The organism is Streptomyces bicolor, assembly GCF_000719285.1.
GTDB lineage: Bacteria > Actinomycetota > Actinomycetes > Streptomycetales > Streptomycetaceae > Streptomyces > Streptomyces bicolor.
This window is the reverse complement of the sequence record NZ_JOFS01000004.1, coordinates 1-228,718: the sequence shown is the minus strand read 5'-3', so window position 1 is coordinate 228,718 and position 228,718 is coordinate 1. Positions and strand designations below refer to the sequence as shown.

Sequence of the window (228,718 nt, the reverse complement as noted above, 5' to 3'; positions counted from 1 at the left end):
GGTGACGCCGGGTGCCACCGCCCGGAAACCCGTTCATGAACACCACCCTGAAGCTGGTAGGGTTCTACCCGTCGCCGCCAAGCAAGGCGCCCGACACGCCCCCGTAGCTCAGGGGATAGAGCAACGGCCTCCGGAGCCGTGTGCGCAGGTTCGAATCCTGCCGGGGGCACCCTTTCTGAGGTGCCTAGAGACCCCGTGACCAGCGGATACGCTGAGTGCGGGGTCTTCGCGTATGTGCAGCCGTATGCCAACCTGAGCGGCCGTATGTCGGGGTCCGTGGACTATTTGTGGACGCGATCACTCGTACTCGCGCAGCAGCTCTTCGATCTTGCGGTTGGCGATCTCCTGCCGACCGTCGATGCACTTCGCGTAGCGGCTCAGCAGGACCTCGACGCTGATGGTGGTCGTGCGCTACCCGCGCGACATCCCGACCGGCGCGGATTAGGGACGTGGGAATTGGGTCGCCGTTCAGGTGCCGAGGCTGCGGATGGTTTCCTCCACCAGACGGTTGCCCTTGGGCGCGTACCACGACCTGTGCGGGGACAGCTTGGCGACCGCCGTGCCCAGCCAGTCGGGATCGCCGAGGCGGTCCAGGGCCTTCGCCTCGGTGAGCTGGTCGAACAGTGCCTTCAGCACGATGACGTGGCCGGCCGGGTAACGGCCCTCGTGATGGGTGTAGCGCGCCGACCAGAGGTCGTACGGACGGCGAACGATGCCCTGCAGGGAGCAGCCGTCGCGGCCCATGTCGGCTCCGGGCGCGAAGGAGCCGACGAAGCCGCCGAACGGGGTGGCATGCCACCTCACGTAAGCGGCTCGCACCCTCAACTCCAGGAACCGGGACCACTCGACGGCGAGCAGGGGTCCCGTCTCCCCGCGCCGGTGTTGTTCCAGGCCCTCGGGCGTCAGCACGATGGACAGGCCCTCCTTGCGTGCCGGGTCCCCGATCACCCACCGGTCACCGATCAGCTCCAGCGGCCCCAGGCGCTGCGCCATGGCCTCTCCTTCTGTCCTGCCATCCGTCCGACGAGGGAACATAACCGACGCCGGAGACGCGCCCGCGGGCGGTGCGTCCGCGAGGGGCTGCGGGAGCCGGCTGACGCGAGCCTTGGCCGGCCGCCCCGGTCGTGGCCGCGCCTCGCGGGCCTGCCTCGGCCGGGCGTGCATGAGCCGAGGCAGGCCTGTGGGGCTCTCCCAGATCCAGTTCCCGCAGATCCGGTTCCCGGCGGGACAGCGGCGTCCTTTCGGGCAGGACAGCGTGAAAGGGCGGTGCCGGGTGTCCCCTCCCGGCACCGTCCAGCCCGTGCGCCGCTCAGGCACGGCCGTCCTTGGGGTGCGTGTTGGTGCGTGTTGGTGCGTGTTCAGGCCGTGCCCAGGCGCTCCTCCTTCGGCGCCGCCGCCTGCGCCGCCCTGTCCCGCCCCGCCTCCGCCGCCTCTTCGCGCGCCGGCTTCCCGCCGCGCCGACGGCCCGGCAGTACCGCAAGGACGATCATCGTGCCCGCGGCCATGATGATTCCGCCGATCAGGCTTGTCTGGGCGACGCTGTGGGCGAAGGACTCGTGTACCGCGCCGATGAGGGCCTGGGCCTGCTGGGCGCCGCCTGCGGGGTTCTTCGCGACCTCCTCGGCGACCGCCATGCCGCGGCCGACCGAGTCCTTCGCCGTCTCCAGCGCGGTGTGCGGGAGGTTGGTTCCGACGAGGTCGGTCAGCTTGTCGCGGTAGGCGGTGCCCAGCAGGGAGCCGAGTATGGCGATGCCCAGGGCGCCGCCCAGTTCCAGGGCCGTGTCGTTGGCGCCGCCGCCGACGCCCAGTTCGGACTCGGGGAAGGAGTCCATGATGGTGTCCGTGGCCGGGGACACGCTCAGGCCGATCGCGAAGCCGAGCAGCAGCAGGGGCGCCAGGAAGTCCGTGTACGTCGAGCCCGACTCGATCCGCGTGAGCAGGAAGACGCCCGCCGTGCCGATCAGCATGCCGGTGACGACCATGGCCTTCACGCCCAGCCTCGGGGTCAGCCTTCCGGTGGCCGCGGCGCCGACGAAGACCGCTCCGGCCAGCGGCAGCAGTCGTACGCCCGTCTCCAGGGCGTCGTAGCCGAGGACGAACTGCAGGTACTGGGTGGCGTAGTAGAGCGCGCCGAAGGTGCCGAAGAAGAAGAACAGCACCGCGAGCATCGATCCGCTGAAGGGGCGCTCCGCGAACTTGCGCACGTCCAGCATGGGATGCGGGTGCCGCAACTCCCAGGCGACGAAGGCCAGCAGGCCCACGCCCGCGACGACCGCCGCGGTGATCGGGCCGACGCCCCAGCCGAAGTGCGGGCCCTCGATGGTCGCGTAGACCAGGCTGGCGACCGAGACGATCGAGAGCAGACCGCCGACGTAGTCGATGCGGCCCATTCCCTCGGCCTTCGACGGCGGCACGAGAGTCAGCGCGCCGATCACCGCGACGACTGCGATCGGCACGTTGATCAGGAAGGTCGAGCCCCACGCGTGGTCCTCGAGGAGCCAGCCGGCGACCAGCGGGCCCATCGCGATGGCGAGGCCGGACGTCGCGGTCCAGGCCGTGATGGCCTTGGCGCGCTCCGCCTTCGGGAAGATCGCGACCAGCAACGACAGGGTGGCCGGCATGACCACGGCGGCGCCCACGCCCATGACCGCGCGGGCCGCTATGACCAGTCCGGTCTCCTCGACCAGGCTGCCCATCACCGCGCCGCCCGCGAAGATCACGAGGCCCGTGATCAGTGCGCCGCGCCGGCTGTACTTGTCGCCGATCGAGCCCAGCACCAGCATCAGCGCCGCGTACGGGACGGTGTAGCCGTCGATGACCCACTGCAGGTCACTGCTGGACAGGCCCAGGTCCTTGGTCATGTCCGGGGCGGCCACGATCAGCGACGTGTTCGCCATGACGACGATCAGCAGGCTCAGGCACAGCACCAGCAGGGCCCACCAGCGCCGTGCGTACGGCCCGGTCATCTTCTCGACGGGTGTGGTGGCTACGAAGGGCATCGGAGAGGCTCCCTACAGGTTAATTGCACATCGATGAGCAGACTAGTTTGTTGCTCAGTCATGTGCAAATAAGGGATGGGGGGGTGAGGGCGAAGATCAGCGGTGGCATGTCCGGCCTGCGGCACATACGACAGAGCCCCCGACCAGTCCTGGTCGGGGGCTCTGTACGACTGAGGCTGCTCGCCTACGAAGCGCGGTGCCGACTTTCGGCGACGACCGTCTCGACCACCGCACACGCCTCGTTCTCCGGAACCCCGGCCGCGATGAGCGTGGCGACGGCCACGCGGGTGCCGTCGTCCTCCAGCGTCCCCGCGTTGACCTCTTCCAGCAGGGCGATGGTCATCGACTCGAGGCCGGCGCTGAGCACGGCGGCCGGCAGATGGGTGTGGAAGAGGCCGTCCTGCTGGCCTCGCTCCAGGATGGCGGTGGTCGCGCCGCGGGCCGGTTCGAGGATCTCGGCGACGCGCTCCGCGCCGAGGTCGTGCCGGGCCAGCGCGAGGAGCATCCGGTAGCGGTCGCCCACGGGCCAGATCGACAGCACGAAGTGCGCGAGGGCGTGACCGGCCGGCTCCGACGGCCGCACCCCGGCCGTGACCGCGCCCTTGAGGCTGTCGGCGGCCTCCTCGGCCAGCGCCTCCAGGAGTGCCGCGCGTCCCGGGAAGTGACCGAAGAGCGTGCGGCGTACGACCCCGGAGGCCCGCGCCAGCTCCTCCAGCGTGATGTCCGGGTTCCGCCCCAGCTCCTGACGTGCCGTGGCCAGGATGCGCGCCCGGTTGGAACGGGAGTTGCGTCGCTGCGGCTCGCGGGCGACGGGCTTGGACACGGGAGGAACCTCGAGGGATCGGGAGGCCTTCGGCGGACGGACGGACCTCAACGGCCGGTGTCTCATTCTGGCATGCGAGGTCAGGACGTGATCCGGGCGCCGCCTAGGTCGACCACGGGACTCGCCGGTCGGAAATGCGACGGTCCGCTCCGGGTGGGCGAGGGAGCGGCCGCCGCGCCGGAGCTGGTCGAGTTTGTCAATGTACGGGTGGACGCCTCGCTCGCCGGCCGGGGCGCGCGCGCCGGCAACCGCCCGCTGGAGGCGTTCGTCGCGGTCGCCGAGCTGACGGGCCGGGAGCACGGCTGCGACCTGTTCCCGCTGATGGACGCCGCCGACGATCTCGTACGTCCGCTGCAGGACCGTGAGGTGCGGACCTGGCCGGCCGTGCGGAGAGCGCGACCTGATCGGAAGCGGTGGGCGGCCGCCCGTCCGGGGCCGACCGCCTACCCGAAGGCGTTGGGAGGCTGCTGCCCCGTCGGCGCGTCCCAGGGCCTCGGCTCCGCATCGCCCAGCAGTTCCGTCGCCTGGTGCTGAGTGTGTGCGGCCGCTATCTGCGCCTCCGCCACGACGTCTCCACGTTCGCGCACCAGGTCCTCATAGATCGGCAGGTGATCGTTTTCGGCGGGACTGCGCGTCACAATGCCGATCCTTCCACTGGTCTCTCCTTCAAGCCCGGTTCAGTCGGGCCGCGATTCCATGCCCGAGCAACAAATACAACACGGCCGGAAGACCGTAATTGAGGAGAACCCGCAACCCCTCTGTGTCCATCGTGAAAATGTCCCGTGCCCATCCCGCAAGCCAGTCGGCCGTACCACGGACGAGTTCCACGAACGCGTTGCCCTGATTGGCGTCGAGCAGGAACAGGACGATCCACAGGGCGAGTACACCTGCGGCGACGTCGGCGATCGTGCAGATCGTGAGGGCCGCTCTGCGTGCGGCGGCCTGGTTGCGCTGGGCGCGGTCGGGGCCTGAGGGCTGGTCGTACGTCTGGTATCCGGAAACCGGGTCGGTGTTCACAAGAAATCCGATCTGACGCGTCACTGGGCCGATGGGTCACCGCCGGGACCGAATTCGGCCATTGGCTGTGACCCGCTTCTCCCTGGTTCTGCGCCACCCGAACGCGACCGCGTTACACCGCCGCCGAGGGCATCCCCCAATATGACGGCCTATTCGGTCACTTACCCACATGTCCGTGCGCGAGAGCACATTTGCGGACGCAGGGCAGCAACGGCCGGAGGGCCGGGCGAACTCAGGCCCCGCGGTCCGTCGGGAGCATCGCCCAGACCGTCTTGCCCATGGGCTGCCGCCGGGTCCAGCCCCAGTGCTCGGACAGCGCGTCGATGATGCGCAGTCCCCGGCCGTGCTCGTCGAGGGGGTCGCTCGCGTGCGGGTACACGGGTGGGTTGTCGCAGGGGTCGGTGACGGCGCAGACCAGGTGGGCGGGGCGGCGGATGCTGAGCCGCAGCCAGATCTCGGCGTCGCCGTGGGCCTGGACGTGGGCCGGGGAGTGGAGCGGGGAACGAGCCGTGGAGTGCGCTACGCCGTGCAGTGCGGCGTTCGCGGCGAGTTCGGTGACCACCATGAGGGCGTCGGCGCCGCAGTGGTCCAGCCCCCAGTCAGCGAGGGTGCGACGGACGAAGTCGCGGGCCCGGCCGCAGTCCTGTTCGGCGCCGGTGAGGCGCAGGGCGGCCGCGCGGGGCGGGATGCGCGGGGGTTCGGGCCGGGTCGGCCGGCGTCGGTCCGGGGCGCCCGGGTGCGCTTCCGGCGTCACGCTCAGTCCCGTGGGTGACGCAGCGCTACCGGGTAGTCGAAGCCCTTCGTACGCAGGTAAGGACACAACGTCTCCCTGATACACGGTCAGGACGAGGCGGCTGCGCAGCAGTTGACGCCACAGCTATTATCCACGCCGACGGCGCCTCCGTGCAATTTCACGGGAAATTGCGCGCGGTGTCGACGCAGAGCACGTGGTGCGGTCCGGGCCCGCGGGGGCTGTGGGCGTACGCGTGGCGGAACGTGAGCAAGGAGAGTGCAGTGCCAACAGCACCGAACGGCGTACGGGCAAGCTCGTTGGGCGTCCGCTGGATCAAGAGCCGGCACAGCAATGCCGAGGGCAACTGCGTCGAGGTGGCCTCCCTGGGCGACGGCAGCATCGCGATGCGCAACTCCCGCCATCCCGACGGACCCGCGCTGGTCTACACGCCCGCCGAGATCGCCGCCTTCCTGGCGGGGGCGAAGGAGGGCGAGTTCGACCACCTGGTGTGACCTGGCCTCCGCGACCTTGCACGGAGTCAGGAAGCCGCGGGGAAACGGAAGTTGACTCATCCAGTTCCCGCGGCTCCGGCGGCACGAGGCGGCGGGATGCGATAATGAGGTCTGTCGTATGCCGGTCCACGGGGAGTCAGGATGTCCGCCGAGTCACCTCGCATCTCCCGCCTCGAACCGTATCTGTCCCGCACCGAGCCCGCGCCGACGCTGCTGAAGATGCTGGTCGGCGTCCAGCTGGCGGGTATTCGCGAGGACGTCGGTCTGTCCCAGGACCAGGCGGCGCGCGCGGCCGGATTCAGCCCGGCGAAGCTGTCGCGCATCGAGGCGGGCAAGGGCCGCCGGCCGCCCACCGAGGCCGATGTCCGCGAGCTGCTGAAGCAGTACCGGGCCGACGAGTACGAGGCCTCGGTGCTGCTGCAGTTGCTGCGCCGGGCCGGGGAGCCGGGGTGGTGGCAGCGCTATGACAAGCGGCTGATGCCGGAGTGGTTCGACCGGCTGGTCGGGCTGCAGGAGGCCGCGACGGCCATCCGTACCTTTGAACTCCAGTACGTCCCCGGCCTGTTGCAGACCGAGGCCTACACCCGGGCCGTGGTGGAGCGCGGGCTGCCCTCGGCGCCGGCCCGTGAGGTGCAGCGGCGGGTGGAGCTGCGGATGCGCCGGCGGGAGCTGCTGAACCGCCCCGACGCGCCCCGGCTGTGGGCGATCGTCGACGAGTCGGTGCTGCTGCGGGTGCTGGGCAGCCGTGAGGTGATGCGCGAGCAGCTCGAATACCTGGAGGAGATGGCCCGGCTCCCCCATGTGACCGTGCAGATCGTCCCGCTGGACGTGACCAACGCGTCCGCGCCCGCGATCCCGGTCACCTATCTGCGCTTCGGCGGCGTCGACCTGCCCGACATCGTCTATCTGGAGCACATCAAGAGCGCCGCCTTCCTGGAGGACCAGGACGAGACGGAGGAGTACCGGATCGCCCTGGACCGGCTGGGTAACGAGGCCCTCAATCCGCGCGAGTCGCTTCAGCGGCTGCGCGAGACGAAGGCCCGGTACTTCCCGGCGACCTGAGCCCTCCTACGGCAGCCGGCCCACGCCGCCGAACTCGATCCACTCCTGGGTGAGCTGGCGCGGTGCCACCTCGGTGTCGGGGCGCCAGGTGGACACCTCCACGAGGCCCGGCTCGAGGATCTCCAGTCCCTCGAAGTACTCCGCGACGTCCTTCTCCTCGCGCACCCGGCCCCAGTGTCCCTGCGTGGCCTGGTCCATGAAGTCGGTGACGAACTTACGGACCTCGGGATCCTCGCTGACCAGCTGGCACATCACCATGTAGCTGCCGGGCACGAGCCGTTCGCGCACCCGGCGGGCCACCGCGAGCGGGCCGTCGGTCTCACTGTCGGGGATGCAGTGGAACACCGAGTTGAACAGCACGGCCACCGGCTGCGAGAAGTCGATCAGGCGCTCGGTGTCGGCGTGGGAGAAGATGCCGTCGGTGTCGCGCATGTCGGCGTGGATGACGGCGGTGTTCTCGTTCTGCTCCAGCAGGGCGCGGCCGTGGACCAGGACCATCGGGTCGTTGTCGACGTACACCACCCGCGAGGACGGGTCGACGGACTGGGCGACCTGGTGGACGTTGTTCTGGGTGGGCAGGCCGGAGCCGTGGTCCAGGAACTGCCGGATGCCGTAGTCCTCGGCGAGCGTCCGGACCACCCGCTGCAGGAAGCGCCGGTTGTTCAGCGCGAGGGCGCGGGTGCTGGGGACGACCTTGTCCAGTTGTTCGCAGGCGGCGCGGTCGGAGGCGTAGTTGTCCTTGCCGCCGAGGTAGTAGTCGTACATGCGCGCTGCGGTCGGAACCGTGGCGTCGATCGACGTGGACAGCTGCTTTCCAGGCTCCATCGTTCCCCCAGGGGCAGGCCGGCCGAGGAGATCACCTCACCGACAACCCATCCTAGGGAAGCGGCAGTTGCTGGGGCCAGTCCATCCGTCAACCACGGGCAACTCGGACGCCTTTCGTGATCAAGGCTGTGCGGCGCGCCAGTTCGAACTAGGGTTCCTGACCGGAAGCCACATTCGACGGGGGTACGCACGTGGCCGATTCGGCGCGCTCGCACGACGACACCGCGCGGGACGGGGGAAAGCCCGGCCGGTTAACCGGCATGGGGCCCTTCATGCTCGTCTGGAGCGGGCAGGCGGTGTCCCTGGTCGGCAACTCCGTCCTGCGGTTCGCCTTCGTCTACGAGACCTGGTCGGCCACCGGCCGGGCCACGGCGCTGACCACGCTGTCGCTGTGCGCGCTGCTCCCCCAGGTGCTGCTGAGCCCGCTCGCCGGAGCCCTCGTCGACCGGCTCGACCGGCGTACCGCGCTGCAGTTCGCGGACGGCGGCGGACTGCTGGTCGTGGCGCTGCTGGGCGTTCTGCACCTCACCGGCGGGCTGCACACCTGGGAGGTGTACGCGGCCGTCGTGCTCCTCGGCTGTGCGGCCGCCTTCCAGTTCCCGGCGCTGGGCGCCGCCGTGCCGCTGCTGGTCGACAAGGCGCAGCTCCAGCGGGCCAACAGCCTGTTGGCGAGCGCCAAGAGCACGGCGGACGTCGGCGGGCCCGCGCTGGGCGGTCTCCTGGTGGCGTTCTCCGGGCTCGGTGTCATCATCGTCGCCGACCTGGTGAGCTTCGCCCTCGCGCTGGCCGCGATACGGGTCGTACGGCTGCGCGGGGACACGGGGTCGGGGACGAAGCCGGCGAGTGGGCCCCGTAAGAAGCTCGTCGCCGAGGCCGCCGAGGGGATGCGTTTCCTCTTCCGGTATCCGAGCCTGCGCGATCTGATGCTGGCGTTCTGCGTCGTCAACCTGGTCATGGTCTTCGGCTTCGCCGCCGTACAGCCCATGGTGCTGGCGCGGTCCGGCGGTGAGACCGCGGCGCTGGCGAGCGTCAACACCGCGATCGGGGTCGGCGGGGTCGCGGGCGGGCTGCTGATGGCGGCCTGGAGCGGGCCGCGGAACCGGGCCCGGGGCATGCTGCTCGGGATCATCGGCATGTGTCTGTCGGCCCAGGTGGCCATGGCGCTGGCGGGCGGCGTGGTCGGCTGGTGCGCGGCGATCCTGGTGGGCGCGGCGCTGATGCCGATGATCAACGGCGTGATGCAGGCGATCGTGCAGACCAAGGTTCCGCGGGAGTGGCACGGGCGGGTCTTCGGCGCCGTGATGTTCCTGTCGCAGATCTCCGTCCCGCTGGCGACCGCGGTCTCCGGGCCGCTCGCCGACCATGTCTTCGAACCGCGGGCCGCGGAGGGCACCGGGATCTTCGTCGTGCTGGGTCCGCTGGTCGGCGACGGGCCGGGCAGCGGCATGGCCGCCATGCTGCTCCTCGCGGGCCTGTGCGGTATCGCGGTCGGGGTGCTGAGCATGACCCGGCGCACGGTACGGGAGATCGACACGCTGCTGCCGGACGTCGCCGACGAAACCCCTGACGACTCCCCCGGCGACTCCGGGCGCTCCGGCGATCCCGAGGGCCCGGAGAACCCCGACGACCCCGACACCCCTGACAACCCCGGGAACAAAGAGCTCGTGGAGGGCTGACCATGACCACCAATCCCTTCGAGGACGAGAACGGCACCTACCTCGTACTCACCAACGCGCAGGGCCAGTTCTCGCTGTGGCCCGAAGGGATCGCCGTGCCGGACGGGTGGGACGTGGCGCTGACCGCGAGCAGCCGAGCGGAGTGCCTCGCCCACGTCGAGGAGCGCTGGACGGACATATGTCCCGCACCCACGGCCGCAGATGCCTGAGAAGGGGGCAACGGGGGCCTTGCACGCAGTGCATGAACTCTTCGCGGAACAGGCTCGGCGGACACCGGCGGCGACCGCGCTGGTGTACGGCGAGGAGCGGCTGAGCTACGGCGAACTCGACGCGCGTGGCGACCGGTTGGCGGGGCTGCTGCGGCGACGCGGCGTGCGGCCGGGCGCCCTGGTGGGCGTGTATCTGGAGCGGTCCGCCGAGATGGTGGTGGCGCTGCTCGGCATCCTCAAGGCCGGTGCCGGTTACGTGATGCTCGACCCGGACTTTCCGGCGGAGCGGCTGCGGGGGATGGCGGCCGACGCGGGGGTGGCCGTGGTGGTGTCCCGGCGCGGAACGCGGCAGCCCGTTGCCGCGGCCGAGTTGGCGGCGATGGAGGACGCCGAGGGGGCCGAGCCCCTCGAGCCCGGCACTGTGCGCGTACGGCCGCAGGGCCCGGCCTGCGTGATGTTCACCTCCGGCTCCACCGGCCGCCCGAAGGGCATCGTCGCCCCGCACGCCGCGATCACCGGCACCCTCACCGGGCAGGACTTCGCCTCCTTCGGGACCGGCGCGGTGTGGCTGCAGTGCTCGCCCGTGTCCTGGGACGCGTTCGCGATGGAGCTGTGGGGCCCGCTGCTCGGCGGCGGCCTGTGCGTGCTGCACCCTGGGCAGCGCCCCGACCCGGTGGTGATGGCCGGCCTGGTGGACAGGCACGCCGTCACGTCCGTCTACCTCTCCGCCTCCCTGTTCCATGTGATCGTCGACGAGTGTCCGCGGGCGCTGGCCGGTGTACGCGAACTCATCGTCGGCGGCGAGCCGTTGTCGCCCGCGCACGCGGCCCGCGCCCTGGAACGCCACCCCGGGCTGCGGCTGAGCAACGGCTACGGCCCGGTCGAGGGCATGGTCTTCCTGACCGTCCATCCGGTCACCGTCGAGGAGGTGCGGGACGGCAGGCCGGTACCGATCGGCCGCCCGCTGGCCGGGAAACGGCTCCGGGTGCTCGACGAGCGTTTACGGCCCGTCGCGGACGGCGAGACCGGTGAGCTGTACGCCGCCGGGGCGGGCGTCGCCCTCGGGTACTGCGGCCGTCCCGGGCTGACCGCCGAGCGGTTCGTGGCCGACCCGTACGGGCGCGCCGGGGAGCTGATGTACCGCACCGGGGACCTGGTGCGGCGCCGGGCGGACGGGGTGCTGGAGTATCTGGGGCGGGCCGACGCCCAGGTGAAGATCCGCGGGTTCCGGGTGGAGCCGGGCGAGGTGGAGACGGTCCTGGGGGGCCATCCGGGCGTCGTCCGGGCCGCCGTCGTCGCGCGTCCCGACGCCTCGGGTGACAAGCGGCTGATCGCGTACGTGGTCCCGAGCGAGGGGCGTCAACCGGCCCTTTCCGAGGGAGAGTTGCGCGAGCACGCCGCTCGCGTGCTGGCCGACTACCTGGTCCCGGCCGCCTTCGTGCTCCTGGACGCCCTGCCCCTCACCCCCAACGGCAAGCTGGATCGCGCCGCCCTGCCGGAGCCGGGCCCGCTCACCGGCTCGCTCGCCTCGGCGACCGCACGGCAGCCGTCCGGCGCGGTCGAGGAGGCGCTGTGCGGGCTGTTCTCCGAGGTGCTCGGGGTGGCGTCCGTCGGCCCCGACGACGACTTCTTCGACCTGGGCGGCAACTCGCTGATGGTGGCGCGGCTGCTGGGCCGGATCCAGTTGACGCTGGGCGCGCGGGTCGGCGTACGGGCGCTGTTCGAGTGCCGGACGCCGGGGGCGCTGGTGCCGCATGTGGAGAAGGCCGAGCAGGAGGAAAGGGCCGCCGTGGCCGCCCCTGCACGGGACGGGGACGTGCTGCCCCTGTCGTACGCCCAGCGCCGCCTGTGGTTCCTGGACCGGGTCGACGCGGGCACCGCCTACACGCTGCCCGTGCTGGTGCGGTTGCGCGGCGAGATCGACCCGGAGGCCCTGCGGGCGGCGCTCGGGGACGTGGCCGCCCGGCAGACGGCGTTGCGCACCGTGTTCGTGGAGAGGGACGGCGAGCCGGGGCAGCGGGTGCTGGACGGTGCCGAAGCGCTGCCTCGGCTGAGGCGGATGGAGGTCGCGGGCGACGAGTTGACGCAAGCCGTCTCCGCGGCCGCCCGGCACCACTTCGATCTCACAGAAGAACTCCCCCTGCACGCCGTCCTGTTCACCGTCCGGGACCGGCCGGGTGAGCACGCTCTGCTGCTCGTCCTGCACCACATCGCGGGTGACGGCTGGTCCCTGCCCCCGCTGTTCCGGGACCTGTCGCGTGCCTACGCCGCCCGGACCGCCGGTTCCGTCCCGGAGCTCGCCCCGCTGCCCGTGCCGTACGCCGACTTCGCCCGCCGCCAGCAGGAGCGGCTCGGCTCGTCGGACGATCCCGGCTCCCTCGCGGCAGCCCAACTCTCCTACTGGCGCAAGGCGTTGGCGGACCTTCCGACCGGCGGCCCGCTGCTCCCCCGCCGTCCCGGACGGCCCACGGTGCCGGGGCGGGAGGCCGCCACCGTCGTGCGGCGGCTGGACGCGGACGCGCACACGCGGATCGTCGAGGCGGCGCGGGCGCAGGGGGCGACGCTGTTCATGGCACTGCACGCCGCGCTCGCCTCCGCGCTGGTGCGGGCCGGGGCGGGCGAGGATCTCGCGGTCGGCTCGCCCATCGCCGGGCGTGGGGGCGACGGCGCGGTCGAGGACGTCGTCGGGTTCTTCGTCAACATGCTGGTGCTGCGCACCGACGCCTCCGGCGACCCGACCGCCCGGCAGCTGCTCGCCCGTACCCGGGAGGCGGCACTGGACGCCTTCGCCCACCAGGACGTGCCGTTCGAGGAGGTCGTGGACGCGCTCGGTCCCGTCCGGCCGCCCGGGCGGCAGCCGTTCACCGAGGTGGTGCTGGCGTTGCAGAACAACGCGCGGGCCGAGGTGGAGCTGCCCGGCGCCGAGTCCGGCGTGGAGCCGCTGCGTACCGGTACGGCGCGGTTCGAGCTGCTGGTCGACGTCACGGACGAGCACGGGCCGTCGGGCGCGCCGGACGGGATGACGCTGGTCTTCGAGTACCGGACGTCGTGTCTGGAGCCGGAGTTCGTCGAGTGGCTGGCGGACGCGGTCGTCACGGGACTGCGCGCGGCGGCCGCCGAGCCGGACGTACCGTTGTCCCGGCTCCCGCTGCCCGAGCCTCCCCGGCGCGCGGACGCGACCCGGGACGCGGTCCTCGCCCCCGAGCGCGCCGCCGGCGCCCCGGCGGACTCCGCCCTGTACCGGGAGATCGCCGCCGTCTGGTCGGACGTCCTGGGCGTGCGGCACATCGGCCCCGACGACGACTTCTTCCGGCTCGGCGGCAACTCCCTGCGCGCGGTACGGGTCGCCGCCCGCCTCACCGGCGGTGGGCGCACGGTGACGGCCGCCCAGTTGTTCACCTCGCCCACCGTCGCCGCCCTCGCCGCCGAGCTGGCGCGGGCACCGGCCGGGGCGCACGCGGCACCGGCGCCCATTCCGCGCCGACCGCGCGTTCCCCGGCAGCCCGGCCGCGACGGCCGTACCGACACGAGTGAGAAGGAGGTGCCATGGACCTGAGCGTGATGTTCTTCGGCGCCGACACCCCCGCCGGCGACCGCGACACCGGCGCGCCGCGGCACAGCGAGGCCTACGACGACATCCTCGCCGTCGCCCGCACCGCGGACCGGCTCGGCTTCCACGCGATCTGGACGCCCGAGCGGCACTTCCAGCAGGTGGGGCAGGTGTTCCCGAGCCCGCCGGTGCTCAGCGCGGCACTGGCGGTGGCCACCGAGCGGATCAACATCCGGGCGGGCAGCGTGATCCTGCCGCTGCACCATCCGCTGCGGATCGCGGAGGACTGGGCGGTCGTCGACAACCTCTCGCACGGCCGGATCGGGCTGTCGGCCGCGACCGGCTGGCACTCCGCGGACTTCGTCCTCGCGCCCGGCAACTACGCGGACCGCCGCGAGCGGACCCTGCGGGACATCCCGTTGCTGCGCCGCCTGTGGGCGGGTGAGCCCGCCGAGTTCACCGACGGCACCGGCGCCTCGGTCTCCGTCCTGCCGCAGCCCCGGCCCGTGCAGGACGCCCTGCCCCTGTGGCTCACCACCTCCGGCAACCCGGCGACCTGGGAGGCGGCCGGAAGCCTGCGCACCGGGGTCCTCGGGGCGACCGTCGGGCAGAGCCGGGAGGAGCTGGCCGAGAAGATCGGCCGCTACCGGGCCGCCTGCGCCGCGGCGCCCGAGCAGGGCGGGACCGACGCGCACGGCCGGGTGACGCTGATGGCGCACACCTACGTCGGCGCGGACGACGAGGAGGCGCGGCGGCTGACCGCCGGACCGCTGAAGCGGTACCTCCAGTCGTACGTCCGGCAGACCACGGCCAACCGCACGGCCGACAAGGCCACTGCGGAGCTCACCGAGGAACAGACGGCGCTGCTCGCCGAGTTCGCCTTCCACCGCTATCTGACCTGGGGCAGCCTGCTCGGCTCCGCCGGGACCTGCCGGAAGATGCTGGCCGACCTGCGCGAGCTGGGCTGCGACGAGGTCGCCTGCTTCGTTGACTTCGGACTCGGCCGCGAGGAGGTGCTGGCCGGTCTGCACCGGCTGGCCGAGCTTCGGGAGGACGTGGCGTGACCGCCTCTTCGGGTGCGTCGATGGCGGACCGTTTCAGCGCACTCAGCGGTGAGCAGCGGGTGCGGCTGATGCGGCGGCTGGTGGAGTCCGGGCAGGTGGGGCTGATCCCGGCGGTCGTACCGCCGCGCGACGGGGACGGGCCGGTGCGGCTCAGTCCGGCGCAGGAGGACCTGTGGGTGTACGAGTCGCTGTATCCCGGCACCCCGGCCCTGAACCTGTGCTGTGCCTACCACTTCGACGAGACGGTGGAGCCGGTCGACCCGGACCGGCTGGAGACGGCGCTGACCCTGGTCCGCGCGCACCATGACGTCCTGCGGGCCCGCATCGACGGGGAGCCGGGCGCGCTGCGGGTCGGCTTCCCGCCCGAGGAGCGTTTCCGCCTGGAGCGGGAGGACCTGCGCGGCACCGGCACCACCATCGCCGAGGCCTTCGAGACCTTCCGGCGCCGCCCCTTCGACCTGGCGGGCGCCCCACTGATGCGGGCCAGGTTCGTCACGGTGGACGACCGGCGGACCACGCTGATGCTGAGCCTGCACCACGTCATCGCCGACTGGTGGTCCTTCGACGTGCTCCAGGCCGAGTTCGCCGAGGCCCACCGGGCGCTGCGCTCGGCCACGGCGGCGACTACCCTGACCCGGCCCCGTATCCAGTACGCCGATTTCGCCTCCTGGCAAGGCGAGTTGGAGGAGGCCGGCGTCTTCGAGGCGCGGCTGGCGTTCTGGCGTCGCTACCTCGCCGAGCTGCCTGGGCCGCTCACCGTGCCCGGGGCCGGCTCGGGGTCGTCCGAGGAGATCGCCCAGATCCCGTTCCGCGTCGACGCCGCCACCGCCCGGGCCGTACGGGCGCTTGCCCGGGAGCGCGGCGCCTCCGTCTACGTCGTCCTGATGGCGGCCTTCGCGGTCCTGGCCCACCGCCTCACCGGCGCCGACGACATGGTGCTCGGCACGCCGACCGCCAACCGGACCGCCAAGGGCCTGGAGCGGGTCATCGGGTACGTCATGAACGCCATCCCGACCCGCTGGCGGATCCGGCCCGGGGACTCCTTCGCCGACGTGCTGGCCAGGTTCGCCGCGGACTTCCCCGAGCTGATGGCCAACGCGGACGTGCCGGTCGGCCGGATCGTCTCCGCGGTCGCGCCCGACCGCAGTGCCGGGCGCTCCCCGCTGTTCCAGTGGGTGTTCATGCACCTCACCCAGCAGCGCAGCGTGGCCGCGCTGCGGGAGTTCAGCGAGCCCGAACGGATCCACACCGGCGGCGAGCACGACCTGGTCGGCATCGTCCGGGACGCCGACGACGGCACGATGGACGGCAGCTTCGAGATCCGTACGGCCCTCTTCGATGCGGATGCCGTGTGGCACTGGACGGAGGCGTATCTGGAGCTGCTGCGGCGCTTCACCGACGATCCTGAGGTGCCGCTCGCCGAGGTCGGGCTGGTGCCGGAGGCCGACCGGCGCCGGGTGGCGGAACTCAGTTCCGGGGGGCCCGCCCCCGAGCCGCTGACCCTGCCCGACCTGGTCGCCCGGCAGGCGGCCCGCACCCCTGACGCGGTCGCGCTGGAGGGCGTGGCGCTGACGCTGACCTACGCCGAACTGGCCCGCTGGGTTGACCAGTTGGCCGCGGTGTTCGCCGAGCACGGCGCGGGGCCCGGCGAGGTGGTTGCCCTCGCGCTGGGCCGCACGCCCGCGATGACGCCTGCGCTGCTGGCGGTGCAGCGGACCGGTGCCGCGTACCTGCCGGTGGACCCGGACTATCCGGCCGAGCGGGTTCGGCTTGCGCTTGAGGATGTGGCGCCGGTGCTGCTGGTCGTGAGTGAGCGGGGGGTGCCGCTCGAGACAGACGTGCCGATGTTGGTGCTGAGCGACTCGCCGGAAGTGCCACTAAATGCCGTCGATCGTCTGCCGCATCGTCGTGGCTGGTCGCGCCCACGCGGCGGTGGCCGCAAATCGATGACAGCCCCGCGCCCCTGTGGGGCGCTCACCCCCGCGTACGTCATACACACCTCCGGCTCCACCGGCCGCCCCAAGGGCGTCGTCGTCCCGCACACCGGGCTGGCCGCCCTCGCGCAGGGCCTCGTGGACGCCATGGCGCTGACCCCGGACGACAGAGTCCTGCAGCTCGGCTCGCCCGCCTTCGACATCTCCCTGGGCGAGCTGTGCATGGCATTCGGCTCGGGCGGGACGCTGGTCATACCGCCGGAGGGGCCGCTCGCCGGGCAGGAGCTCGCCGACGTGCTGACCGAACGGCGGATCACCTGCGCCCTCGTGCCGCCCTCCGTACTTGCGACCGTGCCCGCCGGCGAGTACCCGGCGCTGCGGTCGCTGGCCGTCGGTGCGGAGGCGTGCCCGCCGGATCTGGTGGCCTGCTGGGCCGTCGGTGGGCGGCGGTTCCACAACGCGTACGGGCCCACCGAGTACACCGTCGGCGCCACCGTCTCCGGCCCGCTGACCGGTGACGGCACGGCCCCGCCCATCGGCGCCCCGCTCCCGGGCACGCGCGCGTACGTCCTCGACGAGCGGCTGCGGCCGCTGCCGCCCGGGGTGTGCGGTGAGTTGTATCTGGCGGGGCCGGGAGTGGCGTACGGCTATCTGGGTCGGGCGGGGCAGACCGCCGAGCGGTTTGTCGCCGACCCGTACGGGCCGCCCGGCGAGCGCATGTACCGCACCGGGGACCTGGCCCGCCGCCGGGCCGACGGGCAGCTGGAGTACCTGGGCCGTTCCGACGACCAGGTGAAGATCCGGGGTCACCGGATCGAGCCGGGCGAGATCGCGGCCGTCCTCACCGGGCATCCCTCGGTGGAGCAGGCGGTGGCGGTCGTACGGGAGGACCGGCCGGGCAGGCCGCGGCTCGTCGCGTACGTCGTCGGCGGCGGTCCGGGGTCCGAGCCCGCGCCGGACGCGCTGCTGGCGTACGCCGCCGTGAGGCTGCCCGCCGCCATGGTGCCGGCCGACGTGGTGGTGCTGGACGGGCTGCCGTTGGCGCCGAACGGCAAGCTGGACCGGGCGGCGCTGCCCGCGCCGGGCGACCGGCCGAGCGGCTCAGGCCGGGCGCCGGAGGGGGGCCGCGAAGTCACCCTGTGCGCGCTGTTCGAGGCGGTGCTGGGCGTCGAACGGGTCTGTGCCGACGACGACTTCTTCCGGCTGGGCGGCGACAGCATCATGGCGATCCAGCTCGCGGGGCGGGCTTCGGGGGCGGGGCTCCGCATCACGCCCCGTGACGTCTTCACGACCCGCACGCCCGCCGCGCTCGCCCTGACGGCGCGGGAGGCGGCGGACCTCGGGGAGGACGAGGGTACGGACTCCGGCACGGGGCGTTTCCCGCTCACCCCGGTGATGCGCTGGTGGCTCGAACAGGCCGGGGACGCTACGGCGTTCACCCAGTCGATGGTGTTCCCGGTGCCGCAGGACGTGGGCCTCGAGGGCGTCGAGGCGGCGGTGCGCGGGCTGGTGGAGCGGCACGGTGCGCTGCGGATGCGCCTGGTGGACGGGGAACTGGAGGTTCCCGAGGGGGTTCCCGAGGACGACGTCGCCGGCGTGGGTGTCGATCGCATCGGTGTGCCGCGCGGTGCCGATCCCCGGGAACTCGCCGAGGAGCTGGCGGCGTCCGTGCGGCTCGACCCGGAGAAGGGGGAGATGCTGCGGGCCTCCTGGCTCGACCCCGAGTCCGGGCGGCCGGGGCTGCTGTTGCTGACCGTGCACCATCTGGCCGTGGACGGGGTGTCCTGGCGGCTGCTGGGGCCGGAGCTGGCGGCCGGGTTGGCCGGTGAGCGGCTGCCGGAGAGCCCGGGCACGTCCTTCGCGCGCTGGGCTCGGCTGCTGGCGCGGGAGGCGGCGCGGCCCGAGTTGGCCGACACGGAGTCGGCCTGGTGGGAGCGGACGCTGAGCGGCCCGGACGCGCGGATCGCGGGCGGCCGGGGTGCCGGGGCGCGCCGTTCCGTGCTGACCGTCGAGCTGACGCCCGAGGTCACCGAGGCGGCCCTGTCCGAGGTGACCGCGGCCTTCCACTGCGGTGCGGACGCCGTGCTGCTGACGGCGCTGGCCGCGGCGGCGGTACGGCAGCGCGGTGCGGGCACGGGTCTGCTGGTCCACCTGGAGGGGCACGGCCGCGAGACGCTCTCGCGGCCCGCCGACGTCTCGCGCACCGTCGGCTGGTTCACCACCCAGTACCCGGTGCGGCTGGACGCGGGCGCCGCGCTCGGCCCCGGCTTCTGGGAGCCGGCGCGGGACGCGGCCGGTGAGGCGCTCAAGCAGGTCAAGGAGCAGCTGCGGGCGGTCCCGTCGGGCGGCCTCGGCTGGGGTCTGCTGCGCCACCTCAACCCGGACACCGCGCCGAAACTGGCCGCGCTGCCCGTCCCCGACCTGCGCTTCAACTACCTGGGCCGGTTCTCCGGCGGCGACACGGCCGACGGCGAGCTGCTCGGCATGTCCGCCGAGGCGCTGCCGCTCGGGCACGCGGTGGAGGTGGACGCGCTGGTCGTCGAGCGGGACGGCGGGCGGCTGTGCCTGAGCGCCGGGTTCTCGTACGGGCGCGGGGTGCTCGACGAGCAGGAGGTGCTGGAGCTGGCCCGCCTGTGGTGCGAGGCGATCGAGGTGCTGGTCGAGCACGCCCGCCGGGACGGCACGGGCGGCCACACCGGCTCCGACTTCCCGCTGGTGGACCTGTCGTCGGACCAGTTGGCCCTGCTGGAGGGCGACTTGGCGTTCGACGACCCGGACGACGAGGGGGACGACTGATGGGCGGCCGCATCGCGGACGTACTGCCGCTCTCCCCCGCCCAGGAGGGCCTGCTCTTCCACGCCCTGCACGATCCGGAGCGCCCCGACCCGTATCTGGTGCAGGCCCGGTTCCGGATCGCGCCCGGCATCACGGCTCAGGCGTTGCGGGCCGGGGTGACCGCGCTGCTGGAGCGGCACCCGAATCTGCGGGCCTGCTTTCGGCACGAGCACGTCGAGCGGCCGGTGCAGGTGATTCCGCGCGCGGTGAGGGTGCCGTGGACGGAGACCGACCACACCGGCCGCACGCCGGAGGAGACGGAGGCGGAGCTCGCCCGGCTCATGGCCGAGGACCGCGAGCGCCGGTTCGACCTGGCCCGGCCTCCGCTGGTGCGGGCCACGCTGGTCCGGCACGACGAGGGTGGGGACCTTCTGCTGACCGTCCACCACATCCTGCTGGACGGCTGGTCCCTGCCGTTGCTCGCGCGGGATCTTCAGGCGCTGACGGCAGGGGGCGCCGAGCTGCCGCCCGCCGTGCCCTTCAAGCAGTACCTGGTCTGGCTGAACGGCCAGGACCAGGCACGGGCGGAGGCCGCCTGGCGTGCGGCCCTGGACGGGCTGTCGCGCCCCGCACCGCTGTCCCCGGTCGGGCCCGACGGCCCGCAGGACACGGTCGACCTGGAGCTGACCCGCGAACTGACCTCGGCGATCACCCGGCGGGCCACGGCGGCCGGCGTCACCGTCAACACCGTGGCGCAGACCGCCTGGGCCCTGGTGCTGGCCCGGCTGACCGGTGCCGAGGACCTGGTGTTCGGCGCGGTCGTCTCCGGGCGGCCGCACGATCTGCCCGGCGTCGAGCGGATGGTGGGGCTGTTCATCAACACCCTGCCGGTGCGGATCCGGCTGCGCTGCGGTGAGGGCGTCGACGAGCTGCTGGCCCGCGTCCAGGACGAGCAGCTGCGGCTGGCGGCGTATCACCACGTGCGGCTGTCGCAGGTGCAGCGGGCGGCCGGAGTGGGCGAACTCTTCGACACGGTCCTGGCGTTCGAGAACTTCCCACGGCCGGAGGGGTCCGCACCGGACGTCGAGCTGGTCGAGACACGGGACGCGACGCACTACCCGGTGACGGTCGCCGTCGTCGCCGGGGAACGGATGCTGCTGCGGGTGAACTGCCGCCGGGGCATCCCGGCGGCCACGGTCGCCGCCCGCCTGGAGCGGGCCTTCGAGGCGCTGACGTCCGCGCACGGCATACCGGCCGACCGGCTCGACATCCTCCCCCGGGAGGAGCGGCGGCACCTGCTCGACCTGGCCGAGGGCCCGGTGCGGCCACTGCCCGGGACGATGAGCATCACCGGGCGGTTCGCCGAGCAGGCGGCCCGTACACCCGAGGCGCCGGCCGTCGAGTCGGACGGTGAGGTGCTGACGTACGGCGGTCTCGACGCGGCCTCCGACCGGCTGGCGGGGCGGCTGCGCGAGGCGGGCGTGCGGCCCGGCGACACGGTCGCGCTGCCGCTGGCCCGGTCCGTGGCCATGGTCGTGGCGCAGCTGGCGGTGCTGAAGGCGGGCGCGTGCTGTCTGCCGCTGGATCCGGGGGCGCCGACCGGGCGGCTGGCGGCGCTGGTGGAGGCGGCGGGCGTGCGGGTGGCGGTCGCGACCACGGGCGCACGACTTCCAGACCGTATAAGGCTGCTGGCCCCTCACGGGGCGGACTCCGCCGCACCGCCGACCGTGACCGTGCACCCGGAATCCGCCGCCTACGTCATGTACACCTCCGGCTCGACGGGCGAACCCAAGGGCATCGTCACCCCCCACCGGGCCGTCGTCGAACTGGCCGCCGACTCCCGTTTCACGGGCGGCGCCCACGACCGCGTCCTCCTGCACAGCCCGCACACCTTCGACGCCGCCACCTACGAGACCTGGGTTCCCCTGCTGAACGGCGGCACGGTCGTCGTCGCCCCGCCCGGTCCCGTCACTCCCGACCTGCTCAAGCGGCTGCTGCCCGAGGCGCGGGTCACCGCTGTGTGGCTGACGGCCGAACTCCTGCGCACCGTCGCGGAGATCGCGCCCGAGGTGCTGGGCGGGGTGCGCGAGGTGTGGGCGGGCGGGGACGTCCTGGCGGCGGGGGCGGTCCGGCGAGTGCGGGAGCGGTGCCCCGGCACCCGGGTGGTCAACGGTTACGGGCCCACCGAGACGACGGTGTTCGCCACGGCCCACCGGGTGACCGGTGAGGTCGGCGGTTCCGTGCCCATCGGACGCCCCCTCGACAACACCCGCGCCTATGTCCTGGACCACCTGCTGCGCCCCGTGCCGGCCGGGGTGGGCGAGTTGTACGTCGCCGGTGCCGGGCTCGCCCATGGCTATCTGAACCGTCCGGGCGGGACCGCCGAGCGCTTCGTCGCCGACCCGTACGGGCCGCCCGGCACGCGCATGTACCGCACCGGCGATCTCGTACGCCTGCTCCCCGACGGCGACCTGGAGTTCGCGGGCCGGTCCGACGACCAGGTCAAGGTGCGCGGCTTCCGGATCGAGCCCGGCGAGGTGGAGGCCGCCCTGGCCGGCTGCCCCGGCGTGGAGCGGGCCGTGGTCGCCGCGCGCCGGGGAGCGGACGGCGGCAGGAGGCTCGTCGCGTATGTCGTGGGCGGCGACCTGGACCTCGTACGGGAGCATGCGGCGCGCACCCTGCCCGCGCATCTGGTGCCGTCGGCGTGGGCGCGGCTGGACGCCGTACCGCTGACCGCGCACGGCAAGGTCGACCGGGCCGCGCTGCCCGGACCCGAGCCGGAGCACCGGCATCGGGGCCACGGCAGGATCGCCCGGCCGGGCCGTGAGCAGCGGCTGTGCGCGCTGTTCGGGCAGGTGCTCGGAGTGGACGCACTGGACCCCGACGCCGACTTCTTCGCACACGGCGGCCACTCGCTGCTCGCCCTGCGCCTGACCGCGCGGATCGAGGCGGAGCTCGGAACCCGGCTGTCGCCCGCCACACTGTTCGAGGCGCCCACACCGGCAGCGCTCACCGCACGCCTCGGCGCAGGGCATGCGCACAAGGCCGACGACGGCGAGGACGCGTACGCCCCGCTGCTCACCCTGCGCGGCGAGGGCGACCTGCCCCCGCTGTTCTGCCTGCACCCGGGACTGGGCCTCGGCTGGGGGTACGCGGCGCTGCTGCCGCACCTCGCCCCCGGGCGGCCGGTGTACGCGCTGCAGACGCCGGTACTGCAGGGCGAGCAACTCCCGCAATCCCTCTCGGCGTTGGCCGAGAGTTACGTGCCGCGCATCCGGGCGGTGCGACCGCACGGACCGTATCTGCTGCTGGGCCGCTCCTTCGGCGGGCCCTTCGCACACGAACTGGCGGTACGGCTGCGCGCGGCCGGCGAGGAGGTCGCGCTGGTCGCCGTCCTGGACTCGATGCCGAAGCCGGCCGAGGTGGCGCGGGTGCCGTTGGACCCGGCGGTCGTGGAGCAGGTGGCGCTGGGCAACCTGCTGCGCAACGCGCTGCCCGGGGTTCCGGCCGGGCCCGCCCCGCTGGACCGGGCGGAGGTCGTCGCACGCGTCCACGCGCACAGCGCGCTCCTCGCCGACCTCGACGAACGACGGCTCGGCACGCTGGTCGGCGCCATGGAGCGGTACATCGAGATGGCCCGCGCCTGGCGGCCCTCGCCGTACGACGGCCGGGTGACCCTCTTTGCGGCGACCCGCGCCTCGGAGGCGACGACCGAGGAGAAGCGCGAGGCGTGGCAGGCCTGCGCGGCCGGGGTGGACGTGCACGAACTGGACTGCGAGCACAGCGATGTGCTCACGCCGGGGCAGGTCGACGAGATCGCAACGGCCGTGGAGAACGCGATACAGGGGGAACGAACCGTTGGACGCTGAAACAGACCCCGAGGCCGGGGAGTACGAGTTCCCGGCCTCCGACGCACAGAGCCGGCTGCTGGTCCTGGACCGGATGAACCCGGGCACCGCCCAGTACAACGTGCCCGCCGCCTACGCCGTGCACGGCCCCTTCGACGTGGCCGCGTTCGGCCGCGCGCTGGACAGCCTGATCGCGCGGCACGAGTCGCTGCGCACGGCGGTGCGGACGGCGCGGGACGGTACGGCCGTCCAGATCGTCGCGGCCTCGGCACGCGCCGCGCTGACGGTCGAACGGGCCGTCCCCGTGGCGGACGTGGCCGACCGGATGCACGCCGAAGCCGCCCGCCCCTTCGACCCCGAGACCGGCCCGCTCCTGCGCTGCACGGTCTACGCCCTCGCCGACGGCAGCCATCGTGTCCTGCTGGTGGCCCACCATCTGGTCTGCGACGGCTGGTCACTGGGCGTGCTGCTGCGTGAACTGTCCACCGCCTACGAGAACGAGACCAAGGGCCTCGCCCACGCCCTTCCCGAGCTGCCCCTGCAGTTCGGTGACTTCGCGGCCTGGCAGCGGGAACGCCAGGCGAACGGGGAGTACACGCGCTCCGTGTCCCACTGGGCCGACCGGCTGCGCGGCGCCCCCGAGACGGTCGCGCTCCCGCTGGACCGGCCGCGCGGGGCGATCCGTACGGCGGCGGGCGGCACCGAACGGTTCACACTCCCGGCCGGCGTCCGCGACCGGATCGCCGAGACGGCCCGGTCGCGCGGTGGTACGCCGTTCATGGCGTTGTTCGCCGCGTACGCCGCGTTCGTGAGCCGCCTGTCCGGCTCCGACGACCTGGTGATCGGCTTCCCCGTCTCCGGCCGGGACCGCCCCGAGCTCCAGGACCTGGTCGGCATGCTGACCAACACCCTGGCGCTGCGCGTCGACCTGTCCGGCGACCCGTCGTACCACGACCTCATCGACCGCCTGCGCACCGCCCTCCTGGACTCCCAGCCCTACCAGGACGCCCCCTTCGAGGCGGTCGTGAACGCCGTCGCCCCGACCCGCGAGATCAGCCACGACCCGGTCGTACAGGTGGTGTTCGGCTACGACGACGACACCGAGCTGAGTCTGCGGCTGGCGGGCGCGGAGGTCGAGCGGGTCCATGTGGCTCTGGACACGGCCAAGTTCGACTTTCATCTGCAGGTGGAGCGGTGGGGGGAGGATCTCGCCGCGTATCTGATCTACCGCAGTGCGTTGTTCGAGGCGGAGACGGTACGGCGGTGGGTGGGGTGTTTCGAGACGCTGTTGGAGGGGTTGCTGGACCGGCCGGACACGCCGGTGTCGAACATCGACATGCTCCCGGCGGACGAGCGGGAACTTCTGATCGCGCTGGGCAACAACGCGCCCCAAAGGGGCGCGGGGAACTGCGCGACCAGCCACAACGAACCCGCAGCCGCCCGACGACAAAGCGCGGCACCCCCTAAGGCGCGCCTGGTCCCAGACCTCGTGGCAGACCGCGCGGCCGAACAGCCGGAGGCCCCCGCCCTCGTCTGCGGCGACCTACGCCTCACATACCGCGACCTACTGACCCGCGCCGACACCCTCGCGGCCCGCCTGCAGACACACGGCGTACGCCGAGGAGACCGAGTCGGCCTACTACTCCCCCGCGGCCCCGAGATGGCCGTCGCCGCCCTCGCGGTCCTGCGCGCAGGCGCCGCATACGTACCGCTGGACCCGGCGCACCCCACCGCCCGCCTGGCCTACATGGTCACCGACTCCGGCACGTCACTGCTGCTGACGGCGGCGCAGACAACAGGCCTGACCGGCACGGACGTACCGGAACTCAGAGTGGACGAGGGCACACCCCTCGACGCTCCGGCCGCCCCCGTGCCCTGCGCCCCCGGCGACCTCGCCTACGTCCTGTACACCTCGGGCTCCACCGGCGTCCCCAAGGGCGTGGCGGTCGAGCACCGCGCCCTGCTGAACCTCGCGGTGAACGTCCGCCCGGTTTTCCCGGTCACCGAGACGGACCGCGTCCTGCAGTTCGTGTCGTTCGGCTTCGACGTGGCCGTGTCCGACCTGTTCTTCCCCTGGGTCGCGGGCGCGGAGCTGCACATCGCGCGGGAGGACGAGCGCCTCGGCGAGGCGCTCCAGGCACGACTCAGGGACTCCCGCATCACCTACGTCTTCCTGCCGCCGTCCGCCGCGATGACCCTGCCCCGTACGCCGGGCGCCCTGCCCGAGCTGCGCACCCTCGCGGTCGGCGGCGAGGCGTGTCCGGCGGAACTGGTCGAGCGGCTCGGTGAGGAGGGCCGCCGGATCGTCAACGCGTACGGCCCCAGCGAGGCCACGGTGTACTCCACCACCGCGGATCTGCGGCCGGGCGAGCCCGTGGTGATCGGCCACGCCGTCCCCGGCTCCCGCGCCTACGTCCTGGACCGCCGGCTGCGCCCGGTCCCGGTCGGTGTGACCGGCGAACTCTACGTCGCCGGCGCCACCCTGGCCCGCGGTTACATCGGGCAGCCCGGTATGACCGCCGAGCGCTTCGTCGCCGATCCGTACGGCCCGCCCGGCAGCCGTATGTACCGCACCGGCGACCTGTGCCGGGTCGACGCGCACGGCGTCCTGCACTACCTGGGCCGGGGCGACTCCCAGGTGAAGCTGCGCGGCTACCGGATCGAGCTCGGCGAGATCGAGGCCCTGCTGGCGGGTCATCCGGATGTCACGGTCGCCGCGGCGGCGGTGCGCGGGGCGGGCGCCGAGCAGCGGCTGGTGGCGTACCTGGTCGCCACCGCCGAGGTGCCGGACGCGGCGCTGCGGGCCCACCTGGCCGGGCGGCTCCCCGGCTACATGGTTCCGGAGATCTTCGTGCGCCTGCCGGAGCTGCCCCTGAACCGCTCCGGCAAGATCGACCGGTCCCGGCTGCCCGAACCGCCTTCGTCGCGGCCGCAGTTGAGCGAGTCTTATGCCGCTCCGAGGAGCGCGGCGGAGCGGCGTGTGGCCGAGGTCTGGCAGCGGGTGCTGACCCTGGACCGGGTCGGCGCGCACGACAACTTCTTCGATCTGGGCGGCAATTCGGTACGTCTGCTGGCCGTGCTGGCGGCGCTCCAGGAGCACCCCGAACACCGGGAGCTCACCCTGGTCGACCTGTTCCGCCACCCGACGGTCGCCGCTGTGGCGGCCCATCTCGACAGTACGGCCGAGCAGACCGCACCCCGCGAGGAGGCGGCCCGGCGCGGAGAAGACCGCCGGGCGGCCCTGCACAAGCTCCGTTCCAGGAAAGGCACGACGCGATGACGACCGAGGAAGTCCCGATGCAGGATCTCGAATCCGCGGTGGCCGTCGTGGGCATGAGCGGCCGTTTTCCCGGCGCACCGGACCTGGAGTCCTACTGGGCCAATCTGCGCGACGGGGTCTGTTCCATCTCCGCCCTGAGCGAGAAGGAGCTGCTGGCCGACGGGGCGGACCCGGCGGAGCTGCGCAATCCCGCGTACGTCCCCGCCCAGGGCCGGCTCGAGGACGCGGACCGCTTCGAGGCGGACCTCTTCGGCTTCAGCCGCACCGAGGCCGCGGCGCTGGACCCGCAGCACCGGGTGCTGCTGGAGACCGCCTGGTCGGCGCTGGAGGACGCGGGCCGCGCCCCGCTGACCGCACCACCTGCCGCTGCCGCGGCGGGCCCGTCCCGCACCGGCGTGTACGTGGGCGGCAGCCCGACGGAACACGCGCTGGCGGCCGGCACGGACCCGGCGCTCGCGGCGTCGATCGGCGCCCTTCAGGTCCGTATCCTCACCGACCGCGAGTTCCTGGCGCCCTGGATCTCCTACCGCCTGGGCCTGGACGGCCCGAGCATGACGGTCCAGACGGCCTGCTCGACCTCGCTGACGGCCGTCCACCTGGCCGTCCAGGCCCTGCTCCTCGGCGAATGTGACACCGCGCTTGCGGGCGGCGTGGCCATCGGGAGTGTGCGCAGGCAGGGCTACGTCCACTACCAGGGCGGGATCTTCTCCCCCGACGGCCGCTGCCGCCCCTTCGACGAGAAGGCGGCCGGCACGGTGCCGGGCAGCGGGGTGGGCGTGCTGGTGCTGCGCCGGCTGGTGGACGCGCTGGCCGACGGCGACCCGGTGCGCGCGGTGATCCGGGGCACGGCGGTCACCAACGACGGTGCCGGCAAGGTCGGTTTCACCGCTCCGGGGGTGGACCAGCAGACGGCCGCGATCGCGGAGGCGTGGGCGGCGGCGGGGCTGGAGCCGTCGGCGGCGCAGTACCTGGAGGCGCACGGGACGGGGACGGAGCTCGGGGACCGTATCGAGCTGGAGGCGGCGAGCGCGGCCTTCGCGGGCGGCGACGGCATCGGCCTCGGCTCGGTGAAGTCGAACATCGGGCACGCGGACGCGGCGGCCGGGGCGGCGGCGCTGATCAAGACGATCCTGATGCTGGAGCACGCGACGCTGGCGCCCACGGTGGACGTCACGAGCCCGCTCGCCGCCCTCGACCGGTCCCCGCTGCGGCTGGTGACCGAGGCGGAGGAGTGGCCGAGTCGGGACGGCCTGCCCCGGCTGGCGGGTGTGACGTCGGTGGGTATCGGCGGCACGAATGTGCATGTGGTGGTGCAGGAGGCGCCCGGGCGGCGGGCGCGGGCGGGTTCCGCGACGCGTCCGGTGGTCCTGCCGCTGTCGGCGCGTACGGAGCCCCAACTCGCCCTCTTGGCCGACCGGTTGGCCACACGCCTGCGTGCGGCGGACGCGCCCGCCCTGAGGGATGTCGCGCACACCCTGCGCACCGGCCGGGTCGGGATGCCGGTGCGCGCGTACGTCGTGGCCGGCGAGGCACGCGAGGCGGCCGACCGGCTCACGGCGCTGGCGGAAGGCCGCCGGGACACGCGGACCGACCCGCTCGGCGAGGCGTGGCTGAGGGGCGAGGAGGTGACGTGGCCGGCCCTCGACGGTGAGGCAGGGCGGGTGCGGCTCCCGACGTACCCGTTCGCGGGCGAGCGCTACGGCGCGATGACCCTGCGGAAGGCCGCGGCACAGCGGACGGAGGCGCCCGAGGCCCCGTCGCCCGCGCCGCGGAACGAACTCGAGGACCAGGTGGCCGCGCTGGTGGTCGAGGCGCTGGACCTCACCGGTGCCGCCGACCTCGCGCAGTCGTACTTCGAGGCGGGCGGCGACTCGCTGACGGCGGTGCACCTCGCCGGCAGGCTCCGTGACGAGCTGGGCATCGAGGTGCCGATCCAGCTGTTCCTCGAACCGGTCACACTGAGGGACATGACGACCCAGATCTGCGAGCTGAAGCGGAACGGTGCCGCGGACAGCGCCCTGGACGCCCTCCTCTCCGAGTTCGAGGCGGAGTCATGACCGTTCCGGGCGTACGGACCCGGTGGTTCAGGGGCGTGAGCGCGCCCGGCGCGAGGATCCGGCTGGTGTGCTTCCCGCACGCGGGCGGAGCGGCGGCCTCCTTCCACGGCTGGGCGACGCTGACGCCACCGGAGATCGAGGTCGTGTCCGTGCAGTACCCGGGCCGCCAGGACCGGCTGCGCGACCCGTGCCCGGCCACGCTGGAGGAACTGGCGGACGCGATCACGACGGCCATCTCGGTCGAACTGCCCGACGACCTGCCATTGGCGTTCTTCGGCCACAGCATGGGTTCGTCGGTGGCGTACGAGGTGGCCCGCCGCCTGGGGGACGTCCCCGGCCGCACGCTCACCCACCTGATCGTGTCGGGCCGGCCCAGGCCCCGCCTCCCGCAGGAGAAGGCACCCCGCCCGGCGCCGACCGACACCGAGATCCTGGACCGGGTACGCCTGCTGGACCCCGAGGGCGCGGCCGTCTACGAGCACCCCGAGCTGCGGCCGGTGATCATGCCGGCGCTGCGCGCGGACTTCGGGCTGCTCGCGGCGTACCGCCCGACTCACCTGCACCGGCTGCAAGTTCCCGTCACGGCCTGCGGAGGGGACCGGGACCCCGTGTGCCCGGTCGAGGCACTCTCGTCGTGGTCGGACGTCACGACGGAGGGCCTGGAAGTCCGGGCGTTCCAGGGGAACCACTTCTATCTCAACTCCCGGAAGGAGGAGTTGCTCGCGTTCCTCACGTCACGGCTGCTGTGACCGAGCACGTGGCAGGTGACTGAGCGGGCCGAACAGGACGGAGCTCCTCGCACGGACGTGCAACAGCTGAGAAAACTGGGCATGTTTCCCCTTCAACTACCAGAGGGGACATGCCGAGATGAGCGAGTCCGCCGCGTCCGCGCCCCGCAAGGTCGTCGTCACCGGACTCGGGGCGGTCACACCGCTCGGGCTCGGGTTCAGGGAGTTGTGGCAGGGGCTGCTCGACGGTCGGCACGGAATACGGGAGTTGACGGACGAGGAGTTCGACGGGCTGCCCGTGCGGGTCGCGGGGGTCGTACCCGTGGATCCCGCCCGGCTGCTGCCCCGGCCGGTGGCGCGGCGCATGAACCGGGCGGCGCGGTTAGGGGTGCTGGCGGCTCGGGAGGCGTGGGCCGACGCCGGGTTCGCCGGATCCGGCACCCGGGAGAGCGGGATCGATCCGGCGCGGGTGGGGGTGAGTCTGGGGGCCATCCTCGGGGACGCGTCCGTGCTGGTGGGCGGGGACCGGAGGCTGCGGGAGAAGGGGCCGCGGGCCGTCTCGCCGCTCACCACTCCGATGACCGTGCCCTCGCAGGCCGCCTCCCAGGTCTCGCTCGATCTGCACATCACCGGGGAGGCCCGGACCGTGACGAGTGCATGCGCGTCGGGGACCGAGGCGATAGGGCAGGCGATCGACCGCATACGGTACGGACGTGTCGACGTGGCGCTGGCGGGCGGCGCCGAAGCGGTCGTCACCCCGGCGATCATGGCGTCCTTCGCGGCGATGCGGGCACTGGCCGACGGTGATCCCGCCGACGGTTCGCCCTCCCGGCCCTTCGCCAAGGACCGGGGCGGGTTCGTCAACGGCGAGGGTGCCGGGATCCTCGTCCTGGAGGCCGAGGAGCACGCCCGTGCCCGTGGGGCGCGGATCTACTGCGAGGCCGCGGGGTGGGGCCTGTCCGCCGACGCCCACCACATGGCGGCACCCGACCCGTCCGGCAACGGCATCGCCCTCGCCCTGCGGCGGGCCCTGCGGGACGCCGGGGCCGGGGTCGGGGACGTGGTCCATGTGAACGCCCATGCCACGGCCACGGTCGAGGGCGACCTCGCGGAGGCGGGTGCCCTGCGGGCGGTGCTCGGGCAACGGTCCGTCCCGGTCACCGCGCTCAAGGGGCACCTGGGGCATCTGCAGGGGGCCGCGGGCGGGGTGGAGGCCGTCGCGGCCGTACTGACGCTGCGTCACGGAGTGGTGCCGCCGACCGTGGGGTGCGGGGAGGTCGACGACGCGATCGACCTGGATGTGGTGAGGGGGGCGCCTCGGGCGCTGCCCGAGGACGGGGACCTGGTGCTCAGCAACTCGTTCGGGTTCGGGGGCCACAACGCGGTGCTGGCGTTGCGGCGGCTCGGCTGACGGGCGTGCGGCTCACGCCGTGCGCTTGCGCGACGCCGTCTTCTTCGCTGTCGTCTTCTTGGCCGAGGTCTTCTTCGCCGTACTCTTCGCGGTGCTCTTCGCCGTCGTCTTCTTCGCCCCGTCGGCCGTCTTCGAGGTCGACTTCCTGGCCGAGGACGCCGTCTTCTTCGCCGCCGTCTTCTTCGTCGCCGTCGACTTCTTGCCCGCCGCCTGCTTCGGGGCCGCTCTGGCCGTCTTGCGCTGCGGCAGCCGTCTGACCTGCCCCTCCGCCTCCTCCCCGGCCGGCTCCTCGCCGCGCGACTCCTTGGCCGCCCGGACGCTGCTCTCCAGAGCCGCCATCAGGTCGAGGACCTTGCCGCCCGCCGCCGGTTCGGGGGCCTCCGGCGGGGCCTCGCCCGCGGCCTTCGCGGCGACGACCTCCTCCACGGCCTCGCGGTACTCGTCGTGCAGTTCGGAGAGGTCGACCTCACCGAGGGTGTCCATCAGGGCGTCCGCGAGGTCCAGTTCCTTGTCGTTGACCTTGACCTTCGTGTCCGGTGCCACGCCCTCGGGCTCGCGTACCTCGTCCGGCCACAGCAGCCCGTGCATGGCGATGGCGTCGCCGACCACCCGCAGCATGCCCAGCCGCTCACGCCCACGCAACGCGAACTTCGCGATCGCCACCTTCTGGCTGCGCTTCAGCGCCTCCCGCAGCAAGGTGTACGGCTTCGCCGCCGGCGCCCCGCCCACCGCGAGGTAGTACGCGCTGTCCATGTGCAGCGGGTCGATCCGGTCGGCCGGCACGAAGGCCACGATCTCGATCGTCTTCGCGGTCGGCAACGGCAGGTGGGCCAGGTCCTCGTCCGTGATCGGGATGATCGTGCCGTCCGCGTCCTCGTACCCCTTGCCGATCTCCGCCTGACTGACCTCACGGTCGTCCAGTTCGCAGACCTTGCGGTAGCGGATGCGGCCGCCGATCTCCGGGGGTTCCAGATGTGTTGCGTGACATCGCAGTGTGCTTCGTCGTTGAGGGTGCTGCGATGGTTCTCTGGGGGTGTTGCTCTGTGGTGGACCGTTGCGGTCTGTCCGTGGAGCAAGGAGATCAAGAGGTGCGTGCTTTTCCGGTCCGGATGCCGTCCGGTGCTGCGTACTGGACAGTGGTCGATGCCGACGTGCAGGTGGTGAACGAAGCCGACCGGTACCTACGGGGTCTCAGGTTGGGCAAGGACCGCGCCGAGTCGACGACGAAGGCGTACGCCGGAGCGATCGCGCTGTTCCTGCGCTGGTGTACGGCTACAGGGCGGGACTGGCGTACGGCCGCCCGCGATTTGAGCTCCTTCATCCTCTGGCTGAAATGGCAACCGGCCGGGGCAGAGGGGCAGGCGACGGTCGTACCAGGGCCCGGCGGGAAGCCCGCCCGGGATGCACGCCGGATCAATGGCGTGCTCACAGCCGTTCGCGGCTTCCTGGCCCACGCGGTGACAGAGCGAGAGGTCCCGGGCTGGGTGCTGGAGCAGCTCTACCAACTCGGCGACAGCTTGGACCTCCCCCTTCAGGCGCAGTCGGAAGACGGCAGGCTCCGCTACCGGCTTCAGGCTCAGCATCGCCTGCCGGAAGCGGAGAAGGCCGTAGATCGGGCCAGCGATGCGGAGATCGTGGCGATGTTCCGGGCCTGTCGCTCGGCACGCGACAGGTTGCTGATCCTTTTGCTGTCCCGGGTGGGTCTTCGCCGCGGGCAGGCTGCGGGCCTGCGTCGAGGCGACGCTCACTTGCTGGTGGACTCGACCACTCTGGGATGCCGTCTGGAAGGCGCTCACCTGCATGTCGTACGGCGGCAGAATCCGAACAACGCCTGGTCGAAGTCCCGGCGTCCGGTGGCGTTGCCCGTGGATTTCCTGGTGGTGCAGGCATTCGACCAGTACGTATTGGAGCGGCACGAACGGCTCGGGTCGGCGGGCAGTGATTTCCTGCTGGTGAACCTCTTCCGTGAGCCCTTGGGCTCGCCGATCACACCTGATGCGATCGGCGAGACCGTGGAGGCCCTGGCCCGTCGTGCAGGGCTGGACCGCAAGGTCACCCCGCACATGATGCGGCACGCTTTCGCCAGCAATGTCGCGGACTCCGGCGGCTCGTTGGACGAGATCCAGTCCCTCCTGGGCCATAAGCACCCGGACTCGGCTCGTCCTTACCTGCACCCCGCGCAGTCCCGGCTGCGCGAGGCGATCAGCCGCGTTCCCTCGCCGAGGGATCTGGGCGAGGAGTCAGGTCGATGACGCTCAGCGTTGTCCGCACCCAGCCCTTGGGGCAGGAGGTGGAAGAGGACGGTGCCGCGGCCTTGTGGGCGGCGGTCGATCCGGAGTTCCTGGCCCTCTTCGACTGGTCTCCGGAGACCGGTGTGCTGTTCTACCCCGCGGATCACCCGCTGCTGGGCACGCCGCTGTGCCGAGTGAAGGGCTGCGTGCAGACCAGTGTCACCAGGCAATTGTGTTCCGGCTGCCGATTGCGGTGGAGGCAGGCAGGGAAGCCCCCGCTGGAGGAGTTCGCCGACATGGACCGCGGCAACTGGCGGCAGGTCGGGGTCGAGGACTGCTCGGTGTCCGGTTGCCAGCGGCCGTTCTCGTCCTGGCGGCGGCCATTGTGCTCAACTCACCTCGCGCAGCTCAAGCGCCGGGACGTGACGCTGGAGGAGTTCCTCGCCCTCGACGATGTCGTCGCACTGCCCGCGTTCGGCCCCTGCGAAGTCGCTGCCTGCCATCGGTACAGGGACGGCGTATCTCCGTACTGTCACGCCCACCGGGAGCGCTGGAGGAACGCTGTCGCCCGCGGGCGGAGCGAGAAGGACGAGGAGCTGTGGCGGTGCACAACAGCGCCCGTGTCCGCGAACAACGAGGTCAGCCTGCGCGGACTACCCGATCGTGTGGTGGCGGAGATCCTCTACGGGGTTCAGTCCCGAACGCGCGAAGGAATCCACACCACGCAGTTCCTGCTCCGCAATCTGACCAACCGTCTCCGCGAACTCCAACTCCCCTCGCTGACAGCGGTGGACCCGGCACATGTCTCCCGGGGTACGCGCGGCCTCTGCAGCAGCCTGGTCACCCTCGTGGGTCGGTTCGGACTGACGCCGGAGGGCGAGCGGGGCAAGGACGTGTGGAACGGTGCCGCGTTCGGACACTCCGGGCATCTGCGTTTCACCGCGATCCACCAGTCCTGGCTGAGAACCGCGGCCAAGGAATGGGCGTTCTTCTCCCTGCCTCAGCGGCGTGGCAATGTCATGAGCAGCATCCAGGACATCCTCAACGCGTTCGCCCTTCTGTCCGAGAGCCTGAGGCTTCAGCGCGAAGATCATGGCGATGACATCCGCGCGCTCAGCCGCCGGGACATCACCGCGTTCACCAACCGTCTGGCCTTCCTGCACCACAGTAGGGAGATCTCGGCGCACAGGCGGGTTGTGGTCGTCCGCTACGTCCGTACCCATCTCGCCCGTATGCGGTCACTCGGACTGACCCGGCCCGGTCAGCCGCTGCACGGACTGCCGGATGACTTCGCCATCCTCGCGGAGGACATTCCCGACGACCCGGAGGACACGGAAGCCGGTAAAGACCTCCCTGCCGAGGTCATGCGACAGATCTGCGAGCAGTTGCCGTCCCTCGTCGGCCAGGCCCGGAACGGCAACGAGAACCGGGTGGCGGTCGAATTGCTCATCGACACGGGGAGACGGCCTCAGGAGATCTGCCAGCTGCGCTGGGACTGCCTCAAGCAGGACGCCGACGGGCAGCACGTGCTGATCTACGACAACTACAAGGCCAACCGCCACGGACGCCGGCTGCCGATCTCCCAGGCCACGGCTGGAGTGATCACCAGACAACAGGAACTGATCCGCGCCGACTTCCCGAGCACACCGACCGACCAGTTGATGCTGCTGCCCACGCGAGTGGCCAATCCCCACGGCCTGAAGCCCATCACACCGGGATGGCTCTCCGGCCGCCACCGCGAGTGGATCCGGTCCCTGCCCGAGTTCCTGGTCCCCACTCGTGTCGAGATGGACGGTCTGCCGGTCACCAGGATGATGCCTTTCGACAAGTCCAAGATCTTCCTCTACGCATACCGGCACACCTACTGCCAGCGACACGCAGACGCCGGGGTCGCCGTCGACGTCCTCAGGGCCTTGATGGATCACCGGCGACTGGACACCACCCAGGCCTACTACCGGGTCACCGAACAACGGCGGCGCGAGGCCGTCGACCGTGTCACCGAGATGCAGTTCGACCGGCACGGCAAGCGCATCTGGCGGCAGGCCAAGGAACTGCTCGACTCCGAGCACGCCCGCCGGGCCGTCGGCGAGGTCGCCGTTCCTTACGGGGTCTGCACCGAGCCGTCGAATGTGGCAGCGGGTGGACACGACTGTCCCGTCAGATTCCGCTGCGTGGGCTGTGGTCATTTCCGTACGGACGTCTCCTACTTGCCCGATCTGGAGGCCTACCTCGCGGACCTGCTGCGCAATCGCGAGCGGATCGCCGCTGCGCTGGACGCGGACGACTGGGCCAAGGCCGAGGCAATGCCGTCGGACGAGGAGATCAGCCGTGTAAGACGGCTCATCAAGCGAGTCAAGGACGGTCTTGACGATCTCGACGCGAGCCAGCGCGCCGAGATCGAGGCGGCCGTCTCCGTGGTCCGCCGCGGTCGGCAAAGCGTACTGCTGGGGATGCCTAGGATCCGTCAGCCTCTCCCCGATCTGCGACCAGAAAGGCCACTGTGACCAGCAAGAACAATGTCCCCACTGCCGAAGGGCGACGGGGGGACTCGGCACGCCGACGGCAGCGAGTCGAGAAAGCCATCAGCGCCGCGGTCAAGGAGGGCGGAGATATCACCGCCTCCAGCATCGCCCGAGCCGCCGGAGTCGACCGTTCCTTTCTCTACCGCCACCGCGACCTGCTGCAACTCATCCACACCGCGGCAACGGCGCCGTCGTCCAGTGAAGGACCCGCCCAGGTCAGCAGGGCCTCCCTGCAAGCCGACCTGGCGAACGCCCTGGATCGCAACGCCCGGCTCACGGCCCGCGTCCGGCAACTGGAGAACCGACTCTCCCAACAGCTCGGCGAACAGGCCTGGCGCGACTCCGGCCTCGGAGCGCCCAGCGACATCGACAACCTCCAGCGGCAGATCACCACTCTGGAACAGCGAGTGGTGGAACTCCAAGGACAGCTCGAAGACCGCGCCGAGGAACTGCAAGCCGCGCGTGCAGCCAACCGAGAACTGACCCGAACCCTCAATCAGACCCACCGCTGACCGGACGTCTTCCTCCGAACCGTCCATGTGGCGCATGCCGGGATGCGATCAGCGGCCGACGGAGGTGCCATGGGAAAACAGGAGGTGGGAAGGCCATGGCCCGAGCGGTCTGGAGCGGTGCTCTCTCATTCGGGCTCGTCGCCCTGCCGGTGCAGCTGTTCACGGCGACGGAAAGCCACACGATCCGCTTCAACCAGCTTCAGCGCGGGACGTCCGACCGAGTGCGCAACAAGCGAGTCAACGAGCGCACCGGCGAGGAAGTCCCCATGGAGGAGATCGTAAAGGGCTTCGACATGGGGGACGAATACGTGGTCGTCGAACCGGACGAGCTGGACGAGATCGCCCCCGGCCAGTCCAAGTCGATGGAGATCACGGGGTTCGTCGACCTGGACCAGGTCGAACCGGTCTTCTTCGACAAGACCTACTACCTGGCGCCCAAGGGCAAGGAGTACGCCAAGGTCTACGCCCTGCTCCACAGCGCCCTGGCCCAGGCGAACAAGGTCGGCATCGCCACCGTCGTCATGCGCAACCGCGAGTACCTGGTCGCTGTGAAGGCAGAGGGCGACGTCCTGGCGATGCACACCATGCACTGGGCGGACGAAGTCCGCGACCCTCACCGGGAGATCGGGAGTCTCCCGGAGGAGACGCAGGTCGCCGAAAAGGAGCTGCAGACGGCGGTGCAGCTGGTCGAGGCGCTGAGCATCGACTGGAATCCGGAGGAATACCACGACACCTACCAGGAGAAGGTGCTCCAGCTCGTGGAGGCGAAGCGCACCGGTCAGACGGTGGAGAAGGGCGAGCCGCCCCCGAAGACAACGAAGGTCGTCGACCTCATGGCGGCCCTGCAGGCCAGTGTCGAAACGGCCAAGAGCCGCAGAAAGCCCGGCGAGGAAGAGGAAGCGCCCCGGCGTGGTCGCCCGCCGACGCATATCAAGGAAGCGGCAGAGAAACGCCGGGCCCGGACGACAAAGAAGACCGAGGAAAAGCCGCCGAAGCCCTCCGAACTCAAGGAACTGAGCAAGACAGAGCTCTATCAGAGGGCATCCGACGCAAACATCCCTGGTCGTTCCTCAATGAGCCGCGATGAACTGATCAAGGCCCTCTCCGGCAAGGGCGGCCGGCGCAAAGCGAAGGTGTCCTGAGCCACCGCCTCATCCGTTTGACTCTGCCCACGAACTGCATCGTCTCAGTCACCGGACACCTCGACAGGACGCAGCACCGTTATCGCCTCCTCCCGACGCGCCACCATCGCAAACGAGAACCTGTCGGGCTCCAGGCAAAGCTCGACATCGTCCGGATGGACTCCTTGGTATCCGCGCCGCAGGCCATCGGCGAGATCGGCTGCAGCACGAGAAGCCCGCGCGCGGTGGAGATACGGGGCTGCCTCGACATCACCCAATGCGACACGCTGTCCGATGTATTCAGCGCAGGCCAGATCCTCGTCGGCTCGTCCGTCCTCGCCAGTAACGACGAACGTCACAGGACCTGCACCTTCGGCCCTCAAGAACCGCGCTGTCGCGCTGGCCACCACGAAACTCGCGCACAACACGAGCGGCGCATCCGCAACGGCCAGGGCACCCACGGTCCCCGCCGTCGTCTTCTGAACGACCGTGCGACCAGCCAAGGCGGCCGAAGTGATCAAGCCCGGTGAGTTCACTGCATCAAATCCGGCTGCCGGCGCACCGTCCTTCAAGGCCAGCCAACCTGAATGGCCCTCTTTCAACTCCAGGGCCTCGCTCTCCGACGATGCCAGGACGATCCTCTCGGCGCCGCGCGCGAAGGCCCAGGCAGCCACAGTGAAGGCACGCATTACGTCGATGACGACTGCCACAGAGGGAACCTCGGTCACCTCTGGGATGCCGACAAAACGAGGGTTCATGGCACCCATTCTTGCTGGACCCAGGGGCCGCCCCGTCGGAGGGAGGCCGGTCCGCAATTCAAGGCGCCCTTCTCCGGGAGTCACCCGATTCAGTCATCTCGCCACAGCTGTTGCACTGGATAGGGTCTCGATCGACAGCTCTGAGCTGCACTAACGCCAGAACGACACCGGGCGAACACCTCACACCCCCAGAGAACCGCCGTCCTCCAGATGGATCTGCCGGAAGGAGATGGAGTGGCTCTCGGTCGCGTTCACCACCTTGATCGGGATGCTGACCAGGCCGAACGAGATGGCGCCGTTCCATATGGATCGCACGTGCAGCACCCTTTCGATCGGTTCACGAGGATTACTCGGACATCCACCATGATTTCTGGAATTCTCATCGTATGACGCCGATCACAGAGGTGGAGGGGCGACGGCTCGCGCTCAGCAATCTGGAGAAGGTGCTGTATCCGGCGACCGGCTTCACCAAGGGCGAGGTGCTGCACTTCTACGCCACCACCGCCGACGTCCTGCTGCCGCATCTGCGGGATCGGCCGGTGTCCTTCCTCCGCTATCCCGACGGCCCGGACGGCCAGGTGTTCTTCACCAAGAACGTGCCCCCGGGCACCCCCGACTGGGTCACCACGGCCGAGGTGCCCCGCGTCGAGGGACCGGCCCGGATGGTGTTCGTGCAGGACCTCGCCAGCCTGATGTGGGCCGCCAACCTCGTCACCGAGTTCCATACGCCCCAGTGGGTGATCGACGCGCCCGGCGAGGCCGACCGGCTGGTGTTCGACCTCGACCCCGGCTCGCCCGCGACCGTGGTCGAGTGCTGCGAGGTGGCCCTGTGGCTGCGGGAGCGTCTCGCGGCCGACGGCATCGAGGCGTACGCGAAGACCTCCGGCTCGAAGGGCCTGCACCTCACCGCGGCCATCCGGCCGGCCCCCTCCCAGCAGGCCACCGACTACGCCAAGGAACTCGCCGTGGAGGCCGAGAAGGCCCTGCCCCGCCTCGCCATCCACCGGATGACGAAGAGCCTGCGCCCCGGAAAGGTCTTCGTCGACTGGAGCCAGAACGCCGCCCGCAAGACGACGGCCACCCCGTACACCCTGCGCGCCCGCCGCGAGCCGACGGTGTCGGCCCCGGTGACGTGGGAGGAGGTACAGGACTGCCGCTCACCTCGCGGCCTGACGTTCCTGGCCCCGGACCTGGCCCCGCGCCTACAGGATTACGGCGACCTGCTGGCGCCGCTGCTGGACGGCGACCGGGCGGGCACACTGCCCTGATCTCTCGACGCCCGTCCAGGCAATTCAGCCCGTCTGGGGGTGCCCCCTCTGGGGGTTTGAGGACGAGGCCCGTCAAGGGCCGAAGCGGGGGTCTGGGGGCAGCAGGCCCCCAGGGGACGGTCACCCCAGCCAACCGCACCGCTCAACCGGCGGAGCCAACCGCACCCCAGACCCGCCGGTCCCGAGCCATCGCATGCAGCGCCTCCACATCCGCCGGTTTCAGCACCCCGCCCAGCCGGGCCAGCCCCTCCACCTCGGTGTCCCTGAGGACCCGGACCTCACGGAGCGGCCCCGGAATCGCCACGGCGGAGGGCTCGACCAGGGCGAGGACGGGATGGACCTCCGCGGTCAGGGCGTAGGACGCGCGGTCGGCGTCGGCGCGGACACGGCGCAGCAGGGGGTGGGGTTCGCGGCGGCCGAGGGAGACCATCGGGTCGGCGACCGTCACCTTCTGCTTACGGGCGTACAGGGCGTGCACCGCGAAGAGTCCGCCGGGCCCGATCACCAGGTGGTGGATGCGGTCACCGCCGGGCAGCGGGACGGAGTGCAGCGCGTGCCAGCCGGCGCCGTCGAGCCGGTCCAGGGCCTCGCCGATCGCCTGTTCCGCGGCCAGGGCGCGGCGGCGCGGGTCGGGGCGCCGCAATCGGTGTGTGGGGCCGGGGTCCCGGTCGAGGGCGACCAGGAGCGCCTCGCCGGGCCGGTTCGGCGCCAGGTCGTCGTCCGGGTGGAGGGTCAGCCGGGCCAGCTCCGCCGGGGTGGGCACCGGCGGCGGGCCCACCGTCACCGGGCCGGTGACGAAGGGGCCGAGCGCCTCCAGCACATCCTCTCTGCGGTCCTCGCTGAGCAGGTTGATCCGGGCCGCCTCACGGTCGTACCAGGCGATGTTCCGCCCGTCCCGGAGGCAGACGTAGAGCCGTTCCTGGCCGTGTCGCCAGGTCGGTATGACGCGCAGTCCGCTCATGCACCATCACCCCACTGACCATGGGAACAGGCAGGGTGCTGCGCGGGCAAGAACCCGGTTACCTTTGAGCGGAGTTGGGCAGACCCCCCGGGGGGTGGTTGGGGAGGCGCCGTTGCGTACCCGCAGGAAGCAACCCGACGTGCCGGCTCCGGACAGCCCGTGGAGCGAGATCGTGCCCGGCCTGTGGATGGGCGGGCATGAGTTCCGGGGGCATTCGGGACAACTGGAGTTCGCGGTCGTACAGGACGAGTTCGACCTCGTGCAGACGCTGCTACGGCTGCCCGGGCACGGACCCGATCCCGGCGTCGAGCATCATGTGTGGCCGATTCCCGACGGTCCGCTGGACGGCACCCAGCTCGCGGGGGTGATACGGCTGGCGGAGGCGGCGTGCGAGGCGCTGGACGAGGGCCGCAGGGTCCTCGTTCGCTGTTACCACGGGTACAACCGCTCGGGTCTGGTCGTGGCCCACGCCCTGATCCGCCGGAACCACTCCGTCGACCGGGCGATCCGGCTGATACGCTCCCGCCGCTCTCCGTGGGCGCTGCACAACGACCTGTTCGTCGAGTACCTCCGGGCCGGCCTGCCGACCGCCCGGCTCCTGGAGGAACTCGCCGAGTAGCCGTTTCGCCCGTCCGCCCACCGGGTGCGCAAAAAGGACTTCCGTACGAATAGGGTGTACGGGCCGACAGCCATTTCCAGCCTCAGTTCCAGCCCCGGGAGAACCGTGCCCCGCAGCCGCCCCACGCGCGTCGTAGCGCGCGGTGCCCTTGTCGCACTGCTGCTGTCGGCAGCCACGGCCTGCGGTGACGCCGGGGGACTCCAGGGCGCGGGCCCGACCGAGACCGCGGTGAGCCCGGACAAGCTGTGGCCGCAGCTGACGCCGGCGTCCAGCCCCGCCTATGTCATCGGCGAGGTGAACAGGGAGGTCGTGAAGGGCGTCACCGTCCCCGGGGGCGACATCCTCGACGTGGACCCGCTGGACGTCGTCCGCAAGGAGATGGCGGAGAGCCCTCAGACCTACCAAGGTGACGACGCGACGTACGGCCGGACCGGCCGCCTGATGGCCGAGTGCGGCAAGGGCGCCGGACGCGGCAGATGCCCGGTGCTCCAGCCCTACTACCGGGACCTGACCGGCGACGGGCGCCCCGAGCTGACTCTGGGCTTCCGGCTGATGCCCGGCAACACGACCGCGGTCCGCGTCTACACCGTCGACAAGCGCAGGCTCGTCCAGCTGATGGAGTGGGACGACGCCATCAGCGCCGTAGAGCTGGCCGGACGGTCGGTGATCATCCGCTCGCCGTCGGAGGTCGCCGGGTACGAGTACCGGCTGCAGTGGACGTGGGACGCCGACCAGAAGGCGATGCTGCTCACCCACGACGAGATGCTGCGCACCGGTTCGCACAAGAAGACGCCGCGCCCGTCGCCGTCACGCTCGTCGTCTCCGTCCGGGGCCTCTCCCTCTGCGAGCACCCCATGAGGCTCGCGCTCCCCCAGTGGGCCGGCACGCTCGCCGTGAAGGCCGCCGTCTTCATCACGGTGATGTGCTGTGCGCTCGCCGCGCTGCTCGGCGTCCTCGTGCACGTCTCGGTGACGAACCAGACCGTCGGCCAGGCCCGCGACCGCGCGCTGTCCCGGCTGGCGGAAGCGACCGCGAAGTTCGAGGCCGGGGACACCCTCGGGCCGGACGCCCGGCTCGATCCGCCGGGGCTGCCCCAGGCGCTGCGGGACCTGGCGCTGGCCGGGGACCGGGGCACGATGGTCGCCGATCACGGGGGGCGCCCCATGATGTGGGCGGCGGGCCCGGTCGACGGCGAGCGGGCACTCGCCGTCGGGATCGACTACTCGCAGCAGGCCCGCACCATCGACGGCCTGGACCGGGCGATCCTGTGGTCGTCCGGGCTGGCGATCGGGGCGACGCTGCTGGTGGGCGCGTTCGCGGTGACACGGGTGACACGACGGCTGCACGCCACGGCCCAGGTGGCCCGGCGGATCAGCGGGGGTGACCTGGACGCGCGGGTCGACGATCCCCGTACGAAGGAGCCGCATCGGCCGCAGGACGAGGTGGCCGCGGTCGCCGCCGCGCTGGACTCCATGGCGTCGTCGCTGCAGAGCAAGCTGCTGTCCGAGCAGCGGTTCACGGCGGACGTGGCGCATGAGCTGCGGACGCCGCTCACCGGGCTGCACGCGGCGGCCGAACTGCTGCCGCCGGGGCGGCCGACGGAGCTGGTGCGGGACCGGGTGGCCGCGTTGCGGACCCTGACCGAGGACCTGCTGGAGATCTCGCGGCTGGACACCGGGCGTGAGCGGGTGGAGCTGGACACCGAGCCGGTCGCCGCGCTGGCCGAGCGGGTGGTTCGGGCGTCCGGGACCGAGACCGAGGTCGTCGTCGTGCGGGACCTGGTGGTGGAGACCGATCGGCGGCGGCTGGAGCGGGTGCTGGGGAACCTGGTGGCCAATGCGCACAAGCACGGGCGGGGGCCCGTGCTTGTGACGGTGGACGGGCCGGTGGTCACCGTGCGGGATCACGGGGTGGGCTATCCGGAGTACCTCGTCGCGCACGGGCCGCAGCGGTTTCGTACGGAGGGCGGGTCCAAGGGGCATGGGCTGGGGCTGACCATCGCGCTGGGGCAGGCGGAGGTACTTGGTGCGCGGCTGGCCTTCGCCAATGCGGCGGATGGTGGGGCCGTCGCGACGCTGACGCTGCGCTAGCAGAACCGAGCAGTTCCCCGCGCCGCGCTGGTGCTGAGCCACAAGACACACAAGAGGGACTAATTGGGTAAGTTCCGGACATGACCAAGGCCGGAACCACCCTGGTGGCAGCGGACGCGCCCGCTCCCGCCGCACCTCTCCCCCGGCGCCGTGGCATCGAACTGGCCCTCATCGTCGTGGCCGTCCTGCTCTCCGTGTACGGCTACTGCGCGGTCGGCCTCGCCAGACACGGCACCGTCCCGCCCGGCGCCGCCGGTTACGGCGCCGGGCTCGGTGTGCTCGCGCTGGTCGCGCATCTGGCGGTGCGGCTGCGCGCCCCCTGCGCCGACCCGCTGCTGCTGCCGATCGGAGTGCTGCTCAACGGCCTCGGCCTGGTCCTGATCTACCGGCTCGACCTGGAGACACCGGACGACCTGGCGGCGCCCACCCAACTCGTGTGGTCCACGCTGGGGGTGGCGCTGTTCATCATGGTCGTCCTCATGCTGCGCGACCATCGCGTACTCCAGCGCTACGCCTACGTCTGTGTCGTGGCCGCCCTCGTGCTGCTCACCCTGCCTATCTTCTTCCCGTCCGTGAACGGCGCCCGCATCTGGATCCGGATCGCCGGATTCTCCATCCAGCCCGGCGAGTTCGCGAAGGTGCTGCTCGCGGTGTTCTTCGCGGCGTATCTGGCCGCCAACCGCAATGCGCTGGCGTACACGGGCCGTCGGGTCCTGGGGGTCGAGCGGCTGCAGCTGCCGACCGGGCGCGTTCTCGGTCCGATCGTCGCGATCTGGCTGCTGAGCGTCGGGGTGCTGATCCTCGAACGGGATCTGGGCACCTCGCTGTTGTTCTTCGGGCTGTTCGTGGTCCTGCTGTACGTCGCGACCGGACGGACCGGCTGGATCGCGCTCGGCCTGCTGCTGGCGGCGGTCGGTGCGGTGGCGGTCGGGCAGTTGGAGCCGCATGTGCACAGCAGGGTCGAGGACTGGCAGCACCCGTTCGCGTCGATCGAGGCGGGCGAGGGCCCCAACCAGCTGTCCCAGTCGCTGTTCGCCTTCGCGGCGGGCGGCATGTCCGGCACGGGACTGGGCCTCGGCCACTCGATCCTGATCGGCTTCGCGGCCAAGTCGGACTTCATCCTGGCGACGGCCGGGGAGGAACTGGGCCTGGCGGGCCTGTCCGCCATCTTCCTCCTCTACGGCCTGCTGGTGGAGCGCGGCTATCGCGCGGGCCTCGCCCTGCGCGACCCCTTCGGCCGGCTGCTCGCGGTGGGGCTGGCCTCGATCGTGGCGCTCCAGGTGTTCGTGATCGCGGGCGGTGTGACGGGTCTGATCCCGCTGACCGGCATGGCGATGCCGTTCCTGGCGCAGGGCGGCTCGTCGGTGGTGACCAACTGGGCGATCGTGGCGCTGCTGATCCGGGTGAGCGACAAGGCGCGCAGCCGGTTCGGCGTGCCCAAGGACGAGGAGGCGGCCGTAGCGGAGGGACACGACGACCGTGCGGAGGCGAGCCGATGACCCGGCACATCCGGCACGCCGCCTTCTTCTGCGCCCTGCTGCTGGCCGCGCTGCTCGTGAACGCCGCCCGCATCCAGGTCGTCGAGGCGCCGTCCTACGACGACAACATCGCCAACCGCCGCACCTCCATCTCCCGCTACGGCCAGCCGCGCGGCGACATCCTGGTCGGCGGCGAGCCGATCACCGGGTCCCACGACACCGGCGAGCCCCTCCGCTACGAGCGGACGTACACGAACGGCCCGATGTACGCCCCCGTCACCGGCTACGCCTCGCAGGTGTACGGCACGACCCTCCTGGAGCACGCCGAGGACGGCGTCCTGTCGGGCACGGACCCGCTGCTGTCGCCGTTCCCGCTGTGGAAGGGGACCGCCCGCGACCGCAACCCCGGCGGCGACGTCCTCACCACCCTGCACCCGGGCGCGCAGGAGGCGGCGTACGAAGGGCTGGACGGCCGCAAGGGCGCGGTCGCGGCCGTGGAGCCGGCCACCGGGCGGATCCTGGCCCTGGTGTCCGCGCCGTCGTACGACCCGTCCGTGCTGTCCGGGAACGGCTCGGCGGTGCCCCGGTCCTGGAAGTCGCTGAACCGCGATCCGGACCGGCCGATGCTCAACCGGGCGGTGCGCAAGACGTATCCGCCGGGTTCGACCTTCAAGGTGGTGACCGCGGCGGCGGCCCTGGACGCGGGCGTGGTCGAGGACCTCGACAAGCCGACCGACTCCCCGGATCCGTACCGTCTGCCGGGTACCAGGACCTCGCTGACGAACGCGGGCGGCGGCTGCCGGGACGTTTCGCTGCGCAAGGCGTTCGAGTGGTCGTGCAACACGGTGTTCGCCAAGCTGGGAACCAAGGTGGGGGTGGAACGGATGGCGGCGACGGCGGAGGCCTTCGGCTTCAACGACGCGGACGTGCGGATCCCGTTCTCGGTCTCGGAGAGCACCTTCGACACCAAGGTGGACCGGGCGCAGCTCGCCCTGTCGTCGATCGGTCAGTACAACACGCGGGCCACCCCGCTGCAGATGGCGATGGTCGCGGCGGCGGTGGCGAACGGAGGCAAGGTGCGCCCGCCGTATCTGGTGGAGCGCACGACCCGGGCGAGCGGCGCGACGGTGTCGACCGCCGGATCGCGCCCCGCACGGCAGGCGATGCACCCCTCGACCGCCGTACTCCTGAAGGAGCTGATGGTCGACGTCGTACGGGAAGGCACCGGCTCGGGCGCCTGGATCCCCGGCGCGACGGTCGGCGGCAAGACCGGCACGGCCCAGCACGGCCTCGGCAACTCCGGGACGCCGTACGCCTGGTTCGTCTCCTGGGCGCAGGGCGGCCGCGACCTGGAGCCCAAGGTCGCGGTCGCCGTGGTGGTGGAGGACGCGGACGCGGACCGGGGCGAGATCAGCGGCGGCGGGGACGCGGCGCCGATCGCGCGGGCCGTGATGGAGGCGGTGCTGAAGAAGTCACCCTCGGACGGCGGCCGTTGACGTCTGCTCCTGGATCAGGGTGGCGGGCAGGGCGACGTACGCCGTGACGCCCGTGCCCTGGGTGGGGCGCAGCTCGACATGGGCGCCGAGGCGGGCGGCGAGGGCGCCGACGACGTGGTGACCCAGGAACCTGGTCGGGGCGGTGTGCAGGGAGGCGCCCTTCCCCGACAGGACTCCATTGGACTCGGCCATGCGCTCCGCCGTCATCCCGATCCCCCGGTCGACGACGGCCAGGCAGTACTCGGCGCCGTCCCGCCAGCCGTAGACCTCCACGGGCTGCTTGGGCGGGCTGAACATCAGCGCGTTCTCCACCAACTCGGCCAGTAGGTGGGACAGTTCGGCGACGCAGTGGCCGCGGACGCCGCACTGCTGGATGTCGACGACCGCCACCCGCCGGTACTGCTCGACCTCCGACACCGCCGACCGCACGACGTCGGCGACCAAGACCGTGCCCTTCCAGGACCGGGCCGGCGACTCCTCGCCGGCGAGCACCAGCAGCGACTCGGCGTTGCGCCGCATCCGCGTGGCCAGGTGGTCGAGTTCGAAGAGCTCGGCGAGGGCGTCCGGGTCGAGCTCCTGGCTCTCCAGGGTGGTGATCAGACCGAGCTGCCGGTTGAGCAGGCTCTGGTTGCGGCGGCCGAGGCTGGCCAGGGACTCGGTGCTGGTGCGGCGCAGGACGGCCTGCTGGGCGGCGAGCCCGACGGCGGTGTCCTCCACGTTGCGCAGGGCGGCGGCCAGTCGGCTGATCTCCCGTGCGCCGCCCGGAAGTTCGCGCCGTTCCGACGCCCCGTCCTCGGCGGGCGGGAGGTCGGGGTCGGCCTCCTGGATCCGCCGTACGGCCTCGGGCAGCCGCTTCCCCGCGACGGCGTCCGCCTCGTCGGCGAGGGCGCCTAGGGGCCGGGTGATGGAGCGGGCCGAGAACACGGCGAGCGCGACGGCCACGCCGAGGATCAGCGCCCCGAGGGCGAGGAAGCCGCCGAGCTGCCGGGTGGCGGCGGAACCGGCGTCGGCGGCACGCGCCCGCACATCGTCCCCGACGGCCCGCTGTACGGCGTGCAGGTCATCGACGAGGGTCGTCATGTCGGCCCACCAGCGAGCGGGGGCCACGGCGAGGCGGGACCCGTCGGCCCCTCGCTCGGCACGCGCCTCGTACCCGGCGACCCGACGCGCGGCGGCCGTACCGAAGGCGTCGTCGAGCGCGGATTCCTCGGCCTTCCCCGCGAGCTGCCGGAACTGACCGAGAGCGGCCACCCGCGTGGCCCGGACCTCCGTGAAGTCGAGGTACTCCCCGGACCGGAACCGCCCGGCCGCGAACACCCCGTTGAGGGAACCGCGTTCGAGGGCGACGGCCTCCGTCGCCCGGGCAAGCGCCTGCAGCGCCTGCACGCCCTGGGCGATACGCCGGTCACCGTCCGGGGCGCCGGCCGACTCGGCGTCGACGAGTGCGGTGACGGCCTTGGTGTACGTCCGCAGGGTGGCGGCGCGGTCGGCGGTACCGGCGTCGACGTCCCCGCGGGTCGCGGTGAGGGCGGCGAGGGGAACGTCGGCGGCCCGCAGGGCGGAGACCGCGGCGTCGGGCAGCGCCCCGCCCTCCTCGTCGAGCGCGGCGCGCAAGGCGTCCCGAGCCTCATCGGTACGACCGCGCTGGGCGACGACATCATCGCGGTACCCGTCCTCACCCCCCAACAGCCCGTTGGTCAGCCCACGTTCCCGCTGCACCTCCCGGACGAGCCCCTGCGCCCGCAGCAGCACCCCGACATGTGCCTCGGTTCCCCGGGCGGTGGACCAGTCGGCGGCCCGGTCGGCGACGCCGAGCCCGATGAGGGCGAGCAGCAGACAGGTCGGCACGGCCAGCACGATGGCCATACGGCCACGGATGGAGCTCCAGCCGGGAAGCGCGGCCGGGCGGCGGACGGTCGGGCGAAGGGTGGTCAGTACATTCCCCGTCATGCCCGTCGACGCTACGGGCAGGCCGGTCAGGGCGGGATTTCCCGCCCGTAAGACGGCGGTACACAGGTACTCACGCACCGGCCGTCCCGGCTGTGAAAGAGGGACATGTGCCCACGTACTGAGACGCACTCTGGTCCTGCGACCCCGCCCCGACCTACCGTTCGGTCCATGACGACCTCAACCACCCCGGAAGCCGCCTACGAACTCGCCCAGGTCAACATCGCCCGCCTCAAGGCCCCGCTGGATTCCCCGCAGTTGAAGGATTTCGTCGACAACCTCGAGCCCGTGAACGCCGACGCCGAGGCCGCCGACGGTTTCGTCTGGCGGCTGCAGGACGATTCCGGCGACGCGACGAACGTACCCGTCTTCGGCGACTCCTGGCTGATCATCAACCTGACGATGTGGCGCGACACGAACGCCCTGACCGCGTACATGTACCAGGGCCGCCACCGCGAGATGCTGGCCCGCCGCCGCGAGTGGTTCGAGCGCGTGCAGGAGGCGATGACGGCCCTGTGGTGGGTCCCGGCGGGCCACCGCCCCACGGTCGCGGAGGCCGAGTCCCGCCTCCTGCACCTCCGCACGAACGGCCCGACCCCCTACGCCTTCACCCTGCGCACGTCCTTCCCGCCGCAGGGGGCGGAGCCGGTGCTGGGGGAGGTGCCGGAGGGGCTGGGCTGCTCGGTGCGGTAAGGACCGTCTCAGTCCTCACCGCCCGCCTCGATCGCCCCCTCCACCTCCGCCACCCGCTCCCGCTCCTCCACCGCGAACCGCTCGGCATCCAGCCGCTCCGCGATCTCCTCGTCCTGAGCCATCAGCAGGTCCAGATTCAAGTCGCCCATCTCGAACACACCCATGTCGACATAGGCCTGCTGGAGCCGCTTGCCCCACAACCCGATGTCCTTGACGCAGGGGACGATGCGGGAGAACAGCAACCGGCGGAACAGGGCGAGGAACTCGGACTGCTCGCTGAACTCGTCGGCCTCGGCGGCCGGGATGCCGAAGTTCTTCAGCACCTCCACGCCCCGAAGACGGTCGCGCATCAGATAGCAGCCCTCGATGACGAACTCCTCGCGCTCACGGAGTTCGGCGTCGGTGAGCTGCCGGTAGTAGTCCCGCAGCGCCATCCGCCCGAAGGCCACGTGCCGGGCCTCGTCCTGCATGACGTACGCGAGGATCTGCTTGGGCAGCGGCTTGTCGGTCGTGTCGCGGATCATGCCGAACGCCGCCAGCGCCAGCCCCTCGATCAGCACCTGCATGCCCAGATACGGCATGTCCCACCGGCTGTCCCGCAGCGTGTCGCCCAGCAGGGCCTGCAGGTTGTCGTTGATCGGGTACAGCATCCCGATCTTCTCGTGCAGGAAGCGCCCGTAGATCTCCGCGTGCCGCGCCTCATCCATCACCTGCGTCGCCGAGTAGAACTTCGCGTCGAGGTCGGGCACGGACTCGACGATCCGTGCGGCGCACACCATCGCGCCCTGCTCGCCGTGCAGGAACTGGCTGAACTGCCAGGAGGCGTAGTGCCGCCGCAACTCCCCCTTGTCCTTCTCGCTCAGCTTGGCCCAGTACTTGGTGCCGTACAGGGACATGGATTCGTCAGGGGTGCCGAGGGGGTCGTACGGATCGACCTCGATCCCCCAGTCGATGCGCTTCTGCCCGTCCCACTGCTTGTCCTTGCCCTTCTGGTACAGGGCCAGCAGCCGGTCGCGCCCGTCGTCGTACTCCCAGCTGAAACGTGCCGAGCCGGTCGCCGGCACCTGCCAGAGAGGTTCTCCCGGATCCGTGGCGTACAGGTCGTAAGTCGGCATGTCCCGCAGGCTCACACGTAGTAGACGCGGGGTCAACGACTCTTGCGCAAGGGATTGACGAGCTTGCTGACAGGCAGTCTCATAAGCTTATGACGACGCTGACGGACGCCGATGCGCTCGCGGGCCTCCGCGACGCGCTCGGCCTGCTCAAGGACCGGGAGCAGGTGGCCCAGCGGCTGCTCGACTCCTCCGCCAAGCACTCCTTCGACCCGGACAAGGAGCTGGACTGGGACGCGCCCTTCGAGGAGGGCAAGTGGTTCTGGCCCCCGGAACTGGTCTCGCTCTACGACACCCCCATCTGGAAGCGGATGAGCGAGGAACAGCGCATCCTCCTCTCCCAGCACGAGGCCGCGGCCCTCGCCTCGCTCGGCATATGGTTCGAGATCATCCTCATGCAGCTCCTGGTCCGCCACATCTACGACAAGGCGGCGACAAGCGCACACGTCCGCTACGCACTCACCGAGATCGAGGACGAGTGCCGCCACTCCAAGATGTTCGCCCGCCTGATCTCCCACGGCGGCACCCCCTGGTACCCCGTGAGCCGAGCGCACCAGAACCTGGGCCGCCTCTTCAAAACGATCTCCACCACCCCCGGCTCCTTCACGGCGACCCTGCTCGGCGAGGAGGTCCTCGACTGGATGCAGCGGCTGACGTTCCCGGACGAGCGTGTGCAGCCCCTGATCCGAGGCGTGACACGGATCCATGTCGTGGAGGAGGCCCGCCACGTCCGCTACGCCCGCGAGGAGCTGCGCCGCCAGATGGTGACGGCGCCGAAGTGGTCCCAGGAATTCACCCGGGTCACCTCCGGTGAGTTCGCCCGGGTGTTCTCCGTCGCCTTCGTGAATCCCGAGGTGTACACGAACGTGGGCCTGGACAAGCGGGAGGCGATGGCCCAGGTGAAGGCGAGCGGTCATCGCCGGGAGGTCATGCAGACGGGGGCGAAGAGGCTGACGGACTTCCTGGATGACATCGGGGTGCTGCGCGGGGTGGGGCGGCGGTTGTGGAGGTCGTCGGGATTGCTGGCGTAAGTGGGGGCTGAGCTCGAAGGCCGGGACGCTCGCCCGCGCTGGCGGGGTGCCGCCCTCTTTGGGTCGGGAGCCGCCCCAGCGGCACGACTGCCCGCAGCCAAGCCAACCAAGGGGCGCGGGGCTGTGTCGATATGCGGCTCCGCCGCGTGGGCGCGACCAGCCACGACGAGCCCACAGCCGCCAAATCCCCGCACCCCCCACGGCGACTAGGCTTCATCCCATGTCCGCCGCCCCCGCTTACCGCCGCCTCAGCGTCGAGGAGCGCCGCACCCAGCTCCTCGACGCCGCCCTCACCCTCTTCGCGCACCGCGCCCCCGAGGACGTCTCCCTGGACGACGTGGCGGAGGCGGCCGGAGTGTCACGGCCCCTGGTGTACCGGTACTTCCCGGGCGGCAAGCAGCAGCTGTACGAGGCTGCCCTGAGGTCGGCCGCCGAAGAACTCCAGCACTGCTTCGACGAGCCCCGCGAGGGCCCCCTCCTCCCCCGCCTCTCCCGTGCCCTCGACCGCTACCTCACCTTCGTCGACGAGCACGACACCGGCTTCAGCGCACTGCTCCAGGGCGGCAGCGTCGTGGAGACGTCCCGCACGACGGCCATCGTCGACGGGGTACGCCGCGCCGCCGCCGAGCACATCCTCAGCCACCTGGAGGTCACCGACCCCGGCCTCCGCCTCCGTATGACCGTACGGATGTGGATCACCGCGGTCGAGGCGGCCTCCCTCATCTGGCTCGACGAGGGCAAGCAGCCACCGGTGGAGGAACTGCGGGACTGGCTCGTGGAACAGTTCGTCGCCGTGCTCTCGGTCACCGCCTCCCGGGATCCACAGACCGCCGCGCTGGCCGAGAAGCTCGCGGCGGATGGCTGACACTGGTGCCGTGAAGAGCGAAGACACCCCCTTCGAGGGCGGCCCCATGGACGGCCGCGTCCTGCCCGTACTCCTGGGCATCACGGGCCACCCGCCCAAGACGTACCGCATCCCCGTCCCCGACCCGCACGGCGGCCCGCCCACGGTCCTGGTCTACCGCCGCGTAGCGCGCACTCCCGGCACCCGCACGGGCCTGACCCGGCGCTGGAAGTACGAGTACGCCCCCGAAGGGCAGCAGACCCGCCGACTGAACTGGCCGTGGTCCAAGCCGGATGCCACGCCGCGAGGCAAGCCGGACGACTCCGACGGGTGACCGGATTACGCCGATCCGCGCACACTTGGCACACAAACCCGGCGAGCGCGTCTAAAGCTCTCGGTGCGGAGCAGAAAGCCTCTCCGCACCGGAGGTGATGACGTGTCAGGAAGGCTTCGCCGCCTGGCGTGTACGGCGGCCGCGGCGACGACGGCGGCCGGCACGCTCCTCGCGCCGACCCACGCGACGGCCGCCCCCGAGCCACGAGAGCCCCGCGCGACGGCTACCCGAGAACCACGAGAACCCCACGCGACGGCCGCCGCGGAACCTCAAGGTCGCACGGTGACAGCGCTCCTGACGGACCTTCAACGCCTCTACCGCGAGGCCGAGCGGGCCACGGAGACCTACAACGCTACCGAGGAGGAGCTCGAGCGAAAGCGCGCCGAGGCCACCCGCCTGGACACCGCCCTGTCCCGAGCCCGCCTCGCCCTGCACGCCAGCCGGGGCGCCGCGGGCCGCCTGGCCCGTCAGCAGTACCAGAACAGCACGGACATCTCCCCGTACGTAAGCCTGCTCCTGGCCCGCGACCCGCAGCACGCCCTGGACCAGGGCCACGTCATCCGCCAGCTGGCACGCGAGCGAGCCGAGACGGTCGGCCGGCTGACCGGCACGGAGCGCAAGGCCGACGAGCTGGCCCGCAAGGCCCGCAAGGCCCTGGACGATCAACTCGCCCTCGCCGAACGCCGGAAGAAGAACAAGGACGCCGTGCACAAGCGCCTGAAGGAGGTCGAGGAGCTGCTGGCCTCCCTCACCGCCGAGCAGCTCGGCGCACTGGCCGAACTGGAGAGGAAGGACACCGCGCAGTCCCAGAGGGCCCTCCTGGCATCGGGCGCCCTCGCCCGGGACGACCACAAGCCGTCCCCCGAGAGCGCCCGAGCGATCCGCTACGCCAAGCGACAGCTCGGCAAGCCCTACCAGTGGGGCGCGGAAGGCCCCAGGTCCTACGACTGCTCAGGCCTGACGTCCAAGGCCTGGGCCCACGCGGGGACCCGCATCCCCCGCACCAGCCAGGAGCAGTGGGCGCAGCTCACCCGCGTCCCCCTGACGAAGCTGCGCCCCGGCGACCTGGTCATCTACTTCCCGGACGCCACACACGTGGCCCTGTACCTCGGCAAGGGCCGGGTGGTCGAGGCCCCGCGCCCCGGCGAGAAGATCAAGATCTCCGAGATCGCGTCGAACCCGGTACTGGGAGCCGTACGCCCCCGGGTCAGGCCCCAGAAACCTCAGCGAGATAAGCCGCGGTCTTCTCCGGCTCATAGAAGTAGTTCTCGAAGTCGGCCGGGTCATTGAACCCGTTGGCGAACCGGTCGGCGACGGGCGGCAGCTGCCCCGCCGCGCCGATGAGGCCCAGGATGTGCTCCGGCGGCGGCGCCAGCATCGCGTTCGTCCACTTGGTGACGTGCTGCGCGGTGGCCCAGTACCGGTCGAAGGTGCTCCGCATCCACGCCTCGTCGAACTCCTTGTCCCCGTGTTCGAGGATCGAGGCGAGGTACGCGGCGGCGCACTTGGACGCGGAGTTCGACCCCTGGCCGGTGATCGGGTCGTTCGCCACGACCACGTCCGCCACGCCCAGTACGAGCCCGCCACCGGGGAGCCGCCCGACCGGGTTGCGCACGGTCGGCGCGTACCGCCCGCTCAGCACACCTCCGGCGTCCGTGAGCTCGACCTTCGTCGCCCGCTCGTACTCCCACGGGGTGTACCGCTCCATGAGCTCCAGGGTCAGGGAGAGGTGCTCCGCCGGGTCCTGCACGCCGTCGAAGACATCGAGCGGCCCGCCGGGTATGCCCTCCCAGAACAGGATGTCGGCCCGCCCGGAGGTGGTCAGGCACGGCATGACGAACAGCTCGCCGATGCCGGGGACGAGGTTGCAGCGGACCGCCTCGGTGTCCGGGTGCTCGGGGCGCGGGCCCAGGCCGTGGACGTACGACACGGCCAGCGCGCGCTGCGGCTCGCTGTACGGGGACCGCTCCGGGTCCCGGCCGAACATCTGGACCAGCTCGCCCTTGCCCGCCGAGACCATCACCAGGTCGTAGGTGCGGGAGAAGTAGTCGAGGTCGCCGACCGCCGCGCCGTGGATGACCAGCTGTCCGCCGCGCTGTGCGAACGTCTCCATCCAGCCGGCCATCTTCACCCGCTGGTCGACGGACTGCGCGAACCCGTCGAGGTGCCCCAGCCAGTCGATCGCGCGGGCCGCGGGACCCTCGCCCCAGGAGCCGGGGGCCGCCACCGAGACGCCGAGTCCCTCGATCTTCGGGGCCTGGGACTCCCAGAAGTTCAGCTGGAGATCGCGCTCGTACTGCAGCGCCGTGTCGAACATGCACTGCGTGGACATGACCCGGCCGGAGCGGATCTCGTCCGCCGTCCGGTTGGACATCAGGGTGACCTCGTACCCGTGCGACTGGAGTCCGAGGGCGAGCTGGAGTCCGGACTGGCCGGCTCCGACGACGAGTATCTTCCGCATCCGGGGCTGTTCTCCTACTCGGGGATCTACTCGGGGGTTTCGTCCAGCGCGTGGCCGACGAGGGACAGCAGGGTCTCGATCACCGAGATCCGGCGCCGGGCATCCATGATCATTACGGGTATGCGCGCGGGGATCGTCAACGCTTCCCGCACGTCCTCCGGTTCGAACAGCTCGCTGCCGTCGAAGTGGTTGACCGCGACGACGTACGGCAGGCCGCAGCTCTCGAAGTAGTCCAGCGCGGGGAAGCAGTCCTTCAGGCGCCGGGTGTCGGCCAGGACGACCGCGCCGATCGCGCCGCGCACCAGGTCGTCCCACATGAACCAGAACCGCTGCTGGCCCGGCGTGCCGAACAGGTAGAGCACCAGGTCGTCGTCGAGCGTGATGCGGCCGAAGTCCATGGCCACGGTGGTGGTCAGCTTGCCCGGCGTCGAGGTGAGGTCGTCGGTCTCCTCGCTCGCCTCGGTCATCAGCGCCTCGGTCTGCAGGGGCGTGATCTCCGAGACGGCGGTGACCAGCGTGGTCTTGCCGACGCCGAAGCCGCCGGCCACGACTATCTTCGTGGCGATCGGGGCTCGGGTGCGGTCCGTCTGCCAGGGCTGTTCGGGCCCCTCTTCGTCGAGGAGCGGGGAGACACCGCGAGCGGCGTCAGAGACGACGGAGTCCACTCAGCACCCTTTCCAGCAGAGCGCGGTCCGGCCGGCCCGTGCCATGACCGGTTCCGGTGCCGTACACACGGATCCTTCCCTGGTCCGCGAGGTCGCTCAGGAGCACGCGGACCACGCCGAGCGGCATCTTCAGCAGCGCGGCGATCTCGGCCACCGTGCGCATACGGCGGCACAGTTCGACGATGGCCCGCATCTCCGGCATGACCCGGGTGGTGAGGGAACCTTTCGTCAGTTTCTTGCGCTCCTCGGGCGTCTCCAGCGCGGCCGTGCTGCCGACCAACGTCTCGACGAGCAGGACGTGGCCGAAGCGGGTACGGCCGCCGGTGAGCGAGTAGGGGCGTACGCGGGCGGGTTTGCGCTCGCCGCCGCGGACGGGGAGCTGGGGCCGGTTCTTCGGGGCGTTGCTCATCGGGTACTCCCTGCCGACGCGGTCTCGAGGGATTTCCGTAGCTCGCTGCGCAGTTCGGGGGTGAGGACATGGCCGGCGCGGCCGACGAAGAGCGCCATGTGGTAGGCCACCACGCTCATGTCGCATTCGGCGGAGCCGTGCACCCCGAGCAGCGAGCCGTCGCTGATGGACATCACGAACAGGCTGCCCTCGTCCATCGCGACCATCGTGTGCTTCACCCCGCCGAACTGCATCAGCTTGGCGGCGCCGATGGTGAGGCTGCCGATGCCGGAGACGATGGTGGCGAGGTCGGCGGAGGAGCCGCGGGGGCCGGTGGGCTTGTCGTTCCTCGCCTCCCGGGCCTCTTCGTTGCGGGCGTGGTCCGAGGAGAGCAGGAGCAGGCCGTCGGAGGAGACCACGGCGACCGACTGGATGCCCGGCACCTCCTCGACCAGATTCGTCAACAACCAGTGCAGGTTGCGGGCTTCACTGCTCAGTCCGAAGGTACTGGGCGCGGTCAACTGCTTGCCTCCTCGACTGTGCCCCCCGTGGCTGCTTCGGATTCACTGCTGGGTGTCTTGTTCTGGCCGGTCTGTTCGGCGATCTCCGCCTCTACGTCGCGGTAGCCGGCCTCCGCGCCCTTGCGGAAGCCGCCGAGCCTTCTGCGGAGGGCTTCGGCGTCGACGCCGCCGGTCCGCTGTCGCGGGGCCTGGGCGGGTGCGGTGATCTTCGGGGTGCGCTTGGGGAGGCCCTTGTCGGTCACCTGCTCCTCGGGTTCCTCCCCCTCGTCCCGAGCACGCTCATGCGTGTCCGGGCCGATGGCGTAGGGGTCGGTCGCCCGAGCCTGCTCTGTCTCCGTCTCCTCGGAGGGCGCCGCGGCCTGCTCCGGGATCAGGAGCTCCATGGTGGTCTCGGCAGGAGTCTCCGGTTCCGATACGTCCTTGTCGGCTACGTCGTCGTCGGCTACGTCCTTTTCGGCGTCGCCCGTCTCGCGTACGGCCTTCTCCGCCAGCGCCACCAACGGGTCGCCGTCCTTCGAGCGGCCGCGCAGGACGTTGGAGTTGGCCTCCGCGTCGGCGCCGGGCAGCGAGAAGGCGTGGGTGCCGGTGCGGTGCGGGGCGTCGGCGGGGACCGCGGCCGCGGGGGCCGCCGCGAGCAGGCCCTTCGGCAGGACCGCGACCGCCGCGATGCCGCCGCTCTTCTGCTCCCGGAGCTGGACCCGGACGCCGTGGCGGTGGGCGAGGCGGGCGACGACGTACAGGCCGAGGCCCAGGCCGTCGTCGCCCTCCTGGTCGTAGGAGATCTCGGGGTCGAAGTCGGCGAGCCGGGAGTTGAGGCGCGTCAGGCGCTCGCCGGTCATGCCGATGCCCTCGTCCTGGACGGAGAGCATGACCTCGCCGTTCTCCAGCAGCCAGCCGGAGATCTCGACGGGCAGGTCGGGCGGGGAGAACGAGGTGGCGTTCTCCATCAGCTCGGCCAGGAGGTGGGAGAGGTCGTCGGCGGCGAACCCTGCCACGTGCGCGTGCGGCGGCAGCGCGGCTATGCGGACGCGCTCGTACCGCTCGATCTCGCTGACGGCCGCGCGGACGACGTCGACGAGCGGGACGGGCCCGGCGTGCTGCTGGACGTGCTCGGTGCCGGCCAGGACGAGGAGGTTCTCGCTGTGCCGGCGCATGACCGTGGCGAAGTGGTCGAGCTTGAAGAGCGTGGCGAGCCGGTCGGGGTCCTGCTCGCGCTCCTCCAGGCCCTCGATGACGGCGAGTTGGCGCTCGACGAGGCCGAGGGTGCGCAGGGCGAGGTTCACGAAGGTGGCGCCGATGGTGTCCCGCAGGCGCTCCAGCTGGGCCGCGGACTCGGCGAGTTCGGTGCGCAGCTCCTCGCGGGCGTCGGCCATCTTCTGCCGCTGGCCGACGAGGTGCTTGCGATCGGACTCCAGCGTGGTGATGCGCTCGTGGAGGGCGACGGCGTGCGCGTGCAAGGCGTTGACGGAGTTGACGACCTGGGCGAACTCGTCCTTGCGGCCGGTGAACTTGACGGGCTCCTCGGCCGCCGGGTCCTCTGCCCCGGCGAGCCGCGCGGAGCCGATCCGCAGGACGGCCAGCGGCCGGGTGAGGGAGCGCGCCATGCCGGTGGCGACGCCGACGGCGAGCAGCATCAGGGCGCCGAGGATCGCGATGCGGATCTCCAGCGCGGTGACGTCGTCGTCGCGGAGCTGTTCGAGGTCCTTGGTGCGGCGGTCGTAGAGGGCCGACTCCACGCCGCGCATCAGGTCGACGCGGGAGGAGAGGGCGGCCTCGGCGCGCCGGGTGCTGGTGTTCAGGTCCCGGTCGGAGAGCGTGGCCTGGTCGGTGAGGGAGGCGAGGTACCGGTCGGCGGTGGTGACCTCGGGGCCGGTGACCGTGGAGTCGTAGGAGGTCCGCGCGGACTTGGGGGCGGTCTCGTGGAAGTCGGCGAGTGCGGCGTCGGAGCGCAGGCGGGCCTGCTGGGCGGCGGCGCTGAGCGCGGCGCGCTGCTGGGCGTCGGCGTCCGTGGAGGTCTTCTGCGTGGTGGCGAGGCCGGTGACCGGGTCGATGACGGTCTCGGTGGTGGTCGGCACGCTGAGGGCGGCGAGGAGCAGCCCGCGGGCGGCGGCGGCCTGCTGCACCGCGGAGTCCAGCTCGGCCAGGGCGTACGCGCCGGAGCCCGTGCGGGGCGGCATCTGCTCGGCCAGCCGCTCGGCGAGCCGGTGCAGTTCGGTGATGGTGGCCGAGTAGGCCCGGTGTGCTTCCAGCGCGGTGCTCTGGCCGGTGAGCGCGGCCCGGCGCACGGCCGCGATGCCGTCGAGCTCGTCGTGGAGCGAGGCCGGGGCGTCGGTGTCGGCGCGCAGTTCCTCGACCTGCCGGTCGACGCGGGCGCTGCGCTGCTCGCTGGGCGCCTTCGACTTGGGCCGGCCCGCGGCGATGTACGACGTGACGTCGTCGCGCTCGTCGGCGAGGGAGTGCGCGAGCGTGAGCGCTTCCTCGGTCTGCTCGGCGAGGGTCACCAGTTCCTGGGAGTCGTGCAGTTCCCCGGAGGCGGCGACGACCGACGGGACACCGGCCGCGGCGATGGCGGCGGCCACGACGGCCACGGCGACGATCAGCCGGTTCCGTACGTGGGTCGGGCGCCCCTTGCCGGCGGGTGTGACGTCGGTGGTGGTGCCGGGAGTGGGCTTGGCGCCCCCTGCGGAGGCCGTCTGCTTGCCTGAGCGACGAGGCCGCATCTTCTGCACCGGTGCTCGCATTCCTGACTCGTGTACCCATGGGTCCGGGTGACGCTCCGTCAACTACCGCCGACCTCGCGTGCACCCCTCCCCCAAGCTCGACTTGGTCGAGCAGGGGGTGTCCTCACCGGTCCCCGACCCTCCCAGTGCCGGTGGGCAACGGCCGCGCATCACCTGACCCGCCACCCGAAGGAGTGAACCCCGGAGGGGAGTTGGCGGGCAAGTTTCTCTGGCGCGTGCAGACGCCTTCCGCGGCGGGCCGGTTGGACGTCTGCGGCAGGCGATGGCAGTATTCGCCGCCACGCTTGGAAGGAGCGCTCCATTCCGCCCCAAACCAGGCGCCTGACCTGCGCTGCTGCACCGATTCGGCAACCGATGAGACCCCTTGGCGAACCTTGTGAAGGCCTCGTGCAGACTGGCCGAATGCGAACAGAGCTTGCCTCCGAACCCGGCGACCCGGCCCGCCCCAACGAGGACTTCGCCAGTGTCGGACTGCCCGCCTCGGGACAGGGTGGCGTGCTGGTCGTCCTCGACGGGGTGACCCCGCCGAGGAGCGGGACGGGCTGTCTCCATTCCGTCCCCTGGTTCACCGCACGGCTCGGCGGAGCCCTGACCGAACTGACCGTTTCGCTCCCCGATGTTCCGCTCACGGACGCGCTGGCCCGCGCCATCGCTCGTACCGCTGACGCACACCGGGAAACCTGTGACCTTTCTCACCCGCGCACCCCACAGGCCACAGTGGTGCTGACGCGGTGGTCGCCGGAGTCGGTGGAGTACCTGATCCTGTCCGACTCGACCCTGCTGGCGCAGTCGCCGGACGGCACGGTCACACCCTTCCTGGACGACCGCCTGTCCCGTCTCCCACGGGCGTCCCTGGCCACGGACGCGCTGATCGACGCCCACATCCGCAACAAGGAGGGCGGCTTCTTCACGGCCGCCGCGGATCCGTCGGTGGCGGGCCGGGCGGTCACGGGGGTGCTGGCGCGGGCAGACGTGCGGGCGCTGGCGGCGCTGACGGACGGGGCGACGAGGTGGGTGGAGAAGTTCCGGGAGGGCGACTGGGCGGAGTGCTTCACCGTCGTACGGAAAGAGGGGGCGCGGGCCCTGGTGGACCGGGTGCGGGCGCTGGAGTCGGCCGACGCGGAGGAGCGGGCGTATCTGGGGCGGAGCAAGACGCATGACGACGCGACGGTCGTGTACGCGGAGCTGTGACCCACACAGACCTGCGTGGGCACGCCCGGTTCCTCCTCGGGCCTACTTCTCCATCCCCCGGTTCAGCTGGTTCAGCAACCGCGCCAGCTCCGCGACCTCACGCCGGTCCCAGTGGGACAGCTGCTCGACATAACGGGCCCGCCGGGCCTCCCGCACCTTCGCGACCCGGCCGCGTCCCTCCTCGGTGAGGTGCACCAGCCAGGCCCGCCCGTCGGCGGGGTCCGGCTCGCGGGCGACGAGCCCGAGGTCCTCCAGGGCGCGCAGCTGGCGGGACATGGTGGCCTTGCCGACCCCGATGTAGGCGGCGAGCTCGGTGGCCCGCTGACGCCCTGACTCACCCAGCCGGACCAACAGGCCGTACGCCGCTGACTCCAGGTCCGGATGGACCTCGCGGGCCATCTCGCCCTGCTTGGCCCTGGCGCGCCGGAACAGGACCGTCAACTCGCGTTCCAGGTCCAGGAATTCGGGCTGGTCCGGACCACGATCGGACACTCCGCCGGAGGGGTCAGCCCCGGGCCCGACTCGCCGACCCTCGCCGTTTCCGTCTTCGCGCACGTCAGCCCCTGCCTCGTATTTCCCGGTCCGGAAAGTTTTCCGCCGACCGCCGTCATCGCCGCAGCTCCGCCAGTATTTCGCAGGCCCAGACCAAAGGCAGCCTCCGGACCCCCTTCCACCTGCGCTTCTGCGTGCCTAGCTTCTCCACCGGAGGCTTGACTGGCATGCGCACGCCACCGTCATGCCCCTAACGGCCGCCCCACCACCACGCGTTTCCCCACCGAGCACCACCGAGCCTTCGGAGGCACGCTTATGCCCGTGCACAGACCCGAACCGCTCCGCCCCCGGCGCCCGCACCTCGCCGGGCTCCTGCTCGCCGCGATCCTGTCCCTCCTACTCGCCACCCAGCCCTCCCCCGCGTCCGCCGGTGACGACACCCCACGCCGGGGCTCCGCGCACATGGGCATGGGCGTCATCGCCCACGACGGCGTACACGGCGTCCCCCTGGGGCCCATGGCCACCCAGACCGAGGGCGTGGACGTCTCCAGCCATCAGGGCAACGTCGCCTGGTCGACCCTGTGGAACAGCGGGGTGAAGTGGGCCTACGTGAAGGCGACCGAGGGGACGTACTACACCAACCCCTACTTCCCCCAGCAGTACAACGGTTCCTACAACGTCGGCATGATCCGCGGCGCGTACCACTTCGCGACCCCGGACACCACCAATGGCGCAACGCAGGCCGACTATTTCGTCGACCACGGCGGCGGCTGGTCCCGCGACGGCAGGACCCTGCCCGGCGCCCTCGACATCGAGTGGAACCCGTACGGCGACGCCTGCTACGGCAAGACGACGAGCGGGATGGTCACCTGGATCCGCGACTTCCTGAACCAGTACAAGGCCCGCACCGGCCGCCACCCCGTCATCTACACGGCGACGAACTGGTGGAAGCAGTGCACCGGCAACTACAGCGGTTTCGCCTCCGCCAACCCGCTGTGGATCGCCCGGTACGCGACGGCGGTGGGGGAGCTGCCGGCCGGGTGGAGCTACTACACGATGTGGCAGTACACGTCCTCCGGACCGACGGTCGGGGACCACAACAGGTTCAACGGGGCGCTGGACCGGGTCGTGGCGCTAGCCAACGGCTAGGACCTGTCGCGGCGAAGGCCCGGGCCTCCCTCACGGGACCCGGGCCCTGCCTGTCCGGTGGCGTCCGTCACGCCGCGACCGGAACCTCCGGGGCCGCGTCGCTCGTGGCCGGCGACAGGGCCAGTTCGAGGACCTGGCGGACGTCGGTGACGGCGTGGACGTCGAGCTTGTCCAGCACCTCCGCGGGGACGTCGTCCAGGTCGGGCTCGTTGCGCTTGGGGATGACGACGGTCGTCACCCCCGCACGGTGGGCGGCCAGGAGCTTCTGCTTCACGCCGCCGATCGGCAGGACCCGGCCCGTCAGCGAGACCTCGCCCGTCATCGCCACGTCCGTGCGGACCAGGCGGCCCGACAGCAGCGACGCCAGCGCCGTCGTCATCGTGATGCCCGCGCTCGGGCCGTCCTTCGGCACCGCGCCCGCCGGGAAGTGGATGTGCACGCCCCGGTCCTTCAGGTCGGCCACCGGCAGTTCGAGTTCGGCGCCGTGGCTGCGCAGGAACGACAGGGCGATCTGCGCGCTCTCCTTCATCACGTCACCCAGTTGGCCGGTCAGCGTCAGACCCGCCGCGCCCGTCTCCGGGTCGGCCAGCGACGCCTCGACGAACAGCACGTCCCCGCCCGCTCCCGTGACCGCGAGTCCGGTCGCCACGCCCGGTACGGCCGTACGGCGCTCCGCCGGATCCTGGGCCGATTCGGGCACGTGGTGCGGCCGGCCGATCAGACCGCGCAGGTCACCGTCGCCGATCGTGAACGGCAGCTCCCGCTCGCCCAGTTCGTGCTGTGCCGCCACCTTGCGCAGCAGCCTCGCGATGGACCGCTCGAGGTTGCGGACGCCCGCCTCGCGCGTGTACTCGCCGGCGAGCTTGCGCAGGGCGCCCTCGTCGATGGCGACCTCGTCCGTGTTCAGACCCGCCCGCTCCAGCTGGCGCGGGAGCAGGTGGTCACGGGCGATGACGATCTTCTCGTCCTCGGTGTAGCCGTCGAGCCGGACCAGTTCCATCCGGTCGAGCAGAGCCTCGGGGATGGCCTCCAGAACGTTGGCGGTGGCCAGGAAGACCACGTCCGACAGGTCCAGCTCCACCTCCAGGTAGTGGTCCCGGAAGGTGTGGTTCTGGGCCGGGTCCAGCACTTCGAGGAGGGCGGCCGCCGGGTCGCCCCGGAAGTCGGACCCCACCTTGTCGATCTCGTCGAGCAGGACCACCGGGTTCATCGACCCGGCCTCCTTGATGGCCCGCACGATCCGGCCGGGCAGCGCGCCGACGTATGTACGGCGGTGACCGCGGATCTCGGCCTCGTCGCGGACGCCGCCGAGGGCGACCCGGACGAACTTGCGGCCCATGGCGTGCGCGACGGACTCGCCGAGCGAGGTCTTGCCGACGCCGGGCGGCCCGACGAGCGCCAGTACGGCACCGCCGCGTCGCCCGCCGACGACCCCGAGGCCCCTGTCCGTACGGCGCTTGCGCACCGCCAGGTACTCGGTGATCCGCTCCTTCACGTCCTCCAGACCGGCGTGCTCGGCGTCCAGCACGCCCTTCGCGCCCTGGATGTCGTACTCGTCCTCGGTCCGCTCGTTCCAGGGCAGTTCGAGGACGGTGTCGAGCCATGTACGGATCCACGATCCCTCGGGCGACTGGTCACTCGCCCGCTCCAGCTTGTCGACCTCCTTGAGCGCGGCCTCGCGGACCTTCTCCGGCAGGTCGGCGGCCTCGACGCGGGCGCGGTAGTCGTCGGACTCCTCGCCCTCCTTCTCGCCGTTGAGCTCGCGCAGTTCCTTGCGGACGGCCTCCAGCTGACGGCGCAGCAGGAACTCGCGCTGCTGCTTGTCGACGCCCTCCTGGACGTCCTTGGCGATGGTCTCGGCGACGTCCTGCTCGGCGAGGTGGTCGCGCAGTTGCTGCGTGGCGAGCTTCAGCCGGGCCACCGGGTCGGCGGTCTCCAGGAGCTCCACCTTCTGCTCGGTGGTCAGGAACGGCGAGTAGCCGGAGTTGTCGGCGAGGGCGGAGACGTCGTCGATGGCCTGCACCCGGTCCACGACCTGCCAGGCGCCGCGCTTGCGCAGCCAGGCGGTGGCGAGGGCCTTGTACTCCTTCACCAGTTCGGCCACCTGGCCGGGCAGCGGCTCGGGCACGCTCTGGTCGACGCGGGTGCCCTCGACCCACAGGGCGGCTCCGGGACCCGTCGTTCCCGCACCGATCCTCACCCGTCCCCGGCCGCGGATCAGCGCGCCAGGGTCACCGTCGGCCAGCCGGCCGACCTGCTCGACGGTGCCGAGCACACCGGTGCTCGCGTACGTCCCGTCGATGCGTGGGACCAACAGCACCCGTGGCTTCCCGGGCTGGGACCGGGCGGCGGCCTGCGCGGCCTCCACGGCGGCGCGTACATCGGCGTCGTTCAGATCCAGCGGGACCACCATTCCGGGCAGCACGACCTCGTCGTCGAGCGGCAGCACGGGCAGGGTGAGCGGTGTGGACGTCGAAGCCATGATCTCCCCTTCGGCAGTCAAGTTGAGTTATGCCGACTCAATGCACGGGGGAGCCCGAATGTTCCCAGGCCTCCGTTCGCTGTGAGCGATCACTTGGCACACGCGCTGTGACCTCGGGTTTCTCTGACAACGCGGATATCCGGTTGCCCATGCCCCGGCCTCTCCCCCACCGTCTCCCCGTGACAGACACCAAGACTCTTCTCGCGGCCTACGACGACCAGCTGCGCGGCGCGCCCCCGACCCCGCCGCCAGGCGTGACGTACGAACAGGACGGCCCGCTGCTACGGATAGTCGGCGGGTTCCGGGGCCTTGTCAGCGGCCCGCGCTCCCTCGGCGTGCGCGGCGCCGAACTCGACCGGCTCATCGCCCGGCAGCGCGACTACTTCGCGGCGCGCGGCGAGGCGGTGGAGTGGAAGACCCGGTCCCACGACGACCCCGCCGACCTCACCGACCGGCTGCGCGCGGCGGGCTTCGCGCCGGAGGACGAGGAGGCGGTGCTCGTCGGAAGCGCCGCCGACATGGCCGTACGAGAGCCTCTCCTGCCCGAGGGGGTGACGCTCCGTCGGGTCACGGCCGACGCGGACATGCGCCGTATCGCCGCGATGGTGTCGGCCGCCTGGGACCATGACTGGAGCTGGCTCGCCGCCGACCTCAGCGGCCGTGTCGCGTCCGCGCCGGACGAGATCGCCGTCTACGTCGCCGAGGCGGACGGCGAGGTCGTCTCGGCGGCCTGGCTGGTCTTCCGCGAGGGCACCGAGTTCGCGAGCCTGTGGGGCGGGTCGACACTGGCCGAGTGGCGCGGCCGCGGCATCTACCGCGCCCTGGTCGCCACCCGCGCTGCCCTCGCCGTCTCCCGCGGCGTCAGGTACCTCCATGTCGACGCGTCCGACGACAGCGCGCCGATCCTGCGCCGGCTGGGCTTCACGGCGGTGACCACCACGACCCCGTACGTCTGGTCACCCGAAGGCGACTGACTCCGAGCCGTGCCACCGCCGCACCACCGGCCACATGGCGACCCCGATGACCAGGGCGATCAGATGCCCCCAATTGGTCAGCGGATCGGTGAGGTTGAGCAGGTCCTGGACCAGCATCCCGCCGAACAGCGCCAGTACGGGCCACCGCAGCCACGGCCGCAGCAGGCCGGCCAGCGCCCCGATGCTCGCGGCCACGCCGAAGCTGATGCCGTAGTCCGGGCGGTGCAGTGAGCTGTCGGGAAGGTGGCCGACCAACACCGCGAGCCCGACGGGGACCTCGGTCGCGAGGGTCGCCAGGACGTGCCCGGCCAGGAAGACAACGGCCGTGCGGGCACCGCCGATCCGCCGCTCCAGCGCGGTGAGCACGAGCAGGAAGCAGAGCGTGTACGGCGCCACGATCCCGCCCGCGACCCACAGCGCGCTGGCGAGCAGCACGAAGACGGGGGTGCCCACCAGGTGGGCGACATCGGTGCTGGAGCCCTGGTGGAGTGCGTGGACGAGGGCGGGGTCGGCGTAGGCGGCGATCAGGGAGGTGACGGTCAGTACGGCGGCGTAGGCGAAGGTGAACGGGGTGCCGGTAGGGGTGGGGAGCAGTCGCCAGGGACGGACGGCACGCCGAGGTGCGGTGGCCTCGCGCGCGGGCGGCTCGGTGACGACCGGCGCCGCGGGCGGCGGCGCGGTGGCGCTCAGGGGTCCGCGCTGCCGCGGCATCGCGTCCAGCAGCCCGACGACATCGGGCACGCCCGCCTCACCGGACTCCGGAACAGAGCCCGTCACACCCCCAGCCGCAGTGCGTTCCAAGGTGAGGCGCTCCTTCCGTTTCCCTCAGCCTTGGCCCGCCGCCCGCCCACGTCTGTGACTGACGCCACACAGGGCCCGATTCTCAGCAACCTCTCAAGAAACTCACGCGTCCCTCCAAGATGCCCACGCGCGCGCGGCGACCCCGATGGGCGGCACGGCCCCGCCCCTGTCCCGCGTCAACCCGGAGCGACCCGCCGTACTCCCGCCTTACTCCGGGGGCCGGCCCTCCGAGGTAATTCGCTCGGCACTTCCGGCCTCGGCTGCCAGGATGGCCGGATGCCCACTTCGTACGACACCCCGGAAGTACTGGACCGTCACGAAGGCCCCCACGGCGAGGTCGTGCTGCGACGGCACGGCGAACTGCTCCAGATCATCGCGAACGGCTGCTTCCTGATGGACACCTCCGACGGGCGTTCGGAGCGGCTGCTCGTCGACGCGGCGCTCGGCGCGCTGGACGGCCGGCCGGAGCCTCATGTGCTGATCGGCGGGCTCGGCGTCGGGTTCTCGCTCGCACATGCCGCCGCCGATCCACGCCCGGGACGGATCACCGTCGTCGAGCGCGAGAGCGCGATTATCGGCTGGCATCTCGACGGACCGCTGTCGCACTTCTCCGCCGGCGCCCTCGCCGATCCGCGCACGGAGATTGTGGAAACGGATCTGGTGGCGCATGTGCATGAGACTTCCGCCACGTATGACGCACTGTGTCTCGACATCGACAACGGGCCGGACTGGACCGTCACCGAGGGGAACGACAGCCTGTACTCGCCCAGCGGACTCGCGGGCTGCGCAGGGGCGTTGAGGCCGGGTGGTGTGCTTGCCGTATGGTCCGCGCAGCCCTCTCCGGAATTCGAAGAAACCTTGCGTAATGCCGGATTCCAGCAGGTGCGTACCGAAGAGATCCCCGTTGCCCGGGGCGTTCCCGACGTCGTGCACCTCGCCGTACGACCTGGATAGCCGTGGCGCGGTGACTCCCCGTACTCTGCTTCTCTGACGCGGATCATTCAAGCGTCAATCGCAAGCATGCGCAGGCATAGCCAGTACGCGGGATCACCCCACGGATTCCGGAAAGCAACTTTGGGGCGGGCGATGGAGCAGACACACACCTCCCACAACGGCACGGCGGCGACCCCGGGCGCTCAGCGCCGGGTCCTCGTGGTCGAGGACGATCCGACCATCGTGGACGCCATCGCGGCCCGCCTGCGCGCCGAGGGTTTCCTCGTGCAGACCGCGGGCGACGGTCCGGCGGCGGTCGACACCGCGGAGGCCTGGCAGCCCGACCTGCTGATCCTCGACATCATGCTGCCGGGCTTCGACGGCCTGGAGGTATGCAGGCGCGTGCAGGCCCAGCGGCCCGTTCCGGTGCTGATGCTCACCGCGCGCGACGACGAGACCGACATGCTGGTCGGGCTCGGCGTGGGCGCCGACGACTACATGACCAAGCCGTTCTCGATGCGCGAGCTGGCGGCACGCGTGCACGTGCTGCTGCGCCGCGTCGAGCGCGCCGCGCTGGCCGCCACGACCCCGCGGTCGGGCATCCTGCGGCTCGGCGAGCTGGAGATCGACCACGCGCAGCGGCGGGTACGGGTCCGCAGTGAGGATGTTCACCTCACGCCGACCGAGTTCGACCTCCTGGTATGCCTGGCGAACACCCCGCGCGCGGTGCTCTCGCGCGAGCAGCTCCTCGCCGAGGTGTGGGACTGGGCGGACGCCTCCGGGACCCGGACGGTCGACAGCCACATCAAGGCGCTGCGCCGGAAGATCGGCGCCGAACGCATCCGTACCGTGCACGGCGTGGGCTACGCCCTGGAGACGCCGACGCCATGAGCGACGGCCCGGCCGCGGGAAGAGGTCCCGGGGAGCCCTGGGGCGGCGTACGTCCGTTCTCGATCAAGACCAAGCTGGGCGCGCTGGTCGTCACCTCGGTGCTGATCACCACCGGGCTGTCGATGATCGCGGTGCGCACCCAGACGGAGCTGCGCTTCATCACGGTCTTCTCGATGATCGCCACACTGCTCATCACGCAGTTCGTGGCCCATTCGCTCACCGCGCCGCTGGACGAGATGAACACGGTGGCCCGGTCCATCTCGCAGGGCGACTACACACGCCGGGTGCGGGACAACCGCCGGGACGAGCTGGGCGACCTGGCCGAGACGATCAACCTGATGGCCGACGAGCTGGAGGCCCAGGACCAGCAGCGCAAGGAGCTGGTGGCGAACGTCTCGCACGAGCTGCGCACCCCGATCGCGGGCCTGCGGGCCGTCCTGGAGAACGTGGTCGACGGCATCGCCGAGGCCGACCCCGAGACGATGCGCACGGCGCTGAAGCAGACCGAGCGCCTCGGCCGGCTCGTGGAGACGCTGCTGGACCTGTCCCGGCTGGACAACGGCGTCGTACCGCTGCGCATGCGGCGCTTCGAGGTCTGGCCGTACCTGTCGGGCGTACTGAAGGAGGCCAACATGGTCGCCTCCGCGCGCGCGGGCATGGCCTCGGGCTCCGGCAGCCACACCCGTACGGACGTCCATCTGCACCTCGACGTCTCCCCGCCGGAGCTGACCGCGCACGCCGACCCCGAGCGCATCCACCAGGTCGTCGCCAACCTCATCGACAACGCGATCAAGCACAGCCCGGCACACGGGCGCGTGACGGTCAAGGCGCGGCGCGGGACGCTCCCGGAGTCGCTGGAGCTGGAGGTCCTGGACGAGGGACCGGGCATCCCGAAGTCGGAGTGGCACAAGGTCTTCGAGCGGTTCAACCGGGGCGCCGTTCGCCGGCCGCACGGGCCGGGGAGCGACGGCGGCACGGGGCTGGGTCTGGCGATCGCGCGCTGGGCCGTCGATCTGCACGGGGGGCGCATCGGAGTGGCCGAATCGGATCGAGGTTGCCGGATTCTTGTCACACTTCCAGGGCAGCCATCTGTGCCAAGTTGACGTAAAGTTCGAAGCGGAGCCACAAGATCCATGCGAGTCCCGGCTGACGGACACGTGTGATCAGGTACAGGCCCGCGCCATCGGTGTGCCGGGTCGCGGTCGAGGCGTCCCATCTGCGGTCTTCCGAAGCGGAACCACGCTTGTTTCCCGCCATTTCCAGGCCCGAAACACGCTTTCCGATGTGACTTACACGACGATGACCTTGCCCGGCCTCACCTTCCCGGCCATGGAGGCGTAGCCTTTATTCCCGCTGTCCATCACCTTGTGAAGCGGAAGAGGGCGGTTGCCGCCGTGTCGCCACAGTCCCCCAGTAACTCGAGCATCTCGACCGACACCGACCAAGCGGGCAAGAACCCCGCGGCCGCGTTCGGTCCGAACGAGTGGCTCGTCGACGAGATCTATCAGCAGTACCTCCAGGACCCCAATTCGGTAGACCGAGCCTGGTGGGACTTCTTCGCCGACTACAAGCCCGGCGCCAGCGCCGCGGCTCCGGCGGGTACTGCGGCCACGGGGGCCGCAGGGACCACCAGCGCGGCACCGGCGGCTCCTGCCGCCCCGGCTGCTCCGGCCGCGCCCGCCGCTCCGGCGGTGCCCGCGCCGGCCCCCGCAGCCCCGAAGCCTGCCGCAGCCGCGCCCGCCGCCGCTGCCCCGGCTCCGGCCGCGGCGAAGCCCGCCACCCCGGCCGCGAAGCCCGCTCAGCCGAAGAAGGCCGAGCCCGCCGCCGCGGCCGCCGACGGCCCCGAGCTGGTGACGCTGCGCGGCCCGGCCGCCGCGGTCGCGAAGAACATGAACGCCTCGCTGGAGATGCCCACGGCCACGTCCGTGCGCGCGGTCCCGGTGAAGCTGCTCTTCGACAACCGCATCGTCATCAACAACCACCTGAAGCGCGCCCGGGGCGGGAAGATCTCCTTCACGCACCTGATCGGCTACGCGATGGTGCAGGCCATCAAGGCCATGCCGTCGATGAACTACTCCTTCGCGGAGAAGGACGGCAAGCCGACCCTGGTCAAGCCGGAGCACATCAACTTCGGCCTCGCCATCGACCTGGTCAAGCCCAACGGCGACCGCCAGCTCGTGGTCGCGGGCATCAAGAAGGCCGAGACGCTGAACTTCTTCGAGTTCTGGCAGGCCTACGAGGACATCGTCCGCCGCGCCCGTGACGGCAAGCTGGGCATGGACGACTTCACCGGCGTGACGGTCTCCCTGACCAACCCCGGCGGCCTCGGCACCGTCCACTCGGTGCCGCGTCTGATGCCCGGCCAGTCGGTCATCATGGGCGTCGGTTCCATGGACTACCCGGCGGAGTTCCAGGGCACCTCCCAGGACACCCTGAACAAGCTCGGCATCTCGAAGGTCATGACGCTCACGTCGACCTACGACCACCGGGTCATCCAGGGCGCCGCCTCGGGCGAGTTCCTGCGCATCGTCGCGAACTACCTCCTCGGCGAGAACAACTTCTACGACGAGATCTTCGAGGCCCTGCGCATCCCCTACGAGCCGGTCCGCTGGCTCAAGGACATCGACGCCTCGCACGACGACGACGTCACCAAGGCCGCCCGCGTCTTCGAGCTGATCCATTCCTACCGGGTCCGCGGCCATGTCATGGCCGACACCGACCCGCTGGAGTACAAGCAGCGCAAGCACCCCGACCTGGACATCACCGAGCACGGACTCACCCTCTGGGACCTGGAGCGCGAGTTCGCGGTCGGTGGCTTCGCCGGCAAGTCGATGATGAAGCTGCGCGACATCCTCGGCGTGCTGCGCGACTCGTACTGCCGCACCACCGGCGTCGAGTTCATGCACATCCAGGACCCGAAGCAGCGCAAGTGGATCCAGGACCGCATCGAGCGCTCGCACTCCAAGCCGGAGCGCGAGGAGCAGCTGCGCATCCTGCGCCGGCTCAACGCGGCGGAGGCCTTCGAGACCTTCCTGCAGACCAAGTACGTCGGCCAGAAGCGCTTCTCCCTGGAGGGCGGCGAGTCGGTCATCCCGCTGCTGGACGCGGTCCTCGACTCCGCCGCCGAGTCCCGCCTGGACGAGGTCGTCATCGGCATGGCCCACCGCGGCCGGCTGAACGTGCTGGCGAACATCGTCGGCAAGTCCTACGCGCAGATCTTCCGCGAGTTCGAGGGCAACCTCGACCCGAAGTCGATGCACGGCTCCGGCGACGTCAAGTACCACCTGGGCGCCGAGGGCGTGTTCACCGGTCTGGACGGCGAGCAGATCAAGGTCTCGCTGACCGCCAACCCCTCGCACCTGGAGGCGGTCGACCCGGTCCTCGAAGGTGTCGTCCGCGCCAAGCAGGACGTCATCAACAAGGGCGGCACCGACTTCACGGTCCTGCCGATCGCCCTGCACGGCGACGCGGCCTTCGCGGGCCAGGGTGTGGTCGCGGAGACCCTGAACATGTCGCAGCTGCGCGGCTACCGCACCGGCGGCACGGTCCACATCGTCATCAACAACCAGGTCGGTTTCACGGCGGCGCCCGAGTCCTCGCGCTCCTCCATGTACTCGACCGACGTGGCCCGCATGATCGAGGCCCCGATCTTCCACGTGAACGGCGACGACCCGGAGGCCGTGGTCCGCGTCGCGCGGCTCGCCTTCGAGTTCCGCCAGGCGTTCAACAAGGACGTGGTGATCGACCTCATCTGCTACCGCCGCCGCGGTCACAACGAGTCGGACAACCCGGCCTTCACCCAGCCGCTGATGTACGACCTGATCGACAAGAAGCGCTCGGTGCGCAAGCTCTACACCGAGTCCCTCATCGGTCGCGGCGACATCACCCTGGAAGAGGCCGAGCAGGCGCTGCAGGACTACCAGGGCCAGCTGGAGAAGGTCTTCACGGAGGTCCGCGAGGCCACCTCGCAGCCGGCCGCCGCGGAGCCCTCGGACCCGCAGGCCGAGTTCCCGGTGGCCGTGAACACCGCGGTGACCTCGGAGACCGTCAAGCGGATCGCCGAGTCCCAGGTCAACATCCCCGACCACATCACCGTCCACCCGCGTCTGCTGCCGCAGCTGCAGCGCCGGGCGTCGATGGTCGAGGACGGCACCATCGACTGGGGCATGGGCGAGACCCTCGCGGTCGGCTCCCTGCTGCTGGAGGGCGTCCCGGTCCGCCTGGCGGGTCAGGACTCGCAGCGCGGTACGTTCGGCCAGCGTCACGCGGTGATCATCGACCGCGAGACGGGCGAGGAGTACACGCCGCTGCAGTACCTCTCCGAGGACCAGGCGCGGCTGAACGTCTACAACTCCCTGCTGTCCGAGTACGCGGCCATGGGCTTCGAGTACGGCTACTCGCTGGCCCGCCCCGAGGCGCTCGTGATGTGGGAGGCCCAGTTCGGCGACTTCGTCAACGGCGCCCAGACGGTCGTGGACGAGTTCATCTCGTCGGCCGAGCAGAAGTGGGCCCAGACGTCCGGCGTCGTCCTGCTCCTGCCGCACGGCTACGAGGGCCAGGGCCCGGACCACTCCTCGGCCCGCCCGGAGCGCTTCCTCCAGATGTGCGCCCAGAACAACATGACGGTCGCCATGCCGACGTCCCCGTCGAACTACTTCCACCTCCTGCGGTGGCAGGTGCACAACCCGCACCACAAGCCGCTGGTCGTCTTCACGCCGAAGTCGATGCTGCGTCTGAAGGCCGCGGCCGCGAAGGCGGAGGAGTTCACGACCGGGCAGTTCCAGCCGGTCATCGGCGACTCCTCGGTCGACCCGGCCGCCGTCAAGAAGGTCGTCTTCTGCGCCGGCAAGGTCTACTACGACCTCGAGGCCGAGCGGAAGAAGCGGGGCGTCACGGACACGGCGATCATCCGCATCGAGCGCCTGTACCCGCTGCCGGGTGCCGAGCTCCAGGCCGAGATCGCCAAGTACCCGAACGCCGAGAAGTACCTGTGGGCCCAGGAGGAGCCGGCGAACCAGGGTGCGTGGCCGTTCATCGCGCTCAACCTGATCGACCACCTGGACCTGGCGGTCGGCGCCGACGTCCCGCACGGCGAGCGCCTGCGCCGCATCTCGCGTCCGCACTCCTCGTCCCCGGCCGTCGGCTCCGCCAAGCGGCACCAGGCCGAGCAGGAGCAGCTGGTGCGTGAGGTGTTCGAGGCCTGAGCCTCTGCACGGCTCCCATCCTCTGAACGGGGCAGATCGGAAGGCCCGGTTCCCAGTCCACGCGACAGGGAACCGGGCCTTCCGGCGTCCACGGCCAACTCGCCCGCCAGACCATCGAATCGCGGAGCTCCACGGGCCGGACGGGCCCCTCGCTCGCACGTCGAGGGCCCGGCACGCACGCGTGGTGGGCAGGACATATCCTCACTGCATGTACTTCACCGACCGAGGCATCGAAGAACTGGAGAAGCGGCGCGGCGAGGAGGAGATCACCTTCGAGTGGCTGGCCGAGCAGCTGCGCACCTTCGTCGACCTGAACCCGGACTTCGAGGTACCGGTGGAGCGGCTGGCGACCTGGCTGGCCCGGCTGGACGACGAGGACGACGACGTGTAGCCGGCCTGGAGGAGATCGGACGGCGCGCGCACGCTGAGCGAGCTGGTTTCGGGGCGCCCTGATGCGGGGCGCCCTTCCGCTTTGTACGGCAATCAGTGCGGCCGTCAGTCCAGCGGCAGCACCGCGCTGTACGCCAGCCCCAGCGCACCGTGGGTCAGCAGCACCGCGCCCGCGACGATCCAGCCGCCGCTGCGGTGCCGTAGCCCCCAGGCCGCGAGGGGCAGACCGGCCGCGACCTCGGCGAGGGCGAGCGCACGGGCCCGGGGGCCGCCCGCCCGGGGCAGCCAGGGGCCGAGGCGGCCGTCCTCGCCGGCGTCGAGTTCCGCGGGCAAGGCGTTGCGCCGGCCCGACCACTCGATCCGTACGTGCGGCTGGTCGTGGATGGCCTCATGGAGGCTCTCGGCGCTGTCGCCGGGGGTGAGGCCGGGCGGCAGGGACACGCCCGCGCGCGTGAGGACCGCGACGAGGCCACGCAGGCGTGCCCGTGCGTCGGCCGCGCTGTCGGGGCGCGTGAGCTCTTCCAGGGACTGCATGTCGAGGACCGGATCGAGGCCGAGCCGGCCGGCGAAGGTGCGCATGGCCTCGTCCTCGCCGACCGGGGTGCCGTTGGCGAGCCAGACGTAGCCGACGGGGCGGCGGAACCCGGCGGCGAGGGAGTATCCGGCGCGGTCGGCGTCCCACCAGAGGGCGAGGACGGGCCACGGATGGCCGACGGCGAGCGCGGTGGCCCAGCCGGTGAGAACGCGGTCGACCGGTTCGCCGCCCTCCTGCCACGCCCCGCCTTCGGGGAGGAGCACGCTCCACTCCGCGCCCGCCGTCGCGAGCAGCATGTGTTCGCGCAGCAGTTGGGCGGCGGAGGCGACGGACTCGGGCTCCGCGCGGCAGAGCAGCAGGGCACCCGGGGCGGGTCGGGCCTGGCGGGCGTTCCTGGACGCTTCCGGCGACATGGCAACACGCTAGGCCGATTTGTCCATCGCGGGTGATTTGTGATCACCAGAACGAGTGCCTTGACTTTCCGCGCCCGCGATATATCGTGTTTCACGTAAGACGCGATATGGCGTGTCGTGTTCAGGTCCGGCCCGTGCGGCCGTGTCCGGTCGCCCAGGAGGTCCGCACCATGTCCGAGTGGTCCGTAGCCGAACCCAGGAAGCTCAGCTTCGACGAGCCGGTGAGCGAGCTCCAGGTGCGCATCGTCAACGGAACTGTGAACGTCGTGGGGACGGACGAAGGTTCCGCCCGCCTGGAGGTCTCCAAGATCGAGGGCCCGCCTCTGGTGGTGACCCAGCAGGGCGGCACCCTGACGGTGGCGTACGAGGACCTGCCCTGGAAGGGCTTCCTCAAGTGGCTCGACCGCAAGGGCTGGCGGCGCAGCGCGGTGGTCTCCCTCGCGGTGCCGGCTGACACCAGGGTCGAGGTGGGCGTGGTCGGGGCCGGTGCGGTGGTCTCCGGGATCAACGGCCCGTCGGTCGTCAAGGGCGTCACCGGCGACACCACCCTCGTCGGCCTGTCCGGCCCGGTCCGCGCCGACACCGTCTCCGGGAACCTGGAGGCACAGGCCGTCACCGGCGACCTCCGCTTCAACTCCGTCTCCGGCGACCTCACGGTCGTCGAGGGCTCCGGCTCCTCGGTGAAGGCCGACTCCGTGAGTGGCGCCATGATCGTCGACCTCGACCCGGACGGCCCGACCGACGTCCGGCTGACCAGCGTCTCCGGCGAGATCGCCATCCGCCTGCCGGCGCCGGCCGACGCCGACGTCGAGGCCAACACCGCGAGCGGCACGATCTCCAACGCCTTCGAGGGCCTCCGGGTCCACGGCCAGTGGGGCGCCCACAAGATCACCGGCCGCCTCGGCACCGGCACCGGCAAGCTCCGCGCGACGACGGTCTCCGGCTCCATCGCCCTGCTGCGCCGCCCTCCGAAGGAGGACGAGCCGTGGGAGGCGGAGGCCTGGGAGGATCCCGAGCCCGCCAAGGACGAGGGCACACCGAGCGGCACGTCGGGCACCTCGCCGACGGACCCGACGACCACCCCGGCGAGCAGCACGCACACCACCTCGGGGGACAATTCCGTCTCCGGCCAGGGCGACACAGCGGGCGACGGCGTCGGTGGCGGACCCACCGACGCCGCCACCGACGCCGCGACCGCCGCCCCGGCCGACGGCACGACCGACAAGAAGGTGCTCTGACATGCCCCCCGTCTTCGCCCATGGCCGCCTCCGCCTCTACCTGCTGAAGCTGCTGGACGAGGCCCCGCGCCACGGCTACGAGGTCATCCGCCTCCTCGAAGAGCGCTTCCAGGGGCTGTACGCGCCGTCGGCCGGCACCGTCTACCCCCGGCTGGCCAAGCTGGAGGCCGAGGGCCTGGTCACCCACACCACCGAGGGCGGCCGCAAGGTGTACGCCATCACGGACGCCGGCCGTGCGGAACTGGCGGACCGCAGCGGCGAGTTGGCTGATCTGGAGCTGGAGATCAGGGAGTCGGTCGCCGAACTCGCCGCCGAGATCCGGGCCGATGTGCGCGGCGCGGCGGGCGACCTGCGGCGCGAGATGCGCGCGGCGGCGTCCGAGGCCCGCAAGGGGAACGGCGCCAAGGCGGAAACGCCCTTCGGTGACTTCTCGGACTACACCGACAAGGAGGCGTGGCGCGCCGCCAAGGAGGAGATGCGCCGCGCCAAGCAGGAGTGGAAGGAACAGGCCCGCCGCGCCAAGGACGAGAGCCGCCGCGCCCGCGAGGAGGCACAGCGCGCCCGGCGCCAGGCCAAGGAGGCCCAGGACCACGCCCGGGCCCAGGCCCAGGAGGAGATGCAGCGCATCGCCCGCCGGGTACAGGAGCATGTACAGGACCACTTCGCCCGTGGCGACTGGCCGACCGGCGTCAGGGAGGGCCTGACGGAACTGGCCAAGGAGTTCGGCGACTTCGGCAAGGACTTCGGGAAGGACTTCGGCAGGGACTTCGGCTTCGGCCGTCAGGGCTCCCCCAAGTCGGCGCAGCAGCATCCCGACTACTCCGAGACCCCGGAGGACTTCCCCGGCGGCTACGAACCCGCCTGGGCCCACGAGGCGCCCAGCGGCGACCCCGCCCGCGACCTGGACCGCCTGCTCGACCGCTTCCGCGACGACATCCGCGACGCGGCGAGGGACCACGGCGTGACATCGGACCAACTCCGCGACGCCCGCCGCCACTTGTCGACGGCGGCGGCCCACATCGGAGCGCTACTGCGCGCGCCCAGGCCCTGACACCGGCTTCCTGGGCAGTACGGCACCAGACCGGCCGCCTGCCCAGGCCGCCTGCCCCAGTCCTCGACAGGCCCCATTCCGCGACCGGCCCCGCAGGCAACCGCCCGGGACCTCACGCCCGTCGACCTCACCCCCCTCGACCTCAACCGGCTTTGGCCTCTCCCCCGCCGTACAGCACCCGCATGAGCGCCTCGTACGTCACCCCGTGATCGGCGAGAACCTCGGCGGGCACGCCGGGGCGGCTGGTGAGGGCCAGCAGGATGTGCTCGTCACCGATGTGCCGGTCCCGTCGGGAAGTTGCCACGCGCAGCGCCCGTACCAGTACGTCCTTGGCATCCCGGCCGAACGGACGGTGCCCCCACCAGGACCCCTTGTCCTTCCGTCCCCCGGCCATGGCCCCCACGCCATGGACCTCCTCCACCCGGGCGACGATCTCTGCCACATCGATCCCCAACCCGGCCAACGCCTCGGCCTCGGCCTGCGACAGCCCTCCTCGCCGCCGGGCCTCGCCCAACGCCGTCCGCACGGACTCCAGCCACTGCCCGCCCCCGAGCGCGGCGAGCGCGAAAGAAGCCCGGCTGCCGTCCCGGTCGAGCAGGGCGAGCAGCAGGTGCTCGGCCTCGACGGCCTGCGCCCGGCCCCGCTCGGCCTGCTCGACGGCACCCGTCACCACCGCACGGGCATCCTTCGTGAACCGCTCGAACATCAACGCCTCCCGTACTTCTTGTGCACGGCCTGCCTACTGACCCCGAGTTCCGCAGCGATCTCCTGCCAGGACCACCCCTGATTGCGCGCACTGCGCACCTGCACGGCTTCCAGCTGCTCCAGCAACCGGCGCAGGGCGGCGACGGCCCGCAGCCCGACCCGTGGATCGCGATCACCCGCCCGCTCGGCGAGATCTGTTGCTTCGGTCATGATGTCAACGTACGTTGACACACCTCCTCGCGTCAACCCCAGTTGACAAAGCGAACGGCGAGCCCGGGGCAATGCCCCGAACCCGCCGCAAGAACCGGCAGCAGCTCCGTCAGTTGGTGAGCACGATCTTCCCGAACTGCTCCCCCGACGCCATCCGCTCGAAGCCCTCACGGGCCCGGTCCATGGGGAGCACCTCATCGATCACGGGTCGCACACCGGTGGCAGCACAGAAGGAGAGCAGGTCCTCGAGCTCGTCCTTGGTCCCCATGGTCGATCCGACGACCTTCAACTCCAGGAAGAAGATCCGCGTGAGCTCGGCGTGCGAGGGCCGGTCCCCACTGGTGGCACCGGAAATGACCAGCGTGCCCCCGGGCTTCAGCGACTTCACGGAGTGCGACCAGGTGGCGGCACCGACCGTCTCGATCACGGCGTCGACCCGCTGAGGCAGCCGGGCCCCCGACTCCAGCGCTTCCACGGCCCCCAACTCCACGGCACGCTTGCGCTTGGCCTCGTCCCGGCTGGTGGCGAAGACACGCAGCCCCGCGGCCTTGCCGAGCACGATGGCGGCGGTGGCGACGCCGCCCCCGGCGCCCTGCACGAGCACGGAGTCCCCGGGCCGCACCCCCGCGTTGGTGAACAGCATCCGGTACGCCGTCAGCCAGGCGGTCGGCAGACAGGCGGCCTCCTCGAAGGAGAGCTCCTTGGGCTTGGGCAGGATGTTCCAGGTCGGCACGGCGACCCGCTCGGCGAACGTGCCCTGATACCGCTCGGTGAGGATGGACCGGGGCTCCCTCGGACCCACACCGTGTCCGCTCTGTCCGATCACGGAGTGCAGGACGACCTCGTTGCCGTCCTCGTCGACGCCGGCGGCGTCACACCCGAGGATCATCGGCAACTTGTCCTCCGCGAGGCCCACGCCCCGCAGCGACCACAGGTCGTGATGGTTGAGGGAGGCGGCCTTGACGTTGACGGCACTCCAGCCGGGACGGACCTCGGGAGCCGGCCGCTCCCCCAACTCCAGTCCGGAAAGCGGCTGGTCGCGGTCGATTCGGGCGGCGTAGACAGCGAACATGACGTTGACGATAGGTGCACACGTCGGCCGACGGAACCGAAGCACCCTGTGAGACACGCCCTCTTGTCAAGGCGTCCGGCACAACGCAACCACCCGAACGGCCGCACCCGGGCAAGAAAATGGCCCCGCCCGAACCGGACGGGGCCATTCGACCGACACTCACGTCAGCGACACTCACCTCAGCGCCGAGCGACGCCTTCCGCCCGAGCCGCGGCCGCGACCGCCGCGGTGACCGCCGGCGCCACCCGCTCGTCGAACGGCGACGGGATCACGTAGTCCGCGGCGAGATCGTCACCCACGACCGCCGCCAGCGCCTCCGCCGCCGCGATCTTCATGCCCTCGGTGATCCGGGAGGCCCGCACCTGCAGTGCGCCCGCGAAGATCCCGGGGAACGCCAGCACGTTGTTGATCTGGTTCGGGAAGTCCGACCGCCCGGTGGCGACGACCGCCGCGTACTTGTGGGCGACATCCGGATGCACCTCCGGATTCGGGTTGGCCATGGCGAACACGAACGCGCCCTCGGCCATGGAGGCGACGGCCTCCTCCGGCACCGTACCGCCGGACACGCCGATGAAGACGTCCGCGCCCTCCAGGGCCGCCTCCAGCGACCCGGTGATACCGGCCTTGTTCGTGAACCCGGCGACCTCACGCTTGACCGACGTCAGGTCCTCCCGGTCGGCCGACACCACGCCCTTGCGGTCGGCGACGGCCACGTCCCCGATACCGGCCTCGACCAGCATCTTCGCGATGGCGACACCGGCCGCGCCGGCACCCGAGATGACGGCCCGCAGATCCCCGATGGACCGCCCGCTCAGCCGCGCGGCGTTCCGCAGGGCCGCCAGCGTCACGACCGCCGTGCCGTGCTGGTCGTCATGGAAGACCGGGATGTCGACCCGCTCCTGGAGCTTGCGCTCGATCTCGAAGCACCGCGGCGCCGAGATGTCCTCCAGGTTGACGCCACCGAAGGACGGGGCGAGCCGCACCACCGTCTCGACGATCTCGTCGACTTCCGTGCAGTCGAGCGCGATGGGGACCGCGTCCACGCCGCCGAACTGCTTGAACAGAATCGCCTTGCCTTCCATCACTGGAAGGGAGGCCTCCGGGCCGATGTCCCCGAGCCCGAGCACCGCCGTGCCGTCGGTGACCACGGCCACGACGGACGACTTCCACGTGTAGTCGTGGACCAGCTCCGGCTGCTCGGCGATCGCGGTGCACACGCGCGCGACGCCGGGTGTGTACGCGAGGGACAGGTCGTCCTTGTCACGGACCGGCACGGTGGCCTGCACGGCCATCTTGCCGCCGCGGTGCAGCGCGAACGCCGGATCGAAGGAATCGAGGGGCTCGCCCCCGCCGTCCTGATCCGTATTGCTGTCGCTGCGAGGATTGACGATCTCCGCTGCCACTTTGTTTTACCCCTTAAATCTTTATTGGTTGAGGGTGGCCACTCCTGGTGAGGGGTGGGCGGGACCGCGCATGCCCGATCTGTTGATGCGTACGGGTCATACGCGATGGGCGCGCCGCACACGCGCCCTGAGCCCCGGATGAGGGGTGTAAAGAACCTTCTTACCGGACGACGGCACCGACGACGAGTCCAATACGTGCAAGATCACATGACGGCAAGGGAAACAGGCACACGGACAACACGAATCGGACACGACCCGGCGACGGATTCGCTGTGATTCATGGCCGAATAAGCGGACAATCGACACCAGAAACCGCAAAAAACCATCGGCGCCCACAAACTCCGCGCGCGACCGTTCCGCATCTCGAGATGCGCCGAAGATCTTCCGGCCGGAAGGACAGATTCCCGTAGAAGGTGCGGTCGTGATGTACCGACCTGAGGCGGTTCGGGGGTAACCCGTTATCCGATTTTGACATGGCGGGCGCCCTGAATGGCTCAGTCCGAATGGCAAGATGCCGTAATCACACGAGGTCGCGACACTCGAAGGCGTGTGTTCCCGTCGACCTACGAAACCAAGGCACCTGCCGAACCCATCGCCAGATGCCTGCCCCATCGGCAACTCCACCCCATCCGCCGGAGGAACCCACCATGACCGCACGCTCCATCCGCCGTTCGTCCGCCGCGCGCTCCAGGGCAGCCGCGGTAGGTGCGATCGCGGTCGCAGGCGCCCTGATTCTCACCGGTTGCGGTGACCAGACCGAGGGCGGCGGCAACGGGGGCACGAACGAGACGGGGAAGTCCAGCGCCGCCCCGCTGTTCGACAAGCTGCCCAAGAAGATCCAGGACGCGGGCGTCATCAAGGCCGGCACGAACGCCGAGTACGCCCCGATGGAGTACCAGGAGGGGGGCAAGATCGTCGGCGTCGACCCCGACATCGCCGCCGCGCTGGGCGAGAAGCTGGGAGTGGAGTTCCAGTTCACCTCCGGCTCCTTCGACGGCCTGATCACCGCCCTGAACTCCGGCCGCTACGACGTCGCCATGTCCTCCATCACGGACACCCCGCAGCGCCAGGAGGGCCTGGACGACAAGGGCAAGAAGCTCGGCCCGGGTGTCGACTTCGTCGACTACTTCGTCGCCGGCACCGCCGTGTACGTCCAGAAGGGCAACCCGAAGAACATCAACTCGATCGAGGACCTCTGCGGCCAGACGGCGGCCGTGCAGCGCGGCACGACGTACGAGAAGGCGCTGCAGACCCAGTCCAAGGCCTGCACGGACGACGGCAAGAAGAAGATCAACATCGAGTCGTTCGAGAACGACACCGAGGCCCAGACCCGCGTGAAGTCGGGCGGCGCGGTCGCCGGCGTCAACGACTACCCGGTGGCCGTGGACCTGGCCCGCAAGTCCGGCGGCGGCAACGACTTCGAGGTCGTCGGCGAGCAGGTCGACGCCGGTCCGTTCGGCATCGCGGTGAACAAGGACAACAAGCAGCTCACCGCGGCCCTCGAAGAGGCCGTCAACGCGATCATCGAGGACGGCACGTACAAGAAGATCCTCGAGAAGTGGGGCGCCGAGACCGGCGCGATCGACAAGGCCGCGATCAACGGCGGCAAGTGACCGTCCCGGGCAAGCACTGAAGGGCAGTCACAGTGACTGACAAGTTCGACAAGGAGCCGGCCGACGCGAAGCCGTCGGCCGCCGTCTCCAAGGAGGGCGGGGCCATCCCGCCCGAGGCGATCAAGGCCATTCCGGTCCGGCACTACGGCCGCTGGGTCAGCGGTGTCGTCGTACTGGCCCTGGTGGCCCTGCTCGTCAACGCGTTCGCCACCGCCGAGAAGATCCAGTGGAATGCGGTCGGCGACTACGTCTTCGACTCCACGGTCCTCGCCGGCGCCGGGCGCACCCTGCTGATCAGCGTCCTCGCGATGGTCATGGGCGTGGTCCTGGGCGTGGTCCTGGCCGTGATGCGCCTGTCCAAGAACCCGGTGACGAGCTGGGTGGCCTGGGTCTACATCTGGTTCTTCCGCGGTACGCCGGTCTACGTCCAGCTGCTGCTGTGGTTCAACCTGGCGCTGATCTTCCCCGTGCTGAATCTCGGTCCGATCTACAAGGACGAGATGGTCGACGTCATGACCCCGTTCATGGCCGCCCTGCTGGGCCTGGGTCTGAACGAGGCGGCGTACATGGCGGAGATCTGCCGCGCCGGTCTGATGGCCGTCGACGAGGGCCAGACCGAGGCCTCGCACGCGCTCGGCATGAGCCACGCGAAGACGCTGCGCCGCATCGTGATCCCGCAGGCGATGCGGGTGATCGTGCCGCCGACCGGCAACGAGTTCATCAACATGTTGAAGACCTCGTCGCTGGTGTACGCGGTGACGTACAACGAACTGCTGCGCGCCACCTCCACGATCGGCTCCACCTCGTACGCGGTGATGGAGATGCTGTTCGTGGCGTGCATCTGGTACCTGGTCATGACCAGCGTGTTCAGCGTGTTCCAGTACTACCTGGAGCGGCACTACGCCCGCGGCTCGACCCGGAACCTGCCGGCGACGCCGTGGCAGAAGATCAAGGCGAACATGCTCGGGCTGGGTCGCGAAAGGGGTGCTGGGGCATGACCGCCATGGTGAAGGCCGAGGGCGTCCACAAGTCCTTCGGCGCCGTACAGGTCCTCCAGGGCATCGACCTGGAGGTGCAGACCGGCGAGGTGTTCTGCCTCATCGGCCCCTCCGGCTCCGGCAAGTCGACGTTCCTGCGGTGCATCAACCACCTGGAGAAGATCAACGCCGGTCGGCTGTACGTCGACGGTGAGCTGGTCGGCTACCGCCAGAAGGGCGACAAGCTGTACGAGCTCAAGGACAGCGAGGTCGCACAGCAGCGCCGGGACATCGGCATGGTGTTCCAGCGGTTCAACCTGTTCCCGCACATGACGGCGCTGGAGAACGTCATGGAGGCGCCGGTCCAGGTCAAGGGCACCAGCAAGGCCCAGGCCAGGGACCGCGCCAGGGAGCTTCTCGACCGCGTCGGCCTCGCCGACAAGGCCGGGAACTACCCCTCGCAGCTGTCCGGCGGCCAGCAGCAGCGTGTGGCCATCGCCCGGGCCCTCGCGATGGACCCGAAGCTGATGCTCTTCGACGAGCCCACCTCGGCCCTCGACCCGGAACTGGTCGGCGACGTCCTCGACGTCATGCGCGACCTCGCCGAGTCCGGCATGACGATGGTCGTCGTCACCCACGAGATGGGCTTCGCCCGCGAGGTCGGCGACAGCCTGGTCTTCATGGACGGCGGCGTGGTCGTCGAGTCCGGCGACCCACGCGAGGTCCTGACCAACCCGCAGCACGAGCGGACGCAGGCGTTCCTGTCCAAGGTGCTCTGACGGTACGACGGGGAAGGGGCGGTACGGGTTGTCCGTACCGCCCCTTTCGCATGTCCCCGGTGACTACCGCTGGCTCGGTCCCAGCAGTACGAGACTTCCCGTACCGCCTCCTGGTCGCCGTAGAACCACCGGACCGTGGCCCCGTCGGCCTACTTCAGCGCGAGCATCAGCGTGTCGGAGGGCGAGCACCACACCGGCCGCGCCTCCCCGAAGCCCTTCTCGCGCAGCACGCGCGCGTGCCACTCGGTGGACGGCATGTCACCCTCGGCGTGCTCGCCGTAGATCTCGAAGCGACGGGCCGTGGGCTCGGCCAGCACCGGGTCCTTGGCGGCCAGCTGCCACCACTGGGACCAGTCCAGGGCGCCGTCGGCCTTGGCCTGATCCATACGGGCGTGGCGCTGGGCGCGCTCGGCCGCGTTGATCCGGGGCGTCGACTCGTCGATCATGTGGTCCGCGTTCAGGAAGACACCGCCGTCGCGGACGAGCTCCGCGACCTGACCGTAGAGGGTCGCGAGGGGTTCACGGTGCAGCCAGTGCAGGGCCGTGGCGGTGAGGACGGCGTCGTACGAGTCGTACGGCAGCCTCGCCGGCCAGTCCGGGTCCTTGAGGTCGGCCGTGACGAGCGTGACCCGGTCGTCGCCCGCGAAGGTGCCCTCGGCGATGGCGAGGAGCGCGGGGTCGAGGTCGACTCCGGTGCTGGTGGCCTCCGGGAACCGCGCGAGCAGCCTGGCCGTGATACTTCCCGTGCCGCATGCGAGATCCAGCACGCGCGGGGCGGGGCCGACGAGGGCCTCGACCATGTCCAGCATGATCCGGAAGCGTTCCTCGCGGTCGGGCATGTACCACTCCTGCTGCCGGTCCCAGCTGTTCTGCCAGGCGGACCAGTCGGCGGTCGTGGTGGTGGTGTCCGTCTCCGTCATCGAGCCCCTCCATCGCGCGCGTTACGTAATACCCTGGAAGCACGATCAGCTGTTACCCCGACCGCACCACGACGATAGAACGCCTCCGTAAGGACTACAAGTGGAACTGGCCTATTACTCGGACTACGCCGTACGACTCGTCAACAGCGAGGACCCGGCCCGGGGCACGGACACGCTGACCTCGGTCGAGGCCGTCCGCGATCTGTTCGGCGTCAGCCAGGAGGCGGGCCGCCGTGCCACCGACGCCGACGTCACCCGCTTCCGCTCGGTCCGTGCGCGGCTGAGGGCGGTCTTCGAGGCGGCGAACGAGGGCGACGAGTCAACGGCGGTGAACCTGCTGAACTCGCTCCTGCTGGAGTTCCCGGTGAGCCCGCAGATCTCCGGCCACGACTTCCGGGACGACGACGGGCGCCCCCTGTGGCACATGCACCTGGCGGACCACCCGTCGAACGCGACCGCGGGCTACGCGGCGATCGCGGCGATGGGCCTGGCGTTCCACCTGACGGAGTACGGCGTGGACCGTCTGGGCCTGTGCGAGGCGGCACCATGCCGCAACGCCTACCTGGACACGTCCACCAACCGCTCCCGGCGCTACTGCTCGGACCGCTGCGCGACCCGCGCGAACGTGGCCGCCTACCGCGCCCGCAAGCGCTTGGAGGCCGACCGGTCGGCGAAGACGGGCCGCACGGCCGACAGCGCCCAGCGCGCCAGCGCGAACGGTGAGCGCTGATCGGGCTTGCGGGGCCGGTAGCGCAGCCGGACCTTGCCCATGATCAGCTCGTCCGGCACCACCCCGTAGTCGGTGCTGTCGCCACCGGCGTAGGCGTTGTCCCCGAGCACCCACCATCCACCTTCTCGCCGCTCCGCGGCACGCTTGACGACGAGCAGGTCCTGCTGGAACGGATGCCGCAGGATGACGACGTCCCCGGCCCTGATCCGGCCCCGGTGGACCACCACGAGCAGATCGCCGTGGTGCAGCGTGGGCACCATCGACGGCCCGGTCACCTCGGCCCACCCGAAGGGCCGGCCCGCCCGCTCGCGCTCGGTCTCCTGCGACAACTCCGGCATCCCCGGCACCTCCCCGGTACGGTCCTCCACCAGTCTCAGTCTGACCCTGGACTTTTGTCCTAAGCCCATGGGGGCACCCGCGAAAACCCGTCTTGCAGGGAGTAATGTCCCACCTGAGAAGACGATCACGAGGAAGGAATGCTCCATGCTTTCCCGCCTGTTTGCCCCCAAGGTCAAGGTCAGCGCACACTGCGACCTGCCCTGCGGTGTGTACGACCCGGCCCAGGCCCGCATCGAGGCGGAGTCGGTGAAGGCCGTCCAGGAGAAGATGGCCGCCAACGACGACCCGCACTTCCAGGCGCGTGCCACCGTCATCAAGGAGCAGCGCGCCGAGCTCGCGAAGCACCACGTCTCGGTGCTCTGGAGCGACTACTTCAAGCCCCCGCACTTCGAGAAGTACCCGGAGCTGCACCAGCTGGTCAACGACGCCCTGAAGGCCCTCTCGGCCGCCAAGGCGTCCACCGACCCGGCCACCGGTCAGAAGGCTCTGGACTACATCGCCCAGATCGACAAGATCTTCTGGGAGACCAAGAAGGCCTGACCCAGGGCATTTTCGTCCGGCCTCCCGAAGGGGCCCAGCCATCACCCCGGCTGGGCCCCTTCGACGTCCCCGAGATGACAAACCGTCAATTACCGGTAAATGGGGCCTACGGGACGAGACCACGGAGTCAGGGTTCCCTGAACTCGCGGTGATTGTGTTCACGCCGCGAGCAGTGGCTGTGCGTCGTACCCGTCCCGTAGGTTCTGCCATGTCCATCCCCTCGGCCGATCTGCGGGGCGGGTGGTGTCACGGGGGAGTCGGAGCACCGCTCGGATCCCGTCTCGGCCTTCGCGTCCGAGGCGCGCTTCGGCGTGTTCCGCCGCAGCGGGCGTGTGGGGGTCCACATCAGCCGGCGGGCCGTCCCCCGCCGTACTGGATGTCGATCCCCGGGAGAAAGCCCTGCGCCGCCGACCGCCCCTGTGGCCGATCCCGCTGCTCTGGACCCTCGCCCTCGGTCTGTGGGGACTGTCCCGGCAGCACAGTGTGTGGCGGGACGAGGCCGCGACCTGGCAGGTGGCCCGGCGGTCCGTCGGCGAGATCTGGCACATGCTGGGGCAGGTCGATGCCGTGCACGGGCTCTACTACCTGCTGATGCACGGTCTCTTCGAGTGGTTCGGGGCCGGCACCACCACGCTGCGGCTGCCGTCCGTGCTGGCCACGGCGGTCGCGGCGGCCTGCGTCACGGTCATCGGGGAGCGGCTGGCCGGGGTCTGGGCGGGTCTGGCGGGAGGGCTGGCGTTCGGGCTGCTGCCGGCCGTGCAATTCCACGTCCAGGAGGGGCGGCCGTACGCGCTGGTCACGGCCGGGGCCGGGATCTCGACCCTGTTGCTGGTGACGGTCCTCCAAGGGCGTGGCCGAGCGGTGCACTGGTCCGCGTACGGGGCCACGGTCACGGTGTGCGGGCTGCTCAACTGGCTCTCGCTGCTGATCCTGCCCGCGCACCTGGCGACCCTGCTGTGGGCGCGGCCCAGGCGCGGCACGTACACGCGCTGGGCGGTGGCCGCCACAGCCTCCGTCGCCGCTGTGCTGCCGCTGATCCTGTTCAGCCGTGGCCAGGCCAAGCAGGTCTCCTGGATACCGCCGTTGACCTGGCACATGCTGATCGGCCCGGCGATCCTGCTGGCGATCGGCGGCCTCGGGGCCCTGCTGGACCGGCCGCGCGCGGGCCGGCTGTCCGCCGCGGCCGTCGGACTGCCGCTGCTAGCGGTACCGCAGCTCGCCCTCATCGGCCTGTCCCTGGTCAAGCCGCTGTTCCTGGACCGCTACATCCTGTTCGGCATGCTCGGCCTGGCGCTGCTGATCGGCACGGCGCTGGGCACGGCCGTACGGGCGACCAGGCCGCGCTTCCCGAGAGCCTCGCTGTGGCTCGTCCCGGCGGTGGTCGCCGTGGCGTTCGCGGCGCTGTTGCCGCAGGCGCTCGCCAAGCGGTCCCCGGCCAGCCGGGTGGACGACGTCCTGGCGGTGGCGGCCGATGTGCGGCGGCTGAAGGAGAACGGGGACGCGGTCGTCTTCGTGCCGGCGGCCCGGCGCGACACCGCGCTGGTCTCCCCCGGTCACTTCACCGGGCTGCGGGACATAGCGCTGACGGAAAGCGCGGTGGCGTCGGGGACGTTGAAGGGCGAGGAGGCGGACCCGGCCCGGATACGGTCCGCGATGCTGGCACAGCACCGGATATTGCTGGTCACCGACGCGCCCGACGTGGCCCGGCCCGTGTCGAACGAGCGGGACAGGGTGAAGACGGCGGTGCTGGCGGAGCACTTCACCGTGGTGGCGGACGAGCAGGTCCGCGGGCGGCGGGTGACGGTGTACGAACGGCTCGAACCGGCGCGGAGGTAGCGGCCCGGCCGGCTCTTCGGCCGGGCCCCCCGCCGCTGTCCGCGGGACCGGATCGGTCAGTGGAACTGCGGCACGATCAGATAGATCCCGTACGCCACCACCGCCGCGCAGGCGAGGAAGCACAGCCCGGCCTGCGCGAAGCCGAGCGTGGACGTGCCGCCCTCCTCGCGCGCCCCTTCGTGGCGGGCCAGGCCCAGCACGCCGAGGGCGAAGACGGCGACCACGGCCACCGTGACGGCGAGGCTCACCGCCGCGACCTGGCCGAGTGCGGTCCAGTCGAGGTTCATGGTGTGAACTCCCTTGTATCGGGCGCCCTTGCCCGGGCGTCCGTCGTTTCAGGCGGCAGTGCCGACCCGCGTCGGCTGCGCGCCGCGGACGGTGACCTCGTGGGTGTCGTTGACGTTGTGCGCGGACACCGGGTTGCGGCGGGAGACGAGCACGATGCCGGCGGCCACGGCCGCGCCGACCAGTGCCACCACCGCCGTACCGAAGTCGCCGCCGTGCTTGACCGCGCTCGCCGAGACGCCGCCCACCAGCGCGGCCGCCGGCAGGGTGACCAGCCAGGCCACGACCATGCGGCCGGCCACGCCCCAGCGGACCTCCGCGAGACGGCGGCCGAGACCCGCGCCGAGGATGCTGCCGGAGGCGACCTGGGTGGTGGACAGGGCGAAGCCCAGGTGGGCCGAGGTGAGGATCACCGTCGTGGAGGCCGTCTCGGCCGCGAAGCCCTGCGGGGACTGGATCTCCGTGAGGCCCTTCCCCATCGTGCGGATGATCCGCCAGCCGCCGAGGTAGGTGCCGAGGCCGATGGCCAGACCGGCCGAGGCGATCACCCACAGGGGCGGGCCCGCGTCGTGGCCCAGGGCGCCCGCCGAGATCAGGGTCAGCGTGATGACGCCCATCGTCTTCTGCGCGTCGTTGGTGCCGTGCGCGAGGGAGACCAGCGAGGCCGAGGCGATCTGGCCGAGGCGGAATCCCTTGGTGACGGACTGCTTGCGGGCCCGAGAGGTGAGCTTGTACGCCAGGTAGGTGGCCAGCAGCGCCGCGACCCCCGCCACGATCGGCGAGGCCACCGCCGGGATCAGCACCTTCTCGACAACCTTGTCAAAGTGCACGCCGTGCGCCCCCGCACCGACCCAGACGGCCCCGATCAGCCCGCCGAACAGCGCGTGCGACGAGCTGGACGGCAGCCCGACCAGCCAGGTGAGCAGATTCCACAGGATCGCCCCCACGAGCCCGGCGAAGATCATGCCCGGGGTGACGAGCGTGTCGTCCACGATGCCGCCGGAGATCGTCTTGGCGACCTCGGTGGACAGAAAGGCGCCGATGACGTTCAGGACGCCGCTGATGAGCACGGCCGTCCTCGGTTTGAGGGCCCCCGTGGCGATGGACGTGGCCATCGCGTTCGCCGTGTCGTGGAATCCGTTGGTGAAGTCGAAGGCGAGGGCCGTCACGATGACGACCGCCACCAGGAACGTGATGTGGTCCATTCCCCAATGCAAACAAGCGCGGGCCAATAAGCGGGGAACTGGTGGCAAAGCGTGTCCCAGGAGCCGGCGCGCGGTTGGTAAGGGTCCTGCAAAGCCGGTGTGGTGACCCCCGGGAACGCCGTGCTGCTGTGCCGGACCGGCAACGCCTCATGGGATCTACGATCGCCCCATGAGCATCCGCTGGACCTACGCCTTCCTCGACCGCCCCACAGCGTCCTTCGACCGGGCGCACGCCTTCTGGACCGCGGTGACGGACACCCGGCTGTCCGAATTCCGCGGTGAGCGGCGGGAGTTCGTGACTCTGCTGCCGGGCGGCGGGGCCGACGCCTGCGTCAAGGCACAGGGGGTCGACTCGGGGGCCGGCGGCGCGCATCTCGACTTCGCCGTGGACGACGTACCGGAGTTCGTGAAGGCCGCGCTCCGGCTGGGCGCGGACATGGCGGCCGAGCACGAGGGGTAGGCCGTACTGCGGTCGCCCGCCGGGCAGTTGTTCTGTGCCGTGCCCTGGCACGGGGAGTCGGTGCGGCCGCCCGTGGTGCGCGGGAGCCGGCTCGACCAGGTCTGCGTGGACGTACCGCCCTCGCGGTACGACGCCGAGGTCGCCTTCTGGAGCGCTCTGTTGGCCGACTGGGCGTCGGCGCCCGGCTCCCGCCCCGAGTTCCATGTGCTCAAGCCGCCGGCCGGGCTGCCGATCCGCATCCTGCTCCAGCGGCTCGGTGAGGAGCGCCCCGCCTCCGCCCACCTGGACCTCGCCTGCGCGGACATCGCGGCGACCCGCGCCCGGCACGAGGCGCTGGGCGCGACGCTCGTCGCCCAGGGTGCCCATTGGACGGTGATGCGCGATCCCGCGGGCGGCGTCTACTGCCTGACGGCCCGTGATCCGCAGACGGGCGGGCTGCCGGGCCCCAGCGGGTCCTGACCGGAGCGGGCGGCCTCAGCGCGAGGTGCGGAGGCAGAAGACCTGCGTCACACCGCCCTCGTACGCCGAGGGGCTGGGGCACGCCGACCCAAGCTCCTCCGGAGGCGACGGCGTGGCACTCGCCTCCTCCCAGCGGTACGGAGCCAGCGGCTCGGCCGCGTCCTGAAGCCACAGTGTCGCCCCGCCCGCGACGGCCACGACGATCACCCATGCCACCACGACCCAGCGCCATGAGCGGCGTCGTCCGGTCAGCTCCACGGCTCCACGTCCACCACCGCGGTCACCGGAATCGGCCCGTACACATGCGGGAACTCCTCGCCCCCGGGCTTCGGCGCCTCGTACCTGAGCGGCACGCCGAGCCGCGCCGGGTCCACGACCAGCACGACCAACTCGTCGGGGCCGTCGTAGGAGCCGTACAGGAAGGCCGCCACGGCGGGGAGTTGGGCGCGTGTCGAGCAGTGGATGAAGCCCTCCTCCTGGAGCGTGCGGCCACGCGTCGACATCGCGTACGCGCCGCGCTCGCGGGCCTGGTCCCACAGTCGGCGTTCGGTGATGTGGAGGATGTACGTGCGTTCGGGCATGAGGCGAGGTTACGGCCTCAGCCGGGCCGCCCGCTCGTGCAGATAGCGCTGCTCCGGCAGGCTCAGGGTCTTGGTGGCCGCGGCCTCATAGGCGGCGCGCGCCTCGTCGTGCGCCCCCGCCCGCTCCAGAAGGTGCCCTCGAACCGCGTCCAGGCGGTGCCCGGAACCCAACTCACCCTCCAGCGTCGCGAGTTCGGCCAGCCCGGCACGCGGGCCCCGGACCATGGCGACGGCGACCGCGCGGTTGAGGCGCTCGACGGGGCCGGGGACCAGGCGGATCAGGACGTCGTAGAGGCCGAGGATCTCCTGCCAGTCGGTCTCCTGGGCCGAGGGCGCCTCGTCGTGGACGGCGGCGATGGCGGCGCGCAGCTGGTAGGGGCCGGCGGGGCCCCGGGAGAGGGCGTGGGTGACCAGGGCGACGCCCTCCTCGATCGCGGATTTGTCCCAGCGGTCGCGGTCCTGTTCGTCGAGGGGGACGAGCTCGCCGTGCGGGCCGGTGCGCGCGTCGCGGCGGGCGTCGGTGAGCAGCATCAGGGCGAGCAGGCCGGCCACCTCGCCGTGGTCGGGGAGGAGGCGATGGGCCTCGCGGGTCAGCCGGATGGCCTCGCCCGCGAGGTCCCGGCGCTGGAGGCTCGTGCCCGAGGTCGCCGTATAGCCCTCGTTGAAGATCAGGTACAGGGTCTGCAGTACCGCGGGCAGGCGGTTCTCCCAGTTGTCGGGGCGCCCGAAGCGCACGCCGCGGACCTTCTGCTTGGCCCGGCTGATGCGCTGGGCCATCGTCGCCTCGGGGACGAGGTACGCGCGGGCGATCTCCGCCGTGGTCAGACCACCGACGGCACGCAGGGTGAGGGCGATCTGGGCGGGCGAGGTCAGGTTCGGATGGCAGCACAGGAAGAGCAGGGTGAGGGTGTCGTCCTCGCGGGGAGCGCGGTCCGCACCGGGCGGCGGGGCGGTGAAGGCGTCCCTCGGCGACAGCGCCGCGACCTTCTCCTCCCGGGCCCGGCGGGCCTCCTCCGCCCGCAGGGCGTCGGTCAGCCGGCGGGCGCCGACCCTGATCAGCCAGCCGCGCGGATTGTCGGGGACACCGGTGCTCGGCCACTGCTCGGCCGCCGCCAGCAGGGCCTCCTGTACGGCGTCCTCGGCGGTGCCGAAGTGGCCGTACCGCCGCACCAGCGCGCCGAGGACCTGCGGCGCGTGGCGGCGCAGCAGGTCCTCGGTCTGGGTCGGGTCGGCCATCGGCGGCTCAGCAGTCTCCGGCGCCGTCCTGGATGGGCCGGATCTCCACCGGGTAGACGGGGGCCCCGGCGGGCTGGGGGCAACGGATGATGCGGTCGGCGATCTCGGTGACCCGCTCCAGGCTGGCGCAGTCCAGCACCCAATAGCCGGCCAGCAGCTCCTTGGTCTCGCTGTACGGCCCGTCGGTGATCACCGCCTTGCCGTCCTCGCCCAGGGTGACGTGCCGGATCTTCGCGGGCTCGGCCAGCCCCTGTCCGTCGATCATCTCGCCGGTCTCGGCGAGGTCGTCGTTGATGGCCTGCATGTAGGCGTACATCGCCTGGACGTCCTCCTGGCTCCAGGCCACGGAGTGCTCGGACGCCTTGCCCTGCATCGCCTCGTAGTCCGCCTGCGTGCCCTGCACCATGACCAGGTACTTCATGACTGAACTCCTTCGGTTTCCGTCGGCTCGCCGCCGTCGTGGGCGGCTTTCACAGGGGACGTCGGAACCGGGCCGGGATTCTCGACACGGGGCTCAGGATTTTTTCGCGGCGGGTTTGGTGGCTGTGGTGGGTTTGGTCGCGGTGGTGGGTGTGTCGGGCTGCTCGTGCTTCTCCGCGTGCTGGGCGCCTTCCTCGGGGTACGCCTCGCACTCGGGGTTCCGGCAGGGGCCGGCCACCCAGGTGGGGACCCAGGCGCCCAGCGTCTTGTGGCGCTTGACGACCGTATCGACGGGCTGTCCGCAGACGGGACAGACGTGCTCTTCGCTGCCCATGTCCTCAGAGTAGGGCGGGAGAGGGCTCAGCGCTTCCTGCTGTACGTACGAACCACCGCGCCGTTGCCGAACGCGCGGACCTCGTCGAGGGTGAACTCCGTGACGGCGAAGTCCGAGCCGAACATCGGCATGCCGGTGCCGTAGACGATGGGGTAGCTCTTGATGACGAGCTCGTCGATCTCGTCGAGCAGCGCGCCGGCGAGTTGCGAACCGCCGCACAGATAGATGCCCAAGCTCCCCTTCTCCGCCTTAAGTTCGCGGACCTTGCCGACCAGGTCGTCCGAGATGATCTCGACGTCCGGATCGGGCGACTCGGTCAGCGTGCGTGAGGCGACGTACTGGCGCAGATGGGCGTAGGGGCTGGTGATGCCCTCCTTCAAGGCCAGGTCGTAGCTGGCCCGGCCCTGGATGATCGTGTCGAACCGCCTGTTCTCCAGGTCGTCGCAACCGAGGGCGCGGCGGCCGTGGGTCGGCAGGGTCTCCGGGTGCTCCTCCTTCAGGAACGCCAGGAACTCCTCATCGACGAAACCGACCATCGCTGTGGCGTCGCCGTCCGGGCCGCCGATGAAGCCGTCGAGGGAGCAGGCGATGAAGTAGGTGAGCTTTCGCAAGCCGGTCTCTTTTCGTAGGGTGTCGAACAACCACTCCGGTTGTAGTGCTTCAGTTGTAGTACTTCGCTTGTAGTGGTTGCAAGGCATTTCCCGGAGCGACTTGAAGTGAGAGAGGGGATTCCGAATGGCCGGCAATCCGGAGCGTCGGGCCGCCCTCGTCGACGCGGGCGTCGAGGTGCTCGCCCGCGAGGGGGCGCGCGGATTGACGTTCCGCGCGGTGGACGCCGAGGCAGGGGTGCCGGTCGGCACCGCCTCCAACTACTTCACCGGGCGCGACGACCTGTTCCGCCAGATCGACGCCCGGCTGCACGTCCGCCTCGCGCCCGACCCCGAGGTGATCGCCGGGCTGCTGACCCGGCCGAAGGACCGCTCCCTGGTCACCGCCTTCATGCACGACCTGATGGGCCGCGCGACCCGCGACCGCACGGGCTATCTGGCCCTGCTGGAGATGCGCCTGGAGGCGGGCCGCCGCCCCGAACTGCGCTCCTCCTTCACGAAATCGGTGCGCGGCGACCTGGAGGAGGGCATCGAGTTCCATCGCAACGCCGGGCTGCCCGGCGGCGACGAGGTCGTCACCGTGCTCTACCTCGCGATGCTCGGGCTGCTCCTGGAAAACCTGACACTGCCGGAGGTGCTGGACGGCGTCCTGCCAGGTGTCGAGGTACCGGACGGCCTGGTCGAACGGATCGTGGCCACGATCGTGCCGGAAGGGTAGGCGGCACTGCGGGAGGGGCGGCTCGGGGGTGCCGGCGGATCATGTGCCGACGGGTCGGGGGGTGCGCGTGAACCTGCGGCTCAGCCGCGCGGCTCGCGCCACATCGGCCACATCCGGGGGCCGTCCGGGAGGTCGAGGGGACGGCCCTTGAGGTCGAAGCCGAGCCGCTCGTACAGCTTCCGGCTGCGCGCGTTGCTCGCTTCCAGGTAGGCGGGCAGGCCCTCCTGGTCGCAGCGGTCGAGAGCCGAGGTGAGGAGCGCGGTGCCGAGGCCGTGGCCCTGGTGCTCGGGGGCGACGGCGAGCATCCACAGGTATGCGTGAGCGGCGCCTGCGGGGTGGATCTCGGCGGTCAGCCGGGCGATCTGCTCCACGCGCTCGTTGTCCGGGTCGACCTCGGCACGCAGCCGGGCGGGGCCTTCGTCGTCGGCGTGCTCGGGATCGAGTCCGTGGTCCTGCGCGGGTACGGACAACCACAGCGCGCAGGCCGTGCCGTCCTCGGTGACGTCGATACGGCCGTCGTCGAGCACGATGTCGGTGAACGCGGCCATGAGCCTGGGGTGCCTGGTACGGCGGCGCTCCTCATCCGGGAACACCCAGCCGCTGACCGGATCGTCCTGGAAGGCCGCGTCCAGCAGCCGCCCCACCAGCTCCCGGTCCCCCTCGCCCGCCGTCCGGATCGCCACGCCCATGTCCTGCCGTCCCTTCGTGTCAACCGGCCTTGATCGTAGGGGGATTGGAGCGGACGTGGCCTTCGTGGCAGGAGTTTGTCGAGATCTGGCCGGTACACGGGCCGTGGTACGCGGGAACGGGACCAGCAACACCGTGGGGAGGTCCGGGACCCGTTCCGGGCCGGTGCGCAGGCCGCGGTAGCAGGAACGGGCCCCGCACACCGTGGGGATGTGCGGGACCCTCCGGCCCGGAGCACCTCGATCGCCGTACGGGGTCAGGAACCGTACGGCCCCGTGGCTCCGGGGTCTTGAGGAGTGCCGTCGGCCGCCGCCGCGGCCCTCAGTTGCTGCGTCGTGTCACGAACTCCGCCAGGGACAGGAGTCCGCCCGCCTCCTCCGGGTCGGGGACCGCGCGGGCCAGTTCCTGCATGGCGCGGGCCATCCGGTCGGCGGCCTGTGCCTGCGCCCAGTCGCGTCCGCCCGCCCGCTCGACGGCGAGCGCGGTCCGCGCGACGCCGTCCTCGTCCTGCGTGTCGTACGGCATTTCGTACAGCGCGGCCAGTTCCGCGGCCGCCGGGCCACCGGAGGTCAGCGCGGCGACGACCGGCAGGGACTTCTTGCGGGCGGCGAGATCCGCGCCGGCCGGCTTGCCGGTGTGGCTCGGGTCGCCCCATATGCCGATGACGTCGTCGATGAGCTGGAAGGCGAGCCCGGCCTCACGGCCGAACGCGTCCAACGCCGCCACGTCCTCGTCCGCCGCCCCCGCGTAGAGCGCGCCCAGGGCACAGGCGCACCCCAGCAGGGCACCGGTCTTGGCCTCGGCCATGGCGAGCACCTCGTCGAGGCCGACGTCGCCGGGGCCCCGCTTCTCCATCGCCGTGTCCGCGTGCTGGCCGGCGCAGAGTTCGACGACGCAGTCCGCGAGCCGCGCGGCGGCCGCCGTGGACGCCGGGTGCCTGTCCTCGGCGAGCAGCCGCAGGGCCAGCGCCTGGAGGGCGTCCCCGGCGAGGATCGCGTCGGCGTCACCGAACACGGTCCATGCGGTGGGCCGGTGCCGGCGGGTGGTGTCCCGGTCCATCACGTCGTCGTGCAACAACGTGAAGTTGTGCACCAGTTCCACCGCCACGGCCGCCGGTACGGCCGCCGCCCGCGCCCCCGGTCCGCCGAGCGCGGCAGCCGCGGTGAGGACGAGGGCGGGACGGATCGCCTTGCCCGCGTTGCCCGCCGCCGGGGTGCCGTCCGCGTGCTCCCAGCCGAAGTGGTAGCGCGCGATCCGGCGCATCGACCCCGGCAACGACTCGACCGCGGCGTGCAGTTCGGGGTCGACCGACGCGCGGGCCCTCTCCAGGATCACCGCCGCCTCGGGCCCGTCGAGCGGGCCCGTCACGCTGGTGTGCCGCGTCGTTCGCGTCGTCGACTCGGCCATGGGGTCCCCCTCGGAGAGTCCGCGGACGGTGGCGCCTGCGCTGCGGCTGGGCGCATACGACGGGGGTCTACCCGCCCTGCCACGCGCAGACACGGCCCCGAGGTGCGGAAACGTCACCTCCAGCGTCCGATCTCGACGTTCTCCAGTACACCGAGGGCGTCCGGTACCAGCACCGCTGCCGAGTAGTAGGCCGTCACCAGGTATTTGATGATGGCCTGTTCGTTGATGCCCATGAACCGGCAGGACAGGCTCGGCTCGATCTCGTCCGGGATGCCCGCCTGCTGCAGCCCGATGACGCCCTGCTCCGCCTCGCCGGTACGCATGGCGATGATCGAGGTCGTCCGGGCGTCGCTGACCGGGATCTTGTTGCACGGGTAGATCGGCACTCCGCGCCAGGTGGGGATGCGGTTGCCGGCGATCTCGATCGTCTCGGGGACGAGCCCGCGCTTGTTGAGCTCACGCCCGAACGCGGCGATCGCGCGCGGGTGGGCGAGGAACAGCTTGGTCCCGCGGCGCCGGCAGAGCAGCTCGTCCATGTCGTCGGGGCTGGGCACGCCGTCGTGCGGCTGGAGCCGCTGGTCGTACTCGCAGTTGTTGAGCAGCCCGAATTCGCGGTTGTTGATGAGCTCGTGCTCCTGCCGCTCCTTCAGGGCCTCCACGGTCAGCCGGAGCTGCTGCTCGGTCTGGTTCATCGGCTGGTTGTAGAGGTCGGCCACACGCGTGTGGATGCGCAGCACGGTCTGCGCGACGCTCAGTTCGTACTCGCGGGGCCTGGCCTCGTAGTCGACGAAGGTGTGCGGGATGTCGGGCTCGCCGCTGTGGCCGGCGGCGAGGTCGATCTCCTTCTCGCCGTACTTGTTGGTGCGCTGCTCGGGGATCGACCGCAGCTGTTCGAAGTGCTCGCGCAGGGAATCGGCCCGCTCCGCGACCTGCTCGACGTCCTGGCGGCGCAGGACGAGCACCGTGCACGCGGTGGCCGCGCGGACCGTGTACTCCCAGATCGTGTCGGAGTCGAGCAGCGCCTGCTCGCCGAGGTAGGCCCCGTCGGCGAGGACGCCCAGCGACTCGTCCTCCCCGTACGGCCCGCTGCCGAGCTTCTCCACCCTGCCGTGCGCCAGCAGATACACCTCGTCGGTCCGGCTGCCGAAGGAGGCGATCAGGTTCCCCGCAGGGAACTCCCGCTGCTGGCAGCGCTGGGCGAGCTCCGACAGCACGTCCTCGTCCTCGTACGACCGCAGGGCCGGCAGCTCGCGCAGTTCGGCGGGGATCACCTCGACGCGGTCGCCGGTCTTCACGAACGTGATGCGTCCGTCCCCGACGGCGTAGGTCAGACGCCGGTTCACGCGGTACGTACCGCCCTGCACATTCACCCAGGGCAGCATGCGCAGCAGCCAGCGGGAGCTGATCTCCTGCATCTGGGGTGCGGACTTGGTCGTGGTGGCCAGGTTCCGCGCAGCCGCAGTACCGAGACTCTGCTGCGGCTTGCCCTGCTCCGTGCGGACCTCTTCGCCTACCGACATAAGGAATTGCCCTCCCGGTCATGCCCCGGCGCCGATCTGGCACCGCGCATCGCGATCTGCCCGACAGAGCCTTCCATCACGGTGTGTGTCTGTGCTATTACCCGAAAGGGCGGGAATGGATCATCGACGGGCTGGGCACACTGGGGCCGCTTGTCCAGTCGTTCTGCCGCTGCGCCTCGCTGCGCACCTGGCCGAAACAGCTCGCACAGCGTGCGATTCGAGGAGTCCCGTCCGGCCGTTTTCGGTAAAGCACGGGTACGGGGCGGCCGCGTAAGGCGGCCGACGCAGGGTGCGAAGGAGGCGGTCATGGCCTCACCCATGTCCGCGAGCAGATTCCTGGAGAGACTACGGGCCGAAGGGGCCACGGTCGTCGAGGTCGGCGACTGGGAGCACCACAACCGCAACCACGTGGGCCCTTGGGGCCCGGTCCACGGCGTGATGATCCACCACACGGTGACCAAGGGCAGCGCGCACACGGTGGAGCTCTGCCGCAAGGGTTACGAGGGGCTGCCGGGGCCGCTGTGCCACGGCGTGATCACCAAGGACGGTCGCGTCCACCTGGTCGGCTACGGCCGCGCCAACCACGCCGGGCTCGGCGACGACGACGTCCTGCGCGCGGTCATCGCGGAGAAGGCGCTGCCGCCCGACAACGAGGCGAACACCGACGGCAATCGGCACTTCTACGGCTTCGAGTGCGAGAACCTGGGGGACGGCAGGGATCCGTGGCCGGAGCCGCAGTTGGAGGCGATCGAACGGGTCTCGGCGGCGATCTGCCGGCATCACGGGTGGACGGAGCGGTCGGTGATCGGGCATCTGGAGTGGCAGCCGGGGAAGGTGGATCCGCGGGGGTTCACCATGGCGTGGATGCGCGAACGGATTCGGGAGCGGCTGTAGCCTCCGGCGGCTGGGCCGGGGGGGTGCCTGCGGCGGCCTGTTGATGTCCGGTGGGGTGCGCGTTGATGCCTGCGGCGCCTGTGCGGGTTCGATGGGGGTGCGCGTAGCGCCAACAGTTGTGTTGTGCGTCCCCTTCCCGCCGTACGCGGGTGCGGCTCCGTGGGGGTACACGCCGTCCTCTGTGGCGGGGCCGGGCGACAATGGCCCTGTGACCAGCCCCGAACCCGTGCCCGATCTCGCCGCCGTGCTCCGGCCGCGGCTTCCCTCCGCCTTGCAGGAGGTGGCCGACGAGCGGTTCGGGCGGCGTGGGGTTCGGCTGTTTCTCAAGCGCGACGACTTGATTCACCCTGAGCTGATCGGCAACAAATGGCGCAAGCTCGCGCCGAATCTGGCTGCCGCGGCGGGGCGCGCCGTGGTCACTTTCGGCGGGGCCTACTCCAATCACCTGCGTGCCACTGCCGCCGCGGGGCGACTGCTCGGGTTGTCCACGATCGGTGTCGTGCGTGGTCAGGAGCTGGCCGACCGGGACCTCAATCCGTCGCTGGCGCGGTGTGCGGCGGACGGTATGCGGCTGCGGTTCGTCGACAGGTCGACGTATCGGCGCAAGTCCGAGCCGGACGCCCTGCGGGGCATTCTGCGTGGCATCGGCGCCGAGGATGCGTACGTCGTGCCCGAAGGCGGCAGCAACGCCCTTGCCGTACGGGGGTGCCTGGCGCTCGGCGAGGAGTTGCGCGGGCGGGCCGACGTGGTCGCCGTCGCCTGCGGTACGGGCGGGACGTTGGCGGGGCTCGCCGCCGGGCTCGATCCCGGTCAGCGGGCCCTGGGCGTGCCCGTCCTCAAGGGCGGCTTCCTGGCCGATGAGGTGCGCGACTTGCAGGCCTCGGCGTTCGGGGGGCCTCGGGGTGAGTGGTGGCTGGACGAGCGGTTCCACTTCGGGGGGTACGCCCGTACGACCCCCGCGCTGGACTCCTTTGCCGCGGACTTCGAGGAACGGCACGGGGTGGCCGTCGAGCGTCTCTATGTCGCCAAGTTGTTGTACGGGCTTGTCGTCCTCACCGAGGAGGGGGCCTTCCCGCGCGGGACCGTGATCGCGGCGGTGGTCACCGGGTCCCCGTTCCAGGGATGACCAGGCCTCACTGGGCCTCCCGATAAGCGGCCGCCTCCTCCAGGTCCAGTCTGCGCAGCAGCGTTCGCAGCATCTCGTCGTCGATATAGCGACCGTCCCGCAGTTTCACGAACACCGCGCGCTCGGCGCCGATCACCTCGCGGGACAGGCGGCGGTAGGTGTCGTCGACGGACTCGCCGGTGACGGGGTTGGCCTGGCCCAGGCGTTCCCAGACGGAGTTGCGGCGGCGTTCCAGGACCGCCCGCAGGCGGGCGGCGAGGGGATCGGGGAGGGCGTTGCGTTCGTCCGAGAGGAGTTCCTCGAGGCGTCGTTCGGCCGCGCGGGAGGCCTGCGCCTGGGCGTTCGCCTCGGCGAGGGTCTCGGCCTGCGGGTCGCGGGCGGGGAGTTTCAGCACGCGGATCAGCGGCGGCAGCGTCACGCCCTGGACGACCAGGGTGCCGATGACCGTCGTGAAGGTCAGGAAGAGGATGAGGTTGCGCTCGGGGAACGGCTCGCCGCCGTGCACCGTGAGCGGGATCGAGAAGGCGATGGCCAGCGACACCACGCCCCGCATGCCGGCCCAGGAGATGATGAACGGGCCTTTCCAGGTCAGGTCGCCCTCGCGTTCGCGGATCCGTGCCGACAGCTTGTGCGGCAGGAAGGTCGCCGGGTACACCCACACGAACCGCGTGACCACGACCACGGCGAACACCACGATCGCGTACCAGGCGGCGCGGCTGCCCTCGTACTCGCCCAGGCCCTTGAGGACCACCGGCAGTTGCAGGCCGATCAGCGCGAACACCGACGACTCCAGCACGAACGCGACCATCCGCCACACCGCGTCCTCCTGGAGCCGGGTGGCGAAGTCGACCTCCCACGCGCGGTGTCCCAGGAACAGCGCGACGACCACGACCGCCAGCACGCCGGAGGCGTGCACCTGCTCGGCGGCGGCGTAGGCGACGAACGGGATCAGCAGGGAGAGCGTGTTCTGCAGCAGCGCCTCCTTGAGGTGCGTGCGCAGCCAGTGGATCGGCACCATCAGCACCAGCCCCACGCCGACGCCGCCGACCGCGGCGAGCAGGAACTCGCCGATGCCGCCGGCCCAGGTGGCGCCCTCACCGACGGCGGCCGCGAGAGCGACCCGGTAGGCGGTGATCGCGGTGGCGTCGTTCACCAGGGACTCGCCCTGCAGGATCGTGGTGACCCGGGACGGCAGGCCCACGCGGCGTGCGACCGCCGTCGCCGCGACGGCGTCCGGTGGCGCGACGACCGCGCCCAGCACCAGCGCCGCCGTCAGCGGCAGTCCCGGGACGACGAGATACGCGATCCAGCCGACCGCGAAGGTCGCGAAGAGGACGTAGCCGACCGACAGCAGCATCACGGGCCGCAGCTGAGCCCGAAGATCGAGGTACGAGCTGTCCGTCGCCGCGCTGTGCAGCAGCGGGGGCAGTACCAGGGGCAGGACGATGTGCGGATCGAGGGTGTACTCGGGCACGCCCGGCAGATAGGAGACGGCCAGTCCGGCGGCGACCAGCAGCAGCGGGGCCGGCACCGGAGTCCGCCGTGCCGCCGCGGCCACGACCGCGCTCCCCGCCACCAGCAACAGCAGCGGCATCACGTCCATACGCCTCGCCCACCCATCACCGCTCGCCCGAATCCGCGCCGCCCCACCGGCGACCCGTTCATGGTCTTCGCCCGCCGTCGTACATCGTCGCCGCTGCCCGCCCTCGATTTTTCCGCGCCCTCGCGCGCGTGGCCGTCGTAACCTGGCAATCATGAAACAGTGCACGCACGCCGACGCGCTGCCGCACCCGGAACCCGGTCCGCTCAGCGAGACGTGTCCCGAGTGTCTGGCGGACGGGGCGCACCCGGTGCAGCTGCGGTTGTGCCTCACCTGCGGTCACGTCGGCTGCTGCGACTCCTCGCCGGGACGGCACGCCACGGAACACCACAAGGAGTCCGGGCATCCGGTCATGCGGACGTTCGAGCCCGGCGAGGCGTGGCGCTGGTGCTTCGTGGACCACGTACTCGTGTGACGGGGACGTACGCTGGACGACCGGGGATCCGGACGGTTCGACCGTCTGACGCCTGGGTACGTCAAACCGGCGCGCGCTCTTCCCAATTGGGCCCGCAGACCCCCTAGCCACGGAGCGTATCCGTGTGTTTACTATGAGTGACAGCAAGGGGTTGGGGTCCTGGGGACAGGAAAGTTCGCAGCGCGATAGCGTCACCGCTGAACCACACATCGCGTTACCCCGGGGGGCGACCCTCGGCCCCGAGATAGCTTGTACCACCTTGGAGGTGAGGGTGTCCCAGATCGCAGGCGAGCCCGCGACCCAGGACTTCGTGGAAGTCCGGCTGCCGGCTGCGGGTGCCTACCTGTCGGTGCTGCGCACGGCGACTGCCGGCCTCGCCGCCCGCTTGGACTTCACCCTCGACGAGATCGAGGACCTGCGCATCGCGGTCGACGAGGCCTGCGCGATCCTGCTCCAGCAGGCCGTGCCCGGCTCGGTGCTCAGCTGCGTCTTCCGGCTGGTCGACGACTCACTCGAAGTCACCGTCTCGGCCCCGACCACGGACGGCCACGCCCCCTCCAGGGACACCTTCGCCTGGACCGTCCTGTCCGCCCTGGCGGGCAAGGTCTCCTCCGCCGTGGACGAGGACAAAACCGTTTCGATCAGCCTCTACAAACAGCGCGGCGCGGGACCCGGGCCGGCGTGAGGAACGGGGACGGGCCGGTGCGGGACGAAGAGCGCGGCACACGGGAGCTGCCGGAGAGCACTCCCCCCTGCTCGGACGGAGCCGAGAGCCTGGGGGCGGGTCCGAGCGGCCCGAGCGGATCCCGACGCATGGTCGACGGCATCGACGGCATCCCCGAGCAGGCTCGACCGCACCCGGAGGACGACTCCGTGGAGGCGGGTCTCCTGGCCGACGGACGGGATGACGAAGGTGCCGTGCGGGGCGCGCCTCTGGGCGGGCGGACGGGGGTCTCCCCGGCCCGAGCAGGGGCGAGGGCTCGGGAGAGGGCGACGGGCAGGACGATGAGCGAGCACGAGCGAAACGCCGAGGACGAGGCGATGGGCGCGCACAGCGTGCAGGCCACGCAGCACGACCCTCAGGACCGCAGCGGGGCGCGCGCCATGTTCGTCGAGCTGCGCAACCTGAAGGACGGCAGCCCGGAGTACGCGGAGCTGCGCAACCAGCTGGTCCGCATGCACCTGCCGCTCGTCGAGCACCTCGCCCGCCGCTTCCGCAACCGCGGCGAGCCGCTCGACGACCTCACGCAGGTCGCCACCATCGGCCTGATCAAGTCGGTCGACCGGTTCGACCCGGACCGCGGCGTCGAGTTCTCGACCTACGCGACCCCGACGGTCGTCGGCGAGATCAAGCGGCACTTCCGCGACAAGGGCTGGGCGGTCCGGGTGCCACGGCGCCTCCAGGAACTGCGCCTCTCCCTGACGACGGCCACGGCCGAGCTGTCCCAGCAGCACGGCCGCTCCCCCACCGTCCATGAACTCGCCGAGAAGCTGTCGATCTCGGAGGAGGAGGTTCTGGAGGGCCTGGAGTCCGCCAACGCGTACTCCACGCTGTCCCTGGACGTCCCCGACACGGACGACGAGTCCCCGGCGGTCGCGGACACCCTCGGCGCGGAGGACGAGGCGCTGGAGGGCGTCGAGTACCGCGAGTCCCTGAAGCCGCTGCTCGAGGACCTTCCGCCGCGCGAGAAGCGGATCCTGCTGCTGCGCTTCTTCGGCAACATGACCCAGTCGCAGATCGCGCAGGAGGTCGGCATCTCCCAGATGCACGTCTCCCGGCTGCTGGCCCGCACGCTGGCTCAGCTGCGGGAGAAGCTGCTGGTGGAGGAGTGACGGTCGGGCCTGGGCGATGAGTCCCGGGCCCGAGCTGTGACGGCTCCTCCAGAACCGGTCACTGCTTCTGCTTCTGTTCCTGATCCTGTGCGCGGCCGGGCCCCCGGATGCCAAGGGCCTGGGTCGTGGCCGGGTTGATCAGCAGCACGAGCGTGGTCACCGCGACCACCGCGATCGCGATCCCCGCCGGGATGGCGATGCTGTCGGCCTGCAGCAGGCTGTAGGCCACCGGCAGCGCCATGATCTGCGTGATGACGGACGGCCCCCGGCTCCAGCTGCGCTGAGCGAAGAGCCCCCGCGCGGCGAGCAACGGCAGGAGGGCGAGCGCGACGAGCGTCACCCCGAGCGTGACGGCCTGCTGCCGGTCATCCGGGTCACCGGCAAGCCCCAGCACGAGCACCCACAGGCCGCCGGCGGCAAGGCCGAGCCCTTCCAGTGCGGTGAGCACCGCCGCGTACGTCAGCCGCCGCGGACGCGGACCGGCGGTCTCGGGGGTGGCGGGATTCTGCTCCTTGGTCACCCCAGAAGGGTAGCCCTCCGGGATATCGCCCTCGTCCGGGCTTCACCTCTCAATCGCCGGTCCCGCATTCAGCCCGTCCGGCGTTTGAGGACAAGGCCCTTTCGGGGCCGAAGCAGGGGTCTGGGGGCGGCAGCCCCCGGTCGACGGCAACACCAACGCCGGGCACCAAGAAAACCTGCGGCCCAAGAACCGCGGTCCAGCCGACGCAGTCACCCCGTGTCGAGGCTCACGCCCGATCTCTTACCAGATCCCAACCTCGACCTGTGCCCGGTACCCCCCAGTAGGTACGCTGCCAGTCATGCGTGCACTTCTCGTGGTCAATCCGGCGGCAACCACCACAAGCGCACGTACGCGCGATGTCCTGATCCATGCGCTCGCCAGCGAGATGAAACTCGAGGCGGTCACCACCGAGTACCGCGGTCACGCCCGCGACCTGGGCCGGCAGGCGGCCGAGAGCGACGACGTCGACCTGGTGGTCGCCCTCGGCGGCGACGGCACGGTGAACGAGGTCGTCAACGGACTGCTGCACAACGGACCCGACCCGGACCACCTCCCCCGCCTCGCCGTGGTCCCCGGCGGCTCCACCAACGTCTTCGCCCGCGCCCTCGGCCTGCCCAACGACGCCGTGGAGGCGACGGGCGCCCTGCTCGACGCGCTACGCGAGGGCAGCGAGCATACGGTCGGCCTGGGCCTCACCACCGGCACCCCGGGCACGGACGACGAGGCCGTGCCGGGACGCTGGTTCACCTTCAACGCGGGCCTCGGCTTCGACGCCGGCGTGGTCGGACGCGTCGAGCAGCAGCGCGAGCGCGGCAGAAAATCCACACACGCTCTCTACGTCCGCCAGGCCCTGCGCCAGTTCTTCGGCGAGGCGCACCGCCGCCACGGGACGATCACCCTGGAGCGTCCGGACGCGGAGCCGGTGACCGATCTGGTCCTCTCCATAGTCTCGAACACGTCCCCGTGGACCTTCTTGGGCAATCACCCGATGTACGCGTCACCTAAGGCCTCGTTCGATAAGGGCCTCGACGTACTCGGTCTCAGCCGAATGACGACCGCCGCGGTTGCCCGATATGGCACCCAGTTGCTCACTTCGTCCCCCGAGCGTGGCCCCCATGGCAAGCACGCCGTCTCCCTGCACGACCTGGACCAGTTCACCTTGCATTCGAAGGTCCCGTTGCCCCTTCAGATGGACGGCGACCACCTCGGGCTGCGTACGAGCGTGACGTTCACAGGCGTACGCCGTGCACTGCGTGTGATTGTGTGAGCGGAATGGGCCAAAATCCTTTCACTCGAACGTTTAGGCCAGGATCCACCCCATGGAAGTACGGCTGTGACCTAGTCGACACCGAGGAATCAAAAAAAACTTTCCGGAAGGGGTTGTATCCGTCGCTGAGGTTTGCGAGTCTCTACGTGGCGATCGGGACGGCCCGCAAGACCGGCCTCCACTGATCACCGGAACCCCTCTTCAACTCACAGGACCCACGCCAGGGAACTGGTGGTAGGCCCTTCACTTGTTGAGGGATTCGTGAAAGCGTTCACATTCACAAGCACCCTGCACGTAACTACGTACAGGAGAACCAAGGAGAGGTAGCAGCCATGGACTGGCGTCACAACGCCGTTTGCCGCGAGGAAGACCCCGAGCTCTTCTTCCCCATCGGCAACACCGGTCCTGCGCTGCTGCAGATCGAGGAAGCCAAGGCCGTCTGCCGTCGCTGCCCGGTTATCGAGCAGTGCCTGCAGTGGGCGCTCGAGTCCGGTCAGGACTCCGGCGTCTGGGGTGGTCTCAGCGAGGACGAGCGCCGCGCCATGAAGCGCCGCGCCGCCCGCAACCGGGCCCGTCAGGCCTCCGCCTGACAACACCCGCCCCGCAAACAGCCTGAGCTTGGCGGCGCGTACAGCGAGTACGCATCTCCCGCCCCCGAGCCGCAGCGCGCAGTACCCCCGATGCGCAGCGAATGCTGGCAACGAGCATGTTGAGCCCCAGCCCCCTGAACGGGCTGGGGCTCTTTGCTGTTCGCCCACCGCCCGTGTCCGCCCACCGCGTTGGCCCCCCGCCCGCGCCTACTTGTGGCCCCGCACCGGAATGTCGAGGATCACCCGGGTCCCCCGCTCCGGCGCCGGGACCATGTCGAACGTGCCGCCCAACTCGCCCTCCACCAGGGTCCGTACGATCTGCAGGCCCAGGTTGCCCGCGGTGTGCGGGTCGAAGCCCTCGGGGAGGCCCACGCCGTCGTCCTGGACCGTGACCAGGAGGCGAGCCTGCTTCGTCGTACCGCCACGGACCGCCGTGACCTCGACGGTGCCGGTCTCACCCTCGCGGAAGCCGTGCTCCAGGGCGTTCTGGAGGATCTCGGTCAGGACCATCGACAGCGGGGTGGCGACCTCGGCGTCCAGGATGCCGAAGCGGCCGGTACGCCGGCCGGCGACCTTGCCGGGTGAGATCTCGGCGACCATGGCCAGCACCCGGTCGGCGATCTCGTCGAACTCCACGCGCTCGTCGAGGTTCTGGGAGAGCGTCTCGTGCACGATCGCGATCGAGCCGACCCGCCGTACCGCCTCTTCGAGGGCTTCGCGGCCGCGGTCGGACTCGATGCGCCGGGCCTGAAGGCGGAGCAGGGCGGCCACGGTCTGGAGGTTGTTCTTCACCCGGTGGTGGATCTCCCGGATGGTCGCGTCCTTGGTGATCAACTCGCGCTCGCGGCGGCGCAGTTCGGTGACGTCCCGGAGCAGGACCAGCGAACCGATGCGGGTGCCCTTGGGGCTGAGCGGGATCGCCCGGAACTGGATGACCCCGTCCTCGGACTCGATTTCGAAGTTGCGGGGCGCCCAGCCGCTGGCGACCTTGGCGAGCGCCTCGTCCACCGGGCCGCGGGTCGGGGCGAGTTCGGCGGTGGTCTTGCCCAGGTGGTGGCCGAGGAGGTCGGCGGCGAGACCGAGGCGATGGTAGGCGGACAGCGCGTTCGGGGAGGCGTACTGGACGACGCCCTCGGCGTCCAGGCGGATCAGGCCGTCACCGACGCGCGGCGAGGCGTCCATGTCCACCTGCTGGTTGGCGAACGGGAAGGCGCCGGCCGCGATCATCTGCGCGAGATCCGAGGCACTTTGGAGGTACGTCAACTCCAGGCGGCTCGGGGTGCGGACGGTGAGCAGGTTGGTGTTGCGGGCGATGACACCCAGGACGCGCCCGTCCCGTCGTACCGGAATCGACTCGACGCGGACCGGCACCTCCTCGCGCCACTCGGGGTCGCCCTCCCGGACGATGCGGCCCTCGTCGAGCGCGGCGTCCAGCATCGGGCGGCGGCCGCGCGGGACGAGGTGGCCGACCATGTCGTCCTGGTACGAGGTCGGGCCGGTGTTGGGCCGCATCTGCGCCACGGAGACATAGCGGGTGCCGTCGCTGGTGGGGACCCACAGGACGAGGTCGGCGAAGGAGAGGTCGGAGAGCAGCTGCCACTCCGAGACCAGCAGGTGGAGCCACTCGAGGTCGGAGTCGTCGAGGGCCGTGTGCTGGCGTACGAGTTCGTTCATGGAGGGCACGTGGCCGAGCGTACCTGCCGGTACGGACATGGTTCGAAACCAGCCATCCCCGGAGGCGATTGCGGGCCCGAGAACACCCGCGGGCCGCGGCGCCTGAGAGGGACCCTCAACCCTCCCGGCACCGCAGCCCGGAGCAATATCGGCCGTGGGGTGTGCGGTCCCGGTCGGCCGAGGATGAGGAGCCGGGGCAGTCAGGGCAGAGAGCTCCGGTTCCTCGGTCCGCCTTCCTGTGCGGGGAAGGCGGAAGTCGGTGCGTTCTTCTCCTACGCACTCCTTCGCATTGTGGACTAGACCACTCTTGTGTGTCCATGCGTTGGAGCGTGTTTACTGTTGGCGCTTCTTCGCGGGCCCCGACCGGTCGGAGAACTAGTAGGACGCCCTGGTATCCACCACGCAGCCTAACCCGTGTGGGTTCATGTGCGGGGCCAGTTGGCCATGGCAATTTCCGCGAGTGCCTCCAGTTCCTCCCGGCTCGCCCCGTCGCGCGCCTGTTGTGACATGCCCTGGATCATCGCGCCGGCGTGCCGGGCGAGCGCGGCAGCGTCGACATGGGCGGGGAGGGCACCTGTGGCGATGTCCGCTTCTATACGGCTCCGGATGGCGGCGATGTTGGCGTTGCGCCGCACCCGCAGGGACTCCTCCACTTCGGGCGTCGAGCAGTTGGTCGCCGCGTGGACGACGAGGCAGCCGTGCGGGTGGGCCGGATCGGTGTACTCCGAGGCGGCCTCGCGCAGCATCCGCGCCACGGCGGCGCGGGCGTTGGACTCCTCGGTGAGGGCGCGATCGGTGAACGAGCCGTACCGCACGCCGTACACGCGGACGACCTCCTCGAAGAGGGACTGCTTGTCGCCGAAGGCGGCGTACAGGCTCGGGGCGCCGATGTCCATGACACGCGTGAGGTCGGAGACGGAGGTCGCCTCGTAGCCGTGCTCCCAGAAGGCGAGGAGGGCCTTCTCCAGAGCGGTCTCGCGGTCGAAGGAGCGGGGGCGGCCACGGCGCTTGGGCCCGGGGCGCGTCTGCGGGCCCGCAACCACAGTCTCCCGGGGCTTAACGGCTTCTCCGGTCTCCAGAGCTTCCCCCGTCTCCACAGCCTCTCCCGCCTCCGGGACCTCTCCGGCCTCCCGGACCCGGACCTGCTGAGTCGCCCCTGCCTCCCGAGTCAGCCCGGCCTTCCCCGTCAGCCCAGTCCTCCTCATCAGGCCGGCCTCCCGGGCCGGTCCGCTCAGCTCGGCCTCCTCGGTCTCCTTGCTGCTCACCATGGAGTGCATTTTATAGCGGACGCTAGACAAATGAAGGGGGCGTGATCTACGGTCATTTTTGTAGCGACCACTATGGAATTGTGAAGGGGGCGCCTGGCATGGGTGCGCTTGCGGGCAGGACGGCTCTGGTCACGGGAGCGAGCAGGGGAATCGGGCGGGGGATCGCCGAGCGGCTGGGGCGGGACGGCGCCCGGGTCGGCGTGCACTACGGCCGTAACGAGGCGGCGGCGAAGGAGACGGTCGCGGCGATCGAGGCGGCGGGCGGCTCGGCGTTCGCGATCGGCGTCGAGCTGGGGCTGCCGGGGGACGCGGAGGCGCTGTGGGAGGAGTTCGACCGGCACGCGGACGGGGTGGACGTCCTGGTCAACAACGCGGGGATCGGCACGTCGTCGGCTCTTGAGCTGATCGACGAGGAGGAGTACGACAAGGTCTTCGCGGTGAATGTGAAGGCACCCCACTTCATCGTCAAGCGCGGCCTCGGCCGACTCCGCGACGGCGGGCGGATCATCAACATCTCCTCGGGACTGGCGCGCACCGCGGTGATGCCGGACAAGATGGCGTACGCCATGACCAAGGGGGCGCTCGACGTCTTCACGCGTGACCTGTCCAAGGTGCTGGGCCCTCGCGGAATCACGGTGAACTCGGTGGCGCCGGGGGTCATCGACACGGACCAAACCGCCGAGTTTCTGTACGGGACCGAGGACGGGTGGACGCAGGCCGCCGCGATATCGGCGCTCGGCCGGGTGGGCGAGACGGCTGACGTCGCCGACGTGGTGGCGTTCCTGGCGTCGGACGCGGGGCGATGGGTGACGGGGAGCTGGGTGGACGCCACCGGGGGTTCGCTGACGTAGTGCGCCGCGTCGTGGGCAATTGGGCTCGGCGCAATCCCTCGAGATCCCTCGAGTCGCTTGGCATCGGCGCGCCCTCGACGGTGCACGGTGGGGCTCTGCGCCTGTTCTCCAGGCGCCCGTGTTCAGCGCGTCTCCGTCACCTTCGCCAGCGCCCTGGGCGCGTCCGGGTCCTGCCCCCGGGCGATGGTGACCTCGTAGGCGAGGAGCTGGAGCGGGAGGATCTCCAGGATCGGCTGGACTTCCTCGGCCACGTCCCCGGTGGGCAGGACGAAGCCGGCCGAGGCCTGTTCGACCTGGTGCCGGGGGCCGATGACGACCAGGTCGGCGCCGCGGCCGCGGAGTCGGTCGAGGACGGGCTGGAGGGCCTCGCCGCCCTTGCCGTCGGTGACGACCGCGATGACCGGGGAGACGTTGTCGACCATGGCCAGCGGGCCGTGCAGCAGATCGGCGCCGGAGTAGGCGAGCGCCGGGATGTAGCTGGTCTCCATCAGTTTGAGGGCGGCTTCCTTGGCCGTGGGATAGCCGTAGCCGCGGGAAGTGATCACCATGCGCTCGGCGAAGCGGTAGCGGGCAGCGAGCGTGCGGACCTCGTCCTGCCGGGCGAGCAGCTGCCCGGCGAGGTCCGGGAGCACATGGGCGGGGGTGGTGTCGCCGCCGCGCAGGCCTTCGACGAAGAGGTACAGAGCGAGTAGGGAGGCCGTATAGGTCTTGGTCGCGGGGAGGGCCCGTTCCGGTCCGGCCATGATGTCGAGGTGGTACTCGGAGACGGCGGCCAGCGGGGAGTCGGGGTTGTTGGTCACCGCGAGCGTGATCGCGCCGGCCTCGCGGGCGGCCCGGGTCGAGGCCACCAAGTCCGGGGAGCCGCCGGACTGACTGACGGTAATGACGAGGACATCGGTGAGGTCGGGGCGGGCACCGTAGGCGGTGGTGGTCGACATCGACGTCAGGCCGCAGGGCAGGCCGAGGCGGATCTCCAGGAGGTACTTGGCGTAGAGCGCGGCGTTGTCGGAGGTGCCGCGGGCGGTGAGCAGGACGAAGCGGGGCGCGCGGGCGGCGATCTCCTGGGCGACCTTGCGGATGGCGAGGGCGCCGTCGGACAGGATCCGGCGCAGCACGGTGGGCTGTTCGGCCATCTCGCGGGCCATGATGCGGCCTGGTGCGTCGTTGTGGGGGGCGTGCGGGTCGGGAGGGTACGGGGTCGAGGTGGTCATGGGGCCCTTCCTGCTCTCGCGCTTGTCGTACGTGGCTCTCGCTGCTCGCCGTGCCGGGGCGCGTTGCTCGCCGGCGTGGCGCGCTGCTCGCCGTACCCGAGTCTCGCGCTCGGCGTGCCGGCTCGCCGAGTCCGGCGCTCGGCGTGCGGGGCGCGGCTCGCTCGTCACGGGGCGCAGCTCCACATCGCGGCGCAGCCCCACATCGCGGCGCAGCCCCACATCGCGGCGCAGCCCCACATCGCGGCTCACCTTCAGCCTCGCGGCGCAGCCCCACATCGCGGCTCACCTTCAGCCTCGCGGCGCAGCCCCACATCGCGGCTCAGCTCGACATGGCGGCCTCAGTTCCTCGTGGCGAACGACGTGCCCGGGCGCAGTGCGCCTGTCGCTGGGGACGGTCAGTCTCCATTCCACTCCCCCACGGGGAATGACGCCTGCCCGACGGTCTTTGGAACTGTGCGCGGGGCTTGAGTTCATCTGGGCCCGTGAGCCCCGCTCTGTTAGATTGGTCTAAACCACATGCCCCAGTTCAGGGCGCCCTTCGAGTCCCTCTTCAGATCGGCAGGCCCAGCGTGGAAGTTGTCATCGTTCCGGACGCCAAGGCGGGTGGCGAGCTGATAGCCGAGGCCATGGCCCAGCTGCTCGGGCGCAAGCCCGACGCCGTGCTCGGTGTGGCCACCGGGTCGACGCCGCTGCCCATCTACGCGGCGCTCGCGGCCAAGGTGCGCGCCGGTTCCGTGGACACCTCGCGGGCGCGGATCGCTCAGCTCGACGAGTATGTGGGGCTGCCCGCCGAGCATCCGGAGTCGTACCGGTCGGTGCTGCGGCGGGAGGTGCTGGAGCCGCTCGGGATCGGGATGGCCGCGTTCATGGGGCCGGACGGTACGGCCGAGGACGTGCAGGGGGCGTGCGAGGCGTACGACGCTGCGCTGGCCGAGGCCGGGGGTGTCGATCTGCAGTTGCTCGGGATCGGGACCGACGGGCACATCGGGTTCAACGAGCCGTGCTCGTCGCTGGCGTCGCGGACGCGGATCAAGACGCTGACCGAGCAGACCCGGGTCGACAACGCGCGGTTCTTCGACGGGGACATCGAGCAGGTGCCGCATCACGTGATCACGCAGGGGATCGGCACGATTCTGGAAGCGCGGCATCTGGTGCTGCTGGCCACCGGTGAGGGCAAGGCGGACGCGGTCGCCGCGACCGTCGAGGGGCCGGTCGCCGCCGTCTGCCCGGCGTCGGCGCTGCAACTGCATCCGCATGCCACGGTCGTCGTCGACGAGGCCGCCGCGTCGAAGCTGAAGCTGGCGGACTACTTCCGGCACACCTACGCCAACAAGCCGGAGTGGCAGGGGATCTAGGGTCTCTCGGCTCGGGCCGGGCACGCAGGCGGACCCTGCGCGGGAGGGCGCCTTCGGCGGTGGATCCAGCCGCAGGCGCCCTCCCCTATGAACCCGCTGAACCCGTGTCAGAGAGTGACCGCCTCGTCCTCGGCCGGCTCGTCCTGAGCGGTCAGGCCGGCCACCCACAGCGGCATCAGCCAGTGGACCACGAGGACGGCGGCGAGGGCGGGCGCCGAGTAGACGCGAAGGGCGTCACCGCCGGCGGCGCCGGCCGCCAGCAGGCCCACCACGGCCCCGGCCAGCAGACAGGTCATCAGACGGTGGGCGCGGGCGAGCACCCGGCTGCGTTCGGCCAGCTGCCGCTCGTCCAGGGCGCGTTCGCGCAGTTCCAGCAGGCCTCGGGTGGCGCTGTTGATCACGCCCGTCGCCACCATCCAGGGCAGGATGAGCACCGCCACGACGACGGCTGCCCAGGTCGGTTCCGCCCGCGAGAGGCAGAAGTGCCCGACCAGCGCCACGATGGCCGCGGTGAGCACGACATGCGCGGCGACGACCGACCGCCTGCGCGCGGCCGTGGCGTGCAGCGGCCACCCCCGGCGATCGTTCATCAACCGCAGCATGCTCCGGTCGTAGCGCGTCATCCGCGTCGTCGTCATGACTGTTTCCTCCCGTAGACCTCGTCCGTGAGCGGGCGGAACGGTTCGAGGGAGAACAGCGCCTCGACCGGCAGATCGAAGAACTTCGCGATCTTCAACGCCAGGTCGAGGCTGGGGTTGTACTGCCCCCGCTCGATGTAGCCGATGGTCTGGTAGTGGGCTCCCACTGCCTCGGCCAGGCTCTGGCGCGACACCTTGCGTTCGGCACGCACCATCGCCAACCTGTTGTGCACCTGCTCGCTCATGTATAAGAAGTACTACATTCATGAGCAGGGCTGCAACCGTCGAACAGAGCGAGCGGGGTCGTGTTCGCGTGACGCCGCGGCGTCCTCACTCCCCCGCGATGACCTCCGCCGCCGCCCGCCCGCACACGCGGGCCGCACCGTGCGTGGCGATGTGCAGGGCACCTCGCGGGGACGCCTGGGGGACGCCCATCTCGACGACGATCGTGTCGGGGCGGGACTCCAGCAGGGTGCCCAGGGCCGCGGCCATCCAGGGGTGGCGGTGTTCGTCGCGGACCACGGCCACCACGCGCCGGCCACCGGCCGCTTCGAGGGCAGCTCGGCCCGCGCCGTCCCCCGTGTAGCTGCCCGTCTCCGTGCCGGGGAGCAGACGGGTCAGCTCCGCTGCCACGCCCCACGGGGTCTCATCGCCGACCGCGATGTTCGCGACCGGGGTGAAGGCGGCGACGTACGGCGGTTCGGTGAGGGGACTGAAGGGCGACGTGGAGGTCAGCTTCAGGGCGCGACGGGCGGCGACGAGACCGATGTCCGTCCGCCCCTCACCCTCGGCCGCCGGGGCCGCCGCCGTCCAGCGGGCCAGTTCGCGGACCCGCTCCGCCGCCTCAGCCAGCCGCGCCTCGGCGAGTTCGCCCGAGCGGACCGCCGTGACCAGGGCGTCTCGCAGGCGCCGTACCGTCTCGTCGTCCGCCAGGCCGCCGCCGACGCAGATCGCGTCCGCGCCTGCCGCGATGGCGAGGACGCTGCCGCGTTCGATGCCGTAGGTGGCGGCGATGGCCTGCATCTCCATGCCGTCGGTGACGATCAGGCCGGTGTAGCCGAGCTCGCCGCGCAGGAGGTCGGTCAGGACCGGGCTGGAGAGGGTCGCCGGATGGTCGGTGTCCAGCGCGGGGACGAGGATGTGCGCGCTCATCACCGCCCTGGTGCCGGCCGCGATCGCCGCGCGGAACGGGGCGAGTTCACGGTCGGCCAGGACCGAGGCGTCCGCGTCGATGCGGGGCATGGCGTGGTGGGAGTCGACCGCCGTGTCACCGTGGCCCGGGAAGTGCTTCGTGCAGGCGGCCACGCCCGCCGACTGCAGGCCGGTGACGTAGGCCGCGGTGTGGCGGGCGACCAGGGCGGGGTCGGCGCCGAAGGAGCGTACGCCGATCACCGGGTTCGCGGGGTTGGAGTTCACGTCGGCCGACGGCGCCCAGTTGAGGTTCACCCCGCAGGCCGCGAGACGGCGGCCGAGCTCAGAGGCCACCTCCCGCGTCAGCTCCACGTCGTCCACCGCGCCCAGCGCGTGGTTGCCGGGGAAGGACGAGCCGGTGCGCACCTCCAGGCGGGTCACGTCCCCGCCCTCCTCGTCGATCGCGACCAGCACGTCGTCGCGCTCGGCGCGCAACCGGGCGGTCAGCGCGGCCAGTTGCTCGGGCGAGGCGATGTTGCGGCCGAACAGGCCGACGGAGGCGAGGCCCTCGCCGAGGCGGCGCAGCAGCCAGTCGGGGGCGGTGGTGCCGGTGAAGCCGGGCTGGAGGACCGTCAGCGCGTCGCGCGTCAGGGTGTCGGTGCCGCTGGCGATTGTCGTCATCGGGTGGCGTTATCCCTTCACGGCGCCGGCCGTCAGGCCGCTGACAGCCTTGCGCTGCAGGAAGACGAAGAGGATCAGGATCGGGACGGCGAACAGCGAGGACGCCGCCATCGTGGCGCCCCAGTCGTTGCCGAAGGCGGTCTGGAAGCTGGACAGCCACAGTGGCAGGGTCTGCGCCTCCGCCTCCTTGTTCAGCACCAGGACCAGCGGCAGTTCATTCCATGCGGTGATGAAGCCGAACAGGGACGTGGACATCAGGCCCGGCGCCAGCAGCGGCAGGATGACCTTGCGGAAGGCCTGGGCGCGGGTGCAGCCGTCGACCATCGCGGCCTCCTCCAGGTCCCGGGGCACCGCCGCGACGAAGCCGCGCAGGGTCAGGATGGTGAAGGGCAGGATCATCATCATGTAGAAGACCGTCAGCGGGACGAGGCTGTTCAGCATCGAGGCGTCCCGCACGATCATGTACATCGCGATGATCATGACCTCCCAGGGTGCCATCTGGGCCATCATGAAGCCGATGACGAAGCCGCGCCGCCCCTTGAACCGCATCCGGGCGAGGGCGAAGGAGCCGGCCAGCGCGACGACCAGGGCGAAGCCGACCGCGCACAGCGTGACGATCAGCGAGTTGGAGACGTACGTCCAGAAGTGGTCGACGCCGGTCGCCTTCCTGAAGTGCTCGAAGGTGACGTCGGTCGGGAACCACACCGGGTCCTCGGAGATGATGTCGCCGGTCGGTTTGAAGGCCGTGGCGAACATCCAGTACACGGGGAAGACGAAGCCGATGAACAGGACGACGGCCGTGACGTTGGGCCACAGGCGGCCGAAGAGCGAGCGCTTCACCGCTAGACCTCCTCTTCCTCTTGCTTGAGCACGATCCTGAGGTAGTAGGCGGTCAGACCGAGCAGGATCAGGATGGTCAGTACGGCGATCGCGGCGCCCATGCCGTAGTGCTGGTTGCCGACGCCCTCGATGTAGGCGTAGACGGGCAGGATCTCGGTGAGCCGGTCGGGGCCGCCGCCGTTGATGGTGAAGACCTGCACGAACGCCTTGAAGACCCAGATGATCTCCAGGAACGTCGTGGCGTAGAGGAAGGGGCGCAGGAACGGCAGCGTCACCGTGGTGAAGCTCTTCCACGCGCCCGCGCCGTCCAGCGACGCGGCCTCGTAGAGCTCGCCCGGGATGGTGGTCGTGGCCGCGTACAGGTTGATCGCGACGAACGGGATCGACATCCAGACGATCAGGACAGTGACCACGAAGAACGTCGACATCTGGCTGCTGGTCCAGCTGTAGTCGGCCATGGAGTGCCAACCCAGCTTGTCCAGGACCCAGTTGACGACGCCGAAGCGCTGTGCGAACAGCCACTGGTAGACGGTGGTCGCGGCGACCACGGGCATCGCCCAGGCCAGCACGAGCCCGATCAGCAGCATGACCCGCATCCGCTTGCCGAGGCGGGCGAGCAGCAACCCGACCAGGGCGCCCAGGATCATGATCAGGACGACGTTGACCGCCGTGAACAGGATCGAGCGCAGGGTGACGCGCCAGAAGTCCTCGCCGGTGAGGACCTCCTTGTAGTTGTCGATGCCGTTCCACTCGGTGACGTGCTGGATCAGCTGCGCCATGTTGAGGTTCTGGAACGACAGCAGGACGTCCTTCAGCAGCGGCCAGCCGAGCAGCAGCACGGTGGCCGCGCAGGCCGGCAGCAGCAGGAGGTACGGGGTGAGCGCGGCGGCGCGGGACGCGGCTCGGGGCCGCGGTCCGGCGGGCCCGCTCTCATCCCTCTTGGCCACGTCCACCGGGCCGGAGGGCGGCCGTTCGGTCTGCACGGTCATGCTCGCGATCTCTCTTCTCGACCTACGTACGTGGACCCGCGTACGGTCGCCGGGGCGGGGGACGTCACGCGCATCCCCCGCCCCGGCGCGAACCCGGCGCCGTTACTGCTACTGCTGCTGGGCCAGACGCTTGTTGAACTCGTCCTCGACCTGCGCCGCCGCCTCGGCCGGCGACTTACCGTTCAGCACGGCGGTCATGTACGTCTTGATCGGGTTGGGCGCGTTCTCCACGGCCGCCCACTCGGGGATCAGCGGCGTGGTGCCACCGCCCGCTGCGGCGGGAGCCGCGGCCTCGGCGACGACGTTGCCCTTGAGGTTGCTCTGCAGCGACTCCTTGTTCGGGATGACGCCGTTGAGCTTGGCCAGCTCGCCCTCGTACTTGTCGGACAGGGCGATCTTCAGGAACTCCTTGGCCAGCTCCTGCTTCTTGCTGCCCGCGGCCACCGCGAGGTTGGAGCCGCCGAGGAAGACGCCCTCGGGCTTGTCGGCCGTGGCACCCGGGATGGTGAAGTAGCCGATCTCCTTCTCGATCTTCTTGTTGGCCTCGATCGCGATGCCGGCCTCCCAGCCCATCCCGATGAAGGCGCCGACGTTGCCCTTGCCGAAGACCTCGCCCTGCTGCGGAGTGGCCTCGTCCTTGTCCTTGGGCGCCTTGGACAGGGCCTGGAACTTCTTGTACGTCTCCATGGCGGCGGCGACCTTCGGGTCGGCGAGGTTGGAGACGTACTTGTCGCCGTCCTTCTTCACCAGCTCGGCGCCCTCACCGATGGTCAGGCCGACGAAGTGGTACCAGTTCTGGCCCGGCAGGTAGATGGGCTCGGCGTCGGTCTTCTCACCGATCGTTTTCAGGTCCGCGTAGAACTCGTCGCGGGTCTTGGGGGTGTCCTTGATGCCCGCCTCGGCCCAGATCTTCTTGTTGTAGAGGACGACGCGGTTGGCGAAGTACCACGGGGCGGCGTACTGCTTGCCGTCGTAGATGGACGACTCGTTGAGCGACTCGGTCCAGTCGGCGCCGATCTCGGTCTTGAGGTCGGCGAGGTCGGCGAGGCCGCCGGTCTTGGCGTAGGCCGGAGTCTGGGTGTTGCCGATCTCGAAGACGTCCGGCGGGTTCTCCTCCGACAGGGCGGTGGTCAGCTTCTGCTGGATGCCGTTCCACTGCTGGACCTCGAACTTGACCTTCGCCTTGGTCTGCTTCTCGAAGGCCGCGGCGACGTCCTTCTGCCACTGGTCCGGGGACGAGCCGTCCATCACCCACACCGTGAGCGTCTCGCCCGCGTAGCCGTCGGCGCCTGCCTTGTCCCCGCCGTCCCCGTTGTCGCCCCCGCATGCCGCCAGGGAGATCATCATGCCCGCGACACCGATCGCGGATATCAGCTTGCGCTTCACGCCACCCTCCTCAGGGATGCCACACCCCCTGCCTCCCCGCACGAGCGTTGGGCCGGGACCTGGACCAATGGTGTAGACCAGTACGGGGAGCTTGGACCAGACCAAAACGCCTGTCAAGGGGGGTCGTATGGGCTCTGACCAGCCGTTATGCGACCTACATATGCAAGAACCTTTAAGTAAGAAGCCAGCGAAAACAGCGGCACCGGAGTAATCTCGTCGGCTAGACCACTCAGTGCTGTGGACTAGACCAAGCGAAGCGCCACCGGTATATAGAAGGGATCACGATGTGAGTCCCATCCGGGGCCGGGAAGGCGGAGCATGAGCACCGACGTCAGCAGTGCGGAGAACGAGAACGGCGCCACTGTCCGTACCGCCCGCGTGCCCAAGTACTACCGCCTGAAGAAGCACCTCCTCGACATGACGGAGACCCAGGCCCCGGGCACCCCGGTCCCGCCCGAGCGCACGCTGGCCGCCGAGTTCGACACCTCCCGCACGACCGTCCGCCAGGCCCTGCAGGAACTCGTCGTCGAGGGGCGCCTGGAGCGCATCCAGGGCAAGGGCACGTTCGTCGCCAAGCCGAAGGTCTCGCAGGCGCTGCAACTCACCTCGTACACCGAGGACATGCGAGCCCAGGGCCTGGAGCCGACCTCGCAGCTCCTCGACATCGGCTACATCACCGCCGACGACCGCCTCGCCGACCTGCTCGACATCACGGCCGGCGGCCGGGTGCTGCGCATCGAGCGGCTGCGCATGGCCAACGGCGAGCCGATGGCCATCGAGACGACCCACCTCAGCGCGAAGCGCTTCCCGGCCCTGCGCAGGTCCCTCGTCAAGTACACCTCCCTCTACACCGCCCTCGCCGAGGTCTACGACGTCCATCTCGCCGAGGCCGAGGAGACCATCGAGACCTCCCTGGCCACCCCGCGAGAGGCCGGCCTGCTCGGCACCGACGTGGGCCTGCCGATGCTGATGCTGTCCCGGCACTCGCTGGACCGGGAGGGGCAGCCGGTGGAGTGGGTGCGGTCGGTGTACCGGGGGGATCGCTACAAGTTCGTGGCGCGCCTCAAGCGTCCCCAGGATTAGGCCCCTTCGCATACTGCACGCGGTGTAGCGCAACTGCCGCTCCTGCTCTACGGTCCTCCCGTCGCCGCATGGACGGGAGGACAACCCGGTGCGTACCGCGAACGTCCGAACCATCGTCGTCTGGAGCCTCGTCGCACTCGTCGGTGCGGCAGGGTGGACCGTACTGGCGCTCTCCCGCGGCGAGGAGGTCTCCGCCGCCTGGATGGTCGCCGCCGCCCTCGGCTCGTACGCGATCGCCTACCGCTTCTACGCCAAGTTCATCGCGTACAAGGTCCTGAAAGTCGACAAGACCAGAGCCACCCCGGCCGAACGCCTCAACAACGGCATCGACTTCCACCCCACCGACCGCCGCGTCCTCCTCGGCCACCACTTCGCCGCCATCGCGGGCGCCGGACCACTGGTGGGGCCCGTGCTGGCCGCGCAGATGGGCTATCTGCCCGGCACGATCTGGATCATCGCCGGCGTCATCTTCGCGGGCGCGGTCCAGGACATGGTGGTGCTGTTCTTCTCCACCCGCCGGGACGGACGCTCGCTCGGCCAGATGGCACGCGAGGAGATCGGCCCGTTCGGCGGCGCGGCCGCACTGATCGCCACCTTCGCCATCATGATCATCCTGCTCGGCGTGCTGGCCCTGGTGATCGTCAACGCCCTCGCGCAGTCCCCGTGGGGCACGTTCTCCATCGCGATGACCATCCCGATCGCCCTGCTGATGGGCTTCTACCTGCGGGTCCTGCGCCCCGGCCGGGTCGCCGAGGTCTCGCTGATCGGCATCGCCCTGCTGCTGTTCGCCCTGGTCGCGGGCCGCTGGGTCGCCGAGTCGTCATGGGCCGACACCTTCACCCTCGCGCCCTCGTCACTGGTCGTCTGGATGGTGGCGTACGGCTTCATCGCCTCGATCCTGCCGGTGTGGATGCTGCTGGCGCCGCGCGACTACCTGTCCACCTTCATGAAGATCGGCACGATCTTCCTGCTCGCCCTCGGCGTGGTCGTCGCCCTGCCGACGCTGAAGATGGACGCGGTGACGGACTTCGCCTCACGCGGCGACGGCCCGGTCTTCGCGGGCTCGCTCTTCCCCTTCGTCTTTATCACCATCGCCTGCGGCGCGCTGTCCGGCTTCCACTCGCTCATCTCGTCCGGTACGACGCCGAAGATGATCCAGAAGGAGACGCAGGTCCGGATGATCGGCTACGGCTCCATGCTGATGGAGTCGTCGGTCGCCGTGATGGCGCTGGTGGCGGCGAGCATCATCGACCCCGGCCTGTACTTCGCGATGAACGCGCCCGCCGGGGTCATCGGGGACACGGTGCAGAACGCCTCGCAGGTCGTGGGGAGTTGGGGCTATCAGATCACCCCCGAGGCGCTGGCGCGGGCCGCGGAGAACGTCGAGGAGGCGTCCCTGCTCTCGCGTACCGGCGGTGCGCCCACCCTCGCGATCGGCGTCTCGGAGATCTTCTCCCAGGTCACCGGCGACGGCCTGCGCGCCTTCTGGTACCACTTCGCGATCATGTTCGAGGCGCTGTTCATCCTGACCGCGCTGGACGCCGGCACGCGCGTGGGCCGGTTCATGCTCCAGGACATGCTGGGCAACGTCCACCGGCCCTTCAGGAACGTCAGCTGGAAGCCCGGCCTGGTCATCACCAGCGCGATCGTGTGCGGCCTGTGGGGCTACTTCCTGTGGGTGGGCGTCCACGAGCCCCTCGGCGGCATCAACCAGCTCTTCCCGATCTTCGGCATCTCGAACCAGTTGCTCGCGGCCGTCGCCCTCGCCGTCTGCACGACCCTGCTGGTGAAGTCGGGACGCCTCAAGTGGGCCTGGATCACCGGGGTTCCGCTCGCCTGGGACGCCACGGTGACGCTCACCGCCAGCTGGCAGAAGGTGTTCTCCAGCGACCCCAAGGTCGGCTTCTTCAAGCAGCGTCAGGTCTTCCAGGACGCCATCGACCGCGGCGAGGTCCTGCCGCCCGCCAAGACCATGGACGACATGCACACCGTGGTCACCAACTCCACGGTGGACGGCGTCCTCTCCGCGGTGCTCGCACTCCTGATCGTCGTCGTGATCGTCGACGCGACCCGCGTCTGCGTCAGGCATGTGCGCCGTCCGGCCCTGTCCACGCTCAGCGAGGCGCCGTACGTCGAGTCGAGGATCACCGCTCCGGCAGGGCTGTTCCCGACCAAGGAGGAGAAGGAGGAGGAACGCCGTGCGGTCGCTTCGGCGGGCAGTCGGTCTTCGGCGGGTGCTCAGTAGCCTGCGCTGGTACGTGCGTGAGCTGACCGACGAGTCGGCGTACGACCGCTATGTCGCGCATGTACGCCGCGACCACCCGGACGCGAGCGTGCCCTCCCGGCGCGACTTCGAGCGGATGCGCACAGACCGTCAGGAGGCGGATCCGCGTCAGGGGTTCCGCTGCTGCTGAGCGCATGCGACACGCATCGCTGCCGTGCACACCAACCCTCCACATCCGATATGCGGACAGGGGCTTCCGCTGTCGTTGCACCGTCACCTACATTGCCTGCGCGTTTCTCAGGTGATCAGTGAGGGGACGGAGCCGTCAGATGTCAGATGCCTCAGAGGTGAACAGAGGGCCGGTGGTGACACCCGTGCGGGTCGTCATCGCGCTCTGCCTCGGCGCGCCCTTCGTGGCGATGCTGTGGGTCGGGTCGTACGCCAAGACCGATCCGGAGTTGGCCGGCATCCCGTTCTTCTACTGGTACCAAATGCTGTGGGTCCTGGTCTCCACGCTGCTGACGATGGTCGCGTACAAGCTGTGGCAGCGTGACCAGCGCGCCCGCGCCGCACGGAAGGGCGGTGCGTCGGAGTGAACGACGGCGTGAACGGCGTGGCACTCGCCGTCTTCATCTTCTTCTTCCTGCTCGTCACGGTCATGGGCTTCCTGGCCGCGCGCTGGCGCAAGGCCGAGAACGAGCACAGCCTCGACGAATGGGGCCTGGGCGGCCGGTCGTTCGGCACCTGGGTCACCTGGTTCCTGCTCGGCGGCGACCTGTACACGGCGTACACCTTCGTCGCCGTACCCGCGGCGATCTACGCGGCGGGCGCGGCCGGCTTCTTCGCGGTGCCGTACACGATCCTCGTCTACCCGCTGATCTTCACGTTCCTGCCCCGCCTGTGGTCGGTGTCGCACAAGCACGGCTATGTGACGACCTCGGACTTCGTGCGCGGCCGGTTCGGCTCGAAGGGCCTGTCGCTGGCGGTCGCCCTCACCGGCATCCTGGCGACGATGCCGTACATCGCGCTGCAGCTCGTCGGCATCCAGGCCGTGCTGGACGTGATGGGCGTCGGCGGCGGCGAGAACACGAACTGGTTCATCAAGGACCTGCCACTGCTGATCGCCTTCGGCGTGCTGGCGGCGTACACCTACTCCTCGGGCCTGCGCGCCCCGGCGCTGATCGCGTTCGTGAAGGACACGCTGATCTACATCGTCATCGCGGTGGCGATCATCTACATCCCGATCAAGCTGGGCGGGTTCGACGAGATCTTCGCCGCGGCGGACAAGAAGTACACGGATGCCGGTACGGGAGGGCTGATCCCGCCCGCGGCGGGCCAGTGGACGTACGCCACCTTGGCGTTCGGCTCGGCGCTGGCGCTGTTCATGTACCCGCACTCGATCACGGCGACGCTGTCCTCGCGCAGCCGTGAGGTGATCCGCCGCAACACGACGATCCTGCCGCTGTACTCGCTGATGCTCGGCTTGCTCGCCCTGCTGGGCTTCATGGCGATCGCGGCGGCGGTCACCGTCGACAACCCGCAGTTGGCGATCCCGCAGCTCTTCGAGGACATGTTCCCCAGCTGGTTCGCGGGCGTCGCCTTCGCGGCGATCGGCATCGGTGCCCTCGTCCCCGCGGCCATCATGTCCATCGCGGCCGCGAACCTCTTCACCCGCAACATCTACAAGGACTTCATCAAGCCGGACGCGACAGCCAAGCAGGAGACGCAGGTCTCCAAGCTGGTCTCGCTCCTGGTGAAGGTCGGCGCGCTGGTCTTCGTCCTGACCATGGACAAGACGGTCGCGATCAACTTCCAGCTGCTGGGCGGCATCTGGATCCTGCAGACCTTCCCGGCTCTGGTCGGCGGCCTGTTCACCCGCTGGTTCCACCGCTGGGCGCTGCTCGCCGGCTGGGCGGTCGGCATGATCTACGGCACGATCGCGGCGTACAACGTCTCCACTCCGGCGCAGAAGCACTTCGGCGGCTCGTCGGCGGAGATCCCCGGCATCGGCGAGATCGGCTACATCGGCCTGACGGCGTTCGTCCTGAACGTCGTGGTCACGGTCGTCCTGACCTTCGTCCTGAAGGCGGCGAAGGCTCCGGAGGGCGTCGACGAGACGAGGCCGGAGGACTACACGGCGGACGCGGGCGATCCGGGAGTGAAGACGGAACTACCGGCGGCGACCCACTAGTTCATCCGCCGGCTCATCCGCTCGAAGGCCGGGCGTACCGCACTAGCTGCGCGTGCGCCCGGCCATCTCGTGCCAGAAGCCGTCGAGTTCCCGGACGCGCATGCTGACCCAGTGCGGTGTCTTGCGGCGCAGCACCCTGGGAAGGTGGCGGCGCACGCGTCCGGGCAGCAGAGCCTGCTGCTGGCGGCAGAACGGCTCGCGGATCTCGCCCCGCGGTACGCACCCCCGGGGCGGATACGGGCAGAGCTGGAACGTGCAGTCGGGCAGACAGGTGGCGCCCGGTGTGGGCGGGTCCGAGACGCCGGCCCGCAGTTCGGGGCGGAGCGGGCCGCGGTCGCTGCGGATGCACGGCGGGAGCGGCATCCCCGGCTGCTCTACGCGGGCCATCCGCTCCTCGACCTCGTCCGGGTGCCCGTCCCGTTCGATGAGGTTCAGCATCACCAGGACGTCGGCGACGAGGCGCTGGGCGCGGGCGTCGAGGGTGCTCCAGCCGACCGAGGGCGGGATCCACAGGTTGTGCTTGCGGTAACCCTCGGGATTGCCGGTGCGCGCACCGACGTTGTCGGCCACGCCCTTCTCGTCGATCCAGAGGAAGCGTTCGGGCTGCCCGGTCTCCAGCGCGAGGGCCACCAGGTCGCCCGCCTCGGCGACGAACGGGTGCAGGGGACGCCGGGGCGAGTCGCCGTTCAGCCCGGAACGGCCGGGTGCGCTGTTCACCGTGCCGGCCATCGAGAGCCAGCGCTGCACCGTCTGTATGGCGGTCGTCCCGCCCATCCTCCGGGACTGCTCGCGCGCGCCGTCGCGGTTGTTCCTGCCCGCCGCGTGCCCTTCCTGGTCATGGACGCCCACGCTGTCCGGGAGTTCCCACAGGCACAGCGCCTGCAGCAGGATGAGCTGCGCATACCAGCAGCGGGACTGCTGCAGCACGGTCTCGGCCTGGCGGATCAGGTCGGCTCGGCCGCCCGGGTAGGCGTGCGGGTGCCGTTTGCGCCGGTTGGCCGCGTACTTGAAGCCCTGGGCCAGCGCGGCCTCGAGGGCGAGCGGCAGGTCGGGGACGCCGCCGGTGGCTTTCGGGTCCAGGTGGCGCAGCCAGCGGGTGAGGCGCTCCCGGGCCTCGTCGCGGTGGGCCTCGTCGACGGAGCCCAGCAGCATGGGGATCATCCAGGCCCGCATCACGAACTCCCGGAAGAGAGCGACCCGTTTGTGCCGGTAGTCCCGGTTGATCTTCCGCCGGTACTGCTGCAGTCGGCCGATGCGGTCGGACGCGGCCCGCGAGCGCACGCCGACGGCCCTCGCCCGGCCCATGCGCTCGGTCCATTTCTCGTACTCCTTCCGCTTCCAGGCCTTCAGCTCGCCGAGCCTGTCGGCGTACTCCTGCACGGGGTCGGTGTTCACCCCGACCCGCCCGCGGATCACGGCGAACGCCGGGTTGCCGCCGGTACCGAACTCCTGGGCCGCGGCCAGGCGTATGGAGTAGGAGGAGTCCTCGACGCCGATCTCGAAGAGGTGCTCGTACAGCGGGGTGGTGTCGATCCTGTCCGAGACGCTCCGCAGCGCGGCCCCGATCTGCTTGAGCAGCCTCAGCTTCGCGTCCTCCACAGAGCGCCGGTCTCCCCTGAAGCCGGCCCAGCTCTCCCGCACCCTGTCCAGGATGGCGCCCAGCAGTCTCGGGTCGTCCTCCACGCTCTCGATCTCCACGGCGGCCGCGTAGAGATCGAGTGCCTTCGAATCGCCCGTGCGGCGGTTCGCGGCCTTGCAGAGCCGGTGGGCCAGGGTGTGCCCGCGCACCGGTGACTGACGCACCCGCTCCTCGATCTCCCTCTTCACCTCGTCGCGGACACCGCCCCCGCGTGCCCTGCGCTCCGCCGCCCGCCGACGGGACAACAGCACCAGGGCGATGAGCAGTTCGCGGCTGGGGCCGGGCGGCTGCAGCGCCTGCTCGACGAGCTCTCCGGCGGCCCGCTCGCCCAGGTGGCTCAGAACGCGGTAGCCGAAGTAGGCCTGGATGATGCTGTGCGGGAAGCGGACCCTCCGCTCGAATCCCTCCACCAGCGCGAGCTTGTCCGCGTTGCTCGCGAAGCGGGCGAGGGCGGCCCGGCACTGGTCCACGTTCCCGCCGTGCAGCCGCCTCCTCTCCTCACCGCCGAGCCGCTCGCGGAGCACATTCCAGATCTGTTGCCGGTGCCATTCGGAGAAGTCGTTCCCACGTCTGCCGTACCGGTCGAAGCCCCGCCGGCTGGTGAACAGATGCCCGGCCCGGGCCTGCGCACGCCGCGCCGGACCGGGGTGGACATCCGTGTCGAGCAGCTCCCCGAAGCCGACCTCCAGGTTGTCCTGGAGCAGTCCGACGCAGGCCAGGGCGGAGACCACTTCGAGGGTGTCGCGGCGTGCCTGCGGAGACAGCGCGACACCCTCGCGCAGCCGGCCCTCGCACAGCGCTTCGTCCCACGTCTGAAGCAGCCAGAGGCGCAGTGTGCCGCGGTCCCGGCTGCGGGTGTTCATCTGCTGCGGATCGTTGTCCGGCCGGTCGTGTTCCAGGGCTCCGTGGCAGTGCAGTTCACGGGCGATCTGCAGATAGACGGGCGACTCGGTCACCTCCGCCGTCTCCACGATCCAGTCCACGCGTCGCTCGTCCGTCTCCGGGACGTGCGCCTCGACGAAGCGCAGGGCCTCCTCCTCGCTCAGCGGTTCCAGCTCCACGATCGCGGCACAGGTGCTCTCCAGCGGGCTGTGCGGCCGGGAGGCGATGACGAGGGGCAGCTTCTCCGCGTGGGCGCGCTCGATGGCCCGCCGGATGATGTTGTCCCGGTTCTGCTGGAGGCCGTCGCCGAGGAGAGCCTCTTCCAGCCCGTCGGCGATGACGACCGGCTTGTCGTCGGCGAGCAGTTGCTGCCAGACCCGGTCGGTCTTGCTGCGGGCGAGGATGCCCCGGGGGGCCTCGTCGGCGAAACGCTGTCTGGCCATGCGTTCGAAGTTCAGGTCGCCGGTCGCGTCCCGCAGCCGGATCGGCACGGGCACGGCGTTCTGCTCGGCCAGCAGTTCGGTGAGCCGTACCAGGACGGCGGTCTTGCCCACACCGATGCCGCCGACCAGCAGATAGGGCCGGCGGGTGTCGCGCTCCCGCAACCGTTCGGCGATGACCTGGGCGATCTCCTCCCGGCCCACGATCTCGGCGGTGTCCGGTCCGGCGGTGAGCACCAGTCGGCGGGGGTCGTCCCGTGCCTTGGCGAGGTAACGCCGCTTGGTCCAGCGGTACCACCAGAACAGGAAGAGCGTGGCGGCGATCGACGCGGTGAGCACCGGGCCGACGAAGCGCATCACGACGTCGAATCCCGCGGCGTCCTGCCGCCACTGTTCGAAGCCGGTCGTGCTGCTCGTGATCACGATGTACAGGCCCTGCACGGCCCAGGCGGCCAACGCGAGCGCGGCCACCACCCAGATGGTCCGGGTGACGTTGGTGTAGGAGATCCAACGGCGCCATTTCTTGGAGCGGGTCGCGCCGCGGCGGGCCTCCAGTCGGATCGTCAGGGTGTGCCAGTGGCCGACGAACCCGCGTCTGAACCAGCTGCCCGCCCGTCTCGGTGCCAGCGTCGCCATCGGCGCGCTGCGCGGCCGCTCCTTGCCGGGCGGGTGCCGGACGACCCTGGTCATCGTTGCGTCTCCTTCCGAGAAGGCTCTCGAAACGAAGGGACCGCGGGCACCGGCGTCTACCTCCATGGAAAGCACTCCGGGAACGCCCCGCAACCCGGCGAAAACCCCAGGCCGCGGTCATGCCGGTCCGGCAGACTCGGGCCCATGGACCTCGTGATCCGGCATGTGGAACCCGGCGAATACGACACCCTCGGCGAGATCACCGCCCGGGCCTACCTCCACGACGGCCTCCTCGACTTCGGTGAGAGCGACGAGTACCTCGGCGAACTCAAGGACGTGGCCAAGCGCGCGGCCGCCGCCGAGGTACTGGTCGCCGTACAGAACGGCCGCGTCGTCGGCGGCGTCACCTTCGTCCCGTCCGGCGGCCCCATGGCCGACATAGCCGGCCCCGGCGAGGCGGAGATCCGCATGCTGGCGGTCTCGCGGGAGGCACGCGGCCGGGGCGCCGGCGAGGCCCTCGTCCGCGCCTGCATCGACCGCGCACGGTCCACGGAAGGCTGTGTACGCATCGTTCTGTCGACCCAGCGCACCATGCACGGCGCCCACCGCATCTACGAACGTCTGGGCTTCGTTCGCACACCGGATCGGGACTGGAATCCGATCCCGCACCTCGACGACATCACTCTCCTCACCTACGAGTTGACGCTCTGAAACCACCACGACACAACATCTGGGGGTGGCGTGGCGGGTGAGCACAAGATGTATGCTCATCCTCGCTGTCGCCGCAGGGGAATCCGGTGCGAATCCGGAACTGTCCCGCAACGGTGTACTTGTGCATGTCTGTTCCCTGAACCGCCCTGCACAGGAGTCAGTCCGAGGACCTGCCGACAGCGCGCCCGGCCACCCGGCCGGTGCGCACTGACGTCCGGGCCTCGTGGAATGGGCCGGTGGACGCGACGCCGCGTGCGCTCGTGTGCTGCCCCCTGCCCTCCGCAAGGCCCCCGTGCCGAGCGAGGGAGAGCCCCCACGTGACCATCGCGCCAGCCGATCCGGTCTCAGCAGCCGAGAACGAGCATGACGGTCCCGGTGCCGCACTGCTGCGGACCCTGACCGAGCTGACCGCCGACCTCCCCGACGCCGACCCCGGCCGGGTGGCCGCCGCCGCGCTGCGCGGCCGGTCCTCGCGTGAGGCCTCCGCCAAGATGATCGTGGAGCTGCGCGAGCTGGCCACGGAGGCGGCCGCCGGGCTCATCTCCGAGGACCCCGCCTACTCCAGGCTGGCCGCCCGCCTGCTGACCCTGGCCATCCGGGACGAGGCCGCCTCACAGGGGGTGACGTCCTTCACGGAGTCCGTCGCCGTGGGGCATCGCGAGGGGCTCATCGCGGACCGTACCGCCGCGTTCGTGCGGCTGCACGCCGAGCGGCTCGACGCGCTGATCGACACACACGCCGACGACCGCTTCGGCTACTTCGGCCTGCGCACCCTGCACAGCCGTTATCTGCTCCGGCACCCCATCACCCGCAAGGTCATCGAGACGCCCCAGCACTTCATGCTGCGCGTCGCCGCCGGTCTCGCCGAGGACGACAGCGTCCGCTCCGCCGACGAAGTCGCCGCGCTCTACGGGCTCATGAGCCGCCTCGACTACCTCCCCTCCTCCCCCACGCTGTTCAACTCCGGCACCCGGCACCCCCAGATGTCGTCCTGCTACCTCCTGGACTCCCCCAAGGACGAGCTGGACTCCATCTACGACCGCTACCACCAGGTCGCCCGCCTCTCGAAGCACGCCGGCGGCATCGGTCTGTCGTACTCCCGCATCCGCTCCCGGGGTTCACTGATCCGCGGCACCAACGGGCACTCCAACGGCATCGTCCCGTTCCTGAAGACCCTCGACGCCTCCGTCGCCGCCGTGAACCAGGGCGGCCGGCGCAAGGGTGCCGCCGCGGTCTACCTGGAGACCTGGCACTCCGACATCGAGGAGTTCCTGGAGCTGCGCGACAACACCGGTGAGGACGCCCGCCGTACGCACAACCTGAACCTCGCGCACTGGGTCCCGGACGAGTTCATGCGCCGGGTCAACGCCGACGAGCTGTGGTCGCTGTTCTCTCCCGCCGACGTTCCGGAACTGGTCGACCTGTGGGGCGGGGAGTTCGACGCGGCCTACCGCAAGGCCGAGGAAAAGGGCCTCGCGCGCAAGACCATCCCGGCCCGTGATCTGTACGGCCGCATGATGCGCACCCTCGCGCAGACCGGCAACGGCTGGATGACCTTCAAGGACGCCGCCAACCGCACCGCCAACCAGACCGCCCTGCCGGGCCATGTCGTCCACTCCTCCAACCTCTGCACGGAGATCCTGGAGGTCACCGACGACGGGGAGACGGCGGTCTGCAACCTGGGCTCGGTCAACCTGGGTGCCTTTGTCGACACGGCGATCGGCGACATCGACTGGGAGCGGCTGGACGCCACCGTGCGCACCGCCGTCACCTTCCTGGACCGCGTCGTCGACATCAACTTCTACCCGACCGAGCAGGCGGGCCGGTCCAACGCCAAGTGGCGCCCGGTGGGCCTCGGCGCGATGGGCCTGCAGGACGTCTTCTTCAAGCTGCGCCTGCCCTTCGACTCGCCGCAGGCCAAGGCCCTCTCCACGCGTATCGCCGAGCGCATCATGCTCGCCGCGTACGAGGCGTCCACCGACCTGGCGGAGCGCAACGGCCCGCTGCCGGCCTGGGAGAAGACCCGTACGGCCCGGGGTGTGCTGCACCCCGACCACTACGGCGTCGAGCTGACCTGGCCCGAGCGCTGGGCCGCCCTGCGCCGCCGTATCGCCACCACCGGCCTGCGCAACTCCCTGCTGCTCGCCATCGCCCCGACCGCCACCATCGCGTCCATCGCCGGTGTCTACGAGTGCATCGAGCCGCAGGTCTCCAACCTGTTCAAGCGCGAGACGCTCTCCGGCGAGTTCCTCCAGGTCAACTCGTACCTGGTCGACGAGCTGAAGGCGCTCGGCGTCTGGGATGCCCGCACCCGGGAGGCGCTGCGCGACTCGGGCGGCTCGGTGCAGGACTTCGCCTGGATCCCGGCGGACGTACGGGCCCTGTACCGCACGGCGTGGGAGATCCCGCAGCGCGGCCTGATCGACATGGCGGCGGCGCGGACCCCGTTCCTCGACCAGTCGCAGTCCCTGAACCTCTTCATGGAGACGCCGACCATCGGCAAGCTCTCCTCGATGTACGCGTACGCCTGGAAGTCGGGCCTGAAGACGACGTACTACCTGCGCTCGCGCCCGGCGACCCGCATCGCCCGCGCCGCCCAGGCGCAGACCCAAGCCACCATCCCCCTTCAGCAGCCGGCCCCCGAAGACGCCGTCGCCTGCTCCCTGGAAAACCCCGAGTCCTGCGAGGCCTGCCAGTAATGACCACCCGTAACCAGAATCTCCTCGACCCGGGCTTCGAGTTGACCCTGCGCCCCATGCGCTATCCCGACTTCTACGAGCGCTACCGGGACGCCATCAAGAACACCTGGACCGTGGAGGAGGTCGACCTGCACTCGGACGTGGCCGACCTCGCCAAGCTCACGCCCGCCGAACAGCACCTCATCGGCCGCCTGGTCGCGTTCTTCGCGACGGGCGACTCGATCGTCGCGAACAACCTGGTGCTGACCCTCTACAAGCACATCAACTCCCCCGAGGCCCGCCTGTACCTGAGCCGGCAGCTCTTCGAGGAGGCTGTCCACGTCCAGTTCTACCTGACGCTGCTCGACACCTATCTGCCCGACCCGGAGGACAGGGCGGCCGCCTTCGACGCCGTCGAGAACATCCCGTCCATCCGCGAGAAGGCCGAGTTCTGCTTCAAGTGGATCAACGAGGTCGAGAAGCTGGAGCGCCTGGAGACCAAGGCGGACCGCCGTCGTTTCCTGCTGAACCTGATCTGCTTCGCGGCGTGCATCGAGGGCCTGTTCTTCTACGGTGCCTTCGCCTACGTCTACTGGTTCCGCAGCCGCGGCCTGCTGCACGGTCTGGCCACCGGCACCAACTGGGTGTTCCGCGACGAGACGATGCACATGTCCTTCGCGTTCGACGTCGTCGACACCGTCCGCAAGGAGGAGCCGGAGCTCTTCGACGACGAGCTCCAGCAGCAGGTCACCGACATGCTGAGGGAGGCCGTCGAGGCCGAGCTGCAGTTCGCGCGCGACCTGTGCGGTGACGGCCTCCCGGGCATGAACACCGACTCGATGCGGCAGTACCTGGAGTGTGTCGCCGATCAGCGTCTGACGCGGCTCGGCTTCGCTCCGGTGTACGGCTCCGAGAACCCCTTCTCCTTCATGGAGCTCCAGGGTGTTCAGGAGCTGACCAACTTCTTCGAGCGGCGTCCCTCGGCGTACCAGGTGGCGGTGGAGGGCACCGTCGACCTGGACGAGGACTTCTGAGCGCCGAGCTTGTCGCGATCCTGGGCCTCCCTGATCTGACGGTCGATGCGCCGGTCGTGCACGATCCCGATCACTGACGGGAGGACCAGGAGGACGAACACACCGAGAACGGCGACCATGGCGAGCAGTGTCTGTGTCTGTTCCGTAGTCATGACACCACTGTCGCGCCGGACACTCCTTACGAACAGTGGCAGGACTGCCGCACACCCTCGATTTACTGCCACCCGCGAGGCACACTGGCAGCATGCTGAGAAACGTCGCCGCCGTCCTCCTCGACGGTGTGCACCCCTTCGAACTGGGCGTCGTCTGTGAGGTCTTCGGCCTCGACCGCAGCGACGAGGGGCTGCCCACCTACGATTTCGCCGTCGCCTCGGCCGAGGGGCCGGCGCTGGGCACCCATGTCGGCGGGCTCACCGTCTCCACACCGCACGGCCTCGAGCGGCTGGAGGAGGCCGACCTGATCGCCGTGCCGGCGGGGGACGAATACATCACCCGCGACTATCCACCCGAGCTGCTGGACGCCCTGGTCAGGGCCGTGGACCGGGGCGCTCGGGTGCTCAGCGTCTGCTCCGGCGCCTTCGTACTGGGCGCGGCCGGGCTGCTCGACGGGCGGCGGTGCAGTGTGCACTGGCGGCACGCCGGGGAACTGTCCCGACGGCACCCTCGGGCGATCGTCGAGCCCGATGTGCTGTACGTCGACGAAGGCCCGGTAATCACCAGCGCCGGCACCGCCGCCGGTATCGACGCCTGCCTCCACATCGTGCGGCAGGAGCAGGGGCCCGAGGTCGCCAACAAGATCGCCCGGCGCATGGTGGTGCCGCCGCACCGGGACGGCGGGCAGGCCCAGTACATCGAGCGCCCGCTGCCCCGTTCCCAGTGCGACACGGTCGGCGAGGTGCTGGCGTGGATGGAGCGGCACCTCGACGAGGAGGTGACCGTCGAGCAGCTCGCCGAGCGTGCGCTCATGTCCCCGCGCACCTTCGCCCGCCGCTTCCAGCAGGAGACGGGCACTACTCCCTACCGCTGGATCCTGCGCCAACGCGTGCTGCTGGCGCAGGAATTGCTGGAGGCGACGGACGAGACGGTGGACGCGATCGCTGGTCGAACGGGGTTCGGCACGGCGGCCGCGCTGCGCCACCAGTTCGTACGGGCCCTGGGGACGACCCCGAACGCGTACCGAAGGACGTTCCAGGGACCGAACGCGGCGTAAGTCCTCCCCACGGCCTCAGTCCCTCGGCACCGGCCTCAGCAGCAGCCTGTGCGGGCGGAGTGTGATGCCCACGCGGGTCGCGTCGTTGGAGCCGGACACCTGCTCGAAGCGGTACTTGGTGGCCAGCGCCGCCGTGATCAGGGTCAGCTGCGCCATGGAGAAGTGGTCGCTGGGGCACTTGCGGTTGCCGACACTGAACGGGCTCATGGCGTATTTCGGTACGTCCTTGACGCGTTCGGGAAGCCAGCGGTCCGGGTCGAACTCGAGGCTGTGCGCATACGACTTCCCGTCCCGCTGGATCGCGTAGGGGCTGTAGACGATGTCCGCCCCGGCCGGAATACGATAGCCACCGAGTGACGTATCGGTCACCGCCCGGCGCGTGAGAATCCATACGGCGGGCCGCAAACGCATGGCCTCCACGACGACATTGTTCGTGTGCCGGAGGCTACGGACGTCCGCAAATGCCACGGGCCGGCCGCCGGTGACGGATTCGACCTCCGCGCAGACCTTGTCGGCGTGTTCCGGATGTTCCGCGAGCACATGCAGCAGCCACATGATCGTGGACGCCACGGTTTCGCTGCCCGGGGTGACTATCGCGACGACCTGATCGTGGATCTCCTGTTCCCCGATGGGCTCGCCATTCTCGTCCTTCGCCTCCAGCAATGCCGTCAGCAAATCGTCCGGCCTTTGACCAGATGCCCGGCGTTCGGCGACGATCTCGTCGACCAGGAGATGCAAATCGGCCAGGGCCCGGTTGAATTCGCGGTTGGGCGGCAGAGGCAGCTTGTACAGCGGACCGAGGGGGACCACCATCCGCCGGTACATGCCCCGGAAGACGGTCGCGAGCGCGTTGCACAGCCGCTCGGCCCGCTCGTCCATGTACTCGCCACGCAGCAGGCAGCGGGCGGCGATGCGCACGGCTATCCGGAACGACTCGGAGGTGCAGTCGACGGTCTCGCCGGGCTTCCAGCGCTCGGTCAGCGCATGCGCCTCCTCCTCCATGATCGGCCCGTACTCCGGGATCGCGTCGAGCCGGAAGGCGGGCTGGATGGTGCGCCGCTGACGGCGGTGCCGGGGGCCGTTCGCGGTGGCCACGCCCTCCTTGCCGAGCAGGCCTTCCAGGGACTCCCACAGCGGCCCGTCGATCTTGAAGTCGGTGCTCAGCGCCAGCGCGCCGGTGAGTTCCGGGGTGGTGACGGCGTACACCGTCTTCGGGCCGAGCTTCAGCCGTACGACATCTCCGTGGTCGCGGAGCGCGGCCATGAAGGCCAGCGGGTCCCGGACCAGCTTCCAGCCGTGGCCGAGAAGTGGAACTCCCCCGCCCGCGAGGGGCGGTTCACGCAGCTCCGAAGCCTCACGGGGTTGGGCTTCGGGGCGGGGGTGGGTTTCGGGGCGAACAGACTCGACGGTCATTTTTCACCTGCCGCTTCGTTGTTGACGTACGGGGGCGTGGACCGGTCGTCCCAGCTGTCGACCATGTACCGGCCGGACTCGTGGTGGAACCAGTAGACCGAGCTGAACCAGTTGCGCATATTGCAGACGCACGACCGCACGGCGGCGCTGAGTTCTTTTCCGCGCAGCGTGCCGTCGGACAGGGAGTCGGCGAATTCCAGGGCGTCCCGCTCAGCCGCCAGAAAATCGGAAATACAGGTCTCGACGCGTCGCCTGATTTCCGTCACCGCCTCTTCCAGGGTCAGCCCCTCATGCTTTATGAGACTGAGCCCGAGATTATGGACCTCATCCCCCGCTATTTCCTTGGGAAGCGAGCAGAGGTCGTTGTACCAGGCGGCGAATTCCTGGCTCAGCAACGCCGCCCGCCGATATGCCGGATGCTTCCGTACCGCGTCCGGCAGTTCGAGTTCCGCACTCGGCTCCAGCAGATCGGTCCAGATCCAGTGCGCGAAGGTGAGCCGACGCAGCGCGAGGTATTCCTCGACGGTGGGGATGATTCCTTCGGTGCGGTTGCGGAATTCCCGGTCGTAGGCCTCGATCACCGCGTGGAAGTGACGGGCGAACCGGGTGTTCCAGGTGCGGGGCAGGAACGAGTACAGCCGCACCATGCTGTCCGCGAACCCCGCGACCAGCGGGTCCCCGTGGTGCAGATGCGCCGCGGGTGAGTCGAGGGCCGCGTGCAGCCGGAACCTCAGCCGCCGCCAGGCGGTCGGACGGTAGTGGACGATGTCGCGGTCGTGCCGGTCGTCCCAGACGAAGAACCACGCGCTGTAGTCCGCAATCGCCTGGAGCACCTCGTCGGGGGCGCCAATGTAGTACCCCGCCATGAGGTCGGTGTAGCAAAGGCCGTCGGCATATTCTTCGACCTTGTCGGCCGGCATCAGCCGCTTTTCCAGCAGCCAGGTACGGGTCTTCTCCTGGAGCTGGGGCCAATATGGATGGAGTTGCCTGGGAAACGCTGCTTCGATCACCGGCAGAGAGAGCGATGGTGGTACCGGTACCGCCGTCGGTGTCGATGTGGTGCTGTGTGAGAAAGCATGCACGAACAAACCCCTCTCAGCCGCCAGTTGTACACGCCCCTCCCGCCGTGCCGGGCGTGCGCCGTTGCGTATCCCCGCACTTCCATTCAGCACCACAACTGACCGGTCTGGGAACGGATTTGCTTCATTCACTACCCCAGCGTGCCGAGAATCTCCCCCTATGTGTCTGGTTCCGGATCACAACCTGGGTGTATGGGATCGAACGTGCGACGGACATGCGAACGGCGCCTGCTCGGGGCGGGGACCCTGAACAGACGCCGTGCGCATGGGACTTGTGGGGCGTTCCAGCGGACCTCAGTCGTTCGCGACGACGGGGTAGCGGGGCTCGTTCTCGGCCATCTGCCGGAGCGCGTCCTTGCGCTCCCGCTTGGAGAGACGGTCGATGTAGAGGTAGCCGTAGAGGTGGTCCGTCTCGTGCTGCAAACACCGAGCGAAGTACCCGGTGCCACGCACCTTGATCGGGTTGCCCTTCTCGTCCTGCCCGGTCACCTCGGCGTAGTCGGGGCGGGCCAGCGGCGCGTACGCCGTCGGCACGGACAGGCAGCCCTCGTTGCTGTCGTCCAGGCGGCGCTGCTCGGCGGGCAGCTCGACGAGCTTCGGGTTGCAGACCACTCCGACGTGCCGGACGCCCTGGTCGTCCTGGCAGTCGTAGACGAAGACCTTCAGATCGACGCCGATCTGGTTGGCGGCCAGGCCCACCCCCTCGGCGGTGCGCTGCGAGGCGAACATGTCCGCCACCAGCTGGTCCAGCTCGGCGCCGAACTCGGTGACGTCCTTGCACTCCTTGTGGAGCACCGGGTTCCCCACGACGGTGATCGGCCGCGACGTGCCGCGCTCGCGCCAGGCGTTCTCCCGCTCCTCCGTGTCCTCGGTGTCGACGACGAAACCCTCGTCGTCCACGGGGAGCACGCCCGCGTGCTGCTGCTCGGTGTCCTGCTGGGCCATGACCGACGTATGCCTTCCTGCACAAACCAAAACCAAAGGGTGTGACGCTGATACAGGGTACGGCGAACGGTCAGCAGACCTCTTCGAGATCCCGCCAGTCCCTGGAATCCGGGCTGTCCGCGACCCACCCGTCCAGCAGACCCCGTACGAGCGAAGCCGGCGCCGCAACGCCACACTCCCGCTCCGGTACCCACAACTGCCCGTCCGTCCGATGCCCCAACGGGCCGGGATGCCCCGGCTCACTGTGATCGTGGGGATCCAGGTGCTCCCCGTCGCCCTCGTCGGACGGCATCCGTGACTCCGAGCACATCCGGCACAGCAGCCGCACGGACGACGACCAGTCCTCCGCGGCGAACCCGGCGTCGGCGGCGAGCTGCTCCAGGGCGTCCCGGTCGGCCTCGGTGGCGGCCTCCAGGAGGACCACCCAGGTCGGCACCGGCGACGGCGCCCACAGCTCGATCTCGTCGAAGACGGGGTAGGCGTGCCCGGCGGACGTGGTCCGCTCGCCGTGCGGCACTCCGTCGTGCAGCACGACCTCGCCCCAGCGCCGCCCGGACGACGGCAGCGGGATCGACAGCACCTCGATGCGCGCGGGGTCAAGGCGCCGCCCCCACACGACCTCGGCCTCCCCCTCGGGGGACAGCCGTACGGCCGCGCTGCCCAGGTCCATGCCGACCGGCTCGCCGGACGCGGTCGCACCGCCGGGCACCCGCAGCCCGTACGCCTGCCAGGCCCGCCGGGCCAGCGGCCAGTCCTGCAGGGCGGTGGCGGCGATGCCGACGTTCCACCAGTCGGGCGCCCCGGTCTCCCGGTCGAGCAGCGCCACGGCACGCAGCCCGGCCGCGCGGGCCTGCTCCCAGTCGTGGCGGAACTTGTGCAGCAGGGCGAGGTTGAACCAGGACTCCGAAAGCCAGGGCTCCAGATCGGCGGCCCGCGTCAGCAGCGCGCCCGCGTCCTCGTACCGGCCGTCGCCGATGAGCGTGAACGCCCGGTCGGTGGCCTGCCGCCAGGAGGCGGAGGGCCGGTGCCGTCCCTTGCCGAAGATCCTCACGATTCCCGCCTGCCAGTTCCGTGGAGATGGGCTGGCTAGTGCTGCCCCCGGACACCCTCTCATTCGCATCCAACCACGTACGGTTGGAAGGGCGCTCATTACCCATGGGTTACCCACCCCCAGGCATACCCAGACTGTCTCTGGACAGCACTCGCGCAAGCGACCCCACGACCTCGGGCGCATAGTCCCCGGCGGTCCCCAGCCGCAGTTCCTCCAGCGCCTTCAGCGGCCCGCCCGGACCGGCATCCCGCGCCTTCTCCTCGTACGCGTTCACGGCCCGCACGATCCGGGCGGCGACCGGCTGCTCCGGACAGGGGTCGGCCAGCCGCTCCACCACCGTCGCGACCTGCGGATTCACCCCGGTCTGCCGTACGACGGCCCCGCCGAGCAGCGCGATCCGCCGTTGTTCCTCGACGGGCAGCACGGCGGTGGCCCCGGCCGGCACCGGGTCGACCAGGCTGAGCTGGCCGATGTCGTGCATCAGGGCCGCGTACTCCAGCACGGTGAGTTCGGCCTCGGACAGGCCCAGATCCCGCCCGACCTCCCGGCTGAGCGCGGCCACCCGCCGGGCGTGTCCGGCCGGTGTGTACCCGGCGATCTCGGTGGCCCGGGCGAGGGAGGCGATGGTCTGCCGGTAGGTGGCCCGCACCGCGGCGTACCGGCGCAGGGACATCTGGGTGAGCAGCACCGGGAGCGAGAAGACGGGCAGCGCCCACAGTCCGACCACGGCGACCGCGAGCGCCATCACCGCGCCCGTCGCGCAGACGGCCGACCCGATCCCGAGCGTCGCCCGCAGCTCGTCCCGCAGCACCGGTCCGAGGGGCCATCGGGTCCGGGAGTGCGCCAGCGCGGCGGTGAGCAGGGCGTCGCACAGCGCGGTGAGGGCGAGGATCGCGAGCAGGAGCAGCGCGTAGGCGGTGCCCCAGCCGTGGAACGTGCCCTGGTTGTACAGGGGTTGGAAGCAGACGGCGGCGAAACCGGCGGTGAGCACGCGCCGGGCGAGGTGGTCGAGCACGGGGCGCCCGCGCGCGATGTGCGGAACGCTGCCGAGGAGCGAGGCGGCGAGGACCACGGCGACGACCTGCGAGACGCCGTGCCGGGTGGGCTCTCCGCCCATCTCCCCGAGCAGGGCGTACGCCAGTGCGGCGGCGGCCCCGAGCGGTGCGGCCTCCCGGCCCTCCGCCCCGGTCATGGGGGTCCCCCCTGCTCGAGCGGAGCCGAGAGCTCGGGGGCGGGTGAGCTCGCCGAGGGTGACGAGGGCCCCGAAGGCGATCGCGGTGCCGCGTGCGTCGAGGCCGCTGCGCAGGGTGTCGAGCAGGCAGCCGGCGGCGAGGAGGGCGGCGCAGGCGTGGACGAGGCTGAGCAGGAGGGGTGGCCTCGGGGCGCTCATCGGTGTGCTCCCGGGGCGCTGGAGACGGCGGGGCGGGGACCGGGCGTACAGGGCTCGTCGGCGGTCACGGCGGGATGCCATCCGTACTGGTCCACGGCTCGAGAGAGGGCCGTGACCATCCGGGGGTCGAACTGCGTGCCCGCGCACTTCTCCAGCTCGCGCAGAGCGACGGACACGGGCCGGGCCCGCGAGTAGGACCGGGTCGAGGTCATCGCGTCGAACGCGTCCGCGACCGCCACCACGCGCGCCGGCTCCGGGATCTGCTTCCCCGTCAGCCCGTAGGGGTAGCCGCTGCCGTCCAGCCGCTCATGGTGATGCAGTACGGCGGCGCGGGCCTCGCCGAGGAAGGAGATGCCCCGGACCATCTCGTGGCCGTACTCCGGATGCAGCTCGATCACCCGCCGCTCCTCGGGCGTGAGCGGCCCGTCCTTGCGCAGCAGCCGCGTGGGCACCCCGAGCTTCCCCACGTCGTGCAGGATCCCGGCGAACCGCACCACCTCGACGCGCTCGTCGTCCATGCCGAGCTCGCGCGCGATCATCATCGAGGCCTGCCCGACCCGCTCACTGTGGCCACGGGTGTAGCCGTCCTTGATGTCGACGGCCTGGACGAGCGCCCGGATGGTCGCCTGATGTGCCGCGCGCTCCCGGTGGTACTGGGCGAACACCCACCACGACACGCACATCGGCAGCAGCACGAGCAGCGCGGCGACGGGACCGTACGGACTGCGCCACAGCACGGCCATCATCAGCCCGGCGAGACCGTGCACGGCGAGGGGCGCGAGCGAGCGCAGGAACAGCCCTCGCCAGGCGCGCCGCACGGGCACGCTCCCCCAGCCTCTCGACTCCGCCCCAGCAGGGGGGACCCCCACGGCGAGCGCCCGAATGCCGCCGTCCAGCACGGTCAGGACCAGGCAGAACGCCAGGACCGCCCCGCCGGTCGGCATCAGCTCGTACGGGAAGTCACCCGCCACGACGACAGCCCGCCCGCCCAGCTCCCGGCGCACCCGGGCCGCCGCCCAGACGGCCACGGCGAGCCGGGCGGACCGCCAGATACGCCGGGTCCACACCGGCCGTTGCCCGGCCGGTGACAGCAGGGCGCCCGGCACCGCGACCAGCGCGGCGGCGGACGGCGACAGCAGGAAGGCCGCGGCGAGCAGCACGGGATAGAAGGGTCCCGCGAACCGCCAACGGGTGGCGACCTGCTCACCGGCCGCGTACAGCGCCGCGAGCAGGACGACCGCACGCCAGGGCGTGGGGTTCGTGAGCAGCGGCAGGAGGCAGGCCAGGGCGCACAGCGCCACACAGGCGATGTACACGCGCGCCCGTGCCGGTATCGCCTCCATCTGGACGCCCTCCCACCATGACCTGTTCAGCTCAACGCGGAGCCTAGGTCGGCAAGAGGGGCAACTGTGGGCTTATCACCCGCCGATTAGCACGTTCGAGTGACGACAGCCCGTTCCAGGGCGTCCAGAGTGGGGGGAGTCCGGGAAGCGGACTTCAGGACTCCTGGGGTGTGACGGTCACGTCGTGCTCGGGCACGGCCTGGCCGGAGCGGATCAGGTCGAGCCGCCCCAGCACCTTGGCACGCAGATCGGTCGGCACGTCGTCCTGGCCGCAGCACCGCTTGACCAGCTTCTTCACGGCCTGCTCAAGACCGTACTTCTCCAGGCACGGCGAGCACTCCTCGAAGTGCTGCTCGAACTTGGTGCAGTCGGCGTCAGGCATCTCACGATCGAGGAACTCGTAGAGGTGATCGAGTACCTCACTGCAGTCCGTCTCGTGCGGCTCTCCGCAGCTCATGAGCCCGAACCTTTCGCTTCGTTCGACTCTCCGGCGCCGGCCGGGACCAGCCCACGGTCACGGGCGTAGTCCTCGAGCATGCCGCGCAGTTGACGGCGGCCCCGGTGCAGCCGGGACATCACCGTTCCGATGGGTGTCCCCATGATGTCCGCGATCTCCTTGTACGCAAAGCCCTCTACGTCGGCGAGGTAGACCGCGATGCGGAACTCCTCGGGGATCGCCTGCAGTGCTTCCTTCACGTCCGAGTCGGGCAGGTGGTCGAGCGCCTGCGACTCCGCGGAGCGCAGTCCGGTCGACATGTGCGACTCGGCGCGCGCGAGCTGCCAGTCCTCGATCTCTTCCGCCGCCGAACGCTGCGGCTCACGCTGCTTCTTGCGGTAGGAGTTGATGAAGGTGTTGGTGAGGATCCGGTACAGCCACGCCTTCAGGTTGGTGCCCTCGCGGAACTGGTGGAAGGACGCGTACGCCTTGGCGTACGTCTCCTGCACCAGGTCCTCGGCGTCGGCCGGGTTGCGCGTCATGCGCAGTGCGGCCGAGTACATCTGGTCGAGGAACTCCAGCGCGTCCCGCTCGAAGCGCGCGCTGCGCTCGGCGGTCGTCTCGGTGGACGTCGCCGCGCTCGTGCCCAGGCCCTCGGGCTGCTCCGCCTGGCCGTTGTCGGTCCCTGCGTCGGTACCGGGAACCGGACCCACCTCCTCAAGATTCCGGGCAGGACCGAAGCCGGTCCCACCTGAATCGGAGGATAGACGACCTGCCGTACCGACCGCCCCTCGAATAGGAGTGGTCCTGGCCGCGTGCAGCACCGTCCAGTCCAGGTCGCTGCGGCTGCTGCGGGCCGGGCAGAAGGTCGAACCCATGCGGCGGACTTCCTCTCCTACGACGTCTGCGCTGCTGGTTCAGCACCGCTGTCCGCCACAACAGAGGCCGGGGCCGCAACATTCCCGAACCATTACCCGAGTGACCCGGTCCAATTGACCACCGCGTCCGTGATGACCGCCACTGCCTCGTCCTGACCGAGCGGCGCCCGCTTGGGCACCGCGAACCCGTGATCGCCGTACGGCACCTCGATCAGCTCGTAGTCGCCGTCCGGGAACTCCTCCGGCTTCCCGAACGGATCGTTCCCGCCCTGTACGACGAGGGTGGGCACCCCGGCCCCGAGCAGCTCGTCGGCGCGGGACTTCTCGGGCTTGCCCGGCGGGTGGAGGGGGAAGCTGAGGGCGAGGACGGCATGGGCGCCCAGCTCGACGGCCGTACGGCAGGCGACGCGGGCTCCGGCGCTGCGGCCGCCGGAGATCACGGGCAGTCCGGGCGCGGCGAGGGCGGGCCACAGGCCCCGCCAGCCGACGTCCAGCGTCTTCGGCGCGGGCGCCACCTTCTTGCCGGCCACGCGCCAGGGCTGCTCGACGAGGGCGACGGTCACGCCGTGGGCGGGGAGGGTGGAGGCCAGTGCCCGCAGGTCCCGGGCCTCGATGCCACCGCCGGCGCCATGGCTCACCGCCAGCACGAGCCGGGGCTTCTTCGCCGGGTGCCAGGTGATGCGGGCCTCGCCCGCATCGGTACCAATGATCTCGGTCGTCACGTCAGACTCGGTCGTCACGTCAGAAGAGTGTGCCCTCTTCCGGCCCGTCCAGCTCCTTCAGCAGCTCCGGGCCGTTGTTGCGGACGTTGCTGACCAGGGTGGAGACGGGGTAGGCGCGCATCAGGCCGGCGGGCGGCGGGGAGAGCAGCAAACGCAGCTCCTCCGGATCCGTGCGGGACGGGTCGAGCCAGGCGTCCCAGCGGTCGGGTGTCAGCATCAGCGGCATCCGCGGATGGATCTCGGCGAGCGAGTTCGGGCCCTCCGCGGGCGCCACGGCCAGCGGGGTCGTCTCCGCCTCCGTGGTGATGACGGAGCAGGTCACCCACCAGGCCTGCGGATGCTCGTCGGGCAGCGTCCGGTCCCGCCAGAACTCGTACAGCCCCGCCATCGCGAACACCGACCCGTCGGCGGGCAGCACGAAGTACGGCTGCTTGCGCGGCCGTTTCCGCCTGCCCTCCTGCTCCAGGTCCAGCTCCTGCTTGCCGGTGACCCACTCGTAGTAGCCGTCGGCGGGGATGACACAGCGCCGGGAGGTGAACGCCCGCCGGTACGACGGCTTCTCGTGCACGGTCTCCGCGCGCGCGTTGATCATCTTGAAGGCGCTCTCGGGGGTCTTGGACCAGCTCGGCACCAGCCCCCACTTCAGCTTCCGCAGCTGCCGAACCGGCCGAGGGTCGTCGGCGTCTTTCAAGGGACGGTCGAGGACGACGTGGACCTCCTTGGTCGGCGCCACGTTGTAGTCCGGCTCCAGGGTCTCCTCGGGCTCCCACTTCTCGATCTCAAAGATTCCTGCGAGATCCTCGGGCCTACGACTCGCTGCATACCGTCCGCACATGCGTGCCACACTGCCAGGCCCACCCGTCGCCCGACCACCACCCCTCAACGACGGCGCTACGCGCCGGCCCCTATTGACTCGACCAAAGGGAGCCATCGCCTTACATGGACAGCACCGCATCCGCCTCGCTCGCCTCCCTCTGGGACGAGGTCGCCGGCACCCAGCCCGACCCGGATCTGTGGGTGGTGATCGCCACGCTGGTCGCCGCCCTCGCCGTGGTCGTCCCGCACGTCCTGTGGCGCGTCTCGCGCAACGCCATCACCATCGCCCACGAGGGCGGCCACGGCCTGATCGCGCTGCTCACCGGCCGCACCCTGACCGGCATACGCCTGCACTCCGACACCAGCGGCCTCACCGTCAGCCGCGGCAAACCGCACGGCCTGGGCATGATCCTCACGGCGGCTGCGGGCTACACGGCGCCGCCGCTGCTGGGGCTGGGCGGTGCGGCGCTGCTGGGGGCCGGGCGGATCACGCTGCTGCTGTGGCTGGCGACGGCTCTGCTGGTGGCGATGCTGGTGATGATCCGGAACGCGTACGGCGCACTGACGGTCTTCGTGACGGGCGGCACGTTCGTGCTGGTCAGCTGGCTGACGGGCCCACAGGTGCAGGCGGCGTTCGCGTATGTGGTGGTGTGGTTCCTGCTCGTGGGCGGGGTGCGACCGGCGTTCGAGCTGCAGGCGAAGAGGGCGCGGGGCGGGGCGGGCGACTCGGACGCGGATCAACTTTCCCGACTGACACATGTACCAGCGGGCCTGTGGCTGTTCCTGTTCCACGCGGTGTCGCTGTGTTCGCTGATAGGCGGGGGCAGGTGGCTGTTGGAGGTTTGACGCGCCCCGAAGGGCGCAGGTCATAGGGGCGCGGGCCTGTGACGATCTACGGCTCCGCCACGTGGGCGCGACCAGCCCCAACGGCGCCGCACCCGAATCACACGCTCCTTATAAAGTGAACCCATGGCCCAAAACCCCGCCGCACAAACCGCCCTCTGGCCCGCCCCGCACGCGAGCGGAGCCGTCGACGCGACGGTCCACGTGCCGGGGTCCAAGTCAGTCACCAACCGCGCCCTCGTCCTCGCGGCCCTCGCCTCGGAACCGGGTTGGCTGCGCCGCCCCCTCCGCTCCCGCGACACCCTGCTGATGGCCGGCGCCCTGCGGGCGATGGGCGTCGGTATCGAGGAGGGCGTGGGCCCCGAGGGCACCGGCGAGGCGTGGCGGGTGCTGCCCTCGGGCCTGCTGCGGTCGGCCACGGTCGACGTCGGCAACGCCGGCACCGTGATGCGCTTCCTGCCGCCGGTCGCGGCGCTGGCCGACGGCCCCGTCCGCTTCGACGGCGACTCGAGGTCGTACGAGCGCCCCCTGCACGGCGTGATCGACGCCCTGCGCGTCCTCGGTGCCCGGATCGACGACGACGGCCGGGGCGCGCTGCCGCTGACGGTCCACGGCTCGGGTGCCCTGGAGGGCGGCCCGGTGGAGATCGACGCCTCGTCGTCGTCCCAGTTCGTGTCGGCGCTGCTGCTGTCCGGCCCGCGCTTCAACCAGGGCGTGGAGGTCCGTCACATCGGCTCCACCCTGCCCTCGATGCCGCACATCCGCATGACCGTCGACATGCTGCGCTCGGTCGGTGCCCAGGTGGACACCCCGGAGTCGGGCGGCGAGCCGAACGTCTGGCGGGTCACGCCCGGCGCCCTGCTGGGCCGCGACCTGACCATCGAGCCGGACCTGTCCAACGCCCAGCCGTTCCTGGCCGCGGCGCTGGTGACCGGCGGCAAGGTGCTCATCCCGGACTGGCCGGCCCGCACCACCCAGCCCGGTGACCGGCTGCGGGAGATCTTCACCGAGATGGGCGGTTCCTGCGAACTCACCGAGTACGGGCTCGTGTTCACCGGTTCGGGTGCGATCCACGGCATCGATGTCGACCTGGGCGAGGTCGGCGAACTCACCCCGGGCATCGCGGCGGTCGCCGCCCTCGCGGACTCCCCGTCCACGCTGCGTGGCGTCGCGCACCTGCGTCTGCACGAGACCGACCGGCTGGCCGCGCTGACCAAGGAGATCAACGAACTCGGCGGCGACGTCACCGAGACCGCCGACGGCCTGCACATCCGCCCGCGCCGACTGCACGGCGGCGTCTTCCACACCTACGAGGACCACCGCATGGCGACGGCGGGCGCGATCATCGGCCTCGCGGTCGAGGGCGTACGGATCGAGAACGTGGCGACGACGGCGAAGACCCTGCCGGACTTCCCGGAGCTGTGGACCGGGATGCTCGGGGCGTAGGGACACCGCCATGCGCCGCTACGGCAAGCACACCGACGAGGACGACATCCGCACCCGCCCCGGCCGTCGGAACACCCGGCCGCGTACGAACATCCGGCCCAAGCACGAGGACGCCGCCGAGGGCATGGTCCTCACCGTCGACCGGGGGCGGCTGACCTGCCTCGTCGAGGACCGGGTCGTGCTGGCGATGAAGGCCCGCGAGCTCGGCCGCAAGGCGGCGGTGGTCGGTGACCGGGTGGCGCTGGTCGGCGACCTGTCCGGCAAGAAGGACACGCTCGCGCGGATCGTGCGCATCGAGGAACGCACCTCGTTGCTGCGCCGCACGGCCGACGACGACGATCCGTTCGAGCGCGTGGTCGTGGCGAACGCCGACCAACTCGCCATCGTCACCGCCCTCGCCGACCCCGAGCCGCGGCCGCGGCTGATCGACCGCTGTCTCGTGGCGGCGTACGACGGCGGTCTCGAGCCGCTGCTGGTCATGACCAAGTCGGACCTGGCGCCGCCGGACAAACTTCTCGAGCTGTACGGGGATTTGGACATCCCGTTCGTCGTCACCAGCCGCGAGGAGCTGGAGGACGGCGGCGCGGCGGACCGGGTGCGGCAGCATCTGGACGGCAAGGTCACGGCGTTCGTCGGCCACTCGGGCGTCGGCAAGACGACGCTGGTGAACGCGCTGGTGCCCGAGGGGCGCCGACGTACGACGGGGCATGTGAACGCGGTGACGGGCCGGGGGCGGCACACCACGACGTCCGCGCTGGCGCTGCCGCTGATGGACCTGGCCGGCTGGGTGATCGACACACCCGGTGTCCGCTCCTTCGGCCTGGCGCATATCGATCCGTCCCGGGTGATCCACGCGTTCCCGGATCTGGAACCGGGAACCGAGGGCTGTCCGCGTGCGTGCAGTCATGACGAGCCGGATTGCGCGCTGGACGAGTGGGTTGCGGAGGGTCACGCCGATCCGGCGCGGCTGTACTCGCTACGGCGACTGCTGGCCACCCGGGAGCGCACGGAAGGCGACTGAGGAGGAGCCGGGGAAGGCGACTGACCTCCGCGTTGTTTGTCTGCCCGTGAGTCCGGTAAGGGCATAATCGCACCGAGCCGGACCCAAGCCTGACGAAGCGGTCACTGAACGTGGGGATACGGGAGGACAGCACATGGCGTGGCTGCTGGTCATCGTGGCGGGGCTGCTCGAAACCGGCTTCGCCGTCTGTCTGAAGCTTTCGCACGGCTTCACCCGGCTCTGGCCGACCGTCGCCTTCTGCATCTTCGCCCTCGGCAGTTTCGGACTGCTGACGCTGTCACTGAAGAAGCTGGACGTGGGGCCGGCGTACGCGGTGTGGACGGGGATCGGGGCGGCGGGGACGGCGATCTACGGGATGATCTTCCTCGGGGACATCGTGTCGACGTTGAAGATCGTGTCGATCACGCTGGTGATCGTGGGGATCATCGGGTTGCAGCTGTCGGGCTCGGCGCACTGAGGCGCGGCACGCCGAGGCGATGCTCCCGGGAAGGTCAGCCGGTCAACTGCCGGTGCAGGGCGGTGCGTACGAGGTCGGAGACGCCGCCTTCGCCGGGTGGGGCGGCGACGCAGGACAGGGCGAGCCTGACGACGAGTTCGCAGGAGCGGGCGAGGTCGGCGGTGTCGGACTTGATGACGCCGGGTCCGGAGAGGACGGCCACCGCGCGGTCGCGGACGATGGCCACGAAGTCGCCGGGCGAGGGAAGAGGCCCGTCGGCCCGCCGCTGTGCCGGTACGGCGGAGGACGAGGGCACCGCGGACAGCGTGGGCGACGGCAGGCGCTCGCTCCAGCAGCCGGTGAGCATGGCGCGGACGAGGGCGTTGTCGCGGGCGAGGCCGGCGGTCCACTCCGCGGTGGCGGTGAGCCGGTCGCGGGCGTCGCTCGGGGTGGCGAGGGCGCGGTCGACGCCGGCGAGGTAGCCGTCGGCCTCTCTCCTCACCAGCGCGCGGGCGAGGCCCTCCTTGCTCCCGAACTCGTTGTACAGCGTCTGCCGGGACACTCCGGCCGCCGCGGCCACGTCCACCATCCGCACGGCGGACCACGACCGGCGCGCCAGCGCCGTGTAAGCGGCGTCCAGCAGGGATTCCCGCGCTGCAGGCATCATCGCCTCCCTGGGACGAGCGGCTCTGCGCCCAGATTTGACGCGCACAGGGGCACTGTCAAGGGTTCGCGAGGGCACGTGGGGGCGCCAACGACTTGCGGCGCGCGGGCGTCCGGTCGGCCTGCGGGCAGTCGTGCCGGCGCGCCAGCGTCGTTGGCGGACCAGGCGACGGCACCGATGGCACACACCACCCGCACCCGACCGCCACACGCAACCGGCCCACAACGCCAAGCCCTGCTAGCCCCACCCCAAGCCCGCCAGATAGCGTTCGTCCCATGCCGGACTACCTCGACGACCTCCGCCTCGCCCACGTCCTCGCGGACGCTGCCGACGCCGCCACCATGGACCGCTTCAAGGCCCTCGACCTCAAGGTCGAGACCAAGCCGGACATGACCCCGGTGAGCGAGGCCGACAAGGCCGCCGAGGAGCTGATCCGCGGACAGCTGCAGCGCGCCCGGCCGAGAGACGCGATCCTCGGCGAGGAGTACGGCATCGAGGGCACCGGCCCCCGCCGCTGGGTGATCGACCCGATCGACGGCACCAAGAACTACGTACGCGGCGTCCCGGTCTGGGCCACCCTGATCTCCCTGATGGAGGCGAGCGAGGGCGGCTACCAGCCGGTCGTGGGTGTGGTGTCCGCCCCGGCCCTCGGCCGCCGCTGGTGGGCCGCCCAGGGCCACGGCGCCTTCACCGGCCGCAGCCTGTCCTCCGCGACCCGCCTGCGCGTCTCCGGTGTCTCGAAGCTGACGGACGCCTCGTTCGCGTACTCCTCGCTGAGCGGCTGGGAGGATCAGGGGCGACTGGGCGGCTTCCTCGACCTCACGCGCGAGGTGTGGCGCACGCGCGCGTACGGCGACTTCTGGCCGTACATGATGGTCGCCGAGGGCTCGGTCGACCTCTGCGCCGAGCCGGAGCTCTCCCTGTGGGACATGGCCGCCAACGCGATCATCGTCACGGAGGCCGGCGGCACCTTCACCGGACTCGACGGCCGCCCCGGCCCGCACAGCGGCAACGCGGCGGCCTCGAACGGCATCCTGCACGACGAGTTCCTGGGGTATCTCAACCAGCGCTACTGAGAACCACGAGGCGACAGCGCACGCCCGTGTCCGTGCGCACGCGCCCCCTTGTTGACCCCCGCTGTGCCTGCCACTCTGAAAGTCCCCCCACTTGTGAATTTGTGCACCGTTCAATAGGCGCCTCCGGCTCCGGTCGTGAAACAAACGGTGCGGGGGCACTTCAGGAGGTGGCTCCATCCATGCTCGTACGTGACGCCATGAGCACCGTGGTCCTCACCATCGGCCCCACCCACACCCTTCGCCAGGCCGCCGCGCTGATGTCCGCCCGTCGGGTCGGCGCGGCCGTGGTCCACGACCCCGACGCCGGCGGTATCGGCATCCTCACGGAACGCGACATCCTCAATTCCGTCGGCCTCGGACAGAACCCGGACCTCGAGCACGCCCACGACCACACCACCAACGACGTCGTGTTCGCCGCCCCGTCATGGACCCTGGAGGAGGCGGCCCGCGCCATGGCGCACGGCGGCTTCCGCCATCTGATCGTCCTGGACCACGACGAGCCCGTGGGCATCGTCTCGGTCCGCGACATCATCCGCTGCTGGGCCCCCGTACGACAGCACGTGCCCGCCTAGCACGCGAAACGGGCCGGACTCCGGGAGGAACCCGGCCCGTCGCCACGGCACGGGAAGTCGTCGCGGAAGCCGCCGCGGCAGCCGGCGCACGTCGGCCTCGAGCCCCATGCTGGACATTGTCCAAGTCAAGCCAAGCTCCAAAGTCACATCCATTCGGAACCTGGTCCGCCTGCTGTTAAGGTGGTCTCCATGAGTGACCTTCTGGAACGGCTGCGCGGACGCGGATGGCGGATGACCGCGCAGCGGCGCGTCGTGGCCGAGGTGCTCGCCGGCGATCACGTCCACCTGACGGCCGACGAGGTTCACGCACGAGCCGTCGCCAAGCTGCCCGAGATCTCCCGGGCGACCGTCTACAACACGCTGGGCGAGCTGGTCTCCCTCGGCGAGGTGCTCGAGGTCTCCACCGACAAGCGCGCGAAGCGGTACGACCCGAACGCCCACCGGCCCCACCACCACCTGGTCTGCGCCCAGTGCGGCGCCATCCGGGACGTTCACCCCACGGGCAATCCGATGTCCGACCTCCCCGACTCCGAGCGCTTCGGCTTCACGGTCTCGGACGTCGAGGTGACGTATCGCGGCATCTGCCCGAACTGCGCGAAGGCCTGAGCCCGCACCCCTTGAGCCCCGGCACCGGTGAGTGCCGGGGCTTTGTGCTGCGTACACCTTCCGGAATCTGATGGTCCGTCATATCTTCGTGCGGCCACCCCTTCTCCGTACCGAACTCCGCAAGGAGCAACCGTGGGAGATCCGCACCCGAAGCCCACCGCGGGAAACCCGCAGGCCAAACTCCGCGCCACCACGCTGACCCGCATCTTCGGCCGCCCACCCCGCACCGTGGATGCCCTCGGACCCGTCGATCTCACCGTCACCCCGGGCGAGTTCGTCTGCCTCGTCGGCCCCTCCGGCTGCGGCAAATCCACGCTTCTGCGCATCGCCGCGGGTCTGCTCCGCCCGAGCACCGGCACGCTGGAGATCCACACATCGAGTCGGCGCCCGGCCACCATGATCTTCCAGGACTACGGCATCTACGACTGGAAGACCGTCCGCGCGAACGTCCGCTTCGGCCTGGACATCCAGCGCGTCCCCCGCCGCGAGGCGAACGCCCGCGCCGACGACTGGCTGGCCCGCATGGGCCTGTCGGACTTCGCGGACGCCTACCCCGCCACTCTCTCCGGCGGCATGCGCCAGCGCGTCGCCATCGCCCGCGCCCTGGCCGTGGAACCCGAACTCCTGCTGATGGACGAGCCCTTCGCGGCCCTCGACGCCCAGCTCCGCACGATCCTGCAGGACGAGCTCCTGGACCTCACCCAGTCACTGCGGACGACCACGCTCTTCATCACCCACAGCCTGGAGGAGGCGATCGTCCTCGGCGACCGCGTACTGGTCATGTCCGCCCGCCCGGGCCGCGTCATCGCCGAACACCGCCCGCCCTTCCCTCGCCCCCGCACCGGCGACATCCGCGCCACCCCCGAGTTCACCGCCCTGAGAACGGAACTGTGGGACCTGCTGCGCAAGGAGGCGGCCCCGGCATGACGACGCTCACGAAGCCGCCCGCCGACTCGGTGCTGGTCCGCCGCCCCGGCCCGCGGGAACTCCACCCGGCCCGCACCCACCGCCGCCGGCGCGCGCTGGAGGTGTCCCTGGCCCTCGCCGTGCCCCTGTTCCTCCTTCTGCTGTGGCAACTGGCGGCCGCCCAGAGCTGGATCGACGACCGCGTCTATCCGGCCCCGTCCACCATCCTCGCCGACGGCTGGGACCGGGCGGCGGCCGGCGACCTCTGGCCGGACGTATGGGCAACGCTGAAGCGCGTGGTGGCGGGATACGCGGCCGGCACGGCGGCAGGCTACGCGCTGGGCCTCCTGATGGGTTCCCTGTCTCTGGTACGAGCGGCTCTCGAACCCCTCCTGGACGCGCTGTACGTCGTACCGAAACTGGCCCTGCTGCCCGTCTTCCTGAACATGTTCGGCCTGGGTGAGGGCCCGCAGGTGGCACTGGTCGCGGCGACGGTCTTCTTCTTCGTCTGGATCTCCACCATGTCCGCCGTCATGTCCGTCCCCTCCGGTCACCGGGACGCGGGCCAGGTCTTCGGCGCCTCCCGGTGGCAGATGTTCCGCCACGTCCTGCTTCCGGCGTCCCTCCCCGCCGTCCTGGTGGGCGCGCGCATCGCGGCGGGCGTGGCGGTCCTGGTCATCGTCGCCTCGGAGCAGATCGCCGCGACGAACGGCCTGGGCCATCTGATCTTCGACTCGCGCGCGCTGTTCCAGAACGACGTGATGTTCGTCGGCATCGTCTGCGTGGCGGTCCTGGGAGTCCTCTTCTCCGAACTGATCCGCTTCGCGGGCCGCCTGCTCACTCCGTGGGCACCGAGGGACCGGGGAAGGGGCCAGTCATGACCAGGAGGAGCCACCGACACGCATACGGCGCCGTCCTCGCCGCCGGAGCGTTGCTGGCGTCGGCGGCGTGCTCGTCGCCGTACGAATCGGACTCCTCGTCCACGGCGGCCACGGGCGATCGCACGATCCGCCCGGTCGAGGGCTGCGGCACGAAGTCCTGGACGGACCCGAAGGACCTCTCCCCGAACCGGACACCGGCCCGCTGCCTCCCCGGAGCCCCTCCCCCACAGCCCCTGTCCAAGCCCCGCGAGCTGACGATCGCGACGGGAACGCTGAGCGCCGAGTACGTGGCACCGCTGCAAGTCGCGCTCGACAAGGGCGAGTTCAAGAGGGAGAGCCTGGACGTCACACTGAAGGTGCTGCCCACGCCGGACGCGCTCCCCCTGCTGGCCAAGCGTGACATCGACGCCCTGTGGGCGGCCCCGGAGGCGGCGGTCATGAACGGCATCAAGGGCGGCTTCGACATCAAGTGGGTCGCGGGCAACTTCTCTCCCGACCCGAACTCGAAGAGCGGCCTGTGGGTACGCCTGAAGGAGGGCGACACCGCGAACCACGTCACCATGGCCGGCCGCAAGCTGGGCACGATGATCGGCAAGGGCTCGGTCATCGCGTACCCCATGGAGAAGGCCCTGGAGAAACACGGCGGCGGCCTCGCCGACATCCAGTACCAGCAACTGGGCTCGGCCGACGTCCTCACGGCCCTGCGGAACGGCGGCGTCGACTCGGCGTGGCTCCTCGACCCGGTCTGGCGCAAGGTGGACGGCAAGCGGGGCTACGCCTTCCTCGGCGGCCAGCCGCCGGGCGAGCCCTTGGGCGGCATGCTCTACGGCCGCACCCTGTTGCAGGACGACGTGGACGCGGGCGTGGCTGTGCTGCGCGCCTACATCCGCACGCTGAACTCGTACTTCATGTCGGACTACAAGCAGGATGCGAGCTTCGTCACATACCTGGCCAAACTCCTCAAAGCAGAGGAATCCATCCTCAGATCCACCCCGCCCCTGCGCATGGACTGGGAAATCCGCGACGGCACGACAACACGCCTGCAGTCGGCCTACGAGGCCCAGGGCGTGGCCGAGGGCAGCCCTCTCCCGGAGTCACGGACGGTGAACCGCGCCCTGTACGAGGAAGCGGTCGGCCATCAGCCCTGAAAAACACCCAGGGCCGGGACCCTTTACGGATCCCGGCCCTAGGCCTTCAGTAGCGGGGACAGGATTTGAACCTGCGACCTCTGGGTTATGAGCCCAGCGAGCTACCGAGCTGCTCCACCCCGCGTCGGTGAACGCAACATTACGTCAACGACGCGGACAGAGGCAAATCGCTGGTCGACGGCGCCCCACTGCCCTGTATCCCAGCCCGTCCGCCGCCCGAGGACGAGGAGCCTGAACACCACCCCAGCTCGCTGCCCACCTCACGGCGACTCACGCCGAAAGCTCTTCCCGCAGCGCGTCACGCAAACGAGCCGCCCGCTCCGCGACCTCGCCCGGCCCCAGGGTCACCGCCCGGTCGGCCCACCGCTGGCCCTCGGCCAGCTCCCCACGACGCGCGTAGACCAGAGCCAGCCGCAACGCCGACCGCCCGTGCCCGGCGTAAGCCGCCCGCGTCCACCACACCGCGGCCTCCGGCTCACTCCCCTCCCGAGCAAGCAGCAGCCCCAGATTGAACGCACCGTTGCGCGACCCGGCCTCAGCGGCCGCCCGGTACCACCGAGCCGCCTCCACCACGTCCCCCCGGGCCGCCGCCATCATCCCGACGCGCACCTGCGCCCGCCGATGCCCCTGAGAAGCCGCGCGCTCGTACCACTCCTCGCACTCGGTCTTCTCGTGCACCTGCTCCCCGAGCTCATGCGCGGGCTCCGGCGGCCGCCGGGCATCCAGCAGCGTCGCCAGCCGATACGCCCCCTCCGCACTGCCACCCCCGGCCGCACACCGCAGATGCCGCTCAGCAGCCGGCTCGTCCCCGTCCCGCAGCCGAGCGATCCCGACCTGCAGCGCCGCCTCGGTGTGCCCGGCCGCAGCCGCCCGCTCGTACCACCGCAGCGCGGCCCGCTCCTCACCCCGTCCGGCGTGGAGGATCCCCAGGTTGAAGGCCGCGTCGACGCTCCCCGCCTCCGCCGCCTTGGAGAACCACGGCTCGGCACCGGTCGCGTCCCCGCCCTGGAGCAGCAGGATCGCCAACGCGTTCGCCGCCTCCCGGTGCCCGGCGTACGCCGCGCGCCGGTACCACTGCTCGGCCTGCGCGGTGCGCGCCTGCTCGGCGCAGAGCAGCCCGAGGTTGTACGCGCCGTTCACATCACCGGCGTCCATCGCGGCCCGGTACCAGCGCTCGGCGGTCTGTTTCTCCCCGCGCTCGGCGTGCAGCGCGCCCAGCGCGTTCGCCGCGTTGCCGTCGCCGTCCTGCGCGGCCCGCAGCCACCACACGGCTGCGCTCTCGCTGTCCCCCGCGTCCCGGAGCAGGAACCCGAGCGCACAGGCGGCCCGCGCCTCCCCGTCCTTGGCGGACGTCAGATACCAGCGTCCGGCCCCCTTGAGATCCCCGCGCTTCTCCAGGATCGCCCCGAGGTGCAGCGCGGCCCTGCGGTGCCCGCGCGCGGCGGCCTGCCGGTACCACTGCTCGGCCTCTTCCAGCACCGGCTCACTCGCGGCGACACCGTTGTCGGCCCCGTCCTCGCCCAGCCGCGTCGCCTGCCGGTCGAGCGCGCGCGCCAGCCGGTACGCGGCCTCCCGGTGCCCACGCTCCGCCGCTGCCCGCATCCACTGCTCGGCCTGGGCGTCGCTGCGGTGCTCCAGCAGATCGGCGAGCGCGTACGCGCCCAGCGCGTGCCCCTGCTCGGCGGACTGCCGCAGCCAGTACTCGGCGGCGGGCTCGTCGCCCCGCTCACGGTGATGACGTCCCAGCGCGTGCGCGGCCGCGGCCGACCCGGCGACGGCGGCGATCCGCCACCATCCTGCGGCCTCGTCGGCATAGCCACGCTGGTGCAGCAGGACTCCCAGGTTGTTGGCGGCGGCCCGGTCCCCGGCGGCGGTGGCGGCACGCAGATGGGGCTCGGCTCCGTCGAGGTCACCGCGGCGCAGCAGCATGGCCCCGAGGACGCTCATCGCCTCGGCGTCCCCGGCCTCCGCGGCGAGCCGCTGCCGCGCCTCCTCGACGGCCTCCCCCGTCTCGTCCTGGTCCGTCGGCCGGCCGAGGGCGAAGTCGCCCTCCGGCTGCGAGAGATCACCCACCGGCAGGGAGGCGCCGTCCGTCGGCAGCGAGGCATCGTTCTGCGGCTGCGCGAAATCGCCCGTCGGCTGCACAAAGTCGGCAGGCTGCACAAACCGCCCTGTCTCCAACAGAGTTGCCTTGTCCCCCATAACGTCCATCGTCGCACCACCTGCAACCTGGGTACACCTGGTATACCGCAGCCAGTGAGGTCACTTCAGCGTTTTGTCGACATGCCCACAGAGAGACAAGTCAAACACAGTTCTCCCAACTCCCCACGGCGGCGTGGCCGTCCCGCCCTTCGGCACATGCGTTCGCACACCACGAAGGCCCGGATCCTCTGGAGGATCCGGGCCTTCGCTGTCGTACGAAATACTCGTCGACTTCAGTAGCGGGGACAGGATTTGAACCTGCGACCTCTGGGTTATGAGCCCAGCGAGCTACCGAGCTGCTCCACCCCGCGTCGTTGTTCTGCAACCGTATCACGACGCGGGGTGGGCTATTTGATCAACCGTCGTCCCTAGGTGCCGGTGGGACTGCTGGTCGGGCTCGGACTTGCACTCGGACTCGCACTGCCGCCGCCGTCGCCGCCACCGGTCTTGTCGGCCTGCGCCTGCGCGTCCTCGGCCCGCTTCAGCGCCTCCTCAAGGTCCTCCTGCGCCCGGCCGTACGCCTCCCAGTCACCCTTCTTCAGGGCTTCCTGGCCGGCCTCGAAGGCCTTCTGGGCGTCGTCGAGCGCTTCCTGGACCGTCGGGTTGGTCGAGGTCGGCGGAGGTGTCGTACCGCCTTCCTCTTCGCCCTCGTCCGGTGGCTCGGTGGTCGGGCCCTCCGCTCCGAAGACCTTGTTGAGGGCCTCGCCGAGCGTGTCCTCGAAGGCTGTGGTGCCGCCGTAGGACACCAACACCTTCCGCAGCAGCGGGTACTTGAGTCCGCCACCGCGGACGTAGACCGGCTCCACGTAGAGCAGTCCGCCGTCGAGCGGGACAGCCAGGAGGTTGCCGTACTCAACCTCCGAGTCGCCACCTCTCAGCAGTCTGATGGTCTCGGCGATGTTCTGCTCGGAGTTGAACTGGCTCTGGACCTGACTGGGGCCGTTGACCGTGGTGTTGGTCGGCAGTTTCAGAATTCTGATCTTGCCGTAGTCAGTGGTGCCCGCCTCGGCGTCGACGGCCATGAAGGCACTGAGGTTGTCCCGGCCGTTCGGCGTGAACGTCGTCGTCAGCGAGAACGCCTGTGCCGTCTGGTCCGGCATCTTCATGCTCAGGTAGTACGGCGGCACCGCGTTGCCCGACTTGTTGGTCGGGTCATCCGGCACCTGCCAGACCTCGCTGCCGCTGAGGAACGTCGTGGCGTCCTTCACGTGGTAGCGGGTGAGCAGCTCGCGCTGGACCTTGAACAGGTCCTGCGGGTAGCGCAGATGGGCCATCAGCGACTTCGAGATCTCGCTCTTCGGCTCCACCGTGTCCGGGAACGCCTTCATCCAGGTCTTCAGGACCGGGTCCTGGGTGTCCCACTGGAAGAGCTTGACCTCGCCGGTGTAGGCGTCGACGGTCGCCTTCACCGAGTTGCGGATGTAGTTGACCTGGTTCTGCTGGGCCACCACCGCGCGCTGGTTGTTGCCGGCGGTCAGCGAGTCGGCCGTCGTGTCCCCGAGGGTCGTGCGGGACGAGTACGGGTAGCCGTTCGTCGTCGTGTACGCGTCGACGATCCACTGGATACGGCCGTCCACGACCGCCGGGTAGGCGTCACCGTCGATGGTCAGCCACGGGGCGACCGCCTCGACGCGCTCCTTGGGCGTGCGGTTGTACAGGATCCGCGAACCGTCGCCGATCGCACCGGAGTACAGGATCTGCGGTTCGCCGAACGCCACCGCGTACGCGGCCCGGTTGACGGGGTTGGAGAGGCTGACGCCACTGTCGGCCTGGTAGCTGTAGGTCTTCTCACCGCTGTCGTCGGAGTAGTCGATCTCCTTCTGGGGACCGCCGACGATCGAGTACATGGTGGTCTTCTCGCCGTAGTAGACCCGCTGCTCGTACGTCCCGAGGTCGCCCTTGGACGGCAGGTCGGACTCGGTGAAGTCCGGACGGCCCTGGTCGTCGGCGTTGGTGCCCTCGGCGGCGACCACGCCGTAGCCGTGGGTGTAGCGGAAGTGGTCGTTGATCCAGTTCCGCTTCGGGATGCCGTTGAGGTTGATCTCACGCAGACCGATGACCGTGTCCTGGTCCTTGCCGTCCTTGGCGTACCGGTCGACGTCCAGGTTGGTCGGGAACGCGTAGTAGTTCCTGATCTGCTGGAGCTGCTGGAACGTCGGCGACACGATGTTCGGGTCCAGGATCCGGATGCTCGCCGCGGCGTCCACGTCGTCGCGCAGCTGGGTCTTGTCCTCGGTCGTACTCGTGCCCGGGTACTCGGTGACCTTGGTGCCGTCGATGCCGTACGCCTCGCGCGTCGCCTTGAGGTTCTTCGCGACGTACGGCGCTTCCTTGGCCTGCTCGTTGGGCTGGACCTGGAACTTCTGGACGATCGCCGGGTACAGGCCGCCGATGAGGATCGCGGAGAGCACCATCAGGCCGAAGCCGATGACGGGCAGCTGCCAGGTGCGCCGCCACAGGGTGGCGAAGAACAGCAGGGCGCAGATGACGGCGATGCAGAACAGGATCGTCTTGGCCGGCAGATAGGCGTTGGCGTCGACGTACCTGAGGCCGGTCCAGTTGTCGGTCGCCTTGAAGTCGCTGGACTTCACCGCCAGTCCGTACCGGTCGAGCCAGTAGGCGACCGCCTTCAGGGCGACGAAGATGCCGATGAGCACCGACAGATGGCCGGTGGCCGCGGCCGTGGCGCGCGCGCCGGGGCTGGTGATGCGCAGCCCGCCGTACAGGTAGTGGGTGAGCGCGGCGGCGATCACGGACAGGATCGCGGCGGCGAAGCCGAAGCCGAGCAGGAACCGGTACCAGGGCAGGTCGAAGGCGTAGAAGCCGACGTCCAGGTGGAACTGCGGGTCCTTCTCACCGAAGGGCACGCCGTTGACCCACATCAGCCAGGTGCGCCACTGGCTGGAGGCGGAGGCACCGGCGATCAGGCCGACCAGGGCGGTGATCGCCAGCAGCAGCCACTTCTTGTACGGCGCGATGCCCATGCGGTAGCGGTCGAGGCTCTGCTGCTCCATCGACATGGCGCTCAGCGGCGGGCGCAGCCGGTGGGCCAGCCAGATGTTGAAGCCGACCGAGAGGGCCATCAGCAGACCGAAGACGAAGAACAGCCCGATCTTCGTCCACAGCGTGGTCGTGAACACCGACGAGTAGTTCACCGACCGGTACCAGAGCCAGTCCGTCCAGAAGCCCGCGAACATGGTGAAAGCCATGCCGAGGACGGCGAGGACGCCCAGTGTCATGAGCAGCGTCCGGACACGCCGGGACGGGCGGCCCACTCTGATCCGTGGCCCGGTCGGGCCTCCGCCGCGGTCCGGCATCTGGAAAGCCAAGGTTCGCACCCCGAGGTTCGCTGTTGATCCGTCAGGCCCGCGTCTTCGTGGACCCTCCGTGGCCCCCCGTGATCGTGGGCCCACACCTATGCAACTTACTCACCGTTTACTCAGTTCCCGATTCCGCCCAGGAACGAGGCAGGATTGTGACCATGTCCAACACTCCCATGGCGGCGAGCCCGCTCACCCGGGCCGTTCTCGAGATCGACGAGTACGCCTCCGGCCTCGGCTGGGACCAGCCCGCCCGCCTCTTCGCCCTCGTAGACACCGCACGGCTGCGGGCCCAGGAACCCGGCCTCGCCGCCCAGCTCGGCCTGGGGGACGAGCAGGAGTCCTCCGGCCTGACCCCGATCGAGCAGGACGAGATTGAAACGGGCAAGGCGCTCGATGAGTTCCTCGGCACCATCGCCTGGCCGGACGCGGTGGTCGGCTGCGCGCTCACCGTCGAGCGCCTGATGCTGCCCCCGTCCGCGGAGGCACAGGTTCCGCAGGGACTGAGCGACGGCAAACTCGCGAAGTGGGTGGCCGAGCACCCCGACCGCCAGGAGGTCCGCATGACGGTCGCGGTCCTGCGCGACGGCGCGCGCGAGTCGGCCCTGCGCCTGCGCGAGAAGGACAGCCCGACGGAGGTCCTCACCGGCCCGGACCTGGTTCCGGGACTGGCGGAGGCCCTGGCGGCGACGTTCGAGGACTGAGACCTTCCGGTACGACGACGGGGGCGCCCTTGAGGTGAGGGGCGCGCCCCCGTCGTCGTACCCCGTGCTGTGCCTCAGCTCTTGGTCGTGCACTTCGGCAGGTCGGCGGTGTCGCCGGAGCGGACGTCCTTCAGGGCGCCGAGGGCGTCGTCGATGGTGTCGACCTTGACGAGGGTGAGCCCATCGGGGACGTCTCTGGCGGCGGTCGCGCAGTTGTCGGCGGGCGTGAGGAAGTACTGGGCGCCCTTTTCGCGCGCGGCGATGGTCTTCATCTCGATGCCGCCGATGGGGCCGACCTTGCCGTCGTCGTCGATGGTGCCGGTGCCGGCGACGAACTTGCCGCCGGTGAGGCTGCCCGGGGTGAGCTTGTCGTAGAGCCCGAGCGAGAACATCAGGCCGGCACTGGGTCCGCCGACGTCGGCGAGCTTGATGTCGATGGTGAACGGGAAGGTGTGGTCGGTCCCGGCGGAGATCCCGACGATCGCACGCTTCTCGCTGCTGTCGTCGGACTCGGCGGTCCGGATGGTGACCTTCTCGGTCTCCGTCGGCGTCCGGCGCTCCTTCTCGGCGGCGGCCCGCTCCTTCGCCGGCACGATCGTGAAGACGACGTCCTGGCCGGGCTTGTGCTTGGTCACCAGCTCGGCGACGTCCGCGGGCTCCTTCACCGCCGTACCGTCGACGGCCTTGACCACGTCTCCGGCGTGCAGCCTGCCCTCGGCCGGCGTCCCCTTCACCACGGTCGAGACGATCACCCAGCTCTGGACCGGGATGTCCAGCGCCTTCAGGGCGGCGACCTTGGCGCTCTCCTGGGACTGGCTGAATTCCTCGGCGTTCTCCTGGGTCGACTGCTCCTCGGTCTTGCCGTCCGGGTAGAGGGTGTCGTGCGGCACGACCTTGTTGTCATGCGCGAGCCACCCGTAGACGGCCTCGACGAGGTTCATCCTGTAGTCGGCGCTGGTGACGCGGACGGTGGTCATGTTGAGGTGCCCGGTCGTCGGATAGGTCTTGCGCCCGGAGATCTGCAGCACCGGCTCGCCGTCGTGCTCACCGAGGGTGTTCACCGTCGGCCCCGGGGACATCTCCGCGTACGGCACGGGGATGAAGACTCCCGCGCACAGGAGCGCGATCAGCATGAGGGTGGAGGCGAGCATCGTCGCGGTGCGGCGTGGCATGCCACGACAGTACGGGACACTCCTGTCAGCGCCCCGTCAGGGCCGTCTGACGGTGAACCTTCAGGACCGTTTCCGTCAGGGCCGCGTCGGGGCCGCGAGCCCCGGCCCGCGGTCACGAGCGGGAGGTGGGCCTCTCCATGGCCTCGCGGAACCGGGCATAGCCGTCGAGCTCCGGTCCGTCTCCCCGGGCCTTGCGGGTCCGGTTGGCCCAACTGCCCCACAGACCGGCGCCGATCGCAGCCACAAGCGGAATCAGCAACCAGGCGAGCGCCGCCATGCCGTCCTCCCATCCCCAATGAGTGACCGCAACTGACTGATCAGCAGATTAACCGTTGGCACTGACAACGCTCACGGCAGGGGTGCGGTTACGCAACCGGAGTGGGGTGGATGGGGGTTCGAGGGGACCGCGCGGCGGGCGGAGGGAGGCTGTCGGGCCACTCGGCGGGCAGGGTGCGCGAGCGGGCGGCTCGGCAGGCGGACGTCCGGGCACGCCGCACAGCAGGCAGATGTCCCCGCAGGCCGCTCGGCAGGCCGAACCAGCCGGGCGGGCCGCTCAGCAGGCGCCCACCCACTCCTCGGTGCCGTCCGAGAACTTCTGGTGCTTCCAGATGGGCACCTCGTGCTTGAGGTCGTCGATCAGTTTCCGGCAGGCCTCGAAGGCCTCCCCGCGATGGGGACAGGAGACGGCGACGACGACGGCGAGATCCCCGACCGCGAGGTCTCCGACGCGATGCACGGCCGCGAGCGCCCGCACCGGGTACTCGGCGACGACCTTCTCGGCGATGCGGCGCATCTCGGCCTCGGCGTTGGGGTGGCACGAGTACCCGAGCTCGTCGACGTCGGCACCCCCGTCGTGATTCCGCACAGTGCCCACGAACAGCGCGGTCCCACCGGCAGCATCGTCCCCGACGGCCCGGAAGACCTCGTCCACGGAGAGGGCCGTCTCACGAATGGCGATGAGCTTCACGGGTTCCTGAGCGCCCTGCTCACCGGGGTGATCGTTGGTAGGTGCCATGACCCCATCGTGCCCCACGCGCGCGAGGACGGGGAATAGCGTTATCGCCCGGCACGCGCGCGTGCGGCTTGGAGCCTCCTACAGGCCACGAGCGGGGCGGCCCCCGCACCGGGGCCGCTTTCCCGGATCTCTCAGATCCGCCGCCGGGCCTTCCGCGCCCTCCGCACCACCGCCGCCGCGCCGAGCAGGGCGACCGTCGCTCCCGCGGCCCCGGCCGCCGTCGCGTCCTTGCGACCGAGCCGCCGCCCGGCGACCGTGTGCCTGCCGGAGACCTCCTCCAGCAGCTCCGCGAGCACTTCCTCATTGGTCCACTGCGGCCGCCACCCCGCGTCATGGAGCCGGCTCCCGCTGACCACCCAGGGGTACATGGTGTAGGCCAGGTCCCCGGCCGGCGAGGGTGTCAGTCCGATCCGGTGCAGCCGGGCCGCCGCGCCCAGCGCGACCGCCGACGGCAGCTCCATGCGCCGGATCCCGCTGAGCTCCTCGACCTCCTCCTGCTCCAGCCAGCCGTCGCAGCCGACGGCGAGCTCCCCGTCGACCTTCTCCAGGACGGCGTACTCCAGGGCGCCGCACAGATCCTCGACATGGCAGAACTGCCAGGCGGGCCGCGAGCCGGCGACCACAAGGAGCCGCGGTGACTCGAAGTACCTGGTCAGCGCGGTGTCGGTGCCGCCCACCAGCACGGCCGGCCGGACGACGGTGACATTGAGCCCCGGGTGCGCCCGGGGCGCCCTGCGCGCGAGGCGCTCGATCTCCAGCAGGTCCCCGACCCCGGTGGCCTCCGCCGTCGCGCGCAGCTCCGCGTCCTCGGACAGCGGCAGCTCGTTGTCGGGCAGCGCCCCGTACACCATCGCGGAGGTGCACAGCACGACCCGGTGGATCCCGGCCGCCGCCGCGGCCGTCAGGACGGTCTGCGTCCCCCGGACGTTGTAAGCCGTCCGCGCGGCGGGATCCGTCTCCAGATCCAGGTCGAGCGCCAGGTGCACGACCACGTCGGCGCCCCGCAGCTTGTCCGCGATGGCCGGATCCCGCACGTCCAGGATGTGCCACTGCGCCGCCGCGCAGTCGCCGCGCCGCTCGTCGATGGCGACGACCTGCTTGACCTCGTCCGACGCGACGAGCCGCTCGGTGAGCAGCGCGCCGATCCCGGACGCGGCACCGGTCACCGCGACGACGGGCCCGCGCGCGGCGGGAGGGGTTGACCGGTTTCGCGCTGCGCGAACCTGCGGATCAGGGGAACTCACCGGGCGTCTCCAGCGGTTGTCTTCAGTACGAACGCGAGCGACGCGTCCGTACCAGGTGGCATCCATCCTGCCGCAGGCCGAGAGTCGGCGAAGCACCGAGGCCCGAACGGCTCGCGGTGTCTACGCTGGGTGGTGTTATCGGGCAGTCGCGCCGCCGGTGCCAACCGGTGGCCTTACCAGCCGAGGAATCCCGTGAGTGACACCCCATTCGGATTCGGCCTTCCGCCGGAGGAGCCGGAAGACGGCGACGAGGGCAAGAAGAAGGACCAGCAGAGCGGCGGTGGTCAGGGACCGGCCAATCCGTTCGGTTTCGGCGGGCTGCCCGGTGCCGGGGGCTTTGGTGGCCCCGGCGCGGACAATCCGTTCGCTGCCATGTTCGGTTCGCTGAACCCCACCGACCTGGGCGCCGCGTTCCAGCAGCTGGGGCAGATGCTCTCCTACGAGGGCGGCCCGGTGAACTGGGACATGGCCAAGCAGATCGCCCGCCAGACGGTCTCCCAGGGCACCGCGGACGGCACCAAGGACGCGAGCGTCGGCCCCGCCGAGCGCACCGCCGTCCAGGAGGCCGTGCGCCTGGCCGACCTGTGGCTCGACGACGCGACGTCCCTGCCGTCCGGCGCGGGCACCGCCGTCGCGTGGAGCCGCGCGGAGTGGGTCGAGGCGACCTTGCCCGCGTGGCAGGAACTCGTCGACCCGGTCGCCGAGCGTGTCGGCACCGCCATGGGCGACGTCCTGCCGGAGGAGATGCAGGCCATGGCCGGCCCGCTGATCGGCATGATGCGCTCCATGGGCGGCGCCATGTTCGGCACGCAGATCGGGCAGGCCGTCGGCGTCCTCGCCGGCGAGGTCGTCGGCTCGACCGACATCGGCCTGCCGCTCGGCCCGGTCGGCAAGGCCGCGCTGCTGCCGGTGAACATCGAGACCTTCGGCAAGGACCTGGGCGTGCCGAAGGAGGAGGTGCGGCTGTATCTCGCCCTGCGCGAGGCCGCCCACCAACGCCTGTTCGCGCACGTGCCGTGGCTGCGCTCGCACCTGTTCGGCGCGGTCGACGGCTACGCGCGCGGGATCAAGGTCGACACGGCCAAGCTGGAGGACGTGGTCGGACAGTTCGACCCGCAGAACCCCGAGCAGCTCCAGGACGCCCTTCAGCAGGGCATGTTCCAGCCGGAGGACACGCCGGAGCAGAAGGCGGCGCTGGCCCGTCTGGAGACCGCTCTGGCGCTCGTCGAGGGCTGGGTGGACGCGGTGGTGCACGCGGCCGCGAAGCCCCGCCTGTCGTCCGCCGACGCGCTGCGCGAGACCCTGCGCCGCCGCCGCGCCTCGGGCGGCCCGGCGGAGCAGACCTTCGCCACGCTGATCGGCCTGGAGCTGCGCCCGCGCCGCCTGCGGGACGCCTCCCGTCTGTGGGCTTCGCTCACCGACGCGCGCGGTGTGGACGGCCGCGACGCCCTGTGGGCCCACCCGGACATGCTGCCGACGGCCACCGACCTGGACGATCCGGACGGCTTCGTGCACCGCGAGCAGATCGATTTCTCCGAGCTGGACAAGATGCTCGGCGAGGCGGCGGGCGGCGGCACGACCGGGAAGCCGAACCTGAAGAAGGACGACGACTCCAAGGGCGACGACACCGAGTGAGCCTGTACGACGACGCGGTCCTCGTGCTGAAGGGGTACGAGGACCAGGAAGAGTTGCGCCAGGCCTATCTGGATCACCTCGCGGAACACCCGGACGGCATGTGGAAGGCCTGCGAGGACGGGCACATCACGGCGAGCGCGCTGGTGATCGACCCCGCCCGCGAGCGGGTTCTGCTGACCCTCCACAAGAAGCTGCGCATGTGGCTGCAGATGGGCGGTCACTGCGAACCCGGTGACACCACCCTCGAGGCGGCGGCGCTGCGCGAGGCCACGGAGGAGTCCGGCGTCGAAGGGCTCACACTGCTGCCGGGCGGCCCGGTGCGCCTCGACTGGCATCCGATCCCGGCACCGTGCCACTGGCACTACGACGTCCAGTACGCGGTCGTGGCCCCGCAGGATGCCGTTCAGGCGATCAGCGACGAGTCGCTGGACCTGCGGTGGTTCGCCTACGACGAGGTGGCGGACGTGGCGGACGAGTCGGTCGTACGACTGCTGGAAGCGACCCGCGCCCGGCTGTGAACGTGTAAGGGGCGACCGTCATTGGCGGTCGCCCCTTACGTCTGCCGTCCGGACGGTGCCGCCGGCTCAACTCCAGACGTTGCCCTGGTTCTGCCCCCGGGCGCCCTGCTGCCCCATGCCGTACTGCGCGGCGAGGCCCGAGCCGATTTGGGCGTTCTGCGGCGGCAGCAGCTCACTGGGCTGGACGAGCGCGTAGCCGGTGCCCATGAAGCTGAGCTCCCAGCCCTCACCGGTGTTGCCGCGGCGCCGCCACACCCCGGAGGAGTGCGTCTGGGCCTGCATCTGGACGCGCAGGCCGGTCGACCAGGCGACGATCGCGTCGGCGTCGCAGTTGACGTACTTGTCGGGCGTCACCTGCATCATCAGCGGCATGCCGGACGTCATGAGCGCGACCTTGCCGCGGCCGGTGATGTTGAGCTGGTACTTCCCCGAGCCGGAGATGCCGTAGAGGCTGTCCACGGCGATGACCTCGTGGTGCAGCGAGGAGTCCATCGCCAGCACATAGCTGCTGTCGACCGTCAGCCCGTCCTGGTCGACGTCCACCAGGTGGACGTGCTGCTTGAGGTTGGCGAGGTAGACGGTGCCCTGTCCGTGACAGCGCATCAGGTCCAGACCCTCGCCCGTCCGGGCACGCGCGCGCCCCTGCTGGTTGCTCTGGAACTCGGCGTCGAACTCGACGAGTCCCTGGTAGGCGACCATCGTGCCCTTGCGGGCGAGGATGTCGTCGTGGCCCTCCAGGGCGACGCGGAGCATCTGCTTGTTCTGCAGGCTCCAGCGGTCCTGGGTCTGCTGCTCGTTGTAGGCGAAAATCGGGCTCTGCATGGCGTTTCTCGTTCCCCCTCAGCCCCGGACCCGGAGACGGTCGGTGCTGTCCTCGCTCGGCTGGACGACGACGATGCCCTGGCCGGAGAAGGCCATCTGGTAGGCCTCGCCACTGCCCCGGCCGATGAGGGACTGCGCCTTGAAGCTGCGCTTGCCCTTCACCTTGAGGTTCGGGGACCAGGCGACGAGTGCGTCCGGGTCGACGTACGTCTCGTCCTCACCGCCGCCGCAGTCGACGACGATCGGCTTGCCCCGGGAGGTCAGCGCGACCCAGCCCTGCCCGGAGATCTTGGTGTTCCACAGGCCCTGCCCCGCGAACTTCGCCAGGCCCTTCACCCGCTCCACGCCCCACGTCAGATGAGCGTCGAAGGCGAGCAGGTTTGTGGCGTTGACGGAGATTCCGTCGCCGTTGAGGTTGATGACGACGACATCGGCGCCGTAGTCGGCGAGGTAGAGCAGACCGTCGCCGGAGCACTTCATCAAAGGCGCTCCCTCGCCGGTCATCCAGTCCTTGGCGATCTGGCGCACGGCCGGCGGGTTGGGCTCGTACTGGACGAAGCCCTCGTACGCGACCATGGACCCCACGCGCGCGAAGAGGTCGTTCCCGGTCTGCATGGCGACCTTCAGCATGTGGTTGCCGTGGTTCTCCATGCGCGCGGTGACGGGTGCGGGAGCGTAGCCCGCGAGCGGCTGGTTCATGACGGGCTCTCCCTCAGATCTCGTACGGCTGGACGACGATGAAGTTGCCGGGCGCGGCCCGGAACTGGAGGTTGACGCTCTCGCCGGTGTCGCCGGGGTAGGCGTTGCGGCGCATGCGCACCTGGCTGGAGACGACCACCTGGGCGGCGGACGACCAGGCGACGACGGCGTTGCAGTCGGCGAAGGTCGTGGGCGTGACCGGCAGCACCACGGGCGTGCCCTGCGTCTTGACGACGATCGTGCCGGTGCCCGTGAACTGCATCGTGAACAGCGCGCCACCCGGGATGCCGTGGCCCTCGATGCGGCGGACCTCGTACTGGAGGCTCTCGTCGAAGGCGAGGACGTTCTCCGCGGAGACGCAGATGCCGTCGCCCTGGAGCTCGATGGGGTGCAGCATCGCCGAGTTCTCGGCGAGGAAGACCTGGCCCTGGCCGGTGCAGCGCATCAGCTGCATCTCCTGGCCCGTCGCGTTGCCCACGATCCGGCCGGCGAACCCGGCGCCCTTGTAGCTGAAGTCGACCTTGCCCTGGTAGAGCACCATGCTGCCCTGCCGGGCCAGCACGGGCTGCCCGCCGATGCCGAGGTCCACCCGGACCAGCTTCTTGTTCTGCTGCGTCCAACGCTGGCCGGTGGGCGTCTCCTTGAACTGCTGGAGCGCGGCGGCCACACCGGGGCCCTGAGGTGTGCCTTGCGGTGCACCCTGGGGTGCTCCGTAGGGGGCCGGCTGGCCGGGGACCTGGCCGTAGCCAGGGGGCGCGGTCGGCTGGCCGTAGCCGGGAGGCGGCGTGGGGGCCTGCGGCGCCTGGGGCTGGGCGTAGCCGGGGGGCAGCGGGGCGGTGGGAGCCGCGGCCTGGCCGTACGGCGCCTGCTGTCCGGGCTGTCCGTACGGCTGCTGCTGACCCGGCTGGCCGTAGGGCGCGGGCGCCGGGGCCGGGGGCGGCGGGCTGCCGCCGGGCGGCGTCACGGGCGCGACGATGGTGGGCTGGGCATGTACCGACGGCGCGGGGGCCGGGGCCGGAGGCGGCGGGTTGGAGCCGGGCGGGGGCGCGAAGCCCTGCGCCGCGGGCGCGGGCGCCGGAGCGGGAGCCGGGGCGGGCGCGGGAGCCGGGGCCGGGGCGGCGGGGGCACCGAACGCGGGCGGCGCGGCGGCCTGGGCCGGCGGTGCGAAGCCGGGAGCGGCACCGGTCTGCGGCTGCTGCGGGGCGGCGGGCGCCTCCTCCTCGGCGACCTCGCCGCCGAAGTTCCTCAGCAGCGCGTCGAGGCCGCCGTCGAAGCCCTGTCCGACCGCGGCGAACCGCCAGACGTCCTTCAGGTAGAAGTCGCCCAGCATCACGGCGCGTTCGGTGGAGAACTCCGAGCCGTCGAAGGCGTACCGGGCCACCTCCTCGCCGCCGGCGACGATGCGGATGTACCCGGGGCTGATCTGCGACATCTGTCCGGCGCCGTCGATGGTCGCCGTGAAGGACAGCTTCTGGATCTGTGGGGGGATCTTGTCGAGCGTGACCCGGAAGGACTCCGTGTCACCGGCCTGGGCTCCCAGGAGCTGGATGGACTCCTCGGGGGACTTCGGCTGGTTGAAGAAGACGAAGTAGCGGTCGTCCGAGAGCCGTTCGTCGGCGTCGAGACCGAAACAGCTGATGTCGAAGGTCAGCCCGGGGCCGGAGATCTGCACACCTACGTACAGATCCGTGCCCGCGGTGAGGTCACTGATCCTGGCCTTGTGGCCGCGTTGGAATTCCCTGGCCATGCGTAACGACCGTCCCCCATCCCGAGTGTGAGTGCGTCGCGCCAGGCTAACGGCAAACTCGGACATCGGACGAAGCCGGTACAGACCCGGTACACAACGCCCGCCCGGCCGGATCGGAAGCACTGCCGGCGGGGGTGCCTCAGGGTGCGGTCACTCTCCGCGCGCACCGGGAACATGGGGCAGCCGCTCGGCGGCGACCACGCCTTCCAGGTAGCCCTTCGCCCGCTCGGTGCGGGGGTATGCCTCCAGCAGCCGCCAGAAGCCGGGCCCGTGACCGGGCACCAGGAGATGCGCGAGCTCGTGCAGGAGGACGTAGTCGACGACGTACTCGGGCATGCCCTGCAGACGGTGCGAAAGACGGATGCTGCCCTCGGCCGGAGTGCACGAGCCCCAGCGGGTGTTCTGGTTGGTGACCCAGCGGACCGAGCGGGGCCGGGCGCGGCCATCGAGGTACTGCGCCGACAACTGCTCCGCACGCTCGGCCAGTTCGGCGTCCCCGAGGACCTGCTTGCTCTCCTGGGCGGCCAGCTTGTCGAGCATGACGTTCACCCAGCGCTTCTCCTCGGCCTCGGACATCCGGGCAGGGATGAGCACGACGGTGCGATCGCCCTCGCGGTACGCCGAGACCGTCCGGCGGCGCCGGGCGCTCCTGCGGACCTCGATCGCGCTCGCCCCCGAGGCTCCCTGTGGCGGGCTCGTCGTACTGCGCTGTGGCGTTCCGGCGCGGTGCAGTGGGTCGGCGGACACGCCCCGACGTTACCCGCTGCACACAGGGGAAGTCCCGCCTCCGGAACGGTTCGATGCCGATCCCCCGCCAAGCGCTTGATTTGTACGACGAATATCCACCACCTGTGGACAACTTTCGACGCCGGGCGCCGCGTCGGGGCATGCTGACAGTCGCCGACGGAGCTGCGACCGAGCTCCACCGGCACAACGGGGATGTTCCACGACGGCTACGGGGGCCTGTTCATGCAAGCGACGACTTCGTCTGTTTCGGCGACTTCAGTGCATCCAGCAGATTCGACCCATTCGATGCATTCACCGCATTCAGCATGCGCGACGCACTCCGCGGATTCGCCGGTTCCGGTCGCCCCACTGGTGAAGCCCGGGCTCAGGCGAGGGTGGCGCGACCTCAACACCGTGCAGTTCGGGATGACTCCGGCGCACGCGATGACGGTGGGTCCGATGGACACGGCGACCGGCAGTTTCCTCGACCTGCTCAACGGCACCCGCGGCCTGGAACTGCTGCGGGAGGAGGGCCGCCGAATGGACCTGCCGGACGGCCATGTCGACGGGCTGGTGCGGCGACTGGCGCGGGCCGGACTGCTCGACGACGCGAAGGGCGGCGGACCGGCCGCCGACACCCTGCGCCGCAAGCGGAATGTCCTGGACCGGCTGCGCCCCGACCTGGCCTCCCTGTCCCTGACCACATCCGAGCCCGGCGAGGCGATCGGCCGCCTGGCCGCCCGCCGCTCACTGCGTGTGCAGGTGAGGGGCGCGGGACGGGTGGGCGCGGCGGTGGCCTCGCTGCTGTCGGGTGCGGGCGTCGGCGAGGTCGACGTACGCGACGTCGGCCGTGTCGAGCCCTGGGACGTGGCACCCGGCGGACTGCCCGTCGAGGCGGTCGGCGACCGCAGGGACGAGGCGGCGCGGCGGGCCGCACGCCGCTCGGCACCGGACCGCCCACCGCGCCGGGCCCCCGGGCCGTCCCATGGGGAGGACAGTACGGGCCACTCCCTGGTGATCATCGCCCCGCGCGACGACGTCGCCGTGCACGCGCCTGCCCCCTCCGCCGCCGAACCCCTCATCGCTTCCGGTACGCCCCATCTGTACGCCGGTGTCGTGGAGGGCACGGGCGTCGTCGGCCCGCTCGTCCTGCCCGGCGAGACCGGCTGCGCCGGCTGCCTCGACCAAGGGCGCACCGATCGGGACCCGGCCTGGCCCCGCCTGGTCGCGCAGTGGCGCTCCGGTTCCGGAAGGGCGCGCCAGGTACCGCCCTGCGATCTCACACTGGCCACCACGGTCGCCGGGCTGGCGGCCGCACACGCCCTCGCCTTTCTGGACGGCCACGTTCCGTCGAGCGCGGGTGCACGCTGGGAAGTGTCCCTCCCCGGTCTGAACTGGCACGCCCGGCCGGTGTGGGCGCACCCGGCGTGCTCCTGCGGCGCCGCGGAGAAAGGTGAGGGAGAACACCCCTCCGAGTTCGAGGAGTCGCACGAGACAATGGCTGAGCAACGGCCGTCGAACGAGTTGAGCCGTATGGCAGAGGCGGAGCGGCCGGCTGGGACCTGGAGGGCGCATGTCTGATCTTCCCCGCAAGGCGGTCACCCGTACCGCCAAGCTCGCCGCGCTTCCCCTCGGCTTCGCCGGGCGGGCGACGTGGGGACTGGGCAAGCGGATCGTCGGCGAGTCCGCCGAGATCGTCGGCCGTGAGCTGCAGCAGCGCACCGCCGAGCAGATGTTCAAGGTGCTCGGCGAGCTCAAGGGCGGCGCAATGAAGTTCGGCCAGGCACTGTCCGTGTTCGAGTCCGCCCTGCCCGAGGAGATCGCCGGCCCCTACCGCGCGGCGCTCACGAAGCTGCAGGAGGCGGCGCCGCCGATGCCGACGCGCACCGTGCACACGGTGCTGGCGGAGCGGCTCGGCGAGGACTGGCACGACCTGTTCCTGGAGTTCGAGGACAAGCCCGCCGCGGCGGCCTCGATCGGCCAGGTGCACCGGGGGGTGTGGCACGACGGCCGTGAGGTGGCGGTCAAGGTGCAGTACCCGGGAGCCGGCGAGGCCCTGCTGTCCGACCTGAACCAATTGAGCCGATTTGCCAGGCTTTTGGGTCCGCTGATCCCCGGTATGGACATCAAGCCGCTGATCACGGAGCTCAAGGACCGGGTTTCCGAAGAACTGGACTACGGCCTGGAGGCACAGGCCCAGCAGGTGCACGCGGAGGAGTTCGCCGACGATCCGGACGTCGTCGTGCCGGCGGTGGTCCACCAGTGCGAGCAGGTCCTGGTCACGGAGTGGATGGAGGGCGTACCGCTCTCGGAGGTGATCTCGGACGGTACCCAGGAGCAGCGTGATCGCGCCGGTCAGCTCCTGGCCCGCTTCCTCTTCTCGGGTCCGGCCCGCACCGGCCTGCTGCACGCCGACCCGCACCCCGGCAACTTCCGCCTCCTGCCGGGCGGTCCCGACGGCGAGGACGACTGGCGGCTCGGCGTCCTGGACTTCGGCACGGTCGACCGCCTTCCGGGCGGGCTGCCGACCCCCATCGGCGACTCCCTGCGGCTGACCCTGGACGGCGAGGCGGACACGGTCTACGAACTCCTCCGGGCCGAGGGCTTCGTCAAGGAGTCCATCGACCTGGACCCCGACGCCGTCCTCGACTACCTCCTGCCGATCATCGAGCCGGCCCAGGTCGACGCGTTCACCTTCACCCGCGGCTGGATGCGCAGCCAGGCCGCCCGCGTGGCGGACCCCCGCTCCCCCGCCTACCAACTGGGCAAGCAGCTCAATCTGCCCCCCGCGTACCTCCTCATCCACCGTGTGACATTGAGCACAATCGGCGTGCTGTGCCAGCTGGGCGCGACAGTACGGCTGCGTGAGGAACTGGAGGAGTGGCTCCCCGGGTTCGCGCCGGAGGGGCTGACGGATGAGGAGGAAGCTGCGGAGGCCTGAGGAGCTACCACCAGGCCGAGTCCAGTCGCCCCTCGATCGCCCTGAGGTTCTCCCGGGAGCAGGTGTCGCAGAAGTAGTGGCGGTCGCCGTTCTCCACGGAGCACGTCCAGGTGGGCTGCGGTGCCTCGGCCCGGGTGCCGCAGCGAGCGCACACGAGCAGCTCGGACTCCGTGGCGGATCCGCCGTTGTCACTGCCTCCGGGAAGACTCGTCACTCGGCGACGATAACGCCGCCACCAGCTGATCGGCGGGCACAACGCACCGCGGGGGCCGGTCCGTTCGCACGGACCGGCCCCCGCGGGGAGCTACCGCCTCCCAGGCCGGGAGGCCACCGTCTGGTGGAGTGGTCGGTTACTGCATGACCGCCTTGGCGAGCGCGCGGCGGGCGCGCATCGAGGCGCGCTCGGCCCGGCGCTGCATGCGGCGAGCGGTCACCACATGCATGGCCCGGCGTTCCCGCTGGGCCTCGTGCCGTCGCTCGTGCATATGCGCACGTGCCAGGGCTTCTTGGATGAGTTGCATCTCTCGGTTCCTGTTCTGGCGCGAGTCGTTCGCGCCACGCGTGGTGAAGTCTTCAGGCGCGGAGCCTGCGAGTTCGTGGGTTGACGGCTTCATCGGGGCCTGCTTCTGGGGGTCGTGCGTGAGGGGACGGTCGATCGTTCCTGTGGTGTTCATGCCGTGACCGGGTTCTTGCGCGGGCGGCCACGCGGCCGCTTCCGGGCGACGACAACACCCTGGACGAACAGCTCGCCACCCCAGACGCCCCAGGGCTCACGCCGCTCCTTGGCGCCGGCGAGGCAGGCCTCCATCAGCGGGCAGGTGCGGCAGAGGGACTTGGCGTACTCGACGTCCGCCGGGGACTCGGCGAAGAAGACCTCCGGGTCGTAGGAACGGCAGGGGACGGGTACGCCGAGGTTCTCGATGGCGTCGTCGAGCGCGGTGAGCGCAGTGAGCGGGGTCAATGTGGAGTCCTCCGTGAGGCCGGGCTTGGGGATCACGTCTGAAGGCGGTACGGACGGGGCGTGCGCTTCGAGTTGCACGGTTCGTCTTCCTCGTCTGTTCGTTCCGGTCCTGTAGGACCGGGTGGCGGCTGGTACCGGGTTCTTTTCTTGTCCCGAGGCCCCTTCGCTCCGTCATCCCCGTTGGGGGACAAACAGAAGGGCCGCGGATCCCGGATGGGGTTCCGCGGCCCTGAAGGCGCCGGCCTGATCGGCTGTCAGGCTGGATCACTCCAGGGTTCTGGCCCACGGAAGGCCCACATCAGGTGGTGCTGCGTCGTCTGCTTCCGGAATCCGGCACCGGTCGCCGTGAAGGCATAGGCCTGCGCCTTTGCCTCTACTGCCGCTTCCAGTGCCTTGGTCGGTCGCTCATTGCGCTCACGGATGGGAAGACCCGCGAGAGACACGGAGGACGCCGGACGCGCGGCACGAATGCCGGACAGACCGGTGCCCTGGTTCGAGGCGCCGAGCATGCACAGGGAGGCGACGACCGAGCGATCGGTCATTTTCACGGTGCTGATGGAGCTGCTGTTGATGCTGATCACTGGACTCGCCTCCTCTCGGCGTCTCGGGGGACTGGGGTGAACCAGTCCGACGGGTATGCAAGTAGAACACGGAATTGGGGCCTCCGAGAAGGCCTCCGTTCCCGTGGCTAAGAACCTATGGGGATTGCTGGGGCATGCGCAAACTATTTTTTCGACGAGTTCGTGTCATTCCCCGTCGGCGCCCTCCCCAACCTCCTGGCCTGCACAGATGGCCAGCACATCGGCTCCGTAGCGCTCGAGCTTGCGCTTGAGGACACCCGGGATGCGGGAAAGCTCAACCGGACTGGTCGGCTCCGCCTCGGCGATGGCCATCAGGGTCCTGTCCGTGAAGACGCAGAAGTCCGGCTGGCCGCTGAGCCGCGCCTGCACCCCGCGCCATTCGCGGAGGCGTTCGTAGAGCCCCTCGTCCATGTCGGAGGGGCAGTCCTCGCAACGCATCAGCTTCATCTCACCGGCGTCGGTGAGCGTGCGCCCGCACACCCGGCAGCGGGCAGGGGTGCGCTGGGTCCGTCTCGGGGCGGCGTCCGGTCTGCTGGTGAAGCCTCGCTCGACACCTCCGGAACCACCGGCGGCGGTGCGTCCGGCCGTGGCGGTCGAGCCCGGGCGCAGTCCGTCGAGGAAGCGGCTGGGGCGGCGGTTCGGGCGGCCGCCGGGTGCGCGGGTGAGGGCCCAGGAGACATGGAGGTGCTGCCGGGCGCGGGTGACGCCGACGTAGAGGAGGCGGCGCTCCTCCTCGATCTGTTCATCGGTCTTCGCGTAGGTGATCGGCATCATGCCCTCGGCGACACCGACCAGGAAGACGACGTCCCACTCCAGGCCCTTGGCCGAGTGCAGGGAGGCCAGGGTGACGCCCTGGACGGTCGGGGCGTGCTGGGCGTTCGCCCGCTCGTCGAGTTCCGCCACCAGGTCGGCGAGGGTCGCTCCGGGCTTGGTGGCGGCGAAGTCCTGGGCGAGGTTCACCAGGGCGGCCAGCGACTCCCAGCGCTCCCTGACGGCGCCGGAGCCGGCCGGGGGCTCGGTGGTCCATCCCTCTCCCGACAGCACGGCACGCACCTGCGAGGGCAGGTCGACGGCGTCGTCGAGGAGCGAGTCGTTGCCGCCGAAGCGGGCCGCGCCACGCAGGGCGATGCCCGCCTTGCGCACTTCGGGACGGTCGAAGAACCGCTCGGCGCCCCGTAGCTGGTAGGGGACGCCCGCGTCGGCCAGGGCCTGCTCGTAGGTCTCGGACTGGGAGTTCGTGCGGAACAGGATGGCGATCTCGGCGGCCGGAACACCGGCGCCCATGAGTTCCCGAATGCGACGGGCGGCGCCCTCGGCCTCGGCGGGCTCGTCGGTGTACTCCGCGTAGACGGGTTCGGGGCCGGGGGCGCGCTGGGAGATCAGTTCCAGGCGATGGTCGGCGGCGCGGCCCCGGGCCTGGGCGAGGAGTCCGTTGGCGAGATGGACGACCTGGGGCGTGGAGCGGTAGTCGCGGACCAGCTTGACGACCGTGGCGCCGGGGTGGCGGGTGCGGAAGTCGAGCAGATGGTCGGGGGTTGCGCCAGTGAACGAGTAGATCGTCTGGCTGGCGTCGCCGACCACGCACAGGTTGTCCCGGTCGCCGAGCCAGAGCTCCAGCAGGCGCTGCTGCAGCGGGCTGACGTCCTGGTACTCGTCGACCACGAAGTGCTGGTACTGGGTGCGGACCTGGTCGGCGATGTCGTGCCGGTCCTGGAGGATGCCGACAGTGAGCAGCAGGACGTCCTCGAAGTCGATGACCGAGCGGTCCCGCTTGAGGTCCTCGTAGACGTTGTACAGCTGGGCGATCTCGGCCGGGTCGCGGGGGGCGTCGCGGCCGGCCTTGGCGGAGGCGAGGGCGTAGTCGGTGGGGACGGTCTGGGTGACCTTGGACCACTCGATCTCGGCGGTGACGTCCCGCAGCTCGTTCCGGTCGAGGCGGATGCGGCAGGCGGCGGCCGCGTCGGCGACGAGCTGGATCTTGCGGTCGACCAGCCGGGGCATGGAGCCGCCGATCGCTTTCGGCCAGAAGTACTGGAGCTGGCGCAAGGCGGCCGAGTGGAACGTTCGGGCCTGGACTCCGGCGGCGCCGAGTTGGCGGAGCCGGCCGCGCATCTCTCCGGCGGCGCGGTTGGTGAAGGTGACGGCGAGCACGCTGGAGGGCTGGAGGATGCTGGCGCGCACCCCGTAGGCGATCCGGTGGGTGATGGCCCGGGTCTTGCCCGTGCCGGCGCCCGCGAGCACGCACACCGGTCCGTGCAGGGCGGTGGCCACCTCGCGCTGCTCGGGGTCGAGCCCTTCGAGCACCGCGTCGGCAGAGTCCGGTGCCTGCGGGAAGAGGGTGGAGTGCGTTGCTGCTGTCACACGGCCATGCTGCCAGGTCGCCGGAGACGGCTGTGCCGGTTGTCCACAGGCAGGCACTGATAGTCGTACTAATGCGGCAGGCGTCACGTGCCGGGCATACCCCGGGTGGGAATGGGGCCCCGGTCGCGTACGTTCCCTCTCAGGACGACCTGTTCCCCCGATCCATCAGAGGAGCGCGCGAGACATGCAGGGCACTGTGACGATGTACAGCACGACGTGGTGCGGTTACTGCCAGCGGCTGAAGAAGCAGCTGGACCGCGAGGGCATCGCGTACACCGAGATCAACATCGAGCAGGACCCCGCGTCCGCGGCGTTCGTCGAGAAGGCGAATGGCGGAAACCAGACGGTCCCGACGGTGCTCTTCGCGGACGGTTCGACGCTGACGAACCCGTCGCTGGCTCAGGTGAAGCAGAAGATCGGCGTGTGATCGACGCGCACCAAGAGGGTGGCCGTCCCGGCTCGGGGCGGCCACCCTTTCGTTTGGCTGGCCCACGGTCACTGCGCGTCCGGCGCTCAGACGCTGCGCGTGGGTAGTGGCTTGCCGTACCAGAGCTCGATCAGGCGGGCCGCGATCGAGATGCCGTAGGGCGGCAGGACCTCGCCGGATTCGAAGGCGGCACGAAGCTCCTCGCGGGAGAACCAGCGGGCCTCGTGGATCTCGTCGCCGTCGACGTCGACCTCGGTGGAGGTGGCTCGGGCCATGAAGCCCAGCATGAGGCTGGACGGGAAGGGCCAGGGCTGGCTGGCGACGTACTCGACCTGGCCGACGGTGATCCCGGCCTCCTCGTAGACCTCGCGGCGCACCGTCTGCTCGATGGACTCGCCGGGCTCGACGAAGCCGGCGAGCGTCGAGAAGCGGCCCTCGGGCCAGTGGACCTGGCGGCCGAGGAGGATGCGGTCGTCCTCGTCGGTGACGGCCATGATCACGGCGGGGTCGGTGCGCGGGTAGTGTTCGGCGCCGCAGGCGGGGCAGCGGCGGATGTGGCCGGCCGCGGCGATCACCGTGCGCTCGCCGCAGCGGGAGCAGAAGCGGTGGGTGCGCTGCCAGTTCTCCAGGCCGACGGCGTGCACCATCAGGCCCACGTCGCGCGGCGACAGCAGCAGGCCCGCCTCGCGCAGGCCGGCCGCGCGCGCGGACTGGTCGATACGGCCGGGCAGCGCGTCTTTCTGGAGGGCGAAGTAGCTGACGCCGTCCTCGTCGATGCCGAGGAAGTAGCGGTGCGCCTCGGTGAGGGGGGCCTCGAAGGAGGGGGTCATGACGAGTTCGGTGCGCCCGTCCGCCGTCTCGTCGATGAGGACCTGGCCGCCGGAGACCACGAAGCAGCGGGTCGTGGGGTGGCTCCACGCCGCCGCGAGCCAGGCCTCGTCGAGCCGGTGGTGAGCTGCGCGGTCGATGCCGCTCGGGGCGGTGAGCGAGATGGGTCGGTCGGCGGTGTGGTCGGTCCAGGTGGTCACGGGTGCTTCCAACTCCCCCAGTGGAACGGTGTGCTTCGGTGGGCGGATCGGCGGGACGTGGGACGGGAGGCGACCGGGTGCGGCATGGCTCGGCGGTGCGGGGCGGCCATTTCAGTGTGCCCCGCGCGCGACGCCGCTCCGGACGGCCCCGGTGGCTCAGGGCGCATGGCGCCAGTTCGCGGCGAGGTCGCCCCACAGGTAGGCGGCGGTCTCGACGCCTTTGAGGAGAAGGTCGAGCTCGACCTTCTCGTTCGGGGCGTGCCAGCCGTCCGAGGGGACGGAGATGCCCAGGAAGAGCACGGGTGCGCCGAGGACGTCCTGGAGGTCGGCGGCGGGACCCGAGCCGCCTTCGCGCGTGAAGCGGACGGAGCCCTCGAAGGCGCGGGCCATGGCGCGTACGACGGACTGCAGAGCGGGGTGGTCCAGTGGCGTCAGGCACGGGCGCGTGGCCCCGCTGGAGGTGATCTCGCAGCGGATCCCGGCGGGAACCTGGTCTGCCACCCATGCGCGGACGGCCTTCTCGACGGCGTCGGGGTCCTGTCCGGCGACCAGCCGGAAGGAGAGCTTCACCATGGCGGAGGACGGGATGATCGTCTTGCTGCCGGCACCCTGATACCCGCCGCCGATCCCGTTGACCTCGGCGGTGGGCCGGGCCCAGATGCGCTCCAGGGTGGTGTGCCCGGCCTCGCCGTGAGTGGCGTAGGACTTGGCGGTGCGCAGCCACTGCCGCTCGTCGAAGGGCAGCTCGGCGAAGAGCTCGCGCTCGCGGTCGGTCAGCTCGACGATGCCGTCGTAGAAGCCGGGAATGGCCACGCGCGCGTGCTCGTCGTGCAGGGCGGCGACCAGGCGGGCGGCTGCGGTCGCCGGGTTGGGGACGGCGCCGCCGAAGGAGCCGGAGTGGATGTCCTGGTCGGGGCCGTACAGATGGATCTCGCACTCGGCGAGGCCGCGCATACCGGTGCACACAGTGGGCGTGTCCTCGGACCACATGCCGGTGTCGGAGACGATCACGGCGTCGGCGGCGAGCCGCTCGGTGTGCTCCTCGACGAGGGCGCGGAAGTGCGGGGAGCCGGACTCCTCCTCGCCCTCGATCAGCAGCTTCAGGTTGACGGCCGGGGTGGTGCGGCCGGTCGTGGCGAGGTGGGCACGGACTCCGAGTGTGTGGAAGAACACCTGGCCCTTGTCGTCGGCCGCCCCGCGCGCGTAGAGGCGCCCTTCCCGGATGACCGGCTCGAAGGGCTCGCTGTCCCAGCCGTCCTCGCGTGCGGCGGGCTGCACGTCATGGTGGCCGTAGACGAGCACCGTGGGCGCGTCCGGGTCGCCGGAGGGCCACTCGGCGAAGACGGCGGGCGCGCCCGGGGTCGGCCAGACCTCGGCGGTCGGGAAGCCGGTCTCCTTGAGCTTGGCGGCGAGCCAGTCGGCGCTGCGGCGTACGTCGGGAGCGTGGTCGGGCTGGGCCGACACGGAGGGGATGCGCAGCCACTCGGCGAGGTCGTCGAGGAAGGCGGCGCGATGCTGCTCGATGTACGTGCGGACAGCGCTGTCCGGGGTCTGGCTCATGGTCACGAGCCTATCGGCCCGCACCGACATCCTGGTTGGGCGGTTCCTCACAGTTCACCTCGGCGACCGGCCCCTCGGTGAGCAGCCGCTCCAGTGCCGCCCGGTCCGGCAGCTGGTCCGGGCGGACGACCTCGCCGCCCCGCACGTACACGAACACGGCGTCGACCGACTCCAGGGGCACGCCCTGCTGCTCGGCCCAGGCGAGCCGGTACAGGGCGAGCTGGAGCGGGTCGGCGGTGCGGGTGCGGTTGGTCTTCCAGTCGACGATCTCGTACGTCGCCCCGTCGCCGTCGCCGTCCTTGTACACGGCGTCGATACGGCCCCGTACGACGCGGCCGGCGATCGCGAGCTGGAAGGGGGCCTCGACCCGGTACGGAGTGCGGTGCGCGTACTCGGTGCGCTCGAAGGCGTCCTTCAGCGTCTCCAGGTCACGCTCGTCGGCGATCTCGGCCTCGCCGCCGGGCAGGTCGTCCGGCTCCAGCATGGGCAGCGTCAGCTCCTCGAAGCGGGCCTCGACCCAGGCGTGGAACCGGGTGCCTCGACGTGCGGCGGGTTGTGGGGGGCGCGGCATGGGGCGCGCGAGTTCCTGCGCGAAACCGTCCGGATCGGCGGCCAGACGCAGCAGCTGGGACGCGGTCAGTGACGCGGGCAGGGGTACGTCCGTGACGCTCGCGCGGGTGCGCAGGAGCTCCCCGGCGAGGGCGTCGAGGTCGCGGTCCCACGAGGCGATGGTTCTTGCCTCCTCCGGGGTGAGCGGTTCCTCCTCAGGGGTGAGGGGTTCATGTTCCGGGGGGTAGGGGCGTGCCTGCGGAGGCACTGCGGGGGATTCCGGAGACGTCGCCTGGTGCGGGACCGAGGGGCGGTCCGTGGTCCAGGAGTCCCAGTCGCCCGGGTCCTCTCCGGAGAAGGGGTTCTCCCCGTCGTACTCCTCGTGGAGCGCTTCGTCGTCCGGTGGTGGAGGCCAGTCCGGATCGTCGTAGGTGTCCGGGTCGTGCGTCGCCGCGGGATGGCCCTCCTCCCGGGAACTGGTGAGGCTCTCCAGGTGGGCCAGGACCGTCTCGGCGGCCGCGCGGCGTCGGGCCAGGGCGGCCTCGTCGAGCGGGAGGGGCCACACCTGGTCGGCGTTCTCCCGGTGCAGGGCCGGGTTCTCCTCGTCCTCTGCGGGCTCGTCGGCCCAGACCTCAATCTCGCCATGGCCGGCCGCGCAGTGGTCGTACAGGGCCTGCAGGAAGTCGGAGGGGCCGCGGGGCTTCTTCTGGTTCGGGCCCCACCAGTGGCCGGAGCCCAGCAGCAGGGAGCGGGGGCGGGTGAAGGTGACATAGCCGAGGCGGAGCTCCTCGGTGTGCTGGTGGTCCTTCATGGCCTCCTGGAAGGCCTTCAGACCGCGGGAGTCCCAGGAGACGACGTCGGGGAGCGTGTCGGCGTCGCCGCGCAGCTCGTGCGGCAGCACCTTGCCCTGGGCGGTCCACTTCTCGCGCCCCTTGGTGCTGGGGAAAGTGCCGGTGACCAGGCCGGGGACGGCGACGACGTCCCACTCCAGTCCTTTGGACTTGTGCGCGGTGAGCACCTTGACGGTGTTCTCGCCGCCGGGGAGGGCGTTGTCGAGGCCCTTCTCGTACTGGGCGGCGGTGCGCAGGAAACCGAGGAAGGCGAGCAGGGTCGCCTCGTTGTCGCCGGCCGCGAACGAGGCGGCGATGTCGAGGAAGTTGGACAGGGTCTCGCGGCGGCGGGCGGCCAGGGCATGCGGGGACGCCGAGAGCTCCACTTCCAGGCCGGTGACGGCGAGGACGCGGTGCAGGACGTCCATCAGCGGGTCGGACAGGGAACGGCGCAGGTCGCGCAGTTCGGTGGCCAGGCGGGCGAACCGCACGCGCGCGTCCGGCGAGAAGGGCAGATTGTCGTCGTCCTCGTCGCCGTCCAGCGGCGTCTCCAGGAACGTGTCGAGGGCATCCGCCAGCGAGATCACCTCGGCCGGGTCGACCCCCTCGACGGCCTCGGCCAAGCGGCGGTCCGGGTCGTCGTCGCCGTCCACGCGCGCGTGGGACACCAGCCGCCGTGCGCGGCGCCCCAGCAGGGCGAGGTCGCGCGGGCCGATGCGCCAGCGCGGGCCGGTGAGCAGGCGGACCAGGGAGGCGTTGGCGCCGGGGTCCTGGAGGACCTCGCAGACGGCGACCAGGTCGGCGATCTCGGGCAGGTGGAGCAGCCCGGACAGACCGACCACCTCGACGGGGACGTCCCGGGCGACGAGCGCGCCCTGGATCTCGGCGAAGTCGGTCGCCGTGCGGCACAGGACGGCGATCTCACCGGGCGCCTTCCCCGTGCGCACGAGATGGGCGATGGAGTCGGCGATCCAGTCCATCTCCTCGGCGTGCGTGGGCAGCAGCGCACAGCGGACCGTGCCGTCGCGCTCGGCTCCCGGAGCCGGGCGGAGGGCCTCCACGCCCGCGTGCATGGCGCGCAGAGGCTCCGCGAGGCCGTTGGCGAGGTCGAGGAGGCGGCCGCCGCTGCGACGGTTCTCGCTGAGCGCCTGGCGGCCTGCGGGGCGGCCGTCGGCATGGGCGAAGTGCTCGGGGAAGTCGTCGAGGTTGGCGACGGAGGCGCCGCGCCAGCCGTAGATCGCCTGGCAGGGGTCGCCCACGGCCGTCACGGGGTGGCCGGTGCCGCCCCCGAACAGGCCGGCCAGCAGGACGCGTTGGGCGACGGATGTGTCCTGGTACTCGTCCAGCAGCACCACGCGGAACTCGTCGCGCAGGATGCGGCCCACTTCGGGGATCTGGGCGAGCTGCGCCGACAGTGCGATCTGGTCACCGAAGTCGAGCAGGTCGCGCTCCCGCTTGGCGGCGCGATACCGGACCACGAGCTCGGCGAGTTCGCGGCGGGCCGCGGCCGTCTCGGGAACCTTGCGCAGATCGGCGTTGCTGAGCTTGGTGCCCTGGAGGGTGAGCAGCAGCTCGGCGTCGTACGCGCGCAGGGCCTCGGGCCGTACGAGATGCTCGGCGAGTTCGGCATCGAGGGCGAGGAGGTCGCTGACCAGGTCGGCGAAGGAGCGGGTGAGCGCCGGGTAGGGGCCTGGGGCTTCGCGCAGCACGCGCGCGGCGAGTTGGTAGCGGGTGGCGTCGGCGAGCAGCCGGGAGGTCGGTTCCAGGCCGATGCGCAGGCCGTGGTCGGTCAGCAGACGGCCGGCGAAGGCGTGGTACGTCGAGATCACCGGCTCGCCCGGCGGGTTGTCCGGGTCGATGACGTCGGGTTCGGTGACACCGGCCTTGACGAGCGCCTTGCGGACACGCTCGGCGAGTTCACCGGCGGCCTTGTTGGTGAAGGTCAGGCCGAGGACCTGTTCGGGGGCGACCTGGCCGGTGCCGACCAGCCACACCACGCGTGCCGCCATCACCGTCGTCTTGCCCGATCCGGCTCCTGCCACGATCACCTGCGGGGCGGGCGGCGCGACGATGCAGGCCGTCTGCTCCGGAGTGAACGGGATGCCGAGGAGCTCCTTGAGCTGCTCGGGATCGGTGATACGGGCGGGCACATCGCAGAGGCTAGCGGCGGGCACTGACAGTGGATGCCGGATCGGCCTTCGGGCCGGGAGAAGCGCAGGTCAGCACACGTGGTGTGATCGATCACTCCGGTTACTGACGATGTGTCGGACGATGTGTCACTCGACCACGTGCCGCCCTTCGGGCCGCGCGCTGCACGACGCCCGGAACGCGCAGTGTGTGCAGTGCTGGCCCGCGCTGGGTGTGAACCGCTCGTCGAGGACCTTGCCCGCCGCCGTGGCCAGCAGCTCGCCGACCCACTCCCCCTCGGCGCCCGCCAGAGGCTCCTGCCCCTGCACCTTGGGCAGCGTCTCGCCACCGTCCCGCTTGGCGGCGCCCTGGCGCAGCTGGACGAGTTCGGCGCCGCCCGGCTCGGGGCGTACGCCGTCGAAGGCCTCGTCGACGGCGCCCTCGTGGACGGCGAGCTGGTAGACGGCCAGCTGCGGGTGGCGGGCCACCTCGGCGGCGCTCGGTGCCTGCTTGCCGGTCTTGAAGTCGACGACGTAGGCGCGACCTTCGCCGTCGGCCTCGACGCGGTCCATCTGGCCGCGGATGCGCACCTCGAAGTCGCCGGCCTCCAGGGTCACGTCGAAGTCGTGCTCGCTCGCCACCGGTGTGCGCCCCGAGCGGTTCATCACATGCCACTTCAGGAAGCGTTCGAGCGCCACGCGTGCGTTGTCCTTCTCCTGCGCCGACTTCCACGGCGCGTCGAAGGCGAGCGCGTTCCACACGGAGTCGAGGCGCTCCATGAGGACGGCGAGGTCGGCCGGGGTGTGTCCGGAGGCGACCTCGTCGGCGAGGACGTGCACCACGTTGCCGAAGCCCTGGGCGGCGGTGGCGGGCGCGTCGGCCTTCACCTCGCGGCCCAGGAACCACTGCAGGGCACAGGTGTTGGCGAGCTGGTCGAGCGCGCTTCCGGAGAGCACGACGGGCTGGTCGCGGTTGCGCAACGGCACCTTGGACTCGGTCGGCTCGAACATGCCCCACCAGCGGTAGGGGTGCGCGGACGGGACCAACGGGCGGCCGTCCTCGTCGGCGAGCGCGGCGAGCCGGGCCAGCCGGCGTGCGGCGGCCTCCCTGAGGGTGTCCGACGCGCGCGGGTCGACCGTGGTGGCCCGCAGCTCGGCGACGAGCGCGGCGACGGAGAGCGGACGGCGCGGGCGGCCCGTCACGTCCTTGGGCTCCACGCCGAGCTCGGTCAGGAAGCGGGAGGGCTGGTCGCCGTCGTCAGCCGGGGCCTTCACCGCCGTGACGACGAGGCGTTCACGCGCGCGTGTGGCCGCGACGTAGAACAGGCGGCGCTCCTCCGCCAGCAGTGCCCCAGGGGTGAGCGGTTCGGCGAGTCCGTCGCGGCCGATGCGGTCGGCCTCCAGGAGCGAGCCGCGGCGGCGCAGGTCCGGCCACAGACCCTCCTGGACGCCGGCGACGACGACCAGGCGCCACTCCAGGCCCTTGGAGCGGTGTGCGGTCATCAGGCGCACGGCGTCGTGACGTGCCGCACGCCGCGTGAGGGTGTCTGCGGCGATGTCCTCGGCCTCGATCTCCTCCAGGAAGTTCAGGGCGCCCCGCCCGCCGGTGCGCTCCTCCGCGCGGGCCGCTGTCGCGAACAGCGCGCATACGGCGTCCAGGTCACGGTCGGCGTTGCGGCCGGCCGCGCCGCCGCGGCGGGCGGTCCGCTCCAGGCGTGCGGGCCACGGCGTGCCCTCCCACAGATCCCACAGCGCCTCCTCGGCCGTACCGCCGCCCGCGAGGCGCTCACGGGCCTTGCGGAGCAACGCGCCGAGGCGCTGGGCGCCACGCGCGTACGTGGGGTCGTGCACCGCCAGCCGCTCCGGCTCGGCCAGCGCCCGTGCGAGCAACTCGTCCGAGGGCGGCGGCAAGGGGTTGCCCGCGGCCCGCTCCTCGTCGCGCAGGGCCCGCCCGAGGCGGCGCAGATCCGCGGCGTCCATGCCGGCGAGGGGGGAGGCGAGCAGGGTGAGGGCGGTCTCGGTGTCGAGCCAGGACGGCGTGGGCTGCTTGGGCTGCGGCTCCTCCCCCTGGCCCGGCTGAGGCTCCTCCGGCTCTCCCAGCTGCCCCGGCTCAGGCTCCTTCGCCTGCCCCGGCTCCTCCGGCACCTCGGCATGAGCCTCCTCGCCGGGACGTACCAAAGCCTCCCCGCCCGCGGCCACCGAAGCATCCGCCGAGGCCACGGAAGCCTCCGCCCCGGCCACCGCAGGCTCCTCCAAGGCCACCGAAGCCTCCGCCGTGGCCACCGAAGCCTCGGCCCTGGCCACCGCCCGCAACGCCGTCAGCAGCGGGGCCACGGACGGCTCGTGCCGCAGTGGCAGATCGTCGCCGTCGATGTCCAGCGGCACCCCGGCGGCCGTGAGCGCCCGGCGCACGGTCGGGATCGTGCGGGACCCCGCACGCACCAGGACAGCCATCTCGCCCCAGGGGACGCCGTCCTCCAGGTGCGCCCTGCGCAGGATGTCGGCGATGTTGTCCAGCTCGGTGCCGGGCGTCGGGTACGTGAAGACCTCGACGCGGCCGCCCTCGCGGACCGGGGCGAGCTCTCGGTGGGCGCGTACCTTCTCCGCCGGAAGCCGGGTCAGCGGCATGCGCTGGGTCAGCAGCCGGGTCGCGGACAGCAGGTCGGCACCGGAGCGGCGTGAGGTGCGCAGGACCTCGACGGGCGCGGGGCTGCCGTCCGCGCGCGGGAAGGCGTGCGGGAACTCCAGGATGCCGTTCACGTCGGCGCCCCGGAACGCGTAGATCGACTGGTCGGGGTCGCCGAAGGCCACCAGGGTGCGGCCGCCGCCTGCGAGGGCGCGCAGCAGCCGTACCTGGGCCGGATCGGTGTCCTGGTACTCGTCGACGTACACGGCGTCGTACTGCGCGGCGAGCCGCTGGGCGGCCTCGGGACGGCGGGCGAGGAGCACCGCGCGGTGGACCAGTTCGGCGTAGTCGAGCACGCCCTGCAGGTCGAGCACGTCGAGGTACTCGGCGAGGAAGAATGCCGCGGCGCGCCAGTCCGGGCGGCCGATACGGCGGGCGAAGGCGTCCAGGGCTTCGGGGCCGAGACCCAGCTCACGGCTGCGGGCGAGGACCGCGCGGACCTCGTCGGCGAAACCACGGGTGGTCAGGCAGGCGCGCAGCTCGTCCGGCCAGCGCACGTGCGCCAGACCGAGCCGCTCCAGATCGGGCTGGCCCGCGAGCAGCTCCCGTACGGTCACGTCCTGCTCGGGGCCGGACAGCAGCCGCAGCGGTTCCACGAACAGGCCGCTGTCCTGGTGGGCGCGGACCAGGGCGTAGCAGAAGGAGTGGAAGGTGGTCGCCTGGGGCGCGCGGGCGGCCCCTATGCGCAGTGCCATGCGGTCGCGCAGCTCCACCGCGGCCTTGCGGCTGAAGGTCAGCACCAGGATGCGCTCGGGGTCGCCACCGCGGGCGATGCGCGCCGCCACGGACTCGACCAGCGTGGTGGTCTTTCCGGTGCCCGGACCTGCGAGAACGAGCATCGGGCCGATGGTGTGGTCAACCACCGCGCGCTGTGCCGCGTCCAGATGAGGGGGAGCCACTTGTTCGACAGGGGTCCGCACCAGCCGGTAAGCGCCACGGGTCCCCTGTCGCACCTGGGGGTGCGACAGGCGCCTGGTGGAGGAAGAGGAGCTCACGTGGTTCGCCGGTCCTGGTGGGTGTGCTGGTGGGTGGCCCCTCGCGCGTGGAGGGCGGTGGCCGCGGGGTGAGGGGGACACGCGCCGTTGACGCTACGCCGAGGAGCAGTGCGGAAGCAGGGCTTCCGATTCATCCCTCGGAGCACTCGGGCCACGTGCGTCCCTCGCCTCACGAACGTACGTCATGTCACGGACGTGCCCGGTTTCGCCCGTATGGATCACAGGTCACACCGAGGGCCGTCGGATGGCGGAAGCTGTCAGGTGTGACCCTGTGCGCGTTCACCGCCGTCCCAGCGCGCCCGCTTCATGTCGAGGCGCGGCAGGTGGCCCTCGGCGGCCCTGCTCGCCTCCTTCAGAGGCGTGCCCTCCGCGCGGTAGTGCTCCAGCGCTCTCAGCTCGTGACCGGGCAGCAGGACCCCGTCAGCGCGGACCACCCGCCACCACGGAACGGCTCCCCCGAAGAGGGCCATCGCCCTGCCGACCTGGCGGGGCCCGCCCTCCTCCAGCCATTCCGCGACGTCCCCGTACGTCATGACGCGCCCCGACGGGATCAGTTCGGCCACCTCGAGGACCCGCTCGGCGTACTCCGGCAGCGCGTCGGGGTACTCCTCATAGGCGGTGTCGTACGCCGGACGGGCGGCGCCCGGAAGGCTCTCCTCGCTCATCCGCCCCATCCTGCCCCACCCCACCGACAATGTGACGCGCTCGCCACTGTGCGTATCCCTCGCCCCGCGGCGACGCTTCGGGCAGACTGTGCGACCCCGCATTTGCACCCTGATGCCCCCGTGTGTCGGTGCGGCATGCCACCATCATGCGGGCGGTGACTGGTGATACGAGATCAAGAAGAGACGATGAAGCAACAGGGTGTGCACCCGGAGGGCACGGAGAGCACCTCTGACGCTTCGTCGCGCCCGGGCACCGCGAACGCCGCGAAAAAGGACAGCGGCGAGAGCGAGGGCGGCGCGAAGCACGAGGTCGGGAAGGGCGCCGACACGAGCGGCACCGGCCCCGAGAGCGGGCAGGACGCCGACACCAGCGACGTCGGCCGCAAGGCCGTCGAGGGCAAGGCCACGGACGACAACGAGGAGACCCACGTCGACGAGGTCGAGGGCGACGAACCGCTGCTCCCCGCGCGCGTGCACCGTCCGTCCGACCTGATGCGACTCCTCGTGGGCGTGCTGGGCATCGCCCTGCTGCTCGCGATCGCCGCGTTCGCGCACGGCACCACCTCGGGTCTCGAGCAGGACATCAACAAGGGCACCGGACAGGCGCCCGACGTGTTCAGCAAGATGGCCGGGCTCGTGTCCAGCATCGCGATCCTCCTGGTGCCGGTCGCCTTCGCGATCGAGCGGCTGATCAAGCGGGACGGGCTGCGCATCGCGGACGGCGTCCTCGCGGCCGTCCTCGCGCACGGAGTGACACTCGCCACGGACCTGTGGGTCGCGCGAGCCGCCCCGGAGTCCATCCGGGACGCGCTGACCCAGCCCTCGCCCGGTGACGTCGGCTCCCTCACCGACCCGGTGCACGGCTATCTCGCCCCGGTCATCGCGTACATGACCGCCGTGGGCATGTCCCGCAGACCCCGCTGGCGTGCGGTCCTGTGGGCGGTGCTGGTCCTGTACGCCTTCTCCATGCTGGTCACCGGCTACACCACGCCGTTCTCGATCATCCTGACACTGCTGATCGGCTGGACCGTCGCCTACGGCACCCTGTACGCGGTCGGCTCGCCCAACGTCCGGCCCACCGGGCGAACTCTGATGGCGGGCCTGCGGCATGTCGGTTTCCGTCCGGTGAGCGCGGCCCGTGAGGAGGGCTCCGACACCCAGGAGACCGGCGACCGCGGTCGGCGCTACTTCGTCACGCTGGAAGACGGCCCGCCGCTGGATGTGACGGTGGTCGACCGGGAGCAGCAGGCTCAGGGCTTCTTCTACCGCGCCTGGCGGAATCTGACGCTGCGCGGCTTCGCCACCCGCAGCAGCCTCCAGTCGCTGCGCCAGGCCCTGGAGCAGGAGGCCCTGCTCGCCTACGCCGCCATCGCGGCCGGCGCCAACGCTCCCAAGCTGATCGCCACCTCCGAGCTCGGCCCGGACGCGGTGATGCTCGTCTACGAGCACACCGGCGGGCACACCCTGGACTCGCTGCCGGACAAGGAGATCACCGACGACCTGCTGCGCGGCACCTGGCACCAGGTCAAGGCACTGCAGTCCCGGCGCATCGCGCACCGCAGGCTGGTCGGTGACGCGATTCTGGTGGATCGTTCCGGCAAGGTGATCATCACAGATCTGCGTATCGGTGAGATCGCGGCCAACAATCTGCTGCTGCGCATGGACATCTCCCAGTTGCTGGTGACGCTCGGCCTCCGGGTCGGCGCCGAGCGCGCGGTGGCCTCGGCGGTGAGCGTGCTCGGCCCCGACGCCGTGGCCGACTGCCTGCCGATGCTGCAGCCCATCGCGCTGAGCCGCTCCACGCGCGCGACGCTGCGCAGACTCGCCCGGGAGCGCGCCCAGCGCGAGCGCGAGGCGGTGCTGGAGGCGTCCCGGCACGCCAAGCAGGCCCGCAGCGAGGAGGCCACGGACGACTCCGGGGCCGTACTCGACAAGCCGGACAAGAAGACCGTACGGGCACAGGCGCGGGCCGATAAGCGGGCCATCGACGAGGCCCTGGACGAAGCACGCGAGGAGGACCTGCTCACGCAGATCCGCCACGAGGTGCTGCTCATCCGGCCGCAGGCGCCGGTCGAGCCGGCCCGCCTGGAGCGGGTGCGGCCGCGCACGCTGATCAGCTTCATCGCCGGTGCCATCGGCGCGTACTTCCTGCTGACACAGCTCACGCACATCGAGTTCGGCCCGCTCGTGTCCAACGCCGAGTGGGGCTGGGTGGTCGCGGCCGTGCTGTTCTCGGCCGCCAGCTACTTCGCGGCGGCGATGGCTCTGCTGGGGTTCGTGCCCGAGCGGGTGCCGTTCCGGCGGACCGTGGCGGCGCAGGTCGCCGGGTCGTTCGTGAAGATCGTCGCGCCGGCCGCGGTCGGTGGCGTCGCCCTCAACACACGCTTCCTGCAGCGCGCGGGAGTGCGGCCGGGGCTCGCGGTGGCGAGCGTCGGCGCGTCGCAGCTGTTCGGGCTCGGCTGCCACATCCTGATGCTGCTGGCCTTCGGCTATCTCACCGGCACCGAGAAGACGCCGTCGCTGTCGCCGTCCCGGACCGTCATCGCGGGTCTGCTGACGGTGGCGGTCCTCGTGCTTGTCGTGACCTCGGTGCCGTTCCTGCGGAAATTCGTCGTCACGCGCGTGAGGTCACTGTTCGCGGGTGTCGTGCCGCGCATGCTCGATGTGCTCCAGCGGCCGCAGAAGCTGGTCACGGGCATCGGCGGCATGCTGCTGCTCACCGCCTGCTTCGTGCTGTGCCTGGACGCCTCGATCCGGGCCTTCGGCAGCGAGGGCACCTCGCTCAGCATCGCCAGCGTGGCCGTCGTCTTCCTCGCGGGCAACGCGCTCGGCTCGGCGGCCCCGACACCGGGCGGCGTGGGCGCCGTGGAGGCGACTCTGACCGTCGGCCTGATTGCCGTGGGCCTGCCCAGCGAGGTCGCCGCACCGGCGGTGCTGCTGTTCCGCCTGCTGACGCTGTGGCTGCCGGTACTGCCGGGTTGGCTGGCCTTCAACCACTTGACCCGCAAAGGCGCGCTGTAGCGCGAGGCGGCGCGCGGAGAACGGAGCGTCTCGTGGTGCGCGCGGTCCGGTCGCACACGCCGTCCGGTCGTACGCGCGGTCCGGTCGTTGGCGACCTCGATTTCGGCGGTCCTGTCGTACGAGAAGCAGGGCGCCATACGGTGTGAGGGCACGGAAACGGTGAGGCGCCGCGGTACCTCGTACGGCTCGCGCCCCGAGCGCCCCGCCTCGTACGACCGCAGGATGGGACCATGCCGAACCCGCCCCGGATACGCGCCGTCGCCCTGGCCACCACCGCACTGCTGCTGATCTCCCTGCCGACCGGCTGCAGCGACGACGACTCCGGGGACGAGGACCTGACCGTCCAGGAGCTGAGCTGGGAGGACTGCCCCGCTCCCTCCCAGGCTCAGGGCGGCGGGGGCAGCCCGTCGCCTCTGCCGGACGACGGCACATGGCAGTGCGCCACGATGAAGGCGCCCCTCGACTGGGACGATCCCAAGGGCGACACGATCGGCATCGAGCTGATCCGGGTGAAGGCCGGCGACCAGGACCGGCGCATCGGCTCGCTGATCTTCAACTTCGGCGGGCCCGGCGCCTCGGGCGTCACCACGCTGCCCGCCTTCGGCGACGCGTACGAGAAGCTGCGCACCCGCTACGACCTGGTGAGCTTCGATCCACGCGGGGTCGGCCGCAGCGAGCCCGTGCTGTGCGAGAACGACCAGCACCTCGACGCCTTGTTCCAGCAGGACGCGACGCCGGACGACGCCACCGAGCGGGCCGAACGGCTGGACAGCATCAAGGAATTCAGCGAGGCATGCGAGGAGAACTCCCAGGACATGCTGCCGCATGTGCGCACCACCGACGCGGCCCGTGATCTGGACCTGATGCGGCAGGTGCTCGGCGACGACAAACTGCACTACTTCGGCATCTCGTACGGCACCGAACTCGGCGGCGTCTACGCCCACTTGTTCCCCAAGAACATTGGACGGGCCGTCTTCGACGCGGTCGTCGACCCGACGAAGAACCCCGAGCAGACCTCGCTCGCGCAGGCCGAGGGCTTTCAGCTCGCGCTCGACAACTTCGCCGCGGACTGCGTCTCCAAGGCCGAGGCCTGCCCGATCGGCGACACCGCCCAGGACGTCAAGGACCGCATCGCCAAGCTGCTGAAGGACCTCGACGGCAAGCCGATCCAGGGCATCTTCCCGCGCGAGCTGACCCAGACCGCCGCGACCTCCGGCATTTTGCAGGCGCTGTACAGGAAGGACTACTGGGAGTTGCTCACCCAGGGCCTGGTGCTGGCGTACGAAGGTGACGGCAGCGTCCTGATGCAGTTGGCCGACTCGAGCAACGGACGCAGGGAGAACGGCGAGTACAGCAACATCATCCCGGCCAACGTGTCGATCAACTGCTCCGACGAAGCACCCCGCTACACAGCCGAGTACGTGGAGCGGAAGCTGCCCGAATTCCGGGCCGCATCGAACCTGTTCGGCGACTCCTTGGCCTGGTCCCTGCTCACTTGCACCGACTGGCCTGTCCCGGGCGCCGTCGACCATCCCGACGTCAGCGCGCCCGGTTCGGCGCCGATCCTCGTCGTGGGCAACACGGGCGACCCGGCCACGCCGTACGAGGGCGCACGGCGGATGGTGGAGTCACTGGGCAAGGGGGTGGGCGTCGAGCTGACGTACAAGGGGCAGGGACACGGTGCGTACAACAGCAAGAACAGGTGCGTGCAGGACACGGTGAACGGTTACCTGCTGGACGGGAAGATGCCCAAGGCAGGAACAGTGTGCTCCTGAGCCGCCCGCCGGGAGCCTGAATCCGCAGGTCAGAGAGTTATCCACAGGCTGCGCCGGCTGTTTCCCGATCCGCCTACCATGGCCTGACCGCCATCCGCGGCACAGAGCGGACGGCCTGCGAGGGGGGAAGTGACATGGCGCGTTTTGTACGGTGGACGGCCCTGACGGCCGCCGCCGCGCTGCTGGTGACGGGCTGCAGCGGCGACTCGTCCGACGGCGACGCGGCCGACGGGAGGACCAGCGGGCCGAGCTCACCGGCAGCGTCCACGGACTCGGCGGCGACCCCGCTGCCCACCTCCCTGACCTCGCAGAAGCTCGACTGGGGGCGCTGCAAGGCCACCGGAGACTCCCCCGCGCCGGGCGACGAGTGGCAGTGCGCGACGCTCAAGACGCCGCTGGACTGGGCGGAACCGGACGGCAGGACGATCGACCTCGCGCTGATCCGCACCAAGGCGACCGGCGACGACCGCATCGGCTCGCTCCTGTTCAACTTCGGCGGCCCGGGCAGCTCAGGGGTCTCCACGCTGCCGTGGTACGCCTCGACCGCGTCCGAGCTGCGCGAGCGGTACGACCTGGTGAGCTGGGACCCGCGCGGGGTGAGCTCGAGTGAAGGCGTCCGCTGCCGCAGCGACAAGGAGATCGAGGCCTCCGAGTCCGTGGACATCACACCGGACACCCCGGCCGAGGAGACGGCGTACTTCCGGGACGCCGCCGCCTTCGGCCAGGGCTGCCAGAAGTCGGCGGGCAGGCTGATGGCACATGTATCGACGACCGACACCGCCCGCGACATGGACCTGATGCGCCAGGTCCTCGGCGACTCGAAGACGCACTACTTCGGCATCTCGTACGGCACCGAACTCGGCGGCGTCTACGCCCACCTGTTCCCGAAGAACGTGGGGCGCCTGATCCTGGACGCGGTCGCCGACCCGAGCGCCGACTCGAAGGGGCACGTCGAGAACCAGGCCCGGGGCTTCCAGCGCGCGCTCGACAACTATCTCGAGTCCACCGGCCAGAACGCCGGCGAAGGCTCGCAGAAGATCGTGAACATGCTGAAGCGGATCGACGCGAACCCGCTGCCGACATCCTCCGGACGCAAGCTCACGGAGACGCTCGCGCTCATCGGCCTCCTCAATCCGCTCTACAGCGAGGCGAGCTGGCCGACGCTGACGAGCGCCCTGGAGGCGGCCGAAGAGGGAGACGGCTCGGAGCTCCTGGCACTCGCCGACGACTACAACGACCGCGACACCTCGGGCCACTACGCCACGGGGGCCCACTCCCAACGGGTCATATCGTGCCTGGACGACAAGCAGCGGCCGACGGTCGCGGAGACGAAGAAGCTGCTGCCACGCTTCGAGAAGGTCTCACCCGTCTTCGGACCCATGCTGGGCTGGGACACGTCCGGCTGGTGCCACGACTGGCCGGTGGCCGGGCAGTACGACACGCCGGAGGTGAGCGCGCCTGGTTCGGCACCGATCCTGCTGGTGGGCAACACCGGCGACCCGGCGACGCCCTACGAGGGCACCCGGAGGATGGCGGACGAACTGGGCAAGGGCGTCGGCGTGGTGCTCACCTGGAAGGGCGAGGGCCACTCCGCGTACGGGAAGGGCAGCGACTGCGTCGACTCCACGGTGAACGCGTACCTGCTGGAAGGAGCGGTGCCGAAGGACGGCAAGGTCTGCTCATGACGACGGCGGGGGCCCCAGGCACCCATGGTGCGCGAGGCCCCCGCCGCCGGAGCCAGGCCGCCCCGCCTATCGGCGAGGCCGGCCGCTCAACAGACCGACTTGTCCGGCTTTACTCAGTAGACCGGCTTGTGCGGCTCGATCTGGTTGACCCAGCCGATCACGCCGCTGCCGACATGCACGGCGTCGGCGAAGCCTGCGGCCTTGAGGACCGCGAGGACTTCCGCACTGCGGACACCCGTCTTGCAGTGCAAGACGATCTTCTTGTCCTGCGGGAGGGACTCCAGGGCGGTGCCCATGAGGAACTCGTTCTTCGGGATCAGCTTGGCGCCGGGGATCGAGACGATCTCGTACTCGTTGATCTCGCGGACGTCGATGATCTCGATGTTCTCGCCGTCGTCGATCCACTCCTTGAGCTGCTTGGGAGTGATCGTGGAGCCGGCGGCCGCCTCCTGGGCCTCCTCGGAGACGACGCCGCAGAAGGCCTCGTAGTCGATGAGCTCGGTGACGGTCGGGTTCTCACCGCAGACCGCGCAGTTGGGGTCCTTGCGGACCTTGACCTGGCGGTACTGCATCTCCAGGGCGTCGTAGATCATCAAGCGGCCGACCAGGGGCTCACCGGTGCCGGTGAGGACCTTGATGGCCTCGGTGACCTGGATGGAGCCGATGGACGCGCACAGCACGCCCAGCACGCCGCCCTCGGCGCAGGAGGGGACCATGCCCGGCGGCGGGGGCTCCGGGTAGAGGCAGCGGTAGCAGGGGCCGTGCTCGGACCAGAAGACCGAGGCCTGGCCGTCGAAGCGGTAGATCGAGCCCCACACGTACGGCTTGTTCAGCAGCACGCAGGCGTCGTTGACCAGGTAGCGGGTCGCGAAGTTGTCCGTGCCGTCGACGATCAGGTCGTACTGGCTGAAGATGTCCATCACGTTGTCGGCCTCGAGCCGCTCCTCGTGAAGGATCACGTTCACGTACGGGTTGATGCCGAGGACGGAGTCGCGCGCGGACTCGGCCTTGGAGCGGCCGATGTCGGACTGGCTGTGGATGATCTGGCGCTGCAGGTTCGACTCGTCGACCTCGTCGAACTCCACGATGCCGAGCGTGCCGACGCCCGCGGCGGCCAGGTACATCAGCGCCGGCGAGCCCAGGCCGCCGGCGCCCACACACAGCACCTTGGCGTTCTTCAGCCGCTTCTGCCCGTCCATCCCCACGTCGGGGATGATCAGGTGGCGGGAGTACCTGCGAACCTCGTCTACGGTGAGCTCGGGGGCCGGCTCGACCAGGGGTGGCAGCGACACGGGGACTCCGTTGGTCGGTCGATCACTACAGTTGTTCTCCCCGTAACACTGCCATGGGCTTTTTCATTCCGAGACACCCGTTCCGACCTGCGAGACGATTTCGTCCCAGTAGCCGGGCATGGTCTCCCAGGGGTCGGTGCGGCCGCCGCGGTCCGTGCGGTCGGTGAACCAGATCGTCGCGGCGCCCTGCCAGCGGGCGATGCGCAGTGCCTCGTCGAGGTGGCCGAGGGGCACACCGTGGACGAAGTGGCAGAAGCGGTCGGGTGGGTAGTCGGCCGTCCACTCCGCGACCTGCGACCAGCGGTAGTCGCTCCACGAGCCCTGGAAGGTGACCAGCTGGTCGGCGCACTCGGCATAGCCGGGGTGCGGGTGGGTGCCGTGGCCGAACACGATGTGGGCCTTGTCACGCAAGGCGCGGAGTGTGCCGGCCGTGCGGCGGATCTCGGGCAGCGCGGCGCCGTCGGTCGGACAGCGGTCCAGCAGGAAGCCGTCGACCCGGTACCAGTCGAGGTACCGATGCGCCTCGGAGATCACCTCCCCGAAGGCACGCGCGCCGGAGGCCGTGCCGAGATGCGCCGTGCCGAGGCGAGCCGTGTCGAGATGGCCGAGGACACGGACTCCCGCGTGGCGGAGCTGTTCGACGGCCCGCAGACAGTGCGTGTCGGGGCGGGTGCCGGGACCGTCGGCGACGTTCAGGACGACCCAGTGCACCGGGGTGCCGGGGCGGGTGAGTTCGCCCCACTCGGTGGGAGCGAGAAGGGGGTGGGCGTAGCCGGGGATGCCGAGGCCGGTGCGGAGGGCTGTGCTCGGTGTGGTCGACGCGGTCGAAGTGGTGCCGGTCAGATGCGGCATGCCGCCTCCATCCAGATGTCACCCAGGGACTCTTCGAGGTTGATACGGGGGCGCCAGCCGAGCCGGTCGCGCGCGGTGCGCACGTCTGCCTGCTGCCAGCTGCCGCAGCCGTCGGGGTACGGGTACGCGGACGGGGCGGCGTGTCCCGGATGGGCCCCGTGTCCGACATGGGACGCGTGGTCCGAGTCGGCGCGGGGGTGGCCGATGGTGGTCCGCAACGTGCCGGGCGGGCCGTCGAGTTCGTGGAGGGCACCGCCGTATCCGGCGACCCGGGCGAGGACCGCGGCGGCGTCGCGGAGGCGGACGGCACGGCCCGAGCCGATGTTGATGACGCCCTGCGCCGCGGAGAGCGAGGCGGCGTGGACGGCCCTGGCCACGTCGCGGACGTCGATGAAGTCGCGCTGGGCGCCCAGGCCGGTGAGTTTGAGCTCGCCGTCGCCGGACTGCATGGCGCGGCGCATGGCCTCGGCGAGACGGCCGAGAGGGGAGCCGGCGGGGGTGCCGGGGCCCGCGGGCGAGAAGACCCGGAGGACCACGGCGTCCAGGCCGGAACCGAGGACCAGTTCCGTGGCGGCGAGTTTGCTGACGCCGTACGGGCCGCCGGGGCGGGGAACGGCGTCCTCGGCCGTGGAGGAGCCGGGCTGGCTCGGGCCGTACTCGGCACCGCAGCCGATCTGGACGAGGCGGGCACCGCAGCCGCTGCGGCGCAGGGCCTCACAGACGGTGGCGACGGCGACGGTGTTGTGGCGGGTGAGTTCGCGCGCGCCGCCCCGGGTGGCGCCGGCGCAGTTGATGACGACGCCGGGGTGGACCGCGTCGAGGAAGCGGGTGAGGGCGCCGGGGCTGCCGGACGCGAGGTCGAAGCGGACGTCGGCGTCGTCGCCGCGGCCCAGCGCGGTGAGTTGGACCGCGGGGTCGGCGAGCAGGCGGTCGGCCACGAAGCGGCCGAGGTAGCCGTTGGCTCCGATCAGCAGGACTCTCATCGGGCGGCTCCCGTTGCCGAGGGGTGGTCGGGTCGGGAGGTGATCATTTGGGGGTCTCCTTCAAAAGGCTTCAGGGAGGGGGACTTTCAAGAAAGGCGTACTGCAAGACGGGCGGACTTCAGAAAGGGGGCTTCTGCGGGTATGTGGGCGCGTAGGCCCGCTGCGGTCCGTGACACCGAGTGGAGATGCGCGCAGCGCCTGACGGCGCGTTGTGGGTCGCGGCCCGGTGGGGCGACTTGGCGGCGCGTCACCATGGCTGGTCCCGCGTCGCGTGCGCCGACGCCCTGGTGAGGGTGCGGGTGGCGTGGAGCAGGAGGGTCAGCGCGCCCGCGCCGCAGGCGAGGGTGGGGACGGCGGCCGGCCCCCAGGTGTCGATCAGGGCCTGTACGGGCGTTGCCAGCCAGGCGCAGCCGGGGAGGCGGGCTGCGAAGAGCGTGACCAGGGCTGTCGCCTCGGCTGAGGCTGTGGCCGTGAGGACGAGCGCGGGGGCGTGGGTGAACCCGTGGGTGGTGAGGAGGCGGGCGAGGAGGAGCAGCGCGCCCAGGGTGAGGGTCTGGGGGTAGGCGGCCGGCTCGTCCAGTGCGGTGGTGGTCAGGGTCAGCAGGGCCGTCAGGGCGCCGAGGTAGAGAACGAAGGTGCCCAGGAGCAGGGGCTTCACGGAGGTGGCGAACTCCGCCAGGCCCCGGCTGGCGGACAGTTTGCGGCGGGCCCGTACGGCGAGGAGGTGGGCGCACCAGGCCGCCGGTGCGCAGGAGAGCGTGAGGGCCAGGACGGGTGCGGTGGTGAAGGGCCAGGGGCCGTCGGCGGTGCCGGTGGGGAGGGTGTCGGGGCCTCCGGTCATGGCTGCCCGGAGGAGTCCGTCGCCGAGAAGGGCGTAGGCGATGAGCCAGGAGGTCCGGGTGGCGGTCGGGTTCGTGCGGTCCGTGGTGGCGAGCGGGCCGCGGGCCAGGGCCGCACGCAGGGCGAGGGCCACGGCCAGGGCTCCCGCCGCGGCCGCGATCACCCGGGACTGGCCGTGGGTGAGATGCAGGGCGGTCACGACCGCCGCGCAGAGGGCTCCGGGGAGGAGGGTGAGGAGAAGCCAGTCGGCACGGGCGCGGGGAGTGGTCAGGAGCGGGCCGCCGGGCGGTTTCTCGGAATCCCGGGGCACCCTGGCGTAGATCTCCTCCGCCAGGGAGAAGACGTCCCGGTGCAGGAAACGCGCGGCGGTGCGGTCGGTGACGCCGTGGGCTTCCAGACCGGCGGCGATCTCCAGGGGGTCCACCGCGCGCTCGCACAGGTCGCGGTGGCGGTGCATCAGCGCCTTCACGGGGTCGGCGCCGGTACGGCGGGGGGAGGCCGGTCGAGGGCCGACGGCGGTTGGTTCCCTGGCGGGGGTGCAGGGCTTGTCGGCCCCACCGACGCGGGTTGAGGACTCGCCAGCCCCGCCGACACGAGCCGAGGAGACCGACGACTCACCAACCCCATCGACAACCCCATCGACACGGGCCGAAAGCTCATCGGCTCCGGCGGCGGTGCCGGGCGCGCCGGCTCCGCTCTCGCGCGGGTGCGGCTCTGCCTCGGGCCACTCCTGCCGTCGTTCGTCCCATGCGCCAGGGCCGGCTGGAGCTCCTGGGCGGTCCAGTCCTCCGAGGCCGCTCATCGCGCTCCCTCCGTCGCGGGCAGCGAGGTGGCCCGTACGGGGGCTTCGGTCGGGCGGGCCGGGCCGCCGCGGGCGACCACGCGCGCGGTTCGTCCGGTCCAGCGGCCGGGCACGTGGGCCTCGGCGGGGACGGCGAAGGGCAAGGGGGCACCGGCCTCGTCGAGGACGACTCGGCGGACCGGTGTGCGCGAGACGATCTCCAGGTAAATGCCGTGAAATGCCGCGACGTTCTGCTCGACGGTGAACAGTTCGAGCGCACGCGCGCGTGCGGCGGCGCCCAGGCGTTCACGGCGCTCGGGGTCGCGCAGCAGGGCCACGCAGGCCTCCGCGAGCGCTCGCGGATTGCGCGGCGGTACGACGAGACCGGTGCCGCCGATGACCTCGACCACCGCGCCCACGTCGGTGGACACGGTCGCGCGGCCGCAGAGCATGGCCTCGACCAGGCCGATGGGGAAGCCCTCGACGACGCTGGACAGGACGGTCACGGCACCCGAGGCGTATGCGTCCGCGAGGGCCGGGATCTCCGGGCCGCCGATCTCCTCGAAGGAGACGGGGTTGTCGCCGACCGTGTGCGGGCCCTCCGCCTCGTCGGGGAAGAGCTGTACGGCCAGCGCCTTGCAGTGGCCGAGGTAGGCGGCGCCCTCGGGACCCGAGGGGGTGCCGACGATGCGCAGGCGGGCCTTCGGCTCCTCCTTGCGGACCTCCGCGAAGGCGTGCAGCAGCGACACCAGGTCCTTGGCGGGTTCGACCCGGCCGACCCAGACGAGGGTGTCCGGGTCCGCGCAGTCCGGGGCCTCACCTACCTCCGCGAAGCGGGCGGCGTCCATGCCGGGATAGACCGTGCGGAGCTTCTCGCGGTCGGCGCCGCAGCGCTCCTGCCAGCGGCGGGCGTGGCTGTTGCCGGGGGTGATGAGGGTGGCCCGGGTGTAGGTCTCGGCGGCGAGCCTGCCGTGGAAGGCGGCGAGCAGGGCGCGTACGGCGGGCGAGGACTCGGTGGCGGCCAGGTAGTGGGTGCGCAGCCGGACGCCGTACTCGGTCAGCAGCAGCGGTACGTCGCAGAAGTGGTGGGCGAGCAGACCGGGCAGGGCCGCGGTGCCGCCGGAGGTGGCGTGGCACAGGTCGACCGAGCCCAGGCCGTCGTCCTCGTACCAGTCGAGCGAGAGGGGGCGCAGGGCGCGTTCCAGATGCGCGGCGACGGCCAGCAGATCGGGTACGCGCGCCTCGCGCGCCGCGCTCGTCGCACCGCGCGCTCGGCAGGCGCGCTCCAGGGCGCGTACGGCGGCTTCGGAGCGGAGCGCTCCCACCAGTCCGCCCGCGTCGCGGGCGAGTTCGGCGAGCCCGTACAGCGCGTTGCCGAAACGGTCCGCCTCAGTGGCGGACGGGTCCTCGGATGGGCCGGCACCGTCTATGGCACTGCCCGCGCAGAGCACGGCCACCAACTCGCCGTAGCACTCGGTGAACCGCCGGCGCGCACGGCGCCCGTACCCCATCCCGTCGTCCTCGACCGTCCACAGCGGTGCCGTACGCACCCGGTTGACCTGCGGCGGCAGCGGAACCCAGCCCTCGGTCTCCTGCCGCTCGCTGCGGCTGAGCGCGTAGATGTCGAACTCGTGCTGTCCGAGCCCGCGCACGAGCCGGTCGCACCAGAGGCCGGCGTCACCGCTCACAAACGGATAGCCACCCTCCGCAATCAGTCCGATGTGCACGAGTACACCCCCGATCTCCCTAAGGGGAGCCGCCGTTCCCCCGGCGGCTCGCAGCGGGACGAACGTATGCGGACAAGGCGGTGGCGCGACGGACGGTTGTCCATCGCGCCACCAAAAGGGGTGAACGGTCGTAACTTTCCCGTGCGGGTCGCGTTCCGTCGCGCTAGGAGACCAAACGCGCACGGATCGTCACGACCGAGGCGCTCACACCACGGCCAACTCCCGTCGCGCGGCCCGCCGCTGGGCCGCGATCCGTGGGTCGAGTGCCGGTACGGCGGCCAGGAGCTGCTTGGTGTACGGGTCTTGCGGGTTGTCGTAGACCTCGTCGGCCGGCCCTTCCTCGACGATCCGCCCGCTCCGCATCACCGCGACCCGGTCGCTGACCTGGCGCACGACGGCGAGGTCGTGCGCGACGAAGACGAGCGCGAGCCCGAGTTCGCGCCGCAACTCGCCGAGCAGGGCGACCACCTGGGCCTGCGTGGTGACGTCGAGTGCGGAGACGGGCTCGTCGCAGACGATGAGGCGCGGGTCGGCCGCGAGCGCCCGCGCGATGCCCACACGCTGGCGCTGGCCTCCGCTGAACTCGTGCGGGTAGCGGTCGTAATGCGCCGCGTCGAGCCCCACGCGCTCCAGCAGCTCCCGCACGCGCCCCCGGATGCGCTCTTCATCCTTCTCGCCCCGCGCGCGGAGCGGGTCGGCGATCGACTCGCCCACGCTGCGACGGGGGTTGAGCGAGGAGACCGGGTCCTGGAAGACCATCTGGACGGCCGGACGCACGCCCACGCGCGCGTGCCCGTCGTAGCGGACCTCCCCCGCCGTCGGCTCCAGGAGACCGACGAGCATGCGCCCGAGCGTCGTCTTGCCGCTGCCGCTCTCCCCGACGATCCCGAGGGTCTCGCCTCGGTGGATCGTCAGCGACACGTCGTCCACGGCCGTGAACGCCCGCTTCCGACGCCCGAATTCACGGCGGAGGCCGGCCGCTTCCAGGACAACCTCCGCCTCCCCCGTCACCGACTCCTCCCCCGTCACCAGCTCCTCCGCCGACGCCTGCGCAACAGCGCGCGGTGCGTCCACGCGCGGGACCGCGCCGAGCAGTTCGCGCGTGTACGGCTGTGCGGGCGATCCCAGGACCGTGCCGACCGGCCCCTGCTCGACCGCGCGCCCGTGCCGCATGACGAGCACCTCGTCGACGCTCTCGGCGGCCACGCCGACGTCGTGCGTGACGAGGAGGAGCCCCATGCCCGTCTCCTCGCGGAGCGTGTGCAGGAGGTCGAGGATCTGGGCCTGGACGGTCACGTCGAGCGCGGTCGTCGGCTCGTCGGCGATCAGCAGGTCGGGTCCGCAGGCCAATGCCATGGCGATGAGGGCGCGTTGCCGCATGCCGCCGCTGAACTCGTGCGGGCGGGAACGTGACCGCCGTACCGCGTCCGGAATGCCGACGCGGTCCAGCACCTCCACCGCACGCGCGCGTGCCGCTCGTCGCGGGGCACGCGTGTGTGCGCGGTACACCTCGGCTATCTGATCGCCGATCGCGTAGTACGGGTCGAGGGACGACAGCGGGTCCTGGAAGACCATCGCGGCCTTTGCGCCGCGCAGCCGCCGCAGTTCCTCGTCCGATGCCTCCTGTACGTCCACGCCGGCCACCTCGATCGCACCGCCGACCCGCGCGCCCGTGCCCCGGTGCAGGCCGAGCAGGGCGGAGGCGACGGTGGACTTTCCGGAGCCGGACTCGCCGACGAGCGCGAGGGCGGCGCCCCGCTCCAGCCGGAACGACAGCCCGTCGACGGCCCGCAGGGACCCGAACTCGACCGTCAGGCCAGTGACCTCCACAAGGCTCATGCCAGCACCACCCGTCGGTCGGCCACCGCGTACAGGACGTCCGCGACGGCGTTGGCGAGGACCACGAAGAAGCCGATGACCAGGACCATCCCGACGACGACCGGAAGATCGACCACATTGACGGCGTGGACCAGTTCCTGCCCGATGCCGGGCAGTCCGAAGAGCGTCTCGGTGAGCACGGCACCGCCGACCGCACCGCCGAAGTTGTTGGCGTTGAGCGCGATGACCGGCGCGACGGCCCCGCGCAGCGCGTGCCGCCCGATGACGGACCGCTCGCCGACGCCGTAGGCCCGGAAGGTGCGGATGTGGTCCTCGGCCAGCGTCTCCAGCATCGCCGCCCGGGTCAGCCGGGCGAACGCGGCGGCTTCGATCAGGGCGAGCGAGAGCCAGGGCAGCAGCAGGTTCCACGCCCACTGCTCGGGATCGTCGGTGAGGGCGACGTACTGCGGGAACGGCAGCAGTTGCAGTTGCCCGCAGACGACGATCATCAGGACGAGGCCGATGACGAAGACCGGCGTGGCCACGCCGACGAGCGTGACGCCGGTCAGCAGCCGCTCGGTGAGGCGTCCGCGTCGCCATGCGGAGAGCACGCCGGTGCCGACACCGAGGATCAGCCAGAGCACCATGGCGCCGAACACGAGCGACAGACTCACCGGCAGCTTCGCCAGGATCAGCGCCGTGACCTGCTGGTCGCTCTGGTACGACAGCCCGAGGCAGGGTGCCGAGCAGTGCTGGACGGACGTGCCGGTCGAGTAGTCCTGACCGGCGACGAGGCCTTGAAGGAAGTTCAAGTACCGGGTGTACAGCGGGTCGTTCAGGTGCAGTTGCTCGGCGACCTGCTGCACCTGGGCCGGCGAGCAGCGCGGGCCGCAGGTGATCTGGGCGACGTTGCCCGGGGTGACGTAGAAGACGACGTAGACGATCACCGAGATGGCGAGCAGGGTGACGAGGGCGCCGACGGTCCGGCGCAGCGCGAAGCCGGTGAGACCGGCGAGGCCGCTCATGCCCTGGCCTCCCTCTTGCGGCCCGTCCCGACCCGCAGCCGGGACGCCGCGCGCGGGTCGAGGGCCGTGCGGACGCCGTCGCCGAGGACGGTCAGGGCCAGGACGGTCACGAAGAGCGCGCCGGCGGGCAGCAGCAGGTACTGCGGGGCTGCCTGGTACCAGACGTCGGCGGCGGTGAGCATCTGCCCCCAGGACGGCGTCGGCGGCTTCACACCGACGCCCAGGAAGGACAGGGCGGCCTCGATGGCGATGTTGGCCGGGACGAGCAGCGCCGCGTAGGTGATGACCGGCGCGGCGATGCCGGGGAGCAGCTCACGGCGGGCGATCCGCCAGGTGCCCCAGCCGCTGAGCCGGGCGGCGGCGACGTAGTCGAGTCCCTTGAGCGTGAGCGCCTGCGCGCGCACGATCTTCGCGATGTTGCCCCACGCGATCAGCCCGATCACGAGGGCGACCAGGACGGGCCGCGGGAAGCTCGACGGCACGATCGCGAGCAGCGCCAACGCCATGATCATCAGCGGCATGGCCACGATGACGTCGGTGAACCGGCTCAGCACCTGGTCGACCCAGCGTCTGCCGAGCGCGGCGGCGACGCCCACGACGACACCGATGGCGACCTGGACGACGGTCGCGGCCAGCGCGACCCCGAGGGAGACCCGGGCGCCGTACACCAGCCGCGCGAACAGATCCCGTCCGGTCTGTGGTTCGACGCCGAGCCAATGGTCCCCGCTGATCCCGCCGAAGGATCCGATCGGCACGCCCCCGCGCGCGGAGTCCACCAGAGAGGGGTGATACGTGGTCGGGTCCTGGCCCTCGATCGCGGTGAGCAGCGGCGCGGCGAGCGCGACCAGGACGAGCAGCGCGACGACGACCGCCGCGACGAGGGTGGCGCGCTGCGTCCGCAGCCGCCGCCAGAACTGACGGGCCCCCGAGGCCCCCGGAGCGGCCGCCCCGGGAGCCTCGGCGGCGAGAACTGCCTCAGTCACGGCGCTACTTCACCGCGACCTGGGAGATGTCCAGTACGCCGGTCCAGTCACTGATCACGACGTTCCGGATGTCCTTGCCGTACAGCCGCTTGTAGACCGGGTGGAAGAGCGGCACGGTCAGCGCCTGCTCGCCGATCTTCTGGTCCAGCGCGCCCCACCGCTTGGCGGCGGCGTCAAGATCGGTCAACTTGTTGATCGCGTCGATCTCCGCGTTGACCGACTTGTCGTCGAGCAGGCCCGTGTTGAAGTTCGCGCCGTCCTTCACGATCTGCCGTCCGTCGAAGATCGGGGCGAGGAAGGGGCCGCCGGAGGGCCAGTCGGCACCCCAGTGGGCGAGGAAGAAGCCGGGCTCGGTCTGCACGTCGTGGATCTTGTCGGAGTAGTCGTTCTCCTCCAGACCCTGCAGCTTGACCGTGATGCCGGCCTTCTTCAGCGCGTCCTGGATCGCGGTCGCGATCTCGGGGCTGGTCTCGAAGTCCTTGGCGTTGGAGTGGGTCAGGGTGACGGTCAGCCCGTTGGGGTGACCGGCCTCCTTCAGCAGTTCCTTGGCCTTCGCCGGGTCGCCGCTCGCGCCCGCCGGGAAGTGGTCGTACGGCGTGTAGCCGAAGGACTTCTGGTTCGGCAGGAAGGTGGTGGCGGGCTCGGCCAGCGCGGAACCACCGGCGGCGTTGACCACGGACGACCGGTCGACGGCGTACGAGATCGCCTGCCGCACCTTGACGTTGTCGAAGGGCTTGATCGTCGGGTTGAACGCGATGTAGTTGGTGTAGCCGAAGTGCCCGGTACCGACACGAGCGGCGAGCTCCTGGTCACCGGTCACCTTGGCCAGCTCGGCCGGCCCGAGGTTGGTGTCCGTGGTGACCGCGGCGGCATCCGCACCCTGGGACGAGGACAGCCGCTGGTTGATCACGGAGGAGTCGAGCCCGGATCGTACGTCGATCTTGTCGGGGTAGGCCTTACGCTCGGCGTCCGTCGAGGCGGACCAGTACGTGTTGCGCTCCAGGACGAGATGCTCGCCGTCGTTCTCGTTCTCGACGACCTTGTACGGCCCCGACGAGATCGGGTGCTCCTCGTACTTGGTGCCGGTGTCCTTGTCCTTCGGCACGGGCGTGAACTGCGTCTGCGTGGCGAGGTACGGGAACTCGCCCTCGGGCTTGTTCAGGTGGAAGACGATGGTCCGCGCGTCCGGCGTCTCGATGGCCAACAGGCCCTTCTTGTCCTTGTACGGGCCCTGGTAGTCGGCCGCACCGACCAGCCAGTCCCTCAAGTACGGGGCGCCGCCGGACAGTTCGGGGGCGAAGGAGCGCTCGATGCCGTACTTGATGTCGGCCGAGGTGATCGGGGTGCCGTCCTCGTACTTGAGGCCCTCCTTGAGGGTGTACGTCCACACGGTGGCGTCCTTGTTCGGGCGCCCGGTGTCGGTCGCGAGGTCGGGGACGACCTCGGCGCCGGCCTCGCCGTCCTCACGGTTGCGGGTGGTGAGGGTGCGGAAGACGAGGGACGGAACGTTTCCACCGCCTGAGGTGTAGAGGCGGGCGGGGTCGAAGTCCTGCTGCGGATCGGAGTTCAGGACCGTGAGCGTGCCGCCCTTGTGGGGCGTGGAGTCGACGCCGGCGCCCTTGGCATCGTTGTCCTCAGGCCCGCAGGCGGCGGCGCCCGCTGCCACGACCAGGCTGACGGATGCCGCGGCCACGCGGCGCGCTATGACGGACGGTTGACGCATCGGAGACGACCTCTCGAAATGATGAGTCTCGAATAGCGAGACGGATTGACGCGGAGTGAGACGGAGAAGAGCAGACGTCAGCCCCGGCGTCGGGTCGTCGGAAACCCGTGAACGAGCCACGGGATCGGGAAACCCGTCAGCAGGTCACGGCAAGGGAAGAAGATCGCGACGCGAACGCCAGGGGCGAGCGTCAGCGACAGTCGATGTCGGCCACGCACAAGGCGGTCACACCGATGAGCGCCAGCTCGATGGCGGCGCGAGAGGAGGTGTGACGGGTCGACATGTGCAGAAATATGTACGAGCACGCTGCACATGTCAATGTGACGAATGAGTCAGCCATGACTCAGGCGTGGGTCGGACGGGGGTCAGGCGCGGCCAGACGTGGGTCGGGCGCATGAGTTGAACGTAAGAGTCATCCGTCAATTCCCGGGATATGCCCAGGCGTTGGCCCGGCACTGTATGCCGTCGTGCTCGAGGAACTTGGTCTGCTGCTGCATGACGGGTGCGAGATCGCCGTCCTTGTCGCAGGTGACATGGGGGAAGCCCAGCCGGTGGCCGACCTCGTGGTTGATCAGCATCTGCCGGTACGCGTGAATCCGGTCACCGTAGGTCTTCGACCCCTGCGCCCATCGGTACGCGTTGATCATCACGCGCTCGGTGGCGGCCGAGTTGCACGACACGTTGTCCTCTGTGGTGTCGAGTCCGGACTTGGCGCACCAGTCAGCGGTGGTGCCGGGGCTGGCCAGCGTGATCACGAAGTCGGGCTGTCCGGAGTAGACGCGCTCGAAGGTGCGGGCGCCGTTGTGGGCCCAGCTCCGGTCGTCGTTGAGGGTCTTCTGAACGGCCTCGGCGAAGAGTTCGCCGTCGAGCCCGAGCCCCTGCTCCACATCCACGCGATAGGTGAACTTCTGCCCCGTGCCGGGGGCCTTGGCGATCCCCTGGACCGCGTCGAACTTCCCCGAGCCCTTGAGCGTGGCGCTGAGCGCGTACTTCTCCCCCATCTTCTGCTCGTACGTCAGCGGCGTCGCGCTCGGCGAACCGGACGGCGTCGGCCGCCCGTCCCCGCGCGAGGCCGGGTCACGGGCGTCCCGCGCGGCCTGATCGGTGGCGGACTGCGACTGTACGTCGCTGTCGTCCCGCCCCTTCGCGACCTGCCCGGCGACCACAACGGCCAGCACGGTGACGACGGCGGCGGCCGCGATGCCGGCGAAGGCCCGGCCCTTGGCACCCTTCGCCGGCACGGGCTCGCCGGTCGGCGGGGCGTCGTCCTGGTCGGTGTCGTTCGGTATGCCCACACCGGTCCGGGTGTCCCAGTCGGTGACGGAGGCGTACGGGTCGGCGGCGTGCGCGGAGTCGGGCCTACGGGGCGCGAAGACGTCGACGTCCTCGCCGAAGGCGTCGAGGTACTCCTGCCGGGGCCCTTCGGACGCCGCTGCCCGCCGGGGCCTGGGGAAGGGAACGCCGGTCGCGGGCGGAGCACCGGCCGGTGCGGGAGCACCGCCCTGGGCACCCCCGGCCCGCCCGCCCAACTCGCCCCAGCCACCACCGGGTTCACGCTGCTCGGGGTGGCCTCCGCGGATCAGGGGGGTGCCGTGGGCGGGCGTTCCGTCCGGGAGACGGGGCATGCCGTGGGCCGGGGTGCCGTCGGGGAACCTCGGGAAGCCGTGCGCGGGGGTGCCGTCAGGAAGCCTCGGGAAGCCGTGCGCGGGCGTGCCGTCCGGCAGCCGCGGGATTCCCTGCGCCGGCGTGCCGTCCGGGAAGCCGTGTCCTCCGTACGCCGGTGCCCCACCCGTCGGCATCCCCTGCCTGCCCGGCGTCGGACCCGGCACCCGGTGACCGGCGGGGCCACCAGGACCGACCGGCCCGCCGGGCTGCGGCCAAGCGCCCTGGACCGCACCCGGTGCCGTGCCTGCCCCCGGTGCCGCACCCGGCCGGGAAGCCGGAACCCTGCCGGGGCCGCCGCCCGGCACGGACGGCCCGCGTCGGTCCGCGCCCGTGTCCGGCGGTGCCCCCCGAGAGCCCTGTCGTGCGGTTGTGGCCGCGGTGTCGCGGTCGCGCTTGGCGGCGGACCCGCGGCGGCTGTGGCGTCCCACGTCGAGCCTCAGCTCCCCGCACTCTCGGGCACGGCGTCGCCCTCGCCCGAGTTCCGAGTCACACCCGTACCCGTATCCGCACCCGCGCCCTCACCCGCGACGTACCGGTCGCCCTCGGCCTCCGCCTCCCCGGCTTCCGCGAGGAGTTCACGGAACGCCCGGGCGACCACCTCCGGGTACTCCATCATCGCCACATGCCCGGCCTCGGGCAGGCTCAGCAGACGGGAGTCACGGAAGCTGCGCGCGGCCTTCCGGCACATGCGGTAGCCGACGAGCTGGTCCCGGCCGCCGTAGATGAGCAGGGTCGGCGCCAGCACCCGCTCGGCCTGGCGCCACAGCGCGTGCTGGCCGCCCAGTGTGTAGGCGTTGACCAGTCCGCGCGCGGAACGCGTCATCGCATCCCAGAAGTACGGCAGTTGCAGCCGCCGCTCCATCTCCTCGACCGCGTTGCGGAACCCCTCGGACGTCACCCGCCCGGGGTCGCCGTAGCACAGGTGCAGCACGCCGCGGACCCGCTGCTCCGCCGTCCACTGCCTGGTGAAGCGGGTGAAGAGCGCGGTCACTCCGGGCACCGCGAGCAGCGCCGTGGGCACGGCGCTGCGCTGGACGCGGATCTCCGGCAGCGCGGGCGACACGAGGGTGAGCGTACGGACGAGGTCGGGGCGCACCGCGGCGACGCGCGTCGTGACGGCGCCGCCGAGCGAGTTGCCGAAGAGGTGCACGGGGCCGCGGCCGGAGGCGTCCAGATAACGGATCACCGCGCGTGCGTGCGCGGTGATCGAGTAGTCGCCGTCGTCCGGCGGCGGCGAGTCGCCGAAGCCCGGCAGATCGACGGCCTCGCAGTCGACGTCGCCCTCGAGCTGCTCCATCAGCGCCGACCAGTTCTGCGAGGAACCGCCGAGTCCATGGACGTACAGCGCCGGCGGCAGCCCCTCGCGCGCGGGCGGTCTCGAACGCACCGTGAGCGTGATCCCCGGCAGCCCGACCGATCGAAGCCGCTCCCCTTCGGCGACCCTGACGGTCGCCACCTTGGGGAGCACATTGGCGGCCGACACGGACGGCAGCTCGGTCGAAGACATGCGGCAATGTTACGAGACGATCACGCCATGGTTCATGTGTTCGCCGTCACAACTCGACCAGTACACGGCAAACAACCGGCTATCCGGGGCACCCTGAATCACCGCGAATCACCAGTAGATACCCCGTGGATCGCATAGCGTCCGGAACCGGTGTCTCCTAGGCTCGTACGCAGGGCACCCGCACATGGATCCCTGCTTCAGCCAGGGACGTCGTGCCCCCACGGGGACGTCTAGGAAGGGAGCCCGCCATGGCCGTCGATCCCACCGATCCCGAGACATTCGTGGACGACGACACCGAGGAAGCCCAGGAGTTCGACGTCGAGGCCCCCACGGCCGACGCGGCAGAACAGCACGCCGATGTCAGGCCCGACCGCGACGACCCACTGACCGGGGCGGACAAGGACGGGGCCAACGAGGCCGATCTCGCCGAACAGGCACGCGTCGTCTCCATCGACGAGGACGACTACCGGTGACGCGGGCGCAGCCATGAGAACTTCGAGCAGGAACTCGTGCGCTTTTGAGTGGGAACCCGTGGGCCTATGAGCAGGAAAGAGGCCGTTTCATGCCCGTTCCGCCCCGGTTTCAAACCTTCTGTGCGACTTTCGTCACCGTCCGGTCCGTGAAATTCTGCGCTCGCACCGCGCACAGCAGGGTTACCGAAAAGTACGATGGCGGCGCGGCGCACACCGCATGTGGACGACATTGGGAGGCGGCGTGACAGCCATCGAGCAGACAGAGGCGGCACGCCCGCGGGGCACTCGCCTGCCGCGCCGTGCCCGACGGAACCAGCTCCTGGGCGCCGCCCAGGAGGTCTTCGTCGCGCAGGGCTACCACGCTGCCGCGATGGACGACATCGCCGAGCGCGCCGGCGTCAGCAAGCCGGTGCTCTACCAGCACTTCCCGGGCAAGCTCGACCTCTACCTGGCGCTGCTGGACCAGCACTGCGAGTCCTTGATCCAGGCCGTACGGAACGCGCTCGCGTCGACGACCGACAACAAGCAGCGCGTACGGGCGACGATGGACGCGTACTTCGCGTACGTCGAGGACGACGGCGGCGCCTTCCGCCTGGTCTTCGAGTCCGACCTGACGAACGAACCGGCCGTGCGCGAGCGCGTCGACAAGGTCACGAACGAGTGCGCCGAGGCGATCTGCGACGTCATCGCCGAGGACACCGGCCTCTCGCGCGCGGAGTCGATGCTGCTCGCCTCCGGCCTCGGCGGCCTCGCCCAGGTCGTGGCCCGCTCCTGGCTGCACAGCGACCGCAGCGTGCCGCGCGACCAGGCGGTGCAGCTGCTGACGTCCCTGGCCTGGCGCGGCATCGCGGGCTTCCCGCTGCACGGCTCCGAGCACCATTGAGCGCCCCGGACGCCCTCACGCGCGTGTGGGGGCGTCTACTGGACATCCGGTGGCCTCGCTCGACGCACGCGCGTGTGCGGGGCGTTTGTTCCCGTCCGCTGTTCGCTCCTGGCGTTCTTGGGCGGAGGGTGCACGTCCCCTCACCGGGCTAATGTGTGCTGGGTACGGCGCGGAAGGTCGCGCACTTCACTGACCGTCGGAGGGACATAGCCGTGGAGGTCAAGATCGGCGTGCAGCACGCGCCCCGCGAGATCGTTCTGGAGAGCGGTCAGAGTGCCGAGGAGGTCGAGCGGGCGGTGTCCGAGGCGCTGGCCGGAAAGTCTCAGCTGCTGAGCCTCGTGGACGAGCACGGCCGCAAGGTCCTGGTCCCGGCCGACCGTCTCGCATACGTGGAGCTCGGCGAGCCGGCCCCGCGCAAGGTGGGCTTCGGCGCGCTGTAAGAGCAGCGGCGGACAGACAAAGACGGGAGGGCCCGGCGACTCACGGTCGCCGGGCCCTCCCGTTTCCCCACACCACTACGAGGCCTCTCCACGGATGGCGCACAAGTCGATCACAGAGGAGGATTGCATTCCGCAGGTCAGGGGTATGACGGGCTACGACCGTTTCGAGCAGGTCGGCCATGTGGGAGGGACCCCAACATGCTCTTGGAAGCGCTGAGCTCCGCGATCCTCGGCCTGGCCCTTGCCTGGGCTGCCGCCCACCGCATGCCGCACCGCCTGCCCACGCGCTCCCTCGTCCTGCCTACGGGTGTCGCCGGCGGCCTCTTCGGCGCCTTCATCACGCACACCGCGCTGGATTTCGGCAACCTCTTCGTGATCCTCATCGGCGCGGCGGTCGTCTCCGCCGCCTCCCTCTCCCTGCTGGTACGCCCCTCGGGAAGACTGAGCCGCCACTCGGCGACCGCGTAGACCCAGAGAACGACCGGCCGCCGGAACCCTGACGTCGCGGTCGCTTCTCAGCGCCGGTCCGCGTCGTTCAGCCCGTCTGGGGGTGGCCCCTCTGGGGGAGTTTGAGGACGAGGCCCCTTCAGGGCCGAAGCGGGGGTCTGGGGGCGGCAGCCCCCAGGGACGGGACGGGTAGGGGCGGCGGGGGCGAGAACCCTACGCCGCCAGCCCCAGCGCAGCCATCCGCTTCGTGTGCGCCTCAGTGATCCGCGAGAACATCTTCCCGACCTCCGCGAGATCGAACCCGTCCGCGACCCCACCCACCAGCATCGTGGACAGCGCGTCCCGGTCGGCGACAACCCGCTGCGACTGCGACAGCGCCTCCCCCATCAACCGCCGAGCCCACAACGCCAGCCGCCCGCCCACACGCGGATCGGCATCGATCGCGGCCCGCACCTTCTCCACGGCGAACGACGCGTGCCCGGTGTCGTCGAGCACCGCCAGCACCAGCCCCCGCGTGTCCGAGTCGAGCCGAGCCGCGACCTCCCGGTAGAAGTCACTGGCGATCGAGTCACCGACGTACGCCTTGACGAGCCCTTCCAGCCAGTCCGACGGCGCCGTCTGCTTGTGGAACCCGTCCAGCGCGGCCACGAACGGCTCCATGGCCTGCGTCGGCTCCGCCCCGATCTCGGTCAGCCGGTCCCGCAGCTTCTCGTAGTGGTGGAACTCGGCCGACGCCATCTTCGCCAGCTCCGCCTTGTCCGCCAGCGTCGGCGCCAGCTTGGCGTCCTCCGCCAGCCGCTCGAACGCCGCGAGCTCGCCGTAGGCCAGCGCGCCGAGCAGGTCCACGACAGCGGCCCGGTACTGCGGATCGGCGGAGGCCTGCGCCCAGTCCTGGGCGGCGACCCCGGTGTGTTCGACAGTCGAGTCAGGGGTGTCAGCGGCGTCAGAGGTGTTGTCAGGCGTCGTCATGAAGCGCACAATAGCCCGCTCACCGCGTCACGGAAGGCCCTGGTCAATCACTGTGACGCCGACTACGTGACCAATTCGGCCATCGCATGTGCGCGTTTCCGGGGTATGGTGGTAATGCGCCCGCTGAGTACTCAGACGTATCTCGACGGGCCGCACGTTATGAGGATGCCCGGTCGGTGGCCCGATCGGCTCCGACCCGACAGCCCTCCACGGCCGTACGGCACTCTGCGTACGAAGCCCGGAGGGGGACACCCTCAGCGGTACGAGCGCTCGAGCGTCGGCAGTGGTCCCGTGCCTTACGGCCCGACCGTATGGCAGCCGACGTCCCCCGGCACGGTCCGTCAAAGACCCCCGCGCTCGCCTCGCACCGCGCACACAGAAGAGGCAGCACCCTGACTACGACTTTCCGAGAGCTCGGAATCCTTCCCGAGACCGCCGAGGCCCTTGAGGCCGTCGGCATCGTCAACCCCTTCCCCATCCAGGAGATGACCCTCCCCGTCGCCCTCTCCGGCACGGACGTCATCGGCCAGGCGAAGACCGGCACCGGCAAGACGCTGGGCTTCGGCCTCCCGCTCCTGGAGCGCGTCACCGTCCCCGCCGACGTCGAGGCCGGGCGCGCCAAGCCCGAATCCCTCACCGACGCCCCGCAGGCGCTCGTCGTCGTCCCCACGCGCGAGCTGTGCACGCAGGTCACCAACGACCTGTTGACCGCGGGCAAGGTGCGTAACGTACGCGTCCTTGCCATCTACGGCGGCCGGGCCTACGAGCCCCAGGTCGAGGCCCTGAAGAAGGGCGTCGACGTCGTCGTCGGCACCCCGGGCCGACTGCTGGATCTCGCGGGCCAGAAGAAGCTGAACCTCAAGCACATCAAGGCGCTCGTCCTCGACGAGGCCGACGAGATGCTCGACCTGGGCTTCCTGCCCGACGTCGAGAAGATCATCAACCTGCTGCCGGCCCGCCGCCAGACCATGCTGTTCTCGGCGACAATGCCGGGCGCGGTCATCGGCCTCGCGCGCCGCTACATGTCGCAGCCCACCCACATCCGCGCCACCGCGCCGGACGACGAGGGCGCGACGGTCGCGAACACCGCGCAGTTCGTCTACCGCGCGCACAACATGGACAAGCCGGAGATGGTCGCGCGCATACTGCAGGCCGACGGCCGGGGACTGGCCATGGTCTTCTGCCGTACGAAGCGCACCGCGGCCGACCTCGCCGACCAGCTCCAGCAGCGCGGCTTCGCCGCCGGCGCGGTCCACGGCGACCTCGGCCAGGGCGCCCGCGAGCAGGCCCTGCGCGCCTTCCGCAACGGCAAGGTGGACGTCCTCGTCTGCACCGACGTCGCCGCGCGCGGCATCGACGTCGAGGGTGTGACGCACGTCATCAACTACCAGTCGCCGGAAGAGGAGAAGACGTACCTGCACCGCATCGGCCGCACCGGCCGCGCGGGCGCCAAGGGCATCGCGATCACCCTCGTCGACTGGGACGACATCCCGCGCTGGCAGCTGATCAACAAGGCGCTGGAGCTCAACTTCAACGACCCGCCGGAGACGTACTCCACGTCCCCGCACCTCTTCGAGGAACTGAACATCCCCGCGGGCACCAAGGGTGTCCTGCCCCGCGCGGAGCGTAAGCGCGCCGGGCTGGCGGCGGAGGAGCTGGAGGACCTCGGCGAGACCGGCGGGCGCGGTGCGCGCGGTCGCGGTGGCCGAGGCGGCCGGGAAGAGTCCCGTACGTCCTCGGACCGCGAGCGCCCGGCCCGTACGCCGCGTCGCCGCCGCCGCACGCGCGGCGGAGCGCTGCTCGACGGGACGGCGGCGCCCGCCGCCGGTTCCGACGCTGCGGAGGAGACCGCCGAGGCCGTCACCGCGCCGCGCACCCCGCGTCGCCGTCGCCGCACCCGCGGCGGCGCTTCGGGTGAGCCGGCGCCTGCCGTGACGGCCACGTCCACGGACGCCGCGGAGGCAGCCGTCACGACGGCCGAGGGCCCGTCCCTGGACGCGACCGAGGAGACCCCGGCCAAGCCGCGCCGCCGCCGGACGCGCAAGTCGGCGGAGCCGAAGGCGACTTCGGCGGAGGCAGTGGCAACGCCGGAGCCGGAAGCCGCGCAGTCGCCGGAGGCCGAGAAGGCCGCGGAAGCCGTCCAGGTCTCCGAGCCCGCCACGGCTCCGCAGGCCGCTGAGCCCGAGGAGGCTCCCGCCGCCAAGCCGCGCCGCCGTACCCGGAAGGCGACGGTCACGGCGGAGGCCGCGGTCGCCACGGCCGAGGGCACCACGGAGGCCGTCCAGCCGACTCCGGAGACCGCGGAAACCGTGGAGGCACCGGAGACCAAGCCGCGCCGCCGTACCCGCAAGGCAACGGCCGCCGCCGAGACCGCCGTCGACACGGCCGAGGCCACCGAGGCCAAGCCCAGGACGCGCCGTACCCGCAAGACCGCCGCGTCCGTCGAGGCCGCCGACATCCCGGCCCAGACGGCCCAGGAGCCGGAGGCCGCCGAGGCCAAGCCGAAGGCACGGCGTACCCGCAAGGCGACCGCCCCGGCGGAGGCTGCCGTGGAGACGGCCGAGGCTGCCATGGACACGGTCGTGGCCGCCGAGGCGAAGCCCAAGGCACGCCGCACCCGCAAGACCGCGGCCACCGCCGAGGCCGCCGTCGACACGGCCGAGGCCACCGAGGCGAAGCCGCGCCGTACGCGCAAGGCCGCCGCGACCGCCCCGGAGCCGGAGGCCGCCGAGGCCAAGCCCCGGCGCACCCGCAAGGCGACGGCCGCCGCCGAGGTGGCCGTCGACACGGCCGAGACCGCCGAGGCCAAGCCCAGGGCACGCCGCACCCGCAAGACCGCGGCGTCCTCCGCCCTGGCCGCGGACATCCCGGCGCAGGCAACCCAGGAGCCGGCCGCCACGGAGGCTCCCGCACCGCGCCGCCGTACGCGCAAGGCGGCGGCGACCGTGGAGACCGCCGACGGCACGGCCGAGGCGAAGCCCAAGGTGCGCCGTACCCGCAAGGCCACGGCCGCCGCGGAGCCCGCGGAGAGCTGATCTCCCGTACGACGGCCCGGTCCCGCATCACGCGGGGCCGGGCCGTCGCGTTGTGGGCGCCCAGGCCCGGCGCGACCGGCAGCCCCTGGGAACCCGGAGCACCGGCCCGCCACTCGCCCGCCCCCACCCGCTACCCTCCCCAACGTGACCACCCAACCCGCCGCCACGCCGCCCCCGAACGCCCGTGCCTACCCCCTCCACACTCCTCGCGGCACCTTCGCCGTCGTGGACCACCCCGCCGCCCCCGGCGTCGAGCCCCGAGGCGTCGCCCTGCTGCTCCCCGGATTCACGGGCAGCAAGGAGGACTTCACGCTTATGCACGAGCCGCTGGCGGAGCGCGGCTACCGCACCGTCGCCGTCGACGGACGCGGACAGCACGAGTCGGACGGGCCGGCGGACGACGAATCCGCCTACGCGCGCGACGAGTTGGCTCAGGACGTCCTCGCCCAGGCGGCGGCCCTCGACGCGGACGGCACGCCCCTCCACCTCCTCGGCCACTCCCTGGGCGGTCAGATCGCCCGCGCGGCCGTGATCCTCGACCACGCGCCGTTCCGTTCGCTCACCCTCATGGCGTCGGGCCCCGCCCAGATCTCCGACTCCCAGCAGCAGCGCGTGAAACTGCTGCGGGACGCCCTCGCGGTGATGACCATGGCCGAGACCTGGGAGGCGATCCTCGCCATGGGGCCGCCGGAGGAGGTCGGCGGCCCGGCGCGCGGCATCGGCGGCCCGGACCTGCTGCGCAGGCGGTGGCTCGGCACGAAGCCCGCCCAACTCATCGCCACCGGACGTCAGTTGTGCACGGAGCCGGACCGGGTCGACGAACTCGCCGCTCTCCCCCTCCCGTTCCACGTCCTGTCGGGCGCCAGCGACGACACCTGGCCGGTTCCGGTCCTCGACGACATGGCCGCGCGGCTGCAGGCCCGCCGGACGGTCGTCCCCGGCGCCGAACACTCCCCCAACGCCGACCAGCCCCTGCGCACCGCCCAGGCCGTCGCCGACTTCTGGGACAGCGTGGACGGCACCGAGGCCACCGAGGGCACACCCCCGACAGCCGGCCAGCAGGCCTAGTACGGCGCAGGCCTAGTACTGCGCCTGCAGGTGCTCCCAGAACCCGTCCCGCAACGCCCGCCGCAGATCCGCCTGCCCGCGCAGCGAGTACTGCAGCAGCCCCTCCGCCTCCACCAGCAGGTCCTGGTCCACCGAGCCGGGGAGATACGGGTGCCCGGGCAGCAGCTCGACCAGTGACTCCCGCCCCCGCGCCGCGAGCCACTTCGACGCGATCTGCGCGCCGACGAACCGCACGTCCTCCCGCGTCGGCCGGGCGGCCCCCGCCGCCTCGTACGCGGCGGCGGTGCGCCGGGAGACGTACGGCTTGAAGAAGTCGAGGTCGAGGGTGCGCTGGCTGTCGACCTCCCAGAGCAGCGGCTCTGCCTGGTTACGGCCCTCCGGTGCCTCGATGCCCCACAGGTGCACCCGCGCGCCGTACCCCTGCGCGGCCTCGACCGCCGACACCAGGTCCTCGTCCCCGCCGAGCAGGGCCGCGTCGCTGATGGCGCGGTGTCTGGCCAGTGACTCCAGGTCGGTCCTGATGAGCGAATCGACGCCCTTCTGCTGGTTGTTCGCGTTGAGGTTGCCCAGCCGCACCTTCACATCCGGAAGCTCGGCGATCGACTGCTGCTCCGCCGTGTGGATACGGCGCCGCGCACCGTCGTACCAGTAGACCCGCAGCAGCCTGCTGTCCGCGAAGATCGTGCGCGCCCTGTCGATCAGCGCCTCGATGAGGCCCTCGGCGTCCAGATCGAAGGCCCGGCGGTCCTCGGTCCCGGCGACCAACCGTCCCGCGGCGGCGTACAGGTAGCCCGCGTCGACGAAGATCGCATGGGTCGAGGGCGTCTTCGCCACCTCGGCGAGCATGCGTTGCAGCAGCTCGTTGGTGCGGTCGATGCGGCCGGCGAGCGCCGCGAGGTCGTCGTTCATCGTCTCCATTGTCCCGGCGGTCACGCTGCGAACACAACCGGTCCCGGTCGGTCTCGCCTTGATCCACCGGCAACCACTTACCAGTCAGTAGTTAGTCGTTCGAAAAATTTCTTTAGCGTAGGGAATGTTTGTAGCACCCAGGCCGTTGGATACCCGTGTAACCCCAGTAGTTCTCCCCAGTGCTCATCGGGAGGATGACCAGACGAAGGGAGAAGCCATGCGCTTCGAGATCATGCGACTCGACGAGGTCGACGGGACGCCCGTGGACAGCACCGTTGTGGACGCCGCCTCCGTCAACCGGATCGTTCAGCAGGCCGCCTCGATCGGTCAGCGGTTGTGGATCCGCCCGGCAGAGGCCTCGGCCTCGTAACACGCGGATCCCCGAAGAAGCTTCAGGGCCCCGTACGGCTGCGACGCCGTACGGGGCCCTTGCGGCGTTCCGGACGCTTACGCGGCCCGCACAGCCTTCTCCAGGACCTCAGCTCCCCTGAATGACCTGGGTGACGCCGTTGATGATCTGCTGCACGGCGATCGCCGACAGCATCATGCCCGCGAGCCGCGTCACCAGGACCACGCCGCCGTCCTTGATGACCCGGATGATCAGCAGCGAGTACCGCATCACGAGCCACAGCACGACATGGATGGCGAGGATCGCCGACCACACGGACACCTGCGTGGCCACGCTGTCGGCCTTCTGCACCGCGAGGATGACGGACACGATCGCACCCGGCCCGGCCAGCAGCGGCATACCCAGCGGCACGAGGGCGACGTTCACGTCCTTGGTCTGCTTGGGCTCGTCCGTCTTGCCGGTGAGCAGGTCGAGCGCGATCAGCAGGAGCAGCAGCCCGCCCGCGATCATCAGCGCGGGGACGGAGACGTGCAGGTAGTCGAGGATCTGATGACCGAGAAGCCCGAAGACCGCGATCACACCGCCCGCCACACAGACGGCCTGGAATGCCATCCGCTTCTGCACCTTGGCCGGCCGGCCGGAGGTGAGCGCGAGGAAGATCGGGGTGATCCCGGGGGGATCCATGATGACGAAGAGGGTCAGGAAGAGGGAGCCGAAGACGGCGAGATCGAACATGCGCAGGAGGCCTTGCGAGGTGAGTGAAACGTGCGGTGGGCAGGCAGAGCCGGGCTACTGGCGCCATGCCGCCACCGCTGTGGGCAGACGTTCCGCAGCGCGGAACGGGTGGGCACGGCCGACAGCGCCGGGTGCCTCTGAACAGACGTGAAGGTGACCGGCCTAGACCCCGCCGGTCCCGGGCACGGGAAACGCCCCGGTCGCCCGCCGCGTGATCTCCCCGTACACCTCGGGGTCCGTCGTGTACTCACCGAGCACACACGTCTTCCGGCTGCCGTGGTAGTCACTGGACCCGGTGGCCAGCAGCCCGAGCTCCTTCGCGAGCCCGTGCAGCCGCGCACGCGTGTCGGGGTCGTGGTCCATGTGGTCGACCTCGATGCCGTCGAGCCCGGCGGAGGCCATCTCGGCGATCGCGGACTCCGGCACCGTACGGCCCCGCTTGCTCGCGGCCGGATGCGCGAAGACGGCGACGCCGCCCGCGGCCTTGATCAGCCGGATCGCCTCGAACGGGTCGGTCTCGTGCTTCGCCACGAAGGCCCGGCCGCCGTCGGCCAGCCAGTCCTCGGTGAAGGCGTCGCCCACGGTCGGTACGACACCGAGTTCGACCAGCGCGGAGGCGACATGCGGCCGGCCGACCGAACCGTCACCGGCGATCCGCAGCACCTGCTCCCAGGTGACGGGCACCCCCAGCTCATTGAGCTTGGCGATCATGCCCTTGGCCCGCGGCACCCGGTCGTCCCGCACCAGCTCCCGCTCGGCGAGCAGCGCGGGCTCCTCCGGGTCGAACAGATACGCCAGCATGTGCATGCTGACACCGTCGATACGGCAGGACAGCTCGGCACCGGTGACGAGGGTGAGCCCCGCCGGCAGCGCCGCGATCGCCTCGGCGTGCCCACGGGTCGTGTCGTGGTCGGTGAGCGCCACCACGTCCAGCCCGGCCGCGGCGGCGTTGCGCACCAGCTCGGCCGGGGTGTCCGTACCGTCGGAAGCAGTGGAGTGGGTGTGCAGATCGATGCGCACGACGCGGACTCCAGTCAGGGACGGCACGGATGGGGACGCTCAAGGATAACCGCATTTTCAACGACCCCTGTCACACCCGTATCGCCGAGCGCCCCTTACATGAGCCACCCGAGCTCATGGCGCCCCACGGCCCACCCAGCGGGCGCGCTACGGCCCGAGCAAGCGCGGCGACAACGCCCCGCACGGCACGAGCTCGACCTCCGCCCCCGCGTCCCGCAGGTCCGTCAGCACCAGCTCGTCGTACATCAGCAACCCCGACTGCTCGGGCCACACGACCGCCCACAACCACATCCCGAGCGCCTCCCCCGCGAACACGGCACGATCGTCGGGCGTGCCCGACACATGCCACAGCGGCGTCGGACGCCCGGCGGCCAGCACCTTGACCTGCGGTGGCTTCTCGACGTTCATGTACGGCCCCGGGTCCGGCCCGTCGGTGCCCGCGTAACGCGCACCGAGGCCGACACCGAGCTCCTCGGCGACCAGGATCAGTTCACCCATGCCGCCGAGCGGGCCGGGCCCGGAGCAGGCCACGGCGGTCGCACGACCGCCACTGCGGTCGTCGCCCGCGCTGGCGACGCCCGTGAACAGCCAGCCGATCGGCAGTGGCCACGGCATCCACACCGGCACCTGCGTGCGATGCACGACCACGCCGAGGGCCTCGACGCTGGGCGGGATCACGGGCTGCACCGGATGGACGGTGCCGTGCACATCGCATTGCCAGGTGTCGGCGAAGAGTCCGGGAGCCCTGACCCGGCCACCACACTTCGGGCAACTGGGTTCGCCCCTCATAGGGCCCCACGGTCCTACCCCATCTGCGCCACGTCAAGGACGATCACCCGTCCGGACGGAAGCGACCAGTCCAGGAAGCCGTAACCACGTTGCGTCGTTAGCATGCCTAAATTGATGCTTGGATACGCCATCTACTTCGTCGCGGCAGCCGAAGGCCTCAGGGCGACCGCCGACGCGTCCGTCGTCGCCTTCATGGGCATCGGACTCGTCGACCCGATCCGAACTGGGCGGCTTCCGAGCGGGCTGGGGGCTCGACAACGCGCTCTTCGTCTCGACCGCCCTCGCGGTCATCGTGGGCGCCGCAGCCGGCGGCAGCGCCGCGGCGATCCTGCTGTACGAGTCCGTCCTCGGCCTCGGCATGGCATGCGGCCCGCTGCTCGGCGACGCCGGCTGGCGCTGTCCGTTCTTCGGTACGGCCTTCCTGATGGCCGTCGGCTTCCTGTGCATCGCGGTGCTCCTGAAGGAGCAGCCGAAGCCGGCCCGAAAGACGTCGCCGCTGGACCCGATCAGGGCGCTCGGCCACGGCGGCCCCGCCTGCAGAAGCGGTTCGGTTCGCTGAAGGTGCTCGGCGGCTCACTGGCGCTGCTCGCCGTGGACGTGCTGATCCTCGGCTACGGCGATCACATCACCGCCGTCGTCTGCACGTGCGCTGGTTCTTCGCGCCCAGGATCGAGGAGTGGACCGGCAGCATCCACATCCCGTTCGTGGTGGCGGCGGTCACGGCCGTGCTGGGTGCGCTCGTGGTCGCCGTACGGCGGACGGCGCTCACCAACGAGGCCGAGGAGCCGGCGACGCGGCACGCGGCCGAGGACCGTGTCACCGTCTTCGCCAACTGACGGTTTCTGGCCACCGATTGGTGAGGTTCCTCACTCCAGCGGGACGGACGCGCGGACGGGATCCCGGAGGTCCGTCCCGTGCGTCAGCCAGCGCTCCTGGAGGGCCTGGGCGCCGTGCACGCGCTTCCAGGCGGCCTCGTTCGGGGTCATGGGGAGCAGCGGCAGAAAGTGGACCGGGTCGAGGGGCCCGTCGAGTTCCAGGTCCTCGATCAGGCCGCCCGGCTCGGCGACCAGGACCGAGGTGAACGGGGCTCCGGGCCACAGGGGCTCGCCGACGTCGAGGGAAGCGCCGGGGGCCACGATCACACCCTCGACCTGCGGGGACGCGGCGAGTACCGCGAGCGGGCGGAGGACCTTGTCGGTATCGGCCAGGCCCGCGCGGACCGAGAGGATCAGCTCGGCGCGAGGACCCCCGACCGGGTCGGCGACCATCGCGGTGGGGTCGTTCATGGGCTGCGCGGACATGCCCAGCGTGGCGTAGCGGACGATGTCGCCCTCCTGGAAACGGAGCACCTCGATGCGGTCCGTACCGAGGAAGGTGACCGCCGCACGGGCGTCCGGTTCGCCGAGCGCGGTGCACAACCGGGCCTCGACCAAAGGGAGAACATCAGCCATGCCGCGAGCATAGAACTCGTCAGGACCGGGCAAAGCAGCACCTTGACACTTCTGTCGGCTGATACTCTTGCCCGGTGTTCGGGACGGCATGCGTGAGCATCGCGATCGAATCCCGGCACCGAGATTGAGACTCCCCTACGGGGAACCCCGAAAGGGGTATGGAACGTCCCTCACGAGGGACCGGCCGGAGGAGGTGGGGCTGTCATGGATCGAAGTCGACCGTGCAGTACCACTCGCTCTTCCCGCCGCTGACTAGCTGATTCGGCTGTTCCGGCTCCGGCTGACCGCCGCCTTTCACGCTCGCGTCCTACGCGGAAGAGCACTTCGTTTCGCTTTGCCTGATCGGTCTGATCTGAATCAGCAACGAAGCACACATCACCGCGACGGTGCGGTGCTCCCCGCTTTGTGGACGTGCCAAACATCCTGAGGCCAGGACGTCCCCATTCCGGGCAGTTCCACCCGTGTGCGGTCCTTCACGCTTCGTTGCCCGTCGCGAAGGAGCCTGCTCATGTCGATGATCCGCGACCTGCGTGCCGTGGTCCGCCCGTCCCGCGTCTCGCTGCGCAAGGACAACGGCAGTTACGACACCACCCGCGACCCCGCGACGCCCTCGGCCGTCGTCGACTGCGCCGTCTACCGGCACGGCGCCCGCGTCGAGACCTCCAAGCCCCTCACCCCGCACGAGGCGATGCGCCAGGTGCGCCGCGACGGCGGATTCGTGTGGATCGGCCTGCACGAGCCGACCGAGGCCGAATTCTCCGGTATCGCAAGCGAGTTCGGACTGCACCCACTGGCCGTCGAGGACGCGGTGCAGGCCCACCAGCGCCCGAAGCTGGAGCGCTACGACGACTCCCTCTTCACCGTCTTCAAGACCATCCACTACGTCGAGCACGACGAGCTCACCGCCAACAGCGAGATCGTCGAGACCGGCGAGGTCATGTGCTTCACCGGGCGGGACTTCTTCATCACCGTCCGGCACGGCGGGCAGGGCTCGCTGCGGGCGCTGCGGCACCGGCTGCAGGACGACCCCGAGTTGCTCGCCAAGGGCCCGTCGGCCGTGCTGCACGCGATCGCCGACCATGTCGTCGACGGTTACATCGCGGTCGCCGACGCCGTGCAGGACGACATCGACGAGGTCGAGACGGAGGTCTTCTCGCCGGGGCGCAAGGGGAGCCCGCGGGGTACGGACGCGGGGCGGATCTACCAACTCAAGCGCGAGGTCCTGGAGTTCAAGCGGGCGGTGGCGCCGCTCCTGCGTCCCATGCAGCTGCTGAGCGAGCGGCCGATGCGGCTGATCGACCCGGACATCCAGAAGTACTTCCGGGACGTCGCCGACCACCTGGCCCGGGTGCAGGAGCAGGTGATGGGCTTCGACGAGTTGCTGAACTCGATCCTCCAGGCCAACCTGGCGCAGGCGTCCGTCGCCCAGAACGAGGACATGCGGAAGATCACCTCGTGGGCCGCGATCATCGCCGTACCGACGATGGTGTGCGGTGTGTACGGGATGAACTTCGACTACATGCCGGAGCTGCGCTGGAAGTTCGGGTACCCGATGGTGCTCGGCATCACGGCGATGATCTGCATCGGCATCCACCGCACGCTGAAGCGGAACGGCTGGCTCTGACCGGCCTTGAGAGGGCTGGATAGTCTTGGGCCATGACAAGCGAGCTGCTCGACCAGGCCCTCGTCGAGGAGGCCACGAAGAAGTCCGGCCTCATCTGGGTCAAGGGGCCCGGTCAGCCGGCCCGGGCGCTGTGGCACGTGTGGCACGAGGGTGCGGCGTGTGTCGTGGGCGACGGTCCGGGCGAGCAGCCACTGCCGGGGCTGGTCGACGGGGCCGGGGCCGAGGTGACGGTCCGCAGCAAGGACAAGGGCGGCCGGCTGGTCTCGTGGCCGGCGAAGGTCGTGGAGCTCGCGTCGGGCTCCGAGCAGTGGGATGCCACGGTCGCCGAGCTCAAGGGCAAGCGCCTCAACGCCCCTGACGGCGAGGCGATGCCGCAGCGCTGGGCGCGTGACTGCCGGGTACTGCGCCTGGAACCGGCGGGCACGACGGCGCCCTTGCCCGACGGCAGTCTGGCCGAGCCTCCGTTGCCGACGCCGGCGACGACCCGGCAGCCGATTCCGGCCGGCCTGCCGAGGTTGTTGATGAAGAGGCGCAAGCGGAAGTAGCCGACGGCCCGTCCGGCACCTGCGACGTGGCCCGCCCGGCGCCTACGACGTCGGCAGCTGCTTGCCGTAGTCCACCGTCTCGTCCTTGGCCGGCTCCTTCAGCGCGAAGTCCTTGCCCCAGGACGAGAAGGTCAGGGTGCCCGCGCCGCCCGCCCGCGTCAGGCGGAGGGGGTAGGGGGTGCCCTCCAGGGAGACGTCGAGGGTGCCGCCGGAGCCCTTGTCGCCGGTGATGCGGATGGTGCGGATGCCGGCCTGCTCGTGGTGGCCGGCGGCGGCCAGTGTGCCGTGCAGGGTCAGCAGGCCCCCGAGGAGGACGTCCTTCTCCGTGAAGCCGGAGAACTTCTTGTACGACGGGTCACCCTGCGGCACCTTCACGTACTTGCCGCCCAGCTTGTCCGCGGCCGCGGCATCGGCCTCGCCGCCGCCCTGAGCGCCCGCGTCGCTCCAGAAGCCGGCGTCGGCCTTCAGATACAGCTGCTCACCGATCCGCAGCAGCTGGAACGTCGCTCCCTGCGCCGTGACCGACCCCGTCGCCCCGTCGGCCTTCAGCCGCATGTCGAGCTTGTAGGTGCGCCCACTGGTCACCACGCTCCCCGACAGGCGCACCGCCTCGGCGGAGTCCGCGGCCGTACGGGTCTTGCGCTGGATCTCGGCGGGCGGCAGCTTGCCGACCCCGTTGGTGCCCTCGTCGGGGTCCTCGCTGCATCCCGTCAGTCCCGTTCCCGACACGACCAGGGCGCACACGGCACTCACCAGCGCGGCCCGGCGCGCACGACCCTGGGGAATCGCAGTCACAGGTGGGGCTGCCTTTCTGTTGTGGGACCTGAGCGGCGTACGGCAGCGTACCGGGGCCTCACGGCCCGGGCGGAGCCAGTCCGTCCGTACCGCTCACCAGGGCATATCGGATCCGGACGGGCTAGCCTGAAGCCCACCCGAGCGGGCAATTCGGAAATGCGGCCCTGCCCGCGGAACCGCACCAGCAACAGGGCAACACGGCACACTTCGCACGCAAAGGAGCCTCAGCGATGGCAGCCGGCGCTCCCCGGATCTTCGTCTCGCACCTCGCCGGCATCGCCGCCTTCGACCCGAACGGCGACCAGGTGGGCCGTGTCCGTGATCTGGTCGTCATGCTCCGTGTGGGCCGACGCCCGCCCCGGCTGCTCGGCCTCGTCGTCGAACTCTCCACCCGGCGCCGCATCTTCCTCCCCATGACCCGCGTGACCAGCATCGAGTCCGGCCAGGTCATCACCACCGGCGTGCTCAACGTCCGCCGCTTCGAGCAGCGGCCCACCGAGCGCCTCGTCTTCGGCGAACTGCTCGACCGGCGGGTCACCCTCGTCGAGACCGGCGAGCAGGTCACCGTCCTCGATCTGTCGGTACAGCAGCGGCCGGCCCGCCGGGACTGGGAGATCGACAAGGTGTTCGTGCGCAAGGGCGGCAAGAGCGGCCCTCTGCGGCGCGCCAAGGGCGAGTCGCTGACCGTCGAGTGGTCGGCCGTCACCGGCTTCTCCCTGGAGGAGAAGGGGCAGGGCGCCGAGAGCCTGCTCGCCACCTTCGAGCAGTTGCGCCCCGCCGACCTCGCCAACGTCCTGCACCACCTCTCCCCCAAGCGCCGCGCCGAAGTCGCCGCCGCCCTCGACGACGACCGCCTCGCCGACGTCCTCGAAGAGCTCCCCGAGGACGACCAGATCGAGATCCTCGGCAAGCTGAAGGAGGAGCGGGCCGCGGACGTCCTGGAGGCCATGGACCCGGACGACGCGGCCGACCTGCTCGGCGAGCTCCCGACGGACGAGCAGGAGCGGCTGCTGAGCCTGATGCAGCCCGCCGACGCGGCCGACATGCGCCGTCTGATGGCGTACGAGGAGCACACGGCAGGTGGCCTGATGACCACCGAGCCGATCATCCTGCGCCCGGACGCCACCGTCGCCGACGCCCTCGCCCGCGTCCGCAACCCCGACCTGTCCCCCGCGCTCGCCGCCCAGGTCTACGTCTGCCGCCCGCCCGACGAGACGCCCACCGGCAAGTACCTCGGCACGGTCCACTTCCAGCGCCTGCTGCGCGACCCGCCGTACACCCTGGTCAGCTCGCTCGTCGACGAGGCACTGGAGGCCCTGGATCCGGACGCGGCGCTGCCGGTCGTGGCCGGGTTCTTCGCGACGTACGACATGGTGGCGGCGCCCGTCGTCGACGAGTCCGGTTCGCTGCTGGGCGCGGTGACCGTGGACGACGTACTGGACCACCTGCTGCCCGAGGACTGGCGGGAGACGGAGTTCCATCTGGACGAGGGCGAGGAGGTGGCCGCCCATGGCTCCTGAGCGCGAGGGCACGCGCGAGCGCATGCCGGCGGGCGCCACCGCGACCACCCGGGCGCCCCGCCCACGCCTCGACCAACCCCGGCCGCCGCGCCGTCGGATCGTGCCCGAGTGGGACCCGGAGGCCTTCGGACGGTTCTCCGAGCGCATCGCCCGGTTCATCGGCACCGGGCGGTTCCTCGTCTGGATGACGGTTGTGATCATCGTGTGGGTGCTGTGGAACATCGCCGCACCGAGCAGCCTGAAGTTCGACGAGTACCCGTTCATCTTCCTGACCCTGGCCCTGTCCCTGCAGGCCTCCTACGCAGCCCCGCTGATCCTGCTCGCCCAGAACCGGCAGGACGACCGCGACCGGGTCAACCTCGAACAGGACCGCAAGCAGAACGAGCGGTCGATCGCCGACACCGAGTACCTGACCCGCGAGATCGCCGCGCTGCGCATCGGGCTCGGGGAGGTCGCCACCCGCGACTGGATGCGCTCGGAGCTGCAGGACCTGATGAAGGAGCTGGAGGAGCGGCCCGACGGTCACCGCGAGCACGGGGTATTCCCGGCAGATCGGTCGCGTGGACGTGACGTAGACGACCGCTGACGGGCTTTCCGGGGCATGGCTACCGAGCCGTACCATCGTCCTTATGGCTACGGAAGACGCGGTGCGCGAAGCACTGGCGACGGTGAACGACCCCGAGATCAACCGCCCCATCACGGAACTCGGGATGGTCAAGTCGGTGGAGATCGGCGCGGACGGAGCGGTCGCGGTCACCGTGTACCTGACGGTCTCCGGCTGCCCGATGCGCGAGACGATCACGCAGCGCGTGACGGACGCCGTCTCCGCGGTCGAGGGCGTCACCCGGGTCGACGTCACCCTCGACGTGATGAGCGACGAGCAGCGCAAGGAGCTGGCGAACGCCCTGCGCGGCGGCCAGGCCGAGCGCGAGGTGCCCTTCGCCAAGCCGGGCTCGCTGACCCGCGTGTACGCGGTCGCGTCCGGCAAGGGCGGCGTCGGCAAGTCCTCCGTCACGGTCAACCTGGCGGCGGCGATGGCTGCCGACGGTCTGAAGGTGGGCGTCGTCGACGCCGACATCTACGGCCACAGCGTGCCGCGCATGCTGGGCGCCGACGGCCGGCCGACCCAGGTCGAGAACATGATCATGCCGCCGTCCGCGAACGGCGTGAAGGTCATCTCCATCGGCATGTTCACGCCGGGCAACGCCCCGGTGGTCTGGCGCGGCCCCATGCTGCACCGCGCGCTCCAGCAGTTCCTGGCGGACGTGTACTGGGGCGACCTGGATGTTCTGCTGCTCGATCTGCCTCCGGGCACGGGCGACATCGCCATCTCCGTCGCCCAGCTGGTCCCGAACGCCGAGATCCTGGTCGTGACGACCCCGCAGCAGGCGGCGGCCGAGGTCGCCGAGCGCGCGGGCTCCATCGCCGTCCAGACCCACCAGAAGATCGTCGGCGTGGTCGAGAACATGTCCGGCCTGCCCTGCCCGCACTGCGGCGAGATGGTCGACGTCTTCGGCACGGGCGGCGGCCAGGTCGTGGCGGACGGCCTGACGCGTACGACGGGTACGAACGTCCCGGTCCTCGGCAACATCCCCATCGACGTCCGCCTCCGCGAGGGCGGCGACGAGGGCAAGCCGGTGGTCCTGACGGACCCGGACTCCCCGGCGGGCTCGGCACTGCGGGCGATCGCCGGGAAGCTGGGAGGACGCCAGCGGGGCCTGTCGGGCATGTCGCTGGGGATCACGCCGCGCAACAAGTTCTGACTCTTGGTACGAGGAGGGGGCGCCGTCTCACCGGACGGCGCCCCCTACCTCGTCACGAAAGCTAGGCGTACGCCGCGATGTCCTTGATCATCGCGAAGCCCAGCCCGTACGCACTCATGCCTCTCCCGTACGCCCCCACATGCACGCCTTCCTGCGTGGACCCGGCGAGCACCCACCCGAACTCGGACTCCCGGTAGTGGAAGGGCGTGGGCACCCCGTCCACGGGCAGGGAGAGCGTCGACCAGGCCGGTCCACTCAGATCATCGGCCAAAGCCCACGCGGTCTCCGTCTGCTGGTCCAGCCAGTCGTCGCGCAGCGAGTGATCCATCTGCCCCGGCCATGTGAACGACAGCAGCCCCACTCCCGCGAGCCAAGCCGCCGACGACACCGACGTCGCCTCCAGCAGCCCCGTACCGTCGGCGCTGCGCCGGGACGGATTCGCCGCGACGGTCACCACGACCGCGAACCGCTCCCGGTCCTCCGACCCCTCGTTCCGTACGGAGGGCTCGTCACCGTGTCCGATCGATCCGTGTTCCACGGCTCCGTCGGCCGCCGTGCCGACCTGCATCAGCCAGCGCGGCCCCGTGAAGGCCTCGTCGAGGCCGTACCACGGGAAGGGCGCCAGCAGGTAGCCGTCGACAGTGCGCCGGGCGGAGGGGACCTGCTGTCCGCTCTCCGCGGCCGGCGCCTGCGCGCCTGCCCGACTCGTCGTCTGACTCGTCGTCTCCATGTGCCCGGACGCCTCCTCGCTCTCGCCGGACCAGCCCGGCCCGCCCCCCTTCGGGCGTACTCGTCCGGTCCGCACAACAACTCGGCAGCATAGCCACACCGCTTCGAGCCGCAGGGAAAGCGCCCGGCGCGCGGGGCGCGCGGGGGGCGGGTTCAGGCCGTGTGCGACCCGGGCGGCGTATGAGAAGCGTCACGTATGAGTGGCGTCCCGCCCCTGTGTTCGTACGGCTTTCGTACGGCTCAGGTGGCGTCCGCGTCGAAGGGCGGGCGGTCGTCGCGCGGGTTCTCGGGCTTCTTCGTCATGTCAATGCCGCCGCCCGAGGAACCCGAGGAGGACGAGGAACCCGCCGAACCCGCCGACGACTCCGAGTCACGGCCGTGGACGGCGTCGGTGACCTCGGCCATTTCCTTCTTCAGGTCGAAGCCGTTGCGGATCTCCTTGAGCCCCAGCTCGTCGTTGTCCAGCTGCTTGCGGATGAACGTCTTGGGGTTGAGGTCCTCGAACTCGAAGTCCTTGAACTCCGGGCCGAGTTCCTGCCGGATGTCCTGCTTGGCGCTCTCCGAGAACTCGCGGATCTTACGGATCGTCCGCGTGGCGTCCTGGATGAGCTTCGGGAGCTTGTCCGGACCGAAGACGAGCACGGCGAGGACGATGAGCGTCACCAGCTCGAGCGGTCCTATGTCATTGAACACCTGAAGCTCCTTGCGATGTCCTCAGTCCTCGGCCCTCGGTGGTCGATTGCGGGTCTTCCGTGGTCCGGGCCGGATCCACGGTACCCGGCGATCCGCTACGACCGGTACTGTCCCGAGGCCTCCGAATGCGGGTAGGGGTGCGGTTTTCCGGGTTGTTTGCCTTGTCAGGGCCTGTGTGGGGCGGTGACACGGGCCACGCTGTGAGGTTTCTGTGATTCTCGGCGCCCGCTCGGCCCCCGCTCAGTCGCCACTCAGGCGCCATTCAGTCGCCATTCAGTCGCCGCCTCGTCCCCGCTCAGTCCCCGCTGGACGAGCCGAGCGTCAGCGAGATCGTGATCTCCTTGCCGCCGCGCTCCAGGGTCAGCTCCAGGCGGTCGCCGGGGCGGTGGGCACGGGTCTTGACGATGAGTTCCTCGCCGGAGTGGACGCGCTGGCCGTCGACCTCGGTGATGACGTCGCCCGGCTTGATACCGGCCTTGTCGCCCGCGCCGCCCTGGGTGACCGCCGGTCCGCCGTCGCTGCCCTTGGTGCCGACGCGGGCGCCGTCGCCGGTGTAGTCCATGTCGAGGGTGACGCCGATCACCGGGTGGGTCGCCCTGCCGGTGTTGATCAGCTCCTCGGCGACGCGCTTGGCCTGGTTGACCGGGATGGCGAAGCCGAGGCCGATGGAGCCGGACTGGCCGCCGTCGAGATCGGAGCCGCTGTCGGCGGAACGGATGGCCGAGTTGATGCCGATGACCCGGGCGCGGGCGTCGAGGAGGGGACCGCCGGAGTTGCCGGGGTTGATGGGCGCGTCGGTCTGCAACGCGTCGACGTACGACACATCACTCGCGTCCCCGCTCTCGCCGCCGGCCGTGATGGGCCGCTCCTTGGCGCTGATGATGCCGGAGGTGACGGTGCCGGCCAGGTCGAACGGGGCGCCGATGGCGACGACGGGGTCGCCGACCTGGACGTTGTCGGAGTTGCCGAGCGGCAGGGGCGTGAGCCCGCTGACATCGCTGACCCTCACTACGGCGAGGTCGTAGCCGCCGTCCCGTCCGACAACCGTGGCCTTGGCGGTGTCACCGCTGTGGAAGGTCACCGATATCTCGCCATCGTCCCCGGCGGGTTCGACGACATGGTTGTTGGTGAGGATGTGACCCTTGTCGTCGAGCACGAACCCGGTCCCGGTGCCCTGCTCCTCGCTCCCGCTCACGTGCAGCGTCACGACGCTGGGCAGCGCACGAGCGGCGATCCCGGCGACACTGTCCGGCGCCCGCCCACTGGACTCGGCCCCGGCCTGCGGCAGCTCCAGCTCCCCCACACCGCCGTTGCGCTCGAGATACGCCCCGACGACACCGCCGACCCCGCCGGACAGCAGCGCGATCAACAGGGCCCCGACGAGCATCACCTTCTTGGCCCGCTTACGCCGCTGCTGCTCGGTGGCGATCGCGGCGCCGTTCTGCTGGAAGGGGGCGGCGGGGTGGGGGTTGGAGGCCCAGGGGTCGTAGTTCTGCCAGGGAGTGGTGGGGGTGGTGGGGGGTGGGGTGTCGGCGTAGGGGGG

The 228,718-nt window shown here is 70.8% G+C and carries 194 protein-coding genes, 3 tRNA genes, 6 pseudogenes and 1 riboswitch; of the genes and pseudogenes, 97 read left to right on the top strand and 106 right to left on the bottom strand.

The features are described from left to right. Positions 1-97: 97 nt before the first annotated feature. Positions 98-169 (top strand) — tRNA-Arg (locus IF78_RS0106220). Between the two features lie 299 nt (positions 170-468). On the opposite strand, the gene IF78_RS0106215 is transcribed toward IF78_RS0106220, so the two are convergent. The 3 genes from IF78_RS0106215 to IF78_RS0106205 all read right to left on the bottom strand — a co-directional run bounded on the left by IF78_RS0106215 (position 469) and on the right by IF78_RS0106205 (position 3,822). Further along, the gene (locus IF78_RS0106215) at positions 469-993 is read right to left on the bottom strand and encodes a hypothetical protein (RefSeq protein WP_031479652.1); all 525 of its coding nucleotides are present in this window, start codon (positions 991-993) and stop codon (positions 469-471) included. Positions 994-1,358: 365 nt separating this feature from the next. Continuing rightward, the gene (locus IF78_RS0106210) at positions 1,359-2,999 is read right to left on the bottom strand and encodes an MFS transporter (RefSeq protein WP_051827520.1); all 1,641 of its coding nucleotides are present in this window, start codon (positions 2,997-2,999) and stop codon (positions 1,359-1,361) included. A 184-nt stretch (positions 3,000-3,183) separates the two neighbouring features. Then, positions 3,184-3,822: a TetR family transcriptional regulator gene (locus IF78_RS0106205; RefSeq protein WP_031479647.1), complete on the bottom strand. Its 639-nt coding sequence runs from the start codon at positions 3,820-3,822 to the stop codon at positions 3,184-3,186. A gap of 186 nt (positions 3,823-4,008) precedes the next feature. Between IF78_RS0106205 and IF78_RS45730 the strand changes: the two are divergent. Next, positions 4,009-4,194 (top strand): annotated as a pseudogene (locus tag IF78_RS45730) (4-hydroxy-2-oxovalerate aldolase); the annotation flags it as partial. Between the two features lie 294 nt (positions 4,195-4,488). Here IF78_RS45730 and IF78_RS0106195 read toward each other — a convergent pair. Together IF78_RS0106195 and IF78_RS43360 are read right to left on the bottom strand one after the other, a co-directional pair. After that, positions 4,489-4,863 (bottom strand): hypothetical protein, encoded by a 375-nt coding sequence (locus IF78_RS0106195; protein ID WP_244889790.1) that lies wholly within the window; start codon positions 4,861-4,863, stop codon positions 4,489-4,491. A gap of 208 nt (positions 4,864-5,071) precedes the next feature. After that, positions 5,072-5,593, bottom strand: coding sequence for an ATP-binding protein (locus IF78_RS43360; RefSeq protein ID WP_078662328.1), 522 nt, complete (start codon positions 5,591-5,593; stop codon positions 5,072-5,074). Positions 5,594-5,853: 260 nt separating this feature from the next. Between IF78_RS43360 and IF78_RS0106185 the strand changes: the two genes are divergently transcribed. Together IF78_RS0106185 and IF78_RS0106180 are read left to right on the top strand one after the other, a co-directional pair. Beyond that, positions 5,854-6,084 carry a DUF397 domain-containing protein gene (locus tag IF78_RS0106185; protein ID WP_037639776.1) on the top strand — a complete coding sequence of 77 codons (231 nt, stop codon included), beginning with the start codon at positions 5,854-5,856 and terminating at the stop codon, positions 6,082-6,084. A gap of 141 nt (positions 6,085-6,225) precedes the next feature. After that, positions 6,226-7,146 (top strand): helix-turn-helix domain-containing protein, encoded by a 921-nt coding sequence (locus tag IF78_RS0106180; protein ID WP_031479637.1) that lies wholly within the window; start codon positions 6,226-6,228, stop codon positions 7,144-7,146. Positions 7,147-7,152: 6 nt separating this feature from the next. On the opposite strand, the gene IF78_RS0106175 is transcribed toward IF78_RS0106180, so the two are convergent. Further along, the gene (locus IF78_RS0106175; protein WP_031479635.1) at positions 7,153-7,971 is read right to left on the bottom strand and encodes an SAM-dependent methyltransferase; all 819 of its coding nucleotides are present in this window, start codon (positions 7,969-7,971) and stop codon (positions 7,153-7,155) included. A 191-nt stretch (positions 7,972-8,162) separates the two neighbouring features. On the opposite strand from IF78_RS0106175, the gene IF78_RS0106170 reads away from it, so the two are divergent. From IF78_RS0106170 to IF78_RS0106125, 10 genes and pseudogenes are all read left to right on the top strand, one after another. Next, positions 8,163-9,647 (top strand): MFS transporter, encoded by a 1,485-nt coding sequence (locus IF78_RS0106170; RefSeq protein WP_158751278.1) that lies wholly within the window; start codon positions 8,163-8,165, stop codon positions 9,645-9,647. Between the two features lie 2 nt (positions 9,648-9,649). Continuing rightward, a complete protein-coding gene (locus IF78_RS0106165) occupies positions 9,650-9,856 on the top strand; it encodes an MbtH family protein (protein ID WP_031479631.1) in 207 nt (68 codons plus the stop codon). A gap of 28 nt (positions 9,857-9,884) precedes the next feature. Beyond that, on the top strand, positions 9,885-13,412 hold the full coding sequence (locus IF78_RS0106160; RefSeq protein WP_051827516.1) for a non-ribosomal peptide synthetase: 3,528 nt from the start codon (positions 9,885-9,887) through the stop codon (positions 13,410-13,412). Then, on the top strand, positions 13,403-14,470 hold the full coding sequence (locus IF78_RS0106155; protein WP_031479627.1) for a MupA/Atu3671 family FMN-dependent luciferase-like monooxygenase: 1,068 nt from the start codon (positions 13,403-13,405) through the stop codon (positions 14,468-14,470). The genes IF78_RS0106160 and IF78_RS0106155 overlap by 10 nt, the downstream gene beginning before the upstream one ends. Continuing rightward, positions 14,467-19,200 (top strand): non-ribosomal peptide synthetase, encoded by a 4,734-nt coding sequence (locus IF78_RS0106150; RefSeq protein ID WP_158751274.1) that lies wholly within the window; start codon positions 14,467-14,469, stop codon positions 19,198-19,200. Before IF78_RS0106155 ends, IF78_RS0106150 begins: the two co-directional genes overlap by 4 nt. Next, positions 19,200-23,048, top strand: coding sequence for a non-ribosomal peptide synthetase (locus IF78_RS0106145; protein WP_031479622.1), 3,849 nt, complete (start codon positions 19,200-19,202; stop codon positions 23,046-23,048). Before IF78_RS0106150 ends, IF78_RS0106145 begins: the two co-directional genes overlap by 1 nt. Beyond that, complete coding sequence (locus IF78_RS0106140) at positions 23,038-26,307, top strand: non-ribosomal peptide synthetase (protein ID WP_051827511.1); 3,270 nt, start codon at positions 23,038-23,040, stop codon at positions 26,305-26,307. The genes IF78_RS0106145 and IF78_RS0106140 overlap by 11 nt, the downstream gene beginning before the upstream one ends. Before the next feature lie 17 nt (positions 26,308-26,324). Then, complete coding sequence (locus IF78_RS0106135; protein WP_158751272.1) at positions 26,325-28,364, top strand: polyketide synthase; 2,040 nt, start codon at positions 26,325-26,327, stop codon at positions 28,362-28,364. After that, positions 28,361-29,113, top strand: coding sequence for a thioesterase II family protein (locus IF78_RS0106130; RefSeq protein WP_031479616.1), 753 nt, complete (start codon positions 28,361-28,363; stop codon positions 29,111-29,113). Before IF78_RS0106135 ends, IF78_RS0106130 begins: the two co-directional genes overlap by 4 nt. Positions 29,114-29,246: 133 nt before the next feature. Then, positions 29,247-30,503, top strand: a pseudogene (locus IF78_RS0106125) (beta-ketoacyl-[acyl-carrier-protein] synthase family protein); the annotation flags it as partial. Positions 30,504-30,515: 12 nt separating this feature from the next. Here the strand turns inward: IF78_RS0106125 and ku (IF78_RS0106120) are convergent. Beyond that, positions 30,516-31,463: pseudogene (gene ku / locus IF78_RS0106120) on the bottom strand (non-homologous end joining protein Ku); the annotation flags it as partial. A gap of 128 nt (positions 31,464-31,591) precedes the next feature. On the opposite strand from ku (IF78_RS0106120), the gene IF78_RS0106115 reads away from it, so the two are divergent. The 4 genes from IF78_RS0106115 (at position 31,592) to ku (IF78_RS0106100) (ending at position 36,910) form a co-directional block, all read left to right on the top strand. Continuing rightward, on the top strand, positions 31,592-32,755 hold the full coding sequence (locus IF78_RS0106115; RefSeq protein ID WP_031479610.1) for a tyrosine-type recombinase/integrase: 1,164 nt from the start codon (positions 31,592-31,594) through the stop codon (positions 32,753-32,755). After that, positions 32,752-35,238, top strand: a complete 2,487-nt coding sequence (locus IF78_RS45725) for a tyrosine-type recombinase/integrase (RefSeq protein WP_078662325.1) — start codon at positions 32,752-32,754, stop codon at positions 35,236-35,238. Before IF78_RS0106115 ends, IF78_RS45725 begins: the two co-directional genes overlap by 4 nt. Beyond that, the gene (locus IF78_RS43350; RefSeq protein WP_031479606.1) at positions 35,235-35,768 is read left to right on the top strand and encodes a DUF6262 family protein; all 534 of its coding nucleotides are present in this window, start codon (positions 35,235-35,237) and stop codon (positions 35,766-35,768) included. The genes IF78_RS45725 and IF78_RS43350 overlap by 4 nt, the downstream gene beginning before the upstream one ends. A gap of 95 nt (positions 35,769-35,863) precedes the next feature. Continuing rightward, complete coding sequence (gene ku / locus IF78_RS0106100) at positions 35,864-36,910, top strand: non-homologous end joining protein Ku (protein ID WP_031479604.1); 1,047 nt, start codon at positions 35,864-35,866, stop codon at positions 36,908-36,910. A 44-nt stretch (positions 36,911-36,954) separates the two neighbouring features. Here ku (IF78_RS0106100) and IF78_RS0106095 read toward each other — a convergent pair whose 3' ends face one another. Continuing rightward, a complete protein-coding gene (locus IF78_RS0106095) occupies positions 36,955-37,647 on the bottom strand; it encodes a 2-phosphosulfolactate phosphatase (RefSeq protein WP_031479602.1) in 693 nt (230 codons plus the stop codon). 189 nt (positions 37,648-37,836) lie between these two features. Then, a pseudogene (locus IF78_RS47465) lies at positions 37,837-37,962 on the bottom strand (non-homologous end joining protein Ku); the annotation flags it as partial. A gap of 71 nt (positions 37,963-38,033) precedes the next feature. Here IF78_RS47465 and ligD point away from each other — a divergent pair. After that, entirely contained in the window at positions 38,034-38,915 is an 882-nt protein-coding gene (ligD, locus tag IF78_RS0106085) for a non-homologous end-joining DNA ligase (protein ID WP_031479600.1), read from the top strand. 142 nt (positions 38,916-39,057) lie between these two features. Here ligD and IF78_RS0106080 read toward each other — a convergent pair whose 3' ends face one another. Then, positions 39,058-39,876: a nuclease-related domain-containing protein gene (locus IF78_RS0106080; RefSeq protein WP_031479598.1), complete on the bottom strand. Its 819-nt coding sequence runs from the start codon at positions 39,874-39,876 to the stop codon at positions 39,058-39,060. Between the two features lie 112 nt (positions 39,877-39,988). Here IF78_RS0106080 and IF78_RS0106075 point away from each other — a divergent pair, with 112 nt between their 5' ends. From IF78_RS0106075 to IF78_RS44875, 5 genes are all read left to right on the top strand, one after another. Beyond that, the gene (locus tag IF78_RS0106075; protein ID WP_031479596.1) at positions 39,989-40,495 is read left to right on the top strand and encodes a protein-tyrosine phosphatase family protein; all 507 of its coding nucleotides are present in this window, start codon (positions 39,989-39,991) and stop codon (positions 40,493-40,495) included. 105 nt (positions 40,496-40,600) lie between these two features. Further along, the gene (locus IF78_RS0106070; protein WP_031479594.1) at positions 40,601-41,353 is read left to right on the top strand and encodes a hypothetical protein; all 753 of its coding nucleotides are present in this window, start codon (positions 40,601-40,603) and stop codon (positions 41,351-41,353) included. After that, on the top strand, positions 41,350-42,585 hold the full coding sequence (locus IF78_RS0106065; protein ID WP_031479592.1) for a sensor histidine kinase: 1,236 nt from the start codon (positions 41,350-41,352) through the stop codon (positions 42,583-42,585). Before IF78_RS0106070 ends, IF78_RS0106065 begins: the two co-directional genes overlap by 4 nt. Positions 42,586-42,665: 80 nt before the next feature. Next, on the top strand, positions 42,666-44,084 hold the full coding sequence (locus IF78_RS0106060; protein ID WP_031479590.1) for an FtsW/RodA/SpoVE family cell cycle protein: 1,419 nt from the start codon (positions 42,666-42,668) through the stop codon (positions 44,082-44,084). Continuing rightward, positions 44,081-45,559, top strand: coding sequence for a penicillin-binding transpeptidase domain-containing protein (locus IF78_RS44875; protein WP_031479588.1), 1,479 nt, complete (start codon positions 44,081-44,083; stop codon positions 45,557-45,559). Before IF78_RS0106060 ends, IF78_RS44875 begins: the two co-directional genes overlap by 4 nt. Here IF78_RS44875 and IF78_RS0106050 read toward each other — a convergent pair. Continuing rightward, on the bottom strand, positions 45,536-47,509 hold the full coding sequence (locus IF78_RS0106050) for a sensor histidine kinase (protein ID WP_078662324.1): 1,974 nt from the start codon (positions 47,507-47,509) through the stop codon (positions 45,536-45,538). The two genes, IF78_RS44875 and IF78_RS0106050, sit on opposite strands and share 24 nt — an antisense overlap. Positions 47,510-47,677: 168 nt before the next feature. On the opposite strand from IF78_RS0106050, the gene IF78_RS0106045 reads away from it, so the two are divergent. Next, the gene (locus tag IF78_RS0106045; protein WP_031479584.1) at positions 47,678-48,199 is read left to right on the top strand and encodes a DUF3291 domain-containing protein; all 522 of its coding nucleotides are present in this window, start codon (positions 47,678-47,680) and stop codon (positions 48,197-48,199) included. Between the two features lie 8 nt (positions 48,200-48,207). Here IF78_RS0106045 and IF78_RS0106040 read toward each other — a convergent pair whose 3' ends face one another. Continuing rightward, positions 48,208-49,314, bottom strand: a complete 1,107-nt coding sequence (locus IF78_RS0106040) for a ferritin-like domain-containing protein (RefSeq protein ID WP_031479582.1) — start codon at positions 49,312-49,314, stop codon at positions 48,208-48,210. 89 nt (positions 49,315-49,403) lie between these two features. Between IF78_RS0106040 and IF78_RS0106035 the strand changes: the two genes are divergently transcribed. From IF78_RS0106035 to IF78_RS0106020, 4 genes are all read left to right on the top strand, one after another. After that, entirely contained in the window at positions 49,404-50,342 is a 939-nt protein-coding gene (locus IF78_RS0106035; RefSeq protein ID WP_031479580.1) for an AurF N-oxygenase family protein, read from the top strand. A 220-nt stretch (positions 50,343-50,562) separates the two neighbouring features. After that, entirely contained in the window at positions 50,563-51,207 is a 645-nt protein-coding gene (locus IF78_RS0106030) for a TetR/AcrR family transcriptional regulator (protein WP_031479578.1), read from the top strand. 10 nt (positions 51,208-51,217) lie between these two features. Continuing rightward, a complete protein-coding gene (locus IF78_RS0106025) occupies positions 51,218-51,520 on the top strand; it encodes a hypothetical protein (protein WP_031479576.1) in 303 nt (100 codons plus the stop codon). Positions 51,521-51,622: 102 nt separating this feature from the next. Further along, positions 51,623-52,810, top strand: a complete 1,188-nt coding sequence (locus IF78_RS0106020) for a C40 family peptidase (RefSeq protein WP_031479574.1) — start codon at positions 51,623-51,625, stop codon at positions 52,808-52,810. Here IF78_RS0106020 and IF78_RS0106015 read toward each other — a convergent pair. From IF78_RS0106015 to IF78_RS0105995, 5 genes are read right to left on the bottom strand one after another with little or no spacing between them, the layout of a single operon-like run. Then, positions 52,728-53,981, bottom strand: a complete 1,254-nt coding sequence (locus IF78_RS0106015; RefSeq protein ID WP_031479572.1) for a styrene monooxygenase/indole monooxygenase family protein — start codon at positions 53,979-53,981, stop codon at positions 52,728-52,730. The genes IF78_RS0106020 and IF78_RS0106015 overlap by 83 nt on opposite strands. Positions 53,982-54,007: 26 nt before the next feature. Next, on the bottom strand, positions 54,008-54,646 hold the full coding sequence (locus IF78_RS0106010) for a GTP-binding protein (RefSeq protein ID WP_031479570.1): 639 nt from the start codon (positions 54,644-54,646) through the stop codon (positions 54,008-54,010). Then, positions 54,627-55,055 carry a DUF742 domain-containing protein gene (locus IF78_RS0106005; RefSeq protein WP_031479568.1) on the bottom strand — a complete coding sequence of 143 codons (429 nt, stop codon included), beginning with the start codon at positions 55,053-55,055 and terminating at the stop codon, positions 54,627-54,629. The genes IF78_RS0106010 and IF78_RS0106005 overlap by 20 nt, the downstream gene beginning before the upstream one ends. Then, positions 55,052-55,555, bottom strand: coding sequence for a roadblock/LC7 domain-containing protein (locus IF78_RS0106000; RefSeq protein ID WP_031479566.1), 504 nt, complete (start codon positions 55,553-55,555; stop codon positions 55,052-55,054). Before IF78_RS0106000 ends, IF78_RS0106005 begins: the two co-directional genes overlap by 4 nt. Beyond that, entirely contained in the window at positions 55,552-58,296 is a 2,745-nt protein-coding gene (locus IF78_RS0105995) for a sensor histidine kinase (protein ID WP_078662323.1), read from the bottom strand. Before IF78_RS0105995 ends, IF78_RS0106000 begins: the two co-directional genes overlap by 4 nt. A gap of 402 nt (positions 58,297-58,698) precedes the next feature. Here IF78_RS0105995 and IF78_RS0105990 point away from each other — a divergent pair, with 402 nt between their 5' ends. Next, entirely contained in the window at positions 58,699-59,487 is a 789-nt protein-coding gene (locus tag IF78_RS0105990) for a protein phosphatase 2C domain-containing protein (RefSeq protein ID WP_031479562.1), read from the top strand. A 42-nt stretch (positions 59,488-59,529) separates the two neighbouring features. Here IF78_RS0105990 and IF78_RS0105985 read toward each other — a convergent pair whose 3' ends face one another. Continuing rightward, positions 59,530-60,042: a MarR family winged helix-turn-helix transcriptional regulator gene (locus IF78_RS0105985; protein ID WP_031479560.1), complete on the bottom strand. Its 513-nt coding sequence runs from the start codon at positions 60,040-60,042 to the stop codon at positions 59,530-59,532. Between the two features lie 252 nt (positions 60,043-60,294). Between IF78_RS0105985 and IF78_RS0105980 the strand changes: the two genes are divergently transcribed. Further along, positions 60,295-61,128, top strand: a complete 834-nt coding sequence (locus IF78_RS0105980) for a lysozyme (protein WP_031479558.1) — start codon at positions 60,295-60,297, stop codon at positions 61,126-61,128. A gap of 67 nt (positions 61,129-61,195) precedes the next feature. Here IF78_RS0105980 and lon read toward each other — a convergent pair whose 3' ends face one another. Further along, positions 61,196-63,610, bottom strand: coding sequence for an endopeptidase La (gene lon / locus IF78_RS0105975; protein ID WP_031479556.1), 2,415 nt, complete (start codon positions 63,608-63,610; stop codon positions 61,196-61,198). A gap of 179 nt (positions 63,611-63,789) precedes the next feature. On the opposite strand from lon, the gene IF78_RS0105970 reads away from it, so the two are divergent. Next, positions 63,790-64,584 carry a GNAT family N-acetyltransferase gene (locus tag IF78_RS0105970; protein ID WP_031479554.1) on the top strand — a complete coding sequence of 265 codons (795 nt, stop codon included), beginning with the start codon at positions 63,790-63,792 and terminating at the stop codon, positions 64,582-64,584. Here IF78_RS0105970 and IF78_RS0105965 read toward each other — a convergent pair. Then, positions 64,567-65,385: a rhomboid-like protein gene (locus tag IF78_RS0105965; RefSeq protein WP_037639766.1), complete on the bottom strand. Its 819-nt coding sequence runs from the start codon at positions 65,383-65,385 to the stop codon at positions 64,567-64,569. The two genes, IF78_RS0105970 and IF78_RS0105965, sit on opposite strands and share 18 nt — an antisense overlap. A gap of 276 nt (positions 65,386-65,661) precedes the next feature. On the opposite strand from IF78_RS0105965, the gene IF78_RS0105960 reads away from it, so the two are divergent. The 5 genes from IF78_RS0105960 to IF78_RS0105940 all read left to right on the top strand — a co-directional run bounded on the left by IF78_RS0105960 (position 65,662) and on the right by IF78_RS0105940 (position 72,804). After that, the gene (locus IF78_RS0105960) at positions 65,662-66,339 is read left to right on the top strand and encodes a spermidine synthase family protein (protein ID WP_031479550.1); all 678 of its coding nucleotides are present in this window, start codon (positions 65,662-65,664) and stop codon (positions 66,337-66,339) included. Between the two features lie 132 nt (positions 66,340-66,471). Further along, positions 66,472-67,209 (top strand): response regulator transcription factor, encoded by a 738-nt coding sequence (locus IF78_RS0105955; RefSeq protein ID WP_003997964.1) that lies wholly within the window; start codon positions 66,472-66,474, stop codon positions 67,207-67,209. After that, entirely contained in the window at positions 67,206-68,312 is a 1,107-nt protein-coding gene (locus IF78_RS0105950) for a HAMP domain-containing sensor histidine kinase (RefSeq protein ID WP_031479548.1), read from the top strand. The genes IF78_RS0105955 and IF78_RS0105950 overlap by 4 nt, the downstream gene beginning before the upstream one ends. Before the next feature lie 291 nt (positions 68,313-68,603). Beyond that, the gene (locus tag IF78_RS0105945) at positions 68,604-72,413 is read left to right on the top strand and encodes a multifunctional oxoglutarate decarboxylase/oxoglutarate dehydrogenase thiamine pyrophosphate-binding subunit/dihydrolipoyllysine-residue succinyltransferase subunit (protein ID WP_031479546.1); all 3,810 of its coding nucleotides are present in this window, start codon (positions 68,604-68,606) and stop codon (positions 72,411-72,413) included. A 208-nt stretch (positions 72,414-72,621) separates the two neighbouring features. Continuing rightward, positions 72,622-72,804, top strand: coding sequence for a DUF6104 family protein (locus tag IF78_RS0105940; RefSeq protein ID WP_003997970.1), 183 nt, complete (start codon positions 72,622-72,624; stop codon positions 72,802-72,804). Positions 72,805-72,908: 104 nt separating this feature from the next. Here IF78_RS0105940 and IF78_RS0105935 read toward each other — a convergent pair whose 3' ends face one another. Next, positions 72,909-73,751: a hypothetical protein gene (locus IF78_RS0105935; protein ID WP_031479544.1), complete on the bottom strand. Its 843-nt coding sequence runs from the start codon at positions 73,749-73,751 to the stop codon at positions 72,909-72,911. Between the two features lie 170 nt (positions 73,752-73,921). Here IF78_RS0105935 and IF78_RS0105930 point away from each other — a divergent pair, with 170 nt between their 5' ends. Next, a complete protein-coding gene (locus tag IF78_RS0105930) occupies positions 73,922-74,989 on the top strand; it encodes a DUF4097 family beta strand repeat-containing protein (RefSeq protein WP_031479542.1) in 1,068 nt (355 codons plus the stop codon). A gap of 1 nt (position 74,990) precedes the next feature. After that, entirely contained in the window at positions 74,991-76,040 is a 1,050-nt protein-coding gene (locus tag IF78_RS0105925; RefSeq protein ID WP_031479540.1) for a PadR family transcriptional regulator, read from the top strand. Positions 76,041-76,182: 142 nt separating this feature from the next. Here the strand turns inward: IF78_RS0105925 and IF78_RS0105920 are convergent, their stop codons facing one another. The 4 genes from IF78_RS0105920 to IF78_RS0105905 all read right to left on the bottom strand — a co-directional run bounded on the left by IF78_RS0105920 (position 76,183) and on the right by IF78_RS0105905 (position 79,430). Then, on the bottom strand, positions 76,183-76,746 hold the full coding sequence (locus tag IF78_RS0105920; RefSeq protein WP_031479538.1) for a Clp protease N-terminal domain-containing protein: 564 nt from the start codon (positions 76,744-76,746) through the stop codon (positions 76,183-76,185). Beyond that, positions 76,746-76,955, bottom strand: a complete 210-nt coding sequence (locus tag IF78_RS0105915) for a helix-turn-helix domain-containing protein (RefSeq protein WP_003997975.1) — start codon at positions 76,953-76,955, stop codon at positions 76,746-76,748. Before IF78_RS0105915 ends, IF78_RS0105920 begins: the two co-directional genes overlap by 1 nt. A gap of 109 nt (positions 76,956-77,064) precedes the next feature. After that, positions 77,065-78,027, bottom strand: coding sequence for a zinc-binding dehydrogenase (locus IF78_RS0105910; protein WP_031479536.1), 963 nt, complete (start codon positions 78,025-78,027; stop codon positions 77,065-77,067). A 179-nt stretch (positions 78,028-78,206) separates the two neighbouring features. After that, positions 78,207-79,430, bottom strand: a complete 1,224-nt coding sequence (locus IF78_RS0105905) for an NAD(P)-dependent malic enzyme (RefSeq protein WP_031479534.1) — start codon at positions 79,428-79,430, stop codon at positions 78,207-78,209. Between the two features lie 647 nt (positions 79,431-80,077). Between IF78_RS0105905 and IF78_RS0105900 the strand changes: the two genes are divergently transcribed. From IF78_RS0105900 to IF78_RS0105890, 3 genes are read left to right on the top strand one after another with little or no spacing between them, the layout of a single operon-like run. Continuing rightward, positions 80,078-81,043, top strand: coding sequence for an ABC transporter substrate-binding protein (locus IF78_RS0105900; RefSeq protein WP_031479532.1), 966 nt, complete (start codon positions 80,078-80,080; stop codon positions 81,041-81,043). Between the two features lie 32 nt (positions 81,044-81,075). Continuing rightward, complete coding sequence (locus IF78_RS0105895; protein ID WP_031479530.1) at positions 81,076-82,041, top strand: amino acid ABC transporter permease; 966 nt, start codon at positions 81,076-81,078, stop codon at positions 82,039-82,041. Next, positions 82,038-82,799, top strand: a complete 762-nt coding sequence (locus tag IF78_RS0105890) for an amino acid ABC transporter ATP-binding protein (protein WP_031479528.1) — start codon at positions 82,038-82,040, stop codon at positions 82,797-82,799. The genes IF78_RS0105895 and IF78_RS0105890 overlap by 4 nt, the downstream gene beginning before the upstream one ends. 149 nt (positions 82,800-82,948) lie before the next feature. Here IF78_RS0105890 and IF78_RS0105885 read toward each other — a convergent pair whose 3' ends face one another. Then, positions 82,949-83,719, bottom strand: coding sequence for a class I SAM-dependent methyltransferase (locus IF78_RS0105885; RefSeq protein WP_031479526.1), 771 nt, complete (start codon positions 83,717-83,719; stop codon positions 82,949-82,951). 100 nt (positions 83,720-83,819) lie between these two features. On the opposite strand from IF78_RS0105885, the gene IF78_RS0105880 reads away from it, so the two are divergent. Beyond that, a complete protein-coding gene (locus IF78_RS0105880; protein ID WP_031479524.1) occupies positions 83,820-84,449 on the top strand; it encodes a CGNR zinc finger domain-containing protein in 630 nt (209 codons plus the stop codon). Here the strand turns inward: IF78_RS0105880 and sodX are convergent. Next, positions 84,353-84,787, bottom strand: coding sequence for a nickel-type superoxide dismutase maturation protease (sodX, locus tag IF78_RS0105875; RefSeq protein ID WP_037639788.1), 435 nt, complete (start codon positions 84,785-84,787; stop codon positions 84,353-84,355). The genes IF78_RS0105880 and sodX overlap by 97 nt on opposite strands. 145 nt (positions 84,788-84,932) lie before the next feature. On the opposite strand from sodX, the gene sodN reads away from it, so the two are divergent. Beyond that, entirely contained in the window at positions 84,933-85,328 is a 396-nt protein-coding gene (sodN, locus tag IF78_RS0105870) for a superoxide dismutase, Ni (protein ID WP_020123534.1), read from the top strand. Between the two features lie 432 nt (positions 85,329-85,760). Further along, the gene (locus IF78_RS0105865; RefSeq protein WP_425314599.1) at positions 85,761-87,164 is read left to right on the top strand and encodes a glycosyltransferase family 39 protein; all 1,404 of its coding nucleotides are present in this window, start codon (positions 85,761-85,763) and stop codon (positions 87,162-87,164) included. Positions 87,165-87,220: 56 nt separating this feature from the next. Here IF78_RS0105865 and IF78_RS0105860 read toward each other — a convergent pair whose 3' ends face one another. Both IF78_RS0105860 and IF78_RS0105855 read right to left on the bottom strand, forming a co-directional pair. After that, positions 87,221-87,451: a hypothetical protein gene (locus IF78_RS0105860; protein WP_031479518.1), complete on the bottom strand. Its 231-nt coding sequence runs from the start codon at positions 87,449-87,451 to the stop codon at positions 87,221-87,223. A 48-nt stretch (positions 87,452-87,499) separates the two neighbouring features. After that, on the bottom strand, positions 87,500-88,654 hold the full coding sequence (locus tag IF78_RS0105855; RefSeq protein ID WP_031479516.1) for an inorganic phosphate transporter: 1,155 nt from the start codon (positions 88,652-88,654) through the stop codon (positions 87,500-87,502). A gap of 169 nt (positions 88,655-88,823) precedes the next feature. On the opposite strand from IF78_RS0105855, the pseudogene IF78_RS43340 reads away from it, so the two are divergent. Then, positions 88,824-89,573, top strand: a pseudogene (locus IF78_RS43340) (VOC family protein). A gap of 15 nt (positions 89,574-89,588) precedes the next feature. Here IF78_RS43340 and IF78_RS0105845 read toward each other — a convergent pair. The 6 genes from IF78_RS0105845 to IF78_RS0105820 all read right to left on the bottom strand — a co-directional run bounded on the left by IF78_RS0105845 (position 89,589) and on the right by IF78_RS0105820 (position 92,755). Beyond that, positions 89,589-89,831 carry a hypothetical protein gene (locus IF78_RS0105845; protein WP_031479514.1) on the bottom strand — a complete coding sequence of 81 codons (243 nt, stop codon included), beginning with the start codon at positions 89,829-89,831 and terminating at the stop codon, positions 89,589-89,591. Then, positions 89,822-90,154 (bottom strand): DUF952 domain-containing protein, encoded by a 333-nt coding sequence (locus tag IF78_RS0105840; RefSeq protein WP_031479512.1) that lies wholly within the window; start codon positions 90,152-90,154, stop codon positions 89,822-89,824. Before IF78_RS0105840 ends, IF78_RS0105845 begins: the two co-directional genes overlap by 10 nt. A gap of 9 nt (positions 90,155-90,163) precedes the next feature. After that, complete coding sequence (locus tag IF78_RS0105835; RefSeq protein WP_031479510.1) at positions 90,164-91,390, bottom strand: RNA polymerase sigma factor; 1,227 nt, start codon at positions 91,388-91,390, stop codon at positions 90,164-90,166. A gap of 7 nt (positions 91,391-91,397) precedes the next feature. Further along, positions 91,398-91,811, bottom strand: a complete 414-nt coding sequence (locus IF78_RS0105830) for a YciI family protein (RefSeq protein ID WP_031479508.1) — start codon at positions 91,809-91,811, stop codon at positions 91,398-91,400. 93 nt (positions 91,812-91,904) lie between these two features. Next, the gene (locus tag IF78_RS0105825) at positions 91,905-92,144 is read right to left on the bottom strand and encodes a hypothetical protein (protein ID WP_031479506.1); all 240 of its coding nucleotides are present in this window, start codon (positions 92,142-92,144) and stop codon (positions 91,905-91,907) included. 26 nt (positions 92,145-92,170) lie between these two features. Further along, a complete protein-coding gene (locus IF78_RS0105820) occupies positions 92,171-92,755 on the bottom strand; it encodes a dihydrofolate reductase family protein (protein WP_031479504.1) in 585 nt (194 codons plus the stop codon). 124 nt (positions 92,756-92,879) lie between these two features. On the opposite strand from IF78_RS0105820, the gene IF78_RS0105815 reads away from it, so the two are divergent. Further along, positions 92,880-93,470 carry a TetR/AcrR family transcriptional regulator gene (locus IF78_RS0105815; protein WP_031479502.1) on the top strand — a complete coding sequence of 197 codons (591 nt, stop codon included), beginning with the start codon at positions 92,880-92,882 and terminating at the stop codon, positions 93,468-93,470. A gap of 80 nt (positions 93,471-93,550) precedes the next feature. Here IF78_RS0105815 and IF78_RS0105810 read toward each other — a convergent pair whose 3' ends face one another. The 3 genes from IF78_RS0105810 to IF78_RS0105800 all read right to left on the bottom strand — a co-directional run bounded on the left by IF78_RS0105810 (position 93,551) and on the right by IF78_RS0105800 (position 97,084). After that, positions 93,551-94,159, bottom strand: coding sequence for a GNAT family N-acetyltransferase (locus IF78_RS0105810; protein ID WP_031479500.1), 609 nt, complete (start codon positions 94,157-94,159; stop codon positions 93,551-93,553). Between the two features lie 319 nt (positions 94,160-94,478). Beyond that, entirely contained in the window at positions 94,479-95,564 is a 1,086-nt protein-coding gene (locus IF78_RS0105805) for a family 2 encapsulin nanocompartment cargo protein polyprenyl transferase (RefSeq protein ID WP_031479498.1), read from the bottom strand. Positions 95,565-95,677: 113 nt separating this feature from the next. Continuing rightward, positions 95,678-97,084: a family 2B encapsulin nanocompartment shell protein gene (locus IF78_RS0105800; RefSeq protein ID WP_031479496.1), complete on the bottom strand. Its 1,407-nt coding sequence runs from the start codon at positions 97,082-97,084 to the stop codon at positions 95,678-95,680. A 306-nt stretch (positions 97,085-97,390) separates the two neighbouring features. Here IF78_RS0105800 and IF78_RS0105795 point away from each other — a divergent pair, with 306 nt between their 5' ends. Beyond that, positions 97,391-97,978: an N-acetylmuramoyl-L-alanine amidase gene (locus IF78_RS0105795; protein ID WP_031479494.1), complete on the top strand. Its 588-nt coding sequence runs from the start codon at positions 97,391-97,393 to the stop codon at positions 97,976-97,978. A gap of 208 nt (positions 97,979-98,186) precedes the next feature. After that, on the top strand, positions 98,187-99,104 hold the full coding sequence (locus tag IF78_RS0105790; RefSeq protein WP_031479493.1) for a 1-aminocyclopropane-1-carboxylate deaminase/D-cysteine desulfhydrase: 918 nt from the start codon (positions 98,187-98,189) through the stop codon (positions 99,102-99,104). A 7-nt stretch (positions 99,105-99,111) separates the two neighbouring features. Here the strand turns inward: IF78_RS0105790 and IF78_RS0105785 are convergent, their stop codons facing one another. Then, positions 99,112-100,707, bottom strand: coding sequence for a Na+/H+ antiporter (locus IF78_RS0105785; protein ID WP_031479491.1), 1,596 nt, complete (start codon positions 100,705-100,707; stop codon positions 99,112-99,114). A gap of 151 nt (positions 100,708-100,858) precedes the next feature. Between IF78_RS0105785 and IF78_RS0105780 the strand changes: the two genes are divergently transcribed. The 3 genes from IF78_RS0105780 to IF78_RS0105770 all read left to right on the top strand — a co-directional run bounded on the left by IF78_RS0105780 (position 100,859) and on the right by IF78_RS0105770 (position 102,952). Continuing rightward, positions 100,859-101,119: a UBP-type zinc finger domain-containing protein gene (locus IF78_RS0105780; protein ID WP_031479489.1), complete on the top strand. Its 261-nt coding sequence runs from the start codon at positions 100,859-100,861 to the stop codon at positions 101,117-101,119. A 271-nt stretch (positions 101,120-101,390) separates the two neighbouring features. Beyond that, positions 101,391-101,804, top strand: a complete 414-nt coding sequence (locus IF78_RS0105775) for an ATP-binding protein (RefSeq protein WP_004925829.1) — start codon at positions 101,391-101,393, stop codon at positions 101,802-101,804. 17 nt (positions 101,805-101,821) lie between these two features. Then, positions 101,822-102,952, top strand: a complete 1,131-nt coding sequence (locus IF78_RS0105770) for an RNA polymerase sigma factor SigF (protein ID WP_078662321.1) — start codon at positions 101,822-101,824, stop codon at positions 102,950-102,952. Positions 102,953-103,010: 58 nt separating this feature from the next. Here the strand turns inward: IF78_RS0105770 and IF78_RS0105765 are convergent, their stop codons facing one another. Beyond that, the gene (locus tag IF78_RS0105765; RefSeq protein ID WP_031479483.1) at positions 103,011-103,472 is read right to left on the bottom strand and encodes a hypothetical protein; all 462 of its coding nucleotides are present in this window, start codon (positions 103,470-103,472) and stop codon (positions 103,011-103,013) included. A gap of 298 nt (positions 103,473-103,770) precedes the next feature. On the opposite strand from IF78_RS0105765, the gene IF78_RS0105760 reads away from it, so the two are divergent. Beyond that, the gene (locus IF78_RS0105760) at positions 103,771-104,739 is read left to right on the top strand and encodes a diacylglycerol/lipid kinase family protein (protein ID WP_031479481.1); all 969 of its coding nucleotides are present in this window, start codon (positions 103,771-103,773) and stop codon (positions 104,737-104,739) included. Between the two features lie 332 nt (positions 104,740-105,071). Beyond that, positions 105,072-105,329, top strand: coding sequence for a WhiB family transcriptional regulator (locus IF78_RS0105755; RefSeq protein WP_003992873.1), 258 nt, complete (start codon positions 105,072-105,074; stop codon positions 105,327-105,329). A gap of 207 nt (positions 105,330-105,536) precedes the next feature. On the opposite strand, the gene IF78_RS0105750 is transcribed toward IF78_RS0105755, so the two are convergent. Both IF78_RS0105750 and IF78_RS0105745 read right to left on the bottom strand, forming a co-directional pair. Next, positions 105,537-107,003: a sensor histidine kinase gene (locus tag IF78_RS0105750; RefSeq protein WP_031479475.1), complete on the bottom strand. Its 1,467-nt coding sequence runs from the start codon at positions 107,001-107,003 to the stop codon at positions 105,537-105,539. A 422-nt stretch (positions 107,004-107,425) separates the two neighbouring features. Then, positions 107,426-108,046 (bottom strand): TetR/AcrR family transcriptional regulator, encoded by a 621-nt coding sequence (locus tag IF78_RS0105745; RefSeq protein ID WP_031479473.1) that lies wholly within the window; start codon positions 108,044-108,046, stop codon positions 107,426-107,428. A gap of 323 nt (positions 108,047-108,369) precedes the next feature. Between IF78_RS0105745 and IF78_RS0105740 the strand changes: the two genes are divergently transcribed. After that, positions 108,370-109,122: an SDR family oxidoreductase gene (locus IF78_RS0105740; RefSeq protein ID WP_031479471.1), complete on the top strand. Its 753-nt coding sequence runs from the start codon at positions 108,370-108,372 to the stop codon at positions 109,120-109,122. 122 nt (positions 109,123-109,244) lie between these two features. Here IF78_RS0105740 and IF78_RS0105735 read toward each other — a convergent pair whose 3' ends face one another. Beyond that, entirely contained in the window at positions 109,245-110,333 is a 1,089-nt protein-coding gene (locus tag IF78_RS0105735) for an SIS domain-containing protein (protein ID WP_031479469.1), read from the bottom strand. Between the two features lie 569 nt (positions 110,334-110,902). Between IF78_RS0105735 and nagB the strand changes: the two genes are divergently transcribed. Continuing rightward, complete coding sequence (nagB, locus tag IF78_RS0105730) at positions 110,903-111,688, top strand: glucosamine-6-phosphate deaminase (protein WP_031479467.1); 786 nt, start codon at positions 110,903-110,905, stop codon at positions 111,686-111,688. Positions 111,689-111,795: 107 nt separating this feature from the next. Here the strand turns inward: nagB and IF78_RS0105725 are convergent, their stop codons facing one another. From IF78_RS0105725 to IF78_RS0105700, 6 genes are all read right to left on the bottom strand, one after another. Next, positions 111,796-112,326 carry a hypothetical protein gene (locus IF78_RS0105725; RefSeq protein WP_031479465.1) on the bottom strand — a complete coding sequence of 177 codons (531 nt, stop codon included), beginning with the start codon at positions 112,324-112,326 and terminating at the stop codon, positions 111,796-111,798. Further along, positions 112,323-112,571, bottom strand: a complete 249-nt coding sequence (locus IF78_RS0105720) for a helix-turn-helix transcriptional regulator (protein WP_031479464.1) — start codon at positions 112,569-112,571, stop codon at positions 112,323-112,325. The genes IF78_RS0105725 and IF78_RS0105720 overlap by 4 nt, the downstream gene beginning before the upstream one ends. An 85-nt stretch (positions 112,572-112,656) precedes the next feature. Further along, complete coding sequence (locus tag IF78_RS0105715) at positions 112,657-114,138, bottom strand: glycoside hydrolase family 3 protein (protein ID WP_031479462.1); 1,482 nt, start codon at positions 114,136-114,138, stop codon at positions 112,657-112,659. A 9-nt stretch (positions 114,139-114,147) separates the two neighbouring features. Next, a complete protein-coding gene (locus IF78_RS0105710; RefSeq protein WP_031479460.1) occupies positions 114,148-114,978 on the bottom strand; it encodes a carbohydrate ABC transporter permease in 831 nt (276 codons plus the stop codon). A gap of 2 nt (positions 114,979-114,980) precedes the next feature. After that, the gene (locus IF78_RS0105705) at positions 114,981-115,967 is read right to left on the bottom strand and encodes a carbohydrate ABC transporter permease (protein ID WP_031479458.1); all 987 of its coding nucleotides are present in this window, start codon (positions 115,965-115,967) and stop codon (positions 114,981-114,983) included. Positions 115,968-116,075: 108 nt separating this feature from the next. Next, a complete protein-coding gene (locus IF78_RS0105700; protein ID WP_031479456.1) occupies positions 116,076-117,353 on the bottom strand; it encodes an extracellular solute-binding protein in 1,278 nt (425 codons plus the stop codon). A gap of 318 nt (positions 117,354-117,671) precedes the next feature. On the opposite strand from IF78_RS0105700, the gene IF78_RS0105695 reads away from it, so the two are divergent. The 5 genes from IF78_RS0105695 to mctP all read left to right on the top strand — a co-directional run bounded on the left by IF78_RS0105695 (position 117,672) and on the right by mctP (position 122,851). Next, a complete protein-coding gene (locus IF78_RS0105695; protein WP_031479454.1) occupies positions 117,672-118,436 on the top strand; it encodes a GntR family transcriptional regulator in 765 nt (254 codons plus the stop codon). Positions 118,437-118,524: 88 nt separating this feature from the next. Then, entirely contained in the window at positions 118,525-120,681 is a 2,157-nt protein-coding gene (locus IF78_RS0105690) for a carbon starvation CstA family protein (protein WP_037639751.1), read from the top strand. Next, on the top strand, positions 120,635-120,850 hold the full coding sequence (locus IF78_RS0105685) for a YbdD/YjiX family protein (RefSeq protein ID WP_031479450.1): 216 nt from the start codon (positions 120,635-120,637) through the stop codon (positions 120,848-120,850). The genes IF78_RS0105690 and IF78_RS0105685 overlap by 47 nt, the downstream gene beginning before the upstream one ends. A gap of 139 nt (positions 120,851-120,989) precedes the next feature. Continuing rightward, the gene (locus tag IF78_RS0105680; RefSeq protein WP_031479448.1) at positions 120,990-121,256 is read left to right on the top strand and encodes a DUF3311 domain-containing protein; all 267 of its coding nucleotides are present in this window, start codon (positions 120,990-120,992) and stop codon (positions 121,254-121,256) included. After that, positions 121,253-122,851 (top strand): monocarboxylate uptake permease MctP, encoded by a 1,599-nt coding sequence (mctP, locus tag IF78_RS0105675; RefSeq protein WP_031479446.1) that lies wholly within the window; start codon positions 121,253-121,255, stop codon positions 122,849-122,851. Before IF78_RS0105680 ends, mctP begins: the two co-directional genes overlap by 4 nt. 42 nt (positions 122,852-122,893) lie before the next feature. On the opposite strand, the gene IF78_RS0105670 is transcribed toward mctP, so the two are convergent. Next, positions 122,894-126,502 carry an NACHT domain-containing protein gene (locus IF78_RS0105670; protein WP_031479444.1) on the bottom strand — a complete coding sequence of 1,203 codons (3,609 nt, stop codon included), beginning with the start codon at positions 126,500-126,502 and terminating at the stop codon, positions 122,894-122,896. A 144-nt stretch (positions 126,503-126,646) separates the two neighbouring features. Here IF78_RS0105670 and IF78_RS0105665 point away from each other — a divergent pair, with 144 nt between their 5' ends. The 3 genes from IF78_RS0105665 to IF78_RS0105650 all read left to right on the top strand — a co-directional run bounded on the left by IF78_RS0105665 (position 126,647) and on the right by IF78_RS0105650 (position 130,865). Beyond that, positions 126,647-127,153: a GNAT family N-acetyltransferase gene (locus IF78_RS0105665; RefSeq protein WP_031479442.1), complete on the top strand. Its 507-nt coding sequence runs from the start codon at positions 126,647-126,649 to the stop codon at positions 127,151-127,153. A 52-nt stretch (positions 127,154-127,205) separates the two neighbouring features. Further along, positions 127,206-127,345: riboswitch (cobalamin riboswitch) on the top strand. 125 nt (positions 127,346-127,470) lie between these two features. Then, a complete protein-coding gene (locus IF78_RS0105655) occupies positions 127,471-129,852 on the top strand; it encodes a ribonucleoside-diphosphate reductase subunit alpha (protein ID WP_031479440.1) in 2,382 nt (793 codons plus the stop codon). Beyond that, complete coding sequence (locus IF78_RS0105650) at positions 129,852-130,865, top strand: ribonucleotide-diphosphate reductase subunit beta (protein ID WP_031479438.1); 1,014 nt, start codon at positions 129,852-129,854, stop codon at positions 130,863-130,865. The genes IF78_RS0105655 and IF78_RS0105650 overlap by 1 nt, the downstream gene beginning before the upstream one ends. On the opposite strand, the gene IF78_RS45715 is transcribed toward IF78_RS0105650, so the two are convergent. Continuing rightward, entirely contained in the window at positions 130,778-131,017 is a 240-nt protein-coding gene (locus tag IF78_RS45715) for a hypothetical protein (protein ID WP_078662320.1), read from the bottom strand. The two genes, IF78_RS0105650 and IF78_RS45715, sit on opposite strands and share 88 nt — an antisense overlap. Positions 131,018-131,109: 92 nt before the next feature. Here IF78_RS45715 and IF78_RS0105645 point away from each other — a divergent pair, with 92 nt between their 5' ends. Continuing rightward, positions 131,110-132,075, top strand: a complete 966-nt coding sequence (locus tag IF78_RS0105645) for a helix-turn-helix domain-containing protein (protein ID WP_031479436.1) — start codon at positions 131,110-131,112, stop codon at positions 132,073-132,075. Between the two features lie 15 nt (positions 132,076-132,090). Here the strand turns inward: IF78_RS0105645 and IF78_RS0105640 are convergent, their stop codons facing one another. From IF78_RS0105640 to IF78_RS0105595, 10 genes are all read right to left on the bottom strand, one after another. Further along, positions 132,091-133,488 carry a bifunctional albaflavenone monooxygenase/terpene synthase gene (locus IF78_RS0105640; protein ID WP_031479434.1) on the bottom strand — a complete coding sequence of 466 codons (1,398 nt, stop codon included), beginning with the start codon at positions 133,486-133,488 and terminating at the stop codon, positions 132,091-132,093. Further along, entirely contained in the window at positions 133,485-134,570 is a 1,086-nt protein-coding gene (gene cyc1, locus IF78_RS0105635) for an epi-isozizaene synthase (RefSeq protein ID WP_107049895.1), read from the bottom strand. Before cyc1 ends, IF78_RS0105640 begins: the two co-directional genes overlap by 4 nt. A 291-nt stretch (positions 134,571-134,861) precedes the next feature. Continuing rightward, positions 134,862-135,512 carry a peptide deformylase gene (def, locus tag IF78_RS0105630; protein WP_031479430.1) on the bottom strand — a complete coding sequence of 217 codons (651 nt, stop codon included), beginning with the start codon at positions 135,510-135,512 and terminating at the stop codon, positions 134,862-134,864. Positions 135,513-135,582: 70 nt separating this feature from the next. Then, entirely contained in the window at positions 135,583-136,563 is a 981-nt protein-coding gene (locus IF78_RS0105625; protein ID WP_031479428.1) for a tetratricopeptide repeat protein, read from the bottom strand. A 109-nt stretch (positions 136,564-136,672) separates the two neighbouring features. Next, entirely contained in the window at positions 136,673-137,953 is a 1,281-nt protein-coding gene (locus IF78_RS0105620) for an HD-GYP domain-containing protein (protein ID WP_031479426.1), read from the bottom strand. Next, entirely contained in the window at positions 137,950-139,296 is a 1,347-nt protein-coding gene (locus tag IF78_RS0105615; protein WP_031479424.1) for an HD-GYP domain-containing protein, read from the bottom strand. The genes IF78_RS0105620 and IF78_RS0105615 overlap by 4 nt, the downstream gene beginning before the upstream one ends. Positions 139,297-139,450: 154 nt before the next feature. Further along, positions 139,451-139,753, bottom strand: a complete 303-nt coding sequence (gene rsrA, locus IF78_RS0105610; protein WP_031479422.1) for a mycothiol system anti-sigma-R factor — start codon at positions 139,751-139,753, stop codon at positions 139,451-139,453. Further along, a complete protein-coding gene (gene sigR, locus IF78_RS0105605; RefSeq protein ID WP_031479420.1) occupies positions 139,750-140,445 on the bottom strand; it encodes an RNA polymerase sigma factor SigR in 696 nt (231 codons plus the stop codon). The genes rsrA and sigR overlap by 4 nt, the downstream gene beginning before the upstream one ends. 257 nt (positions 140,446-140,702) lie before the next feature. Then, complete coding sequence (locus IF78_RS0105600; protein WP_031479418.1) at positions 140,703-141,332, bottom strand: alpha/beta hydrolase family protein; 630 nt, start codon at positions 141,330-141,332, stop codon at positions 140,703-140,705. 19 nt (positions 141,333-141,351) lie between these two features. Further along, positions 141,352-142,167 carry an SOS response-associated peptidase gene (locus tag IF78_RS0105595; protein ID WP_031479416.1) on the bottom strand — a complete coding sequence of 272 codons (816 nt, stop codon included), beginning with the start codon at positions 142,165-142,167 and terminating at the stop codon, positions 141,352-141,354. Between the two features lie 104 nt (positions 142,168-142,271). On the opposite strand from IF78_RS0105595, the gene IF78_RS0105590 reads away from it, so the two are divergent. The 4 genes from IF78_RS0105590 to IF78_RS0105575 all read left to right on the top strand — a co-directional run bounded on the left by IF78_RS0105590 (position 142,272) and on the right by IF78_RS0105575 (position 145,915). Then, complete coding sequence (locus IF78_RS0105590; RefSeq protein WP_031479414.1) at positions 142,272-142,994, top strand: M50 family metallopeptidase; 723 nt, start codon at positions 142,272-142,274, stop codon at positions 142,992-142,994. Between the two features lie 123 nt (positions 142,995-143,117). Continuing rightward, positions 143,118-144,437: a 3-phosphoshikimate 1-carboxyvinyltransferase gene (aroA, locus tag IF78_RS0105585; protein WP_031479412.1), complete on the top strand. Its 1,320-nt coding sequence runs from the start codon at positions 143,118-143,120 to the stop codon at positions 144,435-144,437. A 10-nt stretch (positions 144,438-144,447) separates the two neighbouring features. After that, a complete protein-coding gene (rsgA, locus tag IF78_RS0105580) occupies positions 144,448-145,458 on the top strand; it encodes a ribosome small subunit-dependent GTPase A (RefSeq protein WP_031479410.1) in 1,011 nt (336 codons plus the stop codon). Positions 145,459-145,591: 133 nt separating this feature from the next. Further along, positions 145,592-145,915 carry a DMT family transporter gene (locus tag IF78_RS0105575; protein ID WP_031479408.1) on the top strand — a complete coding sequence of 108 codons (324 nt, stop codon included), beginning with the start codon at positions 145,592-145,594 and terminating at the stop codon, positions 145,913-145,915. A 34-nt stretch (positions 145,916-145,949) separates the two neighbouring features. On the opposite strand, the gene IF78_RS0105570 is transcribed toward IF78_RS0105575, so the two are convergent. Beyond that, a complete protein-coding gene (locus IF78_RS0105570; RefSeq protein ID WP_037639783.1) occupies positions 145,950-146,558 on the bottom strand; it encodes a TetR/AcrR family transcriptional regulator in 609 nt (202 codons plus the stop codon). A gap of 275 nt (positions 146,559-146,833) precedes the next feature. Here IF78_RS0105570 and hisN point away from each other — a divergent pair, with 275 nt between their 5' ends. The 6 genes from hisN to IF78_RS0105535 all read left to right on the top strand — a co-directional run bounded on the left by hisN (position 146,834) and on the right by IF78_RS0105535 (position 151,747). Continuing rightward, complete coding sequence (gene hisN, locus IF78_RS0105560; protein ID WP_031479404.1) at positions 146,834-147,634, top strand: histidinol-phosphatase; 801 nt, start codon at positions 146,834-146,836, stop codon at positions 147,632-147,634. Between the two features lie 179 nt (positions 147,635-147,813). Further along, positions 147,814-148,206 carry a CBS domain-containing protein gene (locus IF78_RS0105555; RefSeq protein ID WP_031479402.1) on the top strand — a complete coding sequence of 131 codons (393 nt, stop codon included), beginning with the start codon at positions 147,814-147,816 and terminating at the stop codon, positions 148,204-148,206. A gap of 189 nt (positions 148,207-148,395) precedes the next feature. Next, complete coding sequence (locus IF78_RS0105550) at positions 148,396-148,812, top strand: Fur family transcriptional regulator (protein ID WP_031479400.1); 417 nt, start codon at positions 148,396-148,398, stop codon at positions 148,810-148,812. Positions 148,813-148,944: 132 nt separating this feature from the next. Further along, entirely contained in the window at positions 148,945-149,739 is a 795-nt protein-coding gene (locus IF78_RS0105545) for an ABC transporter ATP-binding protein (RefSeq protein ID WP_031479398.1), read from the top strand. Beyond that, a complete protein-coding gene (locus tag IF78_RS0105540) occupies positions 149,736-150,599 on the top strand; it encodes an ABC transporter permease (protein WP_031479396.1) in 864 nt (287 codons plus the stop codon). The genes IF78_RS0105545 and IF78_RS0105540 overlap by 4 nt, the downstream gene beginning before the upstream one ends. Continuing rightward, the gene (locus IF78_RS0105535; RefSeq protein ID WP_031479394.1) at positions 150,596-151,747 is read left to right on the top strand and encodes an ABC transporter substrate-binding protein; all 1,152 of its coding nucleotides are present in this window, start codon (positions 150,596-150,598) and stop codon (positions 151,745-151,747) included. The genes IF78_RS0105540 and IF78_RS0105535 overlap by 4 nt, the downstream gene beginning before the upstream one ends. 50 nt (positions 151,748-151,797) lie before the next feature. Here IF78_RS0105535 and IF78_RS0105530 read toward each other — a convergent pair. The 4 genes from IF78_RS0105530 to IF78_RS0105515 all read right to left on the bottom strand — a co-directional run bounded on the left by IF78_RS0105530 (position 151,798) and on the right by IF78_RS0105515 (position 157,266). After that, a tRNA-Met gene (locus tag IF78_RS0105530) sits at positions 151,798-151,871 on the bottom strand. Positions 151,872-152,017: 146 nt separating this feature from the next. Next, a complete protein-coding gene (locus IF78_RS0105525) occupies positions 152,018-153,958 on the bottom strand; it encodes a tetratricopeptide repeat protein (protein WP_234439777.1) in 1,941 nt (646 codons plus the stop codon). Between the two features lie 228 nt (positions 153,959-154,186). Next, positions 154,187-154,260: transfer RNA gene (locus IF78_RS0105520), tRNA-Met, on the bottom strand. A 57-nt stretch (positions 154,261-154,317) separates the two neighbouring features. Further along, positions 154,318-157,266 carry a UPF0182 family membrane protein gene (locus IF78_RS0105515; RefSeq protein ID WP_234439780.1) on the bottom strand — a complete coding sequence of 983 codons (2,949 nt, stop codon included), beginning with the start codon at positions 157,264-157,266 and terminating at the stop codon, positions 154,318-154,320. A 164-nt stretch (positions 157,267-157,430) separates the two neighbouring features. Between IF78_RS0105515 and IF78_RS0105510 the strand changes: the two genes are divergently transcribed. Then, the gene (locus IF78_RS0105510) at positions 157,431-157,973 is read left to right on the top strand and encodes a PPA1309 family protein (protein ID WP_031479388.1); all 543 of its coding nucleotides are present in this window, start codon (positions 157,431-157,433) and stop codon (positions 157,971-157,973) included. Positions 157,974-158,047: 74 nt separating this feature from the next. Here the strand turns inward: IF78_RS0105510 and IF78_RS0105505 are convergent, their stop codons facing one another. From IF78_RS0105505 to IF78_RS0105490, 4 genes are all read right to left on the bottom strand, one after another. After that, on the bottom strand, positions 158,048-159,145 hold the full coding sequence (locus IF78_RS0105505) for a YlbL family protein (protein ID WP_031479386.1): 1,098 nt from the start codon (positions 159,143-159,145) through the stop codon (positions 158,048-158,050). 112 nt (positions 159,146-159,257) lie between these two features. Further along, positions 159,258-159,422, bottom strand: coding sequence for a hypothetical protein (locus IF78_RS48820; RefSeq protein WP_167348303.1), 165 nt, complete (start codon positions 159,420-159,422; stop codon positions 159,258-159,260). Between the two features lie 276 nt (positions 159,423-159,698). Further along, complete coding sequence (locus tag IF78_RS0105495) at positions 159,699-160,160, bottom strand: molybdenum cofactor biosynthesis protein MoaE (protein ID WP_031479384.1); 462 nt, start codon at positions 160,158-160,160, stop codon at positions 159,699-159,701. A gap of 131 nt (positions 160,161-160,291) precedes the next feature. Further along, the gene (locus tag IF78_RS0105490; RefSeq protein ID WP_031479382.1) at positions 160,292-161,404 is read right to left on the bottom strand and encodes an SDR family oxidoreductase; all 1,113 of its coding nucleotides are present in this window, start codon (positions 161,402-161,404) and stop codon (positions 160,292-160,294) included. Between the two features lie 192 nt (positions 161,405-161,596). Between IF78_RS0105490 and IF78_RS0105485 the strand changes: the two genes are divergently transcribed. Beyond that, entirely contained in the window at positions 161,597-163,039 is a 1,443-nt protein-coding gene (locus tag IF78_RS0105485) for a zinc-dependent metalloprotease (RefSeq protein WP_031479380.1), read from the top strand. Beyond that, on the top strand, positions 163,036-163,557 hold the full coding sequence (locus IF78_RS0105480) for an NUDIX hydrolase (protein ID WP_031479378.1): 522 nt from the start codon (positions 163,036-163,038) through the stop codon (positions 163,555-163,557). The genes IF78_RS0105485 and IF78_RS0105480 overlap by 4 nt, the downstream gene beginning before the upstream one ends. A gap of 66 nt (positions 163,558-163,623) precedes the next feature. Here IF78_RS0105480 and IF78_RS0105475 read toward each other — a convergent pair whose 3' ends face one another. The 4 genes from IF78_RS0105475 to IF78_RS0105460 form a co-directional block, all read right to left on the bottom strand. Further along, positions 163,624-164,379 (bottom strand): AIM24 family protein, encoded by a 756-nt coding sequence (locus IF78_RS0105475; RefSeq protein WP_031479375.1) that lies wholly within the window; start codon positions 164,377-164,379, stop codon positions 163,624-163,626. A gap of 18 nt (positions 164,380-164,397) precedes the next feature. Further along, the gene (locus IF78_RS0105470; RefSeq protein ID WP_031479373.1) at positions 164,398-165,078 is read right to left on the bottom strand and encodes an AIM24 family protein; all 681 of its coding nucleotides are present in this window, start codon (positions 165,076-165,078) and stop codon (positions 164,398-164,400) included. Between the two features lie 13 nt (positions 165,079-165,091). Next, positions 165,092-166,825 (bottom strand): TerD family protein, encoded by a 1,734-nt coding sequence (locus IF78_RS0105465; protein WP_031479371.1) that lies wholly within the window; start codon positions 166,823-166,825, stop codon positions 165,092-165,094. Positions 166,826-166,975: 150 nt separating this feature from the next. Next, a complete protein-coding gene (locus IF78_RS0105460; RefSeq protein ID WP_078662317.1) occupies positions 166,976-167,572 on the bottom strand; it encodes a M48 metallopeptidase family protein in 597 nt (198 codons plus the stop codon). A 285-nt stretch (positions 167,573-167,857) separates the two neighbouring features. Between IF78_RS0105460 and IF78_RS0105455 the strand changes: the two genes are divergently transcribed. Beyond that, complete coding sequence (locus tag IF78_RS0105455) at positions 167,858-169,132, top strand: TOMM precursor leader peptide-binding protein (RefSeq protein ID WP_051827505.1); 1,275 nt, start codon at positions 167,858-167,860, stop codon at positions 169,130-169,132. Then, positions 169,125-170,492 (top strand): ABC1 kinase family protein, encoded by a 1,368-nt coding sequence (locus IF78_RS0105450; RefSeq protein ID WP_031479365.1) that lies wholly within the window; start codon positions 169,125-169,127, stop codon positions 170,490-170,492. The genes IF78_RS0105455 and IF78_RS0105450 overlap by 8 nt, the downstream gene beginning before the upstream one ends. A gap of 4 nt (positions 170,493-170,496) precedes the next feature. On the opposite strand, the gene IF78_RS0105445 is transcribed toward IF78_RS0105450, so the two are convergent. From IF78_RS0105445 to IF78_RS0105425, 5 genes are all read right to left on the bottom strand, one after another. Beyond that, on the bottom strand, positions 170,497-170,706 hold the full coding sequence (locus IF78_RS0105445; RefSeq protein ID WP_031479363.1) for a hypothetical protein: 210 nt from the start codon (positions 170,704-170,706) through the stop codon (positions 170,497-170,499). 136 nt (positions 170,707-170,842) lie between these two features. Further along, entirely contained in the window at positions 170,843-171,166 is a 324-nt protein-coding gene (locus IF78_RS0105440; RefSeq protein WP_031479361.1) for a hypothetical protein, read from the bottom strand. Then, positions 171,163-171,531, bottom strand: coding sequence for a WhiB family transcriptional regulator (locus tag IF78_RS0105435; protein ID WP_031479359.1), 369 nt, complete (start codon positions 171,529-171,531; stop codon positions 171,163-171,165). The genes IF78_RS0105440 and IF78_RS0105435 overlap by 4 nt, the downstream gene beginning before the upstream one ends. Before the next feature lie 176 nt (positions 171,532-171,707). Continuing rightward, positions 171,708-172,034, bottom strand: a complete 327-nt coding sequence (locus IF78_RS45710; protein ID WP_078662316.1) for a hypothetical protein — start codon at positions 172,032-172,034, stop codon at positions 171,708-171,710. A gap of 165 nt (positions 172,035-172,199) precedes the next feature. Further along, on the bottom strand, positions 172,200-174,395 hold the full coding sequence (locus IF78_RS0105425) for an ATP-dependent DNA helicase UvrD2 (RefSeq protein ID WP_199921376.1): 2,196 nt from the start codon (positions 174,393-174,395) through the stop codon (positions 172,200-172,202). 184 nt (positions 174,396-174,579) lie between these two features. Here IF78_RS0105425 and IF78_RS0105420 point away from each other — a divergent pair, with 184 nt between their 5' ends. Further along, positions 174,580-174,822, top strand: a complete 243-nt coding sequence (locus tag IF78_RS0105420) for a mycoredoxin (RefSeq protein WP_031479355.1) — start codon at positions 174,580-174,582, stop codon at positions 174,820-174,822. A gap of 86 nt (positions 174,823-174,908) precedes the next feature. Here the strand turns inward: IF78_RS0105420 and nudC are convergent, their stop codons facing one another. The 5 genes from nudC to IF78_RS0105395 form a co-directional block, all read right to left on the bottom strand. Beyond that, positions 174,909-175,850 (bottom strand): NAD(+) diphosphatase, encoded by a 942-nt coding sequence (gene nudC / locus IF78_RS0105415; RefSeq protein ID WP_031479353.1) that lies wholly within the window; start codon positions 175,848-175,850, stop codon positions 174,909-174,911. A gap of 156 nt (positions 175,851-176,006) precedes the next feature. After that, positions 176,007-177,410 carry a dipeptidase gene (locus tag IF78_RS0105410; protein ID WP_031479351.1) on the bottom strand — a complete coding sequence of 468 codons (1,404 nt, stop codon included), beginning with the start codon at positions 177,408-177,410 and terminating at the stop codon, positions 176,007-176,009. Between the two features lie 10 nt (positions 177,411-177,420). Continuing rightward, a complete protein-coding gene (locus IF78_RS0105405) occupies positions 177,421-180,939 on the bottom strand; it encodes an ATP-dependent helicase (RefSeq protein WP_031479349.1) in 3,519 nt (1,172 codons plus the stop codon). A gap of 126 nt (positions 180,940-181,065) precedes the next feature. Continuing rightward, the gene (locus IF78_RS0105400) at positions 181,066-184,596 is read right to left on the bottom strand and encodes an ATP-dependent DNA helicase (protein ID WP_078662314.1); all 3,531 of its coding nucleotides are present in this window, start codon (positions 184,594-184,596) and stop codon (positions 181,066-181,068) included. Between the two features lie 257 nt (positions 184,597-184,853). Continuing rightward, positions 184,854-185,261 (bottom strand): MGMT family protein, encoded by a 408-nt coding sequence (locus IF78_RS0105395; RefSeq protein ID WP_031479345.1) that lies wholly within the window; start codon positions 185,259-185,261, stop codon positions 184,854-184,856. A 186-nt stretch (positions 185,262-185,447) separates the two neighbouring features. On the opposite strand from IF78_RS0105395, the gene IF78_RS0105390 reads away from it, so the two are divergent. The 3 genes from IF78_RS0105390 to IF78_RS0105380 all read left to right on the top strand — a co-directional run bounded on the left by IF78_RS0105390 (position 185,448) and on the right by IF78_RS0105380 (position 191,742). After that, positions 185,448-188,282, top strand: a complete 2,835-nt coding sequence (locus tag IF78_RS0105390) for a lysylphosphatidylglycerol synthase transmembrane domain-containing protein (RefSeq protein WP_031479343.1) — start codon at positions 185,448-185,450, stop codon at positions 188,280-188,282. A 230-nt stretch (positions 188,283-188,512) separates the two neighbouring features. Then, the gene (locus IF78_RS0105385) at positions 188,513-190,057 is read left to right on the top strand and encodes an alpha/beta hydrolase (protein ID WP_031479341.1); all 1,545 of its coding nucleotides are present in this window, start codon (positions 188,513-188,515) and stop codon (positions 190,055-190,057) included. A 134-nt stretch (positions 190,058-190,191) separates the two neighbouring features. Next, positions 190,192-191,742, top strand: a complete 1,551-nt coding sequence (locus tag IF78_RS0105380; protein WP_031479339.1) for an alpha/beta fold hydrolase — start codon at positions 190,192-190,194, stop codon at positions 191,740-191,742. A 113-nt stretch (positions 191,743-191,855) separates the two neighbouring features. Here IF78_RS0105380 and moeZ read toward each other — a convergent pair whose 3' ends face one another. From moeZ to IF78_RS0105320, 12 genes are all read right to left on the bottom strand, one after another. Continuing rightward, the gene (gene moeZ, locus IF78_RS0105375) at positions 191,856-193,034 is read right to left on the bottom strand and encodes an adenylyltransferase/sulfurtransferase MoeZ (protein WP_031479337.1); all 1,179 of its coding nucleotides are present in this window, start codon (positions 193,032-193,034) and stop codon (positions 191,856-191,858) included. Positions 193,035-193,097: 63 nt separating this feature from the next. Continuing rightward, complete coding sequence (locus tag IF78_RS0105370; RefSeq protein WP_031479335.1) at positions 193,098-193,886, bottom strand: spherulation-specific family 4 protein; 789 nt, start codon at positions 193,884-193,886, stop codon at positions 193,098-193,100. After that, entirely contained in the window at positions 193,874-194,869 is a 996-nt protein-coding gene (locus IF78_RS0105365; protein WP_031479333.1) for an NAD-dependent epimerase/dehydratase family protein, read from the bottom strand. The genes IF78_RS0105370 and IF78_RS0105365 overlap by 13 nt, the downstream gene beginning before the upstream one ends. A gap of 247 nt (positions 194,870-195,116) precedes the next feature. Then, a complete protein-coding gene (locus IF78_RS43325) occupies positions 195,117-196,511 on the bottom strand; it encodes a hypothetical protein (protein ID WP_031479331.1) in 1,395 nt (464 codons plus the stop codon). Beyond that, positions 196,508-198,217: a DUF3492 domain-containing protein gene (locus IF78_RS0105355; RefSeq protein WP_031479329.1), complete on the bottom strand. Its 1,710-nt coding sequence runs from the start codon at positions 198,215-198,217 to the stop codon at positions 196,508-196,510. The genes IF78_RS43325 and IF78_RS0105355 overlap by 4 nt, the downstream gene beginning before the upstream one ends. A gap of 204 nt (positions 198,218-198,421) precedes the next feature. After that, complete coding sequence (locus tag IF78_RS0105350) at positions 198,422-200,056, bottom strand: dipeptide ABC transporter ATP-binding protein (protein WP_031479327.1); 1,635 nt, start codon at positions 200,054-200,056, stop codon at positions 198,422-198,424. Beyond that, entirely contained in the window at positions 200,053-201,060 is a 1,008-nt protein-coding gene (locus IF78_RS0105345; RefSeq protein ID WP_031479325.1) for an ABC transporter permease, read from the bottom strand. Before IF78_RS0105345 ends, IF78_RS0105350 begins: the two co-directional genes overlap by 4 nt. After that, positions 201,057-202,043, bottom strand: coding sequence for an ABC transporter permease (locus IF78_RS0105340; RefSeq protein ID WP_031479323.1), 987 nt, complete (start codon positions 202,041-202,043; stop codon positions 201,057-201,059). Before IF78_RS0105340 ends, IF78_RS0105345 begins: the two co-directional genes overlap by 4 nt. A 4-nt stretch (positions 202,044-202,047) precedes the next feature. Then, on the bottom strand, positions 202,048-203,766 hold the full coding sequence (locus IF78_RS0105335) for an ABC transporter substrate-binding protein (protein WP_031479321.1): 1,719 nt from the start codon (positions 203,764-203,766) through the stop codon (positions 202,048-202,050). Between the two features lie 190 nt (positions 203,767-203,956). After that, positions 203,957-204,049, bottom strand: a complete 93-nt coding sequence (locus IF78_RS50625; protein ID WP_324617261.1) for an Ms4533A family Cys-rich leader peptide — start codon at positions 204,047-204,049, stop codon at positions 203,957-203,959. A gap of 136 nt (positions 204,050-204,185) precedes the next feature. Further along, positions 204,186-205,859, bottom strand: coding sequence for a DUF3152 domain-containing protein (locus IF78_RS0105325; RefSeq protein ID WP_031479319.1), 1,674 nt, complete (start codon positions 205,857-205,859; stop codon positions 204,186-204,188). A gap of 8 nt (positions 205,860-205,867) precedes the next feature. Next, a complete protein-coding gene (locus IF78_RS0105320) occupies positions 205,868-206,938 on the bottom strand; it encodes an alpha/beta fold hydrolase (protein WP_031479317.1) in 1,071 nt (356 codons plus the stop codon). A gap of 248 nt (positions 206,939-207,186) precedes the next feature. On the opposite strand from IF78_RS0105320, the gene IF78_RS0105315 reads away from it, so the two are divergent. From IF78_RS0105315 to IF78_RS0105300, 4 genes are all read left to right on the top strand, one after another. Then, on the top strand, positions 207,187-207,411 hold the full coding sequence (locus tag IF78_RS0105315; RefSeq protein WP_031479315.1) for a hypothetical protein: 225 nt from the start codon (positions 207,187-207,189) through the stop codon (positions 207,409-207,411). Positions 207,412-207,652: 241 nt separating this feature from the next. Further along, a complete protein-coding gene (locus IF78_RS0105310; protein ID WP_031479313.1) occupies positions 207,653-208,294 on the top strand; it encodes a TetR/AcrR family transcriptional regulator in 642 nt (213 codons plus the stop codon). A gap of 212 nt (positions 208,295-208,506) precedes the next feature. Further along, positions 208,507-208,734, top strand: coding sequence for a DUF3107 domain-containing protein (locus tag IF78_RS0105305; protein ID WP_019754243.1), 228 nt, complete (start codon positions 208,507-208,509; stop codon positions 208,732-208,734). A gap of 198 nt (positions 208,735-208,932) precedes the next feature. Further along, entirely contained in the window at positions 208,933-209,202 is a 270-nt protein-coding gene (locus IF78_RS0105300) for a hypothetical protein (RefSeq protein ID WP_031479311.1), read from the top strand. A gap of 192 nt (positions 209,203-209,394) precedes the next feature. Here IF78_RS0105300 and IF78_RS0105295 read toward each other — a convergent pair whose 3' ends face one another. After that, entirely contained in the window at positions 209,395-210,159 is a 765-nt protein-coding gene (locus tag IF78_RS0105295) for a ferritin-like fold-containing protein (RefSeq protein ID WP_031479309.1), read from the bottom strand. Positions 210,160-210,635: 476 nt separating this feature from the next. On the opposite strand from IF78_RS0105295, the gene IF78_RS0105290 reads away from it, so the two are divergent. Both IF78_RS0105290 and IF78_RS0105285 read left to right on the top strand, forming a co-directional pair. Beyond that, positions 210,636-213,185, top strand: a complete 2,550-nt coding sequence (locus IF78_RS0105290; protein ID WP_031479307.1) for a DEAD/DEAH box helicase — start codon at positions 210,636-210,638, stop codon at positions 213,183-213,185. A 144-nt stretch (positions 213,186-213,329) separates the two neighbouring features. After that, positions 213,330-214,253 carry an alpha/beta fold hydrolase gene (locus IF78_RS0105285; protein ID WP_051827504.1) on the top strand — a complete coding sequence of 308 codons (924 nt, stop codon included), beginning with the start codon at positions 213,330-213,332 and terminating at the stop codon, positions 214,251-214,253. Positions 214,254-214,265: 12 nt separating this feature from the next. On the opposite strand, the gene IF78_RS0105280 is transcribed toward IF78_RS0105285, so the two are convergent. Further along, positions 214,266-215,162 (bottom strand): NYN domain-containing protein, encoded by an 897-nt coding sequence (locus IF78_RS0105280; RefSeq protein ID WP_031479303.1) that lies wholly within the window; start codon positions 215,160-215,162, stop codon positions 214,266-214,268. Positions 215,163-215,379: 217 nt separating this feature from the next. Between IF78_RS0105280 and IF78_RS47455 the strand changes: the two genes are divergently transcribed. Then, positions 215,380-215,532 carry a hypothetical protein gene (locus tag IF78_RS47455; RefSeq protein WP_107049884.1) on the top strand — a complete coding sequence of 51 codons (153 nt, stop codon included), beginning with the start codon at positions 215,380-215,382 and terminating at the stop codon, positions 215,530-215,532. Between the two features lie 108 nt (positions 215,533-215,640). Here IF78_RS47455 and IF78_RS0105270 read toward each other — a convergent pair whose 3' ends face one another. The 3 genes from IF78_RS0105270 to IF78_RS0105260 all read right to left on the bottom strand — a co-directional run bounded on the left by IF78_RS0105270 (position 215,641) and on the right by IF78_RS0105260 (position 218,055). Beyond that, the gene (locus tag IF78_RS0105270; RefSeq protein ID WP_031479301.1) at positions 215,641-216,246 is read right to left on the bottom strand and encodes a MarC family protein; all 606 of its coding nucleotides are present in this window, start codon (positions 216,244-216,246) and stop codon (positions 215,641-215,643) included. Positions 216,247-216,408: 162 nt separating this feature from the next. Then, positions 216,409-217,266, bottom strand: coding sequence for a PHP domain-containing protein (locus tag IF78_RS0105265; protein ID WP_031479299.1), 858 nt, complete (start codon positions 217,264-217,266; stop codon positions 216,409-216,411). 147 nt (positions 217,267-217,413) lie between these two features. Continuing rightward, entirely contained in the window at positions 217,414-218,055 is a 642-nt protein-coding gene (locus IF78_RS0105260) for a DUF6758 family protein (protein WP_031479297.1), read from the bottom strand. Positions 218,056-218,251: 196 nt separating this feature from the next. Between IF78_RS0105260 and IF78_RS45705 the strand changes: the two are divergent. After that, positions 218,252-218,891: pseudogene (locus IF78_RS45705) on the top strand (MFS transporter); the annotation flags it as partial. 30 nt (positions 218,892-218,921) lie between these two features. Here the strand turns inward: IF78_RS45705 and IF78_RS0105250 are convergent. Then, on the bottom strand, positions 218,922-219,506 hold the full coding sequence (locus IF78_RS0105250) for a suppressor of fused domain protein (protein WP_031479295.1): 585 nt from the start codon (positions 219,504-219,506) through the stop codon (positions 218,922-218,924). A gap of 508 nt (positions 219,507-220,014) precedes the next feature. On the opposite strand from IF78_RS0105250, the gene IF78_RS0105245 reads away from it, so the two are divergent. Both IF78_RS0105245 and IF78_RS0105240 read left to right on the top strand, forming a co-directional pair. Beyond that, the gene (locus IF78_RS0105245; RefSeq protein WP_031479293.1) at positions 220,015-221,130 is read left to right on the top strand and encodes a magnesium and cobalt transport protein CorA; all 1,116 of its coding nucleotides are present in this window, start codon (positions 220,015-220,017) and stop codon (positions 221,128-221,130) included. A gap of 32 nt (positions 221,131-221,162) precedes the next feature. Beyond that, positions 221,163-221,675 carry a hypothetical protein gene (locus IF78_RS0105240; RefSeq protein ID WP_031479291.1) on the top strand — a complete coding sequence of 171 codons (513 nt, stop codon included), beginning with the start codon at positions 221,163-221,165 and terminating at the stop codon, positions 221,673-221,675. Between the two features lie 42 nt (positions 221,676-221,717). On the opposite strand, the gene IF78_RS0105235 is transcribed toward IF78_RS0105240, so the two are convergent. After that, positions 221,718-222,470: a hypothetical protein gene (locus tag IF78_RS0105235; protein ID WP_031479289.1), complete on the bottom strand. Its 753-nt coding sequence runs from the start codon at positions 222,468-222,470 to the stop codon at positions 221,718-221,720. A 230-nt stretch (positions 222,471-222,700) separates the two neighbouring features. On the opposite strand from IF78_RS0105235, the gene IF78_RS0105230 reads away from it, so the two are divergent. From IF78_RS0105230 to IF78_RS0105220, 3 genes are read left to right on the top strand one after another with little or no spacing between them, the layout of a single operon-like run. Further along, complete coding sequence (locus tag IF78_RS0105230) at positions 222,701-223,990, top strand: magnesium transporter MgtE N-terminal domain-containing protein (protein ID WP_031479287.1); 1,290 nt, start codon at positions 222,701-222,703, stop codon at positions 223,988-223,990. Then, a complete protein-coding gene (locus IF78_RS0105225; RefSeq protein WP_031479285.1) occupies positions 223,980-224,576 on the top strand; it encodes a DUF1003 domain-containing protein in 597 nt (198 codons plus the stop codon). Before IF78_RS0105230 ends, IF78_RS0105225 begins: the two co-directional genes overlap by 11 nt. Before the next feature lie 43 nt (positions 224,577-224,619). Then, positions 224,620-225,753 carry an Mrp/NBP35 family ATP-binding protein gene (locus IF78_RS0105220; RefSeq protein ID WP_031479283.1) on the top strand — a complete coding sequence of 378 codons (1,134 nt, stop codon included), beginning with the start codon at positions 224,620-224,622 and terminating at the stop codon, positions 225,751-225,753. Between the two features lie 61 nt (positions 225,754-225,814). Here IF78_RS0105220 and IF78_RS0105215 read toward each other — a convergent pair whose 3' ends face one another. The 3 genes from IF78_RS0105215 to IF78_RS0105205 form a co-directional block, all read right to left on the bottom strand. After that, positions 225,815-226,483: a hypothetical protein gene (locus IF78_RS0105215; RefSeq protein WP_031479281.1), complete on the bottom strand. Its 669-nt coding sequence runs from the start codon at positions 226,481-226,483 to the stop codon at positions 225,815-225,817. 239 nt (positions 226,484-226,722) lie between these two features. After that, entirely contained in the window at positions 226,723-227,175 is a 453-nt protein-coding gene (locus tag IF78_RS0105210) for a sec-independent translocase (RefSeq protein WP_031479279.1), read from the bottom strand. A gap of 295 nt (positions 227,176-227,470) precedes the next feature. Beyond that, positions 227,471-228,718 (bottom strand): S1C family serine protease (locus tag IF78_RS0105205; RefSeq protein ID WP_031498057.1); only part of this gene is annotated, 1,248 nt, incomplete at its 5' end.

Excerpts from the sequence above, each read along its gene's own strand:
- IF78_RS0106215 (WP_031479652.1), bottom strand. The coding sequence starts at position 993 with ATGGCGCAGCGCCTGGGGCCGCTGGAGCTGATCGGTGACCGGTGGGTG.
- IF78_RS0106210 (WP_051827520.1), bottom strand. The coding sequence starts at position 2,999 with ATGCCCTTCGTAGCCACCACACCCGTCGAGAAGATGACCGGGCCGTAC.
- IF78_RS0106180 (WP_031479637.1), top strand. The coding sequence starts at position 6,226 with ATGTCCGCCGAGTCACCTCGCATCTCCCGCCTCGAACCGTATCTGTCC.
- IF78_RS0106175 (WP_031479635.1), bottom strand. The coding sequence starts at position 7,971 with ATGGAGCCTGGAAAGCAGCTGTCCACGTCGATCGACGCCACGGTTCCG.
- IF78_RS0106165 (WP_031479631.1), top strand. The coding sequence starts at position 9,650 with ATGACCACCAATCCCTTCGAGGACGAGAACGGCACCTACCTCGTACTC.
- IF78_RS0106155 (WP_031479627.1), top strand. The coding sequence starts at position 13,403 with ATGGACCTGAGCGTGATGTTCTTCGGCGCCGACACCCCCGCCGGCGAC.
- IF78_RS0106145 (WP_031479622.1), top strand. The coding sequence starts at position 19,200 with ATGGGCGGCCGCATCGCGGACGTACTGCCGCTCTCCCCCGCCCAGGAG.
- IF78_RS0106135 (WP_158751272.1), top strand. The coding sequence starts at position 26,325 with ATGCAGGATCTCGAATCCGCGGTGGCCGTCGTGGGCATGAGCGGCCGT.
- IF78_RS0106130 (WP_031479616.1), top strand. The coding sequence starts at position 28,361 with ATGACCGTTCCGGGCGTACGGACCCGGTGGTTCAGGGGCGTGAGCGCG.
- IF78_RS45725 (WP_078662325.1), top strand. The coding sequence starts at position 32,752 with ATGACGCTCAGCGTTGTCCGCACCCAGCCCTTGGGGCAGGAGGTGGAA.
- ku (WP_031479604.1), top strand. The coding sequence starts at position 35,864 with ATGGCCCGAGCGGTCTGGAGCGGTGCTCTCTCATTCGGGCTCGTCGCC.
- IF78_RS0106095 (WP_031479602.1), bottom strand. The coding sequence starts at position 37,647 with ATGAACCCTCGTTTTGTCGGCATCCCAGAGGTGACCGAGGTTCCCTCT.
- ligD (WP_031479600.1), top strand. The coding sequence starts at position 38,034 with ATGACGCCGATCACAGAGGTGGAGGGGCGACGGCTCGCGCTCAGCAAT.
- IF78_RS0106080 (WP_031479598.1), bottom strand. The coding sequence starts at position 39,876 with ATGAGCGGACTGCGCGTCATACCGACCTGGCGACACGGCCAGGAACGG.
- IF78_RS0106065 (WP_031479592.1), top strand. The coding sequence starts at position 41,350 with ATGAGGCTCGCGCTCCCCCAGTGGGCCGGCACGCTCGCCGTGAAGGCC.
- IF78_RS0106060 (WP_031479590.1), top strand. The coding sequence starts at position 42,666 with ATGACCAAGGCCGGAACCACCCTGGTGGCAGCGGACGCGCCCGCTCCC.
- IF78_RS44875 (WP_031479588.1), top strand. The coding sequence starts at position 44,081 with ATGACCCGGCACATCCGGCACGCCGCCTTCTTCTGCGCCCTGCTGCTG.
- IF78_RS0106050 (WP_078662324.1), bottom strand. The coding sequence starts at position 47,509 with ATGACGGGGAATGTACTGACCACCCTTCGCCCGACCGTCCGCCGCCCG.
- IF78_RS0106045 (WP_031479584.1), top strand. The coding sequence starts at position 47,678 with ATGACGACCTCAACCACCCCGGAAGCCGCCTACGAACTCGCCCAGGTC.
- IF78_RS0106040 (WP_031479582.1), bottom strand. The coding sequence starts at position 49,314 with ATGCCGACTTACGACCTGTACGCCACGGATCCGGGAGAACCTCTCTGG.
- IF78_RS0106035 (WP_031479580.1), top strand. The coding sequence starts at position 49,404 with ATGACGACGCTGACGGACGCCGATGCGCTCGCGGGCCTCCGCGACGCG.
- IF78_RS0106030 (WP_031479578.1), top strand. The coding sequence starts at position 50,563 with ATGTCCGCCGCCCCCGCTTACCGCCGCCTCAGCGTCGAGGAGCGCCGC.
- IF78_RS0106015 (WP_031479572.1), bottom strand. The coding sequence starts at position 53,981 with ATGCGGAAGATACTCGTCGTCGGAGCCGGCCAGTCCGGACTCCAGCTC.
- IF78_RS0106005 (WP_031479568.1), bottom strand. The coding sequence starts at position 55,055 with ATGAGCAACGCCCCGAAGAACCGGCCCCAGCTCCCCGTCCGCGGCGGC.
- IF78_RS0105995 (WP_078662323.1), bottom strand. The coding sequence starts at position 58,296 with ATGCGAGCACCGGTGCAGAAGATGCGGCCTCGTCGCTCAGGCAAGCAG.
- IF78_RS0105990 (WP_031479562.1), top strand. The coding sequence starts at position 58,699 with ATGCGAACAGAGCTTGCCTCCGAACCCGGCGACCCGGCCCGCCCCAAC.
- IF78_RS0105980 (WP_031479558.1), top strand. The coding sequence starts at position 60,295 with ATGCCCGTGCACAGACCCGAACCGCTCCGCCCCCGGCGCCCGCACCTC.
- lon (WP_031479556.1), bottom strand. The coding sequence starts at position 63,610 with ATGGCTTCGACGTCCACACCGCTCACCCTGCCCGTGCTGCCGCTCGAC.
- IF78_RS0105960 (WP_031479550.1), top strand. The coding sequence starts at position 65,662 with ATGCCCACTTCGTACGACACCCCGGAAGTACTGGACCGTCACGAAGGC.
- IF78_RS0105955 (WP_003997964.1), top strand. The coding sequence starts at position 66,472 with ATGGAGCAGACACACACCTCCCACAACGGCACGGCGGCGACCCCGGGC.
- IF78_RS0105950 (WP_031479548.1), top strand. The coding sequence starts at position 67,206 with ATGAGCGACGGCCCGGCCGCGGGAAGAGGTCCCGGGGAGCCCTGGGGC.
- IF78_RS0105940 (WP_003997970.1), top strand. The coding sequence starts at position 72,622 with ATGTACTTCACCGACCGAGGCATCGAAGAACTGGAGAAGCGGCGCGGC.
- IF78_RS0105935 (WP_031479544.1), bottom strand. The coding sequence starts at position 73,751 with ATGTCGCCGGAAGCGTCCAGGAACGCCCGCCAGGCCCGACCCGCCCCG.
- IF78_RS0105930 (WP_031479542.1), top strand. The coding sequence starts at position 73,922 with ATGTCCGAGTGGTCCGTAGCCGAACCCAGGAAGCTCAGCTTCGACGAG.
- IF78_RS0105925 (WP_031479540.1), top strand. The coding sequence starts at position 74,991 with ATGCCCCCCGTCTTCGCCCATGGCCGCCTCCGCCTCTACCTGCTGAAG.
- IF78_RS0105920 (WP_031479538.1), bottom strand. The coding sequence starts at position 76,746 with ATGTTCGAGCGGTTCACGAAGGATGCCCGTGCGGTGGTGACGGGTGCC.
- IF78_RS0105915 (WP_003997975.1), bottom strand. The coding sequence starts at position 76,955 with ATGACCGAAGCAACAGATCTCGCCGAGCGGGCGGGTGATCGCGATCCA.
- IF78_RS0105910 (WP_031479536.1), bottom strand. The coding sequence starts at position 78,027 with ATGTTCGCTGTCTACGCCGCCCGAATCGACCGCGACCAGCCGCTTTCC.
- IF78_RS0105900 (WP_031479532.1), top strand. The coding sequence starts at position 80,078 with ATGACCGCACGCTCCATCCGCCGTTCGTCCGCCGCGCGCTCCAGGGCA.
- IF78_RS0105890 (WP_031479528.1), top strand. The coding sequence starts at position 82,038 with ATGACCGCCATGGTGAAGGCCGAGGGCGTCCACAAGTCCTTCGGCGCC.
- IF78_RS0105885 (WP_031479526.1), bottom strand. The coding sequence starts at position 83,719 with ATGACGGAGACGGACACCACCACCACGACCGCCGACTGGTCCGCCTGG.
- sodX (WP_037639788.1), bottom strand. The coding sequence starts at position 84,787 with ATGCCGGAGTTGTCGCAGGAGACCGAGCGCGAGCGGGCGGGCCGGCCC.
- sodN (WP_020123534.1), top strand. The coding sequence starts at position 84,933 with ATGCTTTCCCGCCTGTTTGCCCCCAAGGTCAAGGTCAGCGCACACTGC.
- IF78_RS0105860 (WP_031479518.1), bottom strand. The coding sequence starts at position 87,451 with ATGAACCTCGACTGGACCGCACTCGGCCAGGTCGCGGCGGTGAGCCTC.
- IF78_RS0105855 (WP_031479516.1), bottom strand. The coding sequence starts at position 88,654 with ATGGACCACATCACGTTCCTGGTGGCGGTCGTCATCGTGACGGCCCTC.
- IF78_RS0105840 (WP_031479512.1), bottom strand. The coding sequence starts at position 90,154 with ATGCCCGAACGCACGTACATCCTCCACATCACCGAACGCCGACTGTGG.
- IF78_RS0105835 (WP_031479510.1), bottom strand. The coding sequence starts at position 91,390 with ATGGCCGACCCGACCCAGACCGAGGACCTGCTGCGCCGCCACGCGCCG.
- IF78_RS0105830 (WP_031479508.1), bottom strand. The coding sequence starts at position 91,811 with ATGAAGTACCTGGTCATGGTGCAGGGCACGCAGGCGGACTACGAGGCG.
- IF78_RS0105825 (WP_031479506.1), bottom strand. The coding sequence starts at position 92,144 with ATGGGCAGCGAAGAGCACGTCTGTCCCGTCTGCGGACAGCCCGTCGAT.
- IF78_RS0105815 (WP_031479502.1), top strand. The coding sequence starts at position 92,880 with ATGGCCGGCAATCCGGAGCGTCGGGCCGCCCTCGTCGACGCGGGCGTC.
- IF78_RS0105810 (WP_031479500.1), bottom strand. The coding sequence starts at position 94,159 with ATGGGCGTGGCGATCCGGACGGCGGGCGAGGGGGACCGGGAGCTGGTG.
- IF78_RS0105805 (WP_031479498.1), bottom strand. The coding sequence starts at position 95,564 with ATGGCCGAGTCGACGACGCGAACGACGCGGCACACCAGCGTGACGGGC.
- IF78_RS0105800 (WP_031479496.1), bottom strand. The coding sequence starts at position 97,084 with ATGTCGGTAGGCGAAGAGGTCCGCACGGAGCAGGGCAAGCCGCAGCAG.
- IF78_RS0105795 (WP_031479494.1), top strand. The coding sequence starts at position 97,391 with ATGGCCTCACCCATGTCCGCGAGCAGATTCCTGGAGAGACTACGGGCC.
- IF78_RS0105785 (WP_031479491.1), bottom strand. The coding sequence starts at position 100,707 with ATGGACGTGATGCCGCTGCTGTTGCTGGTGGCGGGGAGCGCGGTCGTG.
- IF78_RS0105780 (WP_031479489.1), top strand. The coding sequence starts at position 100,859 with ATGAAACAGTGCACGCACGCCGACGCGCTGCCGCACCCGGAACCCGGT.
- IF78_RS0105760 (WP_031479481.1), top strand. The coding sequence starts at position 103,771 with ATGCGTGCACTTCTCGTGGTCAATCCGGCGGCAACCACCACAAGCGCA.
- IF78_RS0105755 (WP_003992873.1), top strand. The coding sequence starts at position 105,072 with ATGGACTGGCGTCACAACGCCGTTTGCCGCGAGGAAGACCCCGAGCTC.
- IF78_RS0105750 (WP_031479475.1), bottom strand. The coding sequence starts at position 107,003 with ATGAACGAACTCGTACGCCAGCACACGGCCCTCGACGACTCCGACCTC.
- IF78_RS0105740 (WP_031479471.1), top strand. The coding sequence starts at position 108,370 with ATGGGTGCGCTTGCGGGCAGGACGGCTCTGGTCACGGGAGCGAGCAGG.
- IF78_RS0105735 (WP_031479469.1), bottom strand. The coding sequence starts at position 110,333 with ATGACCACCTCGACCCCGTACCCTCCCGACCCGCACGCCCCCCACAAC.
- IF78_RS0105725 (WP_031479465.1), bottom strand. The coding sequence starts at position 112,326 with ATGACGACGACGCGGATGACGCGCTACGACCGGAGCATGCTGCGGTTG.
- IF78_RS0105720 (WP_031479464.1), bottom strand. The coding sequence starts at position 112,571 with ATGAGCGAGCAGGTGCACAACAGGTTGGCGATGGTGCGTGCCGAACGC.
- IF78_RS0105715 (WP_031479462.1), bottom strand. The coding sequence starts at position 114,138 with ATGACGACAATCGCCAGCGGCACCGACACCCTGACGCGCGACGCGCTG.
- IF78_RS0105705 (WP_031479458.1), bottom strand. The coding sequence starts at position 115,967 with ATGACCGTGCAGACCGAACGGCCGCCCTCCGGCCCGGTGGACGTGGCC.
- IF78_RS0105695 (WP_031479454.1), top strand. The coding sequence starts at position 117,672 with ATGAGCACCGACGTCAGCAGTGCGGAGAACGAGAACGGCGCCACTGTC.
- IF78_RS0105680 (WP_031479448.1), top strand. The coding sequence starts at position 120,990 with ATGTCAGATGCCTCAGAGGTGAACAGAGGGCCGGTGGTGACACCCGTG.
- IF78_RS0105670 (WP_031479444.1), bottom strand. The coding sequence starts at position 126,502 with ATGACCAGGGTCGTCCGGCACCCGCCCGGCAAGGAGCGGCCGCGCAGC.
- IF78_RS0105665 (WP_031479442.1), top strand. The coding sequence starts at position 126,647 with ATGGACCTCGTGATCCGGCATGTGGAACCCGGCGAATACGACACCCTC.
- IF78_RS0105650 (WP_031479438.1), top strand. The coding sequence starts at position 129,852 with ATGACCACCCGTAACCAGAATCTCCTCGACCCGGGCTTCGAGTTGACC.
- IF78_RS45715 (WP_078662320.1), bottom strand. The coding sequence starts at position 131,017 with ATGACTACGGAACAGACACAGACACTGCTCGCCATGGTCGCCGTTCTC.
- IF78_RS0105645 (WP_031479436.1), top strand. The coding sequence starts at position 131,110 with ATGCTGAGAAACGTCGCCGCCGTCCTCCTCGACGGTGTGCACCCCTTC.
- IF78_RS0105640 (WP_031479434.1), bottom strand. The coding sequence starts at position 133,488 with ATGACCGTCGAGTCTGTTCGCCCCGAAACCCACCCCCGCCCCGAAGCC.
- def (WP_031479430.1), bottom strand. The coding sequence starts at position 135,512 with ATGGCCCAGCAGGACACCGAGCAGCAGCACGCGGGCGTGCTCCCCGTG.
- IF78_RS0105620 (WP_031479426.1), bottom strand. The coding sequence starts at position 137,953 with ATGAGCGCCCCGAGGCCACCCCTCCTGCTCAGCCTCGTCCACGCCTGC.
- IF78_RS0105615 (WP_031479424.1), bottom strand. The coding sequence starts at position 139,296 with ATGGAGGCGATACCGGCACGGGCGCGCGTGTACATCGCCTGTGTGGCG.
- rsrA (WP_031479422.1), bottom strand. The coding sequence starts at position 139,753 with ATGAGCTGCGGAGAGCCGCACGAGACGGACTGCAGTGAGGTACTCGAT.
- IF78_RS0105595 (WP_031479416.1), bottom strand. The coding sequence starts at position 142,167 with ATGTGCGGACGGTATGCAGCGAGTCGTAGGCCCGAGGATCTCGCAGGA.
- IF78_RS0105590 (WP_031479414.1), top strand. The coding sequence starts at position 142,272 with ATGGACAGCACCGCATCCGCCTCGCTCGCCTCCCTCTGGGACGAGGTC.
- aroA (WP_031479412.1), top strand. The coding sequence starts at position 143,118 with ATGGCCCAAAACCCCGCCGCACAAACCGCCCTCTGGCCCGCCCCGCAC.
- rsgA (WP_031479410.1), top strand. The coding sequence starts at position 144,448 with ATGCGCCGCTACGGCAAGCACACCGACGAGGACGACATCCGCACCCGC.
- IF78_RS0105575 (WP_031479408.1), top strand. The coding sequence starts at position 145,592 with ATGGCGTGGCTGCTGGTCATCGTGGCGGGGCTGCTCGAAACCGGCTTC.
- IF78_RS0105570 (WP_037639783.1), bottom strand. The coding sequence starts at position 146,558 with ATGCCTGCAGCGCGGGAATCCCTGCTGGACGCCGCTTACACGGCGCTG.
- hisN (WP_031479404.1), top strand. The coding sequence starts at position 146,834 with ATGCCGGACTACCTCGACGACCTCCGCCTCGCCCACGTCCTCGCGGAC.
- IF78_RS0105555 (WP_031479402.1), top strand. The coding sequence starts at position 147,814 with ATGCTCGTACGTGACGCCATGAGCACCGTGGTCCTCACCATCGGCCCC.
- IF78_RS0105550 (WP_031479400.1), top strand. The coding sequence starts at position 148,396 with ATGAGTGACCTTCTGGAACGGCTGCGCGGACGCGGATGGCGGATGACC.
- IF78_RS0105540 (WP_031479396.1), top strand. The coding sequence starts at position 149,736 with ATGACGACGCTCACGAAGCCGCCCGCCGACTCGGTGCTGGTCCGCCGC.
- IF78_RS0105535 (WP_031479394.1), top strand. The coding sequence starts at position 150,596 with ATGACCAGGAGGAGCCACCGACACGCATACGGCGCCGTCCTCGCCGCC.
- IF78_RS0105525 (WP_234439777.1), bottom strand. The coding sequence starts at position 153,958 with ATGGACGTTATGGGGGACAAGGCAACTCTGTTGGAGACAGGGCGGTTT.
- IF78_RS0105515 (WP_234439780.1), bottom strand. The coding sequence starts at position 157,266 with ATGCCGGACCGCGGCGGAGGCCCGACCGGGCCACGGATCAGAGTGGGC.
- IF78_RS0105510 (WP_031479388.1), top strand. The coding sequence starts at position 157,431 with ATGTCCAACACTCCCATGGCGGCGAGCCCGCTCACCCGGGCCGTTCTC.
- IF78_RS0105505 (WP_031479386.1), bottom strand. The coding sequence starts at position 159,145 with ATGCCACGCCGCACCGCGACGATGCTCGCCTCCACCCTCATGCTGATC.
- IF78_RS48820 (WP_167348303.1), bottom strand. The coding sequence starts at position 159,422 with ATGGCGGCGCTCGCCTGGTTGCTGATTCCGCTTGTGGCTGCGATCGGC.
- IF78_RS0105495 (WP_031479384.1), bottom strand. The coding sequence starts at position 160,160 with ATGGCACCTACCAACGATCACCCCGGTGAGCAGGGCGCTCAGGAACCC.
- IF78_RS0105475 (WP_031479375.1), bottom strand. The coding sequence starts at position 164,379 with ATGCAGAGCCCGATTTTCGCCTACAACGAGCAGCAGACCCAGGACCGC.
- IF78_RS0105470 (WP_031479373.1), bottom strand. The coding sequence starts at position 165,078 with ATGAACCAGCCGCTCGCGGGCTACGCTCCCGCACCCGTCACCGCGCGC.
- IF78_RS0105465 (WP_031479371.1), bottom strand. The coding sequence starts at position 166,825 with ATGGCCAGGGAATTCCAACGCGGCCACAAGGCCAGGATCAGTGACCTC.
- IF78_RS0105455 (WP_051827505.1), top strand. The coding sequence starts at position 167,858 with ATGCATTCACCGCATTCAGCATGCGCGACGCACTCCGCGGATTCGCCG.
- IF78_RS0105450 (WP_031479365.1), top strand. The coding sequence starts at position 169,125 with ATGTCTGATCTTCCCCGCAAGGCGGTCACCCGTACCGCCAAGCTCGCC.
- IF78_RS0105440 (WP_031479361.1), bottom strand. The coding sequence starts at position 171,166 with ATGAACACCACAGGAACGATCGACCGTCCCCTCACGCACGACCCCCAG.
- IF78_RS0105420 (WP_031479355.1), top strand. The coding sequence starts at position 174,580 with ATGCAGGGCACTGTGACGATGTACAGCACGACGTGGTGCGGTTACTGC.
- IF78_RS0105410 (WP_031479351.1), bottom strand. The coding sequence starts at position 177,410 with ATGAGCCAGACCCCGGACAGCGCTGTCCGCACGTACATCGAGCAGCAT.
- IF78_RS0105395 (WP_031479345.1), bottom strand. The coding sequence starts at position 185,261 with ATGAGCGAGGAGAGCCTTCCGGGCGCCGCCCGTCCGGCGTACGACACC.
- IF78_RS0105390 (WP_031479343.1), top strand. The coding sequence starts at position 185,448 with ATGAAGCAACAGGGTGTGCACCCGGAGGGCACGGAGAGCACCTCTGAC.
- IF78_RS0105385 (WP_031479341.1), top strand. The coding sequence starts at position 188,513 with ATGCCGAACCCGCCCCGGATACGCGCCGTCGCCCTGGCCACCACCGCA.
- IF78_RS0105380 (WP_031479339.1), top strand. The coding sequence starts at position 190,192 with ATGGCGCGTTTTGTACGGTGGACGGCCCTGACGGCCGCCGCCGCGCTG.
- IF78_RS0105370 (WP_031479335.1), bottom strand. The coding sequence starts at position 193,886 with ATGCCGCATCTGACCGGCACCACTTCGACCGCGTCGACCACACCGAGC.
- IF78_RS0105365 (WP_031479333.1), bottom strand. The coding sequence starts at position 194,869 with ATGAGAGTCCTGCTGATCGGAGCCAACGGCTACCTCGGCCGCTTCGTG.
- IF78_RS43325 (WP_031479331.1), bottom strand. The coding sequence starts at position 196,511 with ATGAGCGGCCTCGGAGGACTGGACCGCCCAGGAGCTCCAGCCGGCCCT.
- IF78_RS0105350 (WP_031479327.1), bottom strand. The coding sequence starts at position 200,056 with ATGAGCCTTGTGGAGGTCACTGGCCTGACGGTCGAGTTCGGGTCCCTG.
- IF78_RS0105345 (WP_031479325.1), bottom strand. The coding sequence starts at position 201,060 with ATGAGCGGCCTCGCCGGTCTCACCGGCTTCGCGCTGCGCCGGACCGTC.
- IF78_RS0105335 (WP_031479321.1), bottom strand. The coding sequence starts at position 203,766 with ATGCGTCAACCGTCCGTCATAGCGCGCCGCGTGGCCGCGGCATCCGTC.
- IF78_RS50625 (WP_324617261.1), bottom strand. The coding sequence starts at position 204,049 with ATGTCGACCCGTCACACCTCCTCTCGCGCCGCCATCGAGCTGGCGCTC.
- IF78_RS0105320 (WP_031479317.1), bottom strand. The coding sequence starts at position 206,938 with ATGTCTTCGACCGAGCTGCCGTCCGTGTCGGCCGCCAATGTGCTCCCC.
- IF78_RS0105315 (WP_031479315.1), top strand. The coding sequence starts at position 207,187 with ATGGCCGTCGATCCCACCGATCCCGAGACATTCGTGGACGACGACACC.
- IF78_RS0105300 (WP_031479311.1), top strand. The coding sequence starts at position 208,933 with ATGCTCTTGGAAGCGCTGAGCTCCGCGATCCTCGGCCTGGCCCTTGCC.
- IF78_RS0105290 (WP_031479307.1), top strand. The coding sequence starts at position 210,636 with ATGACCCTCCCCGTCGCCCTCTCCGGCACGGACGTCATCGGCCAGGCG.
- IF78_RS0105280 (WP_031479303.1), bottom strand. The coding sequence starts at position 215,162 with ATGAACGACGACCTCGCGGCGCTCGCCGGCCGCATCGACCGCACCAAC.
- IF78_RS47455 (WP_107049884.1), top strand. The coding sequence starts at position 215,380 with ATGCGCTTCGAGATCATGCGACTCGACGAGGTCGACGGGACGCCCGTG.
- IF78_RS0105270 (WP_031479301.1), bottom strand. The coding sequence starts at position 216,246 with ATGTTCGATCTCGCCGTCTTCGGCTCCCTCTTCCTGACCCTCTTCGTC.
- IF78_RS0105260 (WP_031479297.1), bottom strand. The coding sequence starts at position 218,055 with ATGAGGGGCGAACCCAGTTGCCCGAAGTGTGGTGGCCGGGTCAGGGCT.
- IF78_RS0105250 (WP_031479295.1), bottom strand. The coding sequence starts at position 219,506 with ATGGCTGATGTTCTCCCTTTGGTCGAGGCCCGGTTGTGCACCGCGCTC.
- IF78_RS0105245 (WP_031479293.1), top strand. The coding sequence starts at position 220,015 with ATGTCGATGATCCGCGACCTGCGTGCCGTGGTCCGCCCGTCCCGCGTC.
- IF78_RS0105240 (WP_031479291.1), top strand. The coding sequence starts at position 221,163 with ATGACAAGCGAGCTGCTCGACCAGGCCCTCGTCGAGGAGGCCACGAAG.
- IF78_RS0105230 (WP_031479287.1), top strand. The coding sequence starts at position 222,701 with ATGGCAGCCGGCGCTCCCCGGATCTTCGTCTCGCACCTCGCCGGCATC.
- IF78_RS0105225 (WP_031479285.1), top strand. The coding sequence starts at position 223,980 with ATGGCTCCTGAGCGCGAGGGCACGCGCGAGCGCATGCCGGCGGGCGCC.
- IF78_RS0105220 (WP_031479283.1), top strand. The coding sequence starts at position 224,620 with ATGGCTACGGAAGACGCGGTGCGCGAAGCACTGGCGACGGTGAACGAC.
- IF78_RS0105215 (WP_031479281.1), bottom strand. The coding sequence starts at position 226,483 with ATGGAGACGACGAGTCAGACGACGAGTCGGGCAGGCGCGCAGGCGCCG.